Source organism: Cohnella candidum, assembly GCF_003713065.1.
GTDB classification, from domain to species: domain Bacteria; phylum Bacillota; class Bacilli; order Paenibacillales; family Paenibacillaceae; genus Cohnella; species Cohnella candidum.
The window spans coordinates 1,279,345-1,510,030 of sequence record NZ_CP033433.1 but is presented as its reverse complement, the minus strand read 5'-3'; the positions used below and the strand labels follow the sequence as shown (position 1 = coordinate 1,510,030).

Here is a 230,686-nt window from a genome sequence, read left to right as displayed (position 1 = left end):
TCGGGTAATGCGAAGCTCGGATCGCGTTCACGTTGTGCCGTTTCATCAGGAGCAAATCCGCGATCATATGGTTCAGGGAAACCGTTTGGCCGAGCACGGGATGGGAATCGTGGCGGTTGACGCCTTTCAGCTTGACCGCGGCGCCGTTAACCCGGAACACGCCGTCCGTGATCTCGATACGCCGGAAGCCGACGGGGAACCGCAGAACTTCTTCTCCCGCATAAAGGTACAACTGATACAAATACGGGGATTCGGCGCTCCATAAGCGCGGCTGCTCCACTTCCAGAAGGATGCTGCCCTTGCCGCCGTTCAGCGTAACGTTGCCCGTGCCGACCACTTGGCCATCCGCGTCGAACAACTCCGCCCGGACGTCGAGCGCGCCTGTCACGTCAAGAACAATCTCCGCTTCCGCCCGGTCCAGTCCTTCAGAGAGCTTTTGCCGCACTTCCGCGTCACGGACGTGCTTCTGATCCCTTGCCAGCAGGTAGACGTCGCGGAAAATACCGGAGTACCTCCACAGGTCTTGGTCCTCCAGATAGGAGCCGTCGCACCACTTGAGCACGAGAACGGCCATGCGATTCTTGCCGGAGCGCAGATACGGCGACAGGTCGAATTCAGCGGGGACGCGGCTTCCTTGGCTGTAGCCGACGAAAGAACCGTTCACCCACAGGTAGAAACAGGAGTTGACGCCTTCGAATACGGCGTACTTGGACTTGCCTTCCCATCCGGCTGCGATATTGAAATCCCGGATGTACAAACCGGCCGGGTTCCGGTCCGGCACGTGCGGCGGGTCGACCGGAAACGGATAATTCACGTTCGTGTAGTGCATTTGATCGTAACCGTTCGTCTGCCAGCAGGAAGGAACGATGAGGTCGTCCCAAGCGCCGGCGTCAAAACCCTCTTCGTAGAACGCTTCCTTCACCAAGGTGACGCTTTCCCGGTATTGGAATTTCCAGGAGCCGTTCAGGGTCTGGTAGAACGGAGACTCGCCCCGCCGGCCTCTCTTCGCTTGCGTCGCGCCGGCGAACGGAACATAGTGCGAGCGCGCAGGCTCTCGGTTGATCTGAAAGATGCCGGGATTTTGCCATATCGGTTGAATCGGAATCATCGGGACATTCACTCCGTTTCGCGTAATTAGTGCGTTTACTTCGTTCGGAAGCCGAGCGTGACGATTTCCGAGGGACGGACTTCTCTCTCGATTCGGCCGATACCGGCTGCGCCTGGCTGACGTTCGGACAAAACCTCTTCCAGCACGTTGCTCTCGTACCATTCCCCTTCACCGGTAACGGCCTGCAAGACTGCGGTCAACCGCGATTCCGAACGGGACATGTTGTACCAACGGAACATCAGGTCGCCGGTGTTCTCGTTCACCTTCACGGCCGTGAGAGCCAGTGAATCGCCTTCCCACGCGAGGAAAGCATGCCGGGACGGGAGTTTTCCTTCGTGAACATCGGTCTGCCGGACGGTCCACGGAACTTTATACTGGGAGGCGCGTGCGGCCGCTCCGGACCGAGCTTTCGCACCGCGGTAAGGAATCAGCGCGAACTCGGCGGTATGGCGTCCCGGGCATTGGGCTTCCGGCGTCGGGAACACGCCCCAGTCGCCCAACTCGCCGACGGCGCGGAGCAGCGTCACCGCGATCGTGTTCCGTCCGTCCCGGAGCACCTCGTATTCGTTTAAGCCGCGGTTGGCGACCAGGAAACCTTCCTCCTCGTTATCCACGCCCGCGAAAGACTGCTGATGGTGGCAATAGCTCGGGTTTGTCCATTCGGGCGCGGGCACGTTCGGCCGTTCCGGGATTTCGAATATCGAGTCTGCGTAATGACGGTCCGTTTCAATGCCGGTCGGAACGAGGACGCGGAGACGATGGTCGCGCGCGGTATTGTCGAAGGAAACGGACACCTGAACCGTTTCGGAACCCTTCTCCAGCGTAACGCGGGTCGTCACGACGAACGGAACCCTTTCGGCCGAGCGCTGCGCCTTTCTGACCGGGAACGGAACCATCGCTTCACGTTCTTCCTCCAGAAGCGCGTCCGCGGAGCCCGGTATTTCCCATTCGTGCCGGAATTCCAACGTCGCCCGGAACGGAAGGTCCTCCGCCGCCCGGATTTGCGCAGGCAAACCTTTGGTGGTGAGCGGAACTTCACCCTCGGGCTGCTTGAACATGTATTCGTTGCCGATATCGCCCACGTTCTCATATTCGCACAACCCTCCGTACGTCCGGCCGTTTTCCTTGTCCGTTAGCGTAAGCGTTCCGTCGTCGGCCACCGTGACGCGAAGTCGATCATTCTCCATCGTCCGGCCGTCTATGAACAAAGAACCTTGCGGTTCTGCTTCCGCTTCATCGGTCGGAATCCACGCATACGCGCCGTATCCGAGCGCCGGCACGTGATCCGCTTGCATGACGATCCGGATCACCCGAGCCCAGTAAGGCTGGCGGAACCGGTCGTCCGGCAGTTCATAGCCGAAGCGGACGCCGAGATCCTCCGTACGGCTGACGACGGGGTTGCCCGACGGATCGATCACGCGGCCGACGGCGGAAATGGCCGCCAGTCCGGCACGAACCGCAGCGAAATCCTCGCCTAACGGAGCGCGAGCGATTTCCAGTTCGATTTCGATCGTCCCGTTCCGCATCCAGCCGCTCGTGTTGAAAGCGACGAACGGACGCGCACCTGCGTAATCGGAGAATGCCGAAGTATCCGCACGGGCGGCGATGGCCTCCGCGCTTTGCGTTGCCAACGCTTCCGCCAAGTGCCGGCTCTTCGCGAATCGGGTCATCATTTCGCGATGAACTTCGTCGACGCTGCAGCCGCAAATGCTGTCGTGCGGGTGGTTCTGCATCAGGATTTTCCAAGCATGAACGAACAAATGATGCGGATATGACGTGCCGGCCATCGCCGCGAATGTGGCCAAAGGCTCCGCAACGTTCTCAAGAAGCGTTTGGATCCGGTCGTTCTCCTGCTTGATGTAAACCCGCGCGGACGCCGTATTGACGAGCGTTCCCCAGCCGTCGGTCCGCTGGCTTCGCAGCTCTCCTTGCACGACCGTCAAATCTTCGGGAACGCTGCTTGCCACGGCCTCCGCATAGTCGGCGAAGTTCGAATGGATAAAAGTAAGTTCCGGATACAGTTTGGCTGCCGTTTCCAAAGCCAGAGGAACGTCAAGTTGGACAGGCTGGTGGTCGCAGCCGTTCATGAACAGCAAATGCCGCGTCGAAGCGTATCTCTCTACGTCCGCCAGCTTCGTTCTCCAATAGGCTGCGGCTTGTTCGGGGTCCGTCGGGATTTCCATTCCGTTGTGGTACCAGTTCGCGAACAGGATGCCGAGCACCTCGGAACCGTCCGGAGACCGCCAGACCATTTCCGAATAGGGGGATTCATAATGCGCCGATTCGGCGACGGCATTATTGAAGCCGGTCGGTTTCACGCCCCGTCCGAATACGGCGGTCGCCATCCCCGCCTGCTTCAGGATTTGAGGAGCCTGCCCGATGTTGCCGAACGAATCGGGGAAATAGCCGATTTTCGTAACCGCCCCGTAACGCGCGGCATCCCGGTGCCCAATCAGCAGGTTGCGGAGGTTCGCTTCGCCGCTGGTCAGGAATTCGTCCTGCAGAATGTACCAAGGTCCGGTACTAAGCCGGCCTTCGGCGACGTACCGCATCACCTGGTCCCGCCGCTCCGGTCGGACCTCCAAATAATCGTCCAGCACGATCGTCTGGCCGTCGAGATGGAAGCTGCGGAAACCGGGGTTCCTCTCCAGCACATCCAGAAGCCGGTCCATCAGCTCTATGAGACGAACATGGTGTTTTTCGTAAGGCATGTACCACTCGCGGTCCCAATGCGTATGGGAAATGACGTGTACGGATGGATTCAAGCTGTCGCCCCCAGAAGTAAGCTGATGGGCTTGATGGTCAAGCCCTCTCGATCACACCCCAAATACTAGAGGTCGCATCCTCTTCTGTAAACGCTTTTTCGTCACCGATTTGGTAGATTCCTGTGTTCGGCTCGTCGTTTGCTCAAAAAAAAGAGACGCCTCCGCGCAGGGAGACTTCTCAGGATAATCTTATGATTTCGGGCCTTGTCCGGCCTCCAGCAGACGGCGTTTCGCTTCCTCGTAAACTTCAGGTTTCAACGGCCCTTTCTCGGCAACCTTGACGTTCTCGGCGAGATGCTCCGGGTTCTTCGTGCCGACGATCGTCGAATGCATATCCGGATGGCTCAGCGTATACCGGAGGATGAACGCGGTCCGGCTTTCACCTTCGTCCAACAATTCGTCCAAACCCGCTTTCTCCCAAGTCGCCCACCTGTCTTGGCTGCCGAGGCCGGCTCCGGGTTCCCCGCGGCCGACTCCGCCTCGTATGATCGTACCGGCCCCGGCCGATGCCGCGTCCGAAATGATCGTCTCGTGATCCCTTTCCAGTGCCGAGTACGGAATTTGGAACGAATCGAATACTCCCGTGCTTATGAATTCCGAAATGTGCGGCAGCGTCGAGGAGATGCCGATCCAGCGGACTTTGCCGGATGCTTGTACTTCCTTCAGCACCTCGATCAGCTGTCCATCTTTTACCTGCTCGACCGACGGGTTATGAAGCTGCCATAAATCGATATAATCCGTATTCATCCGGCGCAAGCTCGTTTCGATGTTATGCAACAGGTTTTCTTTGGTCCATACGTGCGGCGTATCGTCGTGATCGCCGGCATTCACGACCGTGCACCCGCATTTCGTCGCCAGAAAGTATTCATCCCGGCGATGGCGGATGTAACGTCCGATATACTCTTCGCTCAAGCCGTAGTCGTAAGCGGTGTCAATGAAATTAATCCCGGCGTCGAGTACGGCATTGAGAATCGATTCGGCTTCGGCATCCGTGACGGGACGTCCGCTCCAAATCCGCGGTCCCCGAATCTCCATGGCTCCGAATCCAAGACGCGTAACCGGAAGGCCCGTCCGTCCGAATTTCGTTTTCTGCATGATCGGTATCCCCTTTCGAATCCTGGAAGATAGTCCTTGCCTTTCAAGCATAGAATAAAAACGAATGACCCGGAAGTACGCAATTTAACTTGCCTTTGTTACCTTGAAGTTACCATTGGGCGTCATTGATATATGTTGTCATCGCTCTGTATAATGAGAATAATAGCCAATCGTTTTCGAGGAGATCAGATCGAATGGAAGCGGAATTGCAAACTCAAACTTACGAATGTTCCATCGAAAAGGCACTGAACGTCATAGGCGGCAAGTGGACCTTCTTGGTCATTCGGGAGCTGACGCACGGCAAAAAGCGCTTCGGCGAACTCAAATCCGCCATTCACGGCGTCAGTTCGAAAGCGCTCACGGATACGCTGCGTCACCTTGAGGTTCATGACATACTCGTTCGGGAAGCTTTTGCGACCGTCCCTCCGACCGTGGAGTACGGTTTAACGGTCAAAGGTCAAGCGCTCCATAAAATCATCCACGAAATGAAAATGTGGGCCAGAGAATGGGCTTGACGACGACAAGTATGAAACAATAAGGAGCAGTTGCCTGTGGCAAACTGCTCCTTATTCGTTTGGACCGCTATTCTAGGGTCTCGCCTGCACGCCAATTCCGGACGCCGTTGTCTTCGAGAATGCTGATCGTTACGTCCGCAATGTCCGGATCGAGCAACAGTTTGTCGATGACCTTGAATTTGATATCGTCGGCATCGGCGAGGGACAGGCCGGGACGCAGCTCGATCATCCCTTCCACGTGATAATACCGGCCTTCCTGCAGCACGCGCATTTTGTAAATGTCGGTCACCTGGTCGTTCGAGAAAATGATCTTGGCCACCTTTTCCTCGACTTCCAGCGGCGCGGCGACGCCGATCAAACCGGCCATGTTGTCGTACCCTACCCGGAAAGCGACCAAAATCATCAAACATCCGATGACGACGGTCGTCATGCCGTCCATGACGGCGAAATCCGTAAACGAGGTAATGATAACCGCCAGCACAGCGAGAACGGCGCCCGAAGTCGCGACCAGATCCTCGTAGAAAACGAGACGCGTAGGCGGAGCGGCCCTGCCGACATGGCGGAATGCCGCGGGAACGACGGACAAGCCCTTCGCGCCGGAACGCGATTCGAACGCGATTTCCTTCATCGCTTTGATTAAAACAAAACCGTCCACCACGAGGGTCAGCAAAAGCACCGCGATATTCAGCCAAAAACCGGACGGTTTCCCGCCGGGATGCTGGATCAGATGAATTCCCTTGAGAATCGTTTCATAGGCCATGATCGTGACGACGAGCACCGCGATCATGCAGAAAATGTTGATGACGCGGCCGAAGCCGGTCGGGAACCTGCGCGTCGCCTTCTGTTCCGCCAATACGCTGCCGACGAAAACGAAGCCTTGATTCAAGGCGTCGGCGCCGGAATGCATGGCCGATGCGAACATCGTCCCGTTTCCCGTGAAAGCTGCCGCGAAAGCCTTCGCCCCCGCCAGCAGCGCGTTGCCGACCGCCGCCGTCGCCGACGACATGTTTCCTTTTTTGATCAATGTCCAGAACGGAATTCGTTTGCTTGCCGGGTCCATAAAGTGAAATGATTCCTCCATCTTGAATTTCTCGTATTCCTTAACCCGATTATACGGAAAACAAGACACCGAGTTTCAATTTCATGGACGCGGGCTCTGCTCCTATCGGTTCCCCCCATACTCTTTCATGAACGTTCCGAAGTTATACCGGGGCTCATAGCCGAGTTCCGTTCGTTCCTTGGACAAATCCGATGCATGAATTTGCTCGGGCATCCGGAAACCATGCTCGCGGATGAAATCCCTGGCGCCGGGATAAGCTTTCTCCCAAATGTCTGCCGGTGCTTCCGCGTACGAAGCCGCTTCCTCATCCGTAAACGGATCCTGACGGACGATATGATAGGCGCCGAACTTCACGGGACATGTAACGGCGCTAACGACGGCTTGAATAACGTCCCGCCTGTCCACACCGCCGTGGAGCATTCTTTCTCCGTAGTGCAGCAGATCGCGAAACGGAGTAAAATCCGCGGGCCGCAGCATGATCACTTCGATGTCGTGCCGTTCATGGTAGAAGGCGCATAGCTGCTCTCCGACCTTTTTCGTGTAAGCGTAGAAGTCGTTGCCGTAAAAGGACATGCTCGACAGCCAGACGACGCGACGTACCTTCCGCAGCACCGCGGATTGGAACATTTGGAACGTTCCCGTGACGTTCAGATCGTAAAACTCCTGCTCAGAATGCTTGCCCATGCGGATGCCGTGAAAGGCGGGAGTGTGGAGGATGACGTCCACGCCTTCCGCAGCGGAATCAAGCGCTCCGGGCACCCGAACGTCCGCTTGATAATAAGGAAGTGCCGAGTCCAAAGCTTGAACGTCCGAAAGCCGGACCTCATGTTCGGTCGACAAAGCCTCCGCCGCACCGGAACCGACGCTGCCCGTCGCACCGGTGATCAGGATTTTCATAGGAGCACCTGCCCTCGAATCGTTTTTGAATGAATTCTTTAATCGCCCCGCAATTCCTTTAATCCATCCAGGATTTCTTCAGGTTCCATCCGCTGCATGAAATCCGGGTCTACGCGGGCACGCCGGACGATTCCGCCCGAATCGACGATGAATGTCCCTGGAACCGGCAGTACCCATCGGTCGGTATCGTTTACGGCTGCCAGGTCCCTTTTGAGCGTATTCGCAAAGGTAAGCCTCAGGTATTCCGGCAACTCGTACAGAAGCCCGTACCGATCTGCGACATGCCCGTGCGGATCGCTGAGCACCCGAAATGCCAAAGCTTCTTTCTCCAATTGTGACAATGTGTGGTCCGGTCTTTGGGGAGTAACCGCGATCAATTGCCCGCCAAGCTTACGGATTTCCGGCAGGATTTGTTGGTACGCTCTCAGTTGCAGGCTGCAGAACGGGCACCAGCCGCCGCGGTAAAACGTAAGTACGACGGGTCCCTTCGCAAGCTCCCGATACAGCGTTACTTCCTCTCCAAGAGGATCGGACAATACGAAATCCGGAGCTTCCTCCCCTTCCCTCAAGCCGAAGGCGATGCCGGAACGCTGAAGTTCCCCGATGTGAAGGAGAATGGAGTCCCGAGCCTCCTCCGGAGCGATCGAGAGAAAGCCGGCTTTCGCTTGTTCCAACTGATCTTTAAGCCGCAACGTTCATCTCCCCTTTGCGTGAGTATTGGCGAAGCTTCAAGACGGCGTAACCGGCGGCCGCCATTCCGCAAAGTACGGCGTCAAGGCCGATCAAGACTTGATAGCTGCCGAACGCATCGTACGCCAGACCCCCGATCAACGCCCCGAGTATGCCGCCGGCTTGATGGAACAGCATGAGATTGCCGACCAGACTCCCTTTGCGGTTCGCGTACTGACCGGCAATGAGCATTCCTCCGGGAACCGCGCCCAGATAGGTAATGCCGAAGGCGACGGCGAAGACGGCGGGAGACCACGGCGCGTGAATCAGCAAAATCCAAAAGCCGAGAATCCGGATGCCATAGAGCAGCATCATTGACAGCCGTTTATCCGCTACGTCCATCAAGAAGCCGAACGCGAGCGAGCCGACGATTTCCATGACGCCGAGAATGCCCATTGCCTGCGCGATCGTTCCCGGTGAAACGTCCGACTGCTGATGGATCGCTACCAGGTTCATTTCGACGGTTCCCATGTTGAGCCCGCACGTAAACAACGCGAACGCCACGATGAACAATGGCCAGCGGAGACGCTCTCTGAGCGTCGGAGCGACGGACGACTCATCCGTTTTCTCCGCGTGAACGCCGGTTTCTGACTTACCATCCGTTGGTACGTTCCCCTTATCGGGACGAATGACGAACAGAATGAGCGGGATCGTCAAGATCAATCCCATCAACGCCGAAATCATAAACGCGTATTCCCAGGTCAAGTTTTCATTGGAGAGAAAAACCGGCGTGCAAACGGCAAGACCGACCGAGGAAGCGCTGCTTAGAATGCCGGCGGCCTTCGCTTTGTGCCGTCCGAACCATTGAAAGATCAGCACGTAAGCCGTCGACGCGCTAAGACCGGCCAATCCGGATAAGATTCCGTAGCCCGTAAAGAAAAACACGGGTTGGTGGCCCAGATAAACAAGGCCCGTGCCCGAAATGCCGAACAGGCTGGCAAGAAGCATCACCTTCCTTGGCCCGTACCGGTCGACGAGTTTTCCGCCGATCGGCGCGCACAGCGCCGCGATAAACAAGTTCGTGGACCAAGCCGCCGAGATAAAGCCGCGTCCCACGTCCAAGTCCTCCGACATTTGCACCTGGTAGGACGCCATGATAAAACGGGAAATCGCTCCGATGAAGCCGATGATCCATAATGCCCCAAGTCCGATCCAAGCATAATGACGTTCATATACACGTTTAGAATCCATCAGGCGCCGCCTTTCTGTTCAAAAAAAGATACCGATTGGTCCCTTTTATGGTATCATAGTTCCGAAGGAGCGCAAGAGCTTTTTCCGTGAAGTTGGTATAATGGACGTAATTCGAATACTCGTTCGCCTGGAGGGCACATGAAAAAAGGAGAGCAAACCCGGGAACGCATCATCATGAAATCGGCGGAGCTTTTCAACCGGCAAGGATTTGCCGGCTCGTCGCTGAACGACATTATCGCCGCGACCGGGATTCAAAAAGGCGGCATCTACCGCCATTTCGGCAATAAGGACGAGATCGCCCTTGAAGCCTACAATTACGCCGCGAGGATCGTGGGCGGTAAATTCGCCGATGCGATCGGCCGGGAGACGACCGCAGCAGGTCGATTGCTGGCGTATTTCCGCGTCTATGAGAACGTCGTCGAAGACCCGCCGTTCACCGGCGGATGTCCCTTGCAAAATACGGCCGTCGAAAGCGACGATACGCATCCCGTTTTACGCCAAAGAGCCCAGAGAGGCTTGAACGCCACTCTGGACTCCTTGAAAAGCATTATTCAGGATGGGATTCGTACCGGGGAATTCAAGAAGGACGTAGACGCGGACGCGCTCGCCTCTTTCGCTTTTTCCCTGCTCGAAGGCGGCATCCTGCTCAGCAAGCTGGAAGGCAGCAACCGGCACATGCTGATGAATATCGCCAGTTTTACCGCTTATCTGCAGCAATGCTGCTTGAACGCGCACTAAACGTCCATGCGGATGACGACTTTGCCTTTGACATGACCTTCCCCGAGATACCGCAGCGCTTCGGCGACGCCGGTCAGCGGATAAGTCCTGTCGATCACCGGCTGGATTCGGCCCGACTCGCAAAGTTCCGTCACGAATTGCTGATCCTCCCGTTTCGGCTTGTGGAACAGGACCCCCATTCTTCCGCCGCCCGACAACGATATCCACGGTCCGGCCAGTATCGTTTGGCCGATTCGTCCCATCGACCCTCCGAGCATCACGTAGATTCCCCGGGGATTCAAGACGCGTTTCCAATCGAAAACGGACCGGTATCCCGCCACGTCGAGGATGAGGTCATAACGCCGCTCCCCAATCGTGATGTCTTCCTTGCGATAATCTACCGCGCGGCGGGCACCGAGGGAACGAATCAGTTCCAATTTGTCGCCCCTGTCCACTCCGGTCACTTCCGCTCCGAAATATCGGGCGATTTGCACGGCAAACGTTCCAACGCCTCCACCTGCGCCATTGATTAAAACCTGCATCCCCCGGCGAATGCGGCCTTTGTCGCGAAGGCCTTGCAGCGCGAGCACGGACGCCTGCGGGATCGACGCCGCCTGCTCAAAGGTCATCCCGGCCGGTTTCGGCGACAGGACGTGTTCGCGCGCGCAAACATACTCCGCGAACCCGCCCCATCCGCAGCCCGATACGTCCCCGAGCACTTCGTCGCCAGGCCGGAGCCTTTTAACCTTGCGGCCAACCGCTTCCACGCGTCCCGCAACGTCCGCCCCGAGAATCGGATACGGCGGTTTCGTCAGTCCCCCGAGCCTTGTGATTAACGGCTTGCCTCTAATGAGATCCCAATCCCATGAATTGATCGAGGAAGCGTAAACCTTGATGAGTACTTCATCGTCCTTGGGAACGGGCTTGTCCACCTCTCTCAGCTTGAGGGCATCATCCAACGTTCTGTATTTCGCGCATACCATCGCCAGCATCTCGTTGTCTCCTCGCAGATCATTCCAGCCTTTGCGTAAGATTATACGAACCGGCGTCTTTCGCGGTCAATGAGGGAAAGTTCGACCGGAGAACGGCATCCACCAATTCCATTTTCCGAACAGCTTCATCAGCGAAGGAACGAGAATCAGGCGGATAACCGTAGCGTCAATAAACAGTGCGCCGGCGATTCCGATGCCCAATTGCTTCACTCCGCTCACGTCGGCCAAAGCGAACGGCAAGGTAACCGCGATCATGATCGCCGCAGCGGATGTGATGATCCGGCTTGAAGAGGACATTCCTTCCCGAATCGCCCGGTCGTTGTCCCCTGTTCCCCGGTAACTCTCGTTAATCCGCGACAACAGGAAAATCCCGTAATCCATGCTGATCCCGAAAGCCAGTCCGAAAATAAAGACGGGGATCATGATGGCGATGTCGGTCGGCTGCAGTCCCAACCGCCCCGTTGGGAACAGCCAAGCGAGAATGCCGTATGACGCGCCGATGCTGAGCCCATTCATCGCGATCGCTTTAACGGGAATCACCAGGGAACGGAAGGCCCAGGCCAATACGATGAAATTAGACGCTCCTACGAAAATCAGTACATATTTAATCCGATTAAATATCTCATCGTGGACTTCTTGACGATATTTCGCCTCGCCCCCGATCGATACATTTAACGTTGTTAATTTTAACTCTAAGTCTCTCACCCAGCGCATAACAGCGTCCGAAGCGTCGTTGCCGTTCAGCCAGACCGTTAATAAGGTCACTTCTTTCCGCAGCGGAGAGCGCACGGCTTCTACCTTCGCAACTCTCTCGTCCCGTTCCAAAATCAGCCGGAGCTTGTCCGAGTCAGCCCCTGCCCGCCTTCCGGACGGATCCGCCTTCTCATCCACGAGAAGTAACACTTGAGTTACTCCCGGAGGCTTAAATAACGCATCGAACGTCGCCGCTGCCTCTCGCGAATCCGTGCCTTTAGGTAATGAGTCGGGTCCGGGGATGTCCAAGTTCAGGCCGCGGACGGGAATCAGCAAGAGGGTTAGAACGATCAGCGAAAGCACCATTCCGAAGAACGGCCTCCCCAACACGCCGCGAATCAAGACATCCCATCCGCGATGAGCTTCGGATCGTGAGCGGGTTTGCCGAAAAGTTATCCGAACATCGAAAAGGTATAAGAGCGCGGGAACAAGCGTCATATTCACGAACGCCGAGACGAGGAGCACGACGATCGCCGCCAATGCGACGCTTTGGAATATCGGCATCCGTATCGCGAGCGTGCCAGCCAAAGCCAGAATGACGCAAAGCACGGAAGTTGCGACCGCTCGGCCGGAGGTCTTCACGGTTCGAATGACGGCTTCGCTTGGCCTAAGCTCCTTCCTCTCCTCGCGATAACGGCTGACCATCAACAGGGCGAAATCGATCGATACCGCCATTCCCGCCATCGGAATCACGTTATGAACAAAGACGGACAACGACAGCAATCCCATAGCGCCGATGCCGTACATGATTCCCATGGCGATCAGCACGGACAAGCCGCCCGCCAAGAGGGGAATCAGCGCAGCCCCGACCCCGCCGAAGGTCCACGCCAACAGCGCAAAGGCGACCGGAAGTCCGACCGACTCCGCCGCCTTCATGTCCCGCTTGCTGGATCGGTTCACGTCTTCCTGAACGACAGGCTTACCCGTCATCCTGATTTTCATCGAATGCGAAACCGTAATCTCACGCCTGATCTCTTCGATTTCTTTCCGTCTTTCTCGGAGAGAACCGTTAAGCGAAACCAACGCGTAAGCGGCGTTATCCTTCTCCATTCCTTTGCGCTTCAGCGGCGAAGCCGCCACATCTACGCCATCGATCCGTTCGACGCGCGCTAGAAAGTTCCGCAGGTCATCGTGAAACCCCTGTCTCCTCTCATCGCTTCCGCGATCGAACAGCAGGATGACAGGCTCGTCCGGCATATGAAACTCGCGGGACAACCGCTTTTGGACTTCCGCGTATTGCCCATTCGTTACAAGACCGTGATCGCCCAGCACGTCCGGAAGATGAGCGGCAAACCAGGAGCACAATCCCGCTAACACCAGCCAGCAGCCGACGATCCGCCGGCGATGCCGGATCGAGAACAACGCGATGGATCGACCCTTCATAACGATCCGAACACGAGAACGGCATTATGGCCGCCGAAGGCGAACGTATTGGACATGGCCGCCCGGATCGTCTTGCGTCTCGGGAGATTCGGCGTATAGTGCAAATCCAGCTCATCGTCATATTCCCGGAAGTGGATCGTCGGCGGAATGATCTGATCCCGAAGCGCCAAGACGGAGAAGATCGCTTCCACCGCGCCGGATGCGCCCAGCAAATGGCCGCTCGCCGATTTCGTGGAACTGACGCTGACGTCGTAAGCCCATACGCCGAACGCCTGTTTAATGGCTCGGGTCTCGACGAGATCGCCTTGCGGCGTGCCGGTTCCGTGCGCGTTGATGTAGGCAATGTCCTTCGGCGCAAGACCGGCGTCCTCAAGCGCCAGCGACATGGCCCGGCTCCAATCGCTGCCGTCCGGACGCGGCGCCGCGACATGGAAGCCATCCCCGCACGATCCGAAACCGAGCAATTCCGCGTAGATGTCGGCCCCTCGCTCCCTCGCATGCAGCAGAGACTCCAGGACGAGAACGCCCGCGCCTTCTCCCATGACGAATCCGTTCCTGCCTTTGTCGAACGGACGGCATCCTTCGGCAGGATCATCGCTCGCCGACAAAGCTCCCATGGCGGCAAAAGAAGCCAGACCAATCGAGCATATTGGCGCTTCCGCTCCTCCCGCGAGCATAACGTCCGCTTCGCCGCGTTGAATGGCTCGGAACGCTTCCCCGATCGAGTTAGTGCCTGAGGCGCAAGCCGTGACGGAGCAATTCGCGGGGCCGCGGATGCCATGGCGGATCGCAACCCGGCTCGCCGCCATGTTGGGAAGGAACATCGGCAGCGCGAAAGGCGACATTCGGCGGTATCCGCGTTGAAGCACCTCCAGCATGCCTTTTTCGAACGTTCGGATGCCCCCCGCACCGCTTCCGATCCACACCCCCGTGCGCTCAGGATCCGCGTTGCGGCCAATCGCCAGTCCGCTGTCCCGTATCGCTTCTTCGGCTGCCGCGATCGCGAGCTGGATGAATCGGTCCGTCCGTCTCGCTTCCTTCGCGTCCATATAAACGTGCGGGTCGAAATCCGGAATTTCCGCGGCCAGCCGCACCGGCAGCTGCTCCGCACGCTCTGGCGCGAGCCGCCGAATGCCGCAAATGCCGCTCGCCGCGCTGCGCCAAGAAGTCTCTTTGTCCAACCCGAGCGGAGTGACGCAGCCCATGCCGGTAATCACGACGCGGTTTCTCATCCCCATTCTCCCTTCGTTTTCAATCTCGTAGCCCGCACGGCGAACTCGGCGGCCTTTGGCGCCAACATGCCGAACCGCAGCAGCCAAGACGAGAAGACGGAATGGGTCATCGCGCGTTCAAGCATGCCGCCCCATCTCAGGGCGCCGCTAAACTGCTGCCGCACCAATCGGGAGTAGGATTGCCGCCACTCTTCCAACGTGCAATTCCCTTTCAAGCAGGCATCCGCCAGGGGCGCGCAGAGCTCCACCGAACGCAGCGCCATCGACATGCCGTCCCCGCAGAAAGGCGGAATGACGGCAATGGCGTCCCCGACGCACGGAAACCCGTTCCACGCGCGAGGCACCCGGCGAACCTTCACCGGATAGACAGCGGCCTGCGTGCCGGCAATCGGCTCCGCGCCTTTCAGCCTTTCTCCGATCACCGGAACGTTCCTTGCCGCCATATCGACGATTCGCTGGATCGCGGCGGAGGATCCCAGGTTTCTTAACGCATGGCTTGTCAAGAGCGCGGCCACATTGAACCGTTTTCCCTCGACCGGCGCAATGCCGACATAACCGCCTCGAAAAAAATAAAGATCGACGAACGGGGAATCCTCCGCCCTCGCCGTATAGTGGGATTTGATGCCCACGTACGATTTGGCGGCGTTCACTTCGCTCCGCGAAGTACGAGTCTCCGGGAACGGCTGCCTGCCCCATGCTCCGATCACGATCCGGGAACGGAAGCGATCGCCTCCCCGCTTGCCGCCCAGTTCCACGCGATAACCGTCTCCATCCTCCGCAATCATGGAAACCGGACTTCCCGTGAACACGGTGACGCCATGCTCCTTCGCCGCGGTTTGCAGCTCCGCGTCCAACGCATGCCGGCTCACTCCCCAAGCGGGACCCGGCAGCGGAATTTGGAGAGAAGCCCCTCGTTCCGTATGGATGCGAACCTGAGTGATCACCGCGGGTTCCAGAGCCTGTACGGTTTTGTCCAATCCAAGCGAGCGAAGCGTCGCGAGGGATTCTGGCGACAGAAATTCCCCGCATGCCTTGTGCCGGGGGAACTTGTCTTTATCCAGCAGCACGACGTCCCAGCCTTCGTTCGCCAATGCGAACGCCATGCTGCTGCCGGCCAAGCCGGCGCCGATCACGATCGCGTCAGTTTCCCTGACCATCGACCGGTTCCTCCCTTCGACGAGGGAATGCGACGGCATAACGGAACAGCGGTCTCCACCGGCAATCCATATCCGTGAGACCCAGCTGCCCGGCGATCTTGAGGAAATCCTCTCTGCGGAACCCTTTCGCCACGGACAACGGACCGTCATGCCGGATGTATCGGTTCGCGGACACGATCCGGGTGAACAGCCATACGGCCGTCCAAGCGATCCAATGACGATGGATGTCGCCGATGACCGCCCCGTAACGGGAAATGTCCATGCACCTCTGCACCAATGCCGGCAGAGCATCCGCATCGAAATGGTGCGCAAACTGGGAAGCGGTCACGATATCCGCCAGGCCGGCCGGCAGCTCGAAGACATCTTTACGGACGAATGAGACGCGCGGGTCGTTCCGAAACAGCCTTTCCGCTTCGATCCGGGCCTCATCCGTCACGTCCGTCAGGATCACTTTCAGTTTCACGCGCTCCCGTTCCGCCCATTTTAAGACCGCGCGGTTGACGTCCCCTGATCCTGAGCCGACGTCCAACACCGTCAAATTCCGCGGCGCTCCAGCTGCCTTCCATAACCGTTTCACTCCGTAAAGAACGGGACCGGACGCGCCGAGCCACCGGTTTAATCTCCGGAGATGACGAAGCGCTTCCTGCAGCTCAGGCCCTGCTTGCGTAAAGTCGTCCATCCGCTCCGGCTCCGTTGAACGAATCGCCAGAAACCCGCTCACGGCCTGTACCGGAAACGAATGAATTCCGCCGCAACACCCGGGCCGAACGCGATCGCGATTCCTTCCTCGCGGACCTGAATTCCTCGCCGCCGAATTTCATCCAGTACGAACAGAATCGTCGCGGAAGACATGTTGCCGTAATCCCGCAAGACGGTCCGGCTCGCTTCGGCCTGTGAATCGGACAGCGACATCGCTTTCTGGACGGAATCGATGATCCCCCGGCCTCCCGGGTGAATCGCCCACAGCGAAGGAAGCCCGCCCTCTCCCCAAAACGCCCGATAGGCAGAGCGAATATGCTCGGCGATCAGCCCCGGTATTTTCGGAGACAGCCGCAACCGAAACCCCGTATTGCCGATGGACCACTGCATGAGTTCCGAGGAGTTCGGCAGCATCATAACCGTAGATTGAAGCAGTTCGAACATGCCTCTCTGACCACCATCCGATGCCGCGACGACGCACGCCGATGCGCCGTCGCCGAATAAAGCCGCAGAGAAAAGATCCTCTCGATCGAAGGAGGGCTGAATATGGATGCTGCACAACTCTACGGCAACGACGAGCACTTTGGCATCCGGTTCATGACCTACGATGCGCGCGGCTTCCCGGATCGCCGTTAATCCGGCCGCGCAGCCCAGGAAAGTGAACGGAATACGTTTGACTTCGGCACGGAGATCGAGCTCCCACGCCAGCTCGGCGTCCAAGCCGGGCAGGTACATTCCCGTGCAGCTGACCGATATCAAGTGGGTGATCTCGCCGGGTCTCACGCCGCCGTCCGACAGCGCCCGCTTCGCCGCTGCCAGTGCGAGAGGAAACGCTTCTTTCCGGTAGACCGCCATCCGCTCTTCCGTCGTCGGCACTAGACCCGGGGAGGAAACGGAAATGTACCGGCACCGGTCCGCAGGCTCCAACAAGTCCGGCTCGCATGTATATCTCGATTCCACGCCGCACTGGGTGAATATCCGGTTCGTCCATCTGGCGAGATCGGGATCTTCTTTTAAAGCTTCTTTCAATCGGAACGAGGCATCCCGTTGGTCCAACCGATAGGCCGGGACGGCGGTGCCGATTCCCCAGATCGCTGACTGTTCCACGTAAGCTCTCCTCTCTCGGACAAGAAGTGCTACCTCCATTGTACGAATGAGGCCGGCCATACATGCCGCGGAAAAACAGAAAGAGCAGCCGGGAACCTTCGTTTCCCTCTGCCCTTTCGAATCTAACCTCAGCTTTCCTGCCAATGGTCTTTGTTTTGGTCATGAATCTCTTCCATGATGTCGGCGACGCTCCGCTTCATCTTCCAACCCGGATAATGCGACTTGAATTTGCCGAGATCGGAGACGTACCAAATATGGTCGCCTTGCCGGTTCGACTCCGAATAGGTCACTTTCATCGGACGGCCGGCGATTTTTTCGGCAAGCTCGATCGCCTCGAGAATGGAGACGTTCGAATCGCGACCGCCGCCCAAGTTATACACTTCCCCGCCGCGTCTCGGCTGGGCGAAGAAAGCGTGGAAGACGGCGGCTATGTCGGCCGAATGGATAACGTCTCGCACCTGTTTCCCTTTGTATCCGAAGATGGTGTACGGCTTTCCGGTTGCCGCGCATTTGACCAGATAGTTGATGAATCCATGCAGCTCCACGCCGGCTTGCCGGAAGCCGGTCAGCACCCCGCAGCGGAAGCATGCGGTTTTCATTTGGAAATACCGGCCGTATTCCTGAACGAGCAAATCCGCCGCAAGCTTGGAAGCCCCGAACAAGGAATGCATCGTCTGGTCCACGCTCATCGTTTCCGATATGCCTTCCGCATAAAGATGTCCGGGCTCAATCTCCCATCGCTGCGGCAGCTCGGTCAGGGGCAGCCGGTTCGGCGTGTCGCCGTACACTTTGTTCGTCGAGGTGAATATAAACACGGCCTCGGGGCAATGCTTCCTCATCGCCTCCAGCAAATTCAACGTGCCGACGGCATTCACGCCGAAGTCGAGCTGCGGATCCTTGGCGGCCCAGTCATGCGAAGGCTGAGCGGCGGTATGGATGATCAGGCTGATGTTGTTGCCGTACGTTCCGAATATCCGATCGATCTCCGCCTCGTCCCGAATATCCGCCGTATGGTGGATGAATTTATGGCCTAAACCCGCTTCAAGCCTCTTCCGATTCCATTCGGTCGAGCCTTCTTCCCCGAAGAAGGTTTTTCGCATGTCGTTATCGATGCCTGCGATATCCATCCCGAGCGCCGCGAAATATTCAACGCATTCCGAGCCGATCAAACCGGATGACCCTGTAATCAGCGCAACGGACAACTTCCTTCCCTCCTTATTCCATCCCTGCAGGATAATGGCCGTGTCCAAGTTGTCGGGAGTTCATACACTACCTTAGCGATTGTCCCGTATTCTCGCTGTCAATAGGAGGGTTGAATTTGAGCGTGGAAGTCAGCATCATCATGAATTCTTATAATAAATATCCTCAAAACTTGTACTCCCTGCAGTCACTGAAGCATCAAACCTTCGATCCGTCCAAAATGGAAGTTATTTTCGTGGACGACGCTTCGACGGACCGTACTCCGAAATTACGCGGTCTCCGAACTCCTTACCCCTTCCACTATATTCGCACGGAAAGAAATGTCGGCAGGTCCGAGGTGAAAAATATCGGAATCCGAGCCGCCCGCGGAAAGATCATCATCGTCATGGATGCCGAAATGCTGGTGCATCCCAAGCTGGTGGAAATGCACCATCGTTATCACACCCGGGAAGATCGTCTCGTCGTGACCGGCTGTTTGCGCCATCACGGATTGTTCTCCGTTTTGCAGCCTGCCTTCAACCATGGGCAATTCGCGCGTTTCTACTCGTTGATCCGCAAGCGGCCCTCCCTGCGGCGAAAATTCCGTTTGAAATCAGCGAAAGCACGGCTGAATGTCGCGAAGATTTCCGCCAGGGTCCGGAAAACGAAGAAGCCGATGCGGCTTTTAACGGAATGGGGAATCAAGCGGCGCACATACCGGAAGTACGCTTTTCCCGACCCTCTTCGCGGCGAAGTGATTCGTCGATTCGGCCAGCGATATGAGGGCTACCACTTCCCCTGGTACTGTGTCGTCACGCATTGCATTTCCGTGCGAAAGAGCCTGTTCGATGAGGTCGGACCTTTCTACGAAGGCTTCGAAGGCTGGGGATTCGAAGATTGGGAGTTCGGCTACCGCTTGCACCAAGCGGGCGCGAAATTTTTGGACGACGCACGCGCTCCGATCTACCACCAAGAGCATCCCGTCAAACCGTACTCTTCGATCCGCATGGACAATCTGAAAAACTATCAAAGGTTTTTGAATAGGCACCGCGATTTCGCGGTAGGCGTCCATACGATGTTATTGCTGGGCCTTAGGGACTTCGTCTCCGTCAATGGGATCATGACCGACTTCAAGGCATTGTCCGCCGACGACCCCGAAATCGGTCAAACCATGCAAAGTGCTTGCTTGGTTTTGTTCGATTCGGTGGCCCAGAGGCTGGTGGACCAATCGAGGATCGAAAATCTGTCCGAAACACTTCAACAGCATGACGCGAAAATGTTCCGGATTTTCTCCTCCAAGTTGGAAGCGTGGCGGAACGGCGGACAGTATCCACAGTTCACGGCCGGGATGGATGAACTGCTTGCATACAGGGGGTGAGATTCGTTGATAGACGTGAGCATCATTATTCCGACTTACAATAAAAAAAGACATCTCCGACTCAGCTTGTACGCGCTAGAGAAGCAAACATTCGATCACTCGAGGTTCGAGGTCATCGTCATTGACGACGGTTCCACCGACGGAACGTGGCGAAGATTGCGCAAATACAAACCGCCGTATCCTTTTCGATATATTCGTAACATAAAAAATACCGGCCGCGCCGCGTCCCGGAATAAAGGCATTCAATTGGCGCGAGGCCGGGTGCTGATCTTTCTCGACGCCGAGATCCTCGTGGAGGAAGATTTCATCCAAAAGCACTGGTCCTATCACGAAAAAGAGGACATGGCGGTCGTATCCGGAGTTTTCGGCAGGTTTCACGGGCTTTACTCCATCCTCCATCCTTCGTTTAACAGATGGCAGTTCAAGCATTGTTACCCCATCGTCCGCAAAATGCCGCTCATCCGCAAACGGTTCAGGAGTTCGGTCGGCTTAAGCCGCTACCTGAAAAGAAGAAAAAAACCGCTGCAATTGGTCGGAAGGAGATCGATTGACAACCATCGTTATACGAGAGCTGCCTTCAGCAAAAGCTATTACTTAGAACATCTCGTTTCCCGATACGGACCTGAACTCCGCGGCTTCCATTTCCCCTGGATCAGCTTCTTATCCGGCAACGTGTCCGTGAAGAAAGAAAGCTTCGACACCGTCGGCTTATTCGATGAGAGCTTTAAAGGATATGGCTTCGAGGATTGGGAGCTCGGATACCGCTATTTCCTGAATGGCTATAAATTCATCGCAGGCGAGAATATCGTTTCGTATCACCAGGAACACCCGGTCAATCCGAATACACGCAGTCGGGAACACAAGACGAATCATTTGAGGTTTTTCGAAAAGCATCGGGATTACGGTATCGCCATGCTCGTGTTGTACGAAATCGGACTGAAGAACTATGTCGAAATCAACCAGGCGTTGGACGAATATTACCGCCTGCGCGATGATTTTCCCGACAAGTATATGACCTACAAAGCGAGCTTCCATCGCTTCTGCGAGCGGCTTGCGCAAAGGAAAGCAATCGATGATCATTTCAGCGAATACGACGTCGCGTTCGAATCCGACCATTCGGATCTGAAGCGACTGGGCCGTTACCCGCAGCTCGTTTCCGTGATGGAACTCCAAGACCGTAAACGTCTTCCCATGTAAGCAAACAAAAGCAACGCCGGCGTACCTGTCGACTCGACGGACGCTGGCGCTGCGTTTTGTTTAACACCCCATGAGCTGCAGGCTTCTCTCCAATTTCCCGAGATCGACCCGTATGTTCTCCCAATCCTCTTTCGGGTCCACCCCGTCCGGGGGCCTCGGCCCTTCCCCGATCAGATAAAAATAATCGACTCCGACGTGGTTTCCGAGCACCCAATACAGGGGATTCACGTAATTCGGCGAGTGGAACTCCAGCACTTTGGCGTCCGGATGACAGAAAAGGACATTGGTGAGCCCGCTGCCGTGCGGCCCTACGATATAATCCGCGGCGTGGAACAAGGCAGCCTGCTCCGAGACGCTCATCCGGTCCAATTCGTCCGTGAGGATCTCGAAGCCGTATCTTCGCAGCAACCCGATGACTTCCTCTTCGTTCTCCACTTTTCTCCAACGCGCTTTTTGCCGGCTTAAATAAATTCTCTCCATACGTGCCGGCCGGCTAGTTCCGTCGGCATATAGAAAACGGCTTCTCAAAAATTCGCAGGCCCAAGCCGGAGCATGACCCGTATAGCCTACCGATGAAGGCGCGATCAAATTTCGGGCTTGGAGATGAATCCCCGGGTAAGTTTCGATGATTTTGCTCGTCGTGACACCGAGCCGGGTCAGCGTATCCCATTGAAAGGAGCATTTCCAATCCAGGTTGCAGACGTAAACGTCGATACCCGGACCCTTGTATTTCGACAACAACTCGACTCTCGGAAGCACATCCAGCATCCAGTGGTAATACGTATCGCTTGCGCAGAAAGTCAGATCCGCAACGTTGCCGTCCAAGCGTTCCGGCTGTCCGATCTGTTCGTGGAAAATCGGCAGCGTGTACGGGTCGTGCCTATACTCGATGGATAAGTCCCATACCACTTTGTCGTCGGGAGTGACGACGGTTCCGTTTTTACCCCACAACCGGCCGCCTGGGATCACGGTCACGCTTCCCGCCGGAGGCATTTGCCGGACTTCGTTGTCGTGCTTCCAATGCAAGCCTCCGTCAATGGTGCGCGGCATGCGGGAAATGTCCCGGTGAGCCGGAAACACGATCTCATGATGCGTATACGTCAGCTTGGCCCATTCCGACGCCGTTTCATAGTAACCGGTCGGACGGTACATGGACATGGCGGCATCCCCTTCGGTTTGGATTCGTCCATCGGACTTCTGTGGTATTTGATGCGAAGCTTGTTCCGAAGGCGTGTGCGGTTGTCTGATTCCTCCAATAAATATAAAAAGCGAAAGGAATCCGCCGATTCCTTTCGCACACTGAGGCGCCGCGGCCTCCCGCTATTTCTTCAAATGATAAGGCACCGTCGTCACGATGACGTCTTTGCGGAACAACAGCCGCGTGCGGATCATCAAGCTCGTCTGGTTATGCAGGATGTTGTGCCAGCCCTTCTTAGGGATGAACTGAGGGATGATCACCGTCACCTGATAATGCGCATCGTTCGCCTTGCGCTGAACGGAATCGATGAAGCGCATGAGCGGCTGGATGATGCTCCGATAAGGGGAATGCAGCGTCACCAACCGGACCTCCGGCTTCCATTTGGACCATTTTTCCTCGAACCGCATCTCCTCGTCCCTTTCGAAAGGAACGTAAACGGCGATGATCTGTTCGGCCTTCAAGGACTGCGCATAGTTCAAGGAATGCTCGACGACGTGCGTGATGCCGGATACCGGCACGATAATGACGTTCCCTTGGATCGGCGCCACCGGTTCGCAGGTGGCCAGTCTCAACTGCTCTCCGACGTCTTCGTAATGCTTTTTGATCCGATGGAACAAATAAATGATCGCCGGCAGGAACACGAGCACGGGCCACACCTGCGAAAACTTCGTGATGAAGAACATCATCGACACGATGAAGCTGATCAGGGCGCCCGTTAAGTTGATCAGAAGCTTCGGCAGCCATCCCGGCGGCTTTTGGCGGAACCATTTGACGATCATGCCGGTCTGGGAGAGCGTAAACGGAATGAACACGCCGACCGCATACAGCGGAATGAGCTGCTCGGTTTCCCCGCCGAAAACGACGATCAGCAGGATCGATAAAATGCCGAGAATGATGATGCCGTTGGAATAGCCCAGCCGGTCGCCCCTTACCGTGAACATGCGGGGGATGAATTTATCCTTGGCGAGGTTCACGGCGAGCAGCGGAAACGCGGAATAACCCGTATTCGCGGCCAGGATAAGAATCAATGCCGTCGTGCCTTGAATGAAGTAGTACATAAAATGGCGTCCGAACGTCATCTCCGCGATTTGCGAGACAACCGTCACTTGCGCTTTCGGAGTTACGCCGTAGTAGTAGGCGAGGAAGACGATCCCGGAAAACAGAACGGCCAGCAGCAATCCCATCGCCATCAGCGTTCTGGACGCATTGCGCGGCGCGGGATCCTTGAAGTTCGGTATCGCGTTGGATATAGCCTCGACACCCGTCAAGGCCGAGCTTCCGGAAGCGAACGCGCGCAGCAGCAGGAACAGGCTGATCCCGGCCACCGGCGTACCGATCGCGGTATGCGATTCCGGCGGGATCTTGCCCGTCGCGATATCGTACAGCCCGACCGCGATCAGGATGAAAAGCGCCAGCACGAACAAATAAACGGGATAAGCCAGAACCGAAGCGGACTCCGTAACGCCCCTTAAATTCAGAATCGTAATGAAGATGACGAACACGACGGCAATCGATACTTTATGCTCATGCAAGCTGGGGAACGCCGAAGTGATCGCGTCGGTGCCTGCCGATACGCTTACCGCCACGGTGAGGATATAATCCACCAGCAAGGACCCGCCGGCGACCAATCCGTAGGACAGGCCGAGGTTTTCTTTCGATACGACGTAAGCACCGCCGCCCCGAGAGTATGCGTAAATGATTTGGCGATAAGACAAGATGAGCGCGAGCAGCAAGACCAACACGCCGATCCCGATCGGGATCGAATACCAGAAGGCCGCGGCGCTGACCGTGACCAGAACGAGCAAAATTTGTTCCGGGCCGTACGCGACGGACGACAAGGCATCGGATGATAAAATGGCTAACGCTTTGGTTTTGCGAAGTTTCTGTTCCCCTAATTCCGTCGATTTCAGCGGACGCCCGAGCAGGATACGTTTTAGTTTGCTGACCACGCCGACTCACCGTCCATTCTGTCTGATCTCTCCGTGCGTTCCCTAAGTATTTTCTGCCTTGCCGTTTCTTACAATACAAAAAAGCCGCGGAGATGCGCTCCGCGGCTCATGGACCTCAGCCGTTTCACTCTCCGATGACGCTTACGGGGTTAGCTGTCGGATTCGGGCGCAGAGATTCGCCCTACCGCGGCGTGTTGCCGCGGATTCACCCCTTGCGCCGGTCGCCCGCCGCGGATGGTTCCCCCGTTTTCCTTCCGGAAACTCAGCGTGTTGTCGCATATCGCCAACGCATTGATCATACAGCGCGTCTGACCGTAAGCCAATCGCCGTTAAAGAATGCCAACGGTGACCGTAAAGCCTGGCTGATGGAAATAACGCTTACATGCATCCGACTCTTATTTTTAACGCCGTTATCCATCGATTATCTCCGCCGCGCGAAAAAACGACCCTTTGCTTGAGTGAGCAGAGGGTCGTTCGTTCGTTCAAGATGTCACGTTCCGCAGAACGTGCGATAAGGACGGGACGTCGGTTTCGGCAGCTCGGCATATTCCGCTTGCTCAGGCGAATGGGAATAAGGGTCCGCCAGTGCCTTAAGCAGCCGTCCCATGACGCTAAGATCTCCTTCTACCGCTGCTTCCAGCGCTTCTTCCACGCGGTGGTTGCGGGGGATGACGGCCGGATTGCTTCTCTTCATTCGTTCCCGCGAATCGCTTTCGGATTCCGCCTGCCTGCCGCGTCTGTCCTGCCATCTCCGCTTCCACGCCGCGAAATCTTCCGTTTCGAAGAGAATGGCATTATCGACTGTATCCAAAGTAAGTGCGGCAAAGGTGCGGGTGTAGTCCGCCTGGTACTTCTGCATCAGCTCGAGCAGGTCGATGGCCAGGGAATCATCCTGGTCCTCTTCGTTGGACAGTCCGAGTTTAGCTCGAATGCCGGAGAGCCATTCGTTCCGATACGACGCCGGAAACTCTTCAATCGCCGCCTGTGCCAGCTTGACCGCTTCGTCTTCCTCTCCATGAAGCAGAGGAACAAGGGTTTCCGCGAACCTCGCGAGGTTCCAAGCCGCGATCCCGGGTTGATTGCCGTAAGCGTAACGCTCGTTCCTGTCGATGGAACTGAATACCGTCGACGGGTCGTACGTATCCATGAACGCGCAAGGACCGTAATCGATCGTCTCTCCGCTCAGCGCCATGTTATCCGTGTTCATGACCCCGTGGATGAAACCGACGAGCTGCCATTTCGCGATCAGCGCCGCCTGACGCCGGATCACTCCCCTAAGCAGGGCGAGGTACGGATTCTCCTCGTCTTTAGCGCCGGGATCATGTCTTTGAATCGTATAATCCGCCAAAAGCCGGAGTTCATCCTTCGACCGAAAATTCGCCGCGTATTGGAAAGTGCCCACGCGAATATGGCTTGCCGCCACGCGCGTCAGCACCGCTCCCGGCAGCTCGGTTTCGCGGTACACGGCCTCGCCTGTCGTCACGACCGCCAGGCTGCGGGTCGTCGGAATGCCCAGCGCATGCATCGCTTCGCTGATGATGTATTCTCTCAGCATCGGTCCCAGCGCCGCGCGTCCGTCTCCTCCGCGGGAATACGGCGTCCTGCCCGATCCCTTGAGCTGGACGTCGAAGCGCCGGCCTTGCGGCGTGATCTGCTCGCCGAGCAGGATCGCGCGACCGTCCCCGAGCATCGTGAAATGGCCGAACTGATGCGCCGCGTACGCTTGCGCAAGCGGCGATGCGCCTTCGGGCACCCGGTTCCCCGCGAAAACGGCTATGCTCTCCTCGCTTCGGAGCGCTTCGGCGTTCAGTCCCAAGGACTTCGCCAATGGCTCATTCAGCACGACCAACGCCGGTGATCGCACGGCCGAAGGATTTAAGCTCGCGTAAAAGGAATCCGGCAATCGGGCGTAGCTGTTGTCGAAATTCCATCCCGGTTCGGTCATCGCATCTCCCATTCTTTCCTGATTATTCTGCACTCCCGTATTATACCCATTCTACATCGGCAATGCTTTCTTGAGTTCATTCCTTCGTTGAACCAGCATCCGGAACCGGGCATCCAGTTCTTCCGCTTCGGCAGCCTTTAACCCCGGGGCACCGAGTTTGCCGAGTACTTCGCTCATGGCCATTTCCAGGGCCAAAAGCTCCTCCTCGAGCACCGGCCTGCCCTGTCCGGCAGGCGACGAACGGGATAGGTAGTCGGTCAACGGCCCCTCGAAAAAGGCGACGGTTCCGTTCCGCACGTCCAGCACTTGGCCGGCCACCCGTTCGACGAACCTTCTGTCGTGGGAAACGAACAGCAGCGTGCCTTCATATGCCGCGAGAAGCTCCTCCAACGCCTCGATCGACGGGATGTCGAGGAAACTCGTCGGTTCATCCATCAGCAGCATGTTGATCTCGCCGAGAAAGATTTTGGCGAAAGCCGCCTTCACCCGCTCTCCTCCGCTTAAGACGCCGACCGGCTTATACACGTCGTCTCCCCTGAACAGCAAGCGCGCCAGAACCAACCGGACCGTGGCGTCCGGATGGGCGGCGGTCTCCGAGACGTTCTCGAGCACGCTTCGCTCGGGCTTCAGTACGTCCAGGTTTTGGCTGAAGTAGCCGATCTTCGCCCCGGGAGCCGGGAATACGCCTTCCCCGCTCTCGAGGATCCGTTTCACGAGCGTCGTTTTGCCGGAACCGTTTGCTCCGATCAACGCCGTCTTGCTCCCTTTCTTGAGGGCGAAGCCGACATCCCGCCACAGCGTTCGGTCGCCGAACGAAGCGGACAAGCGCTCCACCCGCAAGGCCGTCGGGCTGACGAATTCGCGGCCGCCGGGAATCCCCAGCTTGATTGTCGGCAGCTCGCGGGGTTTCTCCACCTTTTCCAGCTTCTCCACGCGCGTTTCCAGCGCTTTGATCGTTTGGTGTACTCCTTTTTGCGATACGCCTTTGCCGGCCTTGTACAAACGGGATTCTGAGGTGCTCATCCGTTTGGGCGGCTTCAGCATGCCAGCGGCTTTCTGCGTCTTCGCGGAGATAGCCTCTTCCAGCTGGCGCTTTTTCTCCGTGTACGCTTCGTAACGTAAAGCATGCTGCCGCTTTTCGAGGTCCCTCATTTTCTCGTATTCGGCGTAATTCCCCTCGTACACAGACACCCTCGCGTTATCCAAGGACCAAATCCGCGTGCATATCCCGTCCAGAAACGCGCGGTCATGCGAAATGATGACCATGCCGCCGCCGTGTTGCCGTAGTCTTTTCTCCAGCTCCCGGATGTGCGCCATGTCCAAGTGTATCGTGGGTTCGTCCGCCAACAGAATATCGGGGCTCTCCTGCAAAGCGGCCTCCACCTGTTTCCAAGTCGCTTCGCCTCCGCTGAGAGGCGATGAGTGCTGCTTCATTTGCGGAACGAAGACGCACGGCACGGCGGCGTTCACGCTTCCTTGATCCGGCTGCAGCCGACCGGCCAATACCTGCATCAGCGTCGTCTTTCCGGCGCCGTTCGCTCCGACGAGTCCGATCCGGTCTCCTTGCCGGACGATCAGCCGCTCCGCGGAGAATAGCTTCCGGTCTCCCACCGACAATTCAATTCCGTTTGCTTCCAATAGGATCAATGAAAAAACCTCCTTATCCGGGGTTTCCGGACAGGAGGCGTAAGACGCGTTAGAACAGAAACAAGCGAACTCCCTGTGCCATAAAAGGCCGAAAGGAAAGCTGCCCAGTCCCGAAAATTCGCGCACGTATCCCGTCCGGAAAAAATCGCCATGTCATACACGATTTCCACGAAACAGGATTAGTTACGCATCGGACTAAAGGTCACCCTTTCCATCATCATTGCGTTTATCTTATGCGATCCCGGCCGGAAACGCAAGGTGCGAGGACTAGGTGGTTTCCTGAACCTCGAAATCGACACCGAAAAGATAACGGTGCATTAACCATTCCGCGATGCCGAGAATCAAGGCGATCCAAAGTATCTCTCCCGCGTCCAGGTTCCAGTCCCGAACGTAGGAGGCGATCCACAAATACACGATTGCCAGTACCGCATCCGCGGCCGTGGCGGCTGCATTGTTCATTCTGCGCAGAATGAACTGGTCGCCGATGAAGTAAGCGATTATCGTAAGGAGCGTAGCCGCAATGGCAGCCTCCCAAAAGCGCGCGTGCGCGTAATACATCAGCAGACAAACGACGATCGCCCCGTTCACGATCCACTTCAACACAAATTTCATCGGTGCTTCCCTCCATGCCATTCCGAATCGGATTCGTTTGAGTAGCGTCCCCATTCCTCGGGTTTCCATGCCAGACATGAAGAAAAGCCGCCCTCTCGGGCGGCTCTTCGCGGTATGATTCGTCTTACCAGCCGACGCGGATGATCGCGCCTTTCGGATCGCCGATCTCCAGATAGGCCGCTTGGCCGTTCACGTCATCATAAGCAAAGCCGTAGGCCAAGCCGTTGATGCTGTGGTCATGCCAGAACTTCGCGTAGTAGTTCGCCGGGGCTGCTTTATAATAATTGCCGACGATGTTCCAGTTGCTGTCCGTATACACGTGGCGGTTGATGGCCGCGCACGTTTGCGCGTTGGTTACGCTTCCGTCGCAGCGCAGGATATCCTGCGTCGAGAAGCTCGAGTAGCCGGCGAAATAGTTGGCGTTCGGGCCTCCCGCAGCGAAGGAACCGTTAATCGGAGCGACGATCCGATAAGGCGCTTGGTCGGTCGCCAAGGAAGTGAACTGCGAGGGAACCTCGTTTTTGTACTTGGTGAAAATGCCGGCCCTCGTCTCGGACTCGAGCTCCCCGACCGTTTGGTCGAAATTGCCCGCCTTGTTGATCAAACGATGCTGGATCGGGAATCCGAAGCCGTCGACCCGCGTCGTATTGCCGTGATAGCCGGCAGCGTCGACCGTGAATTCGATGAAGTCGAAATACACGTCGCGGTTCGGATCCGTCGGATTCGTCAGACTGGGCCCGGCGAATCCGGTGTCGAACGTTTTGATATAGCAAGGCGTGCCGAGGCATAAAAACAATCTCCCCGCCGTGATTTTAGGCAGGCTGGCCCATGAGGCATCGCTGACTTTGTGATAGATGTTCGCATAATTCACCCCGTTCTTGGTCAGGTGACCCGGAGCGTCGTTCAAGGCGTTGGAAATCGGCTGCAGATTCCCGGCAAGATCAAGATAGCTCCACTGATCGTTCGCTGCCGGATTTTTACCGATTACGCCCCAATAAATCTGGTTGTCCGCGTAGGCGCCGTTCGTACCGTTCATGACCTTGAAGGTCATGACTCCGCTGCCGGTCGGTGCGGGAATCGAGGACGCGGAGATGGAATAAATCGAACCCGTACTTCCACCTCCGCCGCCCGTAACCTGAACGAACTGCCATTTTTGCGCGCCAGATCCGTTATCCGTCCAAATTTGCACGTTCGTGCCGTCCGCCGTACCGGATCCGCTTACATCCAAGGCTTTGCCGCTGTTCGTGTTGATCAATTTGTAACTGCCGTCCGCATTTTTGGTGATTTGCCACTTCTGCGCACCGGAGCCGTTCGGCGTCCAGATCTGTACGTTGGTCCCGTCCGCAGTGCCCGAGGAGCTGACATCGAGCGCTTTGCCGCTGTTCGGATTCGTGAGCGTGTAACTGCCGTCCGCATTCGCGGTGACTTTCCATTGCTGGGCGACGGTTCCGTTATCCGTCCAGATCTGCACGTTCGTTCCGTCCGCCGTGCCCGCGGCGTTAACGTCCAGCGCTTTTCCGCTGTTCGTATTGATCAGTTTGTAGGTAGCGCCGGACGTGATGCCGGTTGCGCCCCCTCCCGTACTGCTTCCGACCGTGTAGTTGAAAGACGGCGTATCATAGGCCGGAGTCCCGTTATTGTAAGTGAAAGAATACGTGATCACTTGGCCGTTGGAAACCGGAGTGACTTTCTGCTCGTAACGCGCCAAGCTTGCGTTATAGGTCATTCTGATGTTTTGCTGCGCGCCCGAGTTCACCTGATAATGGACGTCTACCCAAGACGTGTTGACGTTCGACTTGAACCAGATCGTCGCGGTCGTCCCGGAAGTTTCCGCACCGTTCGTATAATCGGTCGCCGCGCTTACTTTCAAGGTAAACAACGACGCCATGAACAAGCTGACGATGAGGCACATCAGAGCCGCTTTTTTCGACATTAACGAATAACCTCCTCATTTTTGTACTGCCGCCACGCTTTAACTGCGAGTTTACCGGCGTTTTTCGTCGTTGGAACTGTACCACCTCCCTTGCTGTTCAATTGTCCTTAAAACCTAAAGTCCCACGTGAGACATTTTACGATGAAGTAAGACATTGCGAGCAATACAATATATTAACCCAGCCGGCTTCTCATAACGCAGCAGCGCGCCTCACGTAAGAAAAAAACCGCGACATTCGCGAATTCTGTGTGACGATATTCGGATAGTCCGATCATCTAGGGTAGTTGAATGTACTTCATGGAGCAGGTAGCCGGAAATTCCGCATAACTCCTCCAATTAAGCTAACTTTTTCACACAGTTTCAGACGGTGTCTCCTGGGCAGTTAATCGGTTTTTCCGGTCATCACAGAAATTTACGAAAAAGTAGTTGCGCAATCAACAATAAAGTGTTACTCTTTGATCAAGTTAATTGCGCAGTCAACTACAATTCAAACAAGGAGGTAACAACGATGGTTGTTACAAGCATCAGCCGGAAGGAAATCCAAACGAAACTCGAGCAAGGCGAACGGGTCATACTCGTAGAGGCGCTGCCGAAGAACTACTTCGAAGATGCGCACCTTCCCGGAGCGATCAATCTTCCTCACGACGAGGTGGACCGGTTGGCCCCCGTCCTTCTGCCCGACAAAACGGCCGAAATCATCACCTATTGCGCCAGCCTTCCGTGTCCGAATTCCGAAATTGCCGCTAAACGATTGATGGAGCTTGGATATTCCAACGTCAAGGAATACCGGGAAGGCAAACAGGATTGGTTCGAAGCCGGGTTGCCCCTGGAAAACGGGAATTAAGCACAATGAAAAAGTCCTCCCAAGCCAAGGCTTGAGAGGACTTTTGTGTGATGTCCACATGCTTCCTGTTTTTAATCTTCGACGGTTTGGCGAAGGACTTCCAACGCTTTGTTCAGAGCTTGAAGGTCCGCTTCTTCGAGCGGTTTCGCGAAGTAGGTTTTGATCCCTTTCGCGTAAACCGGCCATGCCCTGCGGAGTTCCGTTTCGCCGGCTTCGGTCAATACCGCGTAAGCGCCGCGTTTGTCTTCCTCGCTCTTCTCCCTCTTGAGCAGCCCTTCCTTTTCCATGCGGTCGACCAGCCGGGTTAAGCCGCTTTTCGTCAGCACGACCTTCTTGGTCAGATCCCCCAAGCGGAGCTTGCGGCCGGGCGCTTCGAACAGCTCGATCAGAACGTCATAGGTCGACAGCGGCACTCTTTTCTCCTCCGCCAAATCGCCCTCGATCTTCTCGATGATTTTCGAATGCGTCTGAATGAACAGCCTCCAAACCGAAAGCTCTTGCTCCGTTACCCTATCCATAGGCCGCGTCCCTTCCGGTATTTTGAACCTAATATAACCCATTTTAGTTGATCGATCAACTAATTCCACTTATAACTCGTCATCCTCCAACAGCTTGCCCAGCAGCAACAAGCGTTCCTTCCAGAACTTCTCGTAGAAGGCGACCCAATCCTGGACCTCTTTCAGAGGCGCGGGGTTCAGGCGGTATTTCGTTTCCCTGCCGAGCTTGCGATCCGTGACGAGCCCGGCTTCCTTCAAGATCACCAAATGCTTGGACACCGCCGTCCGGCCCATGGTGAACTGGGCCGTCAGCTCATGCAGGGGCGCTTCGTCCTTGTCCGCCAACAGACGGATCAGCTTCCGGCGGTTCGGATCCGCGATCGCGTCGAACACGTCGCGCCTTTCGAGAACCTGCTGCATACCCACCCCCCTTTCCTTATCCGTTCAATTCGCGTGCCGGCGCTCTTGGTCCGGATAGACCACGGCCCTTGGCGTTCGAGATCGCGACTCCGGCCAGAATGAGCAGTCCTCCGCCGATTTGCGCCGCCCGGATCGGGTCTCCGAGGACGAAGAAGCTGACGACGATCGCGACGAAAGGCGGAATATTCATGAACATGGCGCTGGTAGACGGCCCGGCAACCGCGATGCCCTGGTTCCACCAAAATCCGGCCAACCCTTGGCCGATGACGGCCACGCAAACGAGCAGCACCCATGTCGCGGCATGGTGACTCCAATGGAAATTCCCGCTTACCGCCTCTAACGAGACGGCCGGCGACATCATCAGCGTTCCGATGACCGTCGAATAGATCGTGACTTCATAAGAGCTCATGGCTCCCGTCAGCTTCCGGATGAACAGCAGGCTGACCGACATGCCCAGCATCGCCAAAAGCAAATAAACGTCGCCGGCGGAAACGCCAAGCGAATTGCCTCCTCCGTACAGCACGATGCTGACCACCCCGAGGAGCGCCACCACCGTACCGACCAATTTCATAGGCGTGATCGTTTCTTTCAGAAACGCGCGCGAAAGCAGCGCCGTAGCGATAGGCGCCAGCGCGTTAATCAAAGCGGCGTTGCCGGCCGTCGAATGCTGCAGTCCCGTGAAGTAGAACAGCTGATTGCACAGCGTGCCGAAAATTCCGGCGAACAGCAGCAATCCCCACTCCCGACGGGTTGGCCGCCTCATCGATCCGTTGATCGCCGCCACCGAGATCAAGAACAGCGACATGACCACCAACCGGGTGAAGGACAGCAATATCGGAGAAAAATCGCGAAGCATATAGGCGCTCGCGACGTAATTGCATCCCCACAGCAAGGATACTCCCCATAGTTTCAAAAGTACATTCCGATCCGCCATTTTCTTTGAAGTCTCCCTTGCTTTTCCCGTTGTGCGACGGCTTTATGATCGATGTTGGAATGAAGAGCCTGCCGATTGCCGGCTGCGGCTGCCCCGCAAATACGACATGACGGTCGCGAGCGCCATCAGCGCGGCCATGAACCAGAAGACGGCGTGCAAACCGGAGATGAATCCGCCCAGCGAGGAGGTGTCCCCGTTCATGCCCACCTGCGTGCCCGAGAAAATGGCGAGCATCGCCTCATGCGGAATGCTGTGCGTGACGATCGGCATCGAGAAGGCGATGCTCAGCATCATCCCCATGTTGGTCGTCAGGGATCGGATGCCGGAAGCCTCCCCGCGGTATTTCGCGCCGGCGGCGTTCATGATGCTGCTCGAGTTCGGCGAGTTGAACAGGCCGGAGCCGATGCTGATGATCGTCATGTAGAGCGCCAAATGCCAGAATGGCGTCGATATCGCCGTATCCAGCGCGAGGCCGATCAGGCCGAGGATGTTCAGGAATAAGCCGACGGTTGCCGGCGCCGTCTCTCCGTATTTGTCCCCCAGGCTGCCGGCCAGCGGAGACACGACCAGCATACCCGCGGCGAGCGGAATCGTCATGATGCCGGCGACGAGAGCGTCTTTCTCGAGCGCCCCCTGGAAATAGAAAATGAGCATGAACATGACCGACATCCGGGCAATGGCGTTTAACGTCGCCGAAACGATGCCGAACGTAAAGGTACGGTTTTTGAATAAAGGCAGATGAAGGATCGCGTTCGGATGGCGGTTCTCAAAACGCAGGAAAAGCGGGAAAGTCGCGATAAACAAGAGACCGGAAATCCAGACCACGGGCGATGTCCAGCTTTGGACGGGTCCCCAGGTCAAGGCGAGCAGCAGACCGGTAACCGACACCACGTAAGCGATAATGCCACCGCGGTCCAGCCCGCCGGATTTCGGAGCTGCCGCCTTCGCTTCCTTCATGCCCATCGCTTTGAGGCTCCAAAACACGCCGATGACGCCGAAGGGAACGTTAAACCAGAACGTCCACTCCCACCCGTAAGCCGTCGTCAGCCATCCGCCAAGAACAGGCCCGATGATCTGGCCGACGGCCACGACCATGATGTTGACGCCCAGCGCGCGACCGAGCTCTTCCTTGGGAAAAGCGTCGGCGACGATCGCCGTACTGTTCGCCATGATCATGGCTCCCCCGATCCCCTGCAGGATTCGGAAAATGATCAAGAGCGGCGCGTTGTCCGCGAACCCGGCAATGAACGAAACGACCGTAAACGACAGCATCCCGGCGATATAGAGGCGTTTGCGGCCGAACCGGTCCGCCAACGAACCGGCCATCAGGACCATGACGGTCTGCGCGACCATGTAGGACAACATGACCCACATCGCCTGCAGCAGCGAAGCATGCAGGCCTTTAAGCAAATCCGGCAGCGCGATGATCAGCGTGCTGAAATTCAGCGCCGACAATAGCGAGCCCAGGCTCGTCACGGATAATATCCACCATTTTCTCGATTGGTCCATGTGTTGCCGTTCACTCCGTCCTTTTCACTTTGAGCGTTTCTTTAACCGGTTTGCCCGGTCCAATCTTTCGACGATGCGCTGGCGCATCGATTGCAACTTCTCCATTTTCTCGTCGATGTGGGCCAGAATCGTATGAAGCCGGTCCGTCGCCTCGTCCAGCAGCCGGTCGCGTTCTTCCTCCGTTCGGGTGTCTCCGTAATAGGAGGCTTTGATCGACTCCAGCTCCTCCTCGGCTTGCAGAATGGCCCGAATCTCTTGCAAGGACGCGCCGAGAACCTGTTTCAGCTTCAAAATATGCTCGATTCGAACGAGCATTTCTTCGTCGTAAACCCGGTGGCCGCCTTCCGTTCGCGTCACGCCGGGCAGCAGGCCGATTTCCTCATAATAATGGAGCGTCCTCGCCGTGATGCCGAGCCGCTCCGTGATCTCTTCCATGGCATATTGGGGCGTTTCCGACAAAACGTCAACCTCCTCTCCGGTCCCTTGGATGCCGCTGAATCTTATCCTACCACAAGATCCCATCTTACGTTAACGTAAGATTTATCGCCTATTGATTTTTATTCGCGTCGTCCGCACAATAGACGGTGAGACGAGGTGCTGGAATGGACAAGAGCGGGATCACGATCGAAATCTTGCAAGACGGAAACATCGAGATCTGCCGGGATTTATGCAATGAACTGATGGCCTTTCAAAAATCGAAAGCGACGATGGCTCCCGAAAAATTCGATGCGATGAATTTCGATACCCGGATGAAGCGCAGTTACGAGTTGGCCAAGGAGAAACAGGTGATCGTCGCCAAAGCGGATGGGGTCCCGATCGGGTACGCGTTTTCGACGATCGACGTCATCGAACGCGGCAAGCTCACCATTCCGGAATGGGCTCCGAACCGGGACCAGCCGGGCGTTCTCGGCTTTTATCCGGATTGGGAACACCTCCCCGAACGGGTCGGATGCCTAAGCAACTTGTATATCCGCGACGGTTACCGTCACCTGGGACTCGGATCCAAGCTGTTTCGCATGTCTATGGAATGGATGGCAAGCTTCCCTGACGTCGAATGCGTGTTCATCTACGTTTCCAACGGCAACCGCGAGGCACTGGACTTTTACTTGAAACACGGGTTCCTATACAGTCACGATGTTTTCGGCGGCTTTATCCAGGCGGTCTGCAAATTCATCAAATAAGAAAGAAGAAGCCGCAGCTTTGCGGCTTCTTCTTCGTTTATGCCTCCGTATGCGAAATTAAATATTCGGCGAACCGAATGAGCGCATCCGCTTGCTCATCAGAGAGCTTCTTCCCTTTCAGTGCCTCAACTTCATGGATATAAGCTTCATAATTCCCTTTATCCAATTTCGCCAGCAGCGAATTCGCCGTTCCCGGATTGCCCGAGGCTTCTATATACCGCTTCGTCAAAACCGACAAGCTTTCCGTTGTCACGACGACGGTGTATACCGCCTTGGCCGTCGTCACGTTGCCGGTTTCGTCGACCTCGGTGACGCTAACCTCATGGTCGCCCAACGGCAACTGAGAGGCCGGTTCGTTCACCAGCGGTTCTCGGCAAGGATCCGAAGCAAGCCCGGAACCTTCATCGGTTGCCGTGCAGGTAACGTACACCGTCTCGGCGACCGTGTACTCCCGCGCACCGATGAACGTAATTACCGGCGGCGATACGTCAAGCGTGTTGACGACTTCGACGCCATTGCTGGGCTGGCTTTCGTTATGAAGCCGATCGAGCGCGGTGACGACATAGGTGTACCTTTTACCTTCTTCGGCTGTCCGGTCCGTGTACGATTGCTCGGCATCCGCGGATTTGCGAACCGTACCGAGCAGCTTCGTCGCGTCTCCGATGTTCGTTTGTTCGCCTTCGCCGAACCGGTACACCGCGTAATAGGCCGTGTCGCGGGATGCTCCATCCTGCCATTTCAGTTCGACTCCCGCTGCTTTCCTCAGTCCTTTGGTCAAAACGGGAGCCGCCGGCGCTTCGGAATCCAAGTTAGGCGAAGCCGGCACCAGGGCGGGATAGCGGTAGATCTGGGCGCGCAGACGATCCGTGAATCCGAGCAGGTTCGCTTCCAGCGAGTTCGCGCTGAAGAAAATGCTTCCCTTCACCGCGTCGAAATTCCGGTCGTACGCCAATTGGTTCGGCATTTCGTCCGGGTTCAGCCACGACTCGGCGGAGCCGATCCGGTAAGCCGCTTTGCCGCTGTACAGTTGAACGTTCGTGTTCTTGACGACGCCGCTCCACCATTCCACCAATTTGTCGTACGCCGCCGGCGAGTAACCCATGTACCAATAAATCTGCGGAGCGATGTAGTCGAGCCAGCCTTCCTCCACCCATTTCTTCGTATCGGCATAGATGGCGTCGTAGCTGCTGAGACCGTTGGTATCCGAGCCGGCGGGGTCTTGGGATTTGTTTTTCCAAATGCCGAACGGGCTGATTCCGAATTTGACGTAGGGCTTCAATTGCTTAATCTCTTCGCTGACCGTACGGACGAACGTATTCACGTTGTTGCGGCGCCAATCCGCCTTGTTCGCGAATCCCGCCCCATACAATCGGTAAGCGTCATCGTCCGGGAAATCGACGCCGGATACCGGGTACGGATAGAAATAGTCGTCAAAATGGACCGCGTCGATGTCGTAGTTCCGGACGACTTCCAGAATCCCGTCGGCGATGAACCGTTGGGCTTCGGGGATGCCGGGGTTGAAGTAAAGCTTGCCTCCGTAACTGACGACCCAATCCGGATGTTGACGCGCCGGGTGATCCGGCACGAGCTTGTTCATATCGTCCTGAAGACTGATCCGGTACGGATTGAACCAGGCGTGGAACTCCAGGTTCCGCTTGTGCGCTTCTTCAAGCATGAACGCCAAAGGATCATAACCGGGGTCTTTACCTTGCACGCCTGTCAGCCATTCGGACCACGGTCCATACTGCGAGGGATAAAACGCGTCGGCCGTCGGCTTGATCTGGACGATGACGGCGTTCATCCCGGCCTGCTGCAGGGTGTCGAGCAGCGCGACGAAATCGCGTTTCTGCTGTTCCGCGTCGACCACGCCTTTGCGCGGCCAGTCGACGTTGTCCACGCTCGCGATCCAGGCGGCGCGGAGCTCGCGTTTCGGAACGGCCGCCGCTTGGTTGACCGCGAGGTAGTAGTCGGCGGTTTTTCCTTGATAGACGGCGGTGATGCGCGTCGTCCCGACCTTGAGCGCCGTGATCGTTCCATCCGCGCCGACGGAGGCGACCGACGGCACGCTGCTGGTGAACGAGACTCCCGAGGTAATCGCAAACGGTTCCGGGAGCCATGTATAGGTACCGAGCACCCGCACTTGCTGTACGTCCCCGATGGTCATCGATTTCAAGCCCGGCAACTCGATCTTCTGCAGCACCGGTACCGGCTTCGTTACCTCGAGCGTGTAGGAAGCCGTGACACCGCGGAAGGCGGCCGATATCGTCGTCACGCCAACCTGGCCGGTCACGATCGTTCCTGCCGCGTCGACGGTCGCGACGCCCGGGTTGCTGCTCTGATAAACAACCCCATCGAACAACGCCACCGGATCCGCAAAGCCCGTGAAGGCCGCAAACGCTTTAACGCGGTCCGTCGAGCCTTGCTCAAGCTTGCTCTTGACCTGCAACTCCAGCCGGTCCGGTACGGAAACCGCTTCGGTCACGACAAGCGGATATGAGGCGGTCGGCGCGTTGCCGAAAGTTGCCGTAATCACGGCTGTTCCCGGCGCGATGGCCTGCACCGTTCCGGCGGCATCCACCTTCGCGACTTGTTCGTCGCTGCTGCGGAAGACGACGCCGGATGCCGCCGTCACGGCAACGGGTTCCGCGCTTCCCTGATACGTCGCGAACACCTGCGCTTGCGCGGACATGCCGGCTTGAATCGGCGGAAGTCCGGCAATATCCAGCGCATAAACGTCCGTGTCGCCATAGAACGCGCTGACTTGGTCGATATAGAGGGCGCCTTTGTTTTTGTTATTGTCCTTCGTTTCCGTCACGTAGATCTGGTTCAGCTTCACCGGCCCGGCGATATTGGCCGGAAGGGCAGCCGTCACGTATTTCCAACCCGACCAGTTCAGCCCGGTGGAGGAAGTGAAGTCGATTGCCGTTTTCGTACCCGCGGCATCCTCCACCTGACCGCGGAGCCAGTGGTTGCCCGCATCGCCGTACACCCAGACGCCCAATCGTTTGGGGGTACCTTGAAGCTTATGGCCTGCCGTACCTGACGGATCTTTAAAATTCAGGTAAGCAGCCGAAGTGCCGACGGTGCCCGTGAAATCGTATTTGAGCTTGGCGGCATGATAGCCGTACGGAATGGGTTCCGGCCTGGCGACCTGCTCCAGGGAAACCGAGTTGGCCCTGACCGAGGAAGCGGTTACATTTCCAGGCGTCTCGAAAGTTTCCACGACCTCCGTGCGGACCGGCTCCGCAGAAGCGAAAGGTAAAGCGAAACCGGGAGACAAAAGCGATGAACCTGCAAACAAGGCTATACCCATAAATAAGTGCAGCCATTTGGATGATGCTCTTGAACCTTTCTTCACGAATCGTCACTTCCTTTGTTTGAAATGAGTGCGGCACAGCCGACTTATGTAGAAGCCCTCCCTAACCCTTATTCACCCGGATGCGAAACAATGAAACAAATTTCTAAATTTGTATTTTAGATTGATTTTTTATTTCGTAACAACACAACAAATAGACCGACTGATTTCCAGTCGGTCTTCGTTTTCTCCGTATGCGATTTACGATCCCATTTACGCTTCAGGCTGCCCCATCGTGGCAAAACCGTCCATCATCGTCGAAAGATGCCGTTTCGTCTCTTCGGTACCGGTCTCATAAAGCAGCATGTAGACTTCCTTCAAGTAGTAATCGTAACCGTCATTGGCTTGGTCGTTATGGTAGGGAACGAACGGAACATGGGACCGATACCAACCGTCCTGCTCGAATGCTTCGATTTCATCGAACATCGCTTTCAGCCTGTCGATATCCTCTTCACTCGCATCGATTTCGAACTCGTAAGCGGCATCGCCCTGCCCTTCCAGAATCGAACGGGCCTGGACCGATACGTAAAAGCGCTTCTTCTCCATGGAAAGCCTCCGTGTCGCGGTTTCGGTTATTGTCACCGTCGGCTTCCAGAATTATGCGGCTTACGCATCCGTTTCCTTCAGACCGTGATGGCGATTCGCCCGGTGCCCCAAGCCGGTTGATTCTCGACCAGTTCGACCGCGTCTCTCGCCATGACGATTTCCTCGTTCGTCGGAATGACCATCACCTTGCACGGCGAATACGCGCTGGAAATCATCCGTTCTCCGCTGCCTGCGGCATTCGCCTCCCTGTCGAGATACACGCCGGCGAATTCGAGTCCCTGGCAAATTTTCTCCCGGATTTCCGGACTGTTCTCCCCGACGCCTGCGGTGAAAATGATCCCGTCCGCTCCATTCAGCCTGGCGAAATACAACCCGATATATTGATGCAGCTTGGAGACGAACAGGTCCAAAGCCAGCTGCGAACGCTCATGTCCTTCCTTAGCAATCTTCAGCAAATCCCGGATGTCGTTGCTGATGCCCGATATGCCGAGCAATCCGCTCTGGTGATTCAGTACGCGCAGCACTTCATCGGTTTCGATGCCTTCCAACCTCTCCAAATAGGGGATAACCGCCGGATCGATATTGCCGCTCCGCGTTCCCATCGTCACGCCGGCCAGCGGCGTCAAGCCCATCGAAGTATCGTACGATTCCCCGTTGCGTATGGCGGTCACGCTCACTCCGTTGCCGATGTGGCAGCTGATCAGCCGAAGCTTGTCGGCGGGCATCCCCATAAGCTCGGAAGCCCTGCCCATCACGTAGCGGTGACTCGTGCCATGAAATCCGTATTTCCGGATTTTATGACGCTCGTAATATTCGTAAGGAATCGAGTACAAGTAAGATGTCGGGGGCATCGTCTGATGGAAGCTCGTATCGAACACCGCCGCGTGCGGTATTGACGGATAATGGCGTTGGGCGAGCCGGATGCCTTCCAAATTAATCGGATTGTGCAGCGGAGCGAGATACGAGACGGATTCCATCCGGCGCATGACCTCTTCCGTCACCAATACCGACGCCGGAAACAAGTCCGCTCCGTGCACGACGCGGTGCGCCGTCATGTCCACGTCCGGTCCCGCGATCCGGAAGATCTCTTCGAGCATGTCCTCGAACGACTGCTCCGCACCCCGTTTTAGGTTTCCCTCCGCGAGGATCCGTTCGGAAGGCATTTCGAACACCTTGTATTTCACCGAACTGCTTCCGCAGTTGAGCACGAGCGTTTTTCTGCTTGGGTTCGTTTTCATATACGCGACATCCTTTCATTCTTGGCCGCAATTCTTTGCTTGATGACAGTATGAACGAAACAGCGGATAAAGAATGTGAAGTTCATCACAAACATGCGCATAAGGTATGTTTTCCCAGCCGATAGGACAATCTTTCCACATAAGATTCGTATCGGTTAAGGCTGGAGGTTTCCCATGCAGAGCAAACAGGACGCGATCGGACTCATTCCCGTTTTTTCCGTCATCATTTTGGCCATTGGGCTGATGAACCATGTCATGGTCCTCCCCCCGCTTCTGAAAGAGGCCGGGAGAGACGCATGGATCAGCGTGTTGTCCGTGATCGTTCCTTATCTCGCATGGACTGCCATCCTTTTCGGCATCATGAGAATCACGAACCAACAGCCGATCGTTGCCTGGCTTCGGGCTAGATACGGCCGTGCGGCAGGCTGGACTTTGCGCATCGTCTTCATTCTCTACCTGTTCGTCATGTGCTCTCTAACGCTGAAAGACACCGTCCTATGGACGCAAAGCTCCTACCTTCCGCGAACCCCTCGAATCGCGCTTTCCTTGTCCTTGATGTTCTTATGCGGCATGGCGGTTCATTACGGCCTTCGGGCCATTGCCGTCACCTCAGGCATTCTGCTTCCTTTCGTGATCGTGTTCGGCGATTTCGTCATGAGCGCGAACCTGCCCGTCAAGCAGTATTCCCTCTTAAGCCCCATACTGGTAAGAGGATGGGACCCGGTACTGAGAGGGGGACTCTACATTGGCGGAGGCTTATCCGAGCTCATCGTGCTCCTGCTGATCCAACACCGGTTGAAAAAGAAGGTACGGCTCTGGTCCATATGCGTTCTCGCCTTGTTTCTCATCCTGCTCATCTTCGGCCCCGTCACGGGAGCGATCGCCGAATTCGGTCCTGCCGAAGCCGCCATGCTGCGTTATCCCGCTTATGAAGAGTGGAGGCTCGTCCGGATCGGCAAATACATTCGCCACGTGGATTTCCTCTCGATCTACCAGTGGCTGTCGGGCGCATTCGTCCGCATTTCTTTCACGGTTTATCTGCTCCTCGATTTACTGACTTTCCGCCAAGCGAGCAAAAAGGGGAATCTGCTATGGCTTGCCGCTCTGTGCGCCTTGACCGTCATACTTGTCGAACTGCCCATCAGCGACATGAGATACCTCGCTTTTTTGAAGCATGTCTATTTGCCTTGCTCCCTGTGGGGCGCGACGGCCGTTCTCGCGGTATTGTTCGTGCTCGCATGGATTCGGAAACCTTTGGAGAAAGAGTCTTATGAGAACTGAATCAACTGAAGCCATCGAATGGACGGCCGACTCCATCCGGGATTTGTTCCGCAACAGCGCGGATTTTAAAATGGAAAAATACGCTTTCGGGAACGAAACCGGTGAACAACGCGTGTATTTGATGTACGCGGAAGGTTTGGCGGATACCCGATCGATGAACCAATACGTGCTGCCCCGGCTGGAAAGCATGCTGAGCCTCTCGCCATTCGATTGCGAATTCAATAAAACCTTGGAGCTGGATCGGATCGAACGGCCGCAGGACATCGTGTTGAAAGTGTTCTCGGGCCAGCTTGTCATATACTTCGAAAACGATAATCGCGTGTTCTCGCTGAATATCGCCAATCCGCCGGTTCGGTCACCGGAGGAATCGAATGCCGAAATTTCCATCAAAGGACCCCGCGACGGGTTCGTAGAAGACGTGACGACCAACGTGGCGTTGGTGAGGAGACGTCTGCGCACCGCTTCGCTCTGTCATGAATCTTTCACGCTGGGCAGAAGAAGCCAAAGCCGGGCGGCATTGCTTTATATGGAGGACATCATCGATCCTCGGCTGGTGGACGAAGCCCGAACGAGATTGCGCCACATCGATATGGACGCCGTCTTCGGGACGAGCCAATTGGAGAAGATATTGTCCGATTATTCGCCGTCGTTGTTTCCCCTGCTCGATTACTCGGGCCGTCCCGATTACGTTGCGGACTGCCTTGTCCACGGAAGATTCGCCATTCTCGCGGACGGGGCTCCGACGGCGATCATCGGTCCGGCCAACCTGACGTTGCTGTTGAAGTCGCCCGAGGATCTATACTTCCCTTATTTTTTCGTGGCGCTCGGCATGCTGCTCAGGCTGCTCGGATTGCTGATCGCTTTGCTGCTGCCGGGTTTCTGGATCGCCTTGGGGTCATTCAACATGGAGCAGCTTCCTTTTCCGCTGCTTGCCACCATCGTGTTGTCCAGGATCGGACTGCCCTTGCCGGGACCGTTGGAGTCTTTCCTGATGGTAGGTATGTTCGAGCTTTTCCGGGAAGCGGGCGAACGCTTGCCCAAAGCCGTCGGTCAGACCGTTGCCGTCGTCGGGGGAATCGTCGTGGGCGATGCGGCCATCCGGGCCGGCTTGGCTTCCACGACTTTGATCGTCGTGGCGGCCATCACGGCCGTCGCCAGTTATACGCTGGTCAATCAATCGCTTGTGGGGACGGTGAGCGTAATCCGGCTTTTCACCATGGCTTGCGCATCCGTCCTCGGCATGTATGGGTTCATTTTGGCCGTCATCGCGATCGTCCTGTATTTGTCCAACCTGAAATCGTTCGGGATTCCCTACCTCTCGCCTCTATCTCCGTTAACATGGAAAGACGTCGCCGGCGCGCTGATCCGAAAGCCTTGGTTCAAGTCCGGTGCCCGCCCCGGTTTCCTGCACCCGACCGATAAAACCCGAAACGGAGGAAATGCGCAATGACGAGGCGTTGGAAAACGGCGGCAGCCTGGCTGTTGCTGCCTCTGTTGTTGACAGGCTGTTGGGACCTGAAGGACGTCCAGGATTTCAACTATTTGACCGCGCTCGGCTTCGATTACGTCGGAGGACGTTATCGCATTTACGTACAGATGTTGGACTTTACGACCGTCGCGAAAATGGAGTCGGGAAAATCGTCGCAGCCGGTGCCGGTCTGGGTCGGTATAGGACAAGGGGCAACTCCGATAGAAGCGTTTAACGACTTATACCGGTCTTCGCAAATGCGGATTTTTTACGGTCAGGTGAACGCGATCGTATTGAGCAAGAACGTGATCGAACATGGACTCTTGGACACCATGGACTTATTGCGCCGCTACTACGAATTGCGGTATACGCCATGGCTGTTCGGAACGAAGGAGCCTCTGGATCGGCTCTTTACCGTTACGCCTTTCTTTAATCTCTCGCCGGTCCTTTCCATCCTTCATCAACCGGTCGAATCCTACAAACAGGAATCCCTCGTGGCTCCAATCATGATGCGGGAGTTCGCGATCAGCACGAGTGAGCCGGGTTCGACGACGCTGTTACCGTCTTTGGCCATCACGGACCGGTACTGGAAGCGCGAACATAAGCCGCATCCCGTTCCCATGATCGACGGCGTCTACGTGTTTCAGCAGCACCGATTCCGAGGGTGGTTAAGTGAGGACGAAATTCCGGGGCTTCGATGGATGGAACCCAAAACGAACCGGACTCCGCTGACCGTGGAAGCCGGAGGAAAGTCGCAGGTCTCGATTTCCCTCGGCAAACCGGAAATACGAATCGTTCCGGCTATCGAAAACGGGAATGCCGTTTTTTACGTAAAAGTCACGCTCAAGGGGGATGTCGGAGAAGTTACCCGAAAAATGCCCGAGTCCGAATTGAATCGTGAAGCGGCCGAGAAGATCGAAGTCCAGATCCGGCAAACCTTCGCGGAAGGACTGCGGATCCAATCGGACCTCTTTGGGCTGGAAAATACGTTATATCGAAGTAAAAACCGGGACTGGCAACGAATCCGCCGTCAGGGCGGCTTTCGTCTTCATCCCGGTTCGCTCCGGCAAGTTCAGGTCACGGTTCACGTTTCCCATGCCGGCAAATTGAAGTATTAAGGCGCGGAATGACCCGCGGCCGCCAAGTTAATGCCCGAAGCCAGTCGGCCTTTCTCGATCCATTGCCGCGCGCGTTCCACGTCTTGCTTCGACGGTTCCTGGATGCCTTCCAGCATATAAGGAATGCCAAGCTGCTTCCATTTGTAGACGCCCATCCGGTGATAGGGCAGAATCTCCACTTTCTCGACGCCGTTCAGTTCGCCCAGGAACGTTCCTAACGCCAGCAGTTCCTCCGCTCCGTCCGTCCAGCCGGGTACGAGCACGCGGCGGATCCACATTTTCGTACCTCTCTCCGACAGATAACGCGCAAACTGAAGTATTCTCTCGTTCGGCTGTCCCGTCAGTTCGCGGTGGCCTGCCTCGTTCATCATTTTCAAATCCAGCAACACAAGATCGGTGACGTCCAGAAGCTCCCTCGCATGAGACGTTTCACAAAAGCCGGACGAATCGAGCGCGGTGTGCAGCCCCCATCTTTCCTTGCAGGCTTTGAACAGCTGCGCCACGAAAGGCGCCTGCAGCGTCGGCTCTCCGCCCGTCACCGTGATCCCGCCGCCTGAACTTTTGTAATACTCGACGTAAGGCTCGATTTCCGCCAGCACGTCTTCTACGCTAACCAGCCGTCCCGCGGCGGGATCCCAGGAATCGGGATTGTGGCAATATTGGCATCGCAGTGCGCAGCCCTGCACAAACAACACGAATCGGATTCCGGGACCGTCGACGGTCCCGAACGTTTCGAGAGAGTGGATTCTCCCCGCATGATTCATCGTGTCCTCCTCCTCTCTCTCACTCGTGAACCTAAGATTAAATGGTGCCGTGGAACGTACGGCTGATGACGTCCAGCTGCTGCTCGCGCGTCAGTTTGATGAAGTTGACCGCATAGCCGGAGACGCGGATCGTCAGCTGCGGATATTCCTCGGGGTGCTCCATCGCGTCAAGCAGCTGCTCGCGGTTGAACACGTTGACGTTCAAGTGGTGGCCGCCCTTGACAGCGTAACCGTCCAGCAGCGAGACCAGATTGCGAACCCGGACGTCGGCTTCCCGGCCCAGCGCCTTCGGGATCAACGAGAACGTGTTCGAGATGCCGTCCAGACTGCTTTGATAAGGCAATTTGGCAACCGAGTTGAGCGAGGCCAAGGCACCTTTGCGGTCCCTGCCGTGCATCGGGTTCGCGCCCGGCGCGAACGGTTCGCCTGCTTTGCGTCCGTCCGGCGTGCTGCCGGTTTTCTTGCCATACACGACGTTGGACGTAATCGTCAGCACCGACTGCGTCGGTACCGCTCCGCGGTAGGTGCGGTGCTTCCGGAGTTTATCCATGAAAGCCTCCGTCAATTTCACCGCGAGCTGGTCGACCCGGTCGTCATTGTTGCCGTATTGCGGGTACTCGCCTTCGATTTCGAAGTCGACGGCAAGCCCTTTATCGTTTCGGATCGGACGGACCGTGGCGTATCGGATCGCGCTGAGCGAGTCGGCGACGACCGAAAGTCCGGCAATGCCGCACGCCATCGTTCTCAGAATTTCGGTATCGTGAAGAGCCATCTCGAGCCGTTCGTAGCTGTACTTGTCATGCATGTAGTGAATGACATTCAAGGTGTTCATGTACAGCTTCGCCAGCCACTCGAGCATGTCGTCGTAACGCTTCATTACTTCGTCATAGTCCAAGACGTCCGATTCGATCGGGGCGCACGCGGGTCCGACCTGGATGCCCAGTTTCTCGTCCACGCCGCCGTTAATGGCATAGAGCAAGGCTTTAGCCAAGTTGGCCCTTGCCCCGAAGAACTGCATCTGCTTGCCGATCCGCATGGCGGATACGCAGCAGGCGATGCCGTAGTCGTCTCCGTAGATCGGGCGCATCAGGTCGTCGTTCTCGTACTGGATCGAGCTGGTGTCGATGGACACCTTCGCGCAATAATCCTTGAAGCCCAGCGGCAGCTGCTTCGACCACAGCACGGTCAGGTTCGGCTCAGGAGCCGGCCCCAGGTTATACAGCGTGTGGAGGAACCGGAAGGAATTCCGCGTCACCCGCGTTTTGCCGTCGTTGCCCATCCCGCCGATCGATTCGGTGACCCACGTCGGGTCGCCGCTGAACAATTCATTGTAATCCGGCGTACGAAGGAACTTCACGAGCCGGAGCTTCATGACCAGGTGGTCGACCAGCTCCTGCGCCTGCGTCTCGTTCAGCTTGCCTTCTTGGATGTCGCGTTCGATGTAAATATCGAGGAAGCTGGAGACGCGTCCGAGGCTCATCGCCGCGCCGTTCTGTTCCTTGATGGCCGCGAGATAGGCGAAGTACAGCCACTGCACCGCTTCTTTGGCCGTGCGTGCCGGCCCGGAGACGTCAAACCCGTAGGATGCCGCCATCTGCTTGAGCTCTCCCAAGCTGCGGATCTGCTCCGACAGTTCCTCGCGACCGCGGATCAGCTCTTCCGTCATGGCGTCCTGTTCCATCTGCTCCAGATCGGCTTTCTTGGCTTCGATCAGCCGGTCGACGCCGTACAGCGCCACCCGGCGATAGTCGCCGATGATGCGGCCTCTGCCGTAGGCGTCCGGCAAGCCGGTCACGATGCCGGCTTTGCGCGCCAGCTTCATTTCCGAAGTGTAGGCGTCGAAAACGCCCTGGTTGTGCGTCTTGCGGATATCCGTGAACGTGCGGACGATTTCCTCCGGCAGCTTGTAGCCGTAAGCTTCGCAGGAGTCGATGACCATCCGGATGCCGCCGAACGGCTGCACGGAACGCTTCAGCGGCGCGTCCGTCTGCAAGCCTACGATTTGCTCCAGCTCAAGCGCGATATACCCTGGTCCATGCGATGTGATCGTGGACACGGTTTCCGTATCCACATCCAGCACCCCGCCGTTTTCCCGTTCCTGTTTCATCAATTCGAGCACGCGGGCCCAAAGCCGTTTCGTCGCTTCCGTCGGCTCGGCCAGGAAACGCTCGTCGCCTTCGTACGGCGTCAGGTTCAGCGCCAGGAAATCGTTCACGTCGATGTGCCGCTGCCAGCGTCCCTGACGGAACCCCCGCCAGCCTTCCATTTCACCGTTCGGGGCGATTTGTTTCAGATCCTTCTCCGTCGCTGCCATGATCGGTTCCTCCTCTATCTATACCGTGAGCGGTTATGCTTGGAAATTGCCGTAAAACGCGTTGCGGTAAACGCCGGCCAGCTCGGTGACGAGCGGCATTCTCGGATTGGCGGTCGTGCATTGGTCCTCGAACGCCCGATCGGCCAGTTCCTCCACCCTCGCTTCGAAATCCTTCTCGTCGAATCCGAGCTCCCGGAACGACTCGGGAATGCCGAGGACGCGGTTGAGCTTGCGAATGGCGTCGATCAGGCTGGCCACGCCTTCTTCCGTCGTCGATGCCGGCAGCCCGAGCAGTCTCGCGATATCGGCGTATCGCTTGTCGGCGACGAAATGGTCGTATTTCGGGAACGACGCGAACTTCGTCGGTTTCTGCGCGTTGTACCGGATGACATGAGGCATCAGAATCGCGTTGGTGCGTCCATGCGCCGTATGGTACTGCCCGCCCCATTTGTGCGCCAAGCTGTGGTTGATTCCGAGGAAGGCGTTCGCGAACGCCATGCCCGCAATCGTCGACGCGTTGTGCATTTTCTCGCGCGCTTTCGGATCGGCCGTCGCGTAGGAAGCTTCCAGGTTCTCGAATACGAGCTGGATGGCCTTAAGCGCCAAGCCGTCGGTGAAATCGTTCGCCATGACCGAGACGTAGGCTTCAATGGCGTGCGTCAAGACGTCCATGCCCGTGTCCGCCACCGCCGTTTTGGGCAGGCTGTACACGTAATCCGGGTCGATGATCGCCACGTCCGGCGTCAGTTCGTAATCCGCGAGCGGATATTTCGTGTTGCCTTTCTCCTTGTCGGTAATGACCGCGAACGAGGTCACTTCCGAGCCGGTTCCCGAAGTCGTCGGGATCGCGACGAACTTCGCTTTCTGTCCGAGCCGCGGATACTTGTAGATCCGCTTGCGGATGTCCAGGAACTTCTGTTTGAGCGAGTCGAAGCTCGTGTCCGGGTATTCGTAGAACAGCCACATGGCTTTCGCCGCGTCCATCGGAGAGCCGCCTCCGAGGGCGATGATGCAGTCCGGCTTGAATTGCTCCATCATCCGGGTTCCCCGGCGAACCGTATCCACCGAAGGGTCCGGTTCCACGTCCGAGAAGATTTCGACCGCCACCGCCTGCTTGCGCTTGCGGAGGTAGTACTCCACTTTCTCCGCGTAGCCCAGCTTCACCATCGCGGCGTCGGTGACGATCATGACCCGGCTGATATCCGGCATTTTCTCGAGATATTGCGTCGATCCGCGCTCGAAGTAAATTTTCGGAGGCACCTTGAACCATTGCATGTTCAGCGTGCGGTAGGCGACTCTCTTCACGTTGATCAGATTGACTGCGGTGACGTTGGAGGTCGTCGAGTTGCTGCCGTACGATCCGCAGCCGAGCGTCAGCGACGGCAGGTTGGTGTTGTAAATGTCGCCGATCGCGCCGTGCGTCGAAGGAGCGTTCACGATAATGCGGCCGGTCTGCAGCCTTGCAGAGAATGCGGCGATGACCGCCTGGTCCTTCGAATGGATGACCGAGGAGTGGCCCATGCCTCCGAACGCCACGACCTGCGCGGCTCTTTCGATCCCCTGCTCAGCCGTCTTCGTTCTATAGCACGCGAGAACCGGGCTCAGCTTTTCCGCCGACAGCGGGAATTTAGGGCCTACGCCTTCCAGTTCCGCGACAAGCACTTTCGTTCCGGCCGGCACCGCAATTCCCGCCATTTCGGCGATTTTGACCGCAGGCTGTCCCACGATGACCGCATTGACGGCACATTTGTCGGGATTGATCACGAGCTTGGAGACGGCTTCCGTTTCTTCTTTGGTCAGGAAGTGGCAGCCGAGCTGCGTCATCAGCTTCTTCGCTTCTTTGTAGATCGGCTCGTCGAGAATGACGGCTTGCTCGGAAGCGCAGATCATGCCGTTATCGAACGTCTTGGACAGAATCAGGTCGGTGACCGCTTGTTCCAGGTCGGCTGTCCGTTCGATGAAGCAGGGTACGTTGCCGGGTCCGACGCCGAGCGCCGGTTTGCCGGTGCTGTAAGCGGCTTTGACCATCGCCGATCCGCCTGTCGCCAGCACAAGCGCAACGTCTTTATGGTTCATCAGCAGCTGCGTCGCTTCGACGGAAGGATGCTCGATCCACTGGATGCAATGCTCCGGCGCGCCGGCCGCCACCGCGGCTTCCAGCAGCGTCTTGGCCGCTTCCGCACTGGAGCGCTGGGCGGACGGGTGGAACGCGAAGATAATCGGATTGCGCGTCTTCGCTGCGATCAGCGCCTTGAACATCGTCGTGGAGGTCGGATTGGTCACCGGCGTAATTCCGGCGATGACGCCGACCGGCTCCGCCACTTTGCGATAGTTTTCGTAAGGATTGTCTTCGATGACGCCGACCGTTTTCTCGTTCTTGATGCTGTGGTAGATGTACTCCGTCGCGAACAAGTTTTTGGTGATCTTGTCTTCGTAGACGCCCCGTCCGGTTTCCTCCACCGCCAGCTTCGCCAGCGTCATGTGCCGATCGAGTCCCGCCAGCGCCATTTGGTGGACGATGCGGTCGACCTGCTCCTGATCCAGTGCCATATAAGCGTCCTGCGCCTGTTTCGCACTTGCGGCCAGCCGGCTTACTTCCTCTTGAGCGGATACGAAAGTTTCCTGAACCTTCTCCTTGGTTGCCATCGGGCACCCTCCATTCGGCTGTTAAGAGCCGCTGTATGCGATCTCGTTCATCAACTGCTCGGTTGCGGGCACCACCGTCTCGTCCTCGATCCGGAAATGCTCGGCGACGATCATCAGCACTTGCAGCAGGTGGGGCAGCGCTTCTTCTGCAGGAGCGCCTGCCTCCACTGCCTTTAGGTACGTCTCGTAATATTGGGCGGCGATGGTGCCATCCTGCTCCAGTACGCCCACGGGACCGATGCGGCCGGCGCATGTCGCAGACTTCGCGAAGGGATAGATCGTTCGGACCTCCCGGCTCAAATGCCGCTGCCAATCCAGCATGAACGGGATAAAAGCTTTCCTGACCTCTTGATGGTGGTCTTCCCAATCCTCCATCTCGTCACGGACGGGGTTCCACTTCATGAAGCGGCACAGGTCCAGGAGCCTTCGGTGCAGAGAATCGTGTTCTTCCTTCCATTGATCGTAGGTGAGCACCAAGTCGAGCAGCGGCGGCGATTGCGAGTGCCTCATCATTGTGGCTCGCTCCTTTCGAACGTCAGTGCGGAAGCGCTTTGCCGACGCCGCCGTTACCGGTTTTGTCTTTCCGATGCGTCAGCTTCGCCCAAACTTTGCCGATATGCGGGAACACGTACCCGTCTAGCCCGAAGCGTCCGGCGTTGGCGCCTGCGGTGAAGATGATCACGCCCAGCACCAGCAGCCAAGGGTTCGTGCTGACCGTGCCGGCGAAGAGGAACAGGAAGTTCAGCATCATGCCGAAGAATGCGGCCGTCAGCGTCAGTCCGCCGAGGATGAGCCCGACCCCGATCAGGAATTCGCCCAGCGGGATCAAGACGTTAATCAGTTTGACGTTCGGCAAGGCGAAGTGCTGGATGAAGTAGGTGTAGTTCGGGAACAGTACCGCATTCGTCGCGTGGTCGGCGACCGGCTTGGCGACTGCTCCTTTCAGGAAGCCCGCGGCGTCGAAGCCGCCCGTCAATTTCTCCCAGCCGTGATGCATCCATTCCCAACCGACATACAATCTCAGCAGCGTAATCGCAACGGCAGCCCACACGTTTTCTTTGAAAAATCTCATGACCATGACGGTCATCTCCCCTCGGGGTATTGGATTGGTTTTCCGTACAGCCTCATTATGAAGGAGTTTCTGGAATCGGAATGTGAAGTCCATCACACTTCTGAAGATTAGTTTGTGAAAATGGTCACATGACTCGGCAGCTTAAAAATCGAACCGATTGGATCGATCCGTCAGCGCCGACATGATCTCCTCTTCCTCTACGAAACGGTTTTTGAGAACCGCGTACGCTTGGAGCAAATAAGAAGCCATCCGGTATGCCTCGTCATGCGGTACGGGAATAACGGCGCGGTCCAGCGTATGCAGAAACGCGCGGATGAATTGTTCGGCGAGTTCGTATTCCTGTTCCATCAAGGCGAACAGATCGGGCTCGCCGCCGAGATACCAGGAAGCGTACGGGAACAGCTCGTTTTCCTCCCATTGCACGTGGATATTCCATTCCGCCATGAACCGTTTGACGTTCTCGTTCAGCTCACGGATTTCGCGGTTGAGCCGGGGAACGTTCATGTCGCTTCGGACCGTGCAGGCCAAATCGTAAATGTCCTGAAGCTCCCTTTTCAGCAGGTCGTGTTCTTGTTTGGCCCGAACGACCGCCGTATCCAAAACCAACTGGCGCATATCGGCGGGCGGCAGCGCGTTGTCCAGCAGAGCGTGCGATTTCATGTTCATTTTCCTCCTTGGTTTTCATGAACCCAGCATAACCGGAAAATCGATCAGATAATGTGAAATAAATCACATATGTATCGATGTCATCATTTCGTCATTTTCAGCGCCTCAACGTCGTGAATCACGAAACCGGAACGGCCCATGTCCGCGATTCCCCGTTCGTGCCATTCGCGAAGAAGCAGCTCTCCGTTCTCTTTGGTCGTGCCGATCGTAAGGGCGAACGATTGGTTCGTCATCGGAATGCCGACCCGGACTTTGCCTCCCGTCACCCTTCCGCAATGGTCCGCCAGCTGAAGCAGAAAGGCCCGTCCCCGACTTTCGGCGTCCGCCGTCTCCTGGGTTCCCATTATGGCACGTTCGTAAGCTCGGCTGATTTTCGCAGCCGCTGCGGGGTTTCTCTCCAACCAAGCAGCGAATTCGGCAATCGGAATTTTCACGAGTGCCGTTTGCGAAATCGTTTCGGCGGTCTCCTCATAGCGAGCCCCCCTCTGCGGCCAAACGCCAGGCAAAAAGTCTCCGGTCGCAAAGAAGCCGATCCGGTCCGGCGAGTCCTTGCGCAAGGTCTTGACCAAACCGGAAACGATGCCGTACACGGCTTCCGCAGACTCGTTCTCTTCATAGACGGTTGTATGCTTCCTTTTTTTTCGCTGTACGGTGATTCGGCTTAAGCTGAGGCGCTCCTGCAAGGTAAGGACGCCGAACAAACGAATCTGACGAAGCAGGTCGACGGTTTTGGATCGTTCCGACATGTGAATGAACTCCTTTCAATCGGACGGTCAGGTGTATGCCATCCAAGCGGAAATGACGATCAGGACGGAATAGGCCACTTCGAGCATGCCGCTTTGCTTGATCGTAAGCGTCGTTCGCGGGGACCAGAGTGCCCGGATGAACAACACGGTGATCGGGATCAGGAACAGCGGCGAATAACGCGAGGAGGCAACGGCCAGGAACACCAAGTGATAAACGGCGGATATCCGGTAATAAGCCGGGTTTTTCCGTTCGCGGATCATCGTTTTGACGTACAAGGCCGTACCCGCGAAATAAAGCACGCAAAAGACGAACAGCTCCAACGCTTGGCTCCAGTCGCGTACCCCACCTAATTCGTAAGAAACGAACGCGATCAAGCAGAATTGCACGATTGCGGCGATATCGTTGACGAGAGCCCGCTCGCGGTTCCGTTTTGCGTAATACGCGTTGACCAGGAGTAACGGCAGGAAGAGCGGCGCCATCCGGGCGGAAGCCGAATGCAGAACGAGCAGCGCCGTTCCGCTGAGCAGCAAGGAAGCGCCGTAGACGATCGCCGGATTGCGGTATCGTTTCCCTTTGCCGGTTCGAATCCATTGAAGCAAGACGTAGACGAACAAGTAAGCCAAGAGCCAGACGATGAACAACAAAGCGTGCAAGGGCACGAAACGGGCCGCGAAACCGCCCATCAGAAACGGGACGGCCAACATGGCCCACGCGCCGTGCTGGTTCGGGATATACGTTCGGTACACGACATCACCCCTATTCGATCGCGTTGCCCCCATTGTAACGGTCAGGCCTTCTCCCCCCTGTGACGGATATCACAGCCGCGAACGGTTTCACGTTTTGGACAAAACAGCACCCCGCCCGCGATCATCGGATCCGCACGGCAGGCGGTCGACACGGACAAGGGTACTTCGGAAAATTCAAAGCGACTCCTGATAACAAGGAGTCGCCGTGCAAAATCTTTTCAATTTATCAAGCTACTCAGCATCTACAGGTTTTTTTCCAGCAAATTTAGCTGGTCCGCCAACGAAGGTGTCTTGTTCGCCGTGAACATCCTTGGCCAGAACATGCTGCGTTTCTGGATCAATAACATAAGTAACGGAAGCACTCTTAAAATGGCCCACCCGCGTATCATATCCATCTGCATAATCGACTACAGCTACCCAGACAAGTCTGTTCTCATCAATTGAAGTATTGAGCTCCTCAACACCGTCCTTTGAATTGACGGAATTGTATTCACTCCATGGCTTTAATTCAAAGGAGACAATTTTGTTGTTCCCTTTTAATTTAAACTTGCTTGCGATTACGTCCTTCTTAGCCAAAATGCTCTGCTTCTGATCTTGATTCGATTTTAATTTAGGCTCAGGATTTAGATTGTAGGTTTGAGCTTCAGCTCCAAACGGCTTCAACTGTGGAGCATTCGCGGCATTAGCGTTCGTTGTGTACCAGATGCCCCCTGCAAGAACAGCTGTTGCAGCTAATATAGTCGTCCATTTAGCAACGGATTTCATTTCACTCATCTCCCTTTCACTTTAGTTGTGAGTATACGTCAACCGATTGTTAGAGGACGAATATGTTGTGGTCCAACCGGTTCCGTTGGTAAGGTCTGTACGGGTGGCTGAAGATGAACTCCATGTCACCCACGAACCCGATGTGTTCCGATACTGCATCGCGGAAGAATACGTTCCGCTAGTAAAAGAATTATCCGAATCACTACTTTCAATCCCTACGTCATGGGATATCCCGCTTGTATCCGTAATGGCCGGAATTGTGGCTACTCGATTGTAGTCAAAATAAATCGTCCAATTGGTGGAACCATTAACGGTATCTCGTGAAATTTGGAAATTATGCGTTCCCGTCTTATACTCTGTCTCCACATTCCTTTCGTGGTAATCGCCAGAGGCGGTTTCATAGGCAATAAAATGACCATGCCAATCATCTACATATCCGTCGCTATTACTTACTGGCCCACGCGTAGTTCCAGCTTCTATCCAACGGGTTCCGGCTGTGTTAAAACCAAGCCACATTTCTTTGTTAATAAACGTACCGGATACATGGCTTAAATCCTCCTGATCGTTTGTAATAGACGAATAGATGCCGGTATTTGTTGCAGTCAGCCGTTGAATCGCATACCAGTGTGGATTTACAGAACTGGCATTAGCAGTTGGCAAGCTGGAAAGCATGACTACAAGGGCCACGACGACTGACAAAAGGGCAGGATCGTTGCTTTTATTCGTTTTCATGCCTTAATTCCTCCTTCACCATTTTCTTCTTCTCATTGTGGTAAACATGTTGTAGATAAAGATGATCGCCAATTCATGAGTAAATCCTTCCGCGCGTTAAGCTTAATGACCGTTCTGGTATATAGAAACGATATTTTCATTCGTTGATTCTTAAACACCTCCCCCATTTAGGATTGTCCCTACAATATAAGTGACACCCAATAAGTCATAATCGTAACAACTTTTACAAATAAATGGTAAAATAAGACCAGAGTGAATGGGTATCTTGATTGTGTCCGGGTTGGCATTGGGTATTACTGTCTACAAATTAACAATTTTCGACGTTGCATTCAGGACTTTTGCCAACATAAGAATAGTCTAATCCGCCGCCATTGTACGAGAAAATTATGATATTCATCCCGCTCAATTCCGTCCGTAAGGCGGGAACGATGGCGGCCAATAAACTTCTTGCTGTCACCCGCAGCGTAGATCTCCAATGGCGATTTGCCGAATTGGAGAGGCTTAATGGCGCTAGACCAAGACGAGCAGCTCTGCCCATAAAGGTGCAGTTTGGGTTTCTCTGTTCGTCCCTCACATGGCAGCCGCATATTTGATCGTGCTGTTGCTCATGCAAAGCATCAGGTTCTCCCAATCGTTGGCAGTTCCGCTGGAAATAAATAAAGCCCTTTCCAAAGGAAAGAGCTTACCTAACATTCAAAACACTGTTTTTGTCATTCCAGGAAAAGGAAATCATACGGTACACAGGAAAAATGGCCTGCAAAGTTTCATCTCACTGGCCCAACCGGCCGGACAGAAAGTGCGATTGCTCATAACGGCGGCAATCAGGAAGCTACGGGATTGACACTCGTCAAGCAGTTTCTATCTCATGTACCAGTTGTCCGCCATCCCATCGCTATTTCTATGCTTTCCCTTTTACTTCCAGAGCTGTTCGCGCCACTTGTACTTCGGCTGCCAGCCAAGCAGGCGTTTGGCCTTCTCGTTGTTCAGCAGCGTCTCGTATCCGTCCATCGGAGCCCGGAAATCCTCCACTTCCGGATACCGGGCGGCCATCAACTCGCGGCTCGGGATGTCCATGCTAGACTCGTCGGACGCCAGGTTCAGCGCCACCGAGCCGAGTCCTTCCGCTTCGATCGCGAGCCGGCAAGCTTCAGCCGCGTCCCTCGTATCGATATAGCTCCACAAAATGCGCTCGCGTTCTTCCGGCTTGTGGATGAAGGACGGGAACCGCTCGTACCACTCCGGCGGAATGACATTGCCCAGCCGCAGAGACACGACTTGCATGCCGGTCCGGCGGTGGAACATGTCCGCCGTCGCTTCGTTCACCACTTTGGACAAGCCGTAACTGTCTTGGGGCAGCTGCGGGTGCGCTTCATCCATCGGCACGTATTGCGGTCCGAACGGATGTACTGCGAAGCAGATGCCGTAAGACGATTCGCTGGAGGCGATAACGGCTTTCCGGATGCCGAGTCCGGCCGCCGCCTCCAGCACGTTGTAGGTTGACATGACGTTATTGCGGAACGTTACCTCAGGCGGCACCATGCCGGCTCTCGGGATCGCCGCCAGATGCACGAGGGCGTCAGCGCCGGCGAGCGCTCCATAAGTTTGGCCGAGATCTTCCAAATCCACGATGAGCGTAGGACACAAGCCTTCCTCCGGTTGCCGCGTATCCGCGTTTAAAACTTCGTATCCCGTTTCGACGAAATGACGGACCACCCAGCGCCCCAACATGCCGCTTCCGCCGGTCACGACGACTTTTGCCATATCCAACACTCCTCCCGCTGTATCGCTCTGAATTATAGAGGAGTTTCGTGCGGTTGGGAAGGAGCCGATGAAGCGGTTTCACCCTAATTAGCCCTTCATGATGGACATAACGCTTCAATTTCCGGATGATGTACATTTGGCTCTTATACTTTTTCAACACGCGGATCTTCTTGACCAGCAGCGGTCGAGGCAGCCGGTTCGAGGAAAGGCCGAACGTATAGAGGTTTCGCCTCACCAGCTTATGGAGGATTCGCGACAGGATTTTGTGCTGGCGATGGCCGTACTCGCCGGACAATCCGTGCGTCACGATTTTTCGATAAGGCTGTTTCCGCAAAATACCTCTGATTCTCCCGTATAACGCATGGCGTGGCCCGAAATGACCGTGCCGGCGATCCCGGTAATCCCACATCTCGTAATCCGCACCGAGCGCATTCATCGCCCGACTGAACTCCTTGGCTCTTCGGCGGTTGTTTCGGTTCGTCACGCAGATGACTTTCCAATTCCCTTCCTTGAGCAACGCGGCTCCTCCGAAAATGGTCTCGTCATCCGGATGCGCGACGATCATCAGCTTATCGGGCAAAACGGCGCCACCTCCTTACAACAAACTATGTGAGGCGCCTTGCCTTGACCTGTACGAATGTCGATCCGATCCGCAAAACAAACGGCAGTACGAAACGCGATTCCCGCGTTCCGTACTGCCGTGCCAGGCGTTATTCGATGACCGTTCGGATAAATCTCTCCAAGGCTTCGGTATCCGTCATGTTGTTGTTGCAAACATGTCCGTCTAAGCACAAATAGTTGCCGACCGCCTTGTAGTAATCCGGCGACGCGAACGCCGGCCTCTTCTTCGTGATGGCCGTAAAGAGCGCCAGCTCTTCGAAACGGTTGCAAACGAAGCAATAGTTTTTCTTATGGGTCGACGTGAATCTGCCTTCAACGCCGACGAGCCGGCCGTCCAACGGATAAACGAGGAACAGCTTATTTGCGGCGATATCGACCCAGCTTAGATAGCTGATGTTCCGATAATCCAACGACGCCAAGTCGGGAATCTTCAGCTTCTTGTTCTTGGGGAACAGCTTCAACAGCTGCTCCTTGGTCACCCGCGGGAACTCCTCCCGATAGGGCTCCAGCAAAGCCGCATATCGGCGGAAATCGTCGGCCGTCTCCAGCCGGGAAACGTCTTCCAGCAACCGCTTCCTGCCTTCCGCCGAATCCGGCAGCAAAGAAGCGATATGCTCTTCGGTGCCGGATCGGACCGATGAGACGACCTTGCGGTCGGTCACGGTTCTTAGCGTGTGCTGCAGGATGCCGAGCTGCTTGATGATCGAATTATATTGATGGTTTCTCATAAACGGTTCGCACATGGCATTTCGCCCCTTATTCGTAGTCTTGAAAAATAAGGCGCAAAGCCGGGCATGCGAAACGATCTCCGTTTAATGGGGCGATAGGGTTAAACCGGATCGCGCCTCATGCAAAGTATCGCCTCCGTGCCTGGCTTTGCATGAGTCAAGCGAGTCCGACAATCTTCCCGGATTGCCATCCCTACCAACCCCCTTTTCCTCTTGAATGCTTCAAGTATATAAGGTTTGCGGGGCCAATTCAATTTGCGGCGGACCGTTCTCGGCTGCTTTCTCCCCATTTGAAGCAAACGATGCCGCCTGCGATGACCAGCACGCCGATCAGCTGCTTGGGCGTAAACGGCTCCTTCTCGAGGCCCAACAGGCCGAGGGAATCCCACAACAGCGCAAAGCCGAGCTGCGAGGTTAACGCGATCGCAATGGCATACGTCGGACCGAGCCGGCGAATTCCCTGCATCAGGCAGACGACAACCCCGACCCCGATCAAGCCGCTGAATCCGTACCAAATTTTCATGCCGCTCAAATGGAACAGATGACTGCCTTCAACGAACAGCCCGATCGTCAGGGAGGCGGCAAAGCCAAGCCCCAATACGAGCGCCGTCGTCATCCAGGATCCCGCCCGTTCGTTCACTTTGCTGTTAAAAATGTTCTGCATGCCGACCAACGCTCCCGCGAGTACGGACAATAGGAAACCAAGTGCCATGAATGTTCACCTTGCCTTATTCGTAAATGCCGTTGCCGGCCAAAGCTCTCAAACCTTGCCTGTCCTTCACCCGAATCGACCCTCGTACGCGTTCGATCAAGCCGTCCGCGCACAGCTGCCGGATCACGCGGTTCAGATGCCGGTAGCTGGTTCCGATCAGGTTGGCGGCATCCTTCAGGCTGACGGCGCCGAGCCGGCCTTCGTACAATGTATCCGATTCGTCGAACGAAACGGCAAGCAGATAGCTCGCGAACCGCACCTCCACCGGATACATCAGGTTGAAGCGCATCGAGTTGGATTTGAGATGGAATTTGCGGGCCAATACGTCCAGCAGCAGACGCAGCAGCGGCGGATGCTCGCCGGCATATTGTCTCAGCCATCGGTAAGGAACGCGGATCATGACGGCTTCTGACACGGCTTCGACCGTATTGATAATCTCGATGTCCCGTACGTATTCGATATCCCCGATCAGCTCAATCGGCGTTTTGAACGACAGGATGAGCGTCTTCCCTTCGGGAGATACCGTGTAGATTTTGATCTTTCCCTGGACCAAAACATATAGGTATTCCGCTTTTTGCCCTTGTGAGCAAATCCGCTCCCCCCGTTCAAAACGGCACAGCGTGAGATGCGGGAGCAAAGGTTTGGGAAAAGCGTTGTCCAACGGAGGAACGCCCAAGTATGCCGCCAATTGCTCCTGATCCTTGATTTCTCTCATGCCGCGTGTTCCCCCTGCTTTCTGCCCGCTTAACCTTCATAAACTTATAATCGCGACACCGGCTGCCATCATCCCGATTCCGAGAAACTGCGGCAGCCTCATTTTCCGTTTCTCCACGCCGAACCACCCCCGGCTGTCCGCCGTGAAGGTCAGGCACAGCTGGGCGATCAGCACCGCTGCGATCGTGAGAGTGGCCCCGATTCGGTGAATGGCCGTCACGTTGCTGGAAATAATGATCGCCGCGAACGCTCCGCCGATCAAATAGATCGGCTTCACCTGCGCGAATGCGCGCCATCTGCGTTCTTTGACGAACAGCAGGATAAGCAGCGCGGCGGCGAATCCGGTGAATTGAGTCAGCGCCGCAGCTTGCCATGTGCCGAGATCCTGGCCGATCCGCGCATTGGCGACCCCCTGCAGGGCAATGAAAGCCCCTCCCATAAACGCGAATAAAGCTCCTACCATCATTGTCCTCCCGCTTTCCTGATTTGTCTATTATTTAACGGGATTTCAACGCACCGGCGATAGGACATATGTCCTCAAGAAAGAAAAAAACATCCACGGGTTGCCATGGATGTTTCGCTGCAAAGCCATGTCGTGTCCTGCCGATCGTGCTATAATATGGAAATGATTTACTTTGGGATGCATGCCTTTTCCTTTACCGATGCTGTCCGTTCATGAAACGCGCCAGTCCTTCCGCCAGATTGTCACGCGCCCACCGGATATGCCCTTCGTCGTCGTATTGGCGGAACGTGCATTCGACGTACAGGATAAGATCGAGATACAGATCATATAAAGACCTTCTGGCGAACTCGCTTTCACTCAGTTTGGATTTGCCGTATCCGCGCAGGAACGCGGGCGAGCGGTTGAAATGACTGAAATAGACTTCCATGAGAGGATCTCCCCACAAGGCCCTCTCGAAGTCGATTAAGCCCGTCACGGCACCGTCCTTCACGAACACGTTCCCGTCCCACAAGTCCCAATGGACGAGACGCGGCTCTTTCACTTCATCCAAAACTTCGCTCCGGGCCAAAACTTCTCCTCGGATTTCCGCATACGGCACCGGCAAAACGACGCCCATCTCTTCCCCGTCCAGCAGGACGCCGAAAATGAGGTCCATGAACGTGTCCTTCCATCCGGCGTCCGAAGGCTGGGCATACAGGCCGAACCGTTGTCCCCGCACTTCGTTCAGAATTCGGTTCAATCGGCCCAGCTCGGCATCGATGGTTTCCCGCTCTGCTTCCGATAGCGACGGTTTGACCGAACCATAGATCTCACCATCCATGTGCTCCATGATGAAGAATTCGACCGGCAGCTCGGTGCAGGTGTCGTCGTAATGATAGACCTGCGGAACGGGCAGCGGCGACGATGCCAACAGCCTCATCGCCTCCACTTCCGTTTTCATGATCCTGACTTCGTAACGCATCATCCGCGCGGATTTCGGCGGCCCGGCTTTCAACACCGCCCGCATTCCGTCTTCCAACTCAAGTGCGTATGCGCTGTTGGCCCAGCCTCCCGTCATCTCTCGCGATTTCGTCAGACGGCCGCCGAGCGTTTTCCTGACGAGATCGGCCAGTTCGGTTTCCCTGATTTTCGTTTTGTATATGCCTTCCACCTTGCACTCTCCCCGATTAACGGATGCCAATCGATACTCCGTTAACATTTCGACTTTATTTTCCCAATTCCTGTCATGGGGAGGTTTTCAAAAATGGGCTTTTGGAAACGTTTGTTCGAAGCGCTGACGCCCGGCAGCCGAATCGTGCTCTATGTCGCGACGAATGAGAGCGATCTGTTTCGAGTGACGGGCCAACTCATCAACGCGGGTGTCCCGTACACGGTGAAATCTCCGTTAACGGCCCGGCCGCAACGCGGAGGATTCCTGATCGGCGAACGAGCGCAAATCTATGAGATTTACGTGAAGCCGGAACATGAATATCAAGCGTTGCGAGCGATAAGTAGCGGAAACAGGTAAGACTAAAGCGGTCGCAACGGAACTCAGCGACCTTATTCCTTCCTTTTGAGACCGTTTGTAAGACTAACGGAACCATACGCCGCTATTCAGCAATTCCGAGGCCAATTCTTGGTGATATTCGGACAATAACGTCGCTGAGTTCCGTTAGATTAGAAAAATGACCTTTGATTGACGAATAACGCTTTTCAGTTCCGTTAGCTCCCTTTCGCAGTCAATTTGCAGTCAACTTTTCCTTGTGAACGCGGTTCGTTTTCAACTCCGCGCGGCGGATGTGGATCTCGACCTGCACGTCGACCGGCGCTTTGGCGAACTTCCGGTTCCATTCCTCAGCCATCGGCACGAATTGCTGGTAATGCCGTCGATACAGCCATTCCCCGAACCCGAATACGTCCGAGCCGAACTCCTTCTGCACCTTCGAGATGGCGGCTTTTATATGCTCACGGGAGTAATCCTGGGTTAACCTGTCTATTTGCAGATACCCGGATACCTTGTTAAGCGGCATATCCTCTTGAAGCCCCACGATCATGCCGTCAGCCTCCACGTACATGCGGAGCTGCGGAACGCCTTTACGGAAACTGACGTTGCGTTTGGATTGGATATTGTACAGACGGACTGCGGTGTACATCCCTTTCTGTTCAAGGGGTACCGAAAGCGTCGTCACCTTCATTTGCCCGCGGGCCATCTCCACCCATTGGGCTTCTTCCCCCGAAAGGAACCCCATCAGGTTATCTTCGCGCAACACCGCCGTCCCCGCGACTTCGACGACGACGCTGGGTACGTCGGACTTCGTGTTGTCCAAACTTTCCCCTTCTTTCGGCGGTCCAACTATTGTAACGGCGCTAAGAAGCGGCTCTCTCCCTTGTATAAGCATGGCCTGCGTCAAATCGGACATCCGGCTGATCGCCACTCCACCCCCCATTTTTTTTAGGCTTTCGATTTGCATGCGTACTTTGGCCGAGGAGACTCCTCCCCTTGGATAAAGGACTTTCAGCACATTCGAAGCCGGACCTCCCCGGGAAATCAGAATCATCACGTCTTCGCGAATGTAACGCGAACGCTGCAACACGTCCAAGTAGGGTTCCATGCCCTCACGGGCGAGTTTCTCGTCGAATACGACCACGCCGATATGCGAAGGAATGGGGACTCTGTCGGAAGTGACGTTCAAACGACTGATCATTTCTGCCAGCGTATTGCCTTCCAACGTCTGAATGATCGACGGCGACCTTCCCTTGCCTGCCGTTTGGGAAAGCTCGCTGGGGTTCAAGGCTTCGAAAGAGACCCGAAGCTTATGGCCTTCCGTACCCGGCTCCAGCGCCACGCCTGAAACGATGCTCGTGCGGTTCAACTCCACGTGACCCCAGCATCCCGCCAACAACGCGACGGGCAATATCCACCCGAGAGACCGCGAATACCTCGTCAATCGGTTCATGACCCGTCACCCTCCCCGAGCGTCCTCACGTAGGGCACTCCGAATGAATGGAGCCGGGTCAGGTGGATCATTAAAAACGCGGCTCCAAGAATAACTCCGAATACGCCGAACAAAGACGCCATGATAATTAGAGCGAACCGCAGCAAGCGTACGTTCGTGCTGAACGAGTAGACGGGAGATACGAAGGACGAAATCGCGGTTAGGGCCACGACGATGACCAGGATATTCGAAACGATCCCCGCCTGCACGGCGGCTTCTCCCAACACCAGCGCTCCGACGATCGAAATCGCTTGACCGACGACCCGCGGCATCCGGGTCCCCGCTTCCCTAAGGATTTCAAACGTCCCTTCCAGCAGCAGGACTTCGATGGCGGCAGGAAACGGGATGCTTTCCCGTTGAGCCGCGATGCTGACCAGAAGTGTCGTGGGGATCAACTCTTGCTGGAAATTGATGGCTGCCACGTACAGCGAAGGCAGCATCAGCGAGATGAAGAAGGACAAATAGCGCAGCGCCCTCGTAAACACCCCGAAAGCAAACCATTGGTATTGGTCTTCCGGCGATTTGAAAAAATCGTTCATCAACGCGGGAACGATCAGGACGAACGGGCTTCCGTTCACGATGATCGCGATTTTGCCCCGGCACAGCGAACCGCACACCGCGTCCGGACGCTCGCTGCTGTACAAGGTAGGAAACAAGGCCAACCCTTTGGGCTGAAGATGCCGTTCCAAGGATCCGGAATCGAACATGGCTTCCGTTTTCACGTGCTGCAATTCCTCGCGCAATCGGCGAAGCACCGTTTCGTCCGCTTCGCCGTTCAGGTAAACGACATAGACGGGTGTTCGGGATCGGCTCCCCAACGTGAATTTCTCGGTACGCAGCTGTTTGTCCAACAACCGCCTGCGGATCAGGCTGATATTCGTTTGGGCGGATTCCGTGAAGCCTTCTTTGGGACCTTTGACCACGGTTTGCGTCGTCGGTTCTTCGATGCCGCGGGCGCTTAATTTCTTGACGTCGAGGATCAGCCCCCGTTCGTCGTCACCCAGGATCAGCACGGCGCAACCTTGCGATAGATCCTCCACCGCCTTCACCCGATCGTTATCCCATCTGGGCGAAAGCGCGGCGAAGCACGTCATCTTCAGGTCTTCCATCCTATCGAACGTCGTTTGGCCTTCTTCCCGACGGCCGTATCGGACAAGCGGCAGCATGACATGCTCGGTCATAAACGCGGAATCGGTCATCGACGACAAATAGCAAAGCCATCCTGCGGCATGACCAAGCTTAACGGGCACGCATTGATAATCCTCCGAATGCCCGAAGGCTTCTTTCAGCGCGTCAGCCAAGCGGTTCGTTCGATTCACGCGGTTTCCCTCCGATTCCCGTCCGCATTTTCATGACCAAGACCGTAATGAGCGGTAAAACGAACTGCATGGGAATGTGCAGCCAGTACACGACTTCCGTCAGCCCTTCTTCGACGTGTTCGGCGGCGTTTTCCGATACGAGTACGGATAGAGCTCCGATCAACAAGGCCAGCGGCAATTTGTACGACTGGTCCTTCCCCCGGAACACGGTCGAAATGCCGAGGACGCCCGCATGAAGAAAGACGGCGCATTTGACGAGAACGCCGAAAAGAATGATCATCGCCACCACGGCGTCAAGTCGGGTGATGAAATCTTCGACGTTGATGACCCGTGCCGTATCAAGCAGCCCGAAAGCGGAATACTTTTGGAATTCCATCCCAAGCGTCATGGTCTGGAGCAAGTCGGATAGGGTCAGCACGATCACGGCGCTCCCCATCGCGGCGAAACCGATCTTCCGGAACCGGGTCCGGCCCCCGATCCGATGGGCGAAGACGAGGAAAACGACGAGCTCTCCATAAGGGAACCAAAGCGTTTTCGTCGCGGCCTCCTTGGCAACCGGAAGGAAACCTTCGGATAGGAACGGGAGAAGCCTCTGCAGCTCCAGGGATTTGCTGATCATCAGCAGCACGATGAGCGCGAAGAAAAATACGAGTATCGCGGTAAGGATGATAACGGAAAGCCGGCCGGTGCTTCGAAGGGTTCCCGAAGCCGCGTATGCGACCAAGAGAACGAAAAGAGCCACCGCGAATTGCGGCGGCGTCGTACGAAGCAATGTGGTCATGACGAATTCCAACAAATCCCGTACGTTCCGCGTCGCGATATACAAGAAATAGACGGCATAGAGAAGCACGAACGCTTGACCTGGCCTTCCGCCCCATGTCTCCGTGAACTGCTCGTACAATCCTTTCGGGCGATCCGTCGATACCAGGAGAGATTGCAGGAAAAACAAGAGGAGGGCGGGGACGGCAGCAAGCAATTCGACGAGCCACACATCGGGGACGAGCTTCGGGGTTCCGAATATGATGGCCGTGGCGAGCAGGAACACGAACATCATGCAAAAGGAGTGCACGCGCGGGATCGGATTCACGCGGAACGCCCTCCCTCTTGCGGATCGGATTTCCGCTTATGCCGGATATCCGCCACCAGGGCCGTAATCCATGAGCTCGCCAGCAATAACAGCGTGAGTTTGTCCCTGGCGTGGTTGAACAAATCGTAAAGCGCCGCGGGAAAATTCTCACGGTAGATGATCATGTCCATAAGCGCCATGAGCAGGATCACGAAGACGGCGGCGAACGTTACCCCTCCGGTTGCATGCATATCCAGCCCCCCCTTCCATCATCCTCCTTACGTTCCCCCCAAAATATCGGCGGTATTCCAGCATTTCCCCTGTATGGGGCAGCACAAAAAAACACCGTCAGGAGACGGTGTTTGCCCAAATCGTGGAGAAAACGCGTCTTATCCCGTGCGGCCGACGAACGGCAGAGCCGATAGAATCCGTTCTTCCTTCAGCGTGCGGAAGGACTTCTTCCCCCAGTCCAGCACGCGGACCTGCCCGTCCCGTACGGAATAGACGGACACTCTTCTCTTGGTGAAATTCCCTTTGCTGTCCTGGTAAATAATTTCCGCTTTGCGGCCGACATACTTCTCGATATTGACGGGCGACATGGAACCACCCTCCTCGATCGGTTAATGTAATCTCATTATAAAATAAGAACACATGTTCGATCAAGAGGAACACGCGGCTAACCTTCTTTTCCCTCCCGCGCGCGGATATTTTCAGCCGCTAAGGCAAATAATGGGGACGAAGATGTCCCGACTAGAGGATGGATCGGATGCAAAATTTCAGGACTCGCTATCGCAATCGAAGATATATCGGCCACGTGAGCATTTTAGGCACGACTCAGCTCCATCTTCGGAGTCCGCTGACGATTGCTCTCTGGTCTCTCGCCTTCCCTGGTTTCGGACATATGTTGATGAACAAGTACCTTCGCGGATATGCGCTATTTCTTTGGGAATTGTTCATCAACCAAATCACCCATTTGAACTTGGCGATCGTATATTCCTTCAACGGCCAATTCGACGCGGCCAAGTCTGTGCTCAATGAACGTTATACGCTGCTCTACGTTCCCGTTTACCTGTTCGCGGTCTGGGACAGTTACAGAACGACGGTAGATTTGAATAAGATCACGTTGCTCGCCAGAAGAGAAAACGCCCCGTTCAACAATTTCGCGATCAGTGCCTTGGAAATCAACTATTTGGACAAGCGCAAGCCATGGATCGCGTTCGTCTGGTCCATGACCGTTCCGAGCCTCGGACAGCTGTACATCCACAGGATCGTTCTGGCCATTTTCACGCTTTCCATCACAATCGTCATTGTGGCGCTATCCGGCCTAATTGAAGGCATCCACTACCTCATTTTGGGGCAAGTCGCCAAGTCAAATTCAGTTCTCGATCCGCAATGGCTGCTCTATTTTCCTTCTTTGTACTTTTACACGATTTATGACGCATACGTGAACACCGTGGAAAACAACAAGCTGTTCGACCTGGAGCAGCGTAAATATTTGACGGACCAATTCCAGTCGCCGTCGTTCGTCATCCACAAAGGAGCCAAGATCGATGCAAATTCAGATCTTTGCCGCGTTTGACCATAACATCTTTCTCGAGCTCGCCATCAGCAAGCTGAAGGAGAACGACATCCGGGATATTTACGCGGTACCCTTGGATAAAAGGAAAAAAGACATGAAAATGTTCGACAACATCCATCAATCCGACGGAATCTCGTTAATCGACATCGGGATGATTTTCGCGTTCTTGGGAGGGACGATCGGTGCGGCGCGAGGATTCGCGATGGATTGGGGCCCGATCAACTGGGGTTTGATCGGCGCGGGATCCGGATTCCTCGTCGGCTTCGCGATCGATTTAATCATAAACCTGGTGAAAAGAAAGAAGCTTCGCGTTTCCAAGAACCGCGGCCCGGAAGTCATCCTGATCGTCACTTGCACGAAGGACCAAGCGAAGCAGGTCGAGCGCATCATGTGGGACCACCTGGCTCGGGGGTTGGCGGCAACGCAAACGTCCGTCGGCACCGTGCAGGAAGGTACATAAAAGCGGCATCCCGGGGGATGCCGCTTTTCCATGCAAACCTATTACGCCAAAATGGATTCGATGCGATCCAGCACCGCTTGCGGAAGCACGATTCCCGACGCCTTCGCGTTCTCTTCGAGCTGCGCAACCTTCGTGGCGCCGACGAGCGCACTGGCCACGCTGCCGTGGCGCAGGATCCAGGCGATGGCCAAGCTGGACAGCGAAATGCCGAGCTCTTTTGCGACTCCGTCCAGCTGGTCGACCTTACGAAGGTGGTCTTCGGTAAGGAAATTGCGGATCCACATGTTCGTTTTCGGATCCGCTGCGCGGCTGCCTTCCGGATGCTGCCGGCCGAGCCGGTATTTGCCCGTCAGCACCCCTTGCGCGAGCGGCGAGAATACGACTTGGGAGACGCCGTTCTTCTCGCTTACCGGAAGCACGTCGGCTTCGATGTTGCGATAAAACATGTTGTATTGCGGTTGATTGACGACGATCCGATCCAGCAGGTATTTGTCGGCGATTTGCATCGCTTCCTGAATCTGAGCGCCGGTCCACTCGCTTACGCCGACATAGAGCACTTTGCCCTGACGGACGAAATCCTCGATCGTTCGCAGCGTCTCTTCCACCGGGGTCTCCGGGTCATAACGGTGGCAGTAGAAAATATCGACGTAGTCCTGCTTCAACCGTTTGAGACTGGCGTTCAACTGCTCATAAACGTGTTTGCGGGACAGCCCCCGGTCGTTCGGCCCTTCCCCCATCGGCCAGAAGGCTTTCGTCGCAAGGACGTACGATTCGCGGGGGTAGCGGGGCAGCACCTCGCCCAGCATGAACTCGGCCTTGCCTTGCTCATAGACATTTGCGGTATCGATGAAATTGATGCCGAGCTCAAAAGCGCGGTCGATCAGCTTGGCGCCGGTATCCTCTCCGACGGAATGCCCGTAGGTCATCCAGCTGCCGAAGCTGATCTCGCTGACCTTCAATCCGGTTCTTCCCAGCTTTCTGTACTTCATGGAATTCATCCTTTCCGTTCATATCGTGAACACGCGTTTACAATCATAGCACAAAAGCGGGCCACCATTCAATGGCCCGCTCTCTCTCAGGATTACATATGCGCAGCCGCCGAAGCCGCGGCATGCGCGCTTCCCGACTTCACTTTCACGTTCGTCCAATCGAGCGACAGATAACGCCAGGCGTTCGCAATCGCCGTCAGCACGATCAAGGAGCACAACGCGGTCCAAGCGCCCGTCTGCCCCAGATCCAACACGCGAGTCAGCACGATCGTCCCCGGGATGAACAGCACCCAATTGAGCAGCATGGCGGTTCTCGATAAGAACGTCGTATCCCCGATTCCGCGGAGTCCGCCGCCGAAGATGATGTTCGCTCCGGTGAACAGCTGGATGAACGCGGCCAGATGGATGAGCGAGATGGCTAAGTCGTATACCGCCTTATCCGGCGTGTACAGCTTGGCGATCGGCAAGGCGAACAGGAAGAAAACGACCGAGATGAGCGCCATGAAAATGAGGCCGAGATACACGGTGACGATGCCGAACCGACGCGCTTCCCGGCTTCTTCCTTTGCCGATTTCCTGGCCGATGCCGATGGTCGCGGCGGCGCCGAATCCGTTCGAGGGCATGAAGCCGAACGACAGGATGTTCAGCGCGATTTCATTGGCCGCGATCGCCGTCGTACCCAGCATCGTGATGCAGGAGGTAAACACGAACATGCCTAGGCTGTTCGATAGCTCCGTCACGCCAAGCTTAGAACTTTCGAGCAGCACCAGGCGAACCTGCTGCTTCTCGATGCGCTCCCAGACGCGAGTCAGGTATGCGCCGGCCATGAAACGGTAATACACGAGAAGGCACAGCAAGGCGGTCGCCAGCTCCGTGATGAAAACGCTCCACGCGGCCCCTTGCAAGCCGAGATCCGGAAAACCGAACTTGCCGTAAGCCAGGAGGTAAGTCAAAGCGACGACGAGGCCGCTGTTGATCAAAGCCAGCGTCATCGGCGTGCGGGTATCCCCGACGGCGCGCATGTAGGCGAAGAACGTGCCGTTGAACATCCCGAAGATCAGTGCAAGCATCCGGACCTGCAAATAAGGAGTACCTAGGTCCAGAATCGTTACGTTGGAACCCATGATATATAAGATGGCGTAAGGCAGTGCGAAGCTGCCGATCAGAAGACCCAAGCCTTGGATCACGGTGAAGATCAACGCGATCTGCATTCTCTGGTTGCCTTGTCTTATATCGTTGGAACCGAAGTTTTGCGCGACGAGATAGTTGATGGCACCCTGTACGCCCGAGAACATCGCCCACAGGTTATAGATGACGATGTTCGAGATGCCGACCACGGCAATCGCGGCGGCTCCCAGCTTGCCGACGATCATCAGGACGAGCAATCCCGTAAACGTCATGGAGGAGAACGTGGCGATCGAGGGAATCGCCAATTTGAGGATTTGTTTCACCAGTTGCACGTATGCTCACGACCCTTCTGAAATCCCCATTCATTATAAACCCGAACGGGTCGAAGTCAAGAGTCGGAAAGCATGGCGAGACGAGAAATTAACCGGCTTGGAGCCCCGCCGGCTGACGTCTTCGTTGGCCGCCGTTCACCAAATAGATGCCGAAGCAAATCAGAGCCGCTCCCGCCGCTACCGCTCCTCCCACCTTCTCGCCGAGCAGAAGCCAACTGGAGAGGACGCCGAATACCGGCACGAGAAACAGGAAAACGCTCGTTTTCCCAGGGTCGCTGTGGCGGAGCAAGTAAAACCACAGCGTGAATTGTACGATGGAACACATAATGGCGAGCCACAGAAGCACCACAACGGAGCTAATGGACAGCGCGAAACGCAGCGGTTCCGTTAAGAAGCTCAAAAGCAGCAAGAACACGCCTCCGAACAACATTTGATAAGCGGCGAGCACGGTCGAGTCGAATCCGGCTCCCCAACGGTTCACGAGCAGCGTCGCGAAAGCGAAGCACACGGCGCCCGCGAAGCCGATATAGGTGCCCGGTACGAACCCGACGTGGAACCCGAACGTCAGCGCGACGCCCGCGAAACCGACGGCGACGCCGAGCCACTGTCGGCTTCGGTAGGCTGCGCCGTTCAGCAGCGAACCCAGCACGATGACGAGCAGCGGCGCCGCGCTCGTGAGGATCGCCGATTCGCCCGACGAGATCCAGTGCATGCTGTAATAGGCGCAACCCATCACGCCGGCGGATTGCAGCAAGCCGATCACGGCAGCCTTGAGCCACCGCCTTTCACCGCGGATCCCTCCCGTGCCCTTGCGGGCGGCGAACAATGCGAGAGCGCCTCCGGCGAGCAGAAAGCGGACGGCCATGAGCAGAAAAGGCGGCGCGTAAGCGAGTCCCATTTTGCCGACCGGAAACGCGACCCCCATCAAGCAAGTGGTCGCCATCACCAAAGCGTAGTACTTGAATCGATTCATTTGCTATCTCTCTCCCCTATCCTGACGTGTTTTCAGTTTAAGGGAGTGCTGCTTTTATGTATAATGATTGTTAGCGATATTCGATATCATTCATAACGATACCATCATAAGAGGAGGCGATGATATGGAAAGCTCGGATCTGCGCGTATTTCGGACCGTGGCGATGGAAGGATCCGTGACCAAAGCCGCCGCCAAGCTGGGCTACGTCCAATCCAACGTCACCGCCCGCATCCGGCAGCTGGAGCAGGAGCTCGGCACCCCGTTGTTTCTGCGGCATAATCGCGGCATGACGCTTTCGGCCGGCGGCCAAACGCTTCTCGGCTACGCGGACAAAATCGTCGGATTGTTGGAGGAAGCCTCCCAGGCGCTTGCCTCTACGCTTACTCCCTCCGGACCGCTCCGGCTCGGCTCTACGCAGACCGCCGCAGCCGTGCGCCTCCCTCCGCTGCTCGCGGATTATTACCGCCGTCATCCGGGCGTGCAGCTATCGGTGACGACCGGGCATACGCAGTTTCTGCTGGAAAAGATCCTGCATTACGAACTCGACGCCGCCTTTCTCGGCTGCCCGGTCGACCACCCGGACCTGCTGTCCATTCCGGTATTCGACGAGGAGCTCGTCATTTTGTCGCCGGCGGAGGTCTCCTCTTTGGAAGAGGCCGTGACCCGGCCGATTCTCGTGCTCAGCCTCGGGTGCTCCTACCGGGAAATTCTCGAAAGCTGGCTGCAATCGAACGGCTCGGCGCAGCCGGTCATCATGGAGTTCGGCACGCTCGAGGCGATCGTCGGCGGAGTCTCGGCCGGCCTCGGCATTTCCTTGCTTCCACGCGCAGTTTTACGCGCGACCGGGAAAGAAAACGCGATGCGCGCCCATGAAATGCCCGGAACGGCCAACCGGATGCATACGACGTTCGTAATCCGCAAAGATTCGTTCGTGAGCAGCGCATTGAAAGCTTTCATGGACATGCTGCCGGATCCGGGGTGACAGCCATGTATCAACTCACGTATGTATCGGACGGATTGAAGGTCAAAGGATACTTGGCCTTTCCGCACGGTTACGGTCTTCCTCCCGGCGAATTGGCCGAATCGCTGCGGCGGCATTACGGGCGAACGGACCTCCCGGTAACGCCGATCGCGACGCCGCTGCTTCGCGACATTCGGGACGTCCGCGCGGCCGAGTCCCCTTGGCCGGTCTTCCTCTACTGCCGCGGCGGCATCGGCCATGTCGGCCGGGTGCAGACACACTGGCTGGAGCGGTTCGCCCGGCATGGGCACCTGGTGTTCGCCCCCTGTTACCGCGGCAGCGAAAACGGCGAAGGCCGCGACGAATTCGGCGGCCGCGACCGGGAGGACGTGCTTGCTGCATACCGTTTCTTAGAGAGCCTGCCGTTCGTGGATGCCCGCCGCATCTCCGTGATGGGATTTTCCCGCGGAGCGATCAACGCGGCGCAAGCCGCTGCAAGCCCGCTCCCCATTCGCAAACTCGCGCTGTGGAGCGGCGTGTCCGACCTGGCGCGGACTTATGAGGAAAGGGTCGATATGCGGCGAATGCTGAAGCGCGTGATCGGCGGCTCGCCGGCCAAGTTGCCGGAAGCGTACCGGGAACGTTCGCCCGAGGCACTTGCCGGACGCATCGGGTGCCCGACGCTCGTCATCCATGGCACGAACGACGTGCAAGTGGATTTCGAACACGGCAGGCGCATGTACGAACGTCTGCTGGAAGCAGGCGTGCCGGCGGATTTCCATCGGTACGAAGGCCTCGGGCATCACCTTCCGCCCGACGTCCACGAAGCCGCCATCGCCCGCATGTTCGACTGGATACGCAGATAGCCCTCTTTTAACCCCCCAGCTTATACGCTCAAGTTCTGCACGTTGAATAACCGCGCGTAGGCTCCGTCCCTCGCCATTAAATCCGCGTGCGTGCCTTGCTCGCGGATTTCGCCGTTCTCGATCATGACGATCTGGTCCGCGTGGGTGATCGTCGACAGACGGTGCGCCACGACGAGCGTCGTCCGGTTTTTGGCCAGCTTCTCGAGCGACTCCTGGATGAGATGCTCGGATTCCAGGTCCAAAGCCGACGTCGCTTCGTCCAGGATCAGAATCCGCGGATTTTTCAGGAACACCCTCGCGATCGCGATCCGCTGCTTCTGTCCTCCGGACAGCTTGACCCCCCGCTCCCCGATTTCCGTATCGTAGCCGTCCGGCAGCCCGCAGATGAACTCGTGAGCGTTGGCCGCCAGCGCGGCTTCCACGATTTGCGCGTCAGTCGCCTTCGGATTCCCGAGCTGGATATTTTCCCGGACGCTGCCGCTAAACAGAATATTGTCTTGGAGCACCATGCCGATCTGGCTGCGCAGGCTATGGATGGTGACGTCGCGGATATTCCGGTCATCCAGCGAAATGCTGCCCTGCTGGATGTCGTAGAACCGGGGAATCAGGCTGATCAGCGAAGATTTCCCTCCCCCGCTCATGCCCACGAACGCGACCGTTTCCCCCGGATGAATCCGCAAATTCAAATCGCGGATGACCCAATCGGTCGTCTCCGAATACCGGAAGCTGACGTTCCGAAACTCGATCTTTCCCTGAACTTCCCCCGGCAGCTCCCGCGCGCCGGGAGCATCCTGGATGTCATAAGGCTCGTTCATCAGCTCCACGACCCGCTCCAGCGAAGCGCCTGCTTGCGTGAGCTCCGTAGAGGAGTTCACGATCCGGCGCAACGGGCTGTACAGCCGGTCCAAATAAGCGAAAAACGCCATGAAAGCGCCCAGCGTCAAATTGCCGCGAAGGACTTGAAAGCCCCCATAGAACAACACGAGCAGCGGCGCCAGATCGGTCAACGTGTTGATGATGGCGTTGGTCAGCGCGTTCCACCGGGTCAAAGCGAAAGCGCGATTCAGGAAATTCTCGTTTTTGCGGTCGAAATTGACCCGCTCCGTCTCTTCCAGCGTGAAGCTTTTGATCACCGGCATCCCGTTCACGCGTTCGAACAGATAGCTCTGTAAATCGGCCAGCGCCTGCGACCTCGTTTTGGAGTACGCCTTCAGCTTGCGATAGAGCTTCTTGACCGACAGCGCGTAAAACGGCAAAACCGCGATCGAGACGAGCGTCAGATGGAAATCCATGTTGAACATGAAACCGATCGCGATCGTCAGCGTGAACAGGTCCAGCCAAACGTTCATCATGCCGGTTTCGACGATGGATTTGGTCTGTTCGGCATCGTTGATCATGCGGGAGATGACTTCCCCCGTTTTGCGGTTCTGATAATAACGAAGGGAAAGCTTCTGGATATGGCCGAAAAGATGATTGCGCAGGTCGTACAGAATCCGGCTGGTCGTCCATTGCGCGAAATATTGCCGCCAATATTCCACGGGGCCGCGGACGACGATGAAAACGAAAAACGCGCCTGCCATCACGTAAACGAGCTTGCGCGTTTTCACGTCCGCCGGTTCCGCGCCCAACAGAATGTCGTCGACCACGTATTTCATCAGGGCAGGGAGAATCAGGGGAATTCCGAATTTCAGCATCCCGACGAATACGGTCAGCAGCACCCGCTTCCAATACGGTTTAACGAACCGGAAATAAACTTTGAAATTGTGCATGTCCTCTCCTTAAGGCCGTTCCGGGCTGTTGTTCTTGATCATCCTTCCATTTTACCAGTAATGTCGCCGTTTATCATGCCGGCTTCAGCTTCCGTCTCAGAAGCATAACCGCGAAAAGCAGCATGGGAAGCGCGATTTGGAAAATCGGAGACACGAATTTAACCGTAATGACGCGGCCAAGCCACAGATGGTGGCTGAGATTCGGGGAAACGAAGGCCAGCGGGTAAATGACCGCTCCAAGCACGACGATCCATTTTTTAAAGCCGAAGCCGATAAGCTTCTCGCCGCCCATCGCCGCAGCGGCGAGAAAGCACACCGCCTTGATCCCCAGGCCGACGAACAAGACGATCGTGAAAAGGGGATCCATCCGGAGCGGACGGTTGAAATGGATCAGTTGCACGGATTCCAGGAGCGGAAACGTGCAATTCGCCGCGAGCACGGGACCGAGCACGAGGATGTTGATCTGATTGATCGCGATCAGGAACAACGCCACGAAAATGTAGGCACGCACGATCGCTTTCGGCAGTCCTTTGCCCTCTTTTGCGCCGTCTTTCTTCGCGTACGCGAAGAAAACGAGGAACAGAACGGTTTGCCCGAACGGAAACGACACAAGCGCCGGGAACGCTTCGCGCGCGACCGGAACGATCCCGTTCTCCAGGAGAGGAAACATGAACTCGACGTGGATCAGACCCGAGTTCCAGATCAAGACGATCAGGATCAGGTAACTCACCATCAAGGTCGGAAACAGCGCGACGCACGTCAATGCGATGCCTCTGAGGCCGTATCTCGCGGAGTTGGCGATCACGAGCAGCGCAATGAACATGATGAAGGCGATCGGCGTTCGGTCCAGCAAAGTAAGCACCGTCAATTCGCCGAGATCGCGCAGGTTGCGGGAGGCTTCGTATAGGAAATAACAAGCGAAGACGCACCCGAGCAAGGTCCCCAGGTACTTGCCCAAGTACCGCTTGCACAGGTCGAATAAATCCCGATCCGGATCGCGCTTGTGGATGACCAGATAAAGCGCGAGCAGCAGCAAGCCGCCCGCTGCCGCGAGAAACATCGACAGCCAGGCGTCTTGTTTGGCCTTCGGGGCTTGCAGAAACAGCGTCGTGCTGCCGATTTCGAACAGAATGAGCAAGATCGCCAATTCGGAAGCCCGAACCGAAGGTTTTCCCATCTCTCGCCGCCTCCTATTTCAAGATCCGCTGAAAGGAATTCGCGGTGAGACCCTGCCGGCGGATTTTGACGTCGGTTTGAACGTCCACCTCCATTTCGGCCAGGCGTTCGTTCCAGGTATCCTTCACTTTCCGCCAATCTCTCGGGTATTTCCGATGCACTTTGCCGGCCAAACCCGCAAGATCCGCGCGTAACCTTTGCATGGCGGCCCAGCCGTTTTTCACGTCCTCCCGGATCTTGGCCTCGACCTGTTTTTCGATCGCGCGAACGGTTCCGAGTCTGGTGATATCCGGCATGCAGCCGTAATTCAACAGTTCTCCCGACGTTTTCACCTTGACTCGAAAAGAGTATCCGTCCCTTGTTCGGATAGGGGTCACTTTCGCCGACGCCTTATAGGAACGGTAGGTCGCAAGCAAGGACTCGTCCTCGCCGGACGGGCATGTAAACGTGAACGTCGTGTTTTTCACTTTGCCGGACATCCAGGATACGCCCAAACCCTCTTCGCGGCTCAACCAGCCGGCAAGCGTGTCTCCTCGAAAAACGGCGATGCGGGTCAGCTTCAACTTGCTGCTCTGGGAGCTGGTTTTGAATGCGTCCAGCGACTTCGATCTTTCCGTTTCTTCCCCCGAGAGAGAGATCTCCGGCAACATGGCGGTTCCCGTCTCAGAGGTCAGCATAAGAGCCGCGTCGAAAACGGATACGGCCGGAATGGCGGAAGAAGACCGGTCTTCTTTCCGCAAGATAGAGGCGATCGCATCGCCTGGAAGCCGTTCCGGCGGGACGAGCTGCTCCAAGATCAGTCTGGCATCGCGGTCTGTCACGACGATTTCGGTCGACTGTCTGGCATCGTGATTCCGGAAATAGGCGTCCAAAATGCTGCCGATCCCGTGCTTTGCCGCCTCGCGTCCGACGACTACGACGTTGTTGTGGGCCAAGTAAATCCAACGCGAATGCTCGAAATCGTTCACCGCTACCGCTTCGCGGATCGTTTTGGCCCGGGTGGAGAATACGTGGACCGGACTCTGCGCAATGTTCCCTCCCGTAGTTCCTCCCGCAGCGGCGGACATCGCGGATGGGACGATTTCCTGAAACGTCACCACCCACTCGCCGTTATCCCAATCGATGCCCGTCGCCGTCGTGATCCCGAGTTGGTTCAGTTCGATGCGGTTCCAGCAGCCGGTCAGCGTCAAAAGCGGAATCAAACACGCCATCAGAAGCCGGCAGAATCGCATCCGATACCCTCCTACGAATTCGTTTTAGGCCCTTGACGCTGCCGGTTTTGTTTGCCGATCACGGCCGGACGGGTCTTCATCAGCGGCCAGGGAACCCGGACGACCAAGTCCTTCCAGTTATTCATCCAAATCGGCGCAAGCGGAGTGAAGTAAGGAACGCCGAACGAACGGACATTCACCACATGCGTCAAAATAGGGACAGCTCCCGCCAGAATGCCGAACAGGCCCAGCGTCCCCGCCAGGAACATCAGTCCGAAACGGATGAGACGGACCGACGCCGCCATGTTGAACGCGGGAATGACGAAGTTGGCGATCGCCGTGAACGATACGACGATGACCATCGCTCCCGACACCAGTCCCGCCTGAACGGCGGCTTGTCCCAATACCAAAGCGCCCACGATCGAGATAGCGGGCCCGATCGCCCGCGGCATCCGCACGCCCGCTTCGCGGATGACCTCGAACGTGATTTCCATGAGCAGCGCTTCGATTAACGCCGGAAGCGGCGTCCCTTCCCTCTGCGCCGCCAAGCTGACGAGCAGCGTCGAGGGCATCATTTCCTGGTGGAACGTCGATACCGCGATATACAAGGAAGGCAGAAGCATCGCGACGAAAAAAGCGAACAGTCGAATGACGCGGAGGAAGGAGGAGAGATCGTATCGCTGATAGTAGTCTTCACTGGATTGGAAAAACTTGAAGAACGTCACCGGGGCCAGAAGCACGAACGGCGTTCCGTCCACCAGAAGTGCGACCTGTCCCTCCAGCAAACTTCCTGCAGTCGAATCCGGACGCTCCGTGTTCATCATCGTCGGAAACGGCGTCCACGTCTTGTCTTGAATTAACTCTTCGATATACCCGCTCTCCAGCACGCTGTCCGTGTCGATGGCGTCAAGGCGTTTTCTCATTTCATCCAGCACGGCCGTGTCGGCAAGCCCTTCGATATACGCCATGACCACCGGCGTTTGGGTATACCGGCCAATGGTACGCCTCTCAATCCGCAGGTCCGACGTGCGCAGTTTCCTTCGGAGCAGCGATACGTTCACCGTCAGGTCTTCCGTAAAGCCTTCCTTGGGCCCCCGGATCACCGTTTGGGAGGTCGGTTCCTCCACCCCGCGTTTTTCCCCGCCCGGCACGGAAGCCGCCAAGGCGGCCGGAAACCCGTCCGTCAAGATGACGGCATTACCCGTGAGCAAGTCGGCCCTTAGATGTCCTTCCGTATGAACGAGCTTCACTTTGCCGACGGGAAGCTTGCCTTGGATTCTGGTTTCCATGGCCGCAGGGCCGCCCGAAACGGAAGGAAGCTGCTCCGTGATGGCCTCGACGAGTTTGGATAACAGTTTCGGATCGACGATGCCTTCGATATACGCAACGGCAACTCTTCTCGAAGGTGCAGCCGCATCCTCCCACTCGCGGATCACGAGGTCGGCGCTGTGCCCGAACGAGGCTCGCAGCCGGGAAATCGCTTGGAACAGCGAAGCCGGAATGGGCGGATCAGGCTCCGGATTCGATGCCGCCTGTTGCGAAGGGTCTGACGTCAGCCCCATCGACTTCAGGATCCGTTGGAAAACAGGCATGGCTTCTCACTCTTCCGGTTGAATTTGCCATTATTATGAGTTCGGCATGGGACGCTTATACTATAATGGAAGGACCAATCCAACTGCCGGGAGATGCGCCCATGGACTATATGACGCACAGTCTGTTCGGAGTCGCCGCGTACGCGGCCCAGGACAAATCGAAACTCGACGTCAAAACGAAAATCGCCCTCCTCGCGACATCCGTCGGGGCAAACATCATCCCCGACATCGATATCCAATGGGCGACCAAAACGAACGATTCCTATTTGATTTATCATCGCGGAATTACGCATTCCTTCTTGATGGCGCCCGTCTGGGCGGGCTTGTTCGCCTTGCTGGCCTTCCTTCTCGTGCGTGCCAAGGGCAAACGGTTCTTCTTGACGGCGCTTGCGGGCGTCCTTCTCCATATCGTCAGCGATTGGACGAATCCTTGGGGAACCGGGCTGCTGGAGCCGTTCACTTCCCGGCGATACGTCTCCGGGTTTATTCCGAACAAGGGATATGTATTTTGGTGTTTCGCGGCGGCGATCGCCGTCCTCTTGCCGTTCTTCCGCATGCCGAAGCAGCGGCTTCGCGTCCTCCGCGGATTCTGGGCGTTGTCCGCCTTCTACGTCCTCTTCCAACTTGGCCATGCCTCGTATTTGTACGCCGATTTAAAGGCTCAAGGCTATGAACACGTCGCCATACGGGCCGACCGTTGGCCCGGAGGTTTTTCCTATTACGCCAAGAAAGGCGGAGAAATCGTGGAAGGACGAAGCGATCTCCGCGGACGTCAGCCGTCCGGCATCGTGCAAGAATACCGTACGGATCCGGTCGATCTGGATCCGCTCATGGAGAATCCCTCCGCGAGAGCGTTGATCCTGTTCGCGCCTTTCGTCGGAACGCAGGATTTGGGCGACAGCGTGCGCCTGTTCGATCCCCGGTTCGCGGGAAGACGCGGTTTTCTCGATATCGTCGTTCCGAAACCGAACCCGTCGTCAAACTAGCAACTTAACATGGTCGCTGACCATGATTCCCTTGACGAGTCTCGGCCATTTGGAATTCGCCGGGCAATACTTCTGCGCGACTTTCTCCACGGTCGTATATCCTTTGCCGACATAGTTTTTGGCGATCAATTGGCCGAATTTGCGGACGCTGTCCGCTTTCGTATCGAAACGGTAAGCCTGTTTATTCCCGTTACCCGTAGCGTTTAAGCCAAACAGGTTGTTTTTGCTTTTGGCCAGCCGGCTTTTGCCGTTGCCGCTCTCCAGCTTCATCACGGCGATCGTGAAGTAGGCGTTGATGCCGTAGTCTTCTTCGATTTCCAAAATGGCCGACTCCAAATGTTGGCCTTCCAGCGCCGTCCCTTCAAAAATCCGGGCGATATGCTCCTCGGTTAACCCCGAATCCGAACGCACGGTCGGGGTCGGATCGGCCGGACGGACTGCCTTCGCCGGCTCAGGAAGCTTGTAAGGCCTGGACGACCGGGCGGGCTTCAGCGCGTCGGCGGCCATGCTCTGGGATTCCCGCGTTTGCTGCGGGGATAGCTGCGCGTATCCTCCGTGTACATACCCTCCCCCTTCGAGGCGAAGCCAGCCGTTATCCGTCGTTTGGATCACGTTAAGCTCCGTGCCCTTCTCGACGACTTTCAAGATCCGGGCTTTGCTGCTCGGCTCTTCTCGGATGTTCAAATAAAATGCGGTTGTGACATACGAGGAAGCCCTCGGCTTTTGGGGAGCGCGCGCGGTTTGAACGGGAACCGCGGCCAGCTGCACGGCATGGGTCCGGGGAGGCAGTTTCACGAGGGCGGCGATTTGCAGGCGGGGATCGATCTTGGATTCCCTATTGGCGGTCGACGCAGCGGCCGACGCGTAAGTGTTTCTGGAGACGGAAACGTACAAGAAGAAGGACAATAGCAGAACGGCGGCGAGTACGAGAACGGACAAGGTAACAAGGCGTTTGGCGATCATCGAATCTCTCCTTCGCATCCTCTAGTCGTACAAGTTATCTTTGATTGTACGGGGAGGGCGGCGAAAAGCTTGTCAAACGGTCTGTGAGTTTTTGATGATTATTTGTCGCAAAAGAAAAGACCGCCCCACGTTAGGGCGGTCGCCTCGATCAAGCTTTGTCGAAGGCTTCAGCGAAGCCATTGCTCGAGCTTCGGATAGATGGCCTTGGCGTCCTCGTAACCTTGCTTGTACAACCGTTCCAATTTGGCTTTGTTTTGCTCCACGCGTCCGACGACGATCGGCTCCCGGGGGCGGATGATGAAAGCCTCGCCGTTACGTTCCTTTTCCTCCGCGTACGCGACCGTCTTGTTGTAAATGTCGTGACGGTTCAGCATGACCTCCACGAATTTCGGGAAAGCCCCGAACTTTCGCTGCAGAAGCCAACGCAGCCGATTACGGCTTTTCACGTATCCCTGATTCCGAGTGAGGATGAGCAGCGTGCGGGAACAGCCGTCGGCTTCGGCTTTGCGGATCGGGATCGGGTCCGAGATACCGCCGTCCATCAGCTTCTTCCCTTGAAATTCCACGATCGGCGCGAAGAACGGCAAGGAACTCGAAGCCCGTAACAGCGTCAACGCATCAAACCCCGGCCGGCTCTTGTAATAATACACCGGCTCTCCCGTATCCACGTCCGTGGCGGCCACGACGAATTCTTCGCGCGACTCTTCGAACGCTTGAAAATCGAACGGAACGAGGAACCTCGGAATTTCTTCGAATATGAAGTCCATGCCGAACAGCTCGCGCCGATGACGCAGGAACTTCCGCCACGACAAGTACCGGGGGTCGCCGGCGAAGTCGATGTTGACGATCTTGTTCCGGCCCCGCTGCCTGGAGAGATAACTGACGGCCATGCACGCGCCGGCCGACACTCCGATTTGGTAAGGAAAGTACAAGTCCCGCTCCGCGAACAAATCCAATACGCCGGCCGTATAGAGGCCCCGCATTCCCCCGCCTTCCAGCACCAAGCCGGTTTGATCTCCTGCTGGTTTCATCCGGTCCACCCTCTTGATCTTCCTGTTAATGTTTATCTTTGCCTTTGTTATTTTTTCTCTTCTCTTTTCCGGTCTCCTTTTTTTGTTCCTTTTTTGGCTCCTTTTGTTTCACCGGTTTGGGCTCATCTTTCGGCTCCGTATTCTGCACATGTTGATTGCCGCCGGGATTTTTGAACGCGGACACCGGTTCGCCTTGCAGCGCCGCGGACATCATCGCTTGAAAGATCATGGCGGGATACTCTCCCCCCGAGGTGGTCAAATAGTGGCTGCCGTCCGTGCGGTCGTAACCGAGCCAGACGGCGCCGACGAGCTCGGGCGTATAGCCGACGAACCAGGCGTCCTTCGCGCCGCTGATTCCTTTGAACTCGGGGGTGTCCGGCAATTGGGTCGTGCCGGTTTTGCCGGCCGTCGGCCTGCCGGAAATGGCCGCTTTCTTGCCGGTTCCGTCGCTCACGACGTTCTGAAGAAGCTGCGTCATTTCGAAGGCTTTCCCCGCCGGCATGACGGAAGCCGCCTCTTCCTTCGCTTCCGCAAGCACCTCGCCTTCCGCGTTCTCGATCCTCAGGATGGTATGCGCGGGCGTGACTTTGCCTAGAGCGGGAAACGCGCTGAATGCCTGGGCCATCTGGAGCGGCGACACCCCGTGCGACAATCCCCCCAGCGCAAGGCTTAAATTCTTGTCTTCCGCCGTCAGAGGGATCCCGAGCTTCTTGGCGAACGACCAACCGGTCGTGACTCCGATCTCGTTCAGCAACCAGACGGCCGGCACGTTCCAGGAATGGGCGAGCGCATCGCGAAGGCTCGGCTGCCCATGCGACTGCCCGTCTATGTTCTCCGGGCGGTAGCCCCCGATATCCAGCGGACCGTCGTACAAAGCCGATTCGGCATTGTACCCTTGCATGAGGGCGGGCGCGTAAACAGCGAGCGGCTTAAACGTCGAACCCGGCTGCCGCGTGAGCTGGGTTGCCCGGTTGAACCCGCGGAAGACATGCTCGCCTCGTTGCCCGACGATTCCCCGTACGCCTCCGGTGTGCGGATTCAAAATAACCGCTCCGCTTTGCGGGCGCTCTCCGTCTGCTCCCGCCGGGAACAAACCGTCGTCTTGGTACGTCTTCTCCATCGCTTCCTGCACGGTGGGGTCCAGCGTCGTATAGATCTTCAAGTTGCCGGCCATCAAATCCCGCTCCGTGAATCCGTACCGGTCGATCGCTTCGTCAATTACCGCGTCCGCAAAGGAGCCGTACTTCCCGAGCAGTCCGTTCCCTTCCGCATTCCCCTGGCGCAGCTGAATAGGCTCCGCCTTGGCCGCCCGGTATTCCGCATCCGATACGTAGCCTTCGTCCCGCATCATGGCGAGCACGAGATTGCGGCGCTCCAGCGCCAAATCCGGATTCCGGTAAGGGGAATACCGGCTTGGCGCCTTGGGCAGCGCCGCGAGCAGCGCGCTTTCGGGCAAGGTGAGATCCTGAACGCTTTTGCCGAAATAACGTTTGGCCGCCCTTGCGACGCCCCACTGTCCTTCTCCGAAATAAATCTGGTTTAAATACATACCGAGAATGGCGTCTTTATCGTAAGCCGCTTCGATTTTGATCGCGTAAGCGGCTTCCGTGATCTTCCGCTTGAACGATTTCTCGCCCGTTAGGAAGACGTTTTTGGCGAGTTGCTGCGTGATCGTGCTGCCGCCTTCCGCGGAAGCTCCGCTCTTCGCGTTTCGGAAGGCGGCGCGGACAATCCCCGTCAGGTCGACCCCGGAATGGTCGTCAAACCGTTTGTCCTCGACCGCTACGACCGCATGCCGGAGGGACATCGGGATCTTGTCGATCGGCACCGGCTCGGTTTTCGCGACGGATACCACGGAAGCGACCTTGCCGTGGACATCCAGCAATTCCGTCGGCGCCGCGACCGGAAGGGCAAGCTTGCCGATATCGAGCGATTGATACCATTTCCAGCCTGCTCCGGCTCCCCATAAGGCCAAAACGAACATCGCCAAAAATACGTATCGAAGCCGAATCCGGAAACGCATCCGGAAGCGCGGCCGACGCCGGCGCTTCGCGGGTTGTTCGGCCGGCACTTGCCTTATCGTTGGTTCCGCGGCAATCGGTTCCCCTTTCCACTGAAAGGACTTGGGCTTGTCCATGTTCGGACACCTCCTGCTGCGTGTTATTCAATTTGGTCACTTCCTTGTTTATACACGAAGAAACCGCCTCGAAACATTGGTAAAAATAAGCAAGCTGCCCCACGAGGGGCAGCTTGCGGCATTTCTTCCGGATTCACTTGACGATATCCTCCAGCGCGTGTTCGAGCTCCTTTTTCGTAATCAGCATATGTTCCATCAAATATTTGACGAACAGCTCATCCCGCACAAGCGACGCTTGGTATTCCCGTTTGATGAAGCTTTCCGCCTCTTCGAAGGTCGGAAACGTCTCGTTTTGCGTCTCCCCGTTCCGGTCGATCCGCCACAGGTCTCCGCAAGTGAACAAATAAAATTGTTCGGCTTCCCGGTTGTCGTACAAGTTGCCGTATTCCGAGCCCTTCAAGTTGAAACGGTTGCGCGGCGCATCGGGGCGGACCGGATCGATTCCGAACACCGAGTCGACGTAACTGGCGTAAGCCTCCTCGGTCAACGGGCAGCCGGACGCCTTGGCATGTCCGCCTCCTCCGAAACCGCCGGCGATTTCGGACACGTCCACGTTATCGTGGATGGTGCGGAGGCTCATTTTCCGTCCGCCCATGTTCAAGATCGCGATGTAATCCAGATGGGCATTCTCCCGGCCCAATTCGCTCGACAGCTCGGAATGGTACAGCTCGGCGTGCACGATGCCGACGCATCGGTCGGCGATGAACGTCTGCACCAGCTCTCTCTTCTTCCGTCGAACGTAGCGTTCGATTTTCTCCTGCTCGAGGCCGAGCAGCTTTTCTTCGAATTCCGTGAACGCAAATCCGCCGTCCGCCTTTAACCGCTCCAGCATCTGGTCCTCGAATTCATCGATTGACCACATGAAGAACAGGTCGTTGAGCTGCTTGGCCTTCGGGTTGCCCAGCGCCTCCCATTCCCAGGTGTCATATTGCCGGACCCATTCCACGTACTGGTTTAACGATTCCGTCGCCCGAATCCATCCTTCGCGTTGCAAGTAGTCATACATCAAAGAAGTCGCCGACGCGAGCCGGCCGTCTTCGTAGGCGACGGTGACGTCCGCCCAAGCATATCGATTCAGCTCCAGCGCGGATTTGTGATGGTCGATCAGTTTCACTTTGGCGCCGGACCGGACGAATTCGGACAGCCTCTCCGCGTTGGCATCGTTCACCATCAGATCCGTAATCATGAGGCAATCGTCTTTTCTTCTTTTGCCTTTCGATTTGCGCTCCAGGAATCTCTCGACCTCGCGGTTCAACCCTTCCACGGAATTGTAGCGAACCTCCGCGTTATCGCCGAACGCGAGCCTCGCGAGAATGCCGCAGCTGACGCCGTCGAGATCGTTGTGGGTAAACAGGAAAAACATCGCTCTTCCTCCGTTTGCAGGCACCATATTTGCGTGGATAGGATGCCCATAGGAGGTGGCAGACGATTCCTCGGAACTTTTTCTCCGCAGGCGCGTAATATCGCGTAATATAGAGAAGATTCCTGCGCGCCAAGGCGTGAGCGACAGAGGGAGAGACAACTTAATGGCCCGCATTCGGATCGTCACGGATTCTACCACGGATTTGCCTAAGGAACTGCTCGAGCAGCACCGGATCGAAGTGATCCCGCTTTCCGTATACGTCAAAGGAGAGACGTATCAAGACAACGTCTCGATTACGCCTCTCGAATTCATCGAGCGGATGAAACAATCTCCCGAGCTCCCGAAAACGTCGCAGCCTTCCATCGGCGTGTTCGTGGAAACGTACGACCGGCTGGGCGCGGGCGGCGATACCGTTCTCTCCATTCATATGACGGGCGGCATGAGCGGCACGTACGCGACCGCCTGCGCCGCCGCGGAAATGTCGGCCAGCAACGTCTTCGTCGTCGATTCCCAAATGATCTCGCAAGCGCTTGGCTTTCAGGTGATCGAAGCCGCCCGGATGGCGGAGCAAGGCTTGACGATCGAAACCATCATCCAGCGTCTGAAGCAAATCCAGGACCGCACCTCGCTGCTGGTCGTCGTCGAAACACTCGAAAACCTCGTAAAAGGCGGACGCGTCGGCAAAGCGGTCGGCTGGCTGAGCAGCATCCTGAGCATCAAGCCCATCGCCTTGCTGGAGAAAGGCGTTTATACGCCGCTCGCCAAGGTGCGGACGACTTCCCAAATCCTTCGGACGTTATTGGAACGTTTCGAACAGGACATCGCCCAGAAAGCCGTCAAGGGCATCGGCATTTCCCATGCCGACAACCTCCCGCTTGCGGAGCGCCTTCAGCAGGAGATCGCCCGCCTGACGAACGTCCCCGTCTCGATCCGTCCCGCGACTCCCGTCATTACGACCCACACGGGCGCAGGCGCCATCGGGTTCATGTATTATACTGAGTAGCTTCCGCCGGGGATGCCGGCGGGAACATGGCCCCCGCTTTCTCGGGGGCTTTTTTGTGATCCTTGTGGGACAAATACAACAGAAGACCCGTGAACAGGGCGCCGCCGATCAGGTTGCCGAACAGCACGGGGATCTGGTTCCAGAGCCACCAATCTCCGAAGCTTACGTCCGCCCCAAGCATCATGCCCGTAGGAATGACGAACATGTTGACGACGGCATGCTCGAAACCTTGGCCGAAGAAAATGAGGATTGGCAGCCACATCGCTGCGATTTTGCCGATCGTGGAGCTGGACGTGAACGCGATGACCGCGCCCAGCGTCACCATCCAGTTGCATAGCATCGCCTTGACGATCACCAGAAGCATCCCGTCGAACCCCAAATGCTTGTAGGCAACCGTTTTCGCCTCGCTGGCCGATATGATCGTCTGAATGAGCGGATTGCTCATATCCGTCCCCATCTTCGTGATCGTCAAGCCGTACAACGCCCCATAGACGGCGCAGCCGACCAAATGCCCGATGGAGACCCAGGCGAAATTGGCGAGCATTTTGCCGGGCGTCGTCCGTTTCCGGAGCACCGCCAGAGGAATCAGGGCGAAGCTTCCGGTGACGAGCTCCAAGCCAAGCAATATGATGATCACGAAGCCGACGGGAAAGATCAGCGCTCCGGCCATTGGAATTTTCGTCTGCGCAGCCGCGGTAAACGCAAGCGTCGTCGCGCAGGCGAGAATCGCGCCGCCCAGTACGCCGCGGACGAACATCCGGCCCTTGCCCATATCGGCTTTGGCCGCGCCCGCTTCCACGATTTCGTCCAGCGCCTGGTTCGGTTTCACGTAGTCCATTCTCCCGCTGCTCCTTTCGCTATGCCTTCAAATAAATGGACCCGTTCGACCGGTCGATTTCCAGCTCGAACGTCCCTACGCAGCCGTCGTCCGGCTTTTGCACTTGCCCGCTCCGGAGATCGATCTTCCAATCGTGAAGGGGGCAGTGGACGTTGCCCCCGCATACCATCCCTTCAGACAGCTTGCCGCCTTTGTGCGGACATTTGTTCTCGACGGCCAGCACTTCGCCGTCGGACAACCGGAACAAAGCGATTTCCTTGTCGCCGTGACGGACGGTGCGCGCGCCCAGCGGATCGATCTCGGAGATGTTTCCGATCAAATGTTTGCCCATATGCGTCATCCTCCTAGATCTGAACCTGTGCCGGCTCCGGCAAGGACTCGAAGTTTTTGCGCAGCTCGCGTTCGCTGACGATCTCTTTCCAAGGGTCGACCGTTTGGCTCAACGCCGTCTTGATACGGGCGTAGAGAGCCTCGCGGTCTTCTTTGTTTTCCAGCGCCTTTTTCACCGAATCCAAACCGACCCGCTCGATCCAAACCGACGTCCGTTCGTTCCACTGCGCATTCTCGCGGTAATGTTGCAGGAACGCGCTTGCCCACTCCACCACTTCATCCTGCGTCTTCACGACGCACAGCAGGTCCGTCGCTCGGACATGCACGCCGCCGTTCCCGCCCACGTGAAGCTCCCATCCTCCGTCGATCGCGACGACGCCGAAGTCTTTGATCGTCGCTTCCGCGCAGTTGCGGGGGCAGCCGGATACGGCAAGCTTGACTTTCGCCGGCGTGTTCAGCCGCTCGAACTCCTTCTCCAGCCGGATCCCCATGCCGATCGAATCCTGGGTACCGAACCGGCAGAACGTCTCCCCGACGCAAGTCTTGACCGTCCGCAGCGCCTTGCCGTAGGCGTGGCCCGAAGGCATGTCGAGCTCTTCCCACATTTTCGGAAGGTCCTCTTTCTTCACGCCCAGCAAGTCGAGTCGCTGTCCGCCCGTGAATTTGACCATCGGCACGTCGAATTTCTCGGCGACCTCCGCGATTTTCTTCAGCTCGGCCGGCGAAGTGACGCCGCCGTAAATACGCGGTACGACGGAATAGGTGCCGTCCTTCTGGATGTTCGCGTGGTACCTCTCGTTCGTGAACCGCGATTCTTTCTCGTCCTTGTATTCCATCGGCCACAGCATGCCCAGGTAGTAGTTGAGAGACGGCCGGCATTTGGAGCAGCCTTCCGGGTTATCCCATCCGAGCACGTGCATGACTTCCTTGACCGACTTCAACTCCATGCGTTTGATTTCGGCCACGATTTCGTCCCGGCTCAGCGTCGTGCAGCCGCAAATGCCTTCTTTGACGGGCGCGCCAGCGGCGTCCCCTCCGTAAACCTTGAGCAATCCTTCCACGAGCGGTTTGCAGCCGCCGCAGGAAGCGGAAGCCTTGGTGCAGGCTTTGATCGCGGAAACCGAGGTGCAATCCTTGTTCAAAATAGCGTCCTGGATCGTCGCTTTGGAGACGCCGTTGCAGCCGCAGACGATTTCGTCGCCCGCCATCGCTTCAAGCCGGCTCTCCGGGGATGCGGCGCTAGACCCGCCCGGCGCGAACCCGAGCAGCAATTCCTTCTCTTTGCCTTTGACCGATTCTCCGCTTTTAATGAGCGAGAACAGTTGGGCTCCGTCGCCGGTATCGCCGAACAACACCGCCCCGACGAGTTTGTCGTCCTGCAGGACGATTTTCTTGTAGACGCCTTCCACTTCATCCTGGTATCGCATGGCCCGCGTGCCGCTCGGCTCGTCGTACCGGCCCGCCGAGAATACGTCGACACCCGACACCTTCAACTTGGTCGAGGTCACGGAGCCCGCGTAACCCGCCGTCTCGACGCCCGCCAACCGTTTGGCCAGCACGGCGCCCTGCTCGTACAGCGGTGCGACGAGTCCGTACGCGATGCCCCTGTGCTCCGCGCATTCCCCTACCGCATAGACGCCGGGGACGTTCGTTTCCATGAAGTCATTGACGACGACTCCCCGGTTCACGTCGATGCCGGACGATTTGGCCAGCTCTACGTTCGGCCGGATGCCGACGGCCATCACGATGAGGTCCGCTTCCAACTCGGAGCCGTCCGTGAAGCGCAAGCCCTTCACGCGTCCCCTGCCGTAGATCGATTCGGAATTTTTCTGCAGCAGGAACTTCATGCCCTGGGCTTCCAGCTCCTTTTGCAGCATTTTGGATGCAGCTTGGTCGAGCTGGCGTTCCATCAAATAAGGATGAATGTGCACGACCGAGACGTCCATGCCAAGGTGCAGCAATCCCCTGGCGGCTTCCAGGCCGAGCAAACCTCCGCCGATGACGGCGGCTTTTTTGTACTTACGGGAAGTTTCCATCATGATTTCGCAGTCCCGGATGTCCCGGAACGCGATGACGCCTTCTTTATCCGCGCCCGGAAGCGGGAGCATGAACGGATTGGAGCCGGTCGCGAGGATCAGGGCGTCGTATTCCGCCACCGTTCCGCGCGAGGTGGTCACGGTGTTGCTTTTTGTATCGATTTTTATGGCCGTGTGGCCAGAGAGCAGCCGGATGCGGTTTTCCTCGTACCAGTTCCAATCGTTGATGACGATGTCTTTCATGTCCGCCCCGCCGGCCAGCACGGAGGAAAGCAGGATCCGGTTATAGTTGGGATGAGGTTCCGCCCCGATAATCGTAATGTCGTACGCGCCGGGAGCGAGCTTGAGCAGATGCTCGATCGTCCTCACGCCGGCCATGCCGTTGCCGATCATCACCAATTTTTTCGCGTTGTCCATGTCATCATCTCTCCCGTAACTCGTATTGGCTTCGAGAAAGCAGAAAAGCCTGCTTTGCGCCGCGGAATGAGATGAACTCATTTTCCGTTGCGAAAGCAGGCTTCGTTGCCGCTCGTCAGGATACACCGTTGTATCCGGGGGATTTAAGTGGTTACGAGTACTATACCTTGCCGGATTGTTGTATGTCAATATAAGTTACATAAAATAGTTGTTTTTCAGGAATACATCGACACATCCCTTAATTTTGTGTTATATATTTTAACATCAAGATTGAAAGGAGCGGCCCTCATGCGTTCTTTGTTGGTGATTCATCATGAAGCGGCGGCCACGGAGACGAAGGAATCGAAGCCGGGCTCCGTCCTGACCTCGATCGGCTTCCAAGTGACTTTGGCTGACGGAGAAGAGCGAGCCGCCCGGGGGATCGCCGAGGCGGACGCGGCCGTGCTCCACCTGCCGGTATCGCGCATCAAAGCATGGTCCGAGTTCCTCCATCAATGGAAGAGAATGCCCCTTATTTGGTGGTGCAGCGCTTTTTCCGCTTCGGCTTCGCTGGACGCCTGCGAGGATGACGTCGTGATCGACGGGATCCTGACGCCGCACATGGAAAGCCATGAAATCCACTGGGCACTGCAGTTTGCCGCACGCGCCTTCTTCCAACGTGAACAATGGCTGGAGGAGCGCAAACAGCTGCTGGCTCGCGTCGAAGAACGCAAATGGATTGACCAAGCCAAAGCCATCCTATGCGAAATCAAAGGCATCAACGAAGCGGAAGCTTACGACATGCTGCGCAAACAGGCCATGAACGAACGAAAAAGAATGGTGGACGTCGCCACTTCCATCGTGAAGGTATACGAAATCCTGCAAGAATCCAAACCGAAAGGAACGAAACGCAAATGATCCATCTGCTGAAGGAAGTGGCGCGAGGCAAGCGGGGAGCGCGCGATTTGACGTACGGGGAATCGCTTGAGGCGGCGGAGAAAATCCTCTCCCTGGAAGCGACGCCCGCCCAGATCGGCGCCTTCTTTATCGCCGAACGCATCAAAATGGAAAGCGTCGAGGAACTCGAAGCTTTCGTCGCGGTTTGCCGGAAACACACGTACCGCCCGCCCGTCCAGCGGGGGCTGGATTGCGCCGGCCCCTACGACGGCCGCCGAAAGTCGTTCATGGCGACGATCCCGGTTTCGTTCGTCCTCGCCGCCGCCGGGCTGCCGGTCACGCTCCACGGTTCCGCCTCCCTGCCGCCCAAATGGGGAATCACCTTACAGGACGTATTCGCGGCCGCGGGCATTTCGGCCGACCGCCTGTCCAAGGAGGACTCGCTCCGAGCGGCGGAACGCACCGGATTGCTGTATGTACAGGCTGAGGATTGGTGCCCGCCGCTGAAGCGCCTTCGCCCGATCCGCGAAGAGCTCGGCATGCGGACCGTCCTGAATACGGCGGAAAAACTCATCGATTATGCCCATTCGCCCTATTTGGCTTTCGGCGTTTACCATAACACCGTATTCGACCGGCTCGGCCGCCTGCTGACGAGCCTGGAATATAAGAAAGCGCTCATCATCCAAGGAGCGGAAGGCTCCGAAGACCTCCACATCGACCGCCCGACGAGAACCTATCTCGTGGAAAACGGCGAAGCTCATTTGCGCGTCATCGATCCCGACGCCTACGGCTTGGAAACTCCCGTTCCAGAATCGGAATGGACGGCCGCCGACCAGCTCCGCGTCGCGGAAGAGGTGCTGCGCGGGCAAAGCGAAGCGGCTTACCTTCATCAGACGGTGCTTAATGCGGCGGTTCGATTAACCTTGGCCGACAAAGCGGAATCAGTGGAGCAAGGCTTGTATACCGCGAAAGCCGTTCTCGATTCGGGCGATGCTTTCGCGCGCTACGAAGAATGGAAATCGACGCTGCTCCGGCCTTAATGGGTCCGGGGCGGGTCTTGTTCCACCAATCTTAAGTCAGGAGCCGGCGCCGCCCGGTTCACGATCTCGATCTTGCGGATGCGATGGTTCTCCCTTTCCCTTACGATAAAGGTCAATTCCTCGTGGTTCCAGGCCATCCCTTTTTCAAGCTCCGGCTGCAAGGCGTACAGCCAGCCCCCGATGGAATCGACGGAATCGTGCTTCAGACGGGCTCCGAGCAACCGGTTTACTTCTTCCACGGGCGTGACCCCCTCCACCAAATATCGGTTGCCCCCCAGCGGTTCGATCGGCCGCTTCTCGTCCGCGTCGAATTCGTCGCGGATTTCCCCTACGATCTGCTCCAATATGTCCTCGATGGTGACCAAACCTGCCGTACCGCCGTATTCATCCAGCAGCAAGGCGATATGAATCCGCTCCTGCTGCATGCGAGGCAGCAGCTTCTTCACCGGCGTGGCCGAAGGAACGGTGAGCACCGGCTGGATGATCGAACGGAAATCGAACGCAGGATCCGCCACGTACCGCAGAAAGAACTGCTTCGTATTGATGAAGCCGACGATATCGTCTTTGCTTTCTCGAGCGACGAGAAAACGCGTGAACGGTTCTTCGCGGACGACGGACAAATGCTCCTCCAGGGATTCATGCTCATACAGAACGACGATATCCGTGCGGGGCACCATGATCTCCCGGGCCAGCAGCTCGTCGAAATTGAAAATCCGGTCCACGTACCCGAACTCGGTCGGATTAATCTTGCCTTTCTCATAGCTCTCCGACAAAATAATCCGGATTTCCTCTTCGGAGTGCGCTTCTTCGTGCTCGGACGCCGTTTTCATGCCGAACAGCTTCACCATGCCGTTGGCCGAACCGTTCAGCAGCCAGATAAACGGATACATGATCCGATGGAAGTAAATCATGATCGGCGCAATGAGCACCGCGATCTGTTCCGCCTTTTGAATGGCCAGCGTCTTGGGCGCCAGTTCTCCAAGTACGACGTGGAAATAGGTGATGGCCGCGAAGGCAATGCCGAGCGACAGCGCATGTCCTGCGGTCTCGCCGAAGCCGAGCCGGCCGAACAGCGGATTCAGAAGACTTTGCACGGTCGGCTCACCGAGCCACCCCAAGCCGAGCGCGGTGATCGTGATACCGAGCTGGCAGGCCGACAAATACCCGTCGAGGTTCCCGATCAGCCTTTGCACGGCCAAAGCGTTTTTCTTCCGTTCGAGCACCATCTGGTCCACGCGGCTGGGACGGATTCTCACGATCGCGAATTCGGTGGCGACGAAGACGGCGGTCAGCAGGATCAAGACGGCTACCGAAACGAGCTTGAGAATCATGGCATACCTTCCTTTGCATGCGAGAGGAAACGAACGACTCGCTTTTCCTCTTCTTTACCCCAAAAACGCCAAAGAAGCCTGCTCCGGAGAGGAGCAAGCTCTTTGACGATGCTGGCGGTTATTCGGTACGGCTCCGCGCAAGAACCTCAACATCCGTATCCGTGGCCCATACGACGATGTCCGCGGCTTCGGGAAACAAGCCGGTTTCCACGACCCCCGTCGTCAACTTGAGCTGCCGATGAAGCTCGGCCGGTTCCCGGATCGCGCCGAAATCCCCGTCCAAAATCCAATTTCCGTTGTCGGTCCGAAACGGCTTCTCCTCCGCCATCCGCAGCGAGGTTTGCCCGCCTATCTCGCGGATCCTTCTGGCGGTCGCTTCCCAGCCGAACGGCACCACTTCGATCGGCACCCGGAACTTTCCCAGCTCCGCCACCCTTTTCGAATCGTCGGCAACGATGACGACCTTGTCCGAATTCACGGCCGCCATTTTCTCGCGAAACAGCGCACCGCCCCCGCCTTTAATCAGATTGAAGCGGGGATCGATTTCATCGGCGCCGTCGATGGTGAGATCGATCTTCTCGACCTCGGCGAAAGTCGTCAGCGGAATCCCCAGTCGTTCCGCCAATTCCTTCGATCGTTCAGACGTCGGGATGCCGCGGATCGACAGCCCCTCCCGTACCCGTTCGCCCAGCTTCAGAATGGCCCAATAAGCCGTGGATCCGGTTCCCAGGCCAACGACCATCCCGCCCTGCACGAAGGCAGCCGCGCGTTCACCCGCCCGTTTTTTCTTGTCGTCCATGTGTCCGCACCTCATCTTGCCCGCCGCGAAACCGCGCGGGGATAGAAACAAACCTATATCAACCATACTATCCCTACAAAGCCGGCATGAAAAGGGGTTGGACCATGAAAACGTGGAAAACGGCGTTATGCGCTCTGTTGATCGGTTTTTCGCTGCTTCAAACCGCGCCCGTCTCCGTCGCGGCGGCGGATATCCAAAATCCGCCGGCCGTGAAGGCGCCGCCTGCTCAGAAGGAACATCCTTCGCTCGGAGCGAAAGCCCTCCGTTCCGGCCGCGCCGGCTTCCGTTCTCCCCGCATGGGATATACCGGGGGTACCCGCGCCCGCAATCCGGTGACGAACACGCCGGTTACCCGGACGCCAAGGGTGACGACGGGAAGAACCGGCGGGTTTTTCGGCGGCCTGTTCGGCGGGTTCCTGGCCGGCAGCCTGCTCGGCAGCCTCTTCCACCCGTTCGGTTACGGTGCGGGCGGCGGCGTATCGCTGCTGGGCATCCTGTTCTGGGTCGTGATTATATACTTCGCTTATCGGCTGCTTCGCCGCGCTTTCGATAAAGGACGATAAAACCGCTCAGGGACGCGACTAACTTTCGGGAACTTACAGATAGGCTTTGATTTTCTCGACGACCTGCGCCGCGCAACGGCGGCTCCCCTGCTCGGTCAGATGCAGCTTGTCTTCGCAGAGGAAGCCGTTCAAATCCGCCTTGACGAGCGCGTTCAAGTCGTTCACTTCGACGCCGCTGCTCCGCATGAGAAGGACGGCCGCTTCGTTGTAAGTATCGATCTCCGCATTGCTTCTTCCCGCGCCGTCCGGCGCGATCGGGGTCGTCGTCGCGAAAATGACGGCGGCCCCCGTTCTTTGCAGCTCGTTCAGGATCCGGCGGAGCGTCTCCAAGTATTCGGGCAGGGAGGTCAGCGCTTCCACCATCGGCGGTTCATGGTGCAGGTCCCACAAGCCGTTGTTCCAATGGACGACGTCCGGTTTGCCGAGATCGCGCAACCAGAGGTTCACGCCCCATAGCGTATGTTTGGCGAAACGTCCGTTCTCTTCGGGCGCAACGACTTCGGCAAGACCGGCCAACCCTTCGCGCACGAATGGCTCGTATCCGAGCCGAATGGAGTCTCCCAGCAGCAGCACTCGTTTCATGGCAGCTCCACCCACTCGTACGGCGCGGCGGCCGCTTTGCGGCCGTATTCGATCAGCGCGATGATATCTACGGTCTGGCGCTCTTCGACCTTCGGTTTTCCCGTTTCGAAAAATTCGATCAGCCGGCGGATGAACATGGAGAAGTAGTCGGATTCCGGAACGATCGCCAGCGTTTTGCCCGTTTCGTAGCCAACGGCCATCCGGAAGGGGCAATCCCAGCCGAAATGGTGAAGCGTCGCTTGTTTCCCGCCGTCAAAGCCGATCAGCATGGCCGGATTCGCGTCGGTGCCGATCGACATGATTCTCTGCGGACGGCTTCCCATCAAGGACACGATCGGCTCGATCTGGTGAATCGAATAATTCTCGAAGCTGCCCGGCCCCCAGCTGGCGATCGAAACGATTCCCTCTCGCTCGGCATTCTCGTATTCCGCCGCGAAGCGCATGGCGGAGCTGGAATACATCGGCGTGCTGTGAGCGCGGGCCAACTCGAACAGCGCGACGGCCGTTTCCCGGTCCGGAGCGAACGTCTTGTCCACGTAAGTGGGTTTGCCCGACTTCAGCGGCAAATCGGAAAGCTCCGCGTGGAACTCCGGATGGTCGGGGGACAGTACGATCAGGTAATCGGATTTGGCGACCACCGCTTCGATCGAGCCAAGGAGCTGCACGCCATTTTTCGCGCACCATTCGGCGTTGCTTAAGCCGTCTTCATTCGGGGAATCGATTTTGCCCCAGGCATAGGCGACCTTCATGCTGCCGCCGGAAGCCTCCTCGATCCACTTCGGATATTGGTTGGCATGCCATTCATCCAGAAAATAATCGATAAAGCCTATCGTTTTCATAGCATCCTCCGGGATCGCGGAATTTTGCTTTAAGCATATCACCGGACGAATATTTATTCCATACTTCATAAGAATTTTGGTGTTTTTTTCTCAACGGGCGTTCGTACCGACTTTGTGCCCCTGCCGTTCCCAAGCGCGTATGCTAATCCGAATCCTTCATTTTCACCCGGAAGGAGTGAGGAGTATGATCATCAAACACGGAAGCTGCGGATGCGGCTGCGGCACGTGCGGGGGACGGCGCAAACACAAGCACCACAACCACAAGCACCGCAAGCACAAACATCGCAAGTACTCGAAAAACCGGCCGGAAACCCGCTTGTTGTTCGTCAAGTGCGGATGTCACAAGCGGCGCAAACACGCCTAAAGGCCGGTTAAGTGACGCGCACCGCTTTCTCGGCCACTCGTTCCCAGATCGTATCGATCGTCAGTTTCAGGTTGGAGCCCCGCGTCGGATGCACGTACAATTCGTCCGTTCGGAAGTAATGCTCATGCCCGCCGATCATCGTAATATCTCCCACGAACCCGGGCGCGTACTTCCGCCGGTTCCAATACCAGATGCCTCGCCCGCTGCGGCTCCAACCGCTCCAGCTCCCCAGCAGCGTGATCGGATCCCGAAGCTTTCCCTGTTCATCCACCGCGGCGAAATAGCTGACCTTCTCCCGATACTCGGGCCGGATCGGCACTTTCGGGGATCCGACCTGCACGATGCGGAAGTCCGGGATGGCACGTTCGTTCATCAGCCGGACGGCCGCATGGTAAGAGGCCACGCAGCCCCCGCTGTGGCCGATGAACAGAACGGGACGGCCCGCCGACAGCCGCCGAACCTCGGCGGCCGCCTCCCGGCCGCCGGAGCGCCATGAGCCGTGAATGCGCAGCAGATCGGCGCCGACCTCCACGATTTGCCGCCACAGCCGGTGCGTATGATCGCCGTACGGAAACAGCTCCCGGATGACCGGATCCCGTCCGGCTTCCCGAAAGCGCTCCCGAAGCTCGCGTTTGCATTCTTTGAAAATACTCGGCGTCGATCCGATGCCCGCCAGCAAATAAATATCCCATTCCGGGTCGTTCGAGTCCTTCGCCATCCGTCTCACCGCCTCTTCACATTTTCCCCTAAAGGCGCTGCCGACAAAACATAAGTCCCGTAATCGCGTCATTCGCGATACGGGACTTATGCGGCGTGTTGCGTATTCATTTGCGCTTTCAATCGGATCTTCTATCCCCCTTCTCCGCCAAGCGATTCACGACAACGCCGGGACCGTCATGAGCGGGGCCGCTGTCGTCGGCCCTCGTCGCTTCCGCGCGGGTTTGGCAAGCTGCGGTCCGTGCGAGGCCGCAATCTCGTGCCGTTTCATTCGGTGCCGGGTGCTGTCAATCGCTTGAGATGGCTTTATTATAGCCCAGAACGGAATTGTGCGAAAATTCGAAAATATCGGATGTCGCCTGATTTACACCGCTTACATACGGTTTTGCGCGGTTCCTTTCAGCGCCTCTCCTATTCTCTGCCGTCCCCGAATAGGAAAGGCCGCCGACCCGGTTTCGGTTTCGGCGGCCTTCCTGCCCTACAGCTTCGTATCGTCGACCCCGTTCAGCCAGCTCTCGATGTCTCCGATAACCGAGACGACGCAGCCGTCGCGGAACGGCGAGATCAGACCGGCGTAATCGACCAGCTCGACGAACGAGCGGCTTCCCCCGACTTGGCACAGCTTCAGGTAATCCGCCCATGCCGCTTTCCAGTCCTCGTTCATCCGTTTCCAAAACTGGAACGCGCAAATTTGCGCGAGCGAATAATCGATGTAGTAGAACGGCGATTGGAAAACGTGGCCCTGCCGCTGCCAATATCCTCCACGCTCCAGATAGTCGTTCTCCTCGTAGTCGCGATGCGGTAAGTATTTTCGCTCGATGCGGCGCCATTCGCTTTTGCGTTCCTCCGGCGTCGCATCAGGATTGCCGTAGACAAAGTGCTGATACTCGTCGACCGTCACGATATAGGGAATGATCAGCAGCGATTGCGCCAGATGGTCGAATCGGTACTTCTCCGTGTCCTCCTTAAAGAACAGCTCCATCCACGGCCATGCGAAAAACTCCATGCTCATCGAATGGATTTCGCAAGCCTCGTAGGTCGGGAAGCTGTATTCCGGCACTTTAAAGCTTCTGCTCTGGAACACCTGGAACGCGTGTCCCACTTCGTGCGTCAGCACGTCGATGTCGCCGGAAGTCCCGTTGAAGTTGGAGAAAATGAACGGAGCGCCGTATTCGCTGAAATAAGTGCAGTATCCGCCGCTTTGCTTGCCCTTCTTGCTCACCAGATCCATGAGCCCGTTGTCCACCATGTATCGGAAAAACTCGTCGGTCTCCTTAGAGAGCTCCGCGTACATTTTCGCCCCATTGTCAAGGATCCAAGCGGGATCGCCTTTAGGCTTGGCGTTGCCCGTCTTGAAGCTGAACCCTTCGTCATAATAACGAAGACGGTCGACCGATATCCGGTTGCGCTGGCGTTCTTTCAGCTTCGTCGCTGCGGGCACGATATGCTCCAGCACCTGTTTGCGGAAGTTACGCACCATCTCTTCGTTGTAATCGGTGCGGCTCATCCGGTCGTACCCGAGCTGCACGAAATTGTCATAGCCGAGCTTCTTCGCGATTCTCGTCCGGACCTTCACCAGGTCATCGTAAATCCGGTCGAAGTCGGCTTCATGCTCGGCCATGAACCGGTAACGCGCTTCCGCCGCGCGCTTCCGCATGCCGCGGTCGGTGGACTGCTCGAAGGGAGTCAGTTGGGCGAGCGTGCGCTCTTCCCCTTCGAACGGGATTTTCGCGGAGGCGATCAGCGCGGCGTATTCCGTCGTCAGCTTATTCTCTTGCTGCAAGTCTTCTATGATGGCAGGGCTGAACGTTTTGAGCGAGAGCTCGGCGAGGCGGAAAAGCTGCGCGCCCCACTCCTTCTCAAGCTCGGCCCTGAACTTGGAACCGACCAATGCACGGTAATAATCCGTGACGAATTCCTGGATCACCGGGCTTACTTCGTCCATGAAATCTTGCTCGGCCTTGTAGAAGGCGTCGGTCGTATCGATGGAGTGGCGGACCGAGACGATCGTGTTCTTCGTGTCGAACTCGTTGCGCAATCGATTGATGGAGGCCATAACGCCGCTTTGCTTTTCATAGGAATCGGCTTCGTTAAAGGCGGCAATCAGCTCCTTGAACTGACGCCCGATTCGGTCCGCGTCCGGACGTTCATACGGAAACTCGTTGAAATTCATCCTCGTTTCTTCCTCCCTTGAGCGCATAGGATCGAATGGATCTTGCCCTCTATATCTATTTCTTTCCGTTCCAGGATTTTCCTCCCTCAAAACGATAAACGGGACAGGAAAACGATCAGCCAGACGGCAAATGCCGCCCATAATACGACGATAATGCCGCCCGCGATCCAGTTTTTCGGTTTGCCCGTTCGGCGAAACTCCTCTTCCGCCCGGGCTCGGCAATCTTGCACCACTTCTTTCGGAACCATGCGAATCGCGATGAGCACGCCGAGAGGAACGAGAATCAGATCATCCAGATAACCAAGCACGGGAATGAAGTCCGGAATCAGATCGATCGGACTGAAGGCGTACGCGGCGACGCATATAGCGAACAGTTTCGCATACCACGGCGTTCGGCCGTCCCGGCAGCACAAATAGAGAATATAGGAATCCCGTTTCAATTTCCGCGCCGCGCGGATCAGCCGCTCCGGCAGCAAAGCCATGCTAAAATCCCTCCCCGCGCAACAGTCAGGCTCTTCCTAACTGTATACGCGGGAGGGACCGAATTCAACTATCCTCAGCCTTGCTGCCCTTTTTTCACCCAGCTTGCGACGGTCACGACCCTTTTCGCCTGATGGACGACGGCGCCTTTGGGGTCGCCGACGATTTTGCCTTCCTGGTCGACGGTGACGCTCGTTCCGTAGGGATTCCCGCCGGCCGCATAGATCGATTGGTCCGTGTAGCCCGGCGCGACGACGATGGCTCCCCAGTGGTACATGGTCGTGTAGAAGTTGAGGATCGTGGCTTCCTGACCGCCATGGGCGTTAGAAGCGGAAGACATGGCGCTGACGACCTTGTTGGCCGTTTTACCTTGGAACCAGATGCCGCCCGTCGTATCCAGGAACTGCTTCATTTGTGAAGCGACGTTCCCGAACCGGGTCGGCGTGCTGAACAGGACGGCGTCAGCTTCCACGATATCGTTCGGCGTAACGACCGGTACGTCCTTCGCGGCCTCTACGTGCGCTTTCCACGCGGGATTCGATTCGATCGCCGCCTCCGGAGCCAGCTCCTGGACCTTGAAGATTTTCACTTCGGCGCCGGCTTCCTTCGCGCCTTCGGCCGCCCATTGCGCCATTTGGTAGTTCGTTCCGGTAGAGCTGTAATAAACGATCGCTAATTTGACGGATGCCATGTTTGTCCCTGTTCTCCTTTGCATGCCGGCACTGGATGGCCGAATATTCCCTTTCATGGTGCGCTTTCGCCGAACATTTATGCACGCTTGGGCGCGCATAGCTGCGTGATGCGAGGGAACCGTAAGCGTAACACGCGTCGGGGGTGCCGCATGCGGAGCTTAAACGATTGGCTGCATGATTTGGCCGACAACTACGTCCTCCTTACTGCAGGAGCTATTCTGTTCTTCGCGGTGAAAGGACTGATCGGATATCTAACCTTCCGCCATTATGACAAGAGGCTGAGCCGGCTGGAATCGGAGCTTACCGGCCGAGAACCGCACCTGCGCCCCAAGTAAGAAGCCGCTGCTCACGCAGCGGCTTCCCGTCTTCTTAGGATTTGTCCAGCCAAGTCCGAATCATGGAGAGCAATTGTGCGCTGTTCACAGGCTTGGTGATGTAGTCCGAGCACCCGGCTTCCAGGCACAATTCGCGGTCACCTTTCATCGCTTTGGCGGTCAGCGCCAAAATCGGAAGGTCCTTGAACCGCGCTTGACGGCGGATCGTTCGCGTCGTCTCGTAACCGTCCATGCCCGGCATCATGATGTCCATGAGCACGATCTCGATATCTGGCGTGGTTTCCAGGATGCTGACGGCGTCATAGCCGTTTTCGGCCGGTATCACCTTCATGTGGTGCCGCTCCAAAATGGAGGTCAAGGCAAAAATGTTGCGGATATCGTCGTCAACGACGAGCACTTTCTTGTACTCGATCATCGCGTCGGATTGATGCAGCTTGACCAGCTTTTCCTTCGTGACGGCGGGCAGCCGTTCCGCTTTCCGATGGAGGAAGAGCGTCGTCTCGTCGAGCAGCTGAAGGTTCGACCTCGCTTCCTTCACGACCGCCGACTTCGTGAGCTCATCCCATTCGTTTTCTTCCTCTTGCGACAGCTTGCCTCGCGCGTGGATGACCACGGGAACGCGTTTGTTTTTGGCGTTCTTCTGCATTTCGCGGACGAAACGGACGACGTTGTAATCCGGCAGCCCCGGCGCGAGCACCACGCAGTCGAACTCTTTGGCGTTCAATTGGTTGAGCGCTTTGCGTCCAGTATCCACCGCAACGATTTTCAGCTCTTCGTCGCTCAACAGCTCCGAGATTTCCTTACGTTCCTCTTCCCCATGCGCGGCGACGAGCACCGTACGGAACGTCCGGTCGGCGATCCCGTTCAGCCGGTCGAGCGCTTGTTCCAGCTCCTCGTTCGTGACCGGCTTGCGGAAATAGTCGAACACGCCCTTCCGCAGCAGCTCGATCTCGTCTTCATCCACCGTCATGACGCAGATCGGAATGTGCCGGACCCGGATGTCGTTCTTGAAGCGCTCGAGCACCAGCCACCCGTCCGTGTCCCCGAGGTGAAGATCCAGCGTGATCGCCGCCGGTTCATAGCGGTGCGCCAGCTCCAGCGCATCTTCTCCTCCCGTCGAAATGACGGTCTTGATTCCTTTTTTCCGCAATAAATCCAGGATGATTTCGTTGAACTTCTGGTCGTCTTCGATGACGAGGAAGACACGATCGCCCGGCTCGATTTCGTCCCGGTCATCGAAGGGCTCGCCCTCTGCCGGCTTGATCGCGTGGCGGCTGCGTTTCGGCGGCGTGACGTCGATCACTTCGGGAACGTGTACTTTCTTGGGCTCCGGATCCGGATAATCCGCCTCCGTAGGCAGGTAGAGGTTGAACACGCTGCCCTGGCCGGACTCGCTGAAGAGGGTGATTTCCCCGCCCAGCATCTCGGCGATCTCCCGCGAAATGGCCAGTCCGAGACCGGTGCCGCCGTATTCGCGGTTCGTGCTGCCGTCCGCCTGCTGGAACGCTTCGAAAATAATTTGCTGTTTATCCTTCGGAATGCCGATACCGGTATCGCTGACCGAGAAACAGAGCACCGTTTTCGCTTTGACGAGCGAATCGTTATCGGGACTCCACCCGTCGGAGGCTTTGCGAACCAACAGCAGGATCTGCCCTTTCTCCGTAAACTTGAACGCGTTGGAGAGCAGGTTTTTCAGAATTTGCTGCAGCCGTTTGGCGTCCGTCACGATTCGGGAAGGCACGCCCGGCTCCACCCGGATCCGGAAGTCGAGATCCTTCGCGTCCCCCATGGGGCGGAACGTGCGGTCGAGACTGTCGGTGAGCTCAGGTACGGATACTTCCGTGAAGTCCGGGGTGACCGTGCCTGATTCGATTTTAGACAAGTCCAGAATATCGTTAATGAGGTTAAGCAATTCAAAACCGGACTCCTGGATGGTCTTCGCGAATTTGACCTGGATCTCGTTCAGATTTTCGTCCGGGTTTTCCGAAAGCTGCTCGGCAAGCAGCAGCAAAGAGTTAAGCGGCGTCCGGAGCTCATGCGACATGTTGGCCAGGAATTCCGATTTGTACTTGGAAGTCAGCGCGAGCTGTTCGGCTTTCTCCTCCAGGTAGCGCTTGGCCACCTCGACCTCGTGGTTTTTGCTTTCGACCTCCGCTTTCTGCAGGACGAGCAGCTTCGCTTTGTCTTCCAACTCGTCGTTCGTATGGCGCAGCTCCATCTGCTGCTTCTGCAGCTCTTCCGTGAGAGACTGCGACTGGATGAGCAGCTCTTCCGTGCGCTGGTTCGCCTGCATCGTGTTGATGACGATCCCGATCGATTCGGTAAGCTGATCGAGGAACGCGATGTCAATGTCGCTGTACGGCCGGAACGAAGCCAGCTCCAAAATCGCAAGCACCTGATCCTCGAAAATGATCGGCAGCAGCACGATATTCAGCGGCGTCGATTCTCCCAAAGCGGAGGAGATGACGACGTAATCTCCCGGAACATTCGTCAGGAGGATCCGCTGTTTTTCGATCAAGCACTGCCCCACGAGACCTTGTCCCGCGCGGAATTCGTTCGACAAATGCTTGCGGTTCTGGTAAGCGTAGCTCGCGAACAGCTTGAGCACCGGTTCTCCGTTCGACGGCTCGTTGATGTAGAAGACGCCGTGCTGCATGGACACGAGCGGCGCCAGCTCGGACAGGATCATGCGGCTGACCGCGTACAGGTCCCGCTGGCCCTGCAGCATCCGGGTAAACTTGGCGAGGTTCGTCTTCAGCCAGTCCTGCTCCGTATTGATGCGCGTCGTTTCCTTCAGGTTGCGGATCATCTCGTTGATGTTGTCTTTCAAGGTTGCGACCTCGCCGGACGCGTTGACGTCGATCGCCCGCGACAGGTCGCCGTTCGTCACGGCGGTCGCGACGTTCGTGATCGCGCGAACCTGGGTGGTCAGCGTACTCGCCATGTAGTTAACGTTGTCCGTCAAATCGCGCCACGTGCCGGCAGCGCCCGGCACGTTGGCCTGGCCGCCCAGCTTTCCTTCGGCGCCGACCTCCCGCGCCACGGTCGTCACCTGATCGGCGAACGTCGCCAGCGTCTCGATCATGTTGTTGATCGTATCCGTGAGCTCGGCGATTTCGCCTTTGGCTTCCACGTTCAGCTTCTGCTTCAGGTTACCGTTCGCGACCGCGGTCACGACCTTGGCGATGCCGCGCACCTGGTCCGTCAGGTTCGTCGCCATGATGTTAACGTTGTCGGTCAAATCCTTCCAGATCCCGCCGACGCCGCGCACCTGCGCCTGTCCGCCCAGCTTGCCGTCCGTGCCGACCTCGCGCGCCACCCTCGTAACCTCGGAAGCGAATGAATTGAGCTGGTCCACCATCGTGTTGATCGTATTCTTGAGCTCCAGCAGCTCGCCTTTTACGTCGACCGTGATTTTCTTGGACAAGTCGCCGTTCGCGACCGCCGTCGTGACGCCGGCGATGTTGCGCATCTGGATCGTCAGGTTGCTGGCCATGTAATTCACCGTATCGGTCAGGTCTTTCCAGGTTCCCGATACGTCCTTCACTTCCGCCTGGGCGCCCAGCTTCCCTTCCGTGCCGACCTCGCGGGCGACGCGCGTAACTTCGGAAGCGAAGTTACTGAGCTGGTCCACCATCGTGTTCATCGTGTTCTTCAGCTCGAGGATTTCGCCTTTGACGTCAACGGTGATTTTCTTCGACAGGTCGCCCTTCGCGACGGCCGTCGTCACGTCGGCGATGTTCCGCACCTGGTCGGTGAGGTTCCGCGCCATGTTGTTAACGCTCTCGGTCAGGTCCTTCCAAGTTCCGCCGACGCCTTTAACTTGCGCTTGGCCGCCCAGCTTTCCTTCCGTGCCGACCTCCCGCGCCACGCGCGTAACCTCTGAAGCGAAGGTGGAAAGCTGGTCCACCATCGTATTGATCGTGTTTTTGAGTTCCAGGATTTCGCCTTGGACGTCCGCCGTGATCTTCTTCGACAGGTCGCCGTTCGCGACCGCCGTCGTGACGACCGCGATGTTGCGCACCTGGTTGGTCAGGTTGGACGCCATGTAGTTAACGCTCTCGGTCAAGTCGCGCCACGTGCCGGCGACGCCGCGCACCTGGGCTTGTCCGCCCAGCATGCCTTCGGTGCCGACCTCGCGCGCCACCCGGGTAACCTCGGAAGCGAAGGTGGAGAGCTGCTCCACCATCGTGTTGATCGTGTTTTTGAGCTCCAGGATCTCGCCCTTCGCGTTAACGGTAATCTGCTTCGTCAAGTCGCCTTTCGCGACCGCCGTCGTCACTTCCGCGATGTTCCGCACCTGGTCCGTCAACGTACCGGCCATGTTGTTCATGCTGTCGGTCAAATCTTTCCAAGTACCCGACACGCCTCGAACGTCCGCTTGTCCGCCGAGGATCCCTTCCGTCGAAACCTCGCGCGCCACCCGGGTAACCTCGGAAGCGAAATTGCTGAGCTGGTCGACCATGATGTTGATCGTGCTCTTCAGCTGCAGGATTTCGCCTCTGGCGTCGACGGTGATTTTCTTCGACAGGTCCCCTTTGGCGACCGCCGTCGTGACCTCGGCGATGTTCCGAACCTGGTTGGTCAAGTTCAACGCCATGTAGTTAACGCTCTCGGTAAGATCCCGCCACGTGCCGGAAACTCCTTTAACGTCGGCTTGACCGCCGAGGATGCCCTCCGTGCCGACCTCGCGCGATACGCGGGTCACCTCGGACGCGAACATGGACAGCTGGTCCACCATCGTATTGATCGTATTTTTGAGCTCCAGGATTTCGCCTTGCACGTCCGCCGTGATCTTCTTCGACAGGTCGCCGTTGGCGACGGCCGTCGTCACGACCGCGATGTTACGGACCTGGTTCGTCAAGTTCGAAGCCATGTAGTTAACGCTTTCCGTCAGATCGCGCCATGTGCCGGAGACGCCCTTAACATCAGCCTGGCCTCCAAGCTTGCCCTCCGTGCCGACCTCCCGCGCCACCCTCGTGACCTCGGAGGAGAACATCGAGAGCTGATCCACCATCGTGTTGATCGTATCTTTAAGCTCGAGGATCTCGCCTTTCGCGCTGACGGTGATCTGCTTGGACAAGTCGCCGTTGGCGACCGCCGTCGTCACGGCCGCGATGTTGCGGACCTGGTCCGTCAGGTTGCTGGCCATGTTATTGACGCTGTCGGTCAGGTCCTTCCAGGTGCCCGACACGCCTTTGACGTCCGCTTGTCCGCCGAGGATGCCTTCGGTGCCGACCTCCCGCGCCACGCGCGTCACCTCGGAGGAGAACGTGCTGAGCTGATTCACCATCCGGTTGATGTTGCTTGCCGTGCGCTGGAATTCGCCGGTCAGCGGCCGGCCTTCGATCGCCATCTCTACATTCTGCGTCAGATCGCCTTTGGCGACCGCATTGATAACGCGAACCATCTCGCTCGTCGGCTGGATCAGATCGATGACGAGGCCGTTCAGCGATTCGAAAATGGCATCCCAGGAACCGCCGTGGTTTTTGTGCGTGAACCTTCGCGACAGGTTCCCTTCCTTGCCCACGACTTTGGCGACGGTCTGGATTTCGTTGACCATGCTTTCCTGGATGTCCATGATCTCGTTAAACGTGTCCGCGACTTTCCCGGCGACGCCGGTTCGGTCGTACGGCATCCGGAATCCGAAGTTGCCTTTTTTCATCGCCATGAGCGCGTTCAATAGCTCGCCGGCGTCAATCTGTCCTTCCTTGGTTTCCGGAATTTCTTGATGCTCCGCCATCTCAATGATCCTCCCCGTCTGTATCTGCATACTTTCGAATAAGCTTGCTTACGTGTTCCAGCCGAATCGGCTTCGCCACGAAATCGTCCATGCCGGCGGCAAGGCAGCGCTCCTTCAACTCTTGGGTAGCGTGTGCCGACATCGCGATAAGGATCGGTTTATGGAATCCGCTTCCGCTTCGGATTCGGCTAGCAGCCGTCCACCCGTCTTGTACGGGCATATGGAGATCCAGGAAGACGAGATCGTACTCGGCGGCCTGGACTGCTTTCAGAACTTCCTCCCCGTTTCTCGCCCAATCCGCCGGATAACCGATCTTGTGCAGCATTTGCTGCAAAAGCCTGCCGCCGATTTCGTCGTCCTCGCCGACCAGGATCCGCAAGGAGCTGCCCTGCAGCGCGTTCATGGCGGCGTACGGGTCCTCGCCGTCGGTTTCGTACGTTTCCGGCGGTCCCGCGGCGCCGCAGTTCTTGGCTCGGATCGTGAAGATGAACTCCGCTCCGCCTTCTTCCTCCGATTCGGCCCGAATCGTCCCTCCCATCAACTCGATCAGCGACTTGCTGATGGACAAGCCGAGTCCCGTGCCGCCGAACTTGCGCGTCGTCGAAGCGTCAAGCTGGGAGAACGGCTGGAACAGCTCCGGAATCCGGGCTTTCGGAATGCCGATGCCGGTGTCCCGGACGCGGAATTCCAAGCCCAGCTCATCCCCGGTTTCCGAAATCCGATTGACGGTGACGGTGATGCCGCCTTCTTGCGTGAATTTGACCGCATTGCCGATGAGATTGTTCAGCACTTGGCGCAGGCGGTTCATGTCGCCTTTCACGCATTCGGGCAGGCTGGGATCCATGATCACCCGCATGTCCAGATTTCGCTCGCGGATTTTCGCGGTAAACAGGTCGACCGTTTCCAGAAGACAATGTTCCAGATGGAAGGGCTCGTCCTCGAGCTGCATTTTCCCGGATTCGATTTTGGAGAAATCGAGAATGTGGTTGATGACGGACAGCAGCGCGTTTCCGCTTTTATGGATGATTCCGGCCATCTCGGCGCAATCTTCCGACAAGTCGGCGGTCAGCAGCAAATCCGACATTCCGATGATGCCGTTGAGCGGAGTGCGGATTTCGTGGCTCATCATGGCCAGAAATTCCGACTTCACGCGAGAAGCGACCTCCGCGGCTTCCTTGGCCTGAATGAGCGCTTGGTTGGTCTTCTCCAGCTCTCTCGCTTGTTTCTGCAAAATCTCGCTCTGAATCTGCAAGGATTTGTTCGCTTCGTACATCGCGACGTAGCCTTCGATTTTTGATTTGAAGATTTGAGGAATGAATGGTTTCGTCATATAGTCCATCGCTCCGACGGAATAACCGGCGAAGATATGTTCCATTTTGTTGCTGGTCGCGGTGAGGAAGATGATCGGGACGTATTTCGTTTTCTCCCGCGTCCGGATCAGGCTGGCGGTTTCGAATCCGTCCATGCCCGGCATTTGCACGTCCATGACGATCACGGCGAACTCCGTCTCGAGCAAGCAGCGCAGCGCTTCCATGCCCGAATAGGCGCGAACCAGGCGATAAGGCTCTCCGCTCAGAACCGCTTCTATAGCTACCAAGTTTTCCGGATGGTCGTCTACAAGCAGGATATTAACGGGATAATCCATGGCGCCCCTCTCTTTCCGGATTTTGGCTGATTGGCGTTTCATTTCGGCAATACAGGTTCTATACCCACGTCGAAATCTGATGAAACTCTCATTCAGATGAACATTCTCTCATTTGCGGAAACTTTCAGTTCCATTCCGTGTCTCACTAGTATCAACTAGATTGAGGTGCAGAATGAAAAGATCGCTATCCGCTTTGTTGCTCTTGATCGTTGTTCTCGCGACTGTCCTGCCGGCCGCCTCGGCCGCGCAATCTCAGCCGCTTACCTTATTCCTGGATGGGAAAAATCTCCATCCTTCCGTTCCGCCCCGCATCGTAAGCCAGACGACGATGGTCCCCGCGCGGACGATCTCCGAAGCGCTCGGCGCCGCGATCGTCTGGAATCCAGCCAACCGTACCGTCACGATTACCCGCGGGCAGTCGTCGCTCTTGTTGACCGTGAATAAAAAGCAAGCCGTCGTGAACGGAAATAACGTCACCTTGGAACAAGCTCCGATGATCGTGAGCGGCTCGACGCTGCTTCCGCTGCGCTTCATCGCCGAAAATCTCGGCATTCTCGTCCGCTGGGACAAGCCTACGCAATCCATCAATCTGTGGACGTCGGACACGACGGTTTCGGGCAGCGATCCGGCGACGGATCCCACCGTCCCGTCCATCCCCGGCGGAGCATATCCGGAGCTTGAAAACATCGTTTACGTGAACAACCAGCTCGCGGTCAAATCGACCGGCGACATTACGCCTACCGTGACGACGCTCACGAATCCCGACCGCGTGGTCGTCGACATCCCGGGCCTCCAGTTCTCCCAAGCGATTCCGGAGCCTGGCGAAAACGTCATCGCGGAGCTGCCCGGTATCCCGGCATCGGATCCGCTCGTCTCGAAAGTCCGATACTCCATGTTCGATAAGGCGACCTCTACGGTGCGGATCGTCGTCGACCTGAAGAAGCCCGCGACATATCAAGTCGTAAACAGCGGCGACCAGAACAGCCTGATCGTGCACATGGCAGCACCGCAAAGCCAAGGCTCCGCGGTGCTGATCTACCACTCGCACAACCGGGAGTCGTTCCTGTCGCTGCTGCCCGGCGTCACCAATCCGAATCTGGCATTCAACGCCACGCGGAACATCCAGCTTCTCGGCGACCGCCTGTCCCAGGATCTCACGGCGAAGGGCGCCGAAGTCTACCATGCCGACGACGACTATCAGTCCATCTACGGCAGCAGCTTCAGCACGGGCAAAGCCTACGTCTATTCGGAGAAAACGGTCAAAAGCGAATTGGCCCAGCACCCGCAGATCAAATACATCTTCGACATCCACCGCGACTCCAGCTCCCGCAGCGCGACGACGATCAACATCGGCGGCACGAACTACGCGAAGCTGTACTTCGTCATCGGGCTCGAAAACCCGGACTGGAAGAAGAACGACGCCTTCGCCAAAAAGCTTCAGAGCCTGATCAATGCCAAGTACCCCGGCATCTCCCGCGGGATCTACTATAAAGACAAAAGCGTCGGCAACGGCTGGTACAACCAGAACCTGTCCTCGCGCGCCGCTTTGATCGAGGTCGGCGGCGCATACAATACGCTGACCGAAGGCAACCGCACGATCGATATTCTGGCGGACGCGATCAACCAGCTTCGCCTTTCCGGTTATTAATGAGAGAAAGAGTGTCCTCCGCGGAGGACACTCTTTCTTTTTGGGTACTTCGGTTATTTGCGCAGCACGACCGGCTGGCCTTGAAAGACGGCATTCGCGGCTCCGTCATGAAAGGGATTCACTTCGTCGTAATCAGGTTCGATCACGACCTCGCCCGCCGTATTCAGATACCCCCATCCGGCAGGACCGCGGAAGGCGACAAGACCTTCGGACAATCCGGTGAGCTTGGTCGGTGAGTGCAGCACGTATTCGCCCTTTACGTTTACGAGCGCCCAATTGCCGTCCTGCTTCCGGACGACGGCCAAGCCGTCCTTGAACGGTTCCGCCGTGATGAACCGGGCGGAAAAAGCGGGCTCGCCGGCAGCCGTCACGAAGCGGTAAGGCGCCGCCTTGTCGCCGTCATCCCGAATCAGTTCGTAACCCTCGCGGAATTTCGATTCCTGCGGGTCGGTCGTCAGGATAACCGCGTGAGCCGTCGGCTCCCACACGATTTGCGCCCCCGCGCTTTCACTGACGAAACGCAGCGGGACAAGCGCGTTTCCTTTCACGATAATGGGTGCGGCCGCCAGCGTGGCGGCTGCCCCGTTCACCGCGGCCTTCACGGATCCCGTTTCCAGATCGATTTCCGAACCCGGCTTGGAAGCGTGGATTTTGCCGTCATTCCATTTGACTTCGTAGCCGAGCCTCTCGAACAGCGCGCGCATCGGCACGAACGCCCGGGATTGGATCATGGCGGCTTGCCCGCTGAACGGCTGCAACTCGCCGTCGATCAGAATCGGAATGTCATACGGGACCGCCGGAGGTTCCGCCGGGTCGTAGAACAGGTCGACGGGGCGCGCTTTTTTGATCGCTTCGCTCCAGGCGTTCATCGACGGCAGCAAAGGATTGCCGCGGACGTCAAGGCGAAGCAGCCGGTTTTGCGCGGCATTCATTTTCGGATCCAACGGCTTTAAATCCTGAATCCGGTTGCCGTAGGCGAAGAAGCTGTCGAGCTTCTTCATGGAAGCGACCGGCGCGACGCTCGCAATCCGGTTGTAGTTCGCCTGCAGAACCGCCAGGCTGCCGAGCCCAGCCAGAGACTTCAAGCTAGAAACGCGGTTGGAGCTGATGTTCAGGTAGAGAAGCGCAGGCAGCTTGCCGAGCGCCGAAACGTCGGAGATCCGGTTGTCGTTCAGATCGAGCTTTTGCAGTTTATTTAATGCCATTAGTGGGGTGACGTCCGAAATCCGGTTGTGGCTGAGGTCCAAATCTTCCAGCTCCGAAGCGTACTGCAACCCTTCCACGCTGCGGATGCGTTCGCCGGGAACGGCAAGCCTGCGCAGCTTGAGCAAGTCTTCTTTCGTCACCGCGCGGCTTCGGATCTGCAAGACCTGGCGGATTTCGTCCTCCAACCGGGGATCGGGGACGAGCTTGCCGTCTCCTTTCGCCTCCTCCGCGAACGCTTGCAAGGGCAGCGCCAGCAGCAGGACCAGAACGCCTATGATCAGGCTTTTTCTCACGTTTCGATCACCTTATGGGCTTAGGATTTGAGAGCCGGAGCCCGCAAGGGGCCCCGGCCCTCCTTGGTTCAACGCGTACGATTAGAGGTGCGTATCATTATCCTGAATGCTGACCCACGTCCACTTCTTCGCTCCGAGAACGGCGCCGGTCGGGTTTTTCAAGAACACGCCGAACGTCTCCAGGGCTTCCGGCAGCTGATCGTCCACGATGTCTACGGTAACCGTTTTGGACGTTTCGCCGGCCTGGAAGGTTACCGTGCCGGACGTGCCATGGTAATCCTGGCCGTTCACGGCCGTTTTGTTGCAGAAGCAATATTGGGCGGTGGACACGCCGTCCGTGCTGCCGCTGCGCACGATCGTAAGCGTAACGGTGCCGTCTCCTTCAGCGGTGAAATAGCTGTCGGATGCGAACTCGATCGAGGCCGGATCCTGCGGAGGCGGAGTGCTCTCGTCGTTATCCGTGATCGTCAGCGTCGCATTTTTCTGCTGTCCCAGTTCCGCCCCGCCCGTCGGATTGCTGAGCGCGAGCTGCACCGTTTCGCTGCCTTCGGCGACGTTGTCGTCCGTAATCGGAATGGAGAACGTTTTGGAGGTTTCGCCGGCAGCAAAGGTCAACGTACCGGAGGTCGCGCCGTAGTCTTGACCCGCAGTCGCCGTTCCGTCGGACGTCGAATAGTCGACGCTGACCGCGCCGGACGTGCCGTTGGAGCGGGTGACGGTAATGACGGCCGAACCGCCGTTTTCACCGACCGAATAAGCAGGTTGGCTGAATTGCAGGTTGCCGACCGGTTCGGAGGTGAACGTATCCGCGCCGAAGAAGATCGCGGAATCCAGGACGGCGTCCCCCGCGTCGGCGAGAGCCAGCTTAATGTGGTTGGTCACGCCTTTGTGGACGGGGGCTTCGATGTTCAGCACCTTCGTAAAGCCGTCCATCTCGGTGTTGAATTTGGCGTCTTCGCCGTAAAACTCGTTGTCAACGTACAGGTCGCTGTTTTTGTCGTTGTTGATGTTGTCGATCGTCACGGGGGTAACCCCGTCGTTCAGCAGCGCGATGTTCGTGCCGTTCAGGAAAAACCCGAATACGTCGTTAAAGCCTTTATTCACGTATTCGTTGTACTCGTCTGACGCGAACACATACTTGAATTTCAGCACGTCCCCGGCAGGAACGAAGTCGAATTCAAGAACCGAGGCGTCGTACGTGTCGTCTTCCGCGAGCGCGGTCAGGTCAGCGTCTCCAGCGCCATCCAGATCGTCGCCGATTCCCGTATTTTGGTTAGGCCCGATGACGTTCGAGATGTTGCCGCTGCTGAGCATGATGCCTTTGTCGATCCCGATGATGCCGTTGCCCCCGTCGAACGTGCCGGCTTGCACGTTTTGTCCGGAGAAGGTTACGTTGCTGACCGTCACGGAACCTCCGAGGAAAGCTTGTACCAGCTGCTCCTTGGTCAGGGAGCTCGACAGCGGGCTGACCGCCAATGCCGGGTCCGCTGCGCTTGCCCCTGCCGGGAAAGCCGCCAGCAGCATCGGCAGCGCGGCGGCGAGCATGGACCATTTTCTTGCTTTGTTTCGCCAATTGCTTCTGCGTTTCACGATTCAACCTCCAAATGATATTTTAGATACATTACGTATAACTACATCATTCTAGGAGGTTAATGGAAACAACACAATACATTTTGTATCAAGATTGTATTAAGATTTTCATGATTTCGCGGTATGAGCGGGCCATAAGTAGTCGTGGTTTACTTAAGGAGTTGGATTGTGGGGGTACGTGAGGGTTTAAGTAGTCGTGGTTTACTTAAGGAGTGGGATTGCGAAGATACGCACGGGTTTAAGTAGTCGTCGTTTACTTTGAGGATCGAGTTACGGAAGTTCGCACAGGCTTAAGTAGTCGTAGTTTAGCGAAATCCGCTGCCGAGGACGGTTTCGCCGTCTTGCGGAGACCAGGCAAAGCGAAATCCGATCCCGAAGACGGTTGCGCCGTCTTACGGCGACTCGGCAGAACGGAATTCGCTCTCGAAGACGGTATCACCGTCTTGCGGAGACCAGGCAGAGCGAAATCCGCTCCCGAAGAAGGTTGCGCCGTCTTACGGAGACCAAGCAGAGCGAAATCCGATCCGGTCCGCCCCCTCTTACCCGCCAACCCGGAGAACGATTTTGCCTGCGTTGAGGTTCTGCTCCATGTAAGCATGCGCCTCGGCCGCTTTCTCCCAGTCCCAGACGGAGTCGATGACCGGCCGAATCCGTCCTGCCTGCAAGCCGGGCATGGCGAATGCGGCGAACCGCTCCGTCAGGCGGATTTTCTCTTCCTTCGGCTGCGAGCGCAGCGCGGTTCCGATCACCTGGATCCGCCGGCGCAGCAGATCGCCCAAATCGACATCTTCCACGCGGCTCCCGCCCATCGTGCCGAGGATGATGAGCCGGCCGTCCATCGCGAGCGATGCGAGGTTTTGCCGCCAATACGGCGCGCCGACGGAGTCCAGGATGAAGTCGACGCCTTTGCCGTCCGTCTCCTCCAACACCTCCGCGGAGAAGTCCCCCGCGCGGTAATCAATGACCCTCGCGGCGCCGAGCTGGGCGCATAAAGCCCGTTTGGCTTCGCTGCCTGCGGTGCCGATGGTTTTCACCCCGGCTTCCCTCGCCAGCTGGATAGCTGCCGTGCCGACGCCGCTCGCTCCCGCGTGAATCAGCGCCGTCCGGCCTGCTTTCAGGCCGCCAAGCTCGAACAGGTTCAAATAGGCGGTCAAGAATGCCTCCGGAACCGCCGCCGCCTCCTCGAACGTCCAGGAATCCGGCACCCTCATGGCCATGCCCGCCGGAATGCACACCCGCTCGGCGTAGCCGCCTCCGGGGAGCAGCGCAAACACGCGGTCGCCAGGTTTCCAACCGCCGGAGGCCGCCGGTCCCGCTTCCTCCACCTCGCCGGCCATTTCCAATCCGAGGATCGATGATTCCCCCGGAGGCGGCGGGTACAAGCCGCGACGCTGCAGCAAATCCGCACGGTTGAGCGCCGTCGCGCGAACGCGCACCCGCAGCCCGTCCTCAGGCAGCTTCGGTTCGTCGGCTTCGCCTAAGAACAAAGATTTCGTCTTCTCATCTACCAAAACGGCTTTCATCGGAATTCCACCTTTAACACCGTATCTCCGGGATCCCCAAGAGGAAAAGGCAATGAAGAAGTCGACACCGACTTCAGCCCCGGCACCTCGTCCAGCAGTGCTTGCAGATCCGGCTGGCGAGTACCCGCCGTCCATCGGACGGTCACCGACGACTTGCCCGCTTTGCGGGCGGAGCGAATCCTCTCTCCCAGCTCGCTTTCGTTATCGGCCGTGTTTTTCGCGTCCAGCAGCGGATAACCGAGCGTGTTCCGCAAGCCGTCGTAGAACGAAGCTTTTTTGCCGTCGGCTGCGATCGCCTTCTTAAGCGTTACTCCATAGGAAGTGACGGCCGCCGGATAGGTCTTGGTCCACCGGTGATCCCGGCCGATCTGCTCATCGGTAATTAAATAATACCCGTAAGTCGTCCTTCCCTTGGCGTCCGGCACCGGATCGTCGAAGGTCGTGTCGAGATGGTACCATTTGCCGTCCAGGTTCACGAGGTTCCATGCATGAGGGCCGGTGGACACCGTCCCTTCCACGATGCGGTTTTGAATGCCGCCTTCGTTCAGCAGCCGATACGTGAGCAGCGCATAACCTTGGCACACGGTGACGCCCTTCGTCAGCGCGGCATAAGCGGAGTGCTGGACCAACGTACGGTCGTAAGCGACGTTCAGAAGTACCCAGTCGTGAACCGCCTTCACTTTCTCGTGCGCGTTCATGCCCGGTTTGAAAATCGATTTGGCGATTTCTTTCACGCGGGCGGTCACGTACTCGGTCTGCTTGGCGTTCTCCCAGTAGCCGACCTGAACGCGGATTGTCGCCTCTTTCTTCGTATAGGACATGCTCCAGCGATAGGAAGAAACCGTATAGGCCAAACCGTCGTCGGCTGCGAAAATCGATTCGATCGCTTTGGAAATGTCCGCGGAAAGCGAGCCGGTGGCGCCTTTATAAGGCACGGTAAACGATGTTTCCCGGGACGTCAAGTGCTGCTTCAAGGCCGTCCTCAGCGTCGTATAAGACGAAATCGCCGCATTCGCCCCATGAGCCTGCGGCGTAACCTGCTCGGACAGCGACACGGCGGTCCAGCCGAGCCAGGCGGCCAGCACCGAAACCGCGGTCTTTGTTTTCCAGTACGCCATGAGCCTCTCTCCTTCGTGCAAAGTTCTCTCTTTGAACTTTACCATCCGGCGGAGGACAAAATGAATCTTTTTTTGCTTCCAGCTTCCAGCGCGTCAAACGTGCAAGACCTCCACCTGCAGCGGTTCCAGCGCCTTCGTAACGTCTACGTAAACGAACGCGTCATACCGGCTCGACATGCGTGACGGAACGTAGTTGCCGCGCTCCCGGCGCGGGTGGTAAACGACGCCGATCGCGCGGTGTCCGATCGTCTCCGCGAACAGGTCTTCATGCTCCCGAAGCATCACGATTTTATCCTCGCGGCCGGCCCGGTGCATCAGGTCTTCCCAGCTGCCGTCGATCGCGGGCGGCACGTCCATGCGTTCGATCTCGCCGCCCCACTCTCGGGCCGCGATGACCGTGCCGCGATGCGAGCCGAACCCGACGGCGAACACTTGGTCCCGCCCGAGTTGCTCACGCACCAACTGGCCGACGTTGACCATTCCTTCCTCCGCCATGTCCGTCGCCCTTGCGTCCCCGATATGCGTGTTGTGCTCCCAGACGATCGCTTTCGCGTCGGGACCGTAAAACGCCCTCACGCGGTTTAACGCCTCGACCATATGTTCATCCCGGATGTTCCACGACTCCGGTCCGCCTCGCACCATGGAACGGTAATAGCGTTCGGCGTTCACCGCCACGAGCGCATTCACCTCGTCGTGCAGCGCGGCTTCCGCGTCTTCCTCCGCGCGTTTCCGCTTAGCGCGAAGCTCCGACAGCAGCTTGACCACCTCGTCCTCGCAGGTATCCGAGAAGAAAGCCGCCGACACCCCGTAAGTTTGGGGATCCCTGCTGAACGGGTCGAAGCAGGCGAACGCCTCTTTCGCCGTCTGCAACTCGGACGCCCCTGTTCGTTCCAGATGGCGGATGACCTCTTCCATCGACTCCCACAGGCTGTACACGTCCAATCCGTAAAAACCGACTTTACGGCCGGACTGCGACAATTCGTCATTATGCTTGCGCAGCCAGTCCGCAAGCTCCATCACTTCGCGATTCGCCCACATCCACGTCGGCCACCGGTTGAAATCCTCCAGCGCTTCCCGGACGCTTACCGCAGCTCCCGGAGCATTTTTGACATACCGGTTCAGCGTGCCGCAGGAGGGCCAATCCCCTTCGACCGCGACGAAATGGAATCCCTTGGTCCGGATGAGCCGTTTGGTGATTTCCATACGAAGCGTATAGAATTCCGACGTGCCGTGGGACGCTTCTCCGAGCAGCACGACCCGGGCGTCAGCGGCGGCTTCCACGATCGCGTCCAGATCGTCCGGCCGGTTCAGCGGGATCGACCTTTCCCGGATCTGCCCGATCAGCTTTTCGGCATCCGAATGAAACACGTTGTTCGCCCCTCTTCTTCTATCCTGGTTATCGGCCTTAGGTTTTCCAATCCTTCCTTCGCCGTATCCCTCGCCCGGAACGCAAAAAAGCCCGCGTTATACGCGGGCTAATCTGACCGACAAGCGAGTCCGTTACGTTCTTGTCGTGCGAAGCAGCTTGATCCCGAGGCCGATGAACACGACGCCGGAAATCTTGTTCAAATATTTCGCGACGCTGCCGCTTCTCAGCTTGCGCGTCAGCAGGCTGGAGCCCCAGACGAGCACGAAATTCCATAAAGTGCCGGTCACGATGAAGGTCAAGCCCAGCAAAATGAACGGCAGAACGCCGGTGGTCCGATCCGGCTCGATGAACTGCGGCAGGAACGCGAGGAAAAACAACGCGACCTTCGGATTGAGCACGTTCGTAAGCAGTCCCTGCAAATAGATCTTTTTGCCGGCCGTCCGCTCCGTCTGCTCCAACACCAGGGGATTCGCACGGGACTTCAGGCTTTTGATCCCGATATAGATCAGATAGCCGGCCCCCAGCCATTTGACGACACTGAACGCGAGCGCCGATTGCATGAGGATGACGGACAAGCCGAAAGCCGCGAACAGGGTATGGAAGAACACGCCCGATACGATGCCGAGGACGGACAGGATTCCCGCCCGTTTACCCTGCGCCACCGTCCGGCTCAGGATGTACAAAGTATCGGTTCCCGGCGTGAGATTCAATAAAATGCCGGATAACAAAAACAACGTATAATGCTCGATGCCGAACATGCCGGTTCCCCCTTGGAAGATTTTCCAACCATTATAAAGGGAAAGCCCGGCGTTTGTCATCCGTTTGATTGTGCCCTTCTCTTCAGCCCGCAGAAGGCGGCAGCAGCCGCGCCACCTCTTCGGCGGCCTCTTCCACCGTCCGCGCGCTGATGATCAGATGCCCCTCATCTTCGTATCCTTCAGAAGAATGAGCGTAGCGGGGATCGTAATAATGGGTGAGCAGCATCTCCACCGCTTTGTCGAATCTATCCGTCCGCAGGCAGCCTTCGATTTCGGCGGCGATCGGCGTATGGATCCGGGACTTGATCTGACGGAACGCGACCAGGCATTCCTCCGCGTGCTCCCACGGTCGGTAGTCTTCCAAGAGGTTGCGCACCCTCTCTTCCATCGGAAGCTCCAGCCAGATGTGGCGGCCCTGCTCTTTGCCGCGCATCAGAAAATCGGGCAGCACGGCTTTGCCGATTCTTTTGCTTTCCGCCTCCATCAGCAGGTAAGGGGCTTCATCGTAAGCCAGCAGTTCGTCCAGCAGCAGCGAATCGAACGTTTTCTGATTGTGGCTTCGCAGACCGATTTCCCCGAAAATCGATCCCCGGTGTCCTGCGAGCCCTTCAAGATCCAGCACCGGATAGCCTTGCTCCTTCAGACCGCGCAGGATCGAGGTTTTCCCGGTTCCCGTATTTCCGTGCAGGACGTATGCCGGACACTTGAGCGAGTATTCTTCCAGCGTCTCGACGACCCACTTGCGGTAATCGCGGTAACCTCCTGCGACACGGTAGGCGTGAATGCCCATCAAGCTCAGGACGGTCGCGGTCGTTCTGCTCCGCATGCCGCCTCTCCAGCAGAACACCGCCTTCTTCCCGGGAATCTCGGAAAAAGCGCGGATGAACGCCGGCAGCTTGGCCGAGACGATCTCCAGCCCTCGCTGTTTGGCGGCCTCCACGCTGACCTGCTTGTAAATGGTGCCGATTTCCGCCCTCTCGGCATCATCGAACAATGGAATGTTCAAGCTGCCCGGGATCGTGGAATCCTCGTATTCGGACGGCGACCTTACGTCAATGACCGTAAGCTCCCGGCTGCGGCGCAAGCCGTTCAAGCTTTCCGGCAAAATGTCCTGGAACATGGCTGTCTCCCTCGTTTGTAAATCCGGTTGTCCGTTATTCCGTCACGACGATCCGGCCGGCATGTTCCCCGGTCACTTCCCCGATGAGGTGGGCGTCGACGCCGGCTTGGCGGAGATCCGCCAGCAAGCGGTCTCCCTCCGTACCCGCGACGGAAATGAGCAGCCCGCCGGAGGTCACCGCGTCGCACAGAATATAGCGGTCCGTCTGATCCATCGCTTCGGGGAAGTCGACGTTCTCCTGCACGTGGTTGAAGTTGTTTTTCGTGCCGCCGGGCACGTAACCGCGTTCGGCCAACTCGCGGACGCGCGGCAGCACCGGGACGGAGCCTCGGCGGATCAGGATGCCCGCTCCGCTGCCTTTGGCCATCTCCAGGCTGTGCCCGATCAGGCCGAAGCCCGTCACGTCGGTGACGGCGTGAACGTCATACGGCTCCATCGTTTCGGCCGCCTTCTTGTTCAGCGTGGCCATGACTTCCGTCACCCGGGCGATTTCCGTTTCGGATAATTCGCCTTTCTTGATCGACGTCGTCAGGATACCGACCCCTATCGGCTTCGTCAGGATCATCTTGTCGCCCGGCTTCGCTCCCGCGTTGGTGCGGGCTTTGTCCGGATGGACGATGCCCGTGACCGCCAGACCGAATTTCGGTTCCTTGTCGTCGATGGAATGCCCGCCGACCAACGTCGCTCCCGCCTCCCGGACTTTATCCGACGCGCCGCGGAGAATGTCCGCCAAAATGCGCTTGTCCAGCGTGGAAATCGGGAATGCGACGATATTTAATACCGTTAAAGGCTTAGCGCCCATCGCATAAATGTCGCTGATCGCATTCGCTGCGGCAATTTGGCCGAAGGAGTAAGGATCATCGACGATCGGCGTGAAGAAGTCGACCGTCTGCACGATGGCAAGATCGTCGGTCAGCTTGTACACCCCCGCGTCGTCGCTCGTATCCAGCCCGACAAGCAAGTTCGGGTCCGGCGTCGACGGCGGCAGGCTGCGGATGACCTGCATGAGGTCGGCCGGTCCGATCTTGCAGCCGCATCCGCCTTTGCTGGAGAGCGAAGTCAATTTCACGTTCTCTGAGGTTTCCATGGAAATCGACATCCCTTTCTGTTCTCGAATAATTAAATCGTACACGATTCCCATTCCATGAAGCAAACATTCCCGTCCCCCGTCTCATTCGAACTATGTTATACTGCTTGATGGCAAATCTATCGCCGGAATCGGAGGAATGTCCACATGTCGCAATCGAACGGGCTCAGCCTGCGTCACGAATCCCAGAATACGGCCAAAACGGTCGCGTTGGTTCTCATATTCGTTCTTATAGCAGCCGCCGGACTCATGTACGTCAAATGGTGGCCTTATTATCATAAAGCTCTAACTTCGGCAACGAGCCATTCGATAGGCTCTTCGATCCTGGGCGATCCGGCCGGACAGGCCGATTCGCCGACATGGAACGGCGCGTGGGAATACGCGCGGAAATACTTCAAATCCGTCTGGAAAGCGGCCGTTCTGGGCATCCTGCTCGGCTCGCTGGTCCAGGTGTTGATCCCGGTCCGCTGGCTGCAGCGGGTGCTCGGCGGCAGCCGCTTCAAAAGCGCGTTCTACGGAGGCATCGTCGCCCTGCCCGGCATGATGTGCACCTGCTGCGCGGCGCCGATCGCCGCGGGACTTCGCCGCAAGAACGTATCGGCCGGTGCCGCGATTTCTTTCTGGCTCGGCAATCCGCTGCTGAATCCGGCGACGCTGATCTTCATGACGTTCGTGCTGTCCTGGAAGTTCACCGTCCTGCGCATCGTCTTCGGTGCGCTGCTGACGTTCGGAACCGGCTATATCGCCAACCGCATGATGAAAGGCAAGGAAGTGGAAGCTCCCGCTGAAATGCAGGTACAGGAGAGCGCCGAAACGGAGGAATCCCGTCCGTTCTGGCTTCGCTGGGCGAAAAGCCTCGGCTCTATGCTGGTTCAAGTCGTACCGTCATACTTGGCCGCCGTTCTGGTAATGGGCGCGCTCAAGGTCTGGCTGTTCCCGGTCACGGAAGGTTCCGGTTTCCTGATCCTGCTGCTGTTCGCCGTCGCGGGCGCCCTGTTCGTCATCCCGACCGCCGCGGAAATCCCGATCGTGCAATCGTTCCTCGCGGCGGGCGTCAGTACGGCACCGGCTGCGGCGCTCCTCCTGACGCTCCCCGCGATCAGCCTGCCTTCGCTGCTCATGGTATTCAAGTCGTTCCCGCGCAAAATCATCGCGTTCGTGCTTGGCTCGGTCATCATCGTCGGCCTTCTCAGCGGTTTTGTCGGAGCGATCGCTCTTTAATCGTGCTTAATCAATAAGGGATTCCCATACGTCCGCAGTCGGACGGCGGGAATCCCTTTTCTTTTGCATGTTTTTTCCTCCTTTGGCGCATCCTAACCGGAAAATGAACGAGAAGGACGCGCCATGGAAGCTAAAAGTTTGGAAACGCTGCGCCATTCGGACGACTTTAAAGTCGATACGCTCGATAACGGCCTATTTCAAATTGAGGTGTATTTCTTCTCTTCCCTGTGCGATACCGACACGATCAAGAAGGAAATCGCCCATCCTTTTCTGGTTTCCCCCTCCGCGGATGCCTTCAAGATCGTCTTGAAATCTGCCCTTGCCTGCAAGATCCTGGAGAATGAAGCGGAAATCCCCGGAGCCCTTCTTCAGGGAAACGCCGTCATCCAGCTGCAAGACGCTTACTATAAGCTGCTAGCTTCCAGCCCGGCCAACGACAAGCCGACGGAGGCGGTCGCCGAAACGACGCTGCAAGGCCCGCAATCCGCGTTCAGCGAAGACTCGGAAACGAATCTCAAGCTCATCCGCCAACGCTATCCGGACCCGAATCTTACGGCGGAACAATACAAGCTCGGTAAAGTCTCGCGGACCAAGTCCTATCTCGTCTATGACCGTAACAAAGTGAACAGGAAAGTCCTTTCTCAATTGCAACAAAAAATAAAAGAGATCGACGCCGATATGGTCATGGCAGGCGGTCAAGTGGAAACTTTGATCACGAAAACAAAAATACGGTGGTTCCCGATCATGATCGTAACGGAGCGCCCTGACCGCACGATCCTGAACTTGTCCCAGGGTAAAATCGTGTTGCTGATAGACGGGACTCCGTTCGTCCTCATCGTTCCCGCGGTTTTCTACGATTTTATTTCCGCGATGGACGATGTGTACCAGTCGTTCGTCGTCACGAGGGCCTTGGTGCTCCTGCGCTATGTCGGCCTCCTCATCACAATGACGCTGCCGGCCATGTACGTGGCCATCGTTTCCTACAATCCCGAAATCCTGAAAGTGCAATTCACCCTTTCGCTCGCGGGCAGCCGCGCGGCCGTCCCATACCCTTCCTTCATTGAAGTGATGATCATGCTTTTCCTGATCGAAGCCCTCGTCGAGGCCAGCTTGCGGCTGCCCCGGTATATCGGTTCCACGGCGACGACCGTGGGAGGATTGATTCTGGGGCAGGCCGCACAGCAAGCGGGCCTGGTCAGCAGCGTCATGATCATCGTCACGTCCGCCGTCGCCATTTCCAACTTCCTGATCCCGATCAACGCGATGAGCTTCGCGATCCGGATGGCCAAATACCCCTTGATCTTTCTTGCCTCGCTCTTCGGCATCGCGGGCGTCGTTACGGGCATGTTCGCGATCGTGCTTTACGCGGCGAACCTGACGAGCTTCGGGGAACCTTATTTCCGGTTTTTCCTGAAAGAAAACGCCACGTCCGGCTACAAAGAAGGTGACACGGAGTGAGCCGCTATTTCTTCTATTTGTTCCTGATGTGCATGTTCATCAACACGATCTTTTTCGTTCCCCGGCTGCTGATGAACGAACGGTTCGACGGAGCGATCATGTCCGTCATCTTGGCGGTCATTATCGGCAGCACGTCGGCCATCCTGTTCACGAAAGCCATGCGCAAGTTCCCGGGAGAAGGCCTGCCGGAGATCACGGCCCGCATGCTTCCCGGCTTTCTTCGCATTCCGCTGCTCCTGTTCCTCGGCGTCATGTGGGCGATCGCCGGAGCCGTGATCCTCATTTCCTTCTCGATGATCACGCTCCGATTCCTGAATCCCGAGGCCAATGCGACCGTCCTCCTGCTCTGTTACTGCACGGTCGGAGCCTGGTCCGCCCGTTTTCGCCCGGTGGCGATTCTCAATCTGGCGGAGTTCATCATCGTGCTGAATTCGCCTTTCGTGCTCTATATCATGTTCAAAACGTTGTCCAGCCCCTGGTTCGATTGGGACTCGGTCAAGATTTTGAGCGACTACGTCCTTCATCCCCCGACCTGGACAGCTGTAGCCGCCGCGTCATATCCGTTCACCGGGTATATCAATATGGCCCTCTATAACCGGGCGTTCAATCAGACGAGGTTAAAAGGGCTTTGGCTCATCCCCATTATCGGCGTGTCCATCCTTTTCGTCTCTTTCGTCGTCCCCATCGGCCTGCTTGGCATAGACAGCTCTGGAGATTATCTATACACCTGGATCACGGCAGCCGATACGCTCCGCATGCAATACGGTTTTATCGAAAGGGTCGTTTATTTGTTCCTTTTCATTTATATCGGTTTTTCGCTGCTGTTCGTCACGGTGACGTGGAACGTCGGCGCTCTGCTGATCCGGGATTGCTTCAAGCGGCGAAACCTGACGATCAAGAAAGTGAAGGTGCCGCTCGCTACGATCATTTGCGTCTCCTTTGCCGCCGCAACTTTAATTGCCGGCATCTATCTGGACGACAAAAGTTTGATCGGTTTCGTGGCCCATTGGCAAATCCTAAGACTCGCTTCGGAGACGTTTTTGGTCCTCTTGGTGGTCTGGCTGTCTTGGAGGAACAAATATGCGTAAAATCCTTCTCAGCCTTGTTGCCGCAGTATCCCTGCTGCTTGGATCCGGCTGCGGCTTGAAAGACATCGACAAACGCTTCTTCGTGATCGTCGTCGGCATCGACAAAGGAGATTCGAGCCTCTTCAAGGTAACGCTGAAATTAGCCATTCCTTCCCCGCGAACGGAACCGGGCGAAGCCAAGTTCCAAACCATCAGCCAGGAAGCGGACAGCATCGCCGAAGCGGTCCGGCTCATGAAATCGAAGGTCGACAAGGAGTTCGATTTCGGACAAGCGAAAGACATCGTCATCGGCAAGTCCTTCGCAGACACGCACGAAATCGGACATTCGCTGGACTTTTTTTTCCGTCGACGCGACATTCAAGAAATCGCGAACGTATCGATCGGGGAACCCGATGCCGCGACCGTCATCAATGCGAAACCGCTCTCCGAGCGGCTGCCGGGAAACTCTCTGATTTTGGCGTTTTCCGACGAGGGCACGGAGTCCCCCTACATCATCAAAACGCCTTTGTTCGACTACTACAGAAGAATATTTGATCTGGGCAAAGATCCTTATTTGCCGATTATCCGCGCTTTGGAGGAAACGTTTGTCATTAACCGGGTAGCCATCTTAAAAACGAACTACAAGCGGCTCGAGCTTAATCCGGACGAAACGGCTGCACTGAACCAACTCGCACGGGGATACAAGCGGTTCGTCATCAAAAGCCCGCCAAACGAACCGAGGCTCACCTTCTCCTCCACCCGGTTGAAAAGCACGTACAAAATACTGACCCCGAAAAACGGCGATCCCGTTATCCGTTTCCATATTCGTGTGGATGTGGAGGCGGAGGAATCCGAGGAGAAGCTTTTCGAAAAAAATTGGCATGACTTGGAGCGATTGGCCGCCACTCAACTTAAGGACCAATATCTGGAGTTGCTGACCAAATTGCAGAAGCACGGAGTGGATCCGATCGGGTTCGGCATCCGCTACAGGGCGACGCGGCACGAGAAAAGCAAGGAATACGAGAATTGGCGGAAGATTTATCCGAACGTACGCTTCGATATCCGCGTGGCCGTCCATTTCAGAGGGACGGGCATTATCAAGTAATGGAGCCGGCGCGGCTCGCATAGGTTGGATGAAAGGGGTTTTGCGTCGAAACGGGGGGAATCGCCGTGCGGAAAGCGTTAATCCGTTTGGAGGATCTCGGCCCCGGCGGTCATTATGAATCGCCAGAGGAGCAGCGTAAGTTGGGCGCAGTGACGGACTTGCTGTATGCGGAGGCCATCCCGTTCCATGCTGCGGTCATCTCGCGGTTCGTCGATCCCGGCAAAAGGATTGATCGCACGATAGCCGCCCCGCAAGATGCCGTATCCGCCCGTTTCTTGTCTTTGCTCCATCGTTGGTCCGCGATGGGGGCTTCCCTCGGCATGCACGGGTATACGCACCAATTCGGGGCATCCGTGAGCGGCGAAGGATACGAATTCGCGTATCCCGGCTGCAACGAGGATTGTCCTCCTGACGCGGCAGCTTACACCCTGGGAAGATTCCGCGCTGCATGCGTATCCTTCCTGGCAGCCGGCTTGCGGCCGGATTGGTTCGAAACGCCCCATTATGCGGCATCCGCCAGCCAGAGAAAAATTCTCGAAGCCTGCAGCTGCGTGATTTACGAGGATAACCCGGCTGCACCGGGCAGCCGGAAAGTGACCGTGGCCGCATCCCGTTCCCGGATCGGGAACACCTACTACGTCCCCACTCCTCTCTCCTACGTCGGAGGCGCATCAGTCGAACGGGACGTCGTCCGCATCATCCGGGAAACGGAAAACTACGGCGATGACGATCTCGCCTCCTTCTTCTTTCACCCGTTTCTCGAGTTTCCGTATATACGGCTCCAGGATGACGGCCGCGTATTGTATGCGGAGGACTCCCCGCTCCGGCAGATCACGGGTGCGATGAAGGCGATGGGCCGGCGGTTCGTGACCGTTCACGTCTCGAAAAACTTATTCACCATGTCCTGAACGACTTTGCTCGTGATCGGTTTGCTTAAGTATTCGTCCATGCCCGATGCCAAGCACTTTTCCCTATCGCCTTTCAACGCGTTGGCGGTGACGGCGATAATAACGGGACATTCCTCCGGTTTCAGCGCATCCTTGATCAAAGCCGTCGCTTCCAATCCGTTCATGCCCGGCAGATGGACATCCATGAAAATCAGGTCGAACCGTTCGGTAAGCGCCGCTTCGATGGCTTCGTTGCCGTCTTCGACGAATTGCACCCGATGACCTTGGTTCTCGAGCATCTTGATCAAGACAAGCTGGTTGATCCGGTTGTCTTCCGCCACCAGGATATTCAGCCCTCTCGGCTTCTTCTCCGTCGCGAAAGAACCCGAGACGGTTTCCGACGGATTCGGCACACGCGGCTTCTCGTGCATAATGACCGTGAACACGAAAGTAGAACCGGGCTCTTCGGTATGCTCGATCCAGATGTCCCCGCCCATCAGGTTAACCAGCTTCTTGCTGATCGCAAGCCCCAGCCCCGTTCCTTCCGAACGGCGCGTCATGAAGTTATCCAGCTGATAGAACGGTTGGAACAGCTGCTCTGATTTCTCTCTCGGAATTCCGATACCGGTATCCTTAATGATGAATTTGAGCATGGCTTGATCCTCGTGCCTCGCCAGCTGTTTAACGGCGACGGAAATGCTGCCGCTGTGCGTGAATTTGATCGAATTGCCGATGAGGTTCATCAGCACCTGTTTAAGACGGGTCGAATCCCCGACGAGTTTGGACGGAATGTTGGGACTCAAGGAGAAAGACATGTCCAGCTTCTTCTCCTGCGCTTTGGGGGCAAGCAGGTCGACCGTTTCGAAAATGCAGGCGCGCAAGTCGAACTCCTCCTCGATCAGCTCCGTTTTTCCGGAATCGATTTTGGAGAAGTCGAGAATGTCGTTGATGATGGAGAGCAGCGTTTCGCCGCTTTTCTTGATGACTTCCAAGTACTCCCGATGCGGAGCGTCCAGGGCAGTCGTTTCGAGAAGCAGATCCGTCATGCCGATCACCCCGTTCATCGGGGTCCGGATTTCGTGGCTCATCATCGCCAGGAATTCGCTTTTCGCCTGATTCGTCGATTCCGCGGCTTCCTTGGCGATGATCAGTTTCTTCTGTTCCGTAATGTCCTTGGAGATAATATAATAGCCGACGCTTTCGTCATGGATGATGATCGGGGCGATCGTCGTCAGCACTTCCGCGTACGAGCCGTTGCGGTGTTCGATTTTATCGATGCGTTTCTCCGCGTTGACGTCATGCTTGGACGCGGCGAGAATATCCAGGATATCTTGCCCGCCGATATAGAGCGAGAAATTTTTACCGGCCATCTCCTGGATCGGATAACCCGTCATTTCCTGGGCGACGGCGTTGGAATTGATGATATTGCCGTTCAAGTCCAGCGAGAAAATCGCGTCGTGGTTGAATTTCTTCAGCGAGGTATAGCGTTCGACCGTTTCAAGCAGCTTCAGCTCGACTTTCTTCCGGTCTGTGATGTCCTGTACCGTGCCGTGTAATTTACGAGGTTTCCCTCCTGCCGCATAAGACACCAGCCCCCGGACATGCAAATAATGCACGCTGCCGTCCGGCTTCTGATTCCGGAACTCGAAATCGAGCGGGTTGCCCTTCAAAGCAAGATCGATCGCTTCCTGGAATGAGGGCCGGCTTTCGGGCGGCACCAAATCGAGCAACCCGGGACTCCTGCGGCCCCACTCGGACGCGTCGACGTCGCAGAGCGTTTGAATCTGATCCGAAAACCAGATTTCGTCGTCCTGAATTTCCCACTCCCAACTGCCGATCGACGCAATCCGAAATACTTCCGCGATCAGTTCGTCGTTCTTCTTCCGCTCTTTCATGATCTCCAGCATTCGGCAGGACCGCGCATCCTCCCCGGCCGTCTCGGATGCCAGCAAGTTAGCGGAACCCAAAAGAATGCTTCCATCGTTCCGGATGATTCGCACGTCTATGTCGGTCTGATCGGACGGATTTTCGAGCCGAATGGCCCAATCTTTCTCCGTTCCGATGATTTTATCTATAGGGGTCGAGAGAAGCGTTTCTCTCGCACTGCCAAGCATGGAGCAAAATGCGGGGTTGGCCTCCAATATTCGGCCATCCGGAGACAGGAAGGCCATGCCGTGGGACGAACGTTGGAAAAACAGGCTTGCCGGACTTTCGCCGTTGACTTCGAATAGGGCCATTCCGAATGAGCAACTCCTTGAAAAGACGCAATTTAACCGTTTTTACCCTTATTTCCCCACTATGAAACACGTGAGGGAAAAATTCAATACGGGATCGTTTCCGCACCTGTCACGATGCCGGTCTCCTTCAGCATTCTCCTGAGCAAGGCGGTCTGATAGCGCACGCGATCCCGCAAGGGCAAACTCCAGCAGGTTTCGAACGTCACCGCCCGCGCTTGCAGCAGCGAATGGGCGGCTTGACGGCCCGATCCGGGCAGTCCTTTCACGCGTACGTTAAATTTGCGATTCCCGTTCAAGATGAACCCGTTGGCCCAGGCAGCCGCTTGCCGGACGACCGGTATCGCTTGGCTCCCGGGATTGACGATCAAGGTTTGGCCCAGCACTTTGCGGCTCAGCTGGGACAAGCCGTTCGCTTCGTGAAGGTCCAAATACCAGGCGACTCGATGAATGCTGGCGAGACGGAATAAGGCATCCGTTACCGGATGCCTGGCTTTCGCGTACGGGCGCCTTGGAAAAGTACGGTTCAGGTCGGGCACTCCTCTCGTCTTCCGCTTAAAAGCGGGCCCGTTGACGAGCGGAACGACGATCAGTCTGCCTTTACGCAGCCGCAATACGTCGTTGCGAAGATCCTCAACCAGTTGGCGAGCCGCAAGGACGCCCGCCGGTTCATTGCCATGAACGCCGGCGGTGACGATCACGACGATGCCCGGTCCTTCCCCATCCGCACGATAGTATGAGGTTTCGAATTCGGTGCCAGCGGCCAGTTTGCGTTCCATGACGTTCATGTGTATCGCACCTCCCGGATACTCCACAATACGTGGTTGTCCGCAAGGTGGTAAGGGTCAGCCGCACACCGGACCCTAAAAACAAACGGTCTTTACGGCAGGCTCAAAGCCGTTTGCGCATTCGTCTGATCCAACCGGATTTGTTCTTGGACGTTATAGGGGTGGTAGTAGCCTTTTCGCATCATGTAATCCGTCAATTTCTCATGGGTGTCGATCGCCTCGTATAACTGCTTTTGGAACGCCGCCCTGACTTCGGGGGTCGCCGATTCGGTCACCGCGACCGCGCACATTTTCATCCCGCTTTTCGCGGAAATGAGCATGTCCATGGCGATGACTTGGTCCGTCATTGTATTTAACCCCATTAAATTTTCGACGAACGGAAGCATGCTTTTCCCTCCTATTGGATCGCTTGGCTCAGCAACCCGTTCAATTCTTGCAACTGCCGGGTGGAGAGCTGGACGTCCTGTTGCATGAGCGTTTTGAGCTCCGGATCGGATACGAGCATCTGCATCGATTTGGCTTTGGTCAGACAGAGCGATTTGAACGCCGCAATCTCATGCAGCTCCAGCGTTTCGTGAACGCCGAACCGGTTCGGGATAATGCTGCCGAAATCGCCTCCTCCGGTCATGGCTTCAGCACCACCTTTATGCAATTGTCGAGCTTATCGTCGAAAATCTCGTATCCCCGTTTGGCGTCGTCCAGCGGAATGACGTGCGTCACGATGTCCATCGGATCGATTTTGCCGGACGCCACCAACTCGTACATATGGGGCATGTAGTGGATCACCGGCGCCTGTCCCGTCTTCACGGTAATGTTGCGCTGAAAGATGTCTCCCAACGGGAAAGCGTTGTATCGCCCGCCGTACACGCCGGTAATTTGAATCGTGCCGCCTTTGCGTACCGCCTGCGATGCGATGACGATGGCTCCCATCGCGCCGCCTTGAAGCTTAAGGCCGGAAGCCAGGAATTCCATCGGCGTCATCTTGCCGTCCATGCCGACCGCGTCGATGACGACGTCCGCGCCGCCTTTGGTTATTTCCTTCAAATGGTTGCCGATGTTCTCTTCCTTCTCGAAGTTCACCGTCTCCACGTTGTTGCGGGCTTTGGCGCGTTCCAGCCGGTAATCGACATAATCGACGGCGATCACCCGTTTCGCGCCTTTCAACCAGCAAAATTTCTGCGCGAACATGCCGACCGGCCCGCAGCCGAGCACGATGACCGTGTCACCCGGCTTGACGCCCGCGTTGTCGACGGTCCAGAAGGCGGTCGTCATGGCGTCCGCGATGACCGCGAGCTTCTCGTCTTCGATCTCGTTGCTTTCCGGAACCTTGAACGGCGTAAAGTTCGCGTACGGCACGCGCATGAACTGCGCCTGGCCTCCCGGATAACCCCCGGTCGTCTCGGAATACCCGAAATAAGCGCCGGAGTCTCCGTGGGGATTGGAGTTGTCGCACTGGCTCTCGAGATGGTTGTTGCAATACCAGCACTGCCCGCAAGCCACGTTGAACGGAATGATGACTTTATCGCCCTTCTTGAGAGATGTCACCTCCGGTCCCGCTTCTTCCACGATGCCCACCGGTTCATGTCCGATAATGTAATCCTGAGGCATGTTCGGAATCATGCCGTGGATCAGGTGCAAATCGGACCCGCAAATCGCGGAAGCCGTCAGCCGGACGATGATATCGTCCTTTTTCTGGATTTTGGGATCTGCGACCTCTTTGACCTGAACGTTTTTAATGCCTTGGAACGTTACGGCTTTCATCCATATCCCCCTATTTGTCCGGCGTCGCGAACATTCCGAGCCGCGCGGTATCTTCCGGAAAAAGCTTCATGTTAGCGATCTTGAGGGTCGTATCGGCTGACTTCAAATCCATCTGGAACTGCTCTCCGACCTGGTAGGGGTGGAGCCAGTGCTTGTCGATCATCAGCTTGGATATTTCCTCATGCATGCGCAGAGAGTCGGACAGTATTCCCTTCAAAATGGTCCTTACGTCGGGTGAAGCGGACTCGGCTAATGCTGCCGCGCAATTGCGAACGCCGTTCTTGGCGCGCATGAGGAATTCCATGCACAAGGCGTTGTCCGCGGCGTCCGGCATGCCGACCGAGTTGATCGGATCCAAATAATCGTTGTTCATCGGTAAGCCTCCCGCTTTACTGCAGCCTTATTTTCGCGTACAAGCCTTTGAGTTGATCCAGGTGACGCATCGTCACTTCCACGTCTTTTTGCATCAGGTGCTTCAGGTCCCTGTCGAAAACGATTCCCTGCATCAATTTGGACTGCGCCAGGCACAGCGTTTTGAAATTGACCATTTCATGCACTTCCATTGTCTCGTGGGGCGCCATGCGCAAAGTTTCATCCACGCCAATCACCTCCCGGTAAAGGAACAGAATTAATGTTTTCCCTACTCATTCCCCTTATGCAGATGAAAGCAAAGAAGCCGCCCCCTCTTCCAAGGGAACGGCTGTTTATACGCCGGCGGGCTATTTGACGATTTCGGTCAGCTTGGCGGCGATCCTGTCGACCGGTACGACGTGGTCCACGCATTTGTACTCGATCGCGGCCTTCGGCATGCCGAAGACGACGCACGTTTCTTTGGCTTCCGCGATCGTCGTCGCGGCGCCCGATTCTTTGGCCAGCAGCATGCCTTTAGCGCCGTCGCTGCCCATGCCCGTCATCAGGACGAAGTGCCGCTTCAGCGACCCCAGCTTTGCTACCGATTCGAACAGCACGTCCACGGACGGACGGTGTCCGCTCCGCTGCGGGTCCTGGTTCAGCTTAATCCGGTATTCCCCGCCTTTTTCCACCGCCGTCATGTGGTAATTCCCCGGCGCGATATAGACGGTTCCGCCTTCAATCCGCTCCCCGTCCTCGGCTTCCACCACGCGCACAGCGGATAAAGCATCCAGCCTTTGCGCGAGCGATCAGGTGAATTTAGGCGGCATGTGCTGCACGACAAGGATAGGAAAAGAGAAATCCCGGGGCAACGCCCCGATGACGGCGTCCAACGCGCGGGGACCGCCCGTGGACGTGCCGATCGCGACGATTTGTCCGAAGTGGGACCGGCCCTTCTTCGCCGGAATCGCGCCTGGCGGTGCCGAAGCCTGCCGTTTCGCCAGGAGACGAAGCGCGGAAGCCGGGGTTTTGGCCGCGGACTTGATTTTGGCCAGCATTTCGTCCTTCACCTTGTACAGATCCGCGGAGGTGGAACCGGACGGTTTCGGGATGAAATCGACCGCGCCTCTCTGCAGGGCCTCAATGGTTTCTTGGGCGCCTTCCTGCGTCAACGAACTCAACATGACAACCGGCGTCGGGCGCTCCTTCATGATATGAGAGAGCGCCTCCAGTCCGTCCATCACGGGCATCTCGACGTCCATCGTGATGACCTCCGGCTGCAGCACGCGCACCATCTCCACCGCTTCGGCCCCGTTCCGCGCCGTCCCCGTGACCTCAAGAAGAGGGTCTTCTTCTACCAGGCGCGCGATCAGCTTCCGCATGAACAAGGAATCGTCGACGACGAGAACTTTCGTTTTGGCCATCGTGTTCCACTCATTTCGCTATTTTTCTGTAAAAAAACGTATCCGCCGGCTCCAATTGATATTTCGCGGGCTGGAAGATTTGCTCCGTGCCCCCGATGAACAAATATCCGCCGGGCTTGAGCGACTTGCTGAACTTCTGGAAGATGGCGTCTTTGGCTTCATCGGTAAAATAAATCAGCACGTTACGGCAAACGATCAGATCGAAATTCGAATCATACGGGTCCGACAACAGATTATGTTGCTTGAAGGTCACGCATTTCTTGACCTCGTCCGACACCTCATATTGCGTTCCCGTCATCGTGAAATATTTGTTCAACGCGGCCTTCGGAGCCTCTTTGACCGATTGCGCGGGATACAGGCCCGCTTTGGCTTTGCCGATCGCGCCCTTGTCGATATCGGTCGCCAGAATTTCGAATTCGTGGCGCTTGAGCCGACCGAGCAGCACCATGGCCAAGCTATACGGCTCGTCACCGGTCGAACAGGCGGCGCTCCAGCATTTCAAGCTTCGGCTTTGCGCCAGCAGATCCGGAACGACCTTCTGTTCCAGCACTTCCCAGCGCTTCGCATTCCGGTAAAACTCCGAGACGTTGATCGTCATGTGGTCCAGGAATTCCTCGTAAAGCTCCCGGTCCGACATCATGCCCTGAAAGAATTCGCCGAACGTCCGGTAACCCCGATTGTCCTTCAAGCTGTTCAAGCGGCGCCGCATCTGGTTTTCCTTGTATTGCGACAAATCGATGCCCGATTTCGCCTTCAGCTTCGAAACGAACTGCATAAAATCCAAATCTTGCGCCGGTGCAGCTAACATGGTCATCCTGCCTTCCCCGGAAACGGATTATCGGATCCGAAACATCGAGACCGAACGGTTCAACTCTTCCGCGAGATGGGACAGCGACTGTGCGGTCGAAGCGGTCTGCTCGCTGCTCGCCGCCGCTTCTTCCGTCGCGGCGGAAATGCTTTCGATGGAGAACATGACCTCCGACGATTGCGCCGCCTGTTCTTCGCTTGCGGCGGCGATTTCGCCGACCTTCCCGGCGGATTCGTTCACCCGTTCCACGATCAGCTGGAACGCTTCACCGGTCTTTCTGGAAGTGACGACGCCCTCACTGACGGCTTTGACGCTCTGCCTCGTATTTTCCTGCATTCCTTTAATGATCGCCGTAATTTGCTTGGTCGCTTCGCCGCTGCGCTCCGCCAGCTTGCGGACCTCATCCGCCACGACGGCGAAGCCCCGCCCTTGATCGCCGGCCCTGGCCGCTTCGATCGCCGCGTTCAGCGCAAGCAGGTTCGTCTGCTCGGCGATGTCGTCGATGACCTCGATGATGTCCCCGATTCGGTTTGAATCCTGCTCCAATTTGGCGATTTGCTCGTTCATTACTTCCATGCCTTCGATCGAGGAACGGACGACTTGGCCTCCGTCTTCGGCGATGCTCATCGTGCGGTTGGACAGCTCCGATGCCTGCTCAGCGCTTTTGGCCACCGAGCCGATGGCTGACGACAGCTTCTGGAACAACTCGGTCATCATCTGTGCGGCATTCGCTTGGCTGACGCTTCCGCTGGCGACTTCTTCCGTGCTGGCGGAGATCTGTTGGGAGGCGGCGGCGACGCTCTCGGCGGATGCTTGGATGCCCCCGACCGTGGAGCGAAGATTCTCGATCATGACGTTAATGGAGGAAGCCAAAGCTCCTACCTCGTCCTTCGTCCGGATGTCCAGCGTATCCCGCAGATCGCCTTGCGAGACTTTGCCGACCAGTTCAACCGTACGCCCAAGCGGTCTTGCGATGATCCGGGCGATGAAGTAGCCGAACGCGATGCTGAGCAGCACTGCGACAACGATGATCGCGATCGTCGTATTGCGGGAGGTTGAATATAACGCTTTTCCGTTCGCGCTCGCCCGATTCGCTTCGTCGATGTTGAAGGAAGCCATGCCGTCCAATGCTTTCTGTACTTGATCCCCGGCGTCTTTCATATCGCCCTTTAGAAGCTCGACGAAATGCTCTTCGTCGTTTGCGTTGTTCAATTCGATGCCTTTTTGCAAAGTTTGCGCGTACTTCTGCCACGCGGAATCGAATTCTTTCATCAGCTCTTGTTCGCGGGAAGTAGTCGCCATAGGCCGGAACTTATCGACTCTCGCAAGCAATTCTTCTTGCAGCGATTTGACTTGGTCCTCGTACTGGAGGTTCTCCTGTTCCGTCCTCGCCACGAAGCTGTGGTCGCGGATCGCGACCCTGAGTTCCTGGTAGATCGCCTGGGAACTCGTCAAGTCCGCCACCGGCAGAAGGTTCGAATTATACATGTCCGTCAGGCTGCGGTCGATCTTGCCCAAATTGTTCAAGCCGTATAAACCGACGAACGCGAGAATGATCGCCATGACCAAGAAAGCCGATACCAACTTCATGGAAGTTTTTAAATCATAAAACCATTTCATGCCGGGATCTCCCACTCCTAATGCTCTTTTTATTTGGCTCCAGCTTTATGGAACAAGGATGAAATTTCGAAAATCAAAGCCACGCTGCCGTCGCCCAGGATCGTCGCGCCCGCGATTCCGTCCACTTTGCCGATGTAGGAACCGAGCGATTTGATGACGATTTCCTGGTTGCCGATCAAATCGTCGACCGCGAGCGCCAGCCGTTTCTCCGCCGATCCTACGATCACGAGCGGGATGTGTTTGTGCTCCTCCCGACGGAACTCGCCTTTGAACCGGTCATGCACGCTCACGATCGGAATCACCTGATTCCGCAGCGTGATCACCGACTGGCCTCGCACGACTTGAATTTCCGCGTTCGTCACCCGGACGATTTCCGCGATATTGCTCATCGGAATGATCAACGTTTGGCCGTTCACTTTGACGAGCAGTCCCACGATAATCGCGAGCGTCAGCGGAAGCTTGATTTTGAAGCTCGTCCCCCGGCCGAGCCGGGTGTCGATATCGATCAATCCGTTGAGCTTCTCGATATGGCTCCGGACGATGTCCATGCCGACGCCTCGGCCGGAGACGTCGCTGATCGTCTGCGCGGTCGAGAATCCAGGACGGAAAATCAGATCGACGGCTTCCCGGTCGGTTAGCAGTTCGGCTTCTTCCTCGGTCAAAATCCCCTTCTTCAGCGCCGATGCCTTCATCTTGGCCGGATCGATCCCCGCTCCGTCGTCTTCGACGTATATGACCACCTGATTGTCCTCGTGCGCGGCGCGGATCCGCAATGTTCCCTTGCGGGGTTTGCCCGATTGCTCCCGAACATCTGGGGTTTCCAGACCGTGATCCACGGCATTTCGGATCAGATGGATCAGCGGATCGGCGATCTCCTCGATCAACGTCCGGTCCAGCTCGGTATCCTGCCCTTCCATGACCAGCTCAAGATCCTTGCCCAGATCCCTGGACAAGTCCCGGATCATGCGGGGAAACCGGTTGAAAAGCTGCTCGATCGGCAGCATGCGCGCTTTCATGACGCTTTCCTGCAGGTCTCCGATGATGCGGGACAGATGATCCGAAATGTGGCCGAGCTCGCTGACGGTGTCGTCTTGGAAGCGCCGCCGCTGGTTCCGTTCCACTTGATGGATACGGGTTTGATCGATCACGAGTTCACCCACCAGGTTCATCAAGTGGTCCAGCCTTTCGACGCTCACCCGGATCGTCTGCGATTTGGCCTTGCCGGCAGGCGACGCTTCTTCGACTGCCGCCGCCTTGCCTGTCGCCGCCGGCGTAACCGCCATTGCCGTTTCGTTTCCCTCCACGAGCTCAGCCGTCACGCAGGCGACGTCTGTTAAACCCGTGACAAGCGAGCGAATTTCGCCCTCCTCCTGGATCCCCGCATACAGGAAAGTCAGCGTCAGGGAACCCGGCAACGTTTCCTCCAAGCTCTCGAGGTCAGGGGTCATGAGCAGCACTTCGCCCCATTCCGACAACATCGAGTGAATGACGTACGCCCTTGCGCCTTGAATGACGCAATCGGAAACGATGCCGATTTGAAGCCAATATACGCGGTGTCCTGCGTCCTGCTGTTCCTGGATCTTCAAGCGGTCGGACAAGCTTAGCGGCGGACGGAGAGTTTCGCTGCCCGTTTCGCTGCCTGTAACGCTAACCGTTAACGGCTCATCCTCCTTCGTACTGGCGAACGTTTCGAGATTCTTGACGATCCGCCCGATGTCGGTGGCTGGCGCGTCGCTTGCCTCGATGTCGTTTTTGAGCTGCTTCAAGCAATCCATGGATTGAAAGAGCAGGTCAATGAGCGCGGGCGTCACCGTTCTCTTCTTGCCTCTCACCTGGTCGAGCAGATGCTCCATATGGTGAGTGAGCTGCTTCATCTCCTCGAAGCCCATCGCGGCCGAAGATCCTTTCAGCGTATGCGCGGCCCGGAACAGGCTTTGGACGACCGATCCGGAATCCCCTTCGCGCTCGAGCTTCAAGATCACTTCGTCCATGAGCTGTAGCTGCTCTTCCAGCTCTTCCAAAAACACCTCTTTATATTCGGCCAGCATGTCGGTCAATTCGGACACTCCCTCTACTCATGCAGTAAAACTTCGTCCAGACGGAGAATGCCGACCAATCCGCCTTTCGTAAAGCCGATCCCGACGAAAAAGTTGCCGTCGATGCCCCCGACGCGGTCCGGAGGCGGCTGTATATCGGAGAAAGTGGTCACTTTGCTGACCCGGTCCACGATAATGCCGACCGTATCCTCTTGGTGATGGACGACCACGATTCGAGTTGATTTCGAAGGCGCTTTCTCCTGCATGTCGAACAAATTGCGCAGGCTGAGGACCGGGACGATTTTGCCCCTCAGATTGATGACGCCTTTCACGTAGGGCTTCACGTTGGGGATTTGGGTGATGTCCTGCAATTTGATGATTTCGTGAATGTCCTGGATCCGAATCGCGTACTGCTCGTTTTCGATGCCGAACTCCACGTATTGTTCCTGAGCCGTCACTTGCATGCTCCCACTCCTTCTAGATGCTTCCCGTGATCATGACTGTGAGTTCTTCTGCCAGTGAGATTTCCTCCCCGGTCGCCAAACGGCGGACGACCGGACGCTGCATGTGTGTCGTAATCCGCGTGACGATGCCGTCTTCCCCAGACATCAGCCTGATTTTCGTACCCGGGGGGTAAGCCGGAACGGTGCGGACGAACGCCTGCACGATTTCGGTGGAAAAAGCGGTGCCGCTGGTGCCCATGACGCGTTCCATCGCTTCGTGCGGAGGCAGCTCATCGGCGAGATGGTCGTAAAGGCTGCAAATGCCGCAGATTTGGGCGTATTCCAGAAAAGCGTTGCCGCGGATCGCCCGGGGGTAGCCCTGACCGTCCAGCCTCTCGTGGTGCTGGAAAGCGATGTGGGCGGACAGCAGGTTCACTTCCCGGACTCCGCGAATGATATCGAAACCGGCAACCGGATGCTCTTGCGATTCGCTTGTGACCGCCTTGCCGATGTCATGAAGCAGACAGCCGATGGCCAAGTCTCTCAGCATCAGCTCGTGGTAACCGAGAGATTTGCCGACTTGGAGAGCCATGATCGCCACGTTGACGGCATGGGCGTATGGAGCCAGGTTTTCGGCCATCGTGGAGGAAGGAATCGGCAAAATCAGCGGGCGGCTCAGGATTTCCTTGAGCAGCTTGGCTACACCTTGCTGCAAGCCGCGCAGCGGCAAAGGTTTCTTGCCGGCGACGGCCGCGAAAGCTTCTTCCACGGTCTGTACCACGTCCAGCCAAGTCGGGATGTCGATCATTTCTTCCAAGCTGATGCCTCGGGATTCGGCATCCTCCACGATCAAGGTTCGGATGCCGATTTCCTTGAGCTTCTCCAAATACTTGGGATGAACGATTTGGGAGGCCGAGAGCAGCACCCGGCCTCTCCGGTCATACGCCGGCTTGGCGAGCTGCATCGTGTTTTCGTCGTATTGATGGATCGGAATGGGTCTCATGTAGTCGTTCACCTGCTGCCGATGTTTAAATTTTGAACAAGCTCACCGAGGCGTGCAGCTGCTCCGCGAGGGAAGCCAACGCTTGCGAAGTCGCCGCGGTTTCTTCCGAAGCGGCTGCGGCCTCTTCGCTAGCCGAGGAGATATTCTCGATCGAGCGTCTGACCTCATCGGATTGCGACGCCTGCTCCTCGCTGGCCGCCGCGATCTCTCCGACCTTCTGCTCGGTTTCGCCGATCTTGGCGATGATCCGGTCGAATGCCGCGCCCGTCTCTTGGGATTGGCTGACGCCGCTCGCGACCGCGGCCACGCTCCGCTTCGTGTTTTCCTGCATGGCTTTGATGATGGAGGTGATCTGCTTGGTCGCTTCTCCGCTGCGTTCCGCCAGCTTCCGGACCTCGTCCGCGACGACCGCGAACCCGCGGCCTTGCTCGCCTGCCCTCGCGGCTTCGATCGCCGCGTTCAGCGCAAGAAGGTTCGTCTGCTCCGCGATCTCGTCGATCACTTCGATAATGTCGCCGATCTTGGCCGAATCCTGCTCCAGCAGCGAAACTTGTGCGCTGACTTGCCCCATGATATCCACCGACTTGCCCACGATCGATCCGCCTTCCTTCGCGATGATCGAAGAGTCGGACGCTAGCTTGGCCGCTTCTTCGGCGCTCGCGGCGACGGAATCGATCGCGAGCGAAAGCTCCCCGAACAGCTCCAACATGTTCTGGGCGGCCTCGGATTGGACGGTGCTGCCGCTGGCGATTTCCTCGGTGCTCGCCGAAATCTGCTCGGAGGAAGCCGCGACGTTCTGAGAGGAGCGGATCACTTCGCCGATCAACTCCCGAAGCTTGTACACCATTTGATTAACGGAGACCGAGAGCTGCCCCAGCTCATCTTGGCTGGTGACCGGCACTTCTTCCGTCAAATCCCCGCCCGCGATGCGATCGGCCGCTTCCGTCACTTGCTTAAGAGGCCGCGTAATCGAGCGAACGATCCAGATCACGAGGAGAGCGCCGATGGCAAGAGCCGCCGCGATGACTCCCAAAGTCGTATAAAGAATTCCGTGGGTGGCGTCCGCGATTTCGGAGATCTCTATAGTACCCATGATTTTCCAACCGGTTAACTTGTTCGTCGTGAATACCGCTTTTTTCTTGACGCCGTCCAAGGTGTAAGAAATCGTACCCGAGTCGGCGCCATACACTTCGGGGATATAGGAGTTGGTATTCTGCGTACCGAGCTCCTTGGTCGGATGGGCCAAATACTTGCCGTTCCGGTCGAGGACGAACACGTATCCTTTTTGACCCACTTTGAATTCGCTGATCTGCTGGCTGAGCGTCTTTAATCCTAAGCTCACACCCACGACTCCGGAGCCGTCTTCAGCCGCTTCGGACGTGATCACGATGACGCTGCCGTCCGATGCGGACACGATCGGATCGTTAATGACCGCTTTGCCCGGACTGCTCATGGATTTCGGGTAATAGTCCCGCTTCCTCGGATCGAATCCGTCCGGCATTTTCTTGTCCGGAGAAAGGAACATCTTGCCGGTTTCGGTGCCGTAAAAAAGGTTGTCATAGGCCGGTTTAACGGCTTTGAGCGGATCCAGGATGCCGCGCAATTCCGGTGTCCCGGTGCTGTCCGCCATGTTTCCCTTGACCTTGGAAGCCAGATAATCCGCATCCGAGACGCTTTGCGAGAGGAGCTCGGTGATTTTCTGATCGGCGAACGCGATGCTTTGCTCCGCGCTCTGATGGATTTGCGCCTCCATGTCTTTGGACGCTCTCTCGTAAGAGAAGTAGCCGATCGCCGTGCTGGGCAGTACCAGAACGGCTAGAAAAGAAAGAATAAGTCGGTTTTTCACGGTCATTTTCAACACGGTTGCACACTCCTATGCCAAATCTATATCTGTCTGTCATGTGTCCGAAATCAGCGAATTTTGAACGCGGAGACGGACCTGCTCAATTCGTCCGCCATTTGCGACAACGATTGGGTCGTCGCCGCGGTCTCTTCCGTAGCCGCCGCCGCTTGCTCGCTCGTCGCCGCGATCGAAGCGACCGCTTGGAGCACTTCCGCCGACTGGCCGGACTGCTGCTCGGCCGCCGCGGCGATTTCGGTCACTTTGAACGCGGACTGATTAACCATGTCTACGATGCTTTCGAACGCTTCTCCGCTCTTCTGGGAGGAAATCACGCCTTCGCTGACGACGATCGCGCTTTGGGCGGTATTCTCCTGCATGCCTTTAATAATGGAGGAAATTTGCTTGGTCGCTTCCCCGCTTCTCTCGGCGAGTTTTCGAACTTCGTCGGCCACGACCGCGAAACCGCGTCCTTGGTCGCCGGCGCGCGCCGCTTCGATTGCGGCGTTCAAAGCCAGCAGATTCGTCTGTTCGGCGATCTCGTCGATGACCTCGATGATTTCTCCGATTCGGCCGGAATCCTGCTGCAACAGTTCCATTTGCCGGCTTAACTTCTCCATTTGGCGCATCGAATCCCGCAGGACTTGACCGCCTTCCTGTGCGACCTTGGCGGTTTTAGCGGTAATCTCGGAAGCTTGCTCGGCGCCTGCGGACACTTGAACGATCCCCGTCGTGAGTTCCTTGAGCATTTCGTTCATCCGCTGAGCCGCGCTCGCTTGGTCCTGGCTTCCCCCGGAAATCTCCTCGGTCGTCGCGGAAATTTCCATGACGGCCGCCGAAACGTTTCTCACGGAATCGTAAATATGGCCGACGAATTGCTGATAGCTTTCGAGCATGCGATTGAAGTTACCGGACAATTCCGAGATCTCGTCCTTGCCGTCGACCGGCAGCCTGACGGTCAAATCTCCGCGATTGTCGGAGAGTTCTCCCAGCTTGGCGACGACGCCGCCGAGCGGGCGAATTTTCCGGAACAGCATCACGATCGAAAGCAGCATGCAGAACGCTACGATACCGATCAGCACGATCGTCAGCGTAAGGTAAAAGTTGAAAGATTTCTGCGCATCCGCGGTTTCCTGAGCGGTCCGATCGTTCATCGCTTTCTGGAATTGTTCTGTCGGCGCCATGATGATGCTGACCTGTTTCTCGTAATCGTCGCCGTACATCAGCTTGCGCGCCGTCTCGAGGTCCCCGTCCGCCACCGCTTTGAATGCGGCCTCTTCCGTCTTGACCAACACGTTGGAGTTATCCTTCGCTTGCCGGAGCAAGTCCATTTCACTCTGGGGCGTGCCGTATTCCTTTAATTTCTGAATGGCATTTTCCGAGGATTTGGTGACGTTGATGGCGTTCCAGTAATTGTCGTAATGGACTTTATCACCGGTCACCGCGTATTTACGGGCTTCGTTCGTCAAATAGACGGATTCGTTCTTCACGTCGAGTCCCAGCTGCTTCAGGATGGCTTGACGCTCCTGCGACTGCTTCACGTTCTCGTATTGCGCTTTGAGCGTAAACATGCAAACGATCATCATAACGGACAAGACGAGAAAAACGATTCCCGTGACTTTCAGAAGACTCTTGATTTTCATGGCGGCCTCTCCCTCTCAGGTGTCCTCAAGCCCTTCCGTTTTCAGCCTACAGCTCAAGCGCCGAGCAGCTTTTTGACCGATTCGATCACGCGTTCTTCCTGGAACGGCTTGACGATGAAATCCCGGGCGCCGGCCTGTACGGCCTGCACGATCATGCCTTGCTGGCCCATCGCCGAACACATCAGGATCTTGGCGTGGGGATCGGTTTCCCGAATTCTCTTCACCGCTTCGATTCCTTCCATGACGGGCATCGTAATGTCCATCGTCACGAAATCGGGCTTCAGCGATGCGTATTTCTCTACGGCGACCGCCCCGTTCTCGGCTTCTCCCACCACTTCGTGACCGGCCTTCTGCAAAATGTTTTTCAGCATCATCCGCATAAACGCCGCGTCGTCCACGATCATCACTTTTGCCATCTTTAAGCAGCTCCTTGGGTATGTATCGTTAAAATAATCGTTAGCTCTCCGATATCCGCCAGCTCAACGGGCAGCGTGATCCCTTGTTCGAAACCGTACATTTGCAGTTTGCCGACCATAACGGTCGGCGGCGTAATGTCGATCTTGCGCCCCTTATTGAAAAGATGCGTAGACGTATTGCCGGCGATCATGTTGGCCAGTTCTCCAATGAAACTGTGAAGCAGTTCACCTTCCAGCGGCATGCCGAACATCGCGCCGCCCAAACCGCCGAATGCTTCGCCGCTGCCCTGGATCACGATTCTCCCGTAGTTGTCCCCCGTAAACCCCACCAACACCCCGATCTCGCTCTGGACGGCCGCTCCTTCGAGTACGGCCGCAGGTCCGAACGTCGCGGCAACCGGGATCACCTGGCGAATGGAATCCATGATGCCGTCGATCAACTCCGTGACTTTCTCCTGTGACTCCGGATTCCAATTCGTATGGGCCAATAGTCTCACTCTTTTCGGCTCCTTGTCTGGTTTTGTAGAACTATGTCTATATTGTAAAACCGGGACCTGTACGTTGTAACCGAAAAAGTGCTTGCGTGAAAGCGCAATTCTTTTGCGTGCAAAAACACCCCCGTTCGCGGGAAGCGAAACGAGGGTGTCGAATGTTGTCGTAATTAGGAAATCCTGTTTAAGCGTTCATGGGAAAATCGGCGTCTTCCAACAGAGCCAGCTGTTTGGCTTTCATAACCGCTTCGATCCGGGATTTGACGTTCAGCTTCTGGAACAGGCTTGTCAGACAGTATTCGAGAGAGCGCTGGCTTACGATCAACGACACGGCGATTTCCTTGTTGCTTCTTCCCTTGGCGATCTCCTTCAAAATCTGGTGCTCTCTGTCGGAAATCGCCAGCGTTCCGTCCTCTTCGTTCTCCTGCGAGACGGAGACCGGCTGCCTTCTCAACTGCTTCACCAGACTGATCGGCAAAACCGATTCCCCCCGGCTTGCGCATCGAATCGCCGTGACAAGCTGTTCCCGGCTGGCCGTTTTGAGCACGAAACCGCTGATGCCCGATTCCACCATGAGATTGAACGAGTTTTTAAACTCGTAGCCCGTATAGATCAAAATAACGGCATCCGGAGTGGCGCCCAATATCTTTTTAGAGAGATCGATTCCGTTCATGTCGGGCATTTGAAAGTCGACCAGCATGACGTCGAACGATCGCGCAGCCGCGAGCTCGACCGCTTTGACGGCAGACTGCGCGAACGTTACCTTAATGTCCCCCTCCTGCTCTAAGAGCACGCGGGTTCCCTCCATTACGGACGGATGGTCGTCGACCAATAACACGTCAATCACGGCGATCTGCCTCCTTTTGTTTGCTCATCGGAATCCGGATGTAAATCGTGAGTCCCTCGTTCGGTTTGGAACGGAAGACGATTTTACCGTTCAGGCTGTGCACCCTTTCGCGCATCCCATACATGCCCATGCTGACAAAGGTGTCCTCCACCTTCTTCATGTCCATGCCGATTCCGTCGTCTTCGTAAACCAACTGGACCCAATTGGCGGGCTGGGACAGGGAAAAAGAAACCTTCGCGGCGTTCGAGTGCTTGGTGGCGTTCGCCAGCAGCTCTTGGACGATCCGATACAGACCGATCGATTGCTCCTCGTTCAGCTCCGCGCGGAATTCGTTTGTTTGAAAGCGGATCGCGTAATCCGTGCGCATTTGCGTAAACTCGAACAACGACTCCAGGGAAGCGACCAAGCCCTCTTCCTTCAGCATGGGGGGCCGCAGATCGATGCAAGTGATCCGGATCTGGTAGATAACGTCCAGCAAGCCTTGGGCGATGCGCTCCATATCGACGCGAAGCTCATCCGAAACCGCGGGATTCGCCATCAATTGGTCGAGTTTCCGGTACCAAATGATCTGTTCCTGCAGGGCTGCGTCGTGCAAGTCTTGGGAGAGGCGCTTGCGCTCATGTTCATTCAGTTTGAACAAAAGCCGGAGAAGCCAGGACGGCGCAGGCTCCTGCTTCGTCGATTCTTTCAATTCGCGGGTCAAATCCTCGATGACGCGGAAATTGTCGTACAGCACGCTGACGTAACGGCAGATCGTCTCGAGCCAGATCCGCGTCGGCATTTGGCTTAAGGACGGAGGCATTTCCCCGATGCAAAGCCAGTAGGAATGGCCGCGGATTTCAACGATCTTGAGCAAATATCCGCCCGGATAAGCCATCATTTCGCAAATCGATTGAGAGGCTCGGCTTCTTTCGCGCAAGACGGCCTGTGCTTCCTCTCGGAGGACGCTTCCGTTGATCACCCGGATTCCGTCGTTTTCATCCGTTTCGACGAGACTGACGAGATCCGCCTGCAAAACGGTCCTCACTTCCTGAACGAGCCTTCGTTCAAGTTCCGTCACGTCGACATGGCCGAACAGGTCGTTCGAGAACCGATCCAGGCTGGCCTGCAAAAAGAAATAACGGTCCCGGCTTTCGATCAGCCGTCGTTCGGCCAGCCCGCGCAGCTCCTCCGCGCGCGTTCGCTCGGTGATGTCGCGGAAGACCGAAATGGCCGCTTTTTTCCCCCGATACGATATCGGGGCGGAAATGACCTCGACGGGGACGTGCGATCCGTCAAGCCGAACGATTCTCTGTTCGACCAGAGGACTGGTGTAGCCTTCGTCATAAACCTTGTTTAGGCGGATACAGGCTTTCTCCCGATCATCGGGGTGGATACATACAAGAACGTCGAGGTTTGGGGGTTCGTGTTCTGCGATCCCAAACAGTTGGCACGCGGCGGGGTTGACATATTCGAAACGGTAATCGCTGTGCAGGACGATCGCTTCCGGAAACAGCTGGACGAGCCGGCTGTTCGTTTCTTCGCTTTCCATCAAAGCGCGCTCCGCTTGCTTGCGCGCCGTTACGTCCATGAAAACGAGCAATACGGTCTCGGAAACGGCATCGTAAATGGCGGTGACCGAAGCGTCCACGATCCTGCCGTCCAGCCCGATCAGTTCGTACTCCGCAGGCGGACTGTGCCCTTCGCGCAGCGTTTGGACCATCCGGCCTCGGACCAACTCCCGGTAACGGGGATGAACGAAACTGATCGGGTCGAGATCCAGGATCTCCTCCAGATTCGACGCGCCTACGATGCGAAGGCTGGTCGGGTTCGCGTAGGTAATCCGGTTGCCTTTGTAGACGACGATCGCCATCGGCGACAGCTCCACCATGCGGCGGTACCGTTCTTCGCTTTCCCGGAGGGCTGCCTGCATTTTTTTCGGCTCCGTTACGTCATGGACGACGACCAGGTTCGATTCCGTTTCGTCATCGTAAATCGAAGTCAATTCCACGTCGATCGTCCGTCCGTCGAGCCGAATTAACCGGTATTCCATGGGACCGACGAATTTGGACGATTTCGATTGTTCCATGCGGGAGATGGCGATGCCGGTCTGCTGCGGGACGACGACATCCAAAGCGGGTCTTCCGATCATCCCGCCCGGTCCGTCGGTCCCGTCTGCTCCGAAAAGCTTAAGACCGGCCTGGTTTATGTAGGTGACGATGCCGTCTTTATGAGAAACGATAGGCACCGGAGACAGTTCGATCAGCCGCCGGTAACGTTTTTCGCTTTCGATCAGCTTGTTTTCCACGCGGACTTGTTCTGTGATATCCCTTCCCACGACCACGATGCTGACGATCCGGCCCGCATCGTCACGTACGGGTGAACCGATCCATTCCAGATGGAGGAGTGAACCGTTCGCGTGGATACAACGAATGCGGGCCTGCAAATCTCCGTTGTACAAAAGGATTTGAGAGATCGAGCAAGCCGCGAATTCGCGGTCTTCCGGGATGATCAACTCGAAAGCCGAGGTGGAAATAAGCGAATGGGGATCGCGACCGAGCCTCTTTGCGTAAGAGGGCGACGCATACAGGAAACGGCCGTCGAGATCGATCACGGATATGAAATCCTGCATATTGTCCGTGATGACCCTATGCATGGCTTCGCTGGCGGCCAGCGACTTTTCCGCCTTCACCCTGGCTGTTATCTCATTGCCGATCATGAAAATACCGTCCACTTCGCCGTTCACGATAATGGGGATCATCCTCACGTCCCAGTCGGCAAAGTGGCCTTCCGAATGCAGCGTGGCAAGTTCGAACCTTTGGGCTTCTCCGTTCAAGGTTGACCTATAGTGCGCCGTGGCTTTATTGATTCCCTCTTCGCTCATGAACTCCGGATACCGGAATATCCCTTCGTCCATACCGGAAACTCCTAATGTGTCCAATGCTGAACGATTCATCGCGCGGATATTGCCCGACGGGTCCAGTTCGACGATCGAATCAGGATGGTGATCGAACAGAGATTTGTATTTTTGCTCGCTTCGCTTCAGCGCGTCCTCCATCGATTTGCGGTCCGTGACGTCAAGCATGAGTCCTTCATACCGGCCTCCGTCCATCGTGTCTCCAGGGATGAGGACCACCTTTACGTGAACCCAGCGGAGTTGGCCGTCTGCCCGGACGATGCGGTACTCGATGGCCCCCCGCTTGCTTTTCTTCAGTTTTTCAAATTCGGCCCCATAGTGCCGTGCGTCGTCAGGGTAGACGATCTCATGCCAAGACTTCAGATCTTGGAATCGGTCCAGCGGATACCCCGTGATCCTCTGAACCGCATTTGTTATGTAATCAAACTCGCCTCTGGCGCAGTTGTAAGACCAAACCGCGACATCCGTCGAATCCAGCAGCTCGTTGATTTGCTCGCGTTCCCGTTCCAACGAGGCTTGCATCGATTTCTTATCAGTGATGTCATGGTTGATGCCGTATACTTTCCTGACGCAGCCTTCTCCGTCCATGACCGGCGTCGCCATGCATTGCAGCCATCGAATCTCTCCCGACTTACGGACGATCCGATGCTCGAAAGTACCCCCGATTCCGCTGTGTATCTTGCGGAGATGATCAGCAACGATATGTTGGTCCTCGGAAACGGTGAGCTTTCTCCAGAGAAACGGGTCGGCGTCGAAATCCTCTTGCTCATAGCCGTATAACGCTTGTAATCCCGGCGAGACGGTGATTCGATCCTGAGCCACGTCATAGGACCATACCGCCATTTCCAAACTGTCCAAAAATTCGCGAACCAAGGTTCTTCCTTGAGCAGTTTTGCGCGAGTTAGACAAAGATGCTCCGCTCCCAAACCGATGTCGATTTCTAGCTTATTTTATCGAATTATGATAATTATTTCATCGGCTTAAAGTACCATGCAAAAGGGCCGCGGTTTCGCGGCCCTTTGCGCTGCTCGATTTGATCATTGTCGATTCGTTACTCCTGCCCGATCCAATCCGGCTCTGCGGTATTCTTCCAGCGGCGGCGGATCGCTTCGAAGTCTTCGGACGGAAGCGGCCCTTCCTCCAGGAGGCGGGCGTTATCCGCCCATCGGCCGGGATTGGCCGTGCCGACGATCGCCGTATGCACGCCGGGCGCGGACAACGTGAAACGAAGCGCTTGCCCGACGGCTGCTTGTCCGCCTTCTTGCAGGAATCCGTAGTCCAGCTTCTGCAGCCTTTTCCAGTACGTATGCTCGTAAGCCTTCGGGTCCGGCTCTTGGGAGTGACGCCAAGCGACGTTCGCTACGGGCCGCTTGATGACGACGCCCATGTCGCGCTTGGCCGCTTCGGGCAATATCTCATCCAACGCTTCTTGGTCGGCGATGTTCAGCGACGTCATGAGAGAATCGAACAACCCGGTTTTCACCGCATATAACGCTGCCGCGTGGTCTCCGCTGTATCCGATGAAACGCGTTTTTCCTTTGTCGCGGGCGCGCTGAAGCACTTCGATGACGTCGCCCCTGCGCAGCACCTCTTCGCTGCAGCTATGAAGATGGATAAGGTCGATGTAGTCGGTTTTCAACCGCTTCAGGCTGCGGTCGATGCTTTGCTCAAGCATGGCGGGGTCCCAGTCGGGAAGTTCCAAACCGGCCGCATGGCCGCATTTCGTAAACAGATAATACTCGCTTCTGCGATGGGACACGGATTGGCCGATGAGCTCTTCGCTGTTCTTATAGCATTCCGCCGTGTCGATGACGTTAAGGCCTGCGTCCAGCGCGCTGCCGAGCAGCTTGTCCACTTGGGAAGGGCTGGCTCCCTGGAAGCCGATTTCGGCGCCTCCGAACCCGAGTACGCTGACGTTCATGCCGGTTTTCCCATACGTTCTTTTCTCCATGTGCTTTCCCTCGCTCTCCGTTTCGGTAGAATCCTCTACCAGTATAGACCAACTCGAAAGCAAAACAAAAAAGAGGCGCGCACGCTGCGTCGCCCCGCGGGATTCTCTCTTAACCATGCAGGCTTCCTTCATAGCGCGAGCGGTATCGGTAAGGGCCGGCCGGAATTTGGACGAGCGCGGTTTGGCCAGCCGCCGGCAACCGGTACAGATCGTCCGAGAGCTCGGCTTCGTAACCGAGCAGCGGCCGTCCCGCCATTCCGGCGGATGACAAAGCCAAAAGCAGGTTCTGAACGAGTTTGCCCGCTTCCATCTGCTGTATCCGGTATCCTCTCGGTCCCCATTCCGGCTGGCCGTGCCGCCGGTCTCCGGTCACATGGAAGATGAGCGGTGTCTGGGACAAGTTCACGTTGGGAAAGGTCAGCCCGTATTGCAGCCAGGCTCGATGGTCGCCTTCCCGAAGCGGTACGAGCGAGTGGCTGGCGCCGTCATACCGGTAAGCGCCGTCCGGAATCCCCTCTACCCCGTGAAAACAACCGCACAGGCCGACTCGGGTCTCCCGCTCTCCCGGTCGGTCCAGATCGTTCCGGTAGGCGAACGAGATCCAGGTCTGGCGAAGGATTTCCGATAATTGCCGTTTGCCGACCGGCTTCAGCACGAAATCCGTCTCCGGGGAGTACCGGCTGCGGGAGAGCACCGCCAAATCGTACGGCGTCGGGTCCGAGCGGGGAAGCGGCAGCGGTTGCCCGCCCGCCTGCGCTGCCGGGGGATTCCCGCCGCCCCGGAAGGCGCCGGTCGCATGCTGCAGCGAAGCTTCGTTCATCCGCAGCACGCGGGGATATTCCTTGACGTTGCGGCTTTTGACGTAATGCTCCCGCTGCAGTGCCGGCAACTGACGGATCAAGCTTTCCGCCGTGATGGAGGGTCGGTCCGCCATCGCGGCATTTTCTTCATTGGGACCCGGGTGTTCGATGGAATGATCCGAGAGCGGGATGACGGCATACACGCTTTCTTCTTTTTCCTGCAATCCAAGCAAATGATTGACGGCGCGGTCCAAGTATTGGTAGTACACGGAAGCCGTATAGCCGAACCTCGTGCCGACCTCCAACAGTTGGCCGATCAACACTCCTGCGTCCAAGCCTTGCAGCCGGTAAGAGAAATCGTGGTACTTAAAGCTGTTCTTCCAGTAGACGGTCGACACGAACAAAGCGCCGAAATGGTCCGCCGCCGTCCATCGTCCCCCCAGCGCCTGCTCCAGGTAGGCGTCGAATTCGCCTTCTCTCAGCATGACCAGCCGGTGGCGCCCGGCGTCGTAGTGATAGATGCCTTCGGGCAGGTCCGCCAGCTTCAGATAAGCGTAAATTTCGTTCGGGTACAGCCCTCCCCCGGAAGGGACGACCCTTCGGTACGACGCCAAGCTTCCGAGTCCTTCCGTTTCCCATTCCGGGGGAATGGCCGTCCTGCTGGACTGCGACGTCCCATAGGCATACCAAAGAAAATGCCCGAATGACCGCGATTCGGCATAGCCCCGTTCGGGTCGTCCGATCAACGTCAGCGGCACGTCCGCCGTAAACGGAAAGTACGGCAGATTCCGGTACAGCTTGTAAGGCAGCGGGGCGTCCTCCCAATCGGGTTCCAGATCGGGCGGCTTCGCTTTGTCCGTATCGAAATGCAAATCCCGCAAAAACTCGGAGATGTCCATCGGGCCGATCTCCTCCACCGGTGTTTTACGGAAACGGATGGGGATGCGGATTGAGCTGGCCGTACGTGAGCGGCTCCTTCGCATAGCCGAGCTTCGCCGGAACCTTCAGCACCCGTTCCAAGCCTTGAAGGCGGGTCAAGTGGTAGCCGAACGTCATCGGCAGCAAACCCGGAATGATAACCTTGACGCAATAAAGCCCGTTCCGCAGTGTCTCCGGCGAAGATTGGTCCACGACGATGACGTCCATGTCGAGCTGGCGGAAGGCTTGGAGGAGCCCATTCAGGTCATCCGTCAAATCGGGTCGCCAGCCGGGCTTTCCGTAAACCTCTTCGAAGGTTTTCGGCGGCTGCCCGGATCGGAGCAGGAAGTCGAATCGGCTTTCGGCTTCCGGCAAAGCGTAGAGCATCGAATGGTCTTCCATGTGCCGCACCTGATAGGGATCGTCGAGCATGCGAACAAACTGCTCCCGGTGGGCCTCGAACCTTCCGTTTTGCGAAAGCGCCATCGCGGCCAACTCGTGGATCGACCCCTTCACCGCCCGGATCGGATCGGGATGCGCTCCCGCCGCGCAGATGAGGTTGACGCCTTGGCTTCGGATGTTTTTCGCCATTGTCCAAATGCAAGGAATGCCGTGCTCCATCGTCGCGTCGAACAACAGGAACTCGTAGCCGGTGACGACCCGCAGACGTTCGATCATAAGCGCGGTCTCGGAGTCTCCTATCGTTGCAGGATCGATCTTCTGCAGCGGCAGCTTGGCATACCACGTCATCAGGAAAGAGTCTCTCTCCGCAAGCTCAAGGATGCCGTAGAAGATCGCCTCTTCCAAGCTGCCCCCGAGCGCGCAGCCGTTCGAGGTTTCGTACACGAAGCCTTCGCCGAAACCAATGCTGTAATAAGCAAGCTGCTCCGGCACTAGAATCGGCCGTTCCCTAAGAAAGGAATATCCCCACACCCAGTCGATTTCCCTGTCCGGGTCGAACGGCCGGAACGGAAAGTTGTCTATTCGGTATTGATCGGGGGCGTGTACGCCCACCGTCAGCGGATCCAGGGCTTGATCCCCGAGCCGGCGGTAACTGTCTCTTACGACCTTTAACTTGCCTCGCGGCTGGGTGCCGCACTGGCGTTCCAAGCCTTCGAGAATCGCGGTCAACACGCTGTCGGAGTACCGATGCGTCCTGCCGGCCGCTCCTTCATCCCCCTCGAACAAAGGCAGATTGACGGTGGCGTCCGCGTACGGCGACTGCAGGTCGTAGACTTTGGCGTTCAGGAGACCGGTGCGCCGGTCCACGTAATCGGCTTCCAATGAGGCTTCCAAAGCTTTCATCGGCTTGGTCCGGTAACTGCCCGGAGAGGACTTCGGATTCGGGCGCAGCTTTATGCTTGCCGTTTCGGCGGAATCCTCTCGCAACTCCCCGCATACGGGGCAAAGCGGGTCCGGCAGCACGAAATGCCGGGTCAAAGTTAATGTCGTTAAATTTATAAGATAAAGCCGGTCTTCCGTGCGGACAGGGAGCTTCTGCAGCCATCGGCCGGCTTCGTCTGCGACCAACCGCGACAGGTGCAGGAACCCGACGTCGGAAGCCCACGGATCCTGGGGAGCTCCGGAGCGGGCAGCCGTTTGCTGCTTCAGCATCCACGTTTCCCGGCGGTCGCCTCCGGCCAGGATTTTGCGGTAGTCCGCGCATTGGGAGCAGCCCGGCCGATCCGGCCGGCTCCAAGGACCGACGACCCCTTCTCCGAACCAAACGAACGCGCGAAGCCAGGGGATACCCGACTGCCGCAGCATCGCTTCCGCCCGTTCGTGCAGCCCCGCGTTCCAGCCGTCGCTGAGCACAAGCGCCAAATCCGCCGACGGAGGCGCCCCGTCGCGCAAATCGAGCTGGCGAACGATGCGGAAGGCGGGATCCAGCCGGTCGCACGTACGGTCCGCCAGCCTCCCTTCCCCGATCACGGCAACGGTAGCGGTCACGGCGTTCCCTCCTCCCGCAAGACGACTCCGAAAACGCCGGCCAGATTTTGTTTCATGAACGGCTCGGCCGCCAAATCGTAAGCTTGCAGACTCAAGCCTTGCCGTTTCAAGACGGCGATGGCTTCATCCAGCCGCTCCCTCGCCTCCTCCGCCGGCAGCGCAGGGCGCACGGTGGCGTCCGCGGGGAGAGACGAAGCCGTTTGCACGCTCAGGTTCGCCCGTATGAGCGCACCTTCAAGCGCGTCTCTCTTGCGGATACCTGCAGCTTTGTACCAGGTGCCTGCGCAGGAAACCCGGAAGACGGGAAAACCGACAATCTGCCGGTCTTCGAAGATTTCCACTTTTCCGCACACGGTATTTAATGCCGTAAAATAAAAATCGAGTTCCTCATCCCTTAGTTCTTCCGTATAGGGTTTAAGCCCGATGGAAGCGTCCTTTCCTTTTGCTTCTAAACGCTGATCCAAGCAGCGGAGAAGCGCTCGGACCATGGCTTCGTTTACCGAGGCTCCCGCGCCAACCCCGAAACCCGGCGATTCCCGAAACCTTCGTGCCGCGTAAGCTTCGATGCCCGCAAGCCCGGCTTCCCTTCTCGCACGCTCATGCGTGAGCCCGCCGCAGACGATTTCCGGTAACGGCTCAGCCGAACCTTTCGTTCCGGGATAAACGGCCTGAACCCGGCAGACCGACAGCGGCAGCTGACGGTAATCCGCTTCGTCCCAAGCATGGAAAATGCCCGTTACCGGGGACGTCAAAGAGCTGAATCCCGCGAATAATTCTTGTGGCGCAATGGCCTCCGCTTCGGCTCCGGACGGCCGCGCAAGAAGCGGTGGTGGTGCAGGGCTCGCGGCCAGCTCCGCATGGCTTGTAATCGGAAGGAATTGGTGAATCGTCCCCTCTAACGTTTCCAGATTGAGCAGGTAAACGCGATTCCGTAAATCCGAAGCGCCGACCCCCGTTAAAGATTTGAACATCTCAAATACGACCACGTCGGCGAGCATCGCCTCTGCGACGGCCGACGGGGCGTGATTCCGCGGATCTTTATCCGTCTCGCTCCGGTGCAATCGACGCCGGGCGGAGGTCCAGTCACCCGAAGAACCGGAAGTAATCAGCGGACCGGCCATTCCGATCTGTTCCACGATGATCGCGGGGAGCAGCGTTACGTCCGATTTCAAGCAAGCCGCTTGGAGGGCCTTGAAATCGGCTCCTTCTTCGTCCGGCGAGGCGTAGACAACGCCGTCGAAACCGGACACGGCTTCCACCCAAGGCGTGTCCTTGCCGCGGACGAGCGGTTCGACCCGCACCTCCGGATCCGTCAACCGGGCATAGGCGGCCAATTCCTCGATCCTCCGCTGTTCCGCCGGCGTCAGATCGGCTGCCCAGAAACGGAAGCGGGACAAGCCCGATTCCAGCAGGGATGCGACGAGACAAACCAGCATCGGCCCGCTGCCCGCGGCCAACACCTTCGATTCGCGGTATGCCTGGAACCGGCTGGCTCCGGAGCCTCCAAACGCATCCAGAAAGTCGATCTGCGCCGCGAATTTCGCCAGCAATCCATCCGGAAGCCGATGGGGATGGTCCTGGCTCACGTCCCGGACATAACCGTTGCTGTGCAAAGATTCGGCAATCTCGTAAACCTGTTTGCGATGGGGTTCCGGAAGGCCTTCGGTCAACGATGCCAACGTATGCCGTCCGTCGAACACGGGGATGAGCTGTTCGATCCACCGGTCGATCATCGCGCCTTCCATCCGGAAGGAGCCTCTGTTATTGCGGAAATACACGATTCCATCCGGATCGGGCAGAAAAAACGTATCCCCCGTCACTTTGGGACGCATGGACGGATTCAATCCCCATCCCTCCTTTCTCTCCTCTCTATGGTTATGTAGCAGAATTTGTCTTACATGCCGGAAAAACGCGAAATGGGACTTTCTCTGCGGTCTTTTGGGGCAGCCCCCGATCGAAAAAATGTCACATAGCTACAGAGAGAAACTCCGGTTGGAATGAGGCTGCGACGGGATTAGGCTGCTGTAGAGGGAGAAACTCCCGTTGGAATGAGGCTGCGACGGGATTAGGCTGCTGTAGTGGGAGAAACTCCCGTTGGAATGAGGCTGTAACGGGATTAGGCTGCTGTAGAGGGAGAAACTCCCGTTGGAATGAGGCTGTGACGGGATTAGGCTGCTGTAGTGGGAGAAACTCCCGTTGGAATGAGGCTGCGACGGGATTAGGCTGCTGTACTGGGAGAAATGACGCTCCCTTCCTTGATGCCGGGCAGCTATCGCTCGCCAAAATAGAAAGGCGACGCAGGATAACCCCTGCATCGCCTTTTCTCCAGTCGCGCGCACGAAACGCGCCGCTGGCCAAGCTTAGAAGCAGCGTCCGCAGCGGAACCCGCCGCATCTGAAACCGCCGCATCTGCATCCGCCGCAGCGGAACCCGCCGCAGAAACCGGCGCACACCCCGCCGCATACCCCGACACAGCCTCCGACACATACACCTGCGCAAACTCCGGCACATACACCGGCACATACTCCGACGCAGAAACCGATCCCGAAGCCGATGCACAGGCGAGGATCTCCCGCCGGGTACTGGGCCTGGGCCTCAGCCGGCGTGACCGGTCCGGCCTGGAACGCAGAAACCTCGAGATTCTGAAGACCTTGTTTAAACTCATCCATGGGTGTAACCCTCCATTTGTAAAATCATCGCGAGCGGTTCCGTATCGGTTATCGAATGCTCCTATCGACAAAATAACTTATGTATCTTCCTCCGCTCTTGTTACTGATTCGAACGCCCAGGAGAAATCGGCAAAAAGCCCACGAAATCTCCGCCATGGGCGGTATCGTGGGCTTTTGAAGGAAATCGCCTTTACCATTTCGATTCCTTGATCCCGCGGAAAGCGAGCCAGCGTTTCATGATGCCTCGCAGCTGTTTTTTACGCGAAAGAAGCAGCCGTTTCGTGAATTGCTTATGCTCGCCGCCAATATAACCTATTGGAACGCTGTTCAACGCGGCGTCGATTTGCTTCTCGGTCAAGCTTTCGATTTTGCTCACCATCGGCTCCAAAACTTCCCACGACGACTGCAGGCGCAGCAGCCCGCGCGGCGTATGGCAGAACCGCCAAACCCTCTGCCAAATCGGCGATCTCCAAGTCCCCCTCTTCCATTTCCGAGGTGAGCCGTACAAGGTATTGCCGTGGTCGATCAGGTACCAGTCGTATTTCTCCGATTCGCGGTTCCGGTACAAAATGAGGTTTCTGCCGTTGGAACGGTCGAGATTCGTGATCCAGGCGTCGAATACGATCAGCTGCCGCAGCAGATCGATGCGATTGACGTATCGGGCGGGATCCGACCGGACGTGTCCGCCGGCTTCCCGCCAGGTCACCACCTCGTCCGCGTCTTCCGCTATGGAGACAACTCCACTTCGGATGCGCCCGTCCTTCCCGCGGATTCGCGCGATCGTAAGTTCAGCTACCGGAAATCCCAGTATGGCCGCCAATTTCGCGGCGATATATTCGTTGGCGACGAACGGGCCGGCGAAATACCACTGCTTGCGGGTCGCGTACTTGAAATATCCGCGTTTGCCGGAAACGTGCCGAACGATCCAAACCTGCCCCTGCCTTTTGGCCTTCCATTCGCGAAGAACGGTCCAAGACTTCATTGGCATCCGATCACCTTCCGGCGTATTGGGAGAACAAAAAGTGGTATTGTCTCGCGATATCGTCCCACCGGTAGCTCTTAGCCGTTTCTTGGGCCCGCCTTACCTTCGTCTCCTTCAGCTCCGGATTCCGCCACATCCGCAGAATCGCAGAAGCGATATCCCGGGACGTCACGTCGGAGATGATTTCCGCGTTGCTTTCGTTCACGAAAGTCTGCAATCCGCCGTTGCGGGTCGCGACGAGCGGGACGCCGCTGGCCATCGCTTCCAAGGCGACAAGTCCGAACGACTCGTGTCGGCTTGGCACGACGACCGCCCCGTACCGGGGATAAAGCTGCCACACGGCCGCCGGGTTCCGCTTGCCCAGCCATCTGACTTTCCCCGTCAGCCTCTTCTGCCTGGACAGCCGCTTTAATCGCAGCGTATAGCTCTTGGAACCCGATCCGACGAGATCGAGTCTGATGCGCGGATGCGTCTTCCTAAGCAAGGCGATGGCGCGAAGCAGCTCATCGACGCCTTTAATGCGGTTCATCCTACCGACGAAAAGCAACCGATACCGGTTTTTGCTTTGTCTACGGTTGGCCCGTCTCTCGACGACGCCGTTGCGGATAACCCGAACGTCGCCTGTATAAGGATAAAAACCGAGAATGGCGTTTTTCTGCCAATCGCTCGGCGCGGTGACTGCATCCGCGAGCCGGATCAGCTTCTCCTGGCGAAGAGCCGTCTTCGCGCGGCCGACTTGGGAAGGCTCCAGTTTCACCGTAGAGTGGCATGTATAGACGATGGGCGTCCTTTCGTGCGTTTTCATGTACTCGGCCAGTTCGAGGCATTGAAGACTGTGAACGTGGATCAAATCGGGAAACGCGATTCCGTGCCGCTTTAGCCAGTTCAAGACCGGAACCGGCCGGAAGAACTGTGACGCAACCGAGTGGAACCGCGAATTCCGGGGAAACCGGATCACCGACAAGGATGGACCGTGAACGGCGGTTACGCGTCGCTCCTTCCCTTTGCAGATGACCGTGACATGCAGCCCTTCTCTTCTGGACAATGCGCGGGACAAGTGGGTCGCCACGACGCCCAGCCCGCCGATGATATTGCCCGCGTATTCGTTGGTCAACACCCAGATTCTCATGTCTTTCCCCCCTCCCTCGCGTAATCGTCCCATTCGCGAAGAAAGGACGGTAATCGAAGATCCGCAGCCGCAGCCGACCGCAGCTCATCCGTCAGAGCGCGTCTTCCTTTTGCGTTTGTTTTCCCGCTTCGGGATAGGATTTTGTACGCTTTGTTCGGAAACAGCAGCCATGCCAGAACAAGTCGGAGCTCGCCCGGCTCAAGCTTGGAGACGCCGCCGTATCCTTCCAACACGGCTTTCGCAGCCGCAAAAGACCACCCCCGGTGTTTGCAAGCCAGCCGGATCAGGCGATACAAATCGTACGCCCGCAAGTCCAGCCGGAGCGTCTCGAAATCGATGAGCTTGGGGTCGTCTCCGGTGAACACGAAATTCTTGGGTCCGCTGTCCCCGTGGCATAAAACGCGGCTGCGAGAGGAAACTCGGCAAAGCCGGCGGTAAGGGCTTCGCTCCAGGAGCCCGAGCGCTTGCTCTCCACGGCCCAGCAAGTCGTCTCCATTCTTCCTCAGCCAAACGTCCAGTTCGTTCCCGTTACCTGCCGTTTTCGCCTTGCTCACATATTTTCGAATGAGCGACAGCCGGGCTTTCAGGATAGCAGGCCAGCGCCCGGTCAGATCTAAAGCACCCTGCCTCGGGATAGCGGCACGCCTGCCGGCCAAATGGAACCGAGCCAATGCCGCCGCGCATGCCCGCAGGTCATCCGATGAATCCGGCGAAGGCTGCCTCCCTTGGATCCATGGCGTGAGAATATAGGTCGCTTTCTTTCCGCGAAGCCTGACGAACAGGGGCTTGCCTCCGATTTGCCGAGGATCGCGCCAGCATATGCCGGCAAATCCGTTCTTCCGGACGCGTCTCAGCGTCCTGTCCATCCATAAAATCCGCCGGACCGGGTATCGCATATGCTTTAGCGCATACGCCCTCCCGCCTTCGGTCTCGAGCCGATAAACGCCGGATTTCACGATCCGCATGCTCTTCACTCGGATATGGAACGCTTGGGCAAGCCTCGCGATCGTACGGTCGGTCAACGTTCATTCTCCTTTGCATCGGCCTTTTAATATCCATATGTAAACGGAACGTTAACGCGCGGTTTTCAGCGAGAAATGGGCCGACCGATAAGCCGGAATTCACATAACGTGGAGGAAGGAGGTGTCGTTTCCATTGAGGAAACGTTTCGGTATCTTGCAGAAGGCGTTTCCCCCGCGGGGGACGCGGGCGGCCGCCCTGTTCCGCAGGCCGGCGAAAACCTGGAGAATGTTCCATGCGGCGGGCAGAAAACGCGGATTGCAGGTGTTGTTCTTCCGATCGGAGGACGTGGATTTCCGCCGGCGCAGAATCCATGCCTGGTCTACCGAATCGGAGGACGGAAATACCGGCTGGAATCGAGCGTGGCATCCGTTTCCGGACGTTCTGTACGAGAACTATCCGGTAGGCGTCCGCGGCCGAGGAATCGGTGCCAGACCGGTCAAAGCGCGGATGGCCAAGCTCGGCATCCCGGTATTTAATCCCTTCTTTTTCAACAAAGCCAAGCTGCATAAGCTTCTGAATGAAAATTCGGAGATCGCTTCCCATCTGCCCGAAAGTATATCGGCAACGCGCGTTTCCGACATCTTGGCTCTCTTGAACAAGCATTCTTTCATCTACCTCAAGCCGATCCGGGGCAGCCAAGGCAAGGGAATCGTCGAAATCCGGCAAACGGGAGCGAATCGATATGCGGTGCGTACCTCAGGTCCGGCCGCAAAGGGGCTTCGGGACATCACGATGACTGAAGCTCGGTTGCGGGCGTTTTGCTTGAGGCGGCTCCGAAAGGGAAAATATTTGGCACAACAAGGGCTGGATTTGATCCGCCGAGGCGACCGTAAAATCGATTTCAGGGTCGTCGTTCATCGCGGCGAGGACGGACAGTGGCATGGCGCGGGGATCCGGCCGAAGCTGGGAAGGCCCGGATCGATCGTCACGAACAGCCATGCGGGAGGAACCAAGACCACGTGGGAGGAACTGCGCGCGTGGGCCGATCTCAGCGGAACGCTTCTGCCCGCTGCGGAGCATCTGGTGAAGCCGGCGATACTGGCCGTCAAATATCTCACCCGATTCCGGCCGACGCTCAGCCATCTGGGCATCGATGTCGCCGTGGACCGGAAAGGCGGCATTTACTTGCTCGATTTCAACGAAATTCCCGGCCGCGATCTGCTCACTCCCTCCATGCTCAAGCGGGTAACGGATTTGACGGCGGGCTTCGCCTCTTATTTGGCGGCTCAAGGCCGACCGCCTGCGCGAATCGGTGCGGTCAAGCATAAACTGCGTTAGCCCTGCCGCATCAGGGGCTGAACTTCCCGATGATTTGAGGCGCGCCGAATGAAGGTTCTAATGCTCGTCAACCGCCTGAACGTGGGCGGTACGGAAACCTATGTACTAGCGCTCGCGAAGCAGCTCATCAAGCTTGGCATCCAAGTCGGCGTCGGCTCCTACGGGGGGCCGCTCGCCCCGATGTTCCGCGCGAGCGGGGTGCAGGTCCACCTCCTCCCTCCGTCCGAACGAAGCCGCCCGGCCAAGTATTTCCGGACCCTGGCGGAGAAGAACGGCTACTCGGTCATCCACGGGCATGACACCCCTTCTTTTCGTTGGATTTCGGCTTGGGGCCAGCCGGGTAAAGGCAGGATCTTCGTCATCACGCTCCACGGAAAATACGTCGGTCAAGTACCTACCCTAAAAGCCGCCAAACTGGCAAAAGCCGTCGTCGCGAGTTCTCCCCAGATGGCCCAGTGGGGCGCCAAACGGGGAATCGATGCCGCGAAGCTCGTCTATTCGCCGAACGGAATCGACACGTTCCGGTTTAAGCCGGATGCCCGAACGGCCAAGTGGAAGGCCCGTTGGAAAGCCCAAAGCGCCTTTCCCGTCATCGTCTATGCGGGACGGTTCCAAGCTCCTAAACATCTGATCGCCTTGAAATTGATACAAGCGGCGAACCGTGTCTTGGCTCGTTTTCCGAAATCGGTCTTCGTGTTCACGGGCCCTGGACCCCACTTGAACACCTTGCGCAAAGCAGCGGCCGGCATTCAATCGAAATACGGAGTCCACCGGATGATCGTGCAGCCTGCTTTGTCGGACGTCCGGCAGCTCTATTGGGCGGCAGACCTCGTCGTCGGAACCGGAAGGGTCGCATTGGAGGCCATGGCTTGCGGGAAGCCGGTGCTCGCCGTCGGCGTGTCCGGTTATACCGGTCCGGTGACCCCGCAAACGCTTGCGCGGTCGATCCGCGACCATTTCGGCGATCATGGGGCTTCGGCGCCCGCCACTCCCGATCGGATCGCGGGTGGACTCGTCGAGATGCTGAAACAACCGAAACGGCTGAGCGAATGGGGCACATTCGGAAGGCAAACGGTGGAAAGACGATTCTCCGTGACCGGAATGGCCAAACAAATGTTCCGTCTCTATCGGCAAAAGCTGAAGCAGCCAGCTCAAATTCAGCGCCCTCCTTCCCAGCTTAAAGCCGTTCAGCAGCAGAAGCAGCCTGTCCCACAAAAGCCACCTCTCCTGCAGAAGCCACCTGTCCAGCAAAAGCCTCCTCTCCAGCAGAAGCTACCTATCCAGCAAAAGCCTCCTCTCCAGCAGAAGCAGCCTGTCGAGCAGAAGCCGCCTGTCCAGCAAAAGAAGCCGATCCTGAATCAGCCCCCTGCCTGGGCCAAAGCCGGACAGAAGCCTCCTGTCCCGCAAAAACCGCCTGTCCCGCAAAAGCCGCCCGTCCAGCCAAAGCAACCGATCCTGAATCAGCCTCCTCCATGGGCCAAAGCCGGACAAACGCAAAAACGATAAAAGGAGCCCTGACAACGGCTCCTTTTATCGTTCTTTTGCGGATAATCTCCTTGGGCTACCGGATTGCGAGCGCATAGTGAAGAATCAAGGCAACGATGACGCCGAATATCGCGCCGGCGAGCACCTCGCTTGGACGATGCCCGAGCAATTCCTTTAATTCTCCGCGGGATTGACCGGCTTGCGATAAGTTCGGATTGGATTTCGCCCATTGATTCAAAATCGATGCGTGAATGCCCGCGTGCCGCCGAATCCCCATCGCATCGAACATGGTAATGGCGCTCACGATCGCGGCGATGGCAAACAAGCTCGAAGAGAAACCGTCCCTGATTCCTATCGCCGCAGCAAGAGAGGTCACGGCCGCCGAATGGGAACTCGGCATCCCTCCCGTGCTGAAGCCTAATGCGGCATTCCACGTTCGGTGGGTGACGAGATAAATGGGCACTTTGATGATCTGGGCCGCAACGATTGCGATTAGCGCGGCAATTAGCGGGAAATTCAGGAGCACGGCTTGCCAACCTCCTTCTGCCTGAACACTAGGTTCGTCCATTAAACGGGCTTACATTCCATTAACCTCCCGTGCTTATCGATGATCGACTTGCAGTGCAGGTAAAGGATCATTGGCTGCCCCTTGGCTGACATATACGGCAGCAATGAGCGCGAACAGCACGGCGCATACCCGGAACGGCATCGGCAAGCCGAAACGGTCGGAGAGCCATCCCCCGGCCAGCGGACCGAGGACGACGCCGATACCCTCCACCGCGGAGACCATCCCCCAGCCGACTCCGCTGGAGGATTCCGGGACGTAGCCGGCCAGCTGCGCGTTCCATGCCGGAAGAAGCGCCGCGTAAGAAAGGCCGAGCAGACAAGCCAGCAACTCGGCCTCTCCGAAAGAACGCGCGAAGGAGACGGCGAAGACCGATGCGCCGAAAGTCCCGAATCCGCCGACCAGGAACCACCGCCCGCCGAACCGGTCGGACAGCTTGCCCATCGGAATGAGACCGAGACCCGCAGCCGCGCCTCCCGAAACCATCAAAACGGATAATTCCGCGTGGCTCAAGCCGACCTGCTCCGCAGCGAACCGCGATAAAATCGGCACCAGCAGGCTGCCCGCCATCGTCTGGATCATCATACCGGGCAGCAGCAATCCCATCGCCTTCAGCCGCTTCCGGATCTCCCGCAGCTGTTCCTCCATGCCGGCCGCGACGATCGTCTTGCGTTTCCCGGCGAATGAAATCAGAGCGGCCGCAAGCGTTGCGGCAACCGTAAGCGCGAGCAGGACGGAAAACGAGCCGCGATAACTGATATCCATCAGGACGTTCGTGACAACGGGTCCGAGCCCGAGTCCGGCCATCCAAAAGAGATAGAGAACGCCCATTTGCTCGCCCCTTCTCGCGGCGTCAATCCGGCTGAGGCAAGCCAGCCAGACCGGTGAGCCGCCGAGACCGAGAAGAGCGGAAGCGGCGATCAGGACGCCCGGAGACCGGGTTACGTTCATCGCGAAGAGACTCGCCGCGCCGAGCAGTAAACCCGCGATCAGGACGGGTTTATGCGGAAGCCTGTCCAACAAGTAACCGGCCAAGCATTTGGCGAAACTGTCCGCCAAGTAATGAACGGAAACGGCCACGCCTACGACAGACGCGGATATGTTCAACGTATCCGCTGCATAACTCGGCAAATAGGAAACCAAGAAAGCGCCGCGAACGAATTCGAGCAGAAACAACACCGCGAATAAAGGATCCAAAGGCACGCCTGCGATCCTGCCGAAAAGCCGGTCACGTAAAGTCATGGAGCACGCGCCTTCCTTTGCCTGGGACGAGTTGGCCATCCCGGTTCAATTGTCCGCTCAGGGGAAGACGGGACACGACCAACTCCGCGATATTCTGCGATGCGCGGCCGTTCACCGCGGCAATTCCGCCCCACGATACGCCATCGGTCAGATCCTGCAGCGATTCGCGAAGAGCGTTCCGATCGGCCGCAATCCTGACCGTGCCCTTGTCCGCCCAATATTCGGCATTCCCCCGTTCCTGGCCGGGCAGCGGCCGGTATACGATGACGGGCACTCGCAGCGCCAGCGCTTCCGTCAAAGTAAGCCCGCCGGCCTTGGTGACGATGCAGGACGAGACGGACATCAGGCGGTGGATCCCCTCCACGTATCCGAGAACCTTAACCGAAGGCAATCCCGCGAACCGATTGCGAAGTTCCTCATACAACTTGGCATTCCGCCCGGTTACCAGAATGAAAGAGAGATCGCTTTCCATCCCGATGAACTCCGGAAGCAGCGTCTTCAAGTCCGAAAATACGCCTCCCGCTCCCGCCATGACCAGGACATGGCGCTTATTCGGATCCAGACCGTACTCCCGGAAGACATTCCCCGCTCTCGACGGGGATTCGAACTCCTTGCGGAGCGGAATGCCCGTGACATGAATGCGTTCATCCCTCACGCCTCTCGCTTTCATCTTCGCCTTCAACGCATCCGTCGCGACGAAATACCCGTCGGTTTGGGGGTGCAGCCACCGGCAGTGCAAGACATAATCGGTAATGACGGTGTAGCCGGGAATGCTGAGTCCGTCTCTTTCCTTCATCCGGTAGAACGCGAGAAAAGGAAACGTATGGATCACCGCATCCGGCTGCTCCGCTTCCAGAATGGCTTTCAGCCTGCGCGTGCCCAATGAATGCAGCCATTTGGCGAAAGAACCGTCCGAATTCATTTCGTTCGTGATTTCATAGCTCCATCCGTACAAACGGGGAAACCGGTTCATGCTTTTATCGTAAAAATATCGGGAAACGGCATTCCATAGCGGATGCGATTCTCCGAACAAATCGACCAGCCGGACGTCGGTGACCCCAGCGGCCGCGAATTGCTCTTGCATCGCCCGCGCGGCCTGGTAATGGCCGTCGCCGAATTTCGAATATACGATCACGATTCGGGGCGTCGCCCGCATGGTTATCACGCCTTTCTTCTTCGTGATTTCAGGGTACTGCCGAAATCTCAACTCTCGGTGAAGAAGTTATTAAGCGTTTCTTAACCGTACGGCCGGGCGCCGGAAAAACAAAAAAACGGAGCGGCCTGATGGCTGCTCCGTTGCTCTATATGCCCGTTTATCGGTTCGGATCGGACCGGAATCGGTAACCGGTCCCCCATACGGTTTCCACGTACTTGGGCTCGGCGGGGTTGGCTTCGATCTTCTCCCTCAGCTTGCGGATATGCACCGTCACGGTCTGCGTGTCTCCGATCGCGTCGATGCCCCAGATGCGGTCGAAAATCTGGTCTTTGCTGAAAACGTGCTCGGGATGGGTCGCGAGAAAATAAAGCAATTCGAACTCCTTCGCGGTCAACATGACTTCTTTTTCGTTCACGTATACCCGGTGCTTGTCGTAATCGATATACAAGCCGCCGACGCGCACTTCATTCCGCGAGCTTTCCCCTCCGCCCGTCAGACGTTCGTAGCGGGCCATATGCGCCTTTACGCGCGCCACCAGTTCCGCGGGCTTGAACGGCTTGGTCATATAATCGTCCGCTCCCAGGCCGAGGCCGCGGACGAGGTCGATATCCTCCCGCCGCGCCGAAACCATCAGAATGGGGACGTTCGAATGTTCCCGGATCGTCTTGCACACGTCGAACCCGTTCATGCCGGGAAGCATGATGTCCAGCACGATCAGGTCGTATTGCCCCGTCAGCCCCAACTCAAGGCCCTGATTGCCGTCAGGCGCGATATCCACGCGGAATCCGTTGATTTCGAGATAATCCCGTTGCAGCTCCGCGATGCTGGGTTCATCCTCAACGAGCAATATGCGTTTCGCCATCCGTGTCCCCGCTTTCTTCGCCCCCGAGAAGGGGAAGCTTGATCAGGATCGTGGTGCCGATCCCCTTCTCGCTTTGCGCTTCGATGCTTCCTCCGTGCTCCTCCATGATCTGCTTGGCGATCGCCAGGCCGAGACCGGTACCTCCCGTTTGGGTACTTCTCGAGGCTTCCGCGCGATAAAACCTTTCGAACACATGGGGAAGCGCTTCCTGCGATATCCCCGCGCCGTTATCGCGCCAGGCGATAACGGCACGTTCGCCTTCCCGGAATACGCGCAGGCTCATTCGGCTGTCCGGCTTATCCGCGTATTTGATGCTGTTGGCCACGACGTTCGCGAGCACGCGCCGGAATTGGTCCCTATCCATGAGTACCGACGCCTCGGAAGGAATATCGAATATCGGCTCGAACCCGATCGATCGCTTGTCCATTTCGAAATGCAGCTCTTCCGCCCAATCCTTCATGAATCCGGCCAGCGGAACGGTTTCGAATGAGAACGGGATCCGATGCAAATCGAGCTTCGCATACAAGAACAGCTCGTCGATCAGCCGGTCCATTTCATCGGCTTTCGCGGATATGGTCCGGATATATTTATCGCTTTTCTCCGGCGTGTCGGCGACCCCTTCCAACAGGCCGTCCACGTATCCCCGGATGGCGGTGATCGGCGTCTTCAAATCGTGCGAAATGCTCGAAATCAATTCCTTGCGGTTGGCCTCGTATTGCCGCTGAAGCGCAAGGGACTTTTGGAGCTGGTCCCGCATGTCCTCGAAAGCGATCCCGAGCTGCCCGATCTCGTCTTTGCTTTCCACTCTCACCGTGAAATCGAGATTTCCTTCGCGGATGCGGCTCGCCGCCGTTTTCAACTGCCGAAGCGGGCGAATAATCGTGCGGGACATGACGTAAGTCAATATCGCGTGCGTCGCCACCAGGATCACGAGCAAGATCGTGAAGAGCATCGGAAAATACCGGCGCGCGAAATAAGCGATGGGATCCATGCGCGTCCAGAAATACACGGAATTTCGGCTGCCCTGGGAGCTAAAATCATATCGGGAACCCACATAGTAATCGTTTCCGATCCGAACCGCAGGCAGGCGGGATTCGTAGCCCGCATGCCGGAAAGAAGGCAGCAACGCGGTTAAACCCTTTACGTTCGTCAAAGGATCCGAAGTGTAGACGATTCGGGAATCCCGGCTCCATATGAGTCCGGTACCGGTTCGTGCCAACTCTTCCCCGACTTCCCGAAAATACGCGGCATCCGGCGCCGCGTTCGGATTGCGGGCGATCGTCCGATCCAGCTCATGGATCGCATGTCCGACATCTTCTCGATCGAACATATTTTCCGTCTGCTCATACAACGCCTTGACGTTCTGGAGGCTGCCCTGAAAGGCCGTGATCAGCATGGCGGAAATCAAAAGAATGAGAATAAGCGGCACGAAAAGCATCGCCGCGTAAGAAAGGATGAGTTTCGTTCGGATGGACATCTTTCGGCAAGCTCCTTCGGCGGTCGTCTCGTACCAACATATGCGATTCCTTGCCAAAGTACAAGAACCCCTCTCCGCCCTTTGGAACATCTCCTTTGTCCGATCATGCCACCCGATTCTGAAAATCCAGTGATGAAAGCATTAAGCGTTTCTTAAATCGATCTCCGAATGAAGGCTGCACATCCACCCATTTCGTCCCCATCCCCGCCGTTCGGTCGAAACTGGGTTCACTGCATGTATCACTCGGACATACATTGAAGATGATCTCCCACACTGAAGCAGGTGACGATACATGCGAATCGCCATCATCGCGCCGGAGCAGATTCCCGTCCCTCCGATCCTGGGAGGTTCCGTGGAAATTACGATCCTCGCGATTGCCAAAGAATTGGCGAAGCAACATTCGGTAACGGTCATCAGCCGTTCCCACCGGCGTTACCCGGCGTATTCCGCCGTTTCCGGGGTCCACATCTACCGGGTCGCGACCGGGAGCCCGGAGAAGTATTTGGCGAACGTAAGGAGCTTCCTGCAGGGAAAGTCCTTCGACGTCATCCAGGTCGACAATCGTCCGAAATTCGTCCCTTCGCTTAAAAAGATGTTCCCGAACGCCGTCGTGTCTCTCTTTTTGCACTCGCTCACGTTCGTCAGCCCCCCTCTCGCCACCCGGGAAGCGGCAGGCGCGGGCATGAGGAGCGCCGACCTCGTCATCGCCAACAGCGAGTCGCTGAAGACGCAGCTGACGAAGCGATTTCCGTTTGCCGCCGCGAAAATCCGCAAAGTCTGGCTCGGCGTGGATACGTCACGGTTCAAGCCGGCCGCATCTGCAAAACCAAGGCGGGCATTGAGACTGCTGTTCGCCGGCCGGCTCATTCCGCGCAAAGGCTTGCCCGTGCTGTTAAGGGCGGTGAAGCTGGCCAAACGCGCAAGCGCGAGACCGCTTGAGCTCGTCGTGGCGGGCGGCACGAAGAACGCGGCTTACTCCCGCAGCATGCGTGCACTCTCGCAGAAACTCGGCGTGAATGCCCGTTTTCTGGGCACTGTCCCCCATCGCCGCATTCAACAGGTGTTCCAAGATGCGGACGTCTTCGTCTGCCCTTCCCAATTGCACGAGGCGTTCGGGCTCGTCAACGTCGAAGCCTTGGCGACGGGAATGCCGGTCATCGCGTCCAGCATCGGCGGAATCAAGGAAATCGTCGTCCATAACCGCAACGGAATGCTGATCGCCCGCTACAAACAACCGCAAGCGTTCGCGGACGCGATCGTCCGTCTGGCGAACGACCGTTCGCTGCTCGGCACCATGAAGCTTCAAGCCCGCATGGATTGCATGGAGCGCTTCAGTTGGTCCGCGACAGCGAAACGGCTTGCGAGGCTGTACGCCTCCCCCAATCTGCATGGGGATGCTTGACGGCAGAGAGTTTACGCAGAATGTCGGAAGCGATCCGGTCGGAGGACCCGGGGACGTGCAAGCCGGACATGGCGTCGGTCAGTTTCGTTCGGGCCGTCTGCGAATGGAGCGTCCGCAAGCATTCCCTTAATTCCTCAGAGTGACGAGCGGTTAAGACTGCGCCCAGGTCGGACAAGACCTGGGCGTTTCCCCGTTCCTGTCCCGGCAGCGGACGGTATACGATCACGGGCAGAGATTGGCTGATCGCCTCGGTCAGCGTCATCGCCCCCGCTTTGGTGATCAAGCACCAGGCAATCGCCATCCAAGCCTCCATGCGCTCCACGAAACCCATCGCATGAACCCGGGGTTCCCCGGCGAACGCCGTCTCCATTTTCCGAAGCAGGTTCCGGTTCTTCCCGCAGACGAGCAAGACATCGCAATCGGAATGCTCCAGCAGCGTTCGGACCATCTTATTCAAGTGTCCCTGCACGCCATAGGCGCCGGCCGAAACCAGCGCGTATTTCCGGGCGGGATCCAGTCCCAACTCCGAGCACGCCGAATCCCGGTCCAGCCGTTGGGAGAATACGCCTCGGATCGGGATGCCGCTCACGGCGATCCTGTCGTCCGCGATGCCCGAAGCGGCCAAGGAGCGCTTCAATCCTTCCGTCGCGACATAGTAGCGGTCCGTGTCGGGATGAACCCACCGACTGTGCAGGACATAATCGGTCAACACCGTAAACGTGGGGATGCCGAGCGCGAGCCGCTCGCTCAACTCGGCCATTGCCAAATAAGGAAACGTATGAATGACGGCATCCGGCTTTAATCGGTCTACGATTTCCCTTAATTTGCGTCTGCCGACGGAGTGGAAAAGCCTGCTGTACATCGGATCCGGACGGAGACGGTTGGTAAAGTCGTAACTGAATCCGTACAACCTGGGAAAATAAGCGGAGCTGAGCAAGTAAGTTTTCCGGGAAATGGCGTTCAAGTTCGGGTGGGCTTCCGCGAACAGGTCGACCAAATGCACGCGCCCAATGCCGAGTGCCGCGAAGGATTGGCGAATCGATTCCGCGGCTTGGACATGCCCGTCGCCGAATGTGGCGTAAATGATGAGAATACAAGGGTTTTCGCGCATACGGACGCCCCCTTCATGGTTTCACGATAAGCCGCGAACGTTAACCCGGGATGAAGCCGAATCGTTTTCCTTGTTAACGGCTCCGCCCTCCGTTGCCTTCCAGACCGGCTTGGCCTATAATGGGGGCGCATCCAGACTTTGACGATCGGAGTGGGACCTATGAATTCCGCCAAACGATTATCGATTACCCTTTTCTTAGCCGCACTGTTGCTGCCCGCTTGCGCCGCGCAGAATGGACAAGCCTCCGCGCCCTCGCTTCATTCCCCGGCTGTACCGGTTCACACGGCCGCGACCAACAAACCGAAAGTGAATAAAATCGTGGTCGTGATCGAGGAAAACCATTCGTATAAACAGATTTTCAATAACCCGAACGCGCCTTACATGAATCAATTGATGAAAGCGGGAGCCAATCTCACGAATCACTACGCCATCGAACATCCGAGCCAGCCCAATTACTACGATTTGTTTTCTGGCTCCAATCAAGGGATCAAGGACGATAAGCGGCCGAAAACGAAATTCAGCACGGCCAACCTGGCTTCCGAGCTGATCAAGAAAGGCTATTCGTTCGGGGGCTATTCGGAAAGCTTGCCCAAAACGGGCTTCGACGGGTCGTTCGATTCCAAATTCAAATACGCTCGGAAGCACAACCCATGGACGAACTTCACGAACGTTCCGTCTTCCGCGAACATGCCGTTTTCGGCCTTCCCTAAAGATTTTTCGAAATTGCCCGACGTTTCATTCGTCGTGCCGAACCTGGACCACGACATTCACGACGGCACGGTGAAGCAGGCGGACGATTGGCTGAAGCAAAACTTGTCCGCATACGTAGAGTGGGCACGGAAAAATAACAGCCTTTTTATAGTCACATGGGACGAAGACGACTTCAGCTCCAAAAACAAAATTCCGACCTTCCTCGTCGGTCCGATGATCAAACCGGGCTCTTACGCCCTGAAGTCGAACCATTTTTCCCTGCTGCGGACGATCGAAAACCTTTACGGTTTGCCGCCGCTCGGAGCCAGCAAGAGTGCGGAGCCTCTGCAAGTGTTCCGTTAATAGATTTTTAAGAACCGGCCGGTATAGTGGGAAGAAAAAAAGAGGTGCCGTTTCGCATGAACTATACCTTGTTTCAACTCATTAACGGTGTGGCCGGCCGGTTCGACGGAATCGACGACATCATGGAATTTTGCGCGCAGGACCTGATTTGGGTTATGCTGGCCCTATTGGCATTGCTGTGGCTGACGGGAAAAACGGCCAATCAAAAGCTCGTTTTCTTCTCCTGTTTGTCGGCGGCCGTTTCGCTGTTGATCGCGGGGCTCGTGATTTCGCCGGAAGTGGGCCATGCGCGCCCGTTCGTCGATCATGCGGTTCACCAGCTGATCCCGCACGCCCCGGACGCTTCGTTCCCGAGCGACCATTCGACCTTCGCGTTTTCCGTGGCGTTCGTTCTTCTGTTCGCCCGCCGGAAAACGGGATGGCTTATGCTCGCACTGGCCGCTGTGACAGGCTTTGCCCGCGTATACGTCGGCGTGCATTATCCGGGCGACATTCTCGGAGCCATGGCGCTTTCTCTGGTCGTCAGCTACGGCGTATGGAAAACAAGCGGCCGTTTAGACGCGCTTCCGAATTTTTTCATTCGCGTTTACCGAAAATTAACGTCACGGCTGAGCTTTCTTCCCCACCCGTGACGCAGACATCCAGCGGCCTACCCTCCCGGCAGGCCGCTTTTTACCGAAGGAGTCCCGATGATACCCAAAATGCTGCCCGCCGCGCTCGGCGCGATGACCGTCCTTGCCCTTCTCCTCCTATTTCCCCGCTACACCTATAACGATCCGGATACCTTCTGGCACATCGAGCTGGGACGTTATATGGTCGAGCATCAGACCGTGCTTCACCACGCCATACATACCTTCTATGGGGACAAGCTGCCCTACGTCCCTCACGAATTCGCCTTCCAGATCGTGATTTCTCTCCTCTACACGGCGTTCGGATGGGCCGGCGCTTACTTGCTGACCGCCTTTTGTTTGGCTATGCTGATCTTCGGAATGGATCGTCTGACCCGGGTTTCCCGGACCGAACTCGGTCTCGAGCCACGGCATCCCCTGCTGCTGCCTTTTATCTTGCTCGTCGTCAGTTGGATCTTCTACAACTATTTCGCGATCCGCCCGCAGATGGTGTCCGCATGGATGATCGTCTGGTTCGTCGCGTTTTTGCGGGAATTCCAAATGCGCCCCAGCGGAAAAAAAACCGTACTGCTAACGTTACTGTCCCTCGGCGTGGCGAATTTCCACGCCGGCGTCTGGCTCGTGATCGCCGCCTTCACCGCCATGGCCGTTATCGAGACATGGTGGGAACGCCGATGGACGAAGCGCCATACGTTTACTTTCGCGGCGGTATTGCTGGCCGGACTCGCCAATCCCGGCGGGCTCAAAAGCATCCTGTTCATTCTCACCGTGACGAAGGGCGACTTCAACATGCTCATCAACGAGTGGCAGCCCATCCCCTTCGCGAAAATGGCCCATTTTCCGATTCTGTTGCTGCTGCTGTTCTTCGTTTCGATCCTGCCTTTCACGCTTCATCGGAAGCCGTTCCGATTCCTGTTCATGCTGGGCATCCTGTATCTCGGCGTGTCGAGCTTCAAGCAGAACCTGTTCATGTGGCTGTTCATCCCCTACTTCGCCGCGACGCTGCCGGACGAAATTCCCGCGCTTCGGGGCATGCGCGTGAAATTCGGGACGCGCAGCCTGGCCGTCTGCCTGCTCATCGGCCTTGCTGCGAATACGTGGCAAGTGTTCCAACAGCCTCCCGCCGTCGACGTCCGGCTCTATCCCGTGAAGGAAATGGACTTCATCCTGCGGCAAACGGCGGACGGCCATCGTCCGAAAGTGATGGCGTCCTACGGAGCTTCGGGTTACGTCATGTTCCGGGGCGGCGACGTCCTCTGCGACGGCAGGCAGGATCCGTTCGTGACCGACGAATCCAAAGGCGCGCTCGGCTGGAACGCCTTCCAGCGCTCCATGTACGGATTCGGGGAATATTTGCCCGAGATCGTCGCCTATGACAAGCCGGAATACGTGATCGCGAGGAACGACGTATCCGGCAAGTTGCTCGAGGACTGGTCGAAGGAGTTCGGGCCGCCTGCGTTCAAGGGCGATTTCGGCAGCGTGTTCGCGATTGCCCGCTGAATCCGCGGCCGCGTCTGCTGGACGCATTCCCAACATTTAAGCGGTCGATTTCGTAACGCTTACATCGATAGAATGAGAGTATCTCTTATTCTATCGAGCAAAGCGGGTGAATCGGCTGAAACGAAAGCAAGCATGGATAAAGGCGCTGGCCTCGATCCTCGCGGTTTTGGCGCTCGCGACGCCGTTTCGATCCGAGGTTTCGGCGGCGGCGCAGCTGCCGTTTGATGATATTTCCGACAGTTACGCGAAAGACGCCATCGTGCGTTTATATCAAGCGAATTTAATAGACGGAACGGGCGCCGGCCGTTTCGAGCCCCGGAAGGCGGTCACGCGAGCCGAACTGGCGACGATGCTGGACCGCCTGTTCGGTCTGGAGTCGGTCGCTGCGGCCGTTCCGGCGTTTACGGACGTACCGGAGAAAGCCTGGTCGTACGGCTGGGTCAGCACGGCCGTCCAAATGGGCATTGTGACCGGAATCTCTGCCTCCACCTTCGGGCCGGATCGCCAGGTGTCCCGGCAGGATGCGGCGGCGATGCTGGCTCGTGCGGCGAAACAAGCGCTCTCCGCGTCCTCCGAAGCAACCGGCTATAAGGACGCAGACCAAATCGCTTCCTACGCTCTTGCGGCGGTCGCGCAGATGAAGGAGCTCGGCATCATGAAAGGCGACGGAACGACGTTCCGCCCGGCGGCGCCGGTGACCCGACAGGAAGCCGCCGTCATGATGGACAACGTGCTGCAGCGGGAAGCATGGACATCCCAAATCCGCGCCGCAACGGAAATGAAAATCCAAATCGGCTGGCAGTACGGCCAAACGACGGCGCAATTCGAGAAGCAGGTGCTTTCCTCCAACGTGAACACCTTGTCTCCGCGATGGTTCTTCCTGGAGAGTTCGGGGATGACGCTCAGCGGCTACGACGCCTCCCTGCTTACCTGGGCCCATCAGCACGGCAAGCCTGTGTGGGCAATGGTCGGCAACCACTCGGACCGGGAGATGACGCACGGCATGCTGTCGGATTCCGCGAAGCGTACCGCAGCGGTCGCCTATTTAGCTAATGAGGTTAAGAATAATGGCCTCGACGGGCTCAACGTCGATTTCGAGAACGTCGATCCCCAGGACCGAAGCGGGTTTACGCAGTTCATTGCAGATCTGGCTTCGGGGCTCGATTCCGTTCATGCCGTGTTGTCGGTCAATCTGTCGCCCGACACGTACAGCGATTGGACGGACGCATATGACTATGCTGCTTTGGGCAAAAGCGCGGACTATATCGTGATGATGGGATACGATCAGCACTGGAACGGCGGCTCCGCCGGCTCGGTCTCTTCCCTTCCTTGGCTGGAATCCGGCTTGAACACGCTGATCACTCGCGTCCCGGCGTCCAAAGTCATTCTGGCGCTGCCGCTCTATACCCGGGATTGGACGGTCGGCAGCGCCGGTACGACAGCGCAAGATTGGAGTCTCGTGTATCAGAACGAAACGCTGAAAGCCCACAGCCCTTTAATGGTATGGAACGCGGATCTCGGACAATATACCGCTTCCTACTCCGATCAAGGAAATACGCATGAACTCTGGGTAGAGGACGGACGTTCGCTGGCCGCTAAAGCCAGCCTGGGCGAGCGGCTCGGTCTTGCGGGCTATGCCTACTGGTATATGGGCGGAGAGAGCACGGATGTCTGGGGCAGTTTGCGCAACGCGATGAAATTCTCGTCCTATCGGTTCAAATGAAAAACCGCCTGGCGGGTGTCCGCTGCGAATCGCTTCGCGGCAGGGTCCTACCGGGCGGTTTTTATTTAACGGCCTAAAGAATCGATCAGACGCTATCCGCCGGAACGGTCAGTCGGACGACGGTGCCGCGGTCAGGCTCCGAACGAATCTGCAGTTCGCCGGATACTGCCCGCGCGCGCTCCTCCATGCTGAAGAGGCCGACGCCTTTGCGGGATTCCTTCGGGTCGAATCCCGCACCGCGGTCTTCGATCACGGTCTCGACCTTGTCTCCCAAGTCGCGGATCGTCACCCAAGCCTCCGAGACGCCGGCGTATTTGCCGATATTCGTCATCGCTTCTTGCACGATCCGGTAAATGGTCGTTTCCGCGAGCAGGTTCAGCCTTTTTCTCAGATTGTATTCGAAACGGACAGATATGCCGTAATGCTCGCCGAAATTTTCAATGTACGTCCGCAGAGCGGGCACGACGCCGAGGTCGTCCAACACGGACGGACGGAGTTCCCAGGCCAGGCCCCGCACTTCGGTCATCAATTGGGACACCTCGCGGCCCAGCGCCTCGAGACCCTCTCCGCCTCCTTCGGAAATCAAACGGTCCACCGTGATTTTCAGCGAAAACAGGCTTTGGCCGATGCCGTCATGAAGGTCGCGCGAAAACCGCCGGCGTTCCTCTTCCTGAACCTGCATCAGCTGGGACATCATCGACTGCAGCTCTTCCTCCGCTTCCTTCAGCCGCGTCACTTCGTGCCGGATCGCCAAGTACTGGTAAGCTCTGCCGGCTTCGTCCACGAAAGGAACGATCGTCGTATCGACCCAATACAGCCTGCCGTGCTTAGACCGGTTTTTGATTTCCCCCCGCCACACCCGGCCCGAAGAAATCGTCTGCCACAGCTCTTGGAAAAAGGCTTTATCATGATAGCCGGAATTGATCATGCGATGGTCTTGCCCGAGCAATTCTTCTTTGGAAAAACCGGAAATCTCGCAAAACTTCTCGTTCACATACTGGATGGTACCTTTACGGTCCGTGACAGCGACGATCGAAGCCTCATCCAGCGCGAATTTGACGTCGGCCAGCTGCTTAAGCGAACGCTTCACGACGTCCCTGAATTCCTCATCGGCGATATGGCCGTCCAGATGCTCCAGCAGCAGATTGACGTTGGAAGCGATGTTTTCGGACGGATAACGCTTCAAGGGCTCCCGATCAGTCAAAGTTCAGCAGTCCTTTCTTCATCGCGTATTTCACCAGGTCGGGACGGGTTTTCAAATCCAACTTGTCCATCAGGTTGCTCTTGTGCGATTCGACCGTCTTGACGCTGATGATGAGCTGTTCCGCGATTTCCTTATTGGAATACCCTTGGGCGACTTTCGCCAAAATCTCTTTCTCGCGCTCGGACAGAGATTCGAACGTCCCGGCGTTATCGCCGTTCTTGATCTTGTCGAGGTAATCGCTCATCAGCCTCTTGGTGGCCGAAGGGTACAAGTACGCGTTTCCCGCAGCGACGTACTGAATCGCCGTCAGCAGCTCCTCGTGGGGAGCGCTTTTCAGGATGTAGCCGGATGCCCCCGCATGGATCGCGCGGAACAAATACTCTTCGTCGTCGTGCATCGTCAGAATCAACACCGAAGTGTCCGGGAGCTGCTTCTTGAGCTCGCCCGTCGCGGTCAACCCGTCTTTGCCGTGAGGCATGCTGAGATCCATGAGGACGACATCCGGCTTCAGCTCTTCGGCTTTCGCCAGCGCTTCGTCGCCATCCGCGGCTTCTCCCACCACTTCCAAACCGTGTTTGCCATGCAGGAGATTCATGAGACCGGAGCGGACGACCGCGTGGTCGTCCACGACCATAATGCGAACCATGCTCTCTCTCCTTCCGCCTTTGTTTCCTTGGATATTCCTATTTTAACATAGCATGGAGATCCGCTCTCCCCCGAGGGAAGCGGAAGCTCGGTCTTCCGGCCGATAGATGCGTTTCTTCCGGTCCCCGACGAGAAGAATTCCATTCACTTTGCCGTCGTGCATTAAAGGCACGGCGTAAGCGGACCGCAGCTTTTCCGAAATCAAAATCGGATATTCGTGCAGCTCGCGCGTCCGAATCAAATCGGCCACTTGCAAGGACATCGCCCGTCCCACCTTCATCACGGTGCCGGACAACCCTCTTCCGGGTTTATCCGCCATCGTCAGAAACCGATCATTCTGGCTGCCTGACGCAAGCTTCCATCTCAGTGGATATTCGTTGTTGTCCAAGAGCGCGAGCGCGCAGAAATCGCAATCAAGCTCCGTCCGCAGACGCTCCAACTCTCCCCGGAACTTCGATTCCCGGCCTCCCATTAGATTCCCTTCTTCCTATGTTCCTCATATAATCACAGTGTAGCGCATCCGCTCTCGGAAGTATGTCAGGGAACTCCCTGAAATCCAGGCCGGGAATCGCCTGATTTCGGAAAAGCGCATAGGGCGTTGGGTTGTTTCGCGCGGCCGGATCGGTGTATACTGTCTGTCTAAGCAAACGTATGTTTGCCTTCGAAAACTCATCTTTGTCAGTCAGCGGAGGGAATATGAAAGGATCGACTCATCTGGCCATCGGATCTTTGGTAGGCGCTGCAGCCGCCGTCTATTTTCCGTTCCGGCTCGAACATGCGGCCATTTACGTATCCGTCGCGTCGTTTTCCGCTCTCGCCGCGGATTTGGACGGGACCAGCCTGTTAAACGGGAAGCTCAGCCAACTCTCCAGATGGATTCACCACTTCGGTCTCTGGGCAGGCGTCCTGCTCGCCATCGGGAATGCGTATTTGTATTTCTCAGAAGATCGGTTTTACCCGGCATTCGCCGCCATCGCAGGCACGGTGCTCTTGCTCGGCCTCGCCACCTCGCAAGGCACGATTCGGAATGCGCTGACCAGCCTCATCGGACTGGGAGTCGTCTATTACGGCATACGGATCGATCAACGATGGCTGCTTGAACTCGGCGTGTTCGTCGCGTGGGCTCCTTGGCTCAAACATCGGGGGATGACGCATACGGTATGGGCGCTTCTCCTGTGGGGATATATCGGTTGGGGGCTGGAGACGCAGCTTGGGATTCAGGGCATCATGCTGACATCCGCTGCCGGGTACGCCTCTCACCTGATCGCCGATTCCTTGACCCCGCAAGGCGTGAAATGGCTGTTTCCGATCATCAAGAGATCCATCAAATTCATTCCGTAGTGCACCCCAGCGTTCCCTGTCACTCCCACATGCGTCCCGAGGCGAAATATGTTTTAATATACCAAAGGAGCGTGATCCCTTGGATATCAAATCGTTTCTGTATCCCAAGAACGAGGTTTCTTACCTCACGACTTCCTCCACCATGAAAGACGCCTTGGACAAATTAGAGGCTTGCCACTATTCGGCTATTCCCATCCTGGACGAAAAAGGAATGTATTACGGAACGCTTTCCGAGGGAGATTTGTTGTGGAAATTGAAATCGACGCCGGGCCTGGCATTCGATAACATGCACGAAATTCCCGTCGTCGCGATTAAAAAGCGATTGAAGGTCGAGTGCGTTGCGCTTGGCGCGGATTTGGACGATATGCTGGCGCTGGCCGCCGATCAGAACTTCGTGCCTGTCGTGGACGACGATCGCGTCTTCCTCGGCATCGTTCGCCGCAAAGACATCATCGAATACTATACCCGGAATATTACCGACTAACGGAAAGACCCGATCACGCAAGCGATGATCGGGTCTTTCTTCGTCATTTTGCGGGAATGGAAAATCCGTACTTCACGAAAACATCCAGCGCTTCCTTCGATTGAAGGTAATCGTAAAAAACTTTCGCTTCTTTGCCGTGTTTCGTCGCTTTCACGATCCCGATCGGATACTCGATGGCCGGGTAGGTTGCGGGATCCACCGTTACCGCGGTTTTTACCTTCGAGGATGTTAACGCATCGGTCTTGTAAACGAAACCGGCATCGGCATTGCCGGTTTCCACGTATTGAAGGACTTGTCTGACGTCCTTCCCTTGAACCATTTTGCCCTGCAGCGCATCCCACAGCTTGGCGGCCGTCAACGCCTGCTTGGCGTAATTGCCGGCAGGAACGCTGTCGGGAATGCCGATCGCGACCTTCTTCACGCCGCTGTTCGTGAGATCCGTTAAACTCCCGATGGGAATGCTGCCTTCCGCCGGAGTCACCACGACCAATTCGTTCGTCAACAACGGGATTTGGTTGTCGGCATCGATCAACTTCTTATCTATAAGCGCCTTCATATTCTTCGAAGCGGCGGACAAAAACAAATCGGCCGGCGCGCCTTGCTCGATCTGTTGCTGCAGAGCGCCGGAAGCTCCGAAGTTAAAGTTCAATTTGACGTTGCCATGCGCGGATTCGTAGTTTTTTTGGATTTCACCCAACGCATCGGTGAGGCTGGCGGCAGCCGAGACGGTTACCTCGACCTTTTGATCTGCGGCAGAATCTGCCGACTTCGACGGTTTGCTGCAGCCTGCCAATACCATCGAGAAGACGAACACGAATAACAAAACCGTACGACTCTTCACCATTCCTCGCACATCCCTCTCCTCTTCATTCTATTTCATTGTATCATGTCGAATGACGTCTGCCATTTGGCAGCCTGGCCGCTATTTACCTTTAACCTCCTAATGAAATGCCGGGCGTTCATTTGCTATGATTTTCCCTGTGTTTCATTACAGAAATAGGGAGAGAGACGATGAAAAAACTGTTTACCACGGCCGCCCTTCTGCTGATGTCGCTGGTATTTACCGTTCCCGCTTTCGCCGCAGAGTCCGATCGATACATCGCTGCAGATATTGATGGACATTGGGCTCAGTCTTATATCGATAACTTCCTGAACGCCGACTTCGTCAAAGGAAAATACATCGATGCCGACGGTTACACGCATTTTGATCCGGACGGCTATATGACGCGTGCCGAATTCGTCGTGGCCCTGGTTCAAATTCTCGGCTTGAACACGGATTTGCCGGGCAAGAACTTCGAAGACGTGCGTTCCGGCTATTGGTACACCAACCAAATTCGTATCGCCAGCGCGCTCGGAATCGTTAACGGAATCGATGCCGCCCATTTCGGAGTTTCCAAGAAAATCACCCGCGCCGAAATGGCCACGATGATCGTCCAAGCATTCGAATCCAAACAATCGATTACTTTTAACACCGGTACGACCCAATTTACGGATGTCCCCCAATTCTACGCGACGGAGTCTATTGAAAAAGCGTACAACACCGGCATCATCAGCGGTACGACGGCAACGACGTTCTCCCCGAAAAATTGGGCAACGCGTGCCCAGGTGATGGTCGTGCTCAACCGAGCCGTCATGAAAGAAAACACAAGCCTTCCAAGTGAAGCCGAGTTGTTCGATGCCATCAACCGCTCGGTGAAGGAACAAGTCGAAGCCATCAATACGGGGCCGATCGATAACTATCTAACGAATTTCACGGGCTACGAGTTGGCCTATCACATGGATGCCGTGGAAGAAATGAAAGACATGATCAACAACAACGTACAATTCAAAGCCGAAATCCTTTCCGAAGAACAATTGAAAGTGTCGGAGCTTTCGGATCGATTGGCGGTGGTAGATTCTACGGGAGGTAAAATTAAGGTCACCGCAACATATCAGAACTCTACGCAAGAAGAAACCGAAAGCTTGGATGGACGTTACTATCTCATCAAGGTCGGGGACATTTGGAAAATTTACAACGAAGAGCAGTAATACGGAAAAACGATCGTTCCCTGCCGGGAGCGATCGTTTTTTAATGCTGCGCCGAGTCCTCCAACCACAATACCAGCGACGGCCTGCGATCCGCCAGCAGTTGCTCTTTCGTTCTTTTATGCTTCTCGCACCAATTGACGTAACGCCGGAATTCCTTCACGCTCAGTTCGTTTTCTTCCGCCAGACGCCTCACCAGCCGGTCCCACTTTGTCAAGTTCAAATCTTCGCTTAGCGCCGCTTTCTTAATCCACTTGAACGGATTCAAATTCGATTTCAACACGTTCAGTTTCCGTTTGACGAAAAACAGATTGCCCGTGTATTGACCGCCGTGCCCCCATGCAACCGGAATAAAATGATCCACCGTGACATCCGAGGAAGAGCCGGTCAGCTCACAAACCGCCCCTATTTTCATCGCTTTCAATTGTTCGATTGTGATCGTTGAGGGCAAGAAATGAATGAGCTCGTTTCTCTTGCGTACTTGCGGCTTGGCTTCTGTCAATCGAATAACCCTCTGCCGATCAAATTCGCACTCACCGGCTTCTTCCCGATTTCTCGCGACCAAACCGATAATTGACCGATGTGGTGGATTTCATGGGCAATGACGTGCCGCATCACTTCGCCGTATGTGTGAGCTTCCCGTTCCCCTTCATCCGTGATATCGATCATGATGCGGTCTTCCAAGCCGTCATTCCAGCCGTAGACGAATGGAGCAAGTTCCGCGTGGCAGCGGGCTGACCAAGCTCTGATTTGCTGCAAGCCGGCCACCGCCTCGAACGAAGGGATTTCAATCGTTATACCTTGAATGCCCCCGCAGATCCAGCCATACTCGACCGCCACTATGTGATACAGAGTGGGAAGGATATAGCCGATGCCGCCGGTGCGTTTTTTCATCAACTCTTCTTCACTCACCGTCTCGCACCAATCGAACCAATCTTGGCGAACTTGCCAGTTATATTCGAATAGTTTCAACATATCCCAGATCCTCCCTCAAGGCAGCCTTGCCTGCTTCCGTAAGTCGGACCGCTCGACTGCCGTCGACCCTTTCGATCCATCCGAGTTCGAAGAATCGCGTTGCCATCGCCGCTCCCAACCAGCCCGAGATATGAAACCTCCTCTCGCTCCAGTCCAGGCAAGCCTTCGCGAAGACCCTTCGCTTCACCCTCGCTTCCTCGAGACGGATTCCCCAGCGTGAGAACAGCTCCTTTCCCGGCTCCGTAACCGCGTATTCCCCGTTTTCGAGTATGATCATATTCCTTTTCACCAACGATTCGGCCAAGCCTACTCCCAGTTCTCCAGCCAAGTGGTCGTAACATGTACGTGCACGACGAACCCGTTTCAATTCTTCGGATTGTCGAAGCGAACGGACCTGTACGGGAGGCGCTAATGTTCCAAGCTTCTCCAGGATTTCCGCAACCGATGCGTCGGCGATTTTAAAGTAACGGTGGCGGCCTTGCTGATGTACGGTAATGAGGCCCCCCTCTACTAATTTAGCGAGATGGGAGCTGATCGTGGGTGCGGAAACGCTAGCCCTGTAGGCCAACTCGCCGGCCGGCAGTGAGCTCCCGTCCATGAGGCCATTCAGGATGGCCGCCCTTGCCGGCTCCGCGATTAACTTTGCGACATAAGAAAAATCCGGATATGCATTCATATTTCGATGATACCCGAAACTTTTTCGTCCTACAATGAATTCGTCACCCATCGCTTAAGGAGGAATCATCGCTTGAACGCTGCGGAACTCGCTATTTTGAATTTGAAGGAAACGCGCCGTCGGTCGATTCTGTTATGGAGGTCCCTGCCGGACGAATGGTTGACGTGGCGCCCGGATCGGCACGCATTATCTTTCGGTGAAATGATCCGCCACGTATGGGGCGCCAGTTACGGATACCATATGATCTTGAAAAACAACGGTTCTTTGCCATCGAAAACGCAACCGCCGTACGCGGATGAGCCCGTTGTATCCGTTGAGCAAGAAATCGCGTTGTCCGAACCCTACTTTCGCGACTTCATCACTTATGTGGAGACTCTGTCGGAGGAAGAGCTGCGAACCCGGGTCATTGATCGAAGCGACGTGGGCTACCGCCGTCAACTCGGGGATATGCTGCTTCGAATCTCCTACCATGATGCCGTGCACGCGGGACAGTTTTTGCAGTATATGCGAATGGCCGGTCTCGACAGGCCCCAGATTTGGGATTAAAACAACAAACGCAGCAACGTGATCGAGACGATTCCCGCGGCGACCGTCCCTAACAGGCTTCGGGTCAAAATCGCCGTTTCGCAAAAAGAATCCCCAACGGAAGTTGGGGATTGCGGTTTGAAGGCTGGCGATCCGATTAATGATTTGCTCTCATCGCAGCGTTTTCTTCCTCGTTCGGTCCGTAAACGCCCGGAGGAACGAGGCCGGCTTGCCGCATCAGGATCGTCATTTGTCCGCGGTGATGGATTACATGGCGAATGATGAGATTCAGCAATCCGGCGTAGGTGGTGTCGATCGATCCGAACAGCAGCAATTTCTCCGACAGCTTGGCGTCGGTCCACTGTTCCCGAAGCGCGGCCGCGGCGCCTTCGCTTGCTTTCCGATAACAGTCAACGATTTCTTGCGCGCGGTTCGGCACGGGAGCTGCGAAGCCCGGTGCATCCACCTGCACGCCGCCGGCTCCGAACATGCCCGTGACGCTTGTCGCCACATGCCACGCCAATTGCCCCAGCGTTCTGCCTTTCGTTTCGGATACGGCTTGCTTTAAGGACTCGTCGGTCAGGACGGAGAGCACTTTCAGCGTGAGCGAGGATTCGTGCGCCCAATCGGCTTGAAATTCCTGCAGAGATTGATACATTCGTTCGATCTCTCCTTGTCGGTAGTCATTGGCAGGTCCATCATACCATCCGATAAAACCGTTCCGCAAATGACTCCAAGATCGCCGTTTAGCCCTCGATTTTCACGGCTTTTTCTCCCGGTTTTTCACGCGATACATCCCGGAATCGGCTTTGCGGATAAGCGACTCCACGGATTCTCCATCTTCGGGGTACAACGAGGAGCCGATGCTTGCGCGAACGGACAGCGAATGGCCTTCAATCAGAAATGGCTCGGAAATGACTTCCTCAATCCGGCGAATGAACTCCTCCAACTCTTCCCTTTGGGAGAGGCGGGCGAGAAAAATCGTAAACTCATCCCCGCCCCAGCGAGCCGCGAACCCTCTGTCTCCCACCGTATTTTTCAACCTTTTTGCCGCTTCCGTCAAAAGCAAGTCGCCAACGTCATGTCCAAACGTATCGTTCACGCATTTAAATCCATCCAAATCCAGCAGCATCAATCCGTGAAGACCGGCGTGTTCGACTAACTTCTCGCGAACGTGATCCGTAAACAAACGCCGGTTCGGCAGATCGGTCAAAGCGTCGTGATAAGCGAGAAACGAAATGGTTTCTTCCGCTTCTTTGCGGTCCGTAATGTCACGCCCGACGCCGATCGTCTGAATGATGTTTTCTGACGGTTCGCGAATATACTCCACGGTCGTCTCAAACCAGCGATATTGCCCGTTTTTATGCCGTACGCGTCCGGTAAATCGCACCGTATCCTGATCGATCACGAAGGTGTCTCGGAATCCCCGCAATTTGATATTGTCTTCCGGGTGATTGAAGTCCGTTGCCGGCCTTCCGATGACCTCTTCAGGCGTATAACCAAGCAGAGCCTTCACGGACGGAGAGATATAAGTAAATATGCCGTCCGCTGAGTATGAAGAAATGATGTTTTGGGATTTCTCCGCGATGAACGTGAACATTTCCTGAATGTCCAATATCGGTTCGAAACCTTCTTCTCGCTGCAACATTCATCACCATCTTTCCCAAAACATGAGCATCCAGGAACCTCGAATACTTAAATTATAAACTTGAACGGAACGGTTGCCTATCTCGGATGTGTAATCCTCTCTCGATCCTGCAAAAAAAGGACCGCCTTGCGGCGGCCCCTCCCTCACTTTAGTCGGCGGATAAACCCAACGCTTCCGCCATCGGCAGCGCTTCTTGGGCCGCGTACAGAATGAGGCCGATGCACCAAGAGTGCGATAACGTCAGCATCATGCCTTTGGGCTGGAAGCAGTTGGTGTTGTAGAACCGCTCCGTAACCATGCCCTTATACGCGTTGAAATCCCCGTCTTCCCTGGCGATGAACTGCAGGAAGCACGCAATATGGTCCCGCGTCCGTTCCAGATAATAATCGTCCTTGGTGTAATTCCAGAGCCGGAGCATTTCCGGCACGCAGAACAACCCGTAGTTGTGCAGATGCTGGTTGGACGTCGAAGCCTGATCCGCTCCCCGCGACCGGTAATCGTATTGCGCGAGCAGCGTATGAGCCGGAAACTGCAAGTTATACGTCCAACGGAAAGTCATCATCCAATCCGCCGCGCTGGACGCGAGCCCAAGCCACTCCGGATTCCGGTCGGACTCGTACAGCATCACGTAGGACACGACCGCATTGTACGCATCCTCCGACGTCGGCGTCAAATGCACGTCTTCCGGCGCGCCATAGATGTACTCCTCGAGCACGAAACGCTTATAATAGCCGCCGGCTTTGCGAGCGGCTTCCGTGAAGGCCGTTTCCCCGAAATAAGACGCCCCTTCGAGCAGCGCGGCAATCCACAACAGTCCTCCCGCGCCGTCCCATTCCTCGACGTCTCCGGTTTCGCAGTGGTAGTAGGAGCCGAAATTTCCGTCTTCCCGCTGGTGCGTCGCCGCGAAACGGAGATTGGAGAGCACGGCCTTCTCCCACTCGGGATGCGAGAAGCCCCGGCTTTTCTCGAACGCCAGCGCCCTCGCCATGAACAGCGTGGCTTCCGCGATCGTACGCGCCTGCAGCCACGTCGATTTCGGGTTCCAACCGGCCGTCCATCCCTTGCCTTCGACCCAGGAAGCCCAGAAAGTGCCGTTGGGCGCAAGTCCGGACGCGACTTTGTCGAGCACGCCGATGCCGGCGTCCGTGTATGCTTCATGCCCCTTTCGCCGTCCGTAGGCGAGCAAGGCGTATGCGTACGGTGCGCCGCTCACCCACCCGACGTGCATGTGGGGACGGTCGCCCATGCCTTTGACATTGTTGTTAAACTCGCGATCAAACGCCGCCGTCTCGTACAGAAGCTGGTTCTCGGGGTGGTAGTGCCACGTATACAAACCGTATGCGGTCAGCTCGGCCGCTTTCTCGAGGCCCATCCACGGATTTAAGCCGTGCTCCTTCCCGTGAAAGCGGTACATCCGCCGAACGAACGGATTGTACGCATGGGGGTCCGCTTCCGCCGCATAAACTTTCCATCGTAGCGTCACAGAAACCCCCGGCTCGAACCGGAATGACGTCCGGTCGGCCGGCTGCGGCACGGCGCTGCCGACGAAGGTCACCGGCTCTTCCCTGTACGGGAACTGCAGCCAGATGGAAGTCCCCTCGGCGTTACCCCGGAATCCGAGACCGTTTAGGCCCAGCTCCGACATCTCGTCGACGCACAGAGCGCCGCACATGCCGTCGTTCCAGGCGAATACGGCCGGGAGCGCGGCCCGGTCGGCGCGGAACGACCAGAAGTCCGACACCATTTTCTCGGGATCTCCGCCGTTGTAATCGTAACGGGGATAGGGACGCAAATTTTTCTCGAAGCGGTTTTCTTTGTAGAAGGCGCCGGGGATCATCCAATCGGGCCGTCCCGGTCCGATGAGCCCGCCGCGAACCGTCAAGCCGAACGCCGAAGGCTGGTCTCCCTTATAATTTAACGTCAGGGTGACGTCGAAACCGCCACCTTCTCCTTGGACGGCAACCCATTCCGAAGCGGCTTCGAATAACGCGGATTCCCCCGCCGCCCGGAAGCCCTCCCCGACAGACTGTATGTCCCGAACGGGGACTTCTTCCGTCTCCCCCGTTTCCGGATTCCATACCTCCAACATAGAGGCAAACTGTAAGTAAGTATCTCCATCCTGCCGGTCCGGAGGATAAATCCTGATTTCCTGTCCGGCGGCCGATGCGCTGTTAACAGAGCTCCATTTCATCCGTTTTCACCTCGCGGTCATTTATAGGAAAGCGCCGGCGGTTACGATGCGGTGGTAGGCGCCGCGGCCGAGTGCCCCTTGCGGCATTTTCCATGGCGCATCGTAGAATAGGCGGTCGGCTTCCAGCTCGTCGATCCCGTCGATCGTGCCGTCCATGTAGTCCCGGACCCGCTGCGAAGCCGTCTCCAGCCGCGCCAGTAAACCGCCGTACCGTATGTCGACGACTTCCCAGCCGAACGGTTTGTTTTCCGCCATCCATACCGCCCGGTGCTGCTTGCGCAGAAGATCCGTCTCGCCGGCCAAGGCCGCCAACTCAGCGCCCACTTGTCCGAGCGTCTCCCGGTTTCGTTCGTCATAAGCCGCTTTCAGCCGGATTCCGGCATCCGCTTTGCGCTCCAGAACCCGGGCCAGCTGGGCGTAGAATTCGAAATGCCGGTTCCATTCTCCCGCCCGGCCCGCCGCCAGCGACATTCGCTCAGCCAGCTTGGCGTAATGCTCGCGCATGGGGAAAGGTTTCACGTTCTCGTCGTACAAGCCGACAAGCACGTCCTGCCATAACAAGAACTTGGACGGATTCGACTCGTGCATGTTGCCTTCGGATACGGCCGGCGTCTCGTCGAATTCGTTCAACGCCAAATGATCCTCCAGCTCGCCGCCCGCGCATAGGCGGAACCGCTTCGCCAGTTCGGCGCGGTCGACCTCGTCCGCATAACCGTGCTCGGCGAACAGCTGCAGCCCCGCCAGTCCGGTAAAGACGCTCGTTTCCGCTCCGTTGTCGCCCCACAGGGTGGCGAACACGTCGCGCACGCCTTCATCTTTGCATGCGCGAAGAGCCGCTTCCGTCGTGATGATCGTTTTGCCGTAGTTGGGCGCCATACTCCCCCAGGTCCATACGCCGCCCGCGAATACGGGTACGGAACCGAATTCTTTGTGCTTGCGGATGAACGCCCGATAAAACTCGGCGTCCCCGTGGTAGTAATCCCAATAAACGAACTGAACGTTATTCGGCATTTCGGCGATGACGTCCGCCGACACTTCGGCGTTGAGATCGTAGTAGCCGCCGGTTTTGGATCCGAGCCGGAAATACATGTCGCTCCAAATCATCGGGGAGAGCCCGAACTCCGCGCAAATGTCCACGACTCGCTTCAAATGCTCATTCATGATGTCGAACCGCTTCCTGTAGCCGTGGAGGTCCAAATAGCGGCCCAAACCAAGCTGGTGCGCTTCGTCCATGCCGATATGGATCGTCCGGCTGCGCAGCGGCGCCGAAGCCGCGCGGATCATGTCGCGGATGAACGCGTAAGTTTTCTCGGCGCCGGCCAGCAGGATGTCCGGCGTATCGCGGATGTCCGCCGCGTAGTTCCACTTGAGGGCTTCCGTCAAATGTCCAAGCGTCTGTATGCACGGAACGAGCTCGATGCCGAGGGCCGCCGCGTAATCATCGCATTCGCGCAGCTCTTCTTGCGTATAACGCCCCCGCATGTAGCCGAAATACGGATATTCCCTCACCTCGAAGGTGTCCTCCGTATACAGCATCAGGCGATTCAATCCCATGAGCGCCATGCTTCGGAGCAGGCGTTTGACCGAGTCCACCGTCAAGACGGCGTTGCGGGACACGTCGATCATCGCGCCGTTCGTCTCGAACCGGGGCCGCTCGACGTGCCGGAACGTCTCCCGTTCCCTTCTGGATTGTACCCATAATCCCAGCGCCCGATAGAAATGCACAGGCTTCCGGAAACGGATCCGGCCTTTGCCGCCCTCGCAGGCAACTTCGAGCATGTCCTCGTCCGATGGCTCCACTTCCAGTTCGATGCCTTCCGGATCGAGTTCGATCCCGAGTTGCCCGATCAGCATGTGCAGGCCTTCCTCCATGCCGCCGAGATTTCCCGTAAGGTGAATTTTCATCGTATTGCTTTCCTCCCGAATATCAACCTACGATTTGCCTCAAAAGCGTTTCGCTGTTCGTTTCCACGTCCAAGGCGCCGGATGCCGGCTGCGGAAGCAGGCGTCTCTTGCCGGCTTCCAGCCATGCCCGCCATTCGTGCCGGTTTTTCCCGAAATCGCGGCCGCTCAGCCTCTTTAATTGAAGCAGCGCTTGTTTGGCAAGAAGGGAACGCGCATCGTTCACGTACGCGATCAGGATTTCGTAACCTTCCGGGCTGCCGCAGCGCGCAAGAGCCCGGGCGATCGCCAGTTCCAGCATCGCCCTCCGTTCGAGGAAATAATCCGGTTGATAGCCTGCTGCCGTCTGTTGACCGCGCAGCAAAGGAACCTCGAGCATGCGTTTCAGCACCGGCACCGCATCGGGATCGCCGAGACGCTCGGCCCCTTGGCAAACGGCGTCCACGAAGTAGTAGATGCCTTTCCAAGTATCCTTAAAATCTTCTTCCGTCGGTTGAAGAAGATCCGCGACGCGACGCCATACCGCGATGCTCCGTTTATCCCTGGCTTCCGCCAGCGAATAGAGCAGATAGGCCGAATCGGGCATCGCGCCGTGATCCGGCGGAAGCTGGACGTACATGATCTCCGCGGTCCGGGGAGGAAGCTCTGGGCCGTTCAAGTCCTTCATGATCTTCTCGATCAATACCGGCACGCCGGCGTTCGAGCCATGCATCGCGAGCGCTTGGGCGATCCGCAGCCGTCTGAGTCCTGCCGCCCCGTCCAGTGCTTTCTCGAGAAACGGAACGATGCGGGGACCGGCCGAACAGACTTCCACGAACGGAATCGGCGTCCGGTAAATTTCGTTCATCCGCATGTTGGAGTATTCGTATAACGGCTGTTCCGCCTCCAGGGAATCGACAAGCCGCAACAAGTCCTCGTCGCCATAGACGATCGGAGCGAGCTGCCGGTCCCGGACGGAATCCGGGAGCAGGCCCTCTTCGGCTAGCCGGGCTTGCAGCGCCGGTACGTCGATGCCTCGGGGCGTCGTTTTCCCGCGGACGGCGGCTGCCGCCGCCAACGCTGCCGCAGCGCCGAGATTCTCGAGGTCCGCCTGCATGCGGATGGCGGGCAGGGCATCATGCGTCGCCGAGACCGCCTTGCCGGAAAGAAGAATGCCTTCCAGCCCTTTCGGCAGCAGCATCGCATAAGGAATTTCGATTTCCAGGTTCGGCGGAATGAGCCCCACGTTGACCCAATCCGCGCCGCTGACCCCTTTGACGTCGTGGTTGCTGAAATGGATGTTGACGACGTCAGGCCAGCGGCGGTGAAGCAGCTGGTCGGACAGCTTCATCACCGTGTCGCCCACGATGTGGCGGCTTTCCCGCGTGGCCACGTAGATGCCGTGGTCATGGCAGCCGCTGCCCCGCCGTCTACCTGCCAGGATAGCGCGCGTATAGTCGAAGACGTCGGAGACGTCGACCATGCTGGTGAAGTTGTTCTGGATTTTGTCGGGGGCTTGGAATTGCGCCAGCGAATACCACATGACGGTATGATCCTTGGCGGAGCCGTAGACGTACTCCGCGCCGGCGAAAGCCGCCACGTCTCCGTCGCCCGTCGCGTCGATGATCGCTTCCGCGGATGCGCTTCGCGGGCCCCAACGCGTGGCGACGACCGCTCCGCATACGCGGTTGCCCCGGGTCACGGCGCCGAACGTGATCGCGTTCAGCAGCGGTTCCACGCCGGCGTCTACGGCTTGCGACAGCAGCGCATGCATCTTAGCTTCCAAGTTCCATTTGTGGCCTTTATATCGGAGCACCTGCTGAAGGCCGAGGACCGCTTCCTGGAGCCGTTCTGCATATCCGACCTTGCGGCCGAACCAATAACTGTCCACGCCGCCGTAAGTACCGGTTCCTCCCAATCCGGGATTGAGATCGACGAGCAGCGTCCGCATCCCCTCGCGGGCTGCCGTAATCGAAGCCAGCGCGCCGCCCGATCCGCCCCCGACGACGAGAATGTCGGCAGGCGCCAGCGTGGGCACGCGCATCGAAGTCACGCATTCCATCGGCCAACGTCCTTCCAGGACTGGAATTCGAACGTCGGCATCTTCCCATGCACGATCGGCTGCCGTCTCTTCGGATACGAGGGTCGACGAAAGCGAGTGATCCGTGTAAGCTTCTTCGAATTCTTGCCGCAGGATCCAGCGGGCAATGCCCTCCCCTGCTGCCGCTCCATAATACGCATCCAGGCATGCCGTCCCTCCGTCCCGAAGCAGCGGAAGGTAAATCGACCATACGCCCGGCAATCGGGCCGCGGTCTCCTTCGGTTCCGGGATGGCCGGATCCGCTGCAGCGTCCGAGGCGAACGGTCCGTAAAGCTCATGCGACGAGGCGCTCAGCACCGCTTTCTGAAACGCCGGGACCTCCCGCAGCAAATGAACGGCCAGTTTCATGCCGATTTCGCGGCCCGCGATTTCCCGTTCGCGGCTCGCCTCCAGCGTATTCGAGGCCGGCGCGGAGATGGCGAATTCTACGCACAGGTGTCCGTCGTCCCGGTAACCCCGTCGGCACACAGCTTCACCCGAGGCCGATCCAATCCCTGCCGGAATCGGAAGCCGATCCGGCACGCCATCGTCGAACCGGACGCCGACGAATTCCAGCGTACGTAAAAAGCGCGCCTCTGACTCCGAACCGGAGACGTCGTTTCCGCACAGGCCGGCGACGAGCGCCGTTTCGGTCGCATCCACCACTTCCCCGCAGCGGATCAGTTGGCGGCCGGACTTGTTCGCGATGACGAGACCGGAAATACGGCCTCCACCCGTCTCCACGCCGACCGGGAGCGAAGCGTACAACAGCCCGATTCCCCGCGCCTCAAGTGCCTCTTCCAAGCTGAGCTTCAGCCGGTCCGGATGCAGCGGAACGAAGCCGCTTCTGCTCGCCGGCGGCTCTTGGTCCTGCAGCACGAGCCGGATCAACTCCGGCCGCTCCGCTTCCCCCTGGACCGAGAGCCAAGGACGCAGCGTTGCCGTCAGCTCCCTGCCCAAATACGTGCGCGGCTCAATCACCATAACCCGGCGTCCCGCTTTCGCCAGTTCCAATGCGCAGGCCAACCCGGCGAATGAACCGCCGACGACCGCCGTATCGACGGACGCGATCACCGGCAATTCCGTCTCTCCTATCGTCAAGCCCAAGCCCATCTTCGTTCGTTCCTCCCCTTGGCCGATAAATGAAAAGCTGCCGGTTAAGGCAGCTCGATTTCAATCACCGTTTCGCCGGCCGCGCCGGAGCAATCCACTTCATACAGCCGGTCGCCGGCTTTCTTCCAGCGGATTTCCTCGCCGTTGCATAATATGCGCTTCGGCTCCGCTTCCGCCGCGAAAACGAACCGGCCGCCCTCCCGCAGCCCGATCACGGCCCGATTGTTCTCCTGCCGGAAGCTGCGAACCGCATGGGACGACACGTATTTGTCCGCCAGTCCGATCGCTGCGATGGAGCTGTCCGCGGGCACGATCGTATAGAGGGCATAGCCGCCTTCCTTCAGCTGGAACGAAATGCGCTCCTCCGCCCCGACAAAGGACACGGTGCCGGTGAAATGCTCATAGACTGCGAAGCGTTCGCCCGCAAGCCCCGGAACGTCCCGCGGCCCGACGCTGCCTTGAACGTCTTCCGCCGACGCGCTGATGTGGAACGCGGCTACGATGCCCGCTCCCGTTGCGCCCGCGGTGTTCCAGAGCTTCAGCGGCAGCGCTTCTTCGGCAGGATTTCGAAGCAGGCAATCCTCGGTCGGATTGGCCGTGCCGTCACACCGGATGATCCGGCCGTCGCGGTAGATCAACGGCCAGATTTTGGCGGGGTCCGTTTTTTCCAGCGCATCGCTGACATAAATCGGACCGCCGCTGACCGAACGGAGCACCGCGCTCTGCACGTCGTCGTGGTTGCGGCTCCAGTACATATCCCAGTCGCCCCAATAAAACGCGCCGTGATAGAACGAGTTATAGGCGTTCTGAAGCGCATGCTCGGGGAATCCCCGCTTCTCCTGCGGAACGAAGTCGTCGCTGTTTCGCGATACCGCGGAGTTCGGACGATGCCAGACGTTTTCCGCCGCCATGCCCATGCAGTTGATGATCGTTTTGTCAAAATGCAAGGCAACCGACGCTTCCAGCGCGGTATGGGCGGCCGATGCCGCTTCGCCGATGGAACGCTGCCCGTTGAAGAAATTCAGCACCGCGCTCTGGCTGTCGACCTTGACGAAATCGACGCCTTGCCGGCGCAGGTAACCGTGCCAGGCATTCCAGAATCCGAAGCCTTTGCCGGCCTCCGGGTAAGGAACCAGATTGCCCCGGGGCACTTGGAACAGAGAGTCGCGCGTCTCCTTGGCGATGCCGCTCTCCGGGTGGATGCCTCCCCAATAGCCGGCGATCGTATGCCATACGCCGACATGCGGGATGCCGTACGTCGTCTTCAATTCCCGAATCGCATGGCCGAGTCCTTGAGGGAATTTCACCGGATCGGCGTCGAACGCGGCTAGCTTGCCGTCCCGAATATCCGACCATCCGTCATCTATCATCACCCAAGCGACCGGCAGGCCGAGCTTCTGCAATTCATCCGCTTTGGCCAGCAGACCTTTTTCGTCAACCTTATGATAGAATGCGTCCCAGCTGCACCAGCCGAGTCCGTCCAGGATTTCGGGATACTTCTTCGCTTCTCGTGGGAGCGTCGGCATATCCAACGCGTGGATGGCGGCATCCACGGAGACGCGTACGAGTTCGAACGGATCGCGGCCTGCCGACATCGCGAAAGCGAGCGTATTCACGCGGATATGTCCGTCCTGATACGGCGAGACGCGCAGCGAGAAGCCTTCCACCGAGCCGGCAGCTTCGGTCCGGCAGACCGGTCCCACGACCGGCAGTAAGTACCGATAGCCGGACTCGGAAAGCCACAGCACCGATTGCGTCCGGCTCGGCAAAGCTGCCGGATCCGAGGAAAAGTGGGGCCGCGTCCACCAGTCTTTGTGCTGATAATTGGCCATCAAGCCTTCGATCGTTTCAGACGGGGATACGGTAATCACGATGCCGCTCTCGGGCGCGAAGCACTTCTGCTTGCCGAAGTCGTTCGAATTTACTGTGGACGCTTCGACGGAAGCCAGCAAGACGTCTCCGTAGAACCGGAGGACGAGCCTTGCGCTGACGAACTCCTCGGCATGGCGGTACCGGCAGACGACCTCCTGATACCGGCCGACCCGGTCCGTTCCTTCCGACCGCTCGGTCCCGTCCGGAAGCAGAGCCTCCAAAGCACCTGAAGAATCTAAACGCACGGAAAGGCCGAAAGGACCGGACACCTGCCGGGACCGCCCCTCGGATTCTTGAAATAAACCTTGCTCGCTATAGGTGAACATGGCGCCCTCCTCGTTAATATTGACCGACCACTTTGGAGATGTGGCGGAATCCGTCCACGTCATACCCCTTCATCGCGGCGATGTTCTCGGCCAGCATCATGAGGGGCAGAACCGTCGTAATTTGCGACATGGCCGTGTCGTCCAATCCGGGCAGCACAAGCGACCGATCGGAAGGAATCCGCTCGGAGGACGCCTCGCGATCCCCGATCCAGTACACTTCCGCCCCGATCGAAGCCAAATGATCGGCATGCATCCGCGATTCGCCGATACTGTCCGCCGCGGCGACCACCACGATCGGCAGCCCCGGCTCCACGACCTCGATGTTCCCGTGCCGGAATTCGGACAGCGACATGCCTTCCGCGTGCAGGAACGTTTTCTCTTTCACCACGAGCGCCCCTTGCTGAGCGGTCACGCCAAACGCCCGATCGCCCAGCACGTAAAATTTATCGCGCTTGCCCAGGACCTCCGCCCATGCGGCGATCTTGCTCTCGCTGACGGCGAGCGTTTCCTCCACGGCGCGGGGCAGTTCGGCCAACCGGCGCAGGAACGCGTCGCTCCCGCCTGCCGCCATGGCGTACAAAATCAACAGCGTCGCGGCGTACGTCTTGGTGGCGGAGCTGACCTCTTCGCCGGCGTTCATGAGGAACGTTTCGTCGGCTTGGAGGGCGAGCGGGGAATCGCCGATATTGGTGATGCCCCAGACAGTGACTCCGTGCCGCTTCAAAAATTCGACCGCGACCTTCGTTTCGTAGCTGGCGCCGGATTGCGACACCAAAATGACCAGCGTATCGCGATCCGCGACATTTTCGAGGAGCGAGACATCCGACGCCGGCATCACATGCGGCAGGATTCCCGCTTCCTTCATGAAGGCGTATTGACTTACTTTGCAGGCGTTCAGCGATGCGCCCGTCCCCATCAGGATGACTTGGCCCCGGGCGCGAAGCTCCCGGTTGCTGCGCTCGAACCGCGAACGATCCGACCGCGCGAACGCGAGGCAGACCTCGCGGGTGTCCAGAATTTCTTGCCGCATTCTCGTACTCACGGGATGACCCCTTCTTCCTTGTTATTCGTCAACCGGAACAAACCGAACCGGGCCGCACTCTCCTGCAATCTCTCATTTTTCAGGGGGAACGCGGCGCCATGAATGCTATCCAGGCCGAGCAGATAAGCTCCGACCACCGGCTCGTACAGGGCGTCGACGACGTTCGCGTGCGGCGCTTCCTTGGCCAGCGTCTCGGCGATCACCGTTTGCAGCAGCCGATCCTCCGCCTTGAAAATGCTTCCCGACAGCACGACGTCGGTGCGCAGGGACGATTCGCCGATCCGCTGCAGACCGGCTAAAGCGTAACGCGTCAGGGATTTGCCGTGCTGCTCCAAGATATCGATCGCCGCCGGATCTCCCGCTTTCACCGCTTCGAACAGAAGCGGCGCGGCGTTCTTGTAGGGCTGAAGCTTTCCTTCGATCCGCCGGAACAGGAGCTCGTCAACCGAGGAAACGCGGTAATACTGGAGCACGATATCGGTCAAGAGCGTCTGCGGGCCGATCCCGACATGCGCGTTGCATACCGCCACGACCGCGGCTTTCCCGAGCGAGGTGCCGCCCATATCTTCGTCGTTGACATAATAGCCGTAAATAAAACGGTTCCCGTCCGGCGTTTGCACCGCGGCGTTGAAAGCCGTACCGGCGCATAGCACGATGCTGTGCCCGGCATCGGTGCCGCCCCGCTGCGCGATCACGCAGTCATTATGGACGCGAACGGAAGGGACGCCGATCGCGCGGATCAAGGCGTCCTCCAGCATTCCGTATTCATGCTCCCAATCCGCGCCGGTCAGTCCGCCGACGAGCAGTGAGATATTTTCAGCCGTGACGCCGGCCTGCAGCATCGCTTGATCGCAAGCCTGCCTGACCATGGCCATCGCGGTATCCATGCCGTCGCTGGCGTGGCACGCCCCCCCGGCATACCCGAAGCCGAGGATGCTGCCCGCGGAATCTCCCACGACGGCGACCGTCTTGCTTGAACCTTGATCCACCGCGAGCAAATAAGACATATCGCTCACCGGTTCCCGAAAAACTGCGGCAAATAAGCTTTGTTCGCTTCGAGCAAATCGTTCAGCAGCGGAACGGCGATCTCGTATTCGCCGACGAGGGGGTTCGCCATCAGCGCTTGCAGCGCCTTTTCCCGATCTCCGTGAACGGCGGCTTCCACCGTCAGCTGCTCGTAATTTTTGATCGCGCTGATGATGCCCCAGCCGAAAGAAGGAAGATCGCGCAGCGGAATCGGGTGAATGCCCTGCTTGTTCACCTTGCAGGCGATTTCCACGACGGCGTCGTGAGGCATGAGCGGAACCGCCCCGCGGTTCGGCACGTTAACCACGCCCCACATGTCCGAGTCGTTATGAAGCGCGTCCATGATGCCGAGCGCGACCTCCGAGTAACCGCCGCCGCCCCGCTTGGCGAGCGCCGCCGGCTTCTCGCTCTGGTTCGGATCCGCATAAGCGGCGAACACTTCTTTTTCCAGCAGTTGCACCTGTTCTCCGCGCGTGAGCGGGGCTTCGAGTTGTTCCTTCACCCGCGTGCCCTTATGATAGAAGTATTGCATGTAGGGGCTTGGGAGCAGACGAAGGTGTTTCACCATGTCTTTATCCAGGCTGAACGTCTTGTCGGCCGCCAGATCGAATTCCTCGTCGGTTAACGGACGTCCGTCCACGGTAATGTTATAAGCGAAATTCAAATGATTCAGTCCGTAGAAATCGTAGCGCACCGACTCCGGATCGACGCCCAGCGCCTTCGCCGTCCAGTTGCGCGGGAACAGGCCGCCCGAGCAGAGTCCCGCCATGTTGGCTTTGGAATATTTCGTAACGGCTTCCGTCACGAGACCGGCCGGGTTGGTGTAGTTAATGATCCAAGCATCCGGACTGTACCGTTCGACGTCTCGGGCGATTTCCAGCATCACCGGGATCGTCCGCAAAGCCTTCGTGAATCCGCCCGCTCCCGTCGTTTCTTGACCGATCAGGCCGTACTTGTTCGGGATCTTCTCGTCATAAATCCGGGCCGCGTTGCCGCCGACGCGGATTTGCACGTTGATGAATGCGGCTCCTTCGATCGCATCCCTGCGGTCGGTCGTCGCACGGATGCGAACCGGAAAGTCCAAATGCCGCGCGAACCGCGTGCAAAAGCCGAGCATGATGTCGAGCCGGGTCCGGTCTACGTCCATCAGCACGATTTCCGAAATCGGAAGCCGGTCCTTCAATTTCGCGAATCCTTCGATCAGCTCGGGCGAATACGAACTTCCCGCTCCGATGATGGCCACCTTTAATCCACTCATGATGCTCACTCTCCCCGTATGATTGCCAGGGATCGCGCGTCAGCCGAGCATCGCCGATGCGACGGACAAGCTGGCGACGTCCCCCACGATTTCCCCAAGTCCCGCCGGTACGACCCGGCACGCGTTCAAGTTTATGGGCAGCGCCTCTTTCGCCAAATACTCCATGACGAGCGGCTCCAGAATCGATTGCTGCCGGCCGTATATGCTTCCGATAACGATACGCTCGGGATTCAGCACGTCAACGAGGACCGCCAATCCTTGCCCAAGTCTGATGCCGACTTCCCGGAAAATGTCCAGAGCGAGCGGATCCCCCTGTTGGGCCGCTTCCCCGACTTTTTGCGTGGTGATGTTTTCGAGTTCCTCGATCGACGCGCAGAAGGAAGGCGGATTTCCCGCTTCAACCGCTGCTTTCGCGCGATCCTTGGCGAGAAGAGCGATGCCTCCGCCGCTGCAGAAGCCTTCGAACGAGCCCGCCTTGCCGTAGCCGACCGGTCCGTCCTCCGCCAGCCGGATATGGCCCACTTCGCCGGCCATGTCGTTGGTTCCGGCATACAGCTGCCCGTTCAGGATCAAACCGGCGCCCATGCCCGTGCCGAACGTGAGGAAAATCATATTGCTGCTGCCTTTGCCGGCGCCCCATTTCCACTCCGCCAAAGCGCAGGCGTTGGCGTCGTTCTGCAAACCGACCGGTACGCCGAAACGCTCGCGGATCGGGGTGACGCAATCGATGCCGTCCCAGCCCGGAAGGTTCGGCGGCGACAGCACGATGCCCAAACGGCTGTTCAGCGGCCCTCCGCAGCTGATGCCGATCGCCTGCAGCGGCTCGTCGGAATGTTTTTCCGCGAGCAGCCGCTCCATCGTCTCCATCAGAAGAGCGAGCGTTTCTTCCGGAGTCGGGGGCGTCGGAAAGCTTTGCCGCACGAGCAGCTCCATTCCCCCGTTCGCCCTGCCCAACGTGACGGCGCATTTGGTTCCTCCGATATCCATTCCGCCAAGAAGTGTCATGATGTGAAAAACTCCTCTTCGATCAGGATGCATAACGCGTGGTAAATGGGCAGATGCCGCTCTTGGATGTCGGGCGTCATGTCATAAGGAACACGGATCGAGGTGTCGCATAGCGCGTTCATGCGGCCGCCGGAACGGCCGGTCAGCCCAATCGTCCCCATGCCGATTGCCTTGGCGACTCGCAGGGCGTGCAAGACGTTCGGCGAATTGCCGGACGTGCTGATGCCGAGCAATACGTCTCCCGGCTTGCCGTAGCCGTATACCTGCTGGGCGAACGCCAAGTCCGGCGCGGCATCGTTGGCGTACGCCGTAGACAGGGCCGTATGGCCGACCAGCGAAATCGCCGGCAGGGCGCCTTGCAGATGCCGGGAAATATAAGCGGCGGATTCCCCGTCCACTTCGGACAGCTTCTCCCGGAAGGAGTCCGGGACGGGACGCTGCTTAAGAAATCCCTTCATCAATTCTCCTACGATATGTTCGGCATCGGCGGCGCTGCCGCCGTTGCCGCAGACGAGAAGCTTTCTTCCGTTCCGGAAACAGTCCCGGAGCATTTGGTACGCTTGCTCGATCTGCTCGGCATTCGCCTCTTGCAGCTCCGGATATTTGGCGTACAACTTTTCGAGTATCGCATTCACCGCGGTTCTCCCCCTCCCCGATGTTTATCTGATGAGTGCTATAAGTTTCGTAAATGGTCGATCGCTTTCCGGAAAAAGTCCGGCTTGCCGAAGCTGCCCGATTTGAGCACGAGCAGGATCGGCTCTTCCCCGAACGTCAAGCACGAGGGCAAGCCGGCTTCGATCTCGCCGACGATTCGCATGCCCTTCACGCCCAACCGGGCGCATACGGCCGCGGAGGTATCGCCTCCGGCGACGATCGCGCGGCGTTGGCCCGTCGCGGCCAGCACTCCGGCCGTCAGCTCCGCCAGCGAGCCGGACACAAGGCGGGATACGTCGGTGTTGGTCAGTCCCAGCTGCCGGCCCGCTTCCTTCGTCTCGTTCACCTGGCCGGGCTCGTTAGAGGAATGCACCACGAACGTTTCGCCTGAGCGAATCCGGTTCGCGGCCTCTTCCTTCAGCGAGGCAAGCAAGTGCGCCCGTTCGGCCGGATTCAGCAGCTTCATCGAATCCAACTCCGTTACGTGCGCGCCCGATGCTTTCATGTCGGCCACCTGAGCCGCCGTTTGCGGCATCAGGCTTCCCGCCGCGATGAAAATCCCGGCTTCGGAGCGTGGCGGCAGTTCGGGAGGGCGCGCCAGAGGCGGCTCCGTCTCCGCGCGCAGCGCGGCCAATTCTTCGGACAGAGCCGAGCTGCCGCAGATGACGCGCTCGTCATGGACGGCTTGCGCGATCGTCCGCAGCGAGGCCTGGTCCGCCACGTCCAAAATCAAATACTGACATTTCGTCTTCATCTCCGCGATCGCGCGCCGCAGCGCTTCCGCTCCCTGGTCGATGACCGGCTGATGGAGCTCGGCGACATGACGGCTGGTCTGCCGCTGTAGAATGCCGGACAGATCGGAGCGCGTCATCGGATGGACCGGGTCGTGCCGGAACTCCGACTCTTCGAGTTTCTTACCATGAACGTAATGAATGCCGCTTTTCGTCGTTCGGCCGTTCTTCGGAAAGCCGAGCACGACGACGGCGAACGATTCGTCCAGCGCATCCAGCATGGCGTCGAACTCCGCGCCGATGTTGCCGCGGAACACGGAACAGGTTTTGTTGAAATATTGGGTGCAGCCCTGCCGCCGCAGCCGCTTCGTCGCGGCGAACACTTTGGCGTAAGCCGTTTCCGGGGTATCGAAACGCGAGTCCGTATCGAGAATGACGATATCGGCATCCTCCAAATGCGGATACGTTTCTTCGCCGGTAACGTCGGTATCGTAAGAAAAGCTATAAATATGGGCGGCATAGCCCGCCTTGGCGTACATGATGCCGATGTCGCCCGCGCCGGTGATGTCGTCGGCCGCGATGCCGATCATTCGCCCCACCTCCGGCGGGGCCGATAACCCGATCGCTCCAGGAAATCGTCTACGACGGGCGCCGAAAGCCGGTTCAATTCGATGCCGGAGGACCGTGAAACGACCCACATTCGGCAAGCCGTCTCCAGCGTCTGCAGCGCCATTCTCGCTTCCTTCACCGACGTGTCGTACACGAGCACGCCATGGTTTTCGAGCAGCAGCACGTTCGCTTCCTTCGCCTTGCGACGGACCGCCTCGCCCAAATCGCCGGATCCTGGATGGCAGTAAGGCACCCGGGCGACGCGTTCCAGGTAGTACATCGTCTCCACGAACAAATCCGAAGGAATTTCGGCGTTCGAACAGGCGAACATCGTGCTATAGAAAGGCGAGGCGTGAAGGACGGCGCCGATGTCCGGACGGCTCTCGTAAACCGCCCGATGCATGGGCAATTCCTTGGAAGGCTTCTTCGCGGCCGGGTCGACCCGAGAGCCGTCGAAACGGCATTCTACCAGTTCGTCGTCCGCCAGCTCCCCGAGAAACGTACCGCTGGCGCTGATCATATAGGTGTCTTCGCCCGTCCGGGCGCTGATGTTCCCCGCGTTCCCCCAAGCCAATCCGAATTGCATCAAATAAAGGCCGGTTTCCTGAAGCTGGTTTCTGGCCGTTTGCGCGTCCAACATGAAGAATCACCGCCTTTGGCCCTTAGCCGATCGTTGTCGTTTCCGTATTCCAGCCGCCGAGCTCGAGCTTTCGCTCTCCCTGCGGCACGCCGCTCCAGTCCACGGCGATCGTCTTGCTCTCGCCCGGAAGCAGCGAAAAATCGTTTTCCGAGAAATAAACGTACCCGTTCATGCCCAGCGGCCGAGCGTCTTCCATGTGCAATTGCAGCGCGGCGTGATCTCCCCGGTTGGAGAGCACGAGTTCCCAACGGTCCCCGCCGGTCTCCCGGTTCACGGCTTCCACGGATACCCGCGGAGCGGAGAACATCGGCTGCATCGTGTCCGTTCGGCTGAAGGCGTAGCGGTTATCCGCCAGCAGTGCGCCCGATGCGTCGGTCAGCTCGAGCGAAAGGAAGAAGACTTCGTCGCTCATGCCTTCCAAAGAAGCTTCAATGCTTCGGATCGGATTCGGTTTCCGGGACGGAACATCCACCCGAACGGAACCTTCCCCATACACGGTGCCGCTCGCCCCGACCAACCGCCAAGCGGCGTTGCCGCCTTCGAACGGTCGGTTCAAGGAATTCGCCGTCCAGAGCTCGGCGGTGAACCGGTTTTCTCCCGCCCACGCCATCCGCTCCAATCGCGCGGTAATCGTCACCGGTTGATAGGCCTTGGCAACCGCGTAATACACGGCTTTCGGATTCGCGTAATAATCGAGAGCCGACGTGCACCATGCGTTCGGGAACGGCTCGTTGAACTGCCACGGCAGCGTGCCGCTGTTTTGCCATTTGCGCCGGCGGTTAGCCTCAAGCGCATAACCGAGACCGGCCGCCTGAAGGAACTGGCTGGCGCGGATCATCGAATGCACGTCCGTAATGCCGCCGCCGAACGATTCCTGCACCAGCTGCTCGTTGTTCCACCAGGAACCCCGATGGAAATAAACCGGATTGTCTTTGCCCGTCGGCCATTGATGTTCGGCGGAAATCGTCGCGTTCAAGGTCTTGAGATTGGTCATGCCCTCTACGCCGAACTCGCTGTGCAGCAAGGACAAACCGCGGTTATATAACGTATAGTGAGCCGTCAGTCCCTGGTGCTCCCAGGGACCGTGCACGTCGTGCATGCCCGACGGATCGTTGTCGATGTTCTCCAGGCTGTTCATGAACAGCCTGCCGCTCGGGGAGGTCGGCAGCCACAAGGCGCCGGGGTGGAGCCGCTGCACCGCTTCCTTCAAAATCGCGAGCACCGGTTCGTCATCGTCCAGCGGCTTGTCGTTCGCCCCTTGCAGTTCGTTGCCTCCGCACCAGATGACCAGCGAAGGATGATTCCGCTTGCGCGGAATGATTTGTTCCGCCTCTTGCGCCATCATCGCGAGGAAAGCCGGCTCGGTGCTCGGCTTGTTCGCGATGCCGGAGCTCGATTGGATGAACTCCTGCCAAACCATGATGCCGTAACGGTCGCACAATTCGTAGAATGCGTCCTTCTCGATCAGCCCGCCGCCCCAGATGCGCAGCATGTTGACGCCCGCCCTGCGCGCCAGCTGCAGCAGCCGCTCCAGCTTCTCCGGCTGCGGGACGCCGTACATCACGTCGATCGGCACCCAGTTCCAGCCTTTGATAAACGTCGTTTCCCCGTTCACCGTCAGCTTGTAAGGCTTCACGGTATCGTCGTCCTCATGCGCCCAGTCGTTGCGTTCGAAGCGCACCTCGCGGATGCCGAATGTAACGGTGTGTTCTGCGGATGCCGAGGTATCGCCAGCTTCCGTCACCGTAACCGCCGCCTCGTACACTGGCTGCTCGCCCGAGCCGTTCGGCCACCATAGCTGCGGATTCGCCAGCTCGATCATGGCATTGAGCGGCGTCTCGCCCTTCACAATAGCGTGACGGGTGCTCACCGAAGCTACTTGACGGCCGTGCAACGTAATGCTGACGTTCACGTCCACGAGCGCGCTCTTCGTCGACGACAACTTCGTCGAAACCGACAAATACGCGGCGCGGTAATCTTCCGCAAGCTGAGGGCGCACATAGACATCTTCCACGCGCACCGGTCCCGTGACGTCGAGATAGACGTCGTCCCAGATGCCTTGGTGAATCATGCGCGGACAGAAGTCCCACCAATAGGTCATCCGGCTTTTGTGCGTACGCACGTAGCTCGTTTTGCTGACTTGCGGCTGTTCATCCGGCGCTTTCTCGATCACGACGGCCAGCAGGTTGTCTTGGCCGTACAGCAGTTCCCCGCTCACTTCGAAAACCGCCGGCGTATACATGCCCGCGTGGGTTCCGAGCGGCTTGCCGTTCAGGTAGAACCGCGCCTCGTAATCGACGCCTTTGAAGTGAAGTTGAATCCTCCGGCCCTTCAGCTTTTCGTCCGCATGGAACCATTTCTTATACACCCAAGTGCGCTCCGGCACCCATTCGACCAGCAGGCTGTTCCGCTCGAAGAACGGATCCGGCGTCTCGCCGTTTTTCCATACGTCATGGAGAACCGTGCCGGGCACGGTTCCTTTCCTCCACCAGCGAACGTCGTTGGAATCCGGCTTCTCCGCGTCCCGCCAGATCCAGTCCTCGCCGACGAAATCCTTGAACAACCAATCGCTGCCGTTCAGATCAATGCGCAGGCTCATGCCCGGTCACCTTCCAACTCCAGCAGGTTCGTTTCGATGACCGGCAGGCTCGGATCGGCCGGAATCCGCAGCGTCTTGATCTCGCAAGGGCCGAAATCGGCTTCCACGGTACGGTTCCACTGCGGGAATCGCAGCGTCGCTTTCGTCGTTTTCTTCGTGGATTCGTAGCAGCGGACGATGAGATCGTCGTTGTCCTCGGCTTTTTTCACCGCGCTGACGATGACGTTATCCTGATCCACAGACAGATAGGAATCCTTCTGCGGCAGCGGACCTTGATGGTAGGTCTCGATGATGGCGATCGGACGCTGGTTCAACTCCAGCGTGCGCTTCACCGTTCCGGCCGTCTCCCAGCTTCCTTCGTGCGGCAGAAGGCGGTAATGGAACGTCTGAATGCCTTGGTCGATGAACGAATAATGGCCGTCCTCATCCGGCACGCGCGGCACGTGGTGCGCGTAGATCGGGCTGCGGAGCACCGTCATCGCCAGTTCCTTGTTCAGCATGCTGTAGCTGTATTTCGCGTCGTTGATCAGCGACAGTCCATATACCGAACCTTGTCCCCGGATGATGCCGGTGTAATCGACCCAGCCCTGTCCCGGCTCTTCCTCTCCGTTATGCTCCCGTTCCTTGAAGCCGTACGGGATTTCGTAGGTTTGTTTGGTGAACTGCAGGTTCATCGGGAATACGAGCTTCAGCGCTTTGAAGTGCTCGCGCCAGTCGACCGTCACTTTCACGTCGATATAATTCAGGTCGCGGTACATCGTGAAGTCCTGCACGAGCGTCGAACGTCCGTACTCGCTGGTCGAGCGGATGACCGACTTGACCGGGCCGTGCTCGACGCGGCGCACGCTGCGCGCTTTGAACTCGCCGATTTTGTTCTGGAAATGGAACACGTCGTGGCTCCACGTATCCGACTTGTCTTCGACGACCGCCGGAACCGCCGCCGGGCCGTCGAACACGTCGAAGCCGGCTTTCTTGTCATGCAGGCGGGAAATAAAGCCCGTATTCGGGTCGAATTCTACCCGCAGACGATCGTTTTCCATCGAGTAATCGTTCGCCAGAATCGAAGGCGCGGCGATTTTATCCGGGCCGGACTCGTTGTTCAGCACTTTGTACACGCGGTAGCCCATCGGAGGCAGCTCCGCGATGAAGCTGATCCGCCAGCGGCCGTTCGCCGTCGCCAGAGATTGGACCAGCTGATAAGGAACTTGCTTGCCCGTCTCATCGACCAACACCGTGTAATCGCGGATCGGCGTGATTTCGACCTCCACGTTGACCCGGCTCTCCCAGGCGTGCGGGTTGAACACGACGATCGGCTTCATTCCTTCTTCCTGCTCGATGCCGATGTTCCAGGAGAACGATTGAATCGCGTAGTTCAAGCCGCGTTCCGCGATCGACATGGCTTCGCCGTGCATGTTGCGGGCGTCCTCGTAGGCAGGCTCGATGCTGGTGCCGGCCAGGATATCGTGGAACTGGTTGAACAGCACGTTTTTCCAAGCGCGGTGGAAGTCCTTCGGATACTTCTGGCCGTTGATTCGCTCCGCGAGCGCCGACCATTTCTCCGCCGCGATGAGCTTGTTCTCCGCCTGGCGGTTCCACTGCTTGATGCCGCTGTGAGCGGCGTAGCATCCGCTGGCATGGTGCTGCAGATCGTCATGGACGACCGGATGCTCGAATGGCTCGACTTTCTTGAAAAACTCGTTCGGCGCGGTGAACGGCAGGCTCGGGTATGCGGGATCGCCGTTCATGCGCTGGATGCTTTCGATATTTTCCTTCGTCGGGCCGCCGCCATGGTTGCCTACGCCGTAGAACACCATGAGGTCGTTTACCGGATCCTTCAGCTCGTCGATGCAGCGCTCCACGTGTTTGTCGAGATCCTTGCCCCACGTGCAATATTCGAACGGCAGCCGGTAAGCCAATACGCGGGATCCGTCGTCCGATTCCCAATGGAAGGTGCGCGCCGGCAAGCCTTTTTCGTTCGGCATCGGCCGCATCATGACGTAGTAATCCATGCCGCTCTTCTTCAGGATTTGCGGCAGCATCCCATGATGGCCGAAGCTGTCTACGTTGTAGCCAACCTTGGCCATCACGCCGAATTTCTCCAGGAAATAGCGCTGTCCGTACAAGCCGTGCCGCACGAACGCTTCTCCGCCCGGAATGTTGCAGTCCGGCTGGATCCACCAGCCCCCGCAAATTTGCCAGCGGCCTTCGCGGATCCGCTGCTTGATTTCCTCGAACATTTTCGGCTCGTTTTCTTCCACCCACTCATAGAAAGCAGCGGAGCTGGACGTGAAAATGAAGTCCGGATATTCGTTCATGCGGTCGAGTACGGAGCGGAACGTCGCTTTCGTTTCCTGGACGCCTTCTTGCCATTGCCATAACCAGACCGGATCCAAATGCGCGTTCCCGATCATGTGCAGCTGTTTCTCTTTCATCCACGATCCCTCCAATGGGTCTGTTCTGTGCTTTTTTATTTAGGTTTGCGAACGGTAATCAGCGCTTCCGCATGCTGGCCGAACCTTACGCCGTCCACGCTCAAATCCGCGCCGATCCGGACACGCCGCTTATGCGGACCGGCCGGCGTCACCCGGAACGTAAGCGTCCCGATGCCGCTCGGGGCGAGCGGGGTTTGGGCGATTTCCGGCTCGACGGTCCAGCCCGGCGGAACGTCCAGCCGGAGTTCGGCCAGCGAATCCCGTTGATAGGGATTCCGCACCTCCGCTTCGAGCGTCACGGTCTCCCCCGCATACGCTTTGGCATGATACGGGGAAATCCTCACGCCGACGCCTTCGGCACCGAAGTCCACGTCCTCCAGCATCAGCAGATCGCGGTGAATGCGCTCCAGCGTCGCCCCGCGTTTGGCCAATTCTTCGAAGTAACCCGGCGTCACCCACAGCGGCTGCCAGTGGCCCGTCAAAATGACCTCGGGCTTGATCCGCCCATACAGCTCGGCGCTTTTGACGAAATCGGAAATCTGGAACCGGTTCGGATAGACGTAATTTTCGAGCAGACCTTCTTCCCCGTGGTACTGGTCTCCGGAAATGAGCACTTTTTTCCCGTCCACGTCCAGCTCGATCGCGACGGCATACAGCGTATGTCCGGGCAGCGGATGCAGCGTGAATTCGTACTCTTCCCAGCGGATCGGCACGCCTACCTGCAGATCGCGGTCCACCTCGATCGGGTCGTACCAGAGACACGGGAGATCGTAATGCTCCGGCCGGCGCAAAATATCGGAGAACGTGTCGGCCGCCCACACTTCCGTGCCTTCATGATCCTTAAGCAAATTGATCCCCGCGACATGGTCGTCGTGATAATGGGTCGGCACGACAACGTCCACCTTCGTGACGCCGAACTGCTTTTTCAGCATCGGAAGCGAATAAAGCCAAGGCCTGCGCGCTGCCCGATCCGCCCCGGACGGGATGCCCATCAGGAAGTCGTGGCCGAAGTCGAAGTAGAGCGCTTTGCCGCTTTCGGAAATGAGCACGTAATGGTAGGCGAAGCTCGTGCGGTTCCGCAGCAGATGAGGCGTGATCTGCATGAACGGCTGCTCGCGCAGCCGGAGCAGCGGCTCGTTCTGGCGCCTGAAATACATGAGCTCCCGCAGCCGTTCCACCAGTTGATCGATGGCTTCGCCGGGGTCCTCCATCACTTGGCCGTGAGAAGGAAGCAGCATGTCGGGCTCGCGATCCTTCAGATCCAGCACAGACAACGCGGAGGACGCCAGCCCTTCCCCGCCGTTGTAAGTCCAGTGCGTGGCGGCGAGGGACCAAACCTTACCGGGTGCGGAAATCAAATCTCCGGAGAAAATCACGCGGCGTCCGTCGATCTGCGCCAGGAAACTGGCCGATCCGACCGTATGGCCGGGCGTGGGAATGACGGTGAATTCGATGCCGGCGAAGGCGTAGCTCATATAATCCCTGAGCGCCCCTTCGATCGGAACATCCGCCAGGAGAGAGAAACGATCCTGCCGCACGTTGTAATTATTCAGCACTTCACGCGCCTGCCAGAACGCATCAACGGACGCGAACAGATCTTGTTCGTTATGCGGTACCCAGATCGGGATTCCGGCAGCCGCGGCACGCGGCAGGCCCTGCCCCTGATCGCGATGGTGATGCGTCATGAGGATGGCGGCGACACGTTCGACGCCCATTTCGGCCAGCCGATCCAGCACGTCCCCGCTGCCGAAGTCGACCAACACGGCGTCTTGGCCGTTTTTCACGACGTAGACATGGCAGGTGTCCCGGTACATAAACAGGTTTTCAGAAAGTTTGATCAGCACGTCCAACACCCCCTTCGAACGCTTTCCCGTTTACGCTTTGAACGATTCGGCTTTTCCCTTGCTGCCGAGGAAATTCGCGATCTTATCCGCGACCGTGCTTTCCACCGCCGCCTGACCGACTTCGAGCAGTTCCGGCGGCAAAGCTTTGCATTCCGCGTCGGTCAGCCGCTCTTCGCGTCCGATCGCGCCGAGGAACGCCAGCTCCAGATCCGTCGCGATGTTGACCTTGCTGACGCCGCCGCCCGGCAGCGAGATCGCTTTGGCCATCATTTCGGCCGGTACGCCGGAGCCTCCGTGCAGCACGAGATGAACCGGAGTCAAAGCGCGGATCGCCTGAAGACGGGCATAATCGATCTTCGGCTCACGAACCATATAGACGCCGTGCGCCGTACCGCAGGAAACGGCCAGCGCGTCCACTCCCGTCAGCTCGGCGAAAAGCTTGGCTTCCTTCGGATCGGTGTACAATTCTTCGTCCTTGTCGGTTTCCACGAAATCGGTCGTGCCGATCATGCCGAGCTCGGCTTCCACCGAGACGCCGCGGGCGTGCGCGTACTCCGCAGCTTCTCTGGAGGCCGCGATGTTATCCTTCAGGTTTTTCTCGGAAGCGTCCATCATGACGGAAGTGAACCCCGCTTCGATCGCATCCTTGATCGTGCCTATTTCTTTGGTATGGTCGAGGTGCAGCACGACCGGAACGGTGATGTTCTCGCTGCTTACGCGCTCGTAGAACTCATTCGCGAATTCCGCCGGCGTGATCCCGTAACGAACCAGCTCCTTATGCGAGATCTGCACGATTGCGGGCGACTTCGATTTTTCCGCGGCGCGAAGCACCGGCAGAATCATCGAGGTGTAACGGGGAGAGAACGAACCGATGGCGTATTGCTGTTTTTCCGCCACTTCCAAAGCTTGCTTCAGGGTGATCACATTTGCGGGTCTCGTCGCTTTCATGGGTGCACACTCTCTTTTCTTCAAATGATTTTGCTATATTGCCTAAGAGGCTGCTGCAATGGCATATAAACTCGTTCATAAATCGCCCGATAGCTTTCGTGGATGTCATTCTGCGGCTCCACGATCGTTTCGTTTCGCCGGCCGGCCGCAACCTCCAGCGCCTGCTCCATGTTTGCGTAAATTCCGCAGCCGATGCCGGCAAGCAGCGCGGCTCCGAGCAGCGCCGTTTCCGGCTCATCCGGCAATCGAATCCGGGAGCCGGATACGTTTGCTTTGATTTGCAACCAATGGCGGTTACGGACGCCGCCGCCCGTCACGACCGTCCGGTCGATCGGCGTGCCGGCGATCCGCGCCGCCGAACGGCGGATCGCTTCCATTTCGTAAGCCGTGCCTTCCAGTACCGCTTTGAGCAAATCCGCCTGCCGATGCCGGGAAGTGATCCCGAAAAACGCGGCTTTCGCGTCCGGATCCGGCATCGGAGCCCCGCTGCCGGACAAATAAGGAAAATAGAGAATTCCGGTCGGTTCGGGTGATGTCCCGTCCAGCAAACCGATGATTTTCTCATAGCTGAGCGCCGGGTCGGATAACGCGGTACGGAACCACTCCACCGAGCCCCCCGAGGCGGAAAGACCGCCCATCCAAAACAATCGGCCGTTGGCCGGATGAAGGCCGAAGGAGAGACCGGAATCCCAATCTTCCTGAACAAGAGCGCGCCGGTCAAAAACGCCCAGCAGCGTCTCGGCCGTCCCGATCGAATCCATGACTTCGCCCGGCCGAGTGACGCCGATCGCCACGCTCGCCGCCACGTGATCGTGGCCGGCGATTGCCACAGGCACGCCTTCGGGGATTCCCGTGACGTTTTCGATGGACTTCGTTATTCCGCCAATCGGCATCCCGCTCGGATAAACTTCCGGAAACAGCGCAGGAGCCAGGCCAAAATGCCGAATCCAGTCGCGGTCCCATTCTTTTCGGTCGATGCGATACGCATACGTTCTGGCGGCAAGCGTGTAATCCGTTGCCATCGCGCCGGTCAAGCCGTAAGCCGCATAATCGGCGGCAGACAGCCATACCGCGTTTTCAAGCCTATCCGGAGCTCTTTCCTTCAACCACAACAGCTTCGCCAGCCCGTATTTGAAGCTGCCGCGGAGCCCCGTCGCCGCAAAACGCTCCATCGGATCGCCTTCCCCGACCATCCGTTCCGACTGGGCTTTCGCACAAGGCGAGAACCAGGGAAGGAGCGGCGATCGGGCTTGTCCGGATGCGGCATCGACCAGCAATCCGGTCTCCGCCATGCTTGTCACGCCGACGCAAGCGACGTGCCGTGCTTCCGCCGGTGTCACCGCCTCGCGAATCAACGCGACGATCCCTTCCGAGAGACGTTTCGGGTCGAAATACTCGAAGCCATCCTCTTCGTATCTGGGGGTGTTCGTCTTGGCTTGCCGAAGAAGGCCGCCATCCTCGGCGAACAAAGCCGCCTTGCAATGGGTCGTGCCGACGTCGATACCAAGCAACAGCCGCTGTGTCTCCATATCAGCCTGCCGGCGCTGCCATCTCGCGGGCAATGCGCGTCAAGCCCAGCCGCGGGCTGGTCAGGAATTTGGCACGCAGCTCCTCCGGCAGCGACGATACGACGCGAGCCATCGAAGCTTGGGCCAGCACGACGATATCCGCTTCCTCGACCAACTTCAGCAGCATGTCGGCCAATACGCGGTCGTGTCCTTCCCGGTCGCCGCTCATGAGCAGCCGATAAGCTTCGGACGCAAGCCCCTGCTTGATATCGATCGTCTTTCCTGCAGCTTGCGCTTTTCTTTCGATGAGCCGAATCGTCGGCCCCAGCGTCGAAGCCAATGTAGCGGCAACGCCGATGGTTCCGCCCAGGGTCACGGCCTCTTCCGCCATCGCTTCGTCAATCCGCTTAACCGGAACGCCGACTTCAAGGCGCGCGGCTTCCGCCGCTTCGCCGACCGACGAACAGGCGCTGACGACGCATGCCGCGCCTTGCTGCTCCGCGAACCTCGCATAGGCCGACCAGCGCTCCTGAACCTCTTCGATACGGCCTCCATTGGCGGCAAGCTGCGGGAGAATCGAATCGTCGACAAAGTTGATGATGTCCCACTCCGGCATGACTTCGGCGGCCAGCGTTTTCAGCGAGTCGACGGTAACCGACGTCGTATGGATGATGGCCAGCTTCGGTTTCTTCATCCTTGCTCCCTCCTAAAACCAAATCTCTCTCTACTATTTATATGGATGTCTTCCACGGCAGTGGAATTCAGAACATTCGAGGGTTGCGAGTGCTTCAAACCGACTTGATGTGAATCCGCACCGGTTCGGTGGATGCTTATGCATCTCCTCGCCGGTGCGGCCCATACCAAGTTTTCAGCTATCGTGCCGCCTAATCGGTTCGATTAGTCGACTTGAATCTCGGGATACGTGTTTTTGACTTCTTTTTTGAATGCGGCGACTACGTCGTCGTAAGGCGTGTTGTTGTCGATGCCTTGGGAAGCAACTTTCACCCATTTGCCCAGGATGTCGTCGTCGTACTTGTTCGGCTGGCGAGCCGGCATGGATTTCATTTGCTCGGCGAAGCCTTTGAGGATCAGCTGATCGCCGTACAGATCGCCTTTGAACGAATCTTGAAGTTGATCGAACACGGCAGCGTTACTCGGCATGTTGCCCGTTTGCTGCAGGTTGATCGTTTGCCATTCCGGGCTGGCCACGTATTTCAGGAATTCGTAAGCCAGTTCTTTATTCGGGGATTTGTCGTAGATGGCTTCCCAACGTCCGCCGTTGTACCAGCCTTCCGGCGTTTTCGCGATGCCGAATTTGCCTTTGGCCGCGCCGTCTTTGTTGCCGATCATGAACGTTGCCCAGGAAGGCATGGACGTCAGCACGACGCTGCCGTCGTTCAGAGCGCTGCCCCAGCCGGAGGACATGAAGCCCAGCTTGGCGTCTACGCCTTCGCTGCGGATTTTGAGCTGCGTTGCGTACGTGTCTTTCCATTTCGGATCGATGTTCAGCTTGCCGTCTTTCACCCAAGATTCGGTGTTGAACGCTTCGATGTCGAACAGGCCGCTGGCGCCTTGGATCAGATGGACTTTGCCGCCGCTGTCTTTCGCGACTTTTTTGCCCAGCTCGATGACTTTATCCCAGCTGTCTACCATGGCGCTGATTTGATCCGGGTCGTCCGTGCCGAGATATTTCTTCGCGGTTTCGCGAACGTACCAGAAGCCGCCCGGAGAAGAGTTGTCGGAAATCGCGCGCAGTTTGCCGTCCGCAGAGCGGCCGTATGCCGTTACGTAAGGAACGTAAGATTTAACGAGGTCTTCTCCGCCCATCGCCGAGAGATCGGCCAGGAAAGGAGACTCCAGGAATTTGCCGATGTAGCCGTGGTCAAGGTCCATGATGTCCGGCGTGTTCTTGCCGGATTGCAGAGCCGACATCAATTTCGTTTGGTATTGGTCGCCCGGGAAGATCTGTACGTCGACCTTCACGTTCGGGTGAACTTTCATGAAGTTGTCGGCCAGGATTTTCACTTGATCGAAATAAGTCCAGACGGTCAATTTACCGGAGAGATCCGCCGGAGCGGCGGACGGGGATGCAGATGCCGACTCGGATGCGGATGCGGAAGGCGAAGCGGAAGCGGACGAAGAAGACGCGGCTCCTTCATTGTTGCCTTTTCCGCAGGCCGCTAGCAGAAGCATGACCATGCAGGCTGTCAAAAGCGTCGAAACCCATTTTTTTGCGTTCAATCGAGATCGCCCCTTCTGTGAATGGTTCCTTGCGAATACGGTGGTGTTTCGTCATGCCAGGCTTGCCTTCGATCGCTTTACCAGCGAACCGCAGCATCACCCCTTTCAAGGAATGTCGATCAGCCTTTCACCGCGCCGGCCGCCACGCCGCTGATGATCCGTTTGGACATCGCGGAGAAGAACACCAGGATCGGAACGACGGAGATGACGATGCCTACGTATTGGGCGCCGAAGTCCGCCGTGAACTGAGAGCGAAGACTTGCGATCATGACCGGCAGCGTTTGCTTGTTATTGTCGAACAGGACGATCATCGGGGTCAGGAAGTCGTTCCATTTGCCGATGAAGGCGAAGATCGCATAAGTGGCCATTGCCGGCCCAAGCAACGGAAGAATGATCCGGTTGAAAATCTGAAACTCTCCGTAACCGTCGATTCGGCCTGATTCAATCAATTCGGAGGGAATGGATTCGTCGGCGAATTGCTTGACCATGAAGACGCCGAAAGCGTTGCTCATGCCCGTCAAGATCATCGGCCAATAGGTGTCCAGCATATGGAACGTATCCATCAGCTTGTAAAAACCGATAATGCCGAGCTGTCCGGGAACCATCATCGTGGCAAGCACGATCGCGAACAGCGGATTTCTGAACCGGAACTTGAATTTGGAAAATCCGTAACCGACGAGCGCCGCCGTATAGAGGTCAAGCGCGGTGGCGACGACGGCCACGAAGACCGAGTTCGCGAAGCCACGCCAAATGTTGACGGAACCCATCAGGCGCTTATAGTTTTCGGCCAGTTGGTCTCCCGGCAGGAAAAGAAGCTTCTGGGCGATGTCGGTGTTCGTATGGGTCGAAGTGATGATCATGCTGTAAAACGGAATGAGACAAGTGACGGCGACGGCGATCAGAAACAGGTAGATGATCCCTCGCACGAAGATTTGTTTGATTCCCATGGGACGACCTCCTATGCTTCTTTCGTCATCTTGGTCGCTTTGGCCGTGATGGCGGTGAAAATCATGATGATGATGAAAATGCCGTATGCGATCGCGGCGCCGTAGCTGTAATCGAACGATTTGAACGCCGTTTCGTACAGGTACATGATCATCGTCCTTCCGCTGTTGCCCGGACCGTCACCCAGCATGAGAGGCGCGTCGAACAGCTGCAAGCCCCCGATGACCGACGTGATCAGCGTGAACAGGAACACCGGGCGAAGCAGCGGCAAGGTAATGCGCCAAGCGACTTGGCTCTTCGAAGCGCCGTCCACTTCCGCGGCCTCGAAAACTTCCGTCGGAATCGACTGCATGCCGGCGATGAACACGATCAGGTTAAAGCCGAAGTATTGCCAGCAGATGACCGAAGCCGCGATGATTCTCGACCACCAGGGATTGTTGAACCAATGGATCGGATCGTGAATCACGCCGATTTTCATCAGCAGCATGTTAATGCTGCCCGTCTGCCAATCGAACATCAGGGCGAACATGACACCCAGCGTGATCGGCGTGATGATGTGGGGGAAGTAAAAGACCGCCCGGAAGAAATGTTTGCCTTTTATGAACTTCTCGTTGAGGATCAGCGCCAGCAAGAGGGCGATGATCAATTGAGGGACGATCGAGAAGATCCAGATGATCAGCGTGTTGCCGATCGTTTGGTAGAAGAAAGTATCATGCAGCAGTCGTTCGTAATTGGCGAATCCGACGTAAATGGGATTCGTAAATCCGTCCCATTTGGTGAAACTGAGATAAAGCGTATACAAAATCGGCACTAATCCCATGACCGTGTAGGCGATGAAAAACGGGGAGATGAACAGATACCCGTATACCGACTTGTTCACTTTTGACTTCATGTCCTTCCTCCCTTTCCGGAATCCGTTCCCAACATCCTTAAGCGCTTTCAGATCGTTTACAAAAAATAAGGGTCGTGGTGAGGATCGGTTTTGCCGAGGTCCTCTCATCTTCTATATACCCTTATCTTTTTGAACTTAAATTAATAAGTCCTCACGAAAACATCAAGTTATATCGGTATTATAGACCCGTCATTAGGTCGTGTCTAGTGAAAACCCTTGCATATTAAAAACTTTTTTATTCATGTGGAAAAACTGGATGTCGAATGGCTCAGAAACCACTCGAAAGGAATCGTTCCAAGCCTAATGTTCCCGCCCCGATCACGCCGGCTTGGTGTTTCAGGGAAGAGCTTTGCAGCATGCTGTCCTTGTGGAAACTGGCAAAACAACGCGGTAAAGCGACTTCTTTCAATTGATCGAAATACGGCGGATATTCGTTGACGAGATAACCCCCGATGACGATCGATTCCGGCGTAATCATGTTGATGACGTTCGCCAAGGCGATGCCCACGTATCTGGCCGATTCTTTGAGCAGATTTACCGCCAGCGCGTCCTCGCGCCTTGCTGCTCGAATGATGGCGAAGAGGTCCACGGAATCCTCGCGCTCCAAGTAAAGCGGCGACAATTCGCTGCTGACCCCTCTTCGTATTTCTTCCCCAGCCCGTCGTACGATCGCCATTCCGGATGCGACGGCCTCCAGACAGCCATAGTTCCCGCAATTGCACTTCGGACCGTCCAATTCGATCGTGCCGTGGCCGATTTCGCCCGCGCCGTACGGAAAGCCTTGATAGATTTTGCGATTGAAAATGATCCCGCTTCCGATACCGACGTCCGCGTCCACGTAGATGATGCTGTTCAATCCTTGCGCAGCCCCGTACCAAAGCTCGGACAACGCCATGACGTTGGCGTCTTTCTCGATCAAGACTTGCATGCCGAACCGTTCTTCCAGAATGTCCCGGATCGGAACGTACGCCAGGCCCGGAATGTTCGGAGGCGACAAGATCGTGCCTTTATTCGGATCGAGCGGACCCGGGGAGGCAAAACCGATCCCGGCGAATTTCTCTTTCGGGATCCCGGATGCGTCAAGAATCGATTGGACGGCTTGAACGATGCAATGAATAAGCGCTTCCCGGTCCGAGGGGTCGCCCAGTTTACTCTCTTCCTGCACGACGGGCGAGCCTTTGAAGTTGATCACGGCAGCTTTGATGGCGGATGCGCTCAAATGAATCCCGACCGTATATAAGCCATCCGGATTGACGTCCAGCAGGATCGGTTTTCGTCCGCCGCTCGAAATATCGTAGCCGGCTTCCATGATCAAATTTTCTTGAATCAGCTCGTCGACGATATTGTTGATCGCCGTGAAGGAAAGATGCGTTCTGGCGGCGACTTCGACCTTGGTGATCGGACCCTGGTTCCGGATGAACGCCAGAACGATGTTCCGATTCAAGTTCTTGACGTGCCGAATGTTCTTGCCTTTCGTATCAATCATCGTGATCTCCCCTGCTCCCATTCGTCCATTCGCCGGACGAGCGGCTGTAGTCGGTATATAACCCGCAACCGACACCGGCGGAAACCGCGGCTCCGCAGGCGGCTTCTTCCGGATATTGCGGCATCTCGAGCGGAAATCCGAATCGCCGTTCCAACATCCTGCGCAAGGCTTCGTTGCGGCGGATTCCGTTGCCGGAGGCCACTATCGAAGCCAGCCGCTCTTTCACGGACACCGGAAAACCGTCGTAATATCGCCGCAGTTCCCGAATCATCCCTTCAAGGAAACCCTGAACCAGATTCCGCGGCGTGAAATTCGCGGGACCGATGCCCTCGATGGACCCTCTGACATCCGGATCCGTCCGCGTTCCGTAAAATTGGGTGCCGACCTTCAAGCCGGATTCATCCGCATCCGTCGGATCGGCGAGTCGGTTCATGAGGTCGAAAAGATCAGTCGAACCGTCGTTCCCGGCGAATGTCTCGCAAACCTCCCGAAAAAACCGCTCCAGCAGCGCATAGGACTTTCCGCCGCTCAGCGATGCGCCGACCAACAGGTAGCCGCCGCCGGGAAAGGGACGCGTATCGATTTCTTCCGCCTGGATATACTGTTCGGAATAAACCGAGATTTGCGAACCTGTACCGATGTTCACGAGAAGCGTCTTGGCGATATCCCGGACCGAACCCAGAAAGCTCGCTTGGTTATCGCCGATCGCACCTGCGACCGGAATCCCGTCTGCCGTATAGCCGATGATCTGCCCCGAGCCTGCCTGTTCCGGCAGGATGCCGGGATCGATCCCCGCTTTGCTCAACGCTTCCACATCGTATGCAAGGGCTTCCAAACGGTAAACGCCTAAACTTGCCGCATGGGTGGGATCCGTCACCGGTTTCGTTCGACCGGCAAGCTTGAAAGCGATATAATCCGCAATCGTACAAAGGGAAGCCGCTCGAGGTGGAACGCTTCCGTTCACGACATGATAATAATGGGTGACCATCCCGAAGCCGGTGGACACGGCATACCCGGTTAACCGCCGCAGTCGTTCGGCATACGTGAGTTCGCCGTCTGCGGGAAGATTCCCGCGTTGATCCTGCCACGTGAATAAAGGCGATACCGGGTCCCCGTTATCGTCCACGTACAGGATGCCGTGCATTTGACCCGTAACGCCGATGGCCCGGATGTCCGGAGCCGTTTCACGCAGCTCAGCGACGATTTCCCGAACCGCGCTCAGAATACTCGAAACATCTTGAGTGAACTCCCAATCGTGAGGAGATCTTAAGTTCGACGCGTTCGGTTTATTTAACGCTTTCACCACTCGGCCGGTTGCGGCATCCATGAGCACGCCGCAGATGGACGTCGTCCCGATGTCGAGCCCGATGAGATTCATGTGACGCCCCTCCTTTTCGGATACGGCCTGGAAAAGCCGGTGAATCCTGCCTGTCACCGCTTACAGTCACCGCTTACAAAACAGCGGAACCGCAAGCCATCAGTCGTTCGTGATTTCCGGTATCCTTCGGATGCGCGGATCGGTGAAAATATCGAACTCATCGCGGCTCGTGCTCGAAAACTCGGATACGATCGCGCCGGCGTCGCCGGCCTGGAACCAATGCTTCGTGCCGGGCGGGATGGTGTACTGTTCTCCCGGATTCAGCTCGATTTCATGGCGGACCGTGTAATAAGGCTCGCTGCCTTCCGGAATCGCGGCTTGAATGTCTTCGGAAGCTTCGCCGTCCACGTACAGGAACACTTTGCCGAACCGGCAGCGGAACGTTTCCATTTTGCCGGGATCGGAACCGACCGGCGGATGAAGGTGCTCCGGGCAGGTCTGGCGGGGAAACAACACGAGTTCCTTCGCGCAGTATCTGTCCGTATTGACGTACGTGATGAGCTCGAGCCCTTCCTGCTGAAGGCGGTTAAGCCCGAAGTCCGCCACTTCGATCCGACTCTGCTCCTCTACCGTCAATATCATACCATGCTCGGAGAGCATCCGGGCTGTCGTTTCTTGCGCTTGCCTGACTTCGGATCGTTTCATGGGGTACCCTCCTTGTTCGATTAAAACAAAATCATAAAACAAGAAGCCCGTTTTGTCATCCCTCGTTTACGGCCATTCGTCCATTATCGCTTGAATGCGATTCTCCGTTTCTACATCGCCCCCAATATAAAAAAGCAGCACGTTCGCGACTTTGTATCTGCTGTGTTTGACGAATGCGGCCGGAATATTCTCGAATTCTTGCAGTCCTTTCTCGGCCTCGCTACTGGAAGAATAGACGTAATAGCTGATCCACTGATCCTGCCGAATGGAATAAACTACCGGTCGGACTCCGTTCACTTGACGATCGATCCTCATGCAAAATCCAACCGATCGGGTAACGCGTCCCAGTTATTTTCAATCCAATGCATTTCTTCCACGAACCGGGCGAGTAAACCGCTGAGTTCACTCTCGCGGCGGATCTCCGTCCTTAGCCACCAGATCGACTCTATGAAATAAAGCATACGAAACGCACGAGTGAGCATTCCTTGAGGCGCTGCCCCATTTTGGCGGTAGCCTTCCATAAACGCCTGTACCTTCCCCGCATCCAACTGTCCATCCAGTAAAGCGCCTGACAAAACGGCCCGAGCGACATCGATCTCCGGGTACGCCATCGTCATCCGGTCAAAATCGACGATCCCCGCTACTCCATGTTCCCGCAGCAAAATGTTGTCCACCCACAAATCCCAATGAAGCCACCCGATGGGGCTTGGATCGAAGATATGAAAATCCGTGGAGTCTACGATGCTGCACGATCTCCGAAGCCACTCCTTCACAACCGAATCGTCTGCACGCTCCGCCTCATCCCAATTGAGCTTCCATTGCCGAAGATAGGCTTCCTTATCCGGCTTCCAGGCCGGTTGTTCCAACTGAGGAATTCGGCCCAGCCAACAGTGCATTCGACCGGTTGCGATACCTAATTCATGCATCTGGGCTTTATTCATGCTGCCTGCCGGAACGGTATATCCGTCCAACCATTCCATTACGGTGTAATGCAGACCGCTATGAGTTTCTTTTATATAACTACCGTCGAATCGGTATACCCTTGGACAAGGAATGCCGTCCTCATTCAACCCGTCCTGAAACCGCAGTGTCCGCTCTATCTCGGCTTTTCTGTCCGGTCGAATGTGAATTTTGTACCGCTCCGGATGGTAGTACTTCACGAACAGAGGTCCTTGTTCGGTGTCCATCCTCCACTTCACGTTCAGCCAACCTTTGTCTATTGGCGACATACCTGTAATGGATACACCCAGCCATTCTTTAAGGTGCGACGCGATTTCCTCTCCAATGCTCTCCATCCTATCGAAGCTCCCCCGGCAAAAATCTATTAAGCCAAACTTTACCATGATCAAGACGGCGATACATGAGATAATGGTAACGAAAAATGGAAGAAATATATGGAGGTTGCCATCTTGCCCAATTATATAATTCGAAAATTAATACAACCCGACGACTATGCAGCCGTCGCGCCGCTGTTGAATTTCATTTATCCGGAACCGACGACGGCGGAGCGGCTGAGGGAAGACGAAGAAAGCATACCGCCGGGCCAATTGCATTACAACGAAGAAAACGAATTGATGGGCTGGGATCGTCCCAAATGGGTGGCCGTGGACGAACGCGAGCAAATCGTCGGTTATGCGATCGCTTGGCGGGCGCCGTGGACGGAACTGGGAACTTTAATTCAGACGGTCGTCGTGCATCCCGAATTCCGGGGAAAAGGAATCGGCGCTGCGTTGTATGCCGCTCTTCATCAATGGGCCATGGAAGTCAAGGCATCCCGGTTAATCGACTTCATTAGAGAGAACGACAAGGAGTCGGTCTCTTTCGCGGAACGCCGCGGATACGAGAAGGAACGCCACATGTTCGAGTCCGTTCTGGATTTGGATAACTTCGACGGCGGAACCCTGGTGGGAGCGATAGACGAGGCGAAAAAGGCGGGGATTCGGTTCGTGACTTTGGCGGAAGAACCGGGGGAAGCCGGCGAAAGAAAACTCTACGAATTGTATAAAACGACTCAACCCGATATTCCGGGTTACGCGGAAGACTTCCCATGGTTCGAGGAATGGAAAAAGTGGAATATCGACCGGCCGGGCATCCGGCCGGAGTGGATTCATATCGCGAAGGACGGCGACCGGTACGTCGGCGTCGTCACGCTGCAACAAAACGAGCAAACGCGGGCGATGTACCATGAGTATACCGGCGTTCTGCGCGAATATCGCGGAAGACGCATTGCGCTCGCTTTGAAGATGCTTGGCGTGCAGACCGCCAAATCGAATGCCGTCCCTTATTTGAAAACGCACAACGATTCCATGAATGCCCCGATGCTCCGCATCAACCGCGATCTCATCGGCTTCAGGCCTGAACCCGGGCGTTACAAAATGGTGCGGAAGCTCGGCTGACGATTATAACGTGCTGGAGGCTTGGCTGACCAAAGAGGTCAACAGGTCGCCGTGGATGGATTGGCCTTTACGATACTTGATCGTCTTCCTTTCCGGCGGGCCATCGAACATCCCTTCGGGCAATTCCAGTCCGGAGGCATTGAAAATCGTGAAGCTGACCGCATCCTTCGAGGTGGAGATCACCGCCGCGTATTTCTTGTTTTTCAAAAAATGAGGCTTGCCATACTGCAAGCGTTCCTGTACGTCCGGAATCACTCCGTGGACGACTTCGCGCAAACCTTGGCACAGCTCGGCTTGCCAAGGTTCTTTAACTTTCTCGATGAATTCGGTGACTTCAGCGTTCATCTTTCATTCTCCTCTCGTACCATCCGCGTGCATGTAGTTAATAGCCCACATATGGCCGTCCAAGTCCTCGAAGGCCCAATGATACATGAATCCGTAATCCTCAGGTTCTTCGTACGATTTCCCGCCCAAGGAGACCGCTGTATTCACGATTTCATCCACCTTTTCCCGGCTCTCGAAGGCCAATGCGATCGTCATTTGCGCATACTTTTCCGTATCAACGGATTCCTTCTGCGTGAGCGACTTTAAAAGTTCTTTGGTGAGCAGCATGACCTGCAGGTTGCCGCCGATCACGATGGCTGCCGACTTCTCATTCTCGGGGAATTGCGGGTTGAGCTCGAATCCGAGTCCGGTGAAGAACGCCTTCGATTGTTCTACGTTGTTTACAGGCAGATTGAAGCTCGTGAATGTGGACATTAATGCCATTTTTAAACACCTCATCGTCAAATTGGTTTGTTGTCCTTGATGCCTTCTTTTATTTAGACGAAAGCCGATCCGGGAATTCATCGGTCTGCTATTTTTTTCAACGCTTTCCGAGGATTTCCTTCCTTGACTCACGAACAATTGTTCGATATGGTAAATGATGTGATATTCCAGATTAACCGTACAGGAGGAGCTTGGAGTGGAATTCAGTAGTGTGGAGAATCAATCCGCGAACGTCGATTTAAGCAAGATCAAACGCGGACCGATCGTCGCCGCATTGATTATCGGCGCGTTCGTGGCCATCTTGAACGAAACGCTGCTCAACATCGCGTTTCCGGATTTGATGGCCGATTTCAAGATAACGGAATCGACCGTGCAATGGCTGGCTACCGCTTATATGCTGGTCGTCGGCATGCTGGTGCCGGTCACGGCGCTGCTGCAGCAATGGTTTACGACAAGGCAAATGTTCATCGGGGCGATGATGCTGTTCTTAGTCGGAACGGTCATCAGTTCGGTTGCGCCGGTCTTCGACGTCCTGCTCGTCGGGCGCGTCATTCAAGCGCTAGGTACCGGTTTGATGATGCCGGTCATGATGAACGTCATACTCGTCATCTTCCCTCCGGAGAAACGCGGCGGAGCGATGGGAATGATCGGTCTCGTCATCATGACGGCGCCGGTCATCGGCCCGACCTTATCCGGCTTGATCGTCGAACATCTGTCTTGGCGCTGGCTGTTTTATCTCATCATTCCGCTTGCCGCGTTTTCCGTCATTTTCGCCTTGGCTTTCCTGAAAAACGTGACGACCCTCACGAAACCGAAGGTTGACGTCATCTCGATCCTTCTCTCCTGCATCGGTTTCGGCGGCATCGTATACGGCTTCAGCAGCGCGGGCGACCGCGGTTCCTGGTCGGATCCGGTCGTCGTGTGGAGTCTGGTCGCCGGCGGCATCGCCCTGATCTTGTTCGTATGGAAACAGCTCGTATCCCGAAATCCGATCATGGATTTGAGAGCCTTCAAGTATCCGATGTTCTCTCTCGTCACCGTTCTGATGCTGGTGATGATGATGTCCCTCTTCTCGACGATGATCATGCTGCCGCTCTTCATGCAGCAAGTGCTGCTGCTCACCGCATTCTCGGCGGGTTTGGCCTTGATGCCGGGCGGCATCATCAACGGGATCATGGCGCCGGTATCCGGGGTCCTTTTCGACAAATTCGGTCCCCGCGTATTGGTCATTCCCGGCATCGTGCTGATGTGCGTCGCGATTTGGATGTTCATGGGCATTGAATCCGATTGGACGAAGGGCCATATCATCATGATTCACATCATCATGATGGTCGGAATTTCTTTGGTCATGATGCCGGCGCAGACGACGGGCTTGAACCAGCTGCCGCGCAGTCTGTATGCGCACGGCACCGCCATTCTCAACACCTTGCAGCAGGTAGCGGGCGCGATCGGCGTGGCGCTGTTCATCAGCATCATGTCGTCCGGCGCCAAAGAATACATGAAAACTTCCAAGGACCCGACTTCGCCGAGCGAACTGATCCAATCGATGGTCGCGGGGCTTCACAACGCGTTTTTCATCGGCCTCTGCTTGGCCGTGCTGGCGCTGATCATCAGCTTGTTCATCAAGCGGACCCATGCGCCGAAGGAAGAAGGCGCGGAACAAGCCGCGAAAGCGCAAGTTCAAACGAGCAAAGGCTAATTTCTTGAAATGTTTAAAGGCCTTTCCCGCAGTCCGAGGACTGCACGGGGAAGGCCTTTTTTATGGATTCGTGTAATCTGACTGACAGATTCAAGCGGATAAGCGCGATGCGGCTTTGACGGCTTCTCTCTTGTGACGGTATGGAGTAATCAGCCAATAGAGACAGGCCAGAAATCCCGCGCCGCCGACGATGTTCCCGAGCGTGACCGGAATCATGTTGTGGAACCACCCGGCCAACGTCACCGTCTCGGGGTGCGGAAGCACGAGGGCAAGACCCAGGACCGTCATGTTCGCGACGCTGTGCTCGTATCCGGAGGCGATGAACGCGAACAACATCCACCAGATCAGCACGAGTTTCGCCGAATCGGACTTCGCCCGCGCCGAGCACCAGATGGCCAGACACACGAGCCAGTTACAGAGAATGCCGCGGAAGAACAGCGACGACCAGCCGAGCGACATCTTTTTGGCCGCGATCGCCATCAGCAAGTGATCCGGCCCGATGCCGTGGAATATGCCCGATCCGGCAACCAGCATGACCAAGACCATGGCACCCAAGAGGTTGCCGGCATAACACCAGGCCCAGTTGCGGAGCATATCTTTCCAGGTCGTCGCTCCGGACAGCGTACCGAAAGCGAAATACATGTTGTTGCCCGTGAACAGCTCCGATCCGGCGAAAATGACGAGCGTCAGCGCGATGCCGAACGATGCGCCCATCGCCATGCTGGTAACGGGAGACTTGATGGCGAACAGCGGTGCTCCGATAGAGATAATGAGGACGATGCCGATGCCGACGAATGCCCCGGCGAGGCCCGCGGCCAGCAAGTAGCGCAGCCGGCTTTGGTCGAGCAGTTCCTTCTTCTTCAGCGCGGTCTGCACCATCGTTTCAATGGATTCCTTAAACATTGGGATTACCCCCTTCTTCGGGTGACGGAATTATAGAGCGATCGCGAGCGCCAGTTCAACGTTCCCGTCTTTCGTTTCCCGAATCTCGAACTTCCAGACCTCTCCCTTATCCGGTGCTTGGACAAGTCCGGTTTCGAGGGAAATCTTCAAGTCCCGGATAGGGCAATAAATGAAATGGCCGCTGACGATGGCTTCCGCGAGCGTCCCCCCTTTGGGATGCGGCGTCCGGTTCTCCAGCGCGTAAAGCCCTCCGTCCGTCGTGCGGAAAACCGCAATCCGGCAGCCTGCCGCCAGCACCTCCCTGCCGAATCCGGCCGGGAATTGTTCGATAGGCCCCAAAGGGACAACCGTCGTCTTCGTCGTGATGGTTGGCATCGTTGATCTCCTCCTGTCGCCTGCTTTATTTTCCTGCGGTTACGGGCCGATACAGCTTGAGGCGGACTTCTTCGTCCTGAACGACTTCCTGCCAAGGATCCCTCAGCCCGTCCAGCGCCTCATCCAGCTTGCCGATGAGTTTCACGCGGCCAATCTTGTCTTCCACCACCGCCTGCCTTACGCTTTCCAACCCTACCCGTTCCACGAAATCCGAGGTGCGCTCCGCATAGTTGGCGTTTTCCCGATAGTACTGAATGAACGCGTCGCAGATGTCGATCAGGTCCTCGTCGGTTTTCACCTTGCACAGCGAATCCGCGCCCCGAAGCTTGATGCCCCCGTTGCCGCCGACGAAAATCTCCCAGCCTCCGTCGTTCCCTACGATGCCAATGTCCTTCGTGCCCGATTCGGCGCAATTGCGAGGGCATCCGTTGACGGCCATCTTGAACTTGGCCGGCATCCACAGGCGCTCGTACCGATGTTCGAGCTCCATGCCCATGCTGATCGAATCCTGTGTGCCGAAGCGGCAAAATTGGGAACCGACGCACGTTTTCACCGTGCGAAGCGATTTGGCGTAGCCGTATCCGGACGGCATGCCGAGGTCGGCCCAAATAGCCGGCAAGTCTTCCTTCTTGACGCCGAGCAGGTCCAGGCGCTGTCCGCCCGTCACCTTCACCATTTTCACATCGTATTTGTCCGCTACGTCCGCGATCTTTCGCAGCTCGTCCGGAGAAGTCACGCCGCCGTACATCCGCGGGATGACGCTGAACGTACTGTCCTTCTGGATGTTGCCGTGAAGCCGTTCGTTGACGAAACGGGAATCCTTCTCGTCCTCATGCTCCTTGGGCCAAATCATGCCCAGATAATAGTTGATGGCGGGCCGGCATTTGGAGCAGCCTTCCGGCTCGTTCCAGCCGAGCACGTGCATGACTTCCCTCACGTGAGTCAAGCGCTTCTCGCGGATTGTGGCTACGATCTCGTCGCGTCCGAGCGTCGTGCATCCGCAGATGCCGGTTTTCTTCGCGGCCGCACCGTCGAATTTCTCTCCAAGCGTGTATTGGAGCAGTTGTTCCACGAGCGGCTTGCAGCCGCCGCAGGAGCGGGTCGCTCCGGTGCAGGCTTTGATCCGTTCCACCGAATCCCAGCCCTCTTCCCGAATTCCCTTGACGATGGCTCCCTTCGTGACGCCGTTGCATCCGCAGACGATTTCCTCGTCCGCCATCGCTTCGACTCCCGTCGATTTCGCTTTTCCTTCGCAACACCCGCCGCCGCCGAACAATTCACTGTAAAGGTCATCCGTCATGTTCTTGCCTTCCCGGATGGAGCGGGCGAGCAAGGCGGAGTCCGTGACGTCGCCGTACAGCACGGCGCCGACGATTCGGTTGCCTTCCAACAGCACTTTCTTGTAGGTCCCTTTCCAGTCGTCGTGGTTGCGCAAAACCCGGTGCTTTTCCGTCTCCGCGAACTCGCCGGCCGAAAAGACGTCCACGCCGGAGATTTTCAGCTTCGTGGAAACAGAGGATCCCGTATAAGGTGCGGTTTCAACAGCCGCGATCTTTTTGGCAAGGACGGTTCCTTGCTCGTACAGCGGAGCCACGAGGCCGTAACAAACGCCTCTGTGCTCGCAGCATTCTCCGACTGCGTAGACGTCAGGGACGCTGGTTTGCAGAAAGTCGTCCACCAGGATGCCGCGCTTCGTTTCGATGCCGCTCGCCTTCGCCAGTTCCGCGTTCGGCACGATGCCGGCCGCCATGACGACAAGATCGGCTTCCAGCTCACTGCCGTCTTGGAACCGGAGACCGGTAACCCGATCTTCTCCGGTCAGCGCGACGGTTTTCTTGCCCATGGCGAACTTGATGCCCTGCCGTTCCAGTTCCGCCTTGAGCATTCCGGCCGACACGGCGTCCAATTGGCGCTCCATGAGCGTATCGAACAAGTGGACGACCGTCGTATCCATGCCCAGCTGAACCAGGCCTTTCGCCGCTTCCAGACCGAGGAGGCCTCCGCCGATGACCGCGGCTTTTTTGAACGACTTGGAAGCCTCGATCATCGTGTTGCAATCCGCGATGTCCCGGAAGCCGATGACCCCTTCCTTATCCGCGCCCGGTACGGGCAGAACGAACGGTTTGGAACCAGTCGCGAGAATCAGCACGTCGTAGTCCGCGGATTCTCCTTCCGCGGTATAAACCCGTTTGTCTGACGTATCGATTCGCGTAATGGACGCGCCGGTGTGCAAAGAAATGCCGTTTTCTTCATACCAGCTGCGGTCGTTCATGATGATGTCCTGTACGGTTTTGCTGCCTTCCAGCACGTAGGACAATTGAATCCGGTTATAGTTGGGATACGGCTCGGCGCCGTAAACCGTAATATCGAAAGCTCTCGTGAGCTTGAGGATCTGCTCCAACGTACCGATGCCGGCCATTCCGTTTCCGATCAGGACCAGCTTTCTCTTTCGCGCGGGATTCGCCACGGTTTTTCGCCTCCATCCAATGACTCTGGAGTTATCTTAACGTAAGGCCTGGGAGTTGAATGTGATGCATATCACTTTGGGAAACGAAAACGACAAAAACCCCCGATCCCCGCAAAGCGGAAGATTCGGAGGTTTCGTTCGGCGAAGAGCCTAACGTTTTCGTTGAAGTCTTGCATACTGAATGATTCGGCGAAACATGGACTTGTCTGCGAGAGCGTTGAAGATGTATTTGTCCGGCCTCGAATTGACTTCGATGATCCACGGTTTCAGCTGTTTGTCGATGCCGATGTCTACCCCGAAAGCCGGAAAACGGGGAAATACGCGGCTCATATGGCTGCTGATCCGAATGCCCAGCTCTTTCAGCTTCTCCACGTATAGGGTCCTTTCTCGCTCGCGGAGATACGGGGTTAGCAGCTGTTGAATCGGCATCGGTTTGCCGCCGTTGTGGTAGTTCGTCACCACTTTATGGCGTTGTCCCAACCGGCCCACGATCCCGGTGACTTCCCATTTGCGCCCAGGGTTTAGCTGTATCATAATCCGCAAATCGAAAGGCCGGCCCTCATAATGAAGCAAGGGAATGCCTTGTTGGACGAGGTACGCTCTTCTGCCTTTGGTTTTCTCGAACGCCGCATAAGCTCCGTCGAAGGACGCGAAGTATCGGCTTTGAGTGCCGTTCCTCAAACGATATCCGTTACGATGGCGAGACAGTTTGAAAATGCCGAACCCCCCGGTTCCGGTATTCGGTTTCAAGTATACGTCCCGGTTTTGGGCCAGCATCGCGCCTATATTCGCCTTCGTCGCAAGCGCGGTCGGCGGCAAGCTGCCGGATAACGCCGGGTTGGTCAGCATTAACCGGTATTTGCCCAACTTATTATTACCGTAGCGCAACTTCATCACTCCATCGCCAGAAATCTCAGCACGATAATCATATGCAGGATTGGTTCAGGCGTATGGACAAAACGACTACCCGGCCTTAAAACGGTGATTTTAGGCGATATCTTACCCGCGCTGCCGGTCTTTCGGAACGATGGCGACGGTACAACGGGAAACGCAGATGAGACGGCCTTCTTCATCGGTGATCCGGATATCCCAAACCATGGTCGTCCGCCCTTTATGGAGCGGCGTTGCAGTGGCGGTTACGATTCCGTCCTTCTTGCTGCGAAGGTGGTTCGCGTTGATTTCCATCCCGACCGCGACAAACGTTTCTTTATCGATCAAATGGTACGTGCCTACGCTGGCGACCGTTTCGGCGAGCGCTGCGGATGCGCCTCCGTGCAAAACCCCGAAATATTGCCGGGTGGCGTCGCTCACGGGCATCGTCGCAACCACGCGGTTCGGCGAAATCTCGGTGATCCGCATGCCCAGCACGCCGAACATCGTATTTTGATAGTGTTCGTGGTCTTCCAACAAGAAATGTTCGTAAAGTGGCTCCATGGCTGCAAACTCCTCGTTTCAAAGATTCGGATTTATTGTAATGAAACCAAGGGCTTCCGGCAACATTAAGACTCGTGGGCATACCATTTAATTACCATTGTTTATTTACTTACAAAAAGTTATTATGTGAACTGTGCCTAGAACATACACAGAAGGAGCGAAACTCACTATGGCAACCGTTTTGTACATTACCGCGCATCCTCACGATCACCAAACATCCTACAGCATGGCCGTCGGCAAGGCATTCATCGACGCCTACAGGGAATCCCATCCGCAAGACGAAGTCGTCGTTTTGGATCTCTATAACATGGACGTCCCCCATATCGACGCCGACGTTTTCAGCGGCTGGGGCAAACTCAGATCCGGCTCGGGCTTCGATCAACTATCCGAATCGGAGAAAGCGAAAGTAAGCCGTCTGAACGAAATCGTCGAGCAATACGTCAAGGCCGACAAATACGTCTACGTGTCCCCGATGTGGAACTTCTCATTCCCTCCCGTGCTGAAAGCCTATATCGACGCGATCTGCGTCGCCGGCAAAACGTTCAAATACACGGCCAACGGCCCCGTCGGCCTTCTGGCGGACAAGAAAGCTATCCATATCCAAGCCAGGGGCGGCGTTTATTCCGAGGGACCGGCTGCCGGTTTCGAGAGCGGTCACAGCTACTTGGCGAAAATCATGCAATTCCACGGCGTCCCCTCGTTCGAAGGCATCTTCGTCGAAGGAATGGCCGCCATGCCGGACCAAGCGGACACCATCAAAGAGAAAGCGATCGCGAAAGCGCGCGAGGCAGCCGCTAACTTCTAATCCCTCTAATCAAAAAACGAAGCCATTCCGGATGATCCGGAATGGCTTTCTTCATGTGCGGAAGGAATACGGCAACTGCCATTACTTCATTTCGAACTCGTAAGGATTGGCGCCGATGAATCCTGCCCAGCCATCGGCTTTCTCGGAGGTTTCGTCCTGAGCGCCCGGCGCTTGAGACGTCATTGCTTCCGGATGCATCGAACCGTCGTAGTAAACCGGAACATCGTCAGCTTGATTCATGTGTTATGCCTCCAAGTTGTAAACGTATTCGTATGCCTTCTTCCTTAGGATATATCAAAAATCGCGATTTAATCAATCTCCAATCATTCTGTACCGGGTTTCCTTTTTTCGCCAAACTTTTTCCGTACAAGCCCAGCAAAATTTAGGGCACCCTGACTATGTTTTACAGAATGTCCCACGTGGTACAATATGCGTGGTGAAAGCGATTTCACCAACCCATTTTGTTGAGGAGGGAAATGATGAAACGTTTATTCACAAGCTCGAAGGCGTATCTGTTTCTCCTGGTTTTGGCTCTCGTGGCCACCCTGTTTCCCGTCGGCAAGGCGAACGCGGCTTACAACCTGGTCTGGAGCGACGAGTTTGACGGAACGTCCATCAACGGGAACAATTGGGTGTTCGAAACCGGAACCGGCAGCGGCGGCTGGGGCAACAACGAGTTGGAGTATTACACCAGCCGACCCGAGAACGCACGCATCGAGAACGGCAACCTCGTCATCGAAGCACGCAAGGAGTCCTTCGGCGGCATGAACTATACGTCCGCCCGCCTGAAAACCCAAGGCAAGAAAAGCTTCAAATACGGCCGGATCGAAGCCCGAATGAAGCTGCCGAAGGGTCAAGGCCTGTGGCCCGCCTTCTGGACGCTCGGCGCGGACATCGGAACGGTCGGCTGGCCGAAAAGCGGCGAGATCGACATCATGGAGCACATCAACAACGAAAACAATACTTACGGTTACATCCATTGGGACGCAGGCGGCAACGCGGACTACGGCGGTGCCAGCCAGTCGTTCGACCCGACGCAATACCACGTCTATTCGATCGAATGGACGTCCAGCGCGATCAAGTGGTTCGTCGACGGGGTCCAATTCCGGGAAGCCAACATCCTGAACAGCATCAACTCCACGGAAGAGTTCCATAAGGATCACTTCCTGCTTCTGAACTTGGCCGTGGGAGGCAACTGGCCGGGTTCACCCGACGGTTCCACCGTGTTCCCGGGAAAAATGTACGTCGATTACGTCCGGGTCTACCAAGACGGAGGCACGACGCCTCCTCCCTCCGGCAGCATCGTCTCCGGCGGCACTTACAAGCTGATCAACACGAACAGCGGCAAAGCGCTGGACGTCTCGGGAGCCGGTACGTCCCCCGGCACGAACGTGCAGATCTGGACGGACAACGGTTCCGGCGCCCAGAAGTGGACGATTTACCGGAATGCGGACGGCTCTTATAAATTGATCAATACGAACAGCGCCCTGGCGCTCGACGTGTCGGGAGCCGGAACGTCGGACGGAACGAACGTGCAGGTCTGGACCGACTTGGGGAACGGCGCGCAGACGTGGAACATCACCCAGAACGCCGACGGATCTTACAAACTCATCAACACGAACAGCAGGAAAGCGCTGGACGTCTCCTCTTCAGGCACGGCCGACGGAACGAACGTGCAAATCTGGACGGACAACGGCACCGGCGCGCAGAAGTGGAACTTGGTCAGGCTGCAATAATCGAATGTGTGTAAGGTGACAAAGGCCGACTCCCATCCCGGGAGCCGGCCTTTACTTGGTGTTTCAGAAAGTATATCCCAACACTCTAAGCTCTAGGGCTGCCGTTTGATCCAGTAACGGAACCCACCGCCGCTATTTCGACGAAAACGACTGATCCTAAAATCTAACGGAACTGACAGCCGCTATATCCCTTCAAACGCGAGGATTTCACTTGAAATCTGCCCAATAAGATCATCTGGTTCCGTTAGATTCAAAATAGAAGCCAAATAAGCAGGATAACGGTTGTACGTTCCGTTAGCATCCCATTGTTGTTGGGCGCTTCATATCCTATTCGATTTTGCCGAAGCGGCGATCTTTGTGAACTTTGCTCGCTTAATAAACGGACTTCCACTCTCCGATGTTGGAGGCGTCGAATTTGAACGGATCGCCCAGCATGATTTGCGTGCCGTCGCCATCCTGCACGACTTCTTTCTCGCCCAGCGTGCCGGCCGTGAACTTGTCGCCGACTTTGCCGGTAATGGTGCCCTTCACCAGGGAATCCGCCGTTTGACCCGCGAGATAACCGACGTCGATCGGGTTCCACAGATACATCCATTGGCAAACGCCGCTTTCGATGTATTCCGCCATCTCGCTCGGCAGGCCCAGACCGGTCAGTTGGACTTTACCCTTGAGGCCTTTGTCGGTCAGCACTTTGCCGGCGGCAGCGATACCGACGGTCGTCGGCGCGATGATGCCCTTCAGGTTCGGATACGATTTCAGCAGCGCTTCGGTCTCCGACACGCTCTTGTCGCGGAGGTCGTCGCCGTAAGCGACTTTGACCAGCTTGATTTTCGCGTACTTCGGATCTTCCAGCTCTTTCTTCATCCATTCGATCCATGTGTTCTGGTTCGTGGCTTGGGACGTGGCGCTGAGGATCGCGATTTCGCCCTCTCCGCCGATCATTTCGGATACCCCTTGGATCAGCGTGCGTCCGATGCGCTCCGGATCCGCTTGATTCACGTGCACCAAACGGCTGGCCGCGTTCACGGCGGAGTCCAGCGACAGCACCTTGATGCCGGCGTTCATCGCTTTCTCCAATGCCGGCTGCAGAGCGTCCGGATCGTTCGCGGCGATCGCGATGGAATCGACTTTCTGGGAGATGAGTTCTTCGATCATCTGGATTTGCGCTTCCGCGGTCGGCTGGTCTGGCGCTTTCAGAATGGCTTCGCCGCCCAGTTCTTCGATCGCTTTCTTGTAGCCGTCCATCATTTTCTCGCCGTACGGGTTACCCGTGTTTTTGAAAATGATGGCGAATTTCTTCTTGGCGCCGCCCGCGTCGGCGGACGGGGACGCGCTCTCGTCTCCGCCGGAAGAAGCGCTTGGCGAAACGCTGGCCGAAGCCCCTTGGCTGGCGCTCGGGCTGCTGTCGGAGTTGCTCTTGCCGCAAGCGGCGAGCAGCGTGAGCATCAATACCGCGATCAAACCGTAAAGCCCCATCTTTTTCACTTTCTGTTTCCTCCCTTGTCATCTATGGCATTGCTATATACATCACGGTCCGTGAACCGGAATGTAACGGGGGTCGCATAACCTCTTGTCTCTTAGCCGGTGCGGCGGCGTTTCCACTTCAACTGCGGCACGGCAACGGCGAAAATGAGCAGCAAGCCAAGCACGATCAGAAGCGACTGCGCCGAGATGTTCACGAGTCCGAGCCCGTAGCGTAGGTAGCCGATCAGGAATACCGCCAAAATGGCCCCGATCATCCTCCCCTTGCCGCCCGCGGTGCTGACGCCCCCAAGAACGACCATCGCGATCACTTCCAGCTCGTAGCCGGTGGCGATGTTCGGCCGGCTGCTGCCCATGCGCGAGGTTAAAAACAAGGCCGTTACGGCGGACATGAGTCCGGCGAGCGTGAAGGCGATGACCTTGATCCGGTCCACTTCCACGCCGGAGAACCGGCTCGCCGTCGCATTGTTGCCGATAGCGTACAGCTTTCTGCCGAAGCCCGTCTTGTGAAGGAGCAAACCGAAGCCGAGGGCGAATACGGCGAACGCGATCAGAATAAACGGGATGCTGCCGACGTACTCCCAGCCGAGAAACTTGAACCATTTGGGGAATTTGCCCGCCGCCTGGTCCTCCAGGATGATGTAGGCGATGCCGCGGTAAATGATCATGGTGGCGAGCGTGACGATCACGGAAGACAGTTCCTTGAACCTCACGATCAGCATGCCATTGATCCATCCGCAGACGGTTCCGACCGCCAGGCAGACGACCATCGCCCATGCCATCGGCAGTCCTTTGCTGTACAGATCCGCCATGACCACCGAAGATAAAGCGACGATG

Annotated in this window: 199 protein-coding genes, 4 pseudogenes and 1 riboswitch (2 of these 204 running past the window's edge); of the genes and pseudogenes, 43 read left to right on the top strand and 160 right to left on the bottom strand. The window is 57.1% G+C overall.

Annotation, left to right across the window (positions count from 1 at the left end; genetic code table 11):
- The 3 genes from EAV92_RS07050 to EAV92_RS07040 form a co-directional block, all read right to left on the bottom strand.
- Nucleotides 1-1,108 carry the 5' portion of a glycoside hydrolase family 2 TIM barrel-domain containing protein gene (locus tag EAV92_RS07050; protein WP_123040408.1) on the bottom strand. It extends 1,922 nt beyond the left edge of the window, so 1,108 of the gene's 3,030 nt are visible here — the first part of the coding sequence; its start codon is at nt 1,106-1,108; its stop codon lies beyond the left edge, outside the window.
- Nucleotides 1,109-1,143: 35 nt separating this feature from the next.
- Complete coding sequence (locus EAV92_RS07045; RefSeq protein ID WP_241158465.1) at nt 1,144-3,873, bottom strand: alpha-mannosidase; 2,730 nt, start codon at nt 3,871-3,873, stop codon at nt 1,144-1,146.
- 189 nt (nt 3,874-4,062) lie between these two features.
- Nucleotides 4,063-4,968: an aldo/keto reductase gene (locus tag EAV92_RS07040; RefSeq protein ID WP_123040407.1), complete on the bottom strand. Its 906-nt coding sequence runs from the start codon at nt 4,966-4,968 to the stop codon at nt 4,063-4,065.
- Between the two features lie 194 nt (nt 4,969-5,162).
- Here EAV92_RS07040 and EAV92_RS07035 point away from each other — a divergent pair, with 194 nt between their 5' ends.
- Nucleotides 5,163-5,483: a winged helix-turn-helix transcriptional regulator gene (locus tag EAV92_RS07035; protein WP_123040406.1), complete on the top strand. Its 321-nt coding sequence runs from the start codon at nt 5,163-5,165 to the stop codon at nt 5,481-5,483.
- A gap of 67 nt (nt 5,484-5,550) precedes the next feature.
- On the opposite strand, the gene EAV92_RS07030 is transcribed toward EAV92_RS07035, so the two are convergent.
- The 4 genes from EAV92_RS07030 to EAV92_RS07015 form a co-directional block, all read right to left on the bottom strand.
- Entirely contained in the window at nt 5,551-6,543 is a 993-nt protein-coding gene (locus EAV92_RS07030) for a cation diffusion facilitator family transporter (protein WP_123040405.1), read from the bottom strand.
- 102 nt (nt 6,544-6,645) lie between these two features.
- Nucleotides 6,646-7,440, bottom strand: a complete 795-nt coding sequence (locus EAV92_RS07025; RefSeq protein WP_123040404.1) for an NAD-dependent epimerase/dehydratase family protein — start codon at nt 7,438-7,440, stop codon at nt 6,646-6,648.
- A 38-nt stretch (nt 7,441-7,478) separates the two neighbouring features.
- Nucleotides 7,479-8,132 carry a peroxiredoxin-like family protein gene (locus EAV92_RS07020; protein ID WP_123040403.1) on the bottom strand — a complete coding sequence of 218 codons (654 nt, stop codon included), beginning with the start codon at nt 8,130-8,132 and terminating at the stop codon, nt 7,479-7,481.
- Entirely contained in the window at nt 8,122-9,360 is a 1,239-nt protein-coding gene (locus EAV92_RS07015; RefSeq protein WP_123040402.1) for an MFS transporter, read from the bottom strand. Before EAV92_RS07015 ends, EAV92_RS07020 begins: the two co-directional genes overlap by 11 nt.
- Before the next feature lie 138 nt (nt 9,361-9,498).
- On the opposite strand from EAV92_RS07015, the gene EAV92_RS07010 reads away from it, so the two are divergent.
- Nucleotides 9,499-10,098, top strand: a complete 600-nt coding sequence (locus tag EAV92_RS07010; RefSeq protein ID WP_123040401.1) for a TetR/AcrR family transcriptional regulator — start codon at nt 9,499-9,501, stop codon at nt 10,096-10,098.
- On the opposite strand, the gene EAV92_RS07005 is transcribed toward EAV92_RS07010, so the two are convergent.
- The 7 genes from EAV92_RS07005 to EAV92_RS06975 all read right to left on the bottom strand — a co-directional run bounded on the left by EAV92_RS07005 (nt 10,095) and on the right by EAV92_RS06975 (nt 18,602).
- Nucleotides 10,095-11,069, bottom strand: coding sequence for an NAD(P)-dependent alcohol dehydrogenase (locus EAV92_RS07005; RefSeq protein ID WP_123040400.1), 975 nt, complete (start codon nt 11,067-11,069; stop codon nt 10,095-10,097). The genes EAV92_RS07010 and EAV92_RS07005 overlap by 4 nt on opposite strands.
- A gap of 66 nt (nt 11,070-11,135) precedes the next feature.
- Entirely contained in the window at nt 11,136-13,205 is a 2,070-nt protein-coding gene (locus tag EAV92_RS07000) for an MMPL family transporter (protein WP_123040399.1), read from the bottom strand.
- Entirely contained in the window at nt 13,202-14,437 is a 1,236-nt protein-coding gene (gene fabF, locus EAV92_RS06995; protein ID WP_123040398.1) for a beta-ketoacyl-ACP synthase II, read from the bottom strand. Before fabF ends, EAV92_RS07000 begins: the two co-directional genes overlap by 4 nt.
- A complete protein-coding gene (locus EAV92_RS06990) occupies nt 14,434-15,594 on the bottom strand; it encodes an NAD(P)/FAD-dependent oxidoreductase (protein ID WP_164472656.1) in 1,161 nt (386 codons plus the stop codon). The genes fabF and EAV92_RS06990 overlap by 4 nt, the downstream gene beginning before the upstream one ends.
- Nucleotides 15,578-16,273 carry a methyltransferase domain-containing protein gene (locus EAV92_RS06985; RefSeq protein WP_123040396.1) on the bottom strand — a complete coding sequence of 232 codons (696 nt, stop codon included), beginning with the start codon at nt 16,271-16,273 and terminating at the stop codon, nt 15,578-15,580. Before EAV92_RS06985 ends, EAV92_RS06990 begins: the two co-directional genes overlap by 17 nt.
- 38 nt (nt 16,274-16,311) lie before the next feature.
- Nucleotides 16,312-17,400 carry a type III polyketide synthase gene (locus EAV92_RS06980; RefSeq protein WP_241158464.1) on the bottom strand — a complete coding sequence of 363 codons (1,089 nt, stop codon included), beginning with the start codon at nt 17,398-17,400 and terminating at the stop codon, nt 16,312-16,314.
- Nucleotides 17,401-17,528: 128 nt separating this feature from the next.
- Complete coding sequence (locus tag EAV92_RS06975) at nt 17,529-18,602, bottom strand: NAD-dependent epimerase/dehydratase family protein (RefSeq protein WP_123040395.1); 1,074 nt, start codon at nt 18,600-18,602, stop codon at nt 17,529-17,531.
- A gap of 122 nt (nt 18,603-18,724) precedes the next feature.
- On the opposite strand from EAV92_RS06975, the gene EAV92_RS06970 reads away from it, so the two are divergent.
- Nucleotides 18,725-19,957 carry a glycosyltransferase gene (locus EAV92_RS06970; RefSeq protein ID WP_241158539.1) on the top strand — a complete coding sequence of 411 codons (1,233 nt, stop codon included), beginning with the start codon at nt 18,725-18,727 and terminating at the stop codon, nt 19,955-19,957.
- Between the two features lie 15 nt (nt 19,958-19,972).
- Nucleotides 19,973-21,154, top strand: a complete 1,182-nt coding sequence (locus EAV92_RS06965; RefSeq protein WP_241158538.1) for a glycosyltransferase family 2 protein — start codon at nt 19,973-19,975, stop codon at nt 21,152-21,154.
- A 60-nt stretch (nt 21,155-21,214) separates the two neighbouring features.
- On the opposite strand, the gene EAV92_RS06960 is transcribed toward EAV92_RS06965, so the two are convergent.
- From EAV92_RS06960 to EAV92_RS25185, 7 genes and pseudogenes are all read right to left on the bottom strand, one after another.
- Nucleotides 21,215-22,312, bottom strand: a complete 1,098-nt coding sequence (locus EAV92_RS06960) for a glycosyltransferase family 61 protein (protein WP_123040392.1) — start codon at nt 22,310-22,312, stop codon at nt 21,215-21,217.
- Nucleotides 22,313-22,474: 162 nt separating this feature from the next.
- Entirely contained in the window at nt 22,475-24,301 is a 1,827-nt protein-coding gene (locus EAV92_RS06955; protein ID WP_123040391.1) for an APC family permease, read from the bottom strand.
- Between the two features lie 122 nt (nt 24,302-24,423).
- Nucleotides 24,424-24,579, bottom strand: a riboswitch (cyclic di-AMP (ydaO/yuaA leader).
- A gap of 212 nt (nt 24,580-24,791) precedes the next feature.
- A complete protein-coding gene (locus EAV92_RS06950; protein WP_123040390.1) occupies nt 24,792-26,246 on the bottom strand; it encodes a protein adenylyltransferase SelO in 1,455 nt (484 codons plus the stop codon).
- A 51-nt stretch (nt 26,247-26,297) separates the two neighbouring features.
- Entirely contained in the window at nt 26,298-27,893 is a 1,596-nt protein-coding gene (gene abc-f, locus EAV92_RS06945; protein ID WP_123040389.1) for a ribosomal protection-like ABC-F family protein, read from the bottom strand.
- A gap of 267 nt (nt 27,894-28,160) precedes the next feature.
- Nucleotides 28,161-28,505 carry a DUF2512 family protein gene (locus tag EAV92_RS06940; RefSeq protein WP_164472655.1) on the bottom strand — a complete coding sequence of 115 codons (345 nt, stop codon included), beginning with the start codon at nt 28,503-28,505 and terminating at the stop codon, nt 28,161-28,163.
- 124 nt (nt 28,506-28,629) lie between these two features.
- Nucleotides 28,630-29,619, bottom strand: a pseudogene (locus tag EAV92_RS25190) (glycoside hydrolase family 64 protein); the annotation flags it as partial.
- A gap of 21 nt (nt 29,620-29,640) precedes the next feature.
- A pseudogene (locus tag EAV92_RS25185) lies at nt 29,641-30,393 on the bottom strand (RICIN domain-containing protein); the annotation flags it as partial.
- 553 nt (nt 30,394-30,946) lie between these two features.
- On the opposite strand from EAV92_RS25185, the gene EAV92_RS06930 reads away from it, so the two are divergent.
- On the top strand, nt 30,947-31,282 hold the full coding sequence (locus EAV92_RS06930; protein ID WP_123040386.1) for a rhodanese-like domain-containing protein: 336 nt from the start codon (nt 30,947-30,949) through the stop codon (nt 31,280-31,282).
- Nucleotides 31,283-31,353: 71 nt separating this feature from the next.
- Here EAV92_RS06930 and EAV92_RS06925 read toward each other — a convergent pair whose 3' ends face one another.
- The 5 genes from EAV92_RS06925 to EAV92_RS06905 form a co-directional block, all read right to left on the bottom strand.
- Complete coding sequence (locus EAV92_RS06925) at nt 31,354-31,800, bottom strand: MarR family winged helix-turn-helix transcriptional regulator (protein WP_123040385.1); 447 nt, start codon at nt 31,798-31,800, stop codon at nt 31,354-31,356.
- Nucleotides 31,801-31,869: 69 nt separating this feature from the next.
- Nucleotides 31,870-32,199 (bottom strand): ArsR/SmtB family transcription factor, encoded by a 330-nt coding sequence (locus tag EAV92_RS06920; RefSeq protein WP_123040384.1) that lies wholly within the window; start codon nt 32,197-32,199, stop codon nt 31,870-31,872.
- 16 nt (nt 32,200-32,215) lie between these two features.
- Nucleotides 32,216-33,133 carry a DMT family transporter gene (locus EAV92_RS06915; RefSeq protein WP_123040383.1) on the bottom strand — a complete coding sequence of 306 codons (918 nt, stop codon included), beginning with the start codon at nt 33,131-33,133 and terminating at the stop codon, nt 32,216-32,218.
- 42 nt (nt 33,134-33,175) lie between these two features.
- On the bottom strand, nt 33,176-34,642 hold the full coding sequence (locus EAV92_RS06910) for an MFS transporter (protein WP_123040382.1): 1,467 nt from the start codon (nt 34,640-34,642) through the stop codon (nt 33,176-33,178).
- A gap of 24 nt (nt 34,643-34,666) precedes the next feature.
- Entirely contained in the window at nt 34,667-35,101 is a 435-nt protein-coding gene (locus EAV92_RS06905; RefSeq protein WP_241158463.1) for a MerR family transcriptional regulator, read from the bottom strand.
- A gap of 143 nt (nt 35,102-35,244) precedes the next feature.
- Here EAV92_RS06905 and EAV92_RS06900 point away from each other — a divergent pair, with 143 nt between their 5' ends.
- Nucleotides 35,245-35,823 carry a GNAT family N-acetyltransferase gene (locus EAV92_RS06900; protein WP_123040381.1) on the top strand — a complete coding sequence of 193 codons (579 nt, stop codon included), beginning with the start codon at nt 35,245-35,247 and terminating at the stop codon, nt 35,821-35,823.
- 37 nt (nt 35,824-35,860) lie between these two features.
- On the opposite strand, the gene EAV92_RS06895 is transcribed toward EAV92_RS06900, so the two are convergent.
- From EAV92_RS06895 to EAV92_RS06885, 3 genes are all read right to left on the bottom strand, one after another.
- Nucleotides 35,861-39,046, bottom strand: coding sequence for a family 10 glycosylhydrolase (locus EAV92_RS06895; RefSeq protein WP_241158462.1), 3,186 nt, complete (start codon nt 39,044-39,046; stop codon nt 35,861-35,863).
- Nucleotides 39,047-39,391: 345 nt separating this feature from the next.
- Nucleotides 39,392-39,724: a hypothetical protein gene (locus tag EAV92_RS06890; protein WP_123040380.1), complete on the bottom strand. Its 333-nt coding sequence runs from the start codon at nt 39,722-39,724 to the stop codon at nt 39,392-39,394.
- Between the two features lie 77 nt (nt 39,725-39,801).
- On the bottom strand, nt 39,802-40,962 hold the full coding sequence (locus EAV92_RS06885) for an acetate/propionate family kinase (protein WP_123040379.1): 1,161 nt from the start codon (nt 40,960-40,962) through the stop codon (nt 39,802-39,804).
- A 174-nt stretch (nt 40,963-41,136) separates the two neighbouring features.
- Between EAV92_RS06885 and EAV92_RS06880 the strand changes: the two genes are divergently transcribed.
- From EAV92_RS06880 to EAV92_RS06870, 3 genes are read left to right on the top strand one after another with little or no spacing between them, the layout of a single operon-like run.
- Nucleotides 41,137-42,243, top strand: coding sequence for a GerAB/ArcD/ProY family transporter (locus EAV92_RS06880; RefSeq protein ID WP_123040378.1), 1,107 nt, complete (start codon nt 41,137-41,139; stop codon nt 42,241-42,243).
- Nucleotides 42,233-43,693, top strand: a complete 1,461-nt coding sequence (locus EAV92_RS06875; protein ID WP_123040377.1) for a spore germination protein — start codon at nt 42,233-42,235, stop codon at nt 43,691-43,693. The genes EAV92_RS06880 and EAV92_RS06875 overlap by 11 nt, the downstream gene beginning before the upstream one ends.
- Nucleotides 43,690-44,829: a Ger(x)C family spore germination protein gene (locus tag EAV92_RS06870; RefSeq protein ID WP_123040376.1), complete on the top strand. Its 1,140-nt coding sequence runs from the start codon at nt 43,690-43,692 to the stop codon at nt 44,827-44,829. The genes EAV92_RS06875 and EAV92_RS06870 overlap by 4 nt, the downstream gene beginning before the upstream one ends.
- On the opposite strand, the gene pflA is transcribed toward EAV92_RS06870, so the two are convergent.
- From pflA to EAV92_RS24420, 10 genes are all read right to left on the bottom strand, one after another.
- Nucleotides 44,826-45,593: a pyruvate formate-lyase-activating protein gene (gene pflA / locus EAV92_RS06865; RefSeq protein ID WP_123040375.1), complete on the bottom strand. Its 768-nt coding sequence runs from the start codon at nt 45,591-45,593 to the stop codon at nt 44,826-44,828. The two genes, EAV92_RS06870 and pflA, sit on opposite strands and share 4 nt — an antisense overlap.
- Nucleotides 45,594-45,630: 37 nt before the next feature.
- A complete protein-coding gene (pflB, locus tag EAV92_RS06860; protein ID WP_123040374.1) occupies nt 45,631-47,907 on the bottom strand; it encodes a formate C-acetyltransferase in 2,277 nt (758 codons plus the stop codon).
- 33 nt (nt 47,908-47,940) lie between these two features.
- The gene (adhE, locus tag EAV92_RS06855; RefSeq protein WP_123040373.1) at nt 47,941-50,553 is read right to left on the bottom strand and encodes a bifunctional acetaldehyde-CoA/alcohol dehydrogenase; all 2,613 of its coding nucleotides are present in this window, start codon (nt 50,551-50,553) and stop codon (nt 47,941-47,943) included.
- 21 nt (nt 50,554-50,574) lie between these two features.
- Entirely contained in the window at nt 50,575-51,066 is a 492-nt protein-coding gene (locus EAV92_RS06850; RefSeq protein ID WP_123040372.1) for a hypothetical protein, read from the bottom strand.
- 22 nt (nt 51,067-51,088) lie between these two features.
- On the bottom strand, nt 51,089-51,631 hold the full coding sequence (locus tag EAV92_RS06845) for a DoxX family protein (protein WP_123040371.1): 543 nt from the start codon (nt 51,629-51,631) through the stop codon (nt 51,089-51,091).
- 135 nt (nt 51,632-51,766) lie between these two features.
- A complete protein-coding gene (locus EAV92_RS06840; protein WP_164472654.1) occupies nt 51,767-52,285 on the bottom strand; it encodes a hemerythrin domain-containing protein in 519 nt (172 codons plus the stop codon).
- Between the two features lie 89 nt (nt 52,286-52,374).
- Nucleotides 52,375-53,037 carry a Crp/Fnr family transcriptional regulator gene (locus EAV92_RS06835; protein WP_123040369.1) on the bottom strand — a complete coding sequence of 221 codons (663 nt, stop codon included), beginning with the start codon at nt 53,035-53,037 and terminating at the stop codon, nt 52,375-52,377.
- Nucleotides 53,038-53,064: 27 nt separating this feature from the next.
- Nucleotides 53,065-53,784, bottom strand: a complete 720-nt coding sequence (locus tag EAV92_RS06830; RefSeq protein WP_241158461.1) for a YwiC-like family protein — start codon at nt 53,782-53,784, stop codon at nt 53,065-53,067.
- A gap of 231 nt (nt 53,785-54,015) precedes the next feature.
- Nucleotides 54,016-54,549, bottom strand: coding sequence for a hypothetical protein (locus EAV92_RS06825; protein WP_123040367.1), 534 nt, complete (start codon nt 54,547-54,549; stop codon nt 54,016-54,018).
- Nucleotides 54,550-54,570: 21 nt separating this feature from the next.
- Nucleotides 54,571-55,281: a hypothetical protein gene (locus EAV92_RS24420; protein ID WP_164472653.1), complete on the bottom strand. Its 711-nt coding sequence runs from the start codon at nt 55,279-55,281 to the stop codon at nt 54,571-54,573.
- Between the two features lie 589 nt (nt 55,282-55,870).
- On the opposite strand from EAV92_RS24420, the gene EAV92_RS24415 reads away from it, so the two are divergent.
- Nucleotides 55,871-56,122 (top strand): hypothetical protein, encoded by a 252-nt coding sequence (locus EAV92_RS24415; RefSeq protein WP_164472652.1) that lies wholly within the window; start codon nt 55,871-55,873, stop codon nt 56,120-56,122.
- A 71-nt stretch (nt 56,123-56,193) separates the two neighbouring features.
- Here EAV92_RS24415 and EAV92_RS06820 read toward each other — a convergent pair whose 3' ends face one another.
- The 7 genes and pseudogenes from EAV92_RS06820 to EAV92_RS06790 all read right to left on the bottom strand — a co-directional run bounded on the left by EAV92_RS06820 (nt 56,194) and on the right by EAV92_RS06790 (nt 61,430).
- Nucleotides 56,194-57,042, bottom strand: coding sequence for an NAD-dependent epimerase/dehydratase family protein (locus tag EAV92_RS06820; protein WP_123040366.1), 849 nt, complete (start codon nt 57,040-57,042; stop codon nt 56,194-56,196).
- Nucleotides 57,043-57,343: 301 nt separating this feature from the next.
- A pseudogene (locus EAV92_RS25180) lies at nt 57,344-57,607 on the bottom strand (PIG-L deacetylase family protein); the annotation flags it as partial.
- 145 nt (nt 57,608-57,752) lie between these two features.
- A complete protein-coding gene (locus EAV92_RS06810) occupies nt 57,753-58,406 on the bottom strand; it encodes a FusB/FusC family EF-G-binding protein (protein WP_123040364.1) in 654 nt (217 codons plus the stop codon).
- A 235-nt stretch (nt 58,407-58,641) separates the two neighbouring features.
- Nucleotides 58,642-59,103: a DMT family transporter gene (locus EAV92_RS06805; protein ID WP_123040363.1), complete on the bottom strand. Its 462-nt coding sequence runs from the start codon at nt 59,101-59,103 to the stop codon at nt 58,642-58,644.
- A 16-nt stretch (nt 59,104-59,119) separates the two neighbouring features.
- Entirely contained in the window at nt 59,120-59,818 is a 699-nt protein-coding gene (locus EAV92_RS06800; RefSeq protein WP_123040362.1) for a Crp/Fnr family transcriptional regulator, read from the bottom strand.
- A 36-nt stretch (nt 59,819-59,854) separates the two neighbouring features.
- Nucleotides 59,855-60,280: a DMT family transporter gene (locus tag EAV92_RS06795; protein WP_123040361.1), complete on the bottom strand. Its 426-nt coding sequence runs from the start codon at nt 60,278-60,280 to the stop codon at nt 59,855-59,857.
- Nucleotides 60,281-60,473: 193 nt separating this feature from the next.
- Nucleotides 60,474-61,430: a phosphotransferase family protein gene (locus EAV92_RS06790; protein ID WP_164472651.1), complete on the bottom strand. Its 957-nt coding sequence runs from the start codon at nt 61,428-61,430 to the stop codon at nt 60,474-60,476.
- A gap of 93 nt (nt 61,431-61,523) precedes the next feature.
- Between EAV92_RS06790 and EAV92_RS06785 the strand changes: the two genes are divergently transcribed.
- The gene (locus EAV92_RS06785) at nt 61,524-61,787 is read left to right on the top strand and encodes a hypothetical protein (protein ID WP_123040359.1); all 264 of its coding nucleotides are present in this window, start codon (nt 61,524-61,526) and stop codon (nt 61,785-61,787) included.
- A 211-nt stretch (nt 61,788-61,998) separates the two neighbouring features.
- Here EAV92_RS06785 and EAV92_RS06780 read toward each other — a convergent pair whose 3' ends face one another.
- From EAV92_RS06780 to EAV92_RS06760, 5 genes are all read right to left on the bottom strand, one after another.
- The gene (locus tag EAV92_RS06780) at nt 61,999-63,216 is read right to left on the bottom strand and encodes a Ger(x)C family spore germination protein (protein ID WP_123040358.1); all 1,218 of its coding nucleotides are present in this window, start codon (nt 63,214-63,216) and stop codon (nt 61,999-62,001) included.
- Nucleotides 63,213-64,574, bottom strand: a complete 1,362-nt coding sequence (locus EAV92_RS06775) for a spore germination protein (RefSeq protein ID WP_123040357.1) — start codon at nt 64,572-64,574, stop codon at nt 63,213-63,215. Before EAV92_RS06775 ends, EAV92_RS06780 begins: the two co-directional genes overlap by 4 nt.
- On the bottom strand, nt 64,549-65,661 hold the full coding sequence (locus tag EAV92_RS06770; protein ID WP_123040356.1) for a GerAB/ArcD/ProY family transporter: 1,113 nt from the start codon (nt 65,659-65,661) through the stop codon (nt 64,549-64,551). The genes EAV92_RS06775 and EAV92_RS06770 overlap by 26 nt, the downstream gene beginning before the upstream one ends.
- On the bottom strand, nt 65,658-65,891 hold the full coding sequence (locus tag EAV92_RS06765) for a hypothetical protein (RefSeq protein WP_123040355.1): 234 nt from the start codon (nt 65,889-65,891) through the stop codon (nt 65,658-65,660). The genes EAV92_RS06770 and EAV92_RS06765 overlap by 4 nt, the downstream gene beginning before the upstream one ends.
- Before the next feature lie 138 nt (nt 65,892-66,029).
- On the bottom strand, nt 66,030-66,239 hold the full coding sequence (locus EAV92_RS06760; protein ID WP_123040354.1) for a hypothetical protein: 210 nt from the start codon (nt 66,237-66,239) through the stop codon (nt 66,030-66,032).
- A 308-nt stretch (nt 66,240-66,547) separates the two neighbouring features.
- Between EAV92_RS06760 and EAV92_RS06755 the strand changes: the two genes are divergently transcribed.
- Nucleotides 66,548-67,219, top strand: coding sequence for a hypothetical protein (locus EAV92_RS06755; RefSeq protein ID WP_338134400.1), 672 nt, complete (start codon nt 66,548-66,550; stop codon nt 67,217-67,219).
- Nucleotides 67,191-67,679, top strand: a complete 489-nt coding sequence (locus EAV92_RS06750) for a hypothetical protein (RefSeq protein WP_241158460.1) — start codon at nt 67,191-67,193, stop codon at nt 67,677-67,679. Before EAV92_RS06755 ends, EAV92_RS06750 begins: the two co-directional genes overlap by 29 nt.
- A gap of 41 nt (nt 67,680-67,720) precedes the next feature.
- On the opposite strand, the gene EAV92_RS06745 is transcribed toward EAV92_RS06750, so the two are convergent.
- The 3 genes from EAV92_RS06745 to EAV92_RS06735 form a co-directional block, all read right to left on the bottom strand.
- The gene (locus EAV92_RS06745; protein WP_123040352.1) at nt 67,721-68,668 is read right to left on the bottom strand and encodes an aldo/keto reductase family protein; all 948 of its coding nucleotides are present in this window, start codon (nt 68,666-68,668) and stop codon (nt 67,721-67,723) included.
- A 92-nt stretch (nt 68,669-68,760) separates the two neighbouring features.
- A complete protein-coding gene (locus EAV92_RS06740) occupies nt 68,761-70,128 on the bottom strand; it encodes an MATE family efflux transporter (RefSeq protein WP_123040351.1) in 1,368 nt (455 codons plus the stop codon).
- 88 nt (nt 70,129-70,216) lie between these two features.
- Nucleotides 70,217-71,101: a DMT family transporter gene (locus EAV92_RS06735; protein ID WP_123040350.1), complete on the bottom strand. Its 885-nt coding sequence runs from the start codon at nt 71,099-71,101 to the stop codon at nt 70,217-70,219.
- Between the two features lie 124 nt (nt 71,102-71,225).
- Here EAV92_RS06735 and EAV92_RS06730 point away from each other — a divergent pair, with 124 nt between their 5' ends.
- On the top strand, nt 71,226-72,083 hold the full coding sequence (locus EAV92_RS06730; protein WP_123040349.1) for a LysR family transcriptional regulator: 858 nt from the start codon (nt 71,226-71,228) through the stop codon (nt 72,081-72,083).
- A 5-nt stretch (nt 72,084-72,088) separates the two neighbouring features.
- Nucleotides 72,089-72,928 (top strand): alpha/beta hydrolase family protein, encoded by an 840-nt coding sequence (locus EAV92_RS06725; protein WP_123040348.1) that lies wholly within the window; start codon nt 72,089-72,091, stop codon nt 72,926-72,928.
- A gap of 20 nt (nt 72,929-72,948) precedes the next feature.
- Here EAV92_RS06725 and EAV92_RS06720 read toward each other — a convergent pair whose 3' ends face one another.
- From EAV92_RS06720 to EAV92_RS06705, 4 genes are all read right to left on the bottom strand, one after another.
- Complete coding sequence (locus tag EAV92_RS06720) at nt 72,949-74,697, bottom strand: ABC transporter ATP-binding protein (protein WP_123040347.1); 1,749 nt, start codon at nt 74,695-74,697, stop codon at nt 72,949-72,951.
- 73 nt (nt 74,698-74,770) lie between these two features.
- Complete coding sequence (locus EAV92_RS06715; protein ID WP_123040346.1) at nt 74,771-75,874, bottom strand: GerAB/ArcD/ProY family transporter; 1,104 nt, start codon at nt 75,872-75,874, stop codon at nt 74,771-74,773.
- Nucleotides 75,875-75,887: 13 nt separating this feature from the next.
- Entirely contained in the window at nt 75,888-77,105 is a 1,218-nt protein-coding gene (locus tag EAV92_RS06710; RefSeq protein ID WP_123040345.1) for a Ger(x)C family spore germination protein, read from the bottom strand.
- Between the two features lie 11 nt (nt 77,106-77,116).
- Nucleotides 77,117-78,676 carry a spore germination protein gene (locus EAV92_RS06705; protein ID WP_241158459.1) on the bottom strand — a complete coding sequence of 520 codons (1,560 nt, stop codon included), beginning with the start codon at nt 78,674-78,676 and terminating at the stop codon, nt 77,117-77,119.
- Between the two features lie 101 nt (nt 78,677-78,777).
- Between EAV92_RS06705 and EAV92_RS06700 the strand changes: the two genes are divergently transcribed.
- Complete coding sequence (locus EAV92_RS06700; protein ID WP_164472650.1) at nt 78,778-79,662, top strand: metal-dependent hydrolase; 885 nt, start codon at nt 78,778-78,780, stop codon at nt 79,660-79,662.
- Here EAV92_RS06700 and EAV92_RS06695 read toward each other — a convergent pair.
- The 4 genes from EAV92_RS06695 to EAV92_RS06680 form a co-directional block, all read right to left on the bottom strand.
- Nucleotides 79,654-80,625 (bottom strand): glucosaminidase domain-containing protein, encoded by a 972-nt coding sequence (locus tag EAV92_RS06695; protein ID WP_164472649.1) that lies wholly within the window; start codon nt 80,623-80,625, stop codon nt 79,654-79,656. The genes EAV92_RS06700 and EAV92_RS06695 overlap by 9 nt on opposite strands.
- Nucleotides 80,626-80,792: 167 nt before the next feature.
- A complete protein-coding gene (locus EAV92_RS06690) occupies nt 80,793-81,656 on the bottom strand; it encodes a patatin-like phospholipase family protein (RefSeq protein ID WP_123040343.1) in 864 nt (287 codons plus the stop codon).
- A gap of 25 nt (nt 81,657-81,681) precedes the next feature.
- Entirely contained in the window at nt 81,682-83,793 is a 2,112-nt protein-coding gene (locus EAV92_RS06685; protein WP_123040342.1) for a transglycosylase domain-containing protein, read from the bottom strand.
- A gap of 133 nt (nt 83,794-83,926) precedes the next feature.
- Nucleotides 83,927-85,156 carry a DHH family phosphoesterase gene (locus EAV92_RS06680; protein ID WP_123040341.1) on the bottom strand — a complete coding sequence of 410 codons (1,230 nt, stop codon included), beginning with the start codon at nt 85,154-85,156 and terminating at the stop codon, nt 83,927-83,929.
- A gap of 163 nt (nt 85,157-85,319) precedes the next feature.
- Between EAV92_RS06680 and EAV92_RS06675 the strand changes: the two genes are divergently transcribed.
- The gene (locus EAV92_RS06675) at nt 85,320-86,159 is read left to right on the top strand and encodes a DegV family protein (protein WP_123040340.1); all 840 of its coding nucleotides are present in this window, start codon (nt 85,320-85,322) and stop codon (nt 86,157-86,159) included.
- Here EAV92_RS06675 and EAV92_RS06670 read toward each other — a convergent pair.
- From EAV92_RS06670 to nirB (EAV92_RS06660), 3 genes are read right to left on the bottom strand one after another with little or no spacing between them, the layout of a single operon-like run.
- Nucleotides 86,140-86,997 (bottom strand): formate/nitrite transporter family protein, encoded by an 858-nt coding sequence (locus EAV92_RS06670; RefSeq protein WP_123040339.1) that lies wholly within the window; start codon nt 86,995-86,997, stop codon nt 86,140-86,142. The two genes, EAV92_RS06675 and EAV92_RS06670, sit on opposite strands and share 20 nt — an antisense overlap.
- 19 nt (nt 86,998-87,016) lie before the next feature.
- Nucleotides 87,017-87,328, bottom strand: a complete 312-nt coding sequence (nirD, locus tag EAV92_RS06665) for a nitrite reductase small subunit NirD (RefSeq protein WP_123040338.1) — start codon at nt 87,326-87,328, stop codon at nt 87,017-87,019.
- A 13-nt stretch (nt 87,329-87,341) separates the two neighbouring features.
- Complete coding sequence (gene nirB / locus EAV92_RS06660; protein WP_123040337.1) at nt 87,342-89,780, bottom strand: nitrite reductase large subunit NirB; 2,439 nt, start codon at nt 89,778-89,780, stop codon at nt 87,342-87,344.
- A gap of 288 nt (nt 89,781-90,068) precedes the next feature.
- Here nirB (EAV92_RS06660) and EAV92_RS06655 point away from each other — a divergent pair, with 288 nt between their 5' ends.
- Both EAV92_RS06655 and EAV92_RS06650 read left to right on the top strand, forming a co-directional pair.
- Complete coding sequence (locus tag EAV92_RS06655) at nt 90,069-90,677, top strand: ANTAR domain-containing response regulator (RefSeq protein WP_123040336.1); 609 nt, start codon at nt 90,069-90,071, stop codon at nt 90,675-90,677.
- A complete protein-coding gene (locus tag EAV92_RS06650; RefSeq protein WP_123040335.1) occupies nt 90,674-91,696 on the top strand; it encodes an anthranilate phosphoribosyltransferase in 1,023 nt (340 codons plus the stop codon). Before EAV92_RS06655 ends, EAV92_RS06650 begins: the two co-directional genes overlap by 4 nt.
- Here EAV92_RS06650 and EAV92_RS06645 read toward each other — a convergent pair.
- Both EAV92_RS06645 and rpiA read right to left on the bottom strand, forming a co-directional pair.
- Nucleotides 91,693-93,027: a hemolysin family protein gene (locus tag EAV92_RS06645; RefSeq protein ID WP_123040334.1), complete on the bottom strand. Its 1,335-nt coding sequence runs from the start codon at nt 93,025-93,027 to the stop codon at nt 91,693-91,695. The genes EAV92_RS06650 and EAV92_RS06645 overlap by 4 nt on opposite strands.
- 118 nt (nt 93,028-93,145) lie before the next feature.
- The gene (rpiA, locus tag EAV92_RS06640) at nt 93,146-93,826 is read right to left on the bottom strand and encodes a ribose-5-phosphate isomerase RpiA (protein WP_123040333.1); all 681 of its coding nucleotides are present in this window, start codon (nt 93,824-93,826) and stop codon (nt 93,146-93,148) included.
- Nucleotides 93,827-93,930: 104 nt separating this feature from the next.
- On the opposite strand from rpiA, the gene EAV92_RS06635 reads away from it, so the two are divergent.
- Nucleotides 93,931-94,389 carry a hypothetical protein gene (locus EAV92_RS06635; RefSeq protein ID WP_123040332.1) on the top strand — a complete coding sequence of 153 codons (459 nt, stop codon included), beginning with the start codon at nt 93,931-93,933 and terminating at the stop codon, nt 94,387-94,389.
- Nucleotides 94,390-94,422: 33 nt separating this feature from the next.
- Here EAV92_RS06635 and EAV92_RS06630 read toward each other — a convergent pair whose 3' ends face one another.
- Complete coding sequence (locus tag EAV92_RS06630) at nt 94,423-94,971, bottom strand: SGNH/GDSL hydrolase family protein (protein ID WP_123040331.1); 549 nt, start codon at nt 94,969-94,971, stop codon at nt 94,423-94,425.
- Nucleotides 94,968-95,810 carry a Gfo/Idh/MocA family oxidoreductase gene (locus tag EAV92_RS06625; protein ID WP_123040330.1) on the bottom strand — a complete coding sequence of 281 codons (843 nt, stop codon included), beginning with the start codon at nt 95,808-95,810 and terminating at the stop codon, nt 94,968-94,970. Before EAV92_RS06625 ends, EAV92_RS06630 begins: the two co-directional genes overlap by 4 nt.
- 184 nt (nt 95,811-95,994) lie before the next feature.
- On the opposite strand from EAV92_RS06625, the gene EAV92_RS06620 reads away from it, so the two are divergent.
- A complete protein-coding gene (locus tag EAV92_RS06620; RefSeq protein WP_123040329.1) occupies nt 95,995-96,174 on the top strand; it encodes a hypothetical protein in 180 nt (59 codons plus the stop codon).
- A gap of 7 nt (nt 96,175-96,181) precedes the next feature.
- Here the strand turns inward: EAV92_RS06620 and EAV92_RS06615 are convergent, their stop codons facing one another.
- From EAV92_RS06615 to wrbA, 4 genes are all read right to left on the bottom strand, one after another.
- On the bottom strand, nt 96,182-96,892 hold the full coding sequence (locus tag EAV92_RS06615) for a hypothetical protein (RefSeq protein WP_123040328.1): 711 nt from the start codon (nt 96,890-96,892) through the stop codon (nt 96,182-96,184).
- Between the two features lie 477 nt (nt 96,893-97,369).
- On the bottom strand, nt 97,370-99,064 hold the full coding sequence (locus EAV92_RS06610) for a M3 family oligoendopeptidase (RefSeq protein ID WP_123040327.1): 1,695 nt from the start codon (nt 99,062-99,064) through the stop codon (nt 97,370-97,372).
- Between the two features lie 86 nt (nt 99,065-99,150).
- A complete protein-coding gene (locus EAV92_RS06605; protein ID WP_123040326.1) occupies nt 99,151-99,546 on the bottom strand; it encodes a YkvA family protein in 396 nt (131 codons plus the stop codon).
- Nucleotides 99,547-99,620: 74 nt separating this feature from the next.
- Nucleotides 99,621-100,235: an NAD(P)H:quinone oxidoreductase type IV gene (gene wrbA / locus EAV92_RS06600; RefSeq protein ID WP_123040325.1), complete on the bottom strand. Its 615-nt coding sequence runs from the start codon at nt 100,233-100,235 to the stop codon at nt 99,621-99,623.
- Between the two features lie 150 nt (nt 100,236-100,385).
- Between wrbA and EAV92_RS06595 the strand changes: the two genes are divergently transcribed.
- Nucleotides 100,386-100,571 carry a hypothetical protein gene (locus tag EAV92_RS06595; RefSeq protein WP_123040324.1) on the top strand — a complete coding sequence of 62 codons (186 nt, stop codon included), beginning with the start codon at nt 100,386-100,388 and terminating at the stop codon, nt 100,569-100,571.
- A gap of 34 nt (nt 100,572-100,605) precedes the next feature.
- On the opposite strand, the gene EAV92_RS06590 is transcribed toward EAV92_RS06595, so the two are convergent.
- Together EAV92_RS06590 and EAV92_RS06585 are read right to left on the bottom strand one after the other, a co-directional pair.
- On the bottom strand, nt 100,606-106,314 hold the full coding sequence (locus EAV92_RS06590; RefSeq protein ID WP_123040323.1) for a HAMP domain-containing protein: 5,709 nt from the start codon (nt 106,312-106,314) through the stop codon (nt 100,606-100,608).
- 1 nt (nt 106,315) lies between these two features.
- On the bottom strand, nt 106,316-107,959 hold the full coding sequence (locus EAV92_RS06585) for a response regulator (protein ID WP_123040322.1): 1,644 nt from the start codon (nt 107,957-107,959) through the stop codon (nt 106,316-106,318).
- A gap of 172 nt (nt 107,960-108,131) precedes the next feature.
- Between EAV92_RS06585 and spoIIP the strand changes: the two genes are divergently transcribed.
- Nucleotides 108,132-109,607 (top strand): stage II sporulation protein P, encoded by a 1,476-nt coding sequence (gene spoIIP, locus EAV92_RS06580; protein WP_123040321.1) that lies wholly within the window; start codon nt 108,132-108,134, stop codon nt 109,605-109,607.
- Between the two features lie 53 nt (nt 109,608-109,660).
- Here spoIIP and EAV92_RS06575 read toward each other — a convergent pair whose 3' ends face one another.
- The 8 genes from EAV92_RS06575 to selD all read right to left on the bottom strand — a co-directional run bounded on the left by EAV92_RS06575 (nt 109,661) and on the right by selD (nt 119,671).
- Entirely contained in the window at nt 109,661-111,106 is a 1,446-nt protein-coding gene (locus tag EAV92_RS06575) for a stalk domain-containing protein (RefSeq protein WP_123040320.1), read from the bottom strand.
- An 81-nt stretch (nt 111,107-111,187) separates the two neighbouring features.
- Nucleotides 111,188-112,696 carry a choice-of-anchor L domain-containing protein gene (locus EAV92_RS06570; protein WP_123040319.1) on the bottom strand — a complete coding sequence of 503 codons (1,509 nt, stop codon included), beginning with the start codon at nt 112,694-112,696 and terminating at the stop codon, nt 111,188-111,190.
- Nucleotides 112,697-113,235: 539 nt separating this feature from the next.
- Nucleotides 113,236-114,219 carry an NAD(P)H-quinone oxidoreductase gene (locus tag EAV92_RS06565; RefSeq protein ID WP_123040318.1) on the bottom strand — a complete coding sequence of 328 codons (984 nt, stop codon included), beginning with the start codon at nt 114,217-114,219 and terminating at the stop codon, nt 113,236-113,238.
- Nucleotides 114,216-115,337, bottom strand: coding sequence for a transglutaminase domain-containing protein (locus EAV92_RS06560; protein ID WP_164472648.1), 1,122 nt, complete (start codon nt 115,335-115,337; stop codon nt 114,216-114,218). The genes EAV92_RS06565 and EAV92_RS06560 overlap by 4 nt, the downstream gene beginning before the upstream one ends.
- Before the next feature lie 93 nt (nt 115,338-115,430).
- Entirely contained in the window at nt 115,431-116,705 is a 1,275-nt protein-coding gene (locus tag EAV92_RS06555) for an erythromycin esterase family protein (protein ID WP_123040316.1), read from the bottom strand.
- A 132-nt stretch (nt 116,706-116,837) separates the two neighbouring features.
- Entirely contained in the window at nt 116,838-117,464 is a 627-nt protein-coding gene (locus EAV92_RS06550) for a LysE family translocator (protein ID WP_123043609.1), read from the bottom strand.
- An 82-nt stretch (nt 117,465-117,546) separates the two neighbouring features.
- Nucleotides 117,547-118,584, bottom strand: coding sequence for a tRNA 2-selenouridine(34) synthase MnmH (mnmH, locus tag EAV92_RS06545; protein WP_123040315.1), 1,038 nt, complete (start codon nt 118,582-118,584; stop codon nt 117,547-117,549).
- A gap of 34 nt (nt 118,585-118,618) precedes the next feature.
- The gene (gene selD / locus EAV92_RS06540; protein WP_123043608.1) at nt 118,619-119,671 is read right to left on the bottom strand and encodes a selenide, water dikinase SelD; all 1,053 of its coding nucleotides are present in this window, start codon (nt 119,669-119,671) and stop codon (nt 118,619-118,621) included.
- Between the two features lie 147 nt (nt 119,672-119,818).
- Between selD and EAV92_RS06535 the strand changes: the two genes are divergently transcribed.
- From EAV92_RS06535 to EAV92_RS06515, 5 genes are all read left to right on the top strand, one after another.
- The gene (locus EAV92_RS06535; RefSeq protein WP_123040314.1) at nt 119,819-120,892 is read left to right on the top strand and encodes a permease; all 1,074 of its coding nucleotides are present in this window, start codon (nt 119,819-119,821) and stop codon (nt 120,890-120,892) included.
- Between the two features lie 123 nt (nt 120,893-121,015).
- Nucleotides 121,016-122,350 carry a spore germination protein gene (locus EAV92_RS06530; RefSeq protein ID WP_123040313.1) on the top strand — a complete coding sequence of 445 codons (1,335 nt, stop codon included), beginning with the start codon at nt 121,016-121,018 and terminating at the stop codon, nt 122,348-122,350.
- Entirely contained in the window at nt 122,347-123,438 is a 1,092-nt protein-coding gene (locus EAV92_RS06525) for a GerAB/ArcD/ProY family transporter (RefSeq protein WP_123040312.1), read from the top strand. Before EAV92_RS06530 ends, EAV92_RS06525 begins: the two co-directional genes overlap by 4 nt.
- Complete coding sequence (locus tag EAV92_RS06520; protein WP_123040311.1) at nt 123,431-124,522, top strand: Ger(x)C family spore germination protein; 1,092 nt, start codon at nt 123,431-123,433, stop codon at nt 124,520-124,522. Before EAV92_RS06525 ends, EAV92_RS06520 begins: the two co-directional genes overlap by 8 nt.
- Nucleotides 124,523-124,587: 65 nt before the next feature.
- Nucleotides 124,588-125,430 carry a DUF2334 domain-containing protein gene (locus tag EAV92_RS06515; RefSeq protein ID WP_164472647.1) on the top strand — a complete coding sequence of 281 codons (843 nt, stop codon included), beginning with the start codon at nt 124,588-124,590 and terminating at the stop codon, nt 125,428-125,430.
- On the opposite strand, the gene EAV92_RS06510 is transcribed toward EAV92_RS06515, so the two are convergent.
- The 27 genes and pseudogenes from EAV92_RS06510 to EAV92_RS06380 all read right to left on the bottom strand — a co-directional run bounded on the left by EAV92_RS06510 (nt 125,397) and on the right by EAV92_RS06380 (nt 157,431).
- The gene (locus EAV92_RS06510) at nt 125,397-127,646 is read right to left on the bottom strand and encodes an ATP-binding protein (RefSeq protein WP_123040309.1); all 2,250 of its coding nucleotides are present in this window, start codon (nt 127,644-127,646) and stop codon (nt 125,397-125,399) included. The two genes, EAV92_RS06515 and EAV92_RS06510, sit on opposite strands and share 34 nt — an antisense overlap.
- 83 nt (nt 127,647-127,729) lie before the next feature.
- A complete protein-coding gene (locus EAV92_RS06505) occupies nt 127,730-128,431 on the bottom strand; it encodes a succinylglutamate desuccinylase/aspartoacylase family protein (protein ID WP_241158458.1) in 702 nt (233 codons plus the stop codon).
- A gap of 92 nt (nt 128,432-128,523) precedes the next feature.
- Nucleotides 128,524-128,817: a spore coat protein gene (locus tag EAV92_RS06500; RefSeq protein WP_123040308.1), complete on the bottom strand. Its 294-nt coding sequence runs from the start codon at nt 128,815-128,817 to the stop codon at nt 128,524-128,526.
- 11 nt (nt 128,818-128,828) lie between these two features.
- Nucleotides 128,829-129,059: a hypothetical protein gene (locus EAV92_RS06495; RefSeq protein WP_123040307.1), complete on the bottom strand. Its 231-nt coding sequence runs from the start codon at nt 129,057-129,059 to the stop codon at nt 128,829-128,831.
- Entirely contained in the window at nt 129,056-130,192 is a 1,137-nt protein-coding gene (locus EAV92_RS06490) for a zinc-dependent alcohol dehydrogenase (protein ID WP_123040306.1), read from the bottom strand. Before EAV92_RS06490 ends, EAV92_RS06495 begins: the two co-directional genes overlap by 4 nt.
- Nucleotides 130,193-130,202: 10 nt before the next feature.
- Complete coding sequence (locus tag EAV92_RS06485) at nt 130,203-130,565, bottom strand: spore coat protein (RefSeq protein ID WP_123040305.1); 363 nt, start codon at nt 130,563-130,565, stop codon at nt 130,203-130,205.
- Between the two features lie 16 nt (nt 130,566-130,581).
- Entirely contained in the window at nt 130,582-130,773 is a 192-nt protein-coding gene (locus tag EAV92_RS06480) for a spore coat protein (RefSeq protein WP_164472927.1), read from the bottom strand.
- A gap of 138 nt (nt 130,774-130,911) precedes the next feature.
- Nucleotides 130,912-131,967: pseudogene (locus EAV92_RS06475) on the bottom strand (protein-glutamate methylesterase/protein-glutamine glutaminase).
- A gap of 10 nt (nt 131,968-131,977) precedes the next feature.
- Nucleotides 131,978-132,775, bottom strand: a complete 798-nt coding sequence (locus EAV92_RS06470; protein WP_123040303.1) for a CheR family methyltransferase — start codon at nt 132,773-132,775, stop codon at nt 131,978-131,980.
- Between the two features lie 27 nt (nt 132,776-132,802).
- Nucleotides 132,803-134,395: a methyl-accepting chemotaxis protein gene (locus tag EAV92_RS06465; protein ID WP_123040302.1), complete on the bottom strand. Its 1,593-nt coding sequence runs from the start codon at nt 134,393-134,395 to the stop codon at nt 132,803-132,805.
- A gap of 29 nt (nt 134,396-134,424) precedes the next feature.
- Nucleotides 134,425-136,461, bottom strand: a complete 2,037-nt coding sequence (locus tag EAV92_RS06460; protein ID WP_338134399.1) for a chemotaxis protein CheW — start codon at nt 136,459-136,461, stop codon at nt 134,425-134,427.
- Between the two features lie 5 nt (nt 136,462-136,466).
- Nucleotides 136,467-136,895 carry a chemotaxis protein CheW gene (locus EAV92_RS06455; protein WP_123040301.1) on the bottom strand — a complete coding sequence of 143 codons (429 nt, stop codon included), beginning with the start codon at nt 136,893-136,895 and terminating at the stop codon, nt 136,467-136,469.
- Nucleotides 136,896-136,908: 13 nt separating this feature from the next.
- Complete coding sequence (locus EAV92_RS06450; RefSeq protein WP_123040300.1) at nt 136,909-137,877, bottom strand: HD-GYP domain-containing protein; 969 nt, start codon at nt 137,875-137,877, stop codon at nt 136,909-136,911.
- Nucleotides 137,878-137,902: 25 nt separating this feature from the next.
- Complete coding sequence (locus tag EAV92_RS06445; protein WP_241158537.1) at nt 137,903-139,729, bottom strand: methyl-accepting chemotaxis protein; 1,827 nt, start codon at nt 139,727-139,729, stop codon at nt 137,903-137,905.
- Nucleotides 139,730-139,788: 59 nt separating this feature from the next.
- A complete protein-coding gene (locus EAV92_RS06440) occupies nt 139,789-141,360 on the bottom strand; it encodes a methyl-accepting chemotaxis protein (protein ID WP_123040298.1) in 1,572 nt (523 codons plus the stop codon).
- Nucleotides 141,361-141,413: 53 nt separating this feature from the next.
- Nucleotides 141,414-141,776, bottom strand: coding sequence for a response regulator (locus tag EAV92_RS06435; protein WP_123040297.1), 363 nt, complete (start codon nt 141,774-141,776; stop codon nt 141,414-141,416).
- Nucleotides 141,777-141,778: 2 nt separating this feature from the next.
- A complete protein-coding gene (locus EAV92_RS06430) occupies nt 141,779-142,273 on the bottom strand; it encodes a chemotaxis protein CheX (RefSeq protein ID WP_241158457.1) in 495 nt (164 codons plus the stop codon).
- 178 nt (nt 142,274-142,451) lie between these two features.
- A complete protein-coding gene (locus EAV92_RS06425; protein WP_123040296.1) occupies nt 142,452-143,114 on the bottom strand; it encodes a response regulator transcription factor in 663 nt (220 codons plus the stop codon).
- The gene (locus EAV92_RS06420) at nt 143,107-146,883 is read right to left on the bottom strand and encodes a sensor histidine kinase (protein WP_123040295.1); all 3,777 of its coding nucleotides are present in this window, start codon (nt 146,881-146,883) and stop codon (nt 143,107-143,109) included. The genes EAV92_RS06425 and EAV92_RS06420 overlap by 8 nt, the downstream gene beginning before the upstream one ends.
- A gap of 178 nt (nt 146,884-147,061) precedes the next feature.
- Nucleotides 147,062-147,961 (bottom strand): aldo/keto reductase, encoded by a 900-nt coding sequence (locus EAV92_RS06415; RefSeq protein WP_123040294.1) that lies wholly within the window; start codon nt 147,959-147,961, stop codon nt 147,062-147,064.
- 109 nt (nt 147,962-148,070) lie between these two features.
- Nucleotides 148,071-149,660 (bottom strand): SagB family peptide dehydrogenase, encoded by a 1,590-nt coding sequence (locus EAV92_RS06410; RefSeq protein ID WP_206424289.1) that lies wholly within the window; start codon nt 149,658-149,660, stop codon nt 148,071-148,073.
- 25 nt (nt 149,661-149,685) lie between these two features.
- A complete protein-coding gene (locus EAV92_RS06405) occupies nt 149,686-151,629 on the bottom strand; it encodes a TOMM precursor leader peptide-binding protein (protein ID WP_123040293.1) in 1,944 nt (647 codons plus the stop codon).
- Entirely contained in the window at nt 151,626-153,473 is a 1,848-nt protein-coding gene (locus EAV92_RS06400) for a bacteriocin maturation protein (RefSeq protein ID WP_241158456.1), read from the bottom strand. The genes EAV92_RS06405 and EAV92_RS06400 overlap by 4 nt, the downstream gene beginning before the upstream one ends.
- 516 nt (nt 153,474-153,989) lie before the next feature.
- Nucleotides 153,990-154,298: a heterocycloanthracin/sonorensin family bacteriocin gene (locus tag EAV92_RS25175; protein WP_123040292.1), complete on the bottom strand. Its 309-nt coding sequence runs from the start codon at nt 154,296-154,298 to the stop codon at nt 153,990-153,992.
- Between the two features lie 190 nt (nt 154,299-154,488).
- Nucleotides 154,489-155,286, bottom strand: coding sequence for a HipA family kinase (locus tag EAV92_RS06390; RefSeq protein ID WP_164472646.1), 798 nt, complete (start codon nt 155,284-155,286; stop codon nt 154,489-154,491).
- A 4-nt stretch (nt 155,287-155,290) separates the two neighbouring features.
- Nucleotides 155,291-156,409: a glycosyltransferase family 4 protein gene (locus EAV92_RS06385; protein WP_164472645.1), complete on the bottom strand. Its 1,119-nt coding sequence runs from the start codon at nt 156,407-156,409 to the stop codon at nt 155,291-155,293.
- Entirely contained in the window at nt 156,406-157,431 is a 1,026-nt protein-coding gene (locus EAV92_RS06380) for a phosphotransferase (RefSeq protein ID WP_123040289.1), read from the bottom strand. The genes EAV92_RS06385 and EAV92_RS06380 overlap by 4 nt, the downstream gene beginning before the upstream one ends.
- A gap of 133 nt (nt 157,432-157,564) precedes the next feature.
- Between EAV92_RS06380 and EAV92_RS06375 the strand changes: the two genes are divergently transcribed.
- Nucleotides 157,565-158,710, top strand: a complete 1,146-nt coding sequence (locus tag EAV92_RS06375; protein WP_123040288.1) for a YheC/YheD family endospore coat-associated protein — start codon at nt 157,565-157,567, stop codon at nt 158,708-158,710.
- Nucleotides 158,711-158,758: 48 nt separating this feature from the next.
- Nucleotides 158,759-160,216 carry a glycosyltransferase gene (locus EAV92_RS06370; RefSeq protein ID WP_123040287.1) on the top strand — a complete coding sequence of 486 codons (1,458 nt, stop codon included), beginning with the start codon at nt 158,759-158,761 and terminating at the stop codon, nt 160,214-160,216.
- 55 nt (nt 160,217-160,271) lie between these two features.
- Here the strand turns inward: EAV92_RS06370 and EAV92_RS06365 are convergent, their stop codons facing one another.
- From EAV92_RS06365 to EAV92_RS06345, 5 genes are all read right to left on the bottom strand, one after another.
- Nucleotides 160,272-160,763, bottom strand: coding sequence for a divergent PAP2 family protein (locus tag EAV92_RS06365; RefSeq protein ID WP_123040286.1), 492 nt, complete (start codon nt 160,761-160,763; stop codon nt 160,272-160,274).
- A 33-nt stretch (nt 160,764-160,796) separates the two neighbouring features.
- Complete coding sequence (locus tag EAV92_RS06360) at nt 160,797-162,002, bottom strand: MFS transporter (protein ID WP_164472644.1); 1,206 nt, start codon at nt 162,000-162,002, stop codon at nt 160,797-160,799.
- On the bottom strand, nt 161,989-163,158 hold the full coding sequence (locus EAV92_RS06355; protein ID WP_123040285.1) for an MGDG synthase family glycosyltransferase: 1,170 nt from the start codon (nt 163,156-163,158) through the stop codon (nt 161,989-161,991). The genes EAV92_RS06360 and EAV92_RS06355 overlap by 14 nt, the downstream gene beginning before the upstream one ends.
- A 157-nt stretch (nt 163,159-163,315) precedes the next feature.
- Complete coding sequence (locus EAV92_RS06350) at nt 163,316-164,020, bottom strand: response regulator transcription factor (RefSeq protein WP_123040284.1); 705 nt, start codon at nt 164,018-164,020, stop codon at nt 163,316-163,318.
- The gene (locus EAV92_RS06345) at nt 163,995-165,497 is read right to left on the bottom strand and encodes a sensor histidine kinase (protein WP_123040283.1); all 1,503 of its coding nucleotides are present in this window, start codon (nt 165,495-165,497) and stop codon (nt 163,995-163,997) included. Before EAV92_RS06345 ends, EAV92_RS06350 begins: the two co-directional genes overlap by 26 nt.
- 292 nt (nt 165,498-165,789) lie before the next feature.
- Between EAV92_RS06345 and EAV92_RS06340 the strand changes: the two genes are divergently transcribed.
- Entirely contained in the window at nt 165,790-166,899 is a 1,110-nt protein-coding gene (locus EAV92_RS06340) for a glycosyltransferase family 4 protein (RefSeq protein ID WP_123040282.1), read from the top strand.
- Here the strand turns inward: EAV92_RS06340 and EAV92_RS06335 are convergent.
- Complete coding sequence (locus tag EAV92_RS06335; protein ID WP_123040281.1) at nt 166,829-168,010, bottom strand: MGDG synthase family glycosyltransferase; 1,182 nt, start codon at nt 168,008-168,010, stop codon at nt 166,829-166,831. The two genes, EAV92_RS06340 and EAV92_RS06335, sit on opposite strands and share 71 nt — an antisense overlap.
- A 159-nt stretch (nt 168,011-168,169) precedes the next feature.
- On the opposite strand from EAV92_RS06335, the gene EAV92_RS06330 reads away from it, so the two are divergent.
- From EAV92_RS06330 to EAV92_RS06315, 4 genes are all read left to right on the top strand, one after another.
- Nucleotides 168,170-169,063: an alkaline phosphatase family protein gene (locus EAV92_RS06330; protein ID WP_123040280.1), complete on the top strand. Its 894-nt coding sequence runs from the start codon at nt 168,170-168,172 to the stop codon at nt 169,061-169,063.
- A gap of 56 nt (nt 169,064-169,119) precedes the next feature.
- The gene (locus EAV92_RS06325; protein ID WP_123040279.1) at nt 169,120-169,695 is read left to right on the top strand and encodes an undecaprenyl-diphosphatase; all 576 of its coding nucleotides are present in this window, start codon (nt 169,120-169,122) and stop codon (nt 169,693-169,695) included.
- A 57-nt stretch (nt 169,696-169,752) separates the two neighbouring features.
- A complete protein-coding gene (locus tag EAV92_RS06320) occupies nt 169,753-171,192 on the top strand; it encodes a hypothetical protein (RefSeq protein ID WP_123040278.1) in 1,440 nt (479 codons plus the stop codon).
- A gap of 106 nt (nt 171,193-171,298) precedes the next feature.
- Nucleotides 171,299-172,915 (top strand): S-layer homology domain-containing protein, encoded by a 1,617-nt coding sequence (locus EAV92_RS06315; protein ID WP_123040277.1) that lies wholly within the window; start codon nt 171,299-171,301, stop codon nt 172,913-172,915.
- A gap of 85 nt (nt 172,916-173,000) precedes the next feature.
- Here the strand turns inward: EAV92_RS06315 and EAV92_RS06310 are convergent, their stop codons facing one another.
- Genes EAV92_RS06310 through EAV92_RS06300 form a run of 3 tightly spaced genes read right to left on the bottom strand, consistent with a single transcriptional unit; the run spans nt 173,001 to nt 175,236 of the window.
- The gene (locus tag EAV92_RS06310) at nt 173,001-174,101 is read right to left on the bottom strand and encodes a PAS domain-containing sensor histidine kinase (RefSeq protein WP_123043601.1); all 1,101 of its coding nucleotides are present in this window, start codon (nt 174,099-174,101) and stop codon (nt 173,001-173,003) included.
- A gap of 10 nt (nt 174,102-174,111) precedes the next feature.
- Nucleotides 174,112-174,765 (bottom strand): response regulator, encoded by a 654-nt coding sequence (locus EAV92_RS06305; RefSeq protein WP_123040276.1) that lies wholly within the window; start codon nt 174,763-174,765, stop codon nt 174,112-174,114.
- Nucleotides 174,766-174,807: 42 nt separating this feature from the next.
- Nucleotides 174,808-175,236, bottom strand: coding sequence for a GAF domain-containing protein (locus tag EAV92_RS06300; protein WP_123040275.1), 429 nt, complete (start codon nt 175,234-175,236; stop codon nt 174,808-174,810).
- 224 nt (nt 175,237-175,460) lie between these two features.
- On the opposite strand from EAV92_RS06300, the gene EAV92_RS06295 reads away from it, so the two are divergent.
- Together EAV92_RS06295 and EAV92_RS06290 are read left to right on the top strand one after the other, a co-directional pair.
- Nucleotides 175,461-176,105, top strand: coding sequence for a metal-dependent hydrolase (locus EAV92_RS06295; protein WP_123040274.1), 645 nt, complete (start codon nt 175,461-175,463; stop codon nt 176,103-176,105).
- Nucleotides 176,106-176,184: 79 nt separating this feature from the next.
- Nucleotides 176,185-176,589 (top strand): CBS domain-containing protein, encoded by a 405-nt coding sequence (locus EAV92_RS06290; RefSeq protein WP_123040273.1) that lies wholly within the window; start codon nt 176,185-176,187, stop codon nt 176,587-176,589.
- 43 nt (nt 176,590-176,632) lie between these two features.
- Here the strand turns inward: EAV92_RS06290 and modA are convergent, their stop codons facing one another.
- Nucleotides 176,633-177,442 (bottom strand): molybdate ABC transporter substrate-binding protein, encoded by an 810-nt coding sequence (gene modA / locus EAV92_RS06285; protein ID WP_420888806.1) that lies wholly within the window; start codon nt 177,440-177,442, stop codon nt 176,633-176,635.
- 158 nt (nt 177,443-177,600) lie between these two features.
- Between modA and EAV92_RS06280 the strand changes: the two genes are divergently transcribed.
- Nucleotides 177,601-178,617 (top strand): S-layer homology domain-containing protein, encoded by a 1,017-nt coding sequence (locus tag EAV92_RS06280; protein ID WP_123040271.1) that lies wholly within the window; start codon nt 177,601-177,603, stop codon nt 178,615-178,617.
- Between the two features lie 40 nt (nt 178,618-178,657).
- Here the strand turns inward: EAV92_RS06280 and EAV92_RS06275 are convergent, their stop codons facing one another.
- The 3 genes from EAV92_RS06275 to EAV92_RS06265 are packed head-to-tail and all read right to left on the bottom strand — an operon-like array spanning nt 178,658 to nt 180,265.
- The gene (locus EAV92_RS06275) at nt 178,658-179,116 is read right to left on the bottom strand and encodes a hypothetical protein (protein ID WP_123040270.1); all 459 of its coding nucleotides are present in this window, start codon (nt 179,114-179,116) and stop codon (nt 178,658-178,660) included.
- Nucleotides 179,113-179,589: a DinB family protein gene (locus EAV92_RS06270; RefSeq protein WP_123040269.1), complete on the bottom strand. Its 477-nt coding sequence runs from the start codon at nt 179,587-179,589 to the stop codon at nt 179,113-179,115. Before EAV92_RS06270 ends, EAV92_RS06275 begins: the two co-directional genes overlap by 4 nt.
- A complete protein-coding gene (locus EAV92_RS06265) occupies nt 179,567-180,265 on the bottom strand; it encodes an ArsR/SmtB family transcription factor (protein WP_123043600.1) in 699 nt (232 codons plus the stop codon). The genes EAV92_RS06270 and EAV92_RS06265 overlap by 23 nt, the downstream gene beginning before the upstream one ends.
- Nucleotides 180,266-180,337: 72 nt before the next feature.
- On the opposite strand from EAV92_RS06265, the gene EAV92_RS06260 reads away from it, so the two are divergent.
- Complete coding sequence (locus tag EAV92_RS06260; protein WP_123040268.1) at nt 180,338-180,811, top strand: DinB family protein; 474 nt, start codon at nt 180,338-180,340, stop codon at nt 180,809-180,811.
- A gap of 136 nt (nt 180,812-180,947) precedes the next feature.
- On the opposite strand, the gene EAV92_RS06255 is transcribed toward EAV92_RS06260, so the two are convergent.
- The 27 genes from EAV92_RS06255 to EAV92_RS06125 form a co-directional block, all read right to left on the bottom strand.
- Nucleotides 180,948-181,448 carry a DinB family protein gene (locus EAV92_RS06255; protein ID WP_123040267.1) on the bottom strand — a complete coding sequence of 167 codons (501 nt, stop codon included), beginning with the start codon at nt 181,446-181,448 and terminating at the stop codon, nt 180,948-180,950.
- A gap of 102 nt (nt 181,449-181,550) precedes the next feature.
- Nucleotides 181,551-182,438, bottom strand: coding sequence for a sensor domain-containing diguanylate cyclase (locus EAV92_RS06250; protein ID WP_123040266.1), 888 nt, complete (start codon nt 182,436-182,438; stop codon nt 181,551-181,553).
- A gap of 148 nt (nt 182,439-182,586) precedes the next feature.
- Complete coding sequence (locus EAV92_RS06245; protein WP_123040265.1) at nt 182,587-184,629, bottom strand: YyaL domain-containing protein; 2,043 nt, start codon at nt 184,627-184,629, stop codon at nt 182,587-182,589.
- Nucleotides 184,630-184,650: 21 nt separating this feature from the next.
- Complete coding sequence (locus EAV92_RS06240) at nt 184,651-186,534, bottom strand: beta-N-acetylhexosaminidase (RefSeq protein WP_123040264.1); 1,884 nt, start codon at nt 186,532-186,534, stop codon at nt 184,651-184,653.
- A gap of 22 nt (nt 186,535-186,556) precedes the next feature.
- Complete coding sequence (locus tag EAV92_RS06235; protein ID WP_123040263.1) at nt 186,557-189,703, bottom strand: FAD-dependent oxidoreductase; 3,147 nt, start codon at nt 189,701-189,703, stop codon at nt 186,557-186,559.
- 44 nt (nt 189,704-189,747) lie between these two features.
- Nucleotides 189,748-191,901 (bottom strand): Sip1-related alpha-galactosidase, encoded by a 2,154-nt coding sequence (locus EAV92_RS06230; protein ID WP_164472643.1) that lies wholly within the window; start codon nt 191,899-191,901, stop codon nt 189,748-189,750.
- Between the two features lie 13 nt (nt 191,902-191,914).
- Nucleotides 191,915-192,943 carry an SIS domain-containing protein gene (locus EAV92_RS06225; protein WP_164472642.1) on the bottom strand — a complete coding sequence of 343 codons (1,029 nt, stop codon included), beginning with the start codon at nt 192,941-192,943 and terminating at the stop codon, nt 191,915-191,917.
- Nucleotides 192,940-193,950 carry an N-acetylglucosamine kinase gene (locus tag EAV92_RS06220; RefSeq protein ID WP_123040260.1) on the bottom strand — a complete coding sequence of 337 codons (1,011 nt, stop codon included), beginning with the start codon at nt 193,948-193,950 and terminating at the stop codon, nt 192,940-192,942. The genes EAV92_RS06225 and EAV92_RS06220 overlap by 4 nt, the downstream gene beginning before the upstream one ends.
- A gap of 5 nt (nt 193,951-193,955) precedes the next feature.
- Nucleotides 193,956-195,227: a 6-phospho-beta-glucosidase gene (locus tag EAV92_RS06215; protein ID WP_123040259.1), complete on the bottom strand. Its 1,272-nt coding sequence runs from the start codon at nt 195,225-195,227 to the stop codon at nt 193,956-193,958.
- Between the two features lie 39 nt (nt 195,228-195,266).
- Entirely contained in the window at nt 195,267-196,232 is a 966-nt protein-coding gene (locus tag EAV92_RS06210) for an ROK family protein (RefSeq protein WP_123040258.1), read from the bottom strand.
- Nucleotides 196,229-196,867 (bottom strand): D-sedoheptulose-7-phosphate isomerase, encoded by a 639-nt coding sequence (locus tag EAV92_RS06205; protein WP_123040257.1) that lies wholly within the window; start codon nt 196,865-196,867, stop codon nt 196,229-196,231. The genes EAV92_RS06210 and EAV92_RS06205 overlap by 4 nt, the downstream gene beginning before the upstream one ends.
- 38 nt (nt 196,868-196,905) lie before the next feature.
- Nucleotides 196,906-198,207 carry a four-carbon acid sugar kinase family protein gene (locus tag EAV92_RS06200; RefSeq protein ID WP_123040256.1) on the bottom strand — a complete coding sequence of 434 codons (1,302 nt, stop codon included), beginning with the start codon at nt 198,205-198,207 and terminating at the stop codon, nt 196,906-196,908.
- Entirely contained in the window at nt 198,204-198,866 is a 663-nt protein-coding gene (locus EAV92_RS06195) for a class II aldolase/adducin family protein (protein ID WP_123040255.1), read from the bottom strand. The genes EAV92_RS06200 and EAV92_RS06195 overlap by 4 nt, the downstream gene beginning before the upstream one ends.
- Nucleotides 198,867-198,888: 22 nt before the next feature.
- On the bottom strand, nt 198,889-201,465 hold the full coding sequence (locus EAV92_RS06190; RefSeq protein ID WP_123040254.1) for a glycoside hydrolase family 2 protein: 2,577 nt from the start codon (nt 201,463-201,465) through the stop codon (nt 198,889-198,891).
- The gene (locus EAV92_RS06185) at nt 201,462-203,897 is read right to left on the bottom strand and encodes an alpha-mannosidase (protein ID WP_123040253.1); all 2,436 of its coding nucleotides are present in this window, start codon (nt 203,895-203,897) and stop codon (nt 201,462-201,464) included. The genes EAV92_RS06190 and EAV92_RS06185 overlap by 4 nt, the downstream gene beginning before the upstream one ends.
- Before the next feature lie 35 nt (nt 203,898-203,932).
- Nucleotides 203,933-205,741, bottom strand: coding sequence for an MBL fold metallo-hydrolase (locus EAV92_RS06180; protein ID WP_206424288.1), 1,809 nt, complete (start codon nt 205,739-205,741; stop codon nt 203,933-203,935).
- A gap of 30 nt (nt 205,742-205,771) precedes the next feature.
- The gene (locus tag EAV92_RS06175) at nt 205,772-206,689 is read right to left on the bottom strand and encodes a class II fructose-bisphosphate aldolase (RefSeq protein ID WP_123040252.1); all 918 of its coding nucleotides are present in this window, start codon (nt 206,687-206,689) and stop codon (nt 205,772-205,774) included.
- 20 nt (nt 206,690-206,709) lie between these two features.
- Nucleotides 206,710-208,218, bottom strand: a complete 1,509-nt coding sequence (locus EAV92_RS06170) for an FGGY-family carbohydrate kinase (protein WP_123040251.1) — start codon at nt 208,216-208,218, stop codon at nt 206,710-206,712.
- Nucleotide 208,219: 1 nt separating this feature from the next.
- Nucleotides 208,220-208,891: an aspartate/glutamate racemase family protein gene (locus EAV92_RS06165; protein ID WP_123040250.1), complete on the bottom strand. Its 672-nt coding sequence runs from the start codon at nt 208,889-208,891 to the stop codon at nt 208,220-208,222.
- 203 nt (nt 208,892-209,094) lie between these two features.
- Nucleotides 209,095-210,438, bottom strand: a complete 1,344-nt coding sequence (locus tag EAV92_RS06160; protein ID WP_123040249.1) for an ABC transporter substrate-binding protein — start codon at nt 210,436-210,438, stop codon at nt 209,095-209,097.
- Nucleotides 210,439-210,557: 119 nt separating this feature from the next.
- A complete protein-coding gene (locus EAV92_RS06155; protein WP_123040248.1) occupies nt 210,558-211,385 on the bottom strand; it encodes a carbohydrate ABC transporter permease in 828 nt (275 codons plus the stop codon).
- An 11-nt stretch (nt 211,386-211,396) separates the two neighbouring features.
- Nucleotides 211,397-212,275, bottom strand: coding sequence for a carbohydrate ABC transporter permease (locus tag EAV92_RS06150; protein WP_123040247.1), 879 nt, complete (start codon nt 212,273-212,275; stop codon nt 211,397-211,399).
- A 268-nt stretch (nt 212,276-212,543) separates the two neighbouring features.
- Nucleotides 212,544-213,761, bottom strand: coding sequence for an ROK family transcriptional regulator (locus tag EAV92_RS06145; protein WP_123040246.1), 1,218 nt, complete (start codon nt 213,759-213,761; stop codon nt 212,544-212,546).
- Nucleotides 213,754-215,139: a sedoheptulokinase gene (locus EAV92_RS06140; RefSeq protein ID WP_123040245.1), complete on the bottom strand. Its 1,386-nt coding sequence runs from the start codon at nt 215,137-215,139 to the stop codon at nt 213,754-213,756. Before EAV92_RS06140 ends, EAV92_RS06145 begins: the two co-directional genes overlap by 8 nt.
- A gap of 99 nt (nt 215,140-215,238) precedes the next feature.
- Nucleotides 215,239-215,784 (bottom strand): D-lyxose/D-mannose family sugar isomerase, encoded by a 546-nt coding sequence (locus EAV92_RS06135; protein ID WP_123040244.1) that lies wholly within the window; start codon nt 215,782-215,784, stop codon nt 215,239-215,241.
- Between the two features lie 66 nt (nt 215,785-215,850).
- Nucleotides 215,851-216,099: a hypothetical protein gene (locus tag EAV92_RS06130; RefSeq protein ID WP_123040243.1), complete on the bottom strand. Its 249-nt coding sequence runs from the start codon at nt 216,097-216,099 to the stop codon at nt 215,851-215,853.
- Nucleotides 216,096-217,079 carry a phosphotransferase enzyme family protein gene (locus tag EAV92_RS06125; RefSeq protein ID WP_164472641.1) on the bottom strand — a complete coding sequence of 328 codons (984 nt, stop codon included), beginning with the start codon at nt 217,077-217,079 and terminating at the stop codon, nt 216,096-216,098. Before EAV92_RS06125 ends, EAV92_RS06130 begins: the two co-directional genes overlap by 4 nt.
- 114 nt (nt 217,080-217,193) lie before the next feature.
- Here EAV92_RS06125 and EAV92_RS06120 point away from each other — a divergent pair, with 114 nt between their 5' ends.
- A complete protein-coding gene (locus tag EAV92_RS06120) occupies nt 217,194-218,180 on the top strand; it encodes a GNAT family N-acetyltransferase (RefSeq protein ID WP_164472640.1) in 987 nt (328 codons plus the stop codon).
- A 3-nt stretch (nt 218,181-218,183) separates the two neighbouring features.
- On the opposite strand, the gene EAV92_RS06115 is transcribed toward EAV92_RS06120, so the two are convergent.
- Together EAV92_RS06115 and EAV92_RS06110 are read right to left on the bottom strand one after the other, a co-directional pair.
- The gene (locus tag EAV92_RS06115) at nt 218,184-218,525 is read right to left on the bottom strand and encodes a DUF1801 domain-containing protein (protein ID WP_123040240.1); all 342 of its coding nucleotides are present in this window, start codon (nt 218,523-218,525) and stop codon (nt 218,184-218,186) included.
- Between the two features lie 3 nt (nt 218,526-218,528).
- Entirely contained in the window at nt 218,529-218,948 is a 420-nt protein-coding gene (locus EAV92_RS06110; protein WP_123040239.1) for a VOC family protein, read from the bottom strand.
- Nucleotides 218,949-219,159: 211 nt separating this feature from the next.
- Here EAV92_RS06110 and EAV92_RS06105 point away from each other — a divergent pair, with 211 nt between their 5' ends.
- The gene (locus tag EAV92_RS06105; protein WP_123040238.1) at nt 219,160-220,647 is read left to right on the top strand and encodes a DHA2 family efflux MFS transporter permease subunit; all 1,488 of its coding nucleotides are present in this window, start codon (nt 219,160-219,162) and stop codon (nt 220,645-220,647) included.
- A 90-nt stretch (nt 220,648-220,737) separates the two neighbouring features.
- Here EAV92_RS06105 and EAV92_RS06100 read toward each other — a convergent pair whose 3' ends face one another.
- The 5 genes from EAV92_RS06100 to EAV92_RS06080 form a co-directional block, all read right to left on the bottom strand.
- On the bottom strand, nt 220,738-221,550 hold the full coding sequence (locus tag EAV92_RS06100) for a formate/nitrite transporter family protein (RefSeq protein WP_123040237.1): 813 nt from the start codon (nt 221,548-221,550) through the stop codon (nt 220,738-220,740).
- A 30-nt stretch (nt 221,551-221,580) separates the two neighbouring features.
- Nucleotides 221,581-221,925, bottom strand: a complete 345-nt coding sequence (locus tag EAV92_RS06095) for a nitrite reductase (NAD(P)H) small subunit (protein ID WP_123040236.1) — start codon at nt 221,923-221,925, stop codon at nt 221,581-221,583.
- A gap of 25 nt (nt 221,926-221,950) precedes the next feature.
- On the bottom strand, nt 221,951-224,344 hold the full coding sequence (nirB, locus tag EAV92_RS06090) for a nitrite reductase large subunit NirB (protein ID WP_241158535.1): 2,394 nt from the start codon (nt 224,342-224,344) through the stop codon (nt 221,951-221,953).
- Nucleotides 224,345-224,542: 198 nt separating this feature from the next.
- A complete protein-coding gene (locus EAV92_RS06085; RefSeq protein ID WP_164472639.1) occupies nt 224,543-225,280 on the bottom strand; it encodes a YheC/YheD family protein in 738 nt (245 codons plus the stop codon).
- Nucleotides 225,281-225,391: 111 nt separating this feature from the next.
- Nucleotides 225,392-225,826 carry a PaaI family thioesterase gene (locus EAV92_RS06080; protein ID WP_123040233.1) on the bottom strand — a complete coding sequence of 145 codons (435 nt, stop codon included), beginning with the start codon at nt 225,824-225,826 and terminating at the stop codon, nt 225,392-225,394.
- Between the two features lie 169 nt (nt 225,827-225,995).
- Between EAV92_RS06080 and EAV92_RS06075 the strand changes: the two genes are divergently transcribed.
- On the top strand, nt 225,996-226,631 hold the full coding sequence (locus tag EAV92_RS06075) for an FMN-dependent NADH-azoreductase (protein WP_123040232.1): 636 nt from the start codon (nt 225,996-225,998) through the stop codon (nt 226,629-226,631).
- 81 nt (nt 226,632-226,712) lie between these two features.
- Here EAV92_RS06075 and EAV92_RS24410 read toward each other — a convergent pair whose 3' ends face one another.
- A complete protein-coding gene (locus tag EAV92_RS24410) occupies nt 226,713-226,871 on the bottom strand; it encodes a hypothetical protein (RefSeq protein ID WP_164472638.1) in 159 nt (52 codons plus the stop codon).
- A gap of 239 nt (nt 226,872-227,110) precedes the next feature.
- Here EAV92_RS24410 and EAV92_RS06070 point away from each other — a divergent pair, with 239 nt between their 5' ends.
- Entirely contained in the window at nt 227,111-228,367 is a 1,257-nt protein-coding gene (locus tag EAV92_RS06070) for an RICIN domain-containing protein (protein WP_123040231.1), read from the top strand.
- A gap of 372 nt (nt 228,368-228,739) precedes the next feature.
- Here the strand turns inward: EAV92_RS06070 and rhaS are convergent, their stop codons facing one another.
- On the bottom strand, nt 228,740-229,843 hold the full coding sequence (gene rhaS, locus EAV92_RS06065) for a rhamnose ABC transporter substrate-binding protein (RefSeq protein WP_241158534.1): 1,104 nt from the start codon (nt 229,841-229,843) through the stop codon (nt 228,740-228,742).
- A 101-nt stretch (nt 229,844-229,944) separates the two neighbouring features.
- Nucleotides 229,945-230,686: the 3' portion of an ABC transporter permease gene (locus EAV92_RS06060; RefSeq protein WP_123040229.1), read on the bottom strand. 242 nt of this gene lie beyond the right edge of the window; the window shows 742 of its 984 coding nt (coding positions 243-984); the start codon falls outside the window, past its right edge — the gene reads right to left on this strand; the stop codon is at nt 229,945-229,947.

Coding starts and splice junctions, on each gene's coding strand:
- EAV92_RS07040 (WP_123040407.1), bottom strand. CDS start 4,968: ATGCAGAAAACGAAATTCGGACGGACGGGCCTTCCGGTTACGCGTCTT.
- EAV92_RS07035 (WP_123040406.1), top strand. CDS start 5,163: ATGGAAGCGGAATTGCAAACTCAAACTTACGAATGTTCCATCGAAAAG.
- EAV92_RS07030 (WP_123040405.1), bottom strand. CDS start 6,543: ATGGACCCGGCAAGCAAACGAATTCCGTTCTGGACATTGATCAAAAAA.
- EAV92_RS07025 (WP_123040404.1), bottom strand. CDS start 7,440: ATGAAAATCCTGATCACCGGTGCGACGGGCAGCGTCGGTTCCGGTGCG.
- EAV92_RS07015 (WP_123040402.1), bottom strand. CDS start 9,360: ATGGATTCTAAACGTGTATATGAACGTCATTATGCTTGGATCGGACTT.
- EAV92_RS07010 (WP_123040401.1), top strand. CDS start 9,499: ATGAAAAAAGGAGAGCAAACCCGGGAACGCATCATCATGAAATCGGCG.
- EAV92_RS07005 (WP_123040400.1), bottom strand. CDS start 11,069: ATGCTGGCGATGGTATGCGCGAAATACAGAACGTTGGATGATGCCCTC.
- EAV92_RS07000 (WP_123040399.1), bottom strand. CDS start 13,205: ATGAAGGGTCGATCCATCGCGTTGTTCTCGATCCGGCATCGCCGGCGG.
- fabF (WP_123040398.1), bottom strand. CDS start 14,437: ATGAGAAACCGCGTCGTGATTACCGGCATGGGCTGCGTCACTCCGCTC.
- EAV92_RS06990 (WP_164472656.1), bottom strand. CDS start 15,594: ATGGTCAGGGAAACTGACGCGATCGTGATCGGCGCCGGCTTGGCCGGC.
- EAV92_RS06985 (WP_123040396.1), bottom strand. CDS start 16,273: ATGGACGACTTTACGCAAGCAGGGCCTGAGCTGCAGGAAGCGCTTCGT.
- EAV92_RS06960 (WP_123040392.1), bottom strand. CDS start 22,312: ATGTCCATGTACCGTCCGACCGGTTACTATGAAACGGCGTCGGAATGG.
- EAV92_RS06950 (WP_123040390.1), bottom strand. CDS start 26,246: ATGACCGAACCGGGATGGAATTTCGACAACAGCTACGCCCGATTGCCG.
- EAV92_RS06940 (WP_164472655.1), bottom strand. CDS start 28,505: ATGAAATTTGTGTTGAAGTGGATCGTGAACGGGGCGATCGTCGTTTGT.
- EAV92_RS06930 (WP_123040386.1), top strand. CDS start 30,947: ATGGTTGTTACAAGCATCAGCCGGAAGGAAATCCAAACGAAACTCGAG.
- EAV92_RS06925 (WP_123040385.1), bottom strand. CDS start 31,800: ATGGATAGGGTAACGGAGCAAGAGCTTTCGGTTTGGAGGCTGTTCATT.
- EAV92_RS06920 (WP_123040384.1), bottom strand. CDS start 32,199: ATGCAGCAGGTTCTCGAAAGGCGCGACGTGTTCGACGCGATCGCGGAT.
- EAV92_RS06915 (WP_123040383.1), bottom strand. CDS start 33,133: ATGGCGGATCGGAATGTACTTTTGAAACTATGGGGAGTATCCTTGCTG.
- EAV92_RS06910 (WP_123040382.1), bottom strand. CDS start 34,642: ATGGACCAATCGAGAAAATGGTGGATATTATCCGTGACGAGCCTGGGC.
- EAV92_RS06900 (WP_123040381.1), top strand. CDS start 35,245: ATGGACAAGAGCGGGATCACGATCGAAATCTTGCAAGACGGAAACATC.
- EAV92_RS06890 (WP_123040380.1), bottom strand. CDS start 39,724: ATGGAGAAGAAGCGCTTTTACGTATCGGTCCAGGCCCGTTCGATTCTG.
- EAV92_RS06885 (WP_123040379.1), bottom strand. CDS start 40,962: ATGAAAACGAACCCAAGCAGAAAAACGCTCGTGCTCAACTGCGGAAGC.
- EAV92_RS06880 (WP_123040378.1), top strand. CDS start 41,137: ATGCAGAGCAAACAGGACGCGATCGGACTCATTCCCGTTTTTTCCGTC.
- EAV92_RS06875 (WP_123040377.1), top strand. CDS start 42,233: ATGAGAACTGAATCAACTGAAGCCATCGAATGGACGGCCGACTCCATC.
- EAV92_RS06870 (WP_123040376.1), top strand. CDS start 43,690: ATGACGAGGCGTTGGAAAACGGCGGCAGCCTGGCTGTTGCTGCCTCTG.
- pflA (WP_123040375.1), bottom strand. CDS start 45,593: ATGAATCATGCGGGGAGAATCCACTCTCTCGAAACGTTCGGGACCGTC.
- pflB (WP_123040374.1), bottom strand. CDS start 47,907: ATGGCAGCGACGGAGAAGGATCTGAAACAAATCGCCCCGAACGGTGAA.
- adhE (WP_123040373.1), bottom strand. CDS start 50,553: ATGGCAACCAAGGAGAAGGTTCAGGAAACTTTCGTATCCGCTCAAGAG.
- EAV92_RS06850 (WP_123040372.1), bottom strand. CDS start 51,066: ATGATGAGGCACTCGCAATCGCCGCCGCTGCTCGACTTGGTGCTCACC.
- EAV92_RS06845 (WP_123040371.1), bottom strand. CDS start 51,631: ATGGTCATGAGATTTTTCAAAGAAAACGTGTGGGCTGCCGTTGCGATT.
- EAV92_RS06840 (WP_164472654.1), bottom strand. CDS start 52,285: ATGAAATCGCACGCTCTGCTGGACAACGCGCTGCCGCCCGCCGATATG.
- EAV92_RS06835 (WP_123040369.1), bottom strand. CDS start 53,037: ATGTCGGAACGATCCAAAACCGTCGACCTGCTTCGTCAGATTCGTTTG.
- EAV92_RS06825 (WP_123040367.1), bottom strand. CDS start 54,549: ATGAAATCCGTTGCTAAATGGACGACTATATTAGCTGCAACAGCTGTT.
- EAV92_RS24420 (WP_164472653.1), bottom strand. CDS start 55,281: ATGAAAACGAATAAAAGCAACGATCCTGCCCTTTTGTCAGTCGTCGTG.
- EAV92_RS06820 (WP_123040366.1), bottom strand. CDS start 57,042: ATGGCAAAAGTCGTCGTGACCGGCGGAAGCGGCATGTTGGGGCGCTGG.
- EAV92_RS06810 (WP_123040364.1), bottom strand. CDS start 58,406: ATGTGCGAACCGTTTATGAGAAACCATCAATATAATTCGATCATCAAG.
- EAV92_RS06805 (WP_123040363.1), bottom strand. CDS start 59,103: ATGGCACTTGGTTTCCTATTGTCCGTACTCGCGGGAGCGTTGGTCGGC.
- EAV92_RS06800 (WP_123040362.1), bottom strand. CDS start 59,818: ATGAGAGAAATCAAGGATCAGGAGCAATTGGCGGCATACTTGGGCGTT.
- EAV92_RS06795 (WP_123040361.1), bottom strand. CDS start 60,280: ATGGTAGGAGCTTTATTCGCGTTTATGGGAGGGGCTTTCATTGCCCTG.
- EAV92_RS06785 (WP_123040359.1), top strand. CDS start 61,524: ATGGGCTTTTGGAAACGTTTGTTCGAAGCGCTGACGCCCGGCAGCCGA.
- EAV92_RS06780 (WP_123040358.1), bottom strand. CDS start 63,216: ATGAACCGATTGACGAGGTATTCGCGGTCTCTCGGGTGGATATTGCCC.
- EAV92_RS06765 (WP_123040355.1), bottom strand. CDS start 65,891: ATGCATGCAACCGGAGGGGTAACGTTCGCCGCCGTCTTCGTGATCCTG.
- EAV92_RS06760 (WP_123040354.1), bottom strand. CDS start 66,239: ATGTCGCCCGTCAATATCGAGAAGTATGTCGGCCGCAAAGCGGAAATT.
- EAV92_RS06755 (WP_338134400.1), top strand. CDS start 66,548: ATGAACAAGTACCTTCGCGGATATGCGCTATTTCTTTGGGAATTGTTC.
- EAV92_RS06750 (WP_241158460.1), top strand. CDS start 67,191: ATGCAAATTCAGATCTTTGCCGCGTTTGACCATAACATCTTTCTCGAG.
- EAV92_RS06745 (WP_123040352.1), bottom strand. CDS start 68,668: ATGAAGTACAGAAAGCTGGGAAGAACCGGATTGAAGGTCAGCGAGATC.
- EAV92_RS06735 (WP_123040350.1), bottom strand. CDS start 71,101: ATGAATCGATTCAAGTACTACGCTTTGGTGATGGCGACCACTTGCTTG.
- EAV92_RS06730 (WP_123040349.1), top strand. CDS start 71,226: ATGGAAAGCTCGGATCTGCGCGTATTTCGGACCGTGGCGATGGAAGGA.
- EAV92_RS06725 (WP_123040348.1), top strand. CDS start 72,089: ATGTATCAACTCACGTATGTATCGGACGGATTGAAGGTCAAAGGATAC.
- EAV92_RS06720 (WP_123040347.1), bottom strand. CDS start 74,697: ATGCACAATTTCAAAGTTTATTTCCGGTTCGTTAAACCGTATTGGAAG.
- EAV92_RS06715 (WP_123040346.1), bottom strand. CDS start 75,874: ATGGGAAAACCTTCGGTTCGGGCTTCCGAATTGGCGATCTTGCTCATT.
- EAV92_RS06710 (WP_123040345.1), bottom strand. CDS start 77,105: ATGCGATTCTGCCGGCTTCTGATGGCGTGTTTGATTCCGCTTTTGACG.
- EAV92_RS06705 (WP_241158459.1), bottom strand. CDS start 78,676: ATGCCTGTTTTCCAACGGATCCTGAAGTCGATGGGGCTGACGTCAGAC.
- EAV92_RS06700 (WP_164472650.1), top strand. CDS start 78,778: ATGGACTATATGACGCACAGTCTGTTCGGAGTCGCCGCGTACGCGGCC.
- EAV92_RS06695 (WP_164472649.1), bottom strand. CDS start 80,625: ATGATCGCCAAACGCCTTGTTACCTTGTCCGTTCTCGTACTCGCCGCC.
- EAV92_RS06690 (WP_123040343.1), bottom strand. CDS start 81,656: ATGAAACCAGCAGGAGATCAAACCGGCTTGGTGCTGGAAGGCGGGGGA.
- EAV92_RS06685 (WP_123040342.1), bottom strand. CDS start 83,793: ATGGACAAGCCCAAGTCCTTTCAGTGGAAAGGGGAACCGATTGCCGCG.
- EAV92_RS06680 (WP_123040341.1), bottom strand. CDS start 85,156: ATGTTTTTCCTGTTTACCCACAACGATCTCGACGGCGTCAGCTGCGGC.
- EAV92_RS06675 (WP_123040340.1), top strand. CDS start 85,320: ATGGCCCGCATTCGGATCGTCACGGATTCTACCACGGATTTGCCTAAG.
- EAV92_RS06670 (WP_123040339.1), bottom strand. CDS start 86,997: ATGGACTACGTGAAACCGAACCAGGCGCTGGACGAAATCGTGGAAGCG.
- nirD (WP_123040338.1), bottom strand. CDS start 87,328: ATGGGCAAACATTTGATCGGAAACATCTCCGAGATCGATCCGCTGGGC.
- nirB (WP_123040337.1), bottom strand. CDS start 89,780: ATGGACAACGCGAAAAAATTGGTGATGATCGGCAACGGCATGGCCGGC.
- EAV92_RS06655 (WP_123040336.1), top strand. CDS start 90,069: ATGCGTTCTTTGTTGGTGATTCATCATGAAGCGGCGGCCACGGAGACG.
- EAV92_RS06650 (WP_123040335.1), top strand. CDS start 90,674: ATGATCCATCTGCTGAAGGAAGTGGCGCGAGGCAAGCGGGGAGCGCGC.
- EAV92_RS06645 (WP_123040334.1), bottom strand. CDS start 93,027: ATGATTCTCAAGCTCGTTTCGGTAGCCGTCTTGATCCTGCTGACCGCC.
- rpiA (WP_123040333.1), bottom strand. CDS start 93,826: ATGGACGACAAGAAAAAACGGGCGGGTGAACGCGCGGCTGCCTTCGTG.
- EAV92_RS06635 (WP_123040332.1), top strand. CDS start 93,931: ATGAAAACGTGGAAAACGGCGTTATGCGCTCTGTTGATCGGTTTTTCG.
- EAV92_RS06630 (WP_123040331.1), bottom strand. CDS start 94,971: ATGAAACGAGTGCTGCTGCTGGGAGACTCCATTCGGCTCGGATACGAG.
- EAV92_RS06625 (WP_123040330.1), bottom strand. CDS start 95,810: ATGAAAACGATAGGCTTTATCGATTATTTTCTGGATGAATGGCATGCC.
- EAV92_RS06620 (WP_123040329.1), top strand. CDS start 95,995: ATGATCATCAAACACGGAAGCTGCGGATGCGGCTGCGGCACGTGCGGG.
- EAV92_RS06615 (WP_123040328.1), bottom strand. CDS start 96,892: ATGGCGAAGGACTCGAACGACCCGGAATGGGATATTTATTTGCTGGCG.
- EAV92_RS06610 (WP_123040327.1), bottom strand. CDS start 99,064: ATGAATTTCAACGAGTTTCCGTATGAACGTCCGGACGCGGACCGAATC.
- EAV92_RS06605 (WP_123040326.1), bottom strand. CDS start 99,546: ATGGCTTTGCTGCCGGAGCGGCTGATCCGCGCGGCGCGGAAATTGAAA.
- wrbA (WP_123040325.1), bottom strand. CDS start 100,235: ATGGCATCCGTCAAATTAGCGATCGTTTATTACAGCTCTACCGGAACG.
- EAV92_RS06595 (WP_123040324.1), top strand. CDS start 100,386: ATGCGGAGCTTAAACGATTGGCTGCATGATTTGGCCGACAACTACGTC.
- EAV92_RS06590 (WP_123040323.1), bottom strand. CDS start 106,314: ATGGCGGAGCATCAAGAAATTCCGGAAACCAAGGAAGGACAGATTGAC.
- EAV92_RS06585 (WP_123040322.1), bottom strand. CDS start 107,959: ATGGATTATCCCGTTAATATCCTGCTTGTAGACGACCATCCGGAAAAC.
- spoIIP (WP_123040321.1), top strand. CDS start 108,132: ATGAAAAGATCGCTATCCGCTTTGTTGCTCTTGATCGTTGTTCTCGCG.
- EAV92_RS06565 (WP_123040318.1), bottom strand. CDS start 114,219: ATGAAAGCCGTTTTGGTAGATGAGAAGACGAAATCTTTGTTCTTAGGC.
- EAV92_RS06560 (WP_164472648.1), bottom strand. CDS start 115,337: ATGGCGTACTGGAAAACAAAGACCGCGGTTTCGGTGCTGGCCGCCTGG.
- EAV92_RS06550 (WP_123043609.1), bottom strand. CDS start 117,464: ATGTTCGGCATCGAGCATTATACGTTGTTTTTGTTATCCGGCATTTTA.
- mnmH (WP_123040315.1), bottom strand. CDS start 118,584: ATGTTCCAGGACATTTTGCCGGAAAGCTTGAACGGCTTGCGCCGCAGC.
- selD (WP_123043608.1), bottom strand. CDS start 119,671: ATGGAAACCTCAGAGAACGTGAAATTGACTTCGCTCTCCAGCAAAGGC.
- EAV92_RS06535 (WP_123040314.1), top strand. CDS start 119,819: ATGTCGCAATCGAACGGGCTCAGCCTGCGTCACGAATCCCAGAATACG.
- EAV92_RS06530 (WP_123040313.1), top strand. CDS start 121,016: ATGGAAGCTAAAAGTTTGGAAACGCTGCGCCATTCGGACGACTTTAAA.
- EAV92_RS06520 (WP_123040311.1), top strand. CDS start 123,431: ATGCGTAAAATCCTTCTCAGCCTTGTTGCCGCAGTATCCCTGCTGCTT.
- EAV92_RS06510 (WP_123040309.1), bottom strand. CDS start 127,646: ATGGCCCTATTCGAAGTCAACGGCGAAAGTCCGGCAAGCCTGTTTTTC.
- EAV92_RS06505 (WP_241158458.1), bottom strand. CDS start 128,431: ATGAACGTCATGGAACGCAAACTGGCCGCTGGCACCGAATTCGAAACC.
- EAV92_RS06500 (WP_123040308.1), bottom strand. CDS start 128,817: ATGCTTCCGTTCGTCGAAAATTTAATGGGGTTAAATACAATGACGGAC.
- EAV92_RS06495 (WP_123040307.1), bottom strand. CDS start 129,059: ATGACCGGAGGAGGCGATTTCGGCAGCATTATCCCGAACCGGTTCGGC.
- EAV92_RS06490 (WP_123040306.1), bottom strand. CDS start 130,192: ATGAAAGCCGTAACGTTCCAAGGCATTAAAAACGTTCAGGTCAAAGAG.
- EAV92_RS06485 (WP_123040305.1), bottom strand. CDS start 130,565: ATGAACAACGATTATTTGGATCCGATCAACTCGGTCGGCATGCCGGAC.
- EAV92_RS06480 (WP_164472927.1), bottom strand. CDS start 130,773: ATGGCGCCCCACGAGACAATGGAAGTGCATGAAATGGTCAATTTCAAA.
- EAV92_RS06470 (WP_123040303.1), bottom strand. CDS start 132,775: ATGTTAGCTGCACCGGCGCAAGATTTGGATTTTATGCAGTTCGTTTCG.
- EAV92_RS06465 (WP_123040302.1), bottom strand. CDS start 134,395: ATGAAATGGTTTTATGATTTAAAAACTTCCATGAAGTTGGTATCGGCT.
- EAV92_RS06455 (WP_123040301.1), bottom strand. CDS start 136,895: ATGCAAGTGACGGCTCAGGAACAATACGTGGAGTTCGGCATCGAAAAC.
- EAV92_RS06450 (WP_123040300.1), bottom strand. CDS start 137,877: ATGAGACCCATTCCGATCCATCAATACGACGAAAACACGATGCAGCTC.
- EAV92_RS06445 (WP_241158537.1), bottom strand. CDS start 139,729: ATGACCGTGAAAAACCGACTTATTCTTTCTTTTCTAGCCGTTCTGGTA.
- EAV92_RS06440 (WP_123040298.1), bottom strand. CDS start 141,360: ATGAAAATCAAGAGTCTTCTGAAAGTCACGGGAATCGTTTTTCTCGTC.
- EAV92_RS06435 (WP_123040297.1), bottom strand. CDS start 141,776: ATGGCAAAAGTGATGATCGTGGACGACGCGGCGTTTATGCGGATGATG.
- EAV92_RS06415 (WP_123040294.1), bottom strand. CDS start 147,961: ATGGAGAAAAGAACGTATGGGAAAACCGGCATGAACGTCAGCGTACTC.
- EAV92_RS06410 (WP_206424289.1), bottom strand. CDS start 149,660: ATGGACATCTCCGAGTTTTTGCGGGATTTGCATTTCGATACGGACAAA.
- EAV92_RS25175 (WP_123040292.1), bottom strand. CDS start 154,298: ATGGATGAGTTTAAACAAGGTCTTCAGAATCTCGAGGTTTCTGCGTTC.
- EAV92_RS06390 (WP_164472646.1), bottom strand. CDS start 155,286: ATGCCAATGAAGTCTTGGACCGTTCTTCGCGAATGGAAGGCCAAAAGG.
- EAV92_RS06385 (WP_164472645.1), bottom strand. CDS start 156,409: ATGAGAATCTGGGTGTTGACCAACGAATACGCGGGCAATATCATCGGC.
- EAV92_RS06370 (WP_123040287.1), top strand. CDS start 158,759: ATGAAGGTTCTAATGCTCGTCAACCGCCTGAACGTGGGCGGTACGGAA.
- EAV92_RS06365 (WP_123040286.1), bottom strand. CDS start 160,763: ATGGACGAACCTAGTGTTCAGGCAGAAGGAGGTTGGCAAGCCGTGCTC.
- EAV92_RS06360 (WP_164472644.1), bottom strand. CDS start 162,002: ATGACTTTACGTGACCGGCTTTTCGGCAGGATCGCAGGCGTGCCTTTG.
- EAV92_RS06355 (WP_123040285.1), bottom strand. CDS start 163,158: ATGCGGGCGACGCCCCGAATCGTGATCGTATATTCGAAATTCGGCGAC.
- EAV92_RS06350 (WP_123040284.1), bottom strand. CDS start 164,020: ATGGCGAAACGCATATTGCTCGTTGAGGATGAACCCAGCATCGCGGAG.
- EAV92_RS06345 (WP_123040283.1), bottom strand. CDS start 165,497: ATGTCCATCCGAACGAAACTCATCCTTTCTTACGCGGCGATGCTTTTC.
- EAV92_RS06340 (WP_123040282.1), top strand. CDS start 165,790: ATGCGAATCGCCATCATCGCGCCGGAGCAGATTCCCGTCCCTCCGATC.
- EAV92_RS06335 (WP_123040281.1), bottom strand. CDS start 168,010: ATGCGCGAAAACCCTTGTATTCTCATCATTTACGCCACATTCGGCGAC.
- EAV92_RS06330 (WP_123040280.1), top strand. CDS start 168,170: ATGAATTCCGCCAAACGATTATCGATTACCCTTTTCTTAGCCGCACTG.
- EAV92_RS06325 (WP_123040279.1), top strand. CDS start 169,120: ATGAACTATACCTTGTTTCAACTCATTAACGGTGTGGCCGGCCGGTTC.
- EAV92_RS06320 (WP_123040278.1), top strand. CDS start 169,753: ATGATACCCAAAATGCTGCCCGCCGCGCTCGGCGCGATGACCGTCCTT.
- EAV92_RS06305 (WP_123040276.1), bottom strand. CDS start 174,765: ATGGTTCGCATTATGGTCGTGGACGACCACGCGGTCGTCCGCTCCGGT.
- EAV92_RS06300 (WP_123040275.1), bottom strand. CDS start 175,236: ATGGGAGGCCGGGAATCGAAGTTCCGGGGAGAGTTGGAGCGTCTGCGG.
- EAV92_RS06295 (WP_123040274.1), top strand. CDS start 175,461: ATGAAAGGATCGACTCATCTGGCCATCGGATCTTTGGTAGGCGCTGCA.
- EAV92_RS06280 (WP_123040271.1), top strand. CDS start 177,601: ATGAAAAAACTGTTTACCACGGCCGCCCTTCTGCTGATGTCGCTGGTA.
- EAV92_RS06270 (WP_123040269.1), bottom strand. CDS start 179,589: ATGTTGAAACTATTCGAATATAACTGGCAAGTTCGCCAAGATTGGTTC.
- EAV92_RS06265 (WP_123043600.1), bottom strand. CDS start 180,265: ATGAATGCATATCCGGATTTTTCTTATGTCGCAAAGTTAATCGCGGAG.
- EAV92_RS06255 (WP_123040267.1), bottom strand. CDS start 181,448: ATGTATCAATCTCTGCAGGAATTTCAAGCCGATTGGGCGCACGAATCC.
- EAV92_RS06250 (WP_123040266.1), bottom strand. CDS start 182,438: ATGTTGCAGCGAGAAGAAGGTTTCGAACCGATATTGGACATTCAGGAA.
- EAV92_RS06245 (WP_123040265.1), bottom strand. CDS start 184,629: ATGAAATGGAGCTCTGTTAACAGCGCATCGGCCGCCGGACAGGAAATC.
- EAV92_RS06240 (WP_123040264.1), bottom strand. CDS start 186,534: ATGAAAATTCACCTTACGGGAAATCTCGGCGGCATGGAGGAAGGCCTG.
- EAV92_RS06235 (WP_123040263.1), bottom strand. CDS start 189,703: ATGGGCTTGGGCTTGACGATAGGAGAGACGGAATTGCCGGTGATCGCG.
- EAV92_RS06230 (WP_164472643.1), bottom strand. CDS start 191,901: ATGTTCACCTATAGCGAGCAAGGTTTATTTCAAGAATCCGAGGGGCGG.
- EAV92_RS06220 (WP_123040260.1), bottom strand. CDS start 193,950: ATGTCTTATTTGCTCGCGGTGGATCAAGGTTCAAGCAAGACGGTCGCC.
- EAV92_RS06215 (WP_123040259.1), bottom strand. CDS start 195,227: ATGAGTGGATTAAAGGTGGCCATCATCGGAGCGGGAAGTTCGTATTCG.
- EAV92_RS06210 (WP_123040258.1), bottom strand. CDS start 196,232: ATGACACTTCTTGGCGGAATGGATATCGGAGGAACCAAATGCGCCGTC.
- EAV92_RS06200 (WP_123040256.1), bottom strand. CDS start 198,207: ATGATCGGCATCGCGGCCGACGACATCACCGGCGCGGGCGACATCGGC.
- EAV92_RS06195 (WP_123040255.1), bottom strand. CDS start 198,866: ATGTTGGACGCGCAAACGGCCAGAAACCAGCTTCAGGAAACCGGCCTT.
- EAV92_RS06190 (WP_123040254.1), bottom strand. CDS start 201,465: ATGAGCCTGCGCATTGATCTGAACGGCAGCGATTGGTTGTTCAAGGAT.
- EAV92_RS06185 (WP_123040253.1), bottom strand. CDS start 203,897: ATGAAAGAGAAACAGCTGCACATGATCGGGAACGCGCATTTGGATCCG.
- EAV92_RS06175 (WP_123040252.1), bottom strand. CDS start 206,689: ATGAAAGCGACGAGACCCGCAAATGTGATCACCCTGAAGCAAGCTTTG.
- EAV92_RS06170 (WP_123040251.1), bottom strand. CDS start 208,218: ATGGAGACACAGCGGCTGTTGCTTGGTATCGACGTCGGCACGACCCAT.
- EAV92_RS06165 (WP_123040250.1), bottom strand. CDS start 208,891: ATGAAGAAACCGAAGCTGGCCATCATCCATACGACGTCGGTTACCGTC.
- EAV92_RS06155 (WP_123040248.1), bottom strand. CDS start 211,385: ATGGGAATCAAACAAATCTTCGTGCGAGGGATCATCTACCTGTTTCTG.
- EAV92_RS06150 (WP_123040247.1), bottom strand. CDS start 212,275: ATGAAGTCAAAAGTGAACAAGTCGGTATACGGGTATCTGTTCATCTCC.
- EAV92_RS06145 (WP_123040246.1), bottom strand. CDS start 213,761: ATGATTGATACGAAAGGCAAGAACATTCGGCACGTCAAGAACTTGAAT.
- EAV92_RS06140 (WP_123040245.1), bottom strand. CDS start 215,139: ATGAATCTCATCGGGCTCGACATCGGGACGACGTCCATCTGCGGCGTG.
- EAV92_RS06135 (WP_123040244.1), bottom strand. CDS start 215,784: ATGAAACGATCCGAAGTCAGGCAAGCGCAAGAAACGACAGCCCGGATG.
- EAV92_RS06130 (WP_123040243.1), bottom strand. CDS start 216,099: ATGAGGATCGATCGTCAAGTGAACGGAGTCCGACCGGTAGTTTATTCC.
- EAV92_RS06125 (WP_164472641.1), bottom strand. CDS start 217,079: ATGGAGAGCATTGGAGAGGAAATCGCGTCGCACCTTAAAGAATGGCTG.
- EAV92_RS06115 (WP_123040240.1), bottom strand. CDS start 218,525: ATGAACGCTGAAGTCACCGAATTCATCGAGAAAGTTAAAGAACCTTGG.
- EAV92_RS06110 (WP_123040239.1), bottom strand. CDS start 218,948: ATGGCATTAATGTCCACATTCACGAGCTTCAATCTGCCTGTAAACAAC.
- EAV92_RS06100 (WP_123040237.1), bottom strand. CDS start 221,550: ATGTTTAAGGAATCCATTGAAACGATGGTGCAGACCGCGCTGAAGAAG.
- EAV92_RS06095 (WP_123040236.1), bottom strand. CDS start 221,925: ATGCCAACCATCACGACGAAGACGACGGTTGTCCCTTTGGGGCCTATC.
- nirB (WP_241158535.1), bottom strand. CDS start 224,344: ATGGCCGGCATCGGTACGTTGGAGCAGATCCTCAAGCTCACGAGAGCT.
- EAV92_RS06080 (WP_123040233.1), bottom strand. CDS start 225,826: ATGGAGCCACTTTACGAACATTTCTTGTTGGAAGACCACGAACACTAT.
- EAV92_RS06075 (WP_123040232.1), top strand. CDS start 225,996: ATGGCAACCGTTTTGTACATTACCGCGCATCCTCACGATCACCAAACA.
- EAV92_RS24410 (WP_164472638.1), bottom strand. CDS start 226,871: ATGAATCAAGCTGACGATGTTCCGGTTTACTACGACGGTTCGATGCAT.
- EAV92_RS06070 (WP_123040231.1), top strand. CDS start 227,111: ATGAAACGTTTATTCACAAGCTCGAAGGCGTATCTGTTTCTCCTGGTT.
- rhaS (WP_241158534.1), bottom strand. CDS start 229,843: ATGGGGCTTTACGGTTTGATCGCGGTATTGATGCTCACGCTGCTCGCC.